This window comes from Catenuloplanes indicus (assembly GCF_030813715.1).
GTDB classification, from domain to species: domain Bacteria; phylum Actinomycetota; class Actinomycetes; order Mycobacteriales; family Micromonosporaceae; genus Catenuloplanes; species Catenuloplanes indicus.
Map to the genome: position 1 here is coordinate 846,513 of NZ_JAUSUZ010000001.1, position 226,468 is coordinate 1,072,980.

The window sequence follows — 226,468 nt, forward strand, 5'->3', positions numbered from 1 at the left end:
CTGTACATGTACGCGACCGGGTCGCCGGAGTCGAGCACGGTGGCTCGGGACAGGATGAACGCGTCGAACGTACCGGCGAGCGCGTCCGCCTCGATCTGCGCGTACTCGCGGATCTCCTGTTCGACCGTGAACCCGGCCGCCTCCAGCTGCTGCTGCAACTGCACCGCGACCTCGGGCAGCTCGGCCCGGTCGGTGAACGTGGCCAGCACGATCGGCGTGCCGGTCACCGTCGCCGGTGCGGCCGGGGTGCGCTGCGGCCGGGCCGGTGCGGCCCACGGCAGCGCCGGGCCGAGCAGGCCGGCCGCGACGTCCGCGCGTCCCTCGTAGACGGTCGCCACGATCGGGTCGCGTTGCACGGCCGCGCGCGCCGCCGCACGCACCGCCGGGTCCTTGAACGCGCCCTTCTCGGTGTTCAGGTAGAGCGTGTTGGTACGCGGCATCGGCACCTCGTGGATCTGCGCCGCGTCGAGCAGCGCGGCCTGCGAGACCGGAACTGCCTCGACCACGTCCGCGGTGCCGGTGCGCAGCGCGGCCGCACGGGCGGTGCCGTCCGGCACGAAACTGACGTCGATCCCGGCCGCCTTCGCCGGGCCGCCCCAGTAGCCGTCGTAACGGTCCAGCCGCGCCGTGGTGGTGTCCGCCGAGACCAGCCGGAACGGGCCGGTACCGTGGCCGATCGGGTCGACCACACCGTCCGCGCCGTAGGCGGCCGCGGCCAGGATGGACAGCTGCGGGCTGGACAGCCGCTGCGGCACCAGCGGATCCGCGTCGCCGGTGGTGACCAGCACCGCGTCCGCGGGCGCGGCCGGGTCCGGCGTCACGGTCAGTTCGACGCCGTCCAGGATGCGCGGCCTCGGCGACGCCTTCGTCGCCGCGGTCAGCGTGGTGACGACCGACTCGACGGTGAACGGCGTGCCGTCGTGGAACGTGACGCCGTCCCGCAACTCGAACCGCCACGTTCGCGGATCTCCCTGCTGCGCGAACCCGGTCGCCAGCGCCGGCTGCGCCACCCCGTCCGCGTCCAGCGTCACCAGCGTCTCCGCGGTCGACCAGCGGGACAGCTTGAACGCGTCGTCGCTGAACGGGCTCAGCCCGCTACGAGGCGGCTGCAGCATCGCCAGCCGGACACGATCACCGGATCCGGCGCCGTCGCCGGAGGCCTCGGTGGTGCCGCCGAAGCAGCCACTCAGCAACAGGACGGCCGCCAGGGCGGCGGCCGGCAACGTCGTACGGGACACGATCACTCCGAGGGGTTGTGCGACGAACAGAAAATCAGGCAAGCCGGGGTACGGCGGCGAGCAGCGCCCGCGTCTCCGGGTGAGCCGGGCCGGCGAGCAGGCCGGCGGCGTCCCGGTCCTCGACGATCCGGCCGTCGTGCATCACCACGATCCGGTCGCAGAGCCTCGCCGCGACCGACAGATCGTGGGTGACCAGCAGCAGCGCGGTCCCGCGCCGCTCCGACAGCGTGCGCAGCGCGCCCGTCACCCGCGCCCGCAACGGCGGATCGAGCCCGCTGACCGGCTCGTCCGCGAGAATCAGCTGCGGTCCCGGGCTCCACGCCCGCGCGATCGCGACACGTTGCGCCTGACCGCCGGAGAGGTCCCGCACGCGTGCGCCGTGCAGCTCGGCCGGGATCTCCACGCTCTCCAGCGCCACGCGCGTGTCACCGTCGTCGCCGCGCAGCCGCCGGGCGGGCTCGGCCACGATGTCCCGCACCCGGGCACGCGGGTCCAGTGTGGACGCGGGATCCTGCGGTACGTACTGCACGATCCGCCGGAACCACCGCAGCCGCCGCACCGGACCGGGCGCGACCGGGCGGCCGGCACACCGCACCACGCCGGACTCCACCGCCTCCAGCGCGAGCAGTGCCCGCACCAGCGTGGACTTTCCGGAACCCGACCGGCCGACCAGCGCGACCCGCTCGCCGGCCGCGACGCTCAGGCCGACGCCGCGCAGCACCGGCCGCGGCCGGCCCGGATAGGTGTGGACCAGGTCCGCACACTCCAGCACCGCGGTCATCGCCCGCTCACCGTGGCCGTCCCGGCCGGCCACACGGGCCACGCGATCGGCACACCGTCCACGCACCGGCCACCGGCGACGGCGGCTCGCCACCGCGCGACGATCACCGTGCTTGCCGGAGCAGCCGGAGCAGCCGGGGCCGCGGGGATCGCGCGTCGCGCCGTGGCCCGGCGAACCGGGGACGCCGGGATCGCGTGCCGCACCGCGACGGGAACACCCGGGGCTGCCGGGTTCGCGCGCCCGGTCACAGCGTGGCCGCCCGGGCGTGCCGGACCAGCTCGCGGGTGTGCGGGTGGCGGGGTGCGCCGAGCACGGTGGGCAGCGGGCCGTCCTCGGCCACGATGCCGTCGTGCATGACCACGACGCGGGTGCAGAGCGCGGCCGCGACGGCGAGATCGTGGGTGATGAACAGCAGCGCCGGCTGGCCGGGGCCGCCGGTCCGGTCGCGCAGCAGCTCGACGATCGCGGCCTGCGTGATCACGTCGAGTGCGGTGGTCGGCTCGTCCGCGACGATGAGCGGCGGCCGGGCGGCGAGCGCCACGGCCAGGCAGACCCGCTGGCGCTGACCGCCGGAGAGCTCCCCCGGGTACCGGTCCGCCGTGTCCGCCGGCAGCCCGACCGCGTCCAGCAGCTCCGCCACCAGCGCGCGGACATCGTGGCCACCGCGCACCGGCATCCCGGCCAGGCTCCGCGTGAATCGGCCCCGGCGCACCGGCGTCTCGGCGGCGGGCCGGAGCCCGTGCCCCGCCGTCTCGGGCGTGGTGCGGGAGGCGCGGAGAGGCAGGGCGATCTGGGCGCCTACGGGGATCAACGGGTGCAGCGCCAGTGCGGAGTCCTGGAGGACGGCGGCGGCGCGGCAGACCGGCAGGCGGACGGCCGCGGGGGTGTCGAGGACCTCATGGCCGGCGATGCGGAGGCTGCCGGTGGCGTGCAGGCCGCTCGGCAGCGCACCGAGGATCGCACGGGCCGTGAGGCTCTTGCCGGAACCGGACGCGCCGACGATCGCGACGCGCTCGCCCGCTGCGCAAGCCAGATCGACACCGGGGACGAGGGCACGGCCGCGCCGGTGCACGGCCAGCCCGGCTACGGCCAGCACCCGCTCACCCACGATTCACCCTCCCGGAAACGAAAACAGTTTTCGTTACGGGTGGCGACTGTACCGGCTGGTTCCGCTCGGTCCAACCCGGGGTCGGCGCGAGGAGACACCCGCGACCAGCAGACCCGCGCGAGCGCGCTCACCACGACGGCACTGATCAGTGGCAGCACACCCCGTCACCGATCACCGAGGCCGGCGCACGGCGCCCCCTGGACACACCGGCGGCCGCGATCGCCGCCACGATCGAAGATCCGGCCCGGGGCGGATCCGGCTTTCGGCACGCGATGCCGGTCAGCCGCGGACCTCGTCCCGGACGAACGCGCAGGAGCTCCGGCTGGTGCCACGATCGCCGAGTGCCGATTCCCGTTCCACAGTAGAGCGACCGGCCTGACCATTCGTCGAGTTGCCGATTCCCCAGCGTGATCGTTTAGTCGGCCCGGCGCGGGGAATTCGACGCGCGACCTGCGCAAACGTTACTGAAGGAGTAGCGATGAAGCTGCCGATCCCCCGCGGCCCGCTCAGTGAGCACCTGGTCGACGCGCTCGCGCGCGACCCGCATGACCTGGGCATGCCGCCGGTGCCGGACACGGTCGCGTTCACCGACGAGGACGCGCAGCTGGCCCTGTTCATCGCGTACGAGCTGCACTTCCGCGGCTGGGACGGGGTGGACGAGCGCTGGGAGTGGGAGCCGTCGCTGCTGCGGTTGCGGGCCGCGCTGGAGGCGCCGTTCGAGCGCGCGCTGCGCGACCTGGCCGGCCCGCTGCCGGACGCCGCGCCGTCCGAGGTCGCGCACGCGCTGACCGGCGTGGTCAACGCGGACGACGGGCCGTCGCTGGCCAAGCATCTGCAGAAGGGGTCGAGCCTGGCGGAGTTCCGCGAGTTCGTGGCGCATCGCGCGGTCTATCACCTGCGCGAGGCCGATCCGCACAGCTTCGCGATCCCGCGGCTGGGCGGGCGGGCCAAGGCCGCGCTGATCGAGATCCAGGCCGACGAGTACGGGCAGGGGCGCGCGGAGCGCATGCACGCCACGCTGTTCGCGAACACGATGACCGCGCTCGGGCTGGACACCACCTACGGCGCGTACGTCGACGCCGCACCCGCGGCCACGCTCGCCACGAACAACACGATGTCGCTGTTCGGCCTGCACCGGCGGTTGCGCGGCGCGATCATCGGGCACCTGGCCGCGTTCGAGATGACCTCGTCACTGCCCAACCGACGGTACGGCAACGGGCTGCGCCGCCTCGGCTTCGGCCCGGAGGCCACGTTCTTCTACGACGAGCACGTGGAGGCGGACGCGGTGCACGAACAGATCGCGGCGACCGACCTGGCCGGCGGCTTCTGCGCGGCCGAGCCGCAGCTGACCGGTGACGTGCTGTTCGGCGCAGCGGCCTGCCTGGCGGTGGACGCGGTGTGGGCCGGTCACCTGCTGGACGCGTGGGCGGAGGGCCGCAGCTCCCTCCGCCCCGGCGCCGTCAGTGCTCCCGGCCTGTTCCTGCCGTGAAGCCGACCACCTTGTGCGTACCGTCGCAGAAGGGTTTGACCGCGGAGCGGCCGCAGCGGCACAGCGCCACCGTGGACCGGCCCGCGTCGATCGGCTCGCCGTCCGGCGTCACCAGCTCGAAGTCGCCGCGCACCAGCAGCGGCCCGTCCTCGTAGGGCGTGATCCGCGCCTTGTGATCCGTCATGATCGCCCGGTTTCCCCGGCGTCATCAGCGCAAACCCGTCAGGCCGCCTGGAGGGAGCGCTTGGCCAGCCCGATGCTGTAGCCGTCGATCACCGAGATCGGCGGCGCGGCCGGGTCGGTGGCGGCACCCAGCGTGACGAACAGCGGCGTGAAGTGCTCGACCGTGGGGTGCGCGTACGGCATGCCGGGCGCCCGGTCGCGGAACGCGGCGAGCGTGTCGACGTCGCCGCGGCCGAGCGCCTCGGCCGCCCAGGTGTCGAAGTCGGCCGACCAGCCGGGCACCGCGTCCGGCCGGTTCCAGTCGACGAACGGCAGGCCGTGCGTCATGTAGCCGGAGCCGATCACCAGGACACCGGACTCGCGCAGCGTGCGCAGCCGGCGGCCGAGGTCCATCAGGCGGTCCGGGTCGTGCGTGGGCATGCTCAGTTGCAGCACCGGAATGTCCGCCTCCGGGTACATGATCTTCAGCGGCACCCAGGCGCCGTGGTCCAGCCCGCGGCCGCGGTGCTCGTGCACCGGCTCGGTGTCCGGCATCAGCCCGGCGACCGCATGCGCCAGGCGCTCGGCGGACGGCGTGTCGTAGCGCATCCGGTAGTACATCGGGTGGAAGCCGCCGAAGTCGTACACCAGCTCGGTGGCCTGCGTGCTGCTCACGCTGAGCGGCGCCGACTCCCAGTGCGCGGAGACGATCACGACGCCGTTCGGGCGGGGCAGCGCACGCGCCCAGTCGTGCAGCTGGGTCATCCACTCGGTCATCTCGAACAGCATCGGCGCACCGTGGCTGATGTACAGGCTGGGCAGCGGGCCGTCCGCCTCGGTCCAGCCGCGGTGCGCCGCCGCACCTCCCAGCGAGGCGGCGCGGCGCAGGTGCGCGGCGAACGGATGCCCCGCGGGGATGCGGGCGTCGGCTGCCGCGGTCTTGCCGAGCGGTGCGGATGCCATTGCGAACTCCTTAGTTGTACCTACAACCTGAAGCCTAGCGATGAGAAGTTGTAGCGTCAACTAGATGCGCCGGGTACTTGCCTCATGACTATCAGCAACAACTCGGATCGGCCGTTCGGCCAGCACTCCGCTCCGCTTAGCCCGTAAATATCTGCATATTCCGTACGATGACGTGGTTTAGCGGTTGAACTATCGCTCAGGCATGACTGGTAGTCAGCTGTCAAGAACCTGTGTATGTGCCCCGGTTGGCCTATGTTTTGCCACCGGTCGACCGGTCGGACTCCGCCCGCCGCATCAGGCGCGCACGCCGGTGTCAGAAGGATTCGGGGTACATGAAAGACGCCATCCCACGTCGCCGGCGCAGCCACCGCCGGGCCCTCCTCGCCGCCGCGGCGGCCTCGGTGCTGATCGCCGGCTTCGCCGTCCCGCAGGTCGCCAACGCGGCCGAGCCGGTACGGGTACCGCTGGACACCGTGCCGGCCAGCGACATCCAAGCCTCGTTCGGCACCCTTCGCGACGACCTGCCGAGCGTCAACGGCGTCGTCGCGGCGAACGGCGCGCTCTACACGGGCGTCGGCTCGCAGATCATGCGGATGGACCCGAAGACCGGCGCCACCACACCGATTGCGGGCGCGGCCGGCCAGAGCGGCTGCGCGGACGCCACGAACGGCGCCGGCGCCCGGTTCGGCCTGTATGACAATGTCTACACCTGGAACGGCAGTTTCCCGACGCCGATCGGCTTCGACGGGCGGCTGCTCTACGTGCGCGACGACCTGTGCGGCATCCGGTCCGTGGACCCGGTCACCGGCGCCACCACCACGCTGACCGGGCTGCCGATCAAGGAGCACTCCACCACGCCCTGGCGGGCGACGGTTGCGGGCGGCACCATGTACATCCTCGACAACCCGGAGGATGCCCCGTACAAGCTGTACCAGCGGGATCTGGCCACCGGCGTCACCACGGTGCTCACCGACAAGATCCCGACGCTGCCGGCACCCGGACCGACCGAGCCCTACTACAGCGACGAGTTCATCGGCACCATCGTGGCCGACGAGGAGGCCGTCTGGCTGTGGGGAGTGCGCCTCTACCGGGTCGACCGGAAGACCGGCGAGATCACCAGCCGGCAGTTCCCGTTCAACGCGCGGCCACTGGCCACGTACCGGGGCAACGCGCCGCAGCACGACGGGCACATCACCGTCGTCGGCGACTGGTTCTACTTCGCGGTGCAGGACAACCAGGACTTCCCGTCCCTGGCCCGGCTGAACAAGAACACCGGCGAGGAGCAGTGGCTGGTCGGCCGGGACGCCGAGCCGCTCGGCCTCCACGACGACGCCGGCGGCTGGCTCTCCGAGATCACCGGCGTCACCTCGGACGGCACGCGCGTCTACGTCGCCCAGGACATCACCAGCGGCCCGGCCATCGTGCACACCGTCGACCTGGTCCGCGTGCCGGCGGCCCCGCCGACGACGGCCGAGCCCGAACCCACGACCGAGCCGGCCCCGGAACCCACCCCCGTCCAGCTGCGCGACGAGTACATCGCACTCGGCGACTCGTACTCCTCCGGATTCGGCATGGGTGACTACGACTGGGCCACCCACCCGGACACGTGGGGCACGGACAACGACTGTCAGCGGTCGTCCCTGGCCTACAGCCGGTGGGTCGCGCTCGACTTCGATCTGCACAGGAAGGCACGAGCCTGCCAGGGCGGCGTGACCGACGACTTCTTCGTGAGCCGCGACCGCCGCGAGGGCGCCCCGTGGGGTGAGCTCCCGCAGCTCGACCACCTCAGCGAGCGGACCGCCCTGGTCACCATGACCATCGGCGGCAACGACTCCGGATTCTCGGACATCTACCTGAACTGCATGATCGACACCTCCTGCCACACGCGGGACAACATCAGAAAGTCGCTCGCCGACGCTTTCGCCCGCCTGGACGGCGCGACCGGGACGGACAGCATCCACTCGTACGCGCAGATCTTCGACGAGACCCTGCGGCGGGCGCCCTACGCACAGCGCGTCATCGTCGGATATCCGGCCTTCTTCCCGAGCAACCCCGGCACCGGCATCATCGACGGCCGCTGCGAGGGCATCAGCACCTCCACCCAGGTCTGGATCCGGGAGAAGACGCTCCAGCTGAACGCGATCATCAAGCGCAACGCCGAGTCGCACGGTTTCCGCTACGTCGACCCGAACCCGCGCTTCGCCGGCCACGAGTTCTGCGGCGGCAGCGACGAATGGTTCTACGGCGTACTCCACCCGGGCAAGGTGCACCCCACGCTCACCGGGCATCTGGCCATCGCCGACGCGATCAAGGACCGGCTGTCGAACGAGACCCGCCCCGGGTACGTCGTCCACCCGGAGGAGACCGTCAAGACCACCACCACGGTGCCGGCGGGGCTGCAGTCGCTGCACGCCGACATCGAGTGGCCGGGCAGCGACATCCAGCTGACGCTGACGTCCCCGTCCGGGGTCGTCTACAGCCGCACCGCGCGGCCCGGCGGCGCGACCGGCGCGTTCGGGCCGACCTGGGACCGGCTGGACGTGCCGAACCCGGAGGCCGGCGTCTGGACGGTCTCGATGTTCGGCGCGGACGTCGACCCGCAGGGCGAGCAGGCGCTGCTCAACGTCGTCCCGGTGGAGAAGCCGAACAAGGCTCCGGCCGGCGGCTTCGACATGACGCTGTCGAACGGCACGCTCACGCTGGACGGCTCGGCCGCGAAGGACAGCGACGGCACGATCAAGGACCACGAGTGGTACGTCGAGTACGCCGACGGCACCGGCGTCCGCGCCACCGGGAAGAAGGCGACTGTCACGGTCACGCCGGGCGCCGGGTTCACGGTCACCCAGGTGGTCCGGGACGACGACGCGTCCACCGCGTTCACCACGAAGACGGTGGCCGGTGCGCGGGTCGACGTGAAGCCGTTCCTGGCGGACAACACGATCCACGCGAAGGCGCCGGGCGTCACCCCGATCGCGATCATCTCGACCGCTGAGCTCGACGCCACGAAGATCGACCTGTCGTCGCTGCGGGTCGGCCCGGCCGCCGCGCGGTCCTACGTCGCGGTGCAGGTGGACCTGAACGCCGACCGCAAGCCGGACCTGCTGATCTACCCGGACACCAGCGCGATGGGGCTCAAGCCCGGTGACACGTCGCTCACGGTGACCGGCCGTACCAAGGCCGGCGCCTGGTTCACCGGTGCCGACCGGGTCCGGGTCCTGAAGTAGTCCGTCACCGCATCACCGGCCCCGGGCACACGAGTCCGGGGCCGGTTCGCGTCAGGCGGCGAGCTGCGGCATGCGCTCGTGCCAGGCCTCGCGGACGGCGGCGGGCAGGTGCAGGTGCGGCCACATCCGGCCGAGGAGCTCCCTGTTCACCAGGTCGCAGAGCTCTCCCGTACCCGCGGCATGGGTCAATATGTGCTGGTAGGCGCTTCGCACCTGGGCCGGGTCGGCCAAATCGTAGCGGCGGGTGCTGCGGTGCCCCGGCGCCATGTGATGCGGCAGTTCGAGCACGCCGAGCCGCTGTCCGTGCAGGTCGCCGAGGCAGGAGGGCACCGGGGCGCGACGGTCGGCGCCCCTGCCCCGGCCGTCGCGCGTGACGAGAAGCTGAGTCATGCCCCTCACCGTAGGAGCTTCCGGGTGCGGCGTCCCCGATACCGCTCAGCGTGGCCCGTGGATCTCCCGGTGCAGGCGTTCCATCCGCTCGTCCAGCCGGGCCGCGTCGTGCGCGGCCGCGACCAGTTCCTCCCGCAGCGGGGCCGGGATGTCCGGGTCGTACTTGTAGTAGATCTTGTGCTCCAGGCTGGCCCAGAAATCCATCGCGACCGTGCGCAGCTGCACCTCGACCGGGACCGCCACCACCCGGTCGGACAGGAACACCGGGATCTCCACGATCAGGTGCAGGCTGCGGTAGCCGTTCGGTTTCGGCGCCGCGATGTAGTCCTTGGTGAGCAGCAGGTTGATGTCCGGCTGCCGGGTGAGCATGTCCGCGACCGTGTACACGTCGGAGACGAAGCTGCACACGATGCGGATACCGGCGATGTCCCGGATGTGCGCCCGGACCTCGTCGACCGTCATCGCGCAGCCGATCCGCGCCGCCTTCGCCGTGATGCTGGCCGGCGTCTTCAGCCTCGGGCTGACGTGCTCGATCGGGTTGCCCCGGCCCTTGTGCGCCAGCTCCTCCGCGAGGATCTTGACTTTCGTCTCGACCTCGGCCAGCCCGAACTTGTAGTGCAGCATGAACTGCGAGAAATCGTCGGCCAGATCCCGGAGCTTCTCGAACGTGGGCGTCACGCTGGACGCGGCCACCAGCTCCCTGCCTGGCCGGGACTTCCTGCGTTGAGGCATCTTCGTAACCCTCCGTCACTCGCGCCATGAGGGTACGTCCCCGCCTCACCTTTCGGCGGAGGCGGAGACGTGGTGGCGCGGGACGAGTTTCAGTGCACCGCGACCGCGGCGTCGGCCGGGACGGTCTCGGTGAGCTGCCACGGGCGGGCCAGCGTCAGCAGCACCAGCGTGGCCGCGGCCAGGCTGCCCGCGATCACCGCGGCCATGGCCAGCGCGTCCGAGCCGAGCAGGCCGACCGCGGGAGCGGCCAGCGCGCCGATCCCGAACTGGCCGGCGCCGAGCAGCGCGGCAGCGGTGCCGGCGGCCTCGCCGTGCCGGGACAGCGCGAGCGCGGGCGCGTTCGGGAACGCCAGACCGGCCGCGGCCAGCACCAGCCACAGCGGGGCCAGCACACCGGCGAGCCCGCCGACCTCCAGCACGGACAGCACGACCAGCAGCACACCGGCGGTCAGCCCGCCGAGCAGCGCGGTCACCAGGATCTGGCTCGGCGTCCACCAGCGCAGCAGCCGCACGTTCAGCTGCGTAGCGATGATCATGCCGACCGCGCCGCCGCCGAACGCCAGGCCGAACTCCTGCTCGCTGAGCCCGAAGTCGCCCTGCATGACGAAGCTGGAGCCGGCCACGTAACCGAAGATCGCCGCCATCATCAGGCCGGTGGTCAGCGCCAGACCGACGTAGACCCGGTCCCGGAGCAGGCCGGCGTAGGCGCGCAGCACGCTCGCGGGCGTGGCCGGCCGGCGGCGCTCCCGGGGCAGTGTCTCCGGCAGCCCGAACGCGGTCATCAGGATCAGGATCACGCCGAACACGGCGAGCGCGGCAAACACCCCACGCCAATCGGTACGGGACAGCAGCGCGCTGCCGAGCGTCGGCGCGAGCACCGGCGCCGCACCCATGACCAGCATCAGCCGGGACAGGATCCGCGCGGCCGGGAGCCCGGTGAACAGGTCCCGCACCACCGCCATCGCGACCACCGCGGCCGCCGCGGCACCGAGGCCCTGCAGCACGCGGAGGGCGCCGAGCGTGCCGACGTTCGGCGCGAACACGCACAGGATCGAGGCGAGCACGTGTACCGCGGTGCCGGCCAGCAGCGGAATCCGCCGCCCGACCACGTCGGAGAGCGGCCCGATCAGCAGCTGCCCGGCCGCCAGCCCGGCGAGCGTGCCGGTGAGCGTGAGCTGCACGGCCGCGGCCGTGGTCGCGAACTCCGCGGTCAGCGCGGGCAGCGCCGGCAGGTACATGTCGATCGTCAGCGGCCCGATCGCGATCAGCGACCCGAGTACGATGATCAGACGTGCCCGCTGCCCGGTGGTCATCAGATCGCCCGGCATGGCGGTGGTGGCCGCCTTCCGTTCCATGGTCGCGGTCATCGCTCTCCTCGGTCGTCATCCTGCACGTAACGACCCCCCGAGAGCCGCCGCACTTACAGTGGCCGACAAGTCCGCCCGGCGCGACCGCATTCCCGATCCGCACGACCGTGCGCCCCGTCACACCAGGGCCGCCGCGGCTGCTCGATCAGCATCGGGCGATCACGCCTGCCACCCGACCCGGCCGGGCGGCGCACGCGCAGCCGCGCTCCCGCATGCCAGCCCGCGCGCCGCCGCGCTCACGCGTCGCGGCGCGACAGCGACGCTGCGGCCGTGATCGCGGCGGCCAGTGTCCAGAGCGGCACGGCGGCACCCAGCCGGGCGGGATCGCCGGGCAGCCAGTCGCTCAGGTGCTCGTGACCGCGCAGCAGCGGGGTGGCGATGAAGTACACGCCGAGCAGCACCAGGATCGCCGGGACCGGGTGGCGGAGGATGAGCGTGACCGCGGCGGCGAGCAGCGCGGTCAGGGTGAGGTGGGCGGTGGCGTGGACGCCGCAGGTCAGGGACGCGAGCGCGGCGACCGGGAGGGTGGCGGTGGCCAGCGTGGCGGCCTTCGCGGCGAGCAGTGGGAGGCGACGGGGCATGGCCAGCAGTGTGGTGCGGAACTGGTTGCCGGCCTCGTGCTCGGCGGACACGGCCAGCACGCCGAGGACCAGGAAACCCGCCTGCGTGTACATCAACGGCAGCGCGCCCGGCTCGCCCGCCGCCCAGCGCAGCAGGACGGTCGTGGCCAGCGTCAGCGCCACGGTCAGCCGCAGTGCCGGCAGCGACCACAGTTTCAGCAGTTCGGCGTGCAGGTAGCTCATGCGTCCCGCCGGTGGAAGAGCCAGGCGGCGAGGGTGAGCAGCGCGACGACCCAGGTGGTCATGGTGAGGCCGGCGACCAGCGGGGACATCGGGTGGTCGAACTGGCCGCCGCGGATGAACATGCGGGCACCGGCGATGTCGGGCAGGTAGTAGGCCAGGTCGGTGAGCTTGGTGAGCAGGTAGGACACGGAGACGAAGAAGCTGTTCACGATCAGGACGGTGAGCGGCACGATGCCGTTGCGGACGATCAGCGTGATCGCGAACGCGAGCAGCGCGAGCAGCACCCAGTAGATCAGCACCGTGACCAGCCGGGCCGGGTCCACCGGGGGCATCGCGTCGCCGTGCAGCGCGCGGGTCAGCGTGAGCACCCCGGCCGCGGCCAGCACGGACTGCACCAGCACCACCGCGCTCAGCACGGCCGCCTTCGCACCCAGCAGACGCAGCCGGTGCGGCATCGCGGTCAGCGTGGCGTGCAGCTGGGTGACACCGGCCGAGTGCTCGCCGGTCGGCGTGAACTCGCTGCTGACGATGACCACGCCGAGCACCAGCGGACCGAGCAGCCCGGCGCCGAGGTCGTTCATGCCGAGATTGGACAGGTCGCCGTAGCTGCCGTCCGCGATCGCGCGGCGGACGGCCGGCGCGTTGATCAGCACGATCAGCGGTGCCAGCAGCGTACCGATGATCAAGCCAGCCCAGGCGGTCGGCAGGCCGAGCAGTTTGCGCAGCTCCGCGATCACCACGCGGCACCGCCACCGGACGCGGTCAGCGCGAAGAACGCGTCCTCCAGGGTGCGGTGGTCACCGGTCACCTCGGCCAGCGTGCCGGACACCACGACCCGGCCCTTGTCGATCACGACCACGTCGTCCGCGGTCTCGGCCAGCTCGCCCATCAGGTGGCTGGACAGCAGGACCGTGCGCCCCTGTGCCGCACGCTCCCGCAGGAAGCTCCGCATCCACCGGATGCCGCCCGGGTCCAGGCCGTTGACCGGCTCGTCGAGGATCAGCACCTCCGGGTCGCCGAGCAGCGCGGTGGCCAGGCCCAGCCGGCGGCTCATGCCGAGCGAGAACCGGCCCGCGCGCTTGCCGGCGTCGCCGGCCAGGCCGACCACCTCGAGCACCTCGTCGGCGCGGGTGGCGGGCAGCCCGTTGGACGCGGCGACCCAGCGCAGGTGGGCGCGGGCGGTGCGGGCCCGGTGCGCGCCGGAGCCGTCGAGCAGCGCGCCGACCCGGGTCAGCGGGCGGGGCAGGTCACGGTAGCGGCGACCGCAGACCAGCGCGGTGCCGGCATCCGCCCGGTCGAGGCCGAGCAGGACGCGCAGCGTGGACGTCTTGCCGGCGCCGTTCTGACCGAGGAAACCGGTGACGCGGCCGGGCCGGGCCTCGAAGCTCACGTCGTACAGAATCCGGGTCCTGCCCTTGCTCTTGCTGACCCGATCGATGGAGATCATGCCGGTCAGTCAACCCCGGTACGGACGCGGGCACATCGGACCGGTGTCCGATGTGCGGGCGCGTCTCAGACCTCAGTCTGAGAACTACAGTCGATGCGGTGAGACCCCGCCGCACCCTGTCCCCCGCGCTGATCGTCGCGGCCGTCACGAGCGGCGTGCTGATCACGGCCATGTGCACGGCCGGCGCGTCCGGGCCGCTCGCGTCCGTGGTTCCGGCCGTGATCGTCGGCGGGGCGGTCGGCGCCACGATCTGGACCGTGCGGCGGGCACGGGCCGACCGTGCCGATTACGAGAGGAGGCTGACCGCGTGGGCCGCGTCCGAGGCGGTCCTGGCCGAGCGGCTGCACATCGCACGCGACCTGCATGACATCGTCTCGCACGGGCTGGGCCTGATCACGGTGCGCGCCGCGGCCACCCGGCACCTGCCGAAGTCGCCGCAGGTCACGGAGGCGCTGACCGACATCGAGGAGGCAAGCCGGACGGCCACCGCGGAGCTGCGCCGCATGCTGGGCGTGCTGCGCTCCACCGGCCCGCTCACGCCAGTGGACGGCCTCGACGACCTGGCCGCGATCGTGGCGGACGCCGGGCGCACCGGGCTGCGCGTGGAACTGACCGTGGGTGAGCTGGGGCCGGTCTCGCCCGGCGTGCAGGTCGCGGTGGCCCGGACCGTTCGGGAGGGACTGGCCAACGCCGCCCGGCACGCGGGGCCGTGCGACGTGCGCGTGCAGGTGCACCGCGACCGGGAGCACCTGGTGGTGACGGTCGCGGACGGCGGGCCGGCGCCCGGCTGGCGGGCCACGCCCGGTGCCGGACACGGGCTGGCCGGGCTGCGCGAACGCGTCGGCAGCCTCGGCGGCGTGCTCAGCGCGGCCGCGGTCGACGGCGGTTTCCGGGTCAGCGCCCGCATACCGGACGCGGCGTCATGACGCGCGTGCTGCTCGTCGACGACCAGCCGCTGCTCCGCCGCAGCCTCGCCATGATCATCGACAATGACCCGGCGCTGGAGGTGGTCGGCGAGGCCGCGGACGGCACCGAGGCCGTGATCCGGGCCCGCGCCACCCGGCCGGACGTGGTGCTGATGGACGTGCGCATGCCGCACCTGGACGGCCTCGAGGCGACCCGGCGGATCTGCGCCGACCCCGCGCTGACCGGCACCCGGGTGCTGGTCCTGAGCATGTTCGAACTCGACGAGTACGTCTGGCAGGCGCTGCACGCGGGCGCCTCCGGTTTCCTGCTCAAGGACGCCCGGCCGGAAGACCTGATAGACGCCATCCACCGTACGGCCGAAGGGGTGTCGCTGTTCGCCCCGTCCATCCTGACCCGGCTGGTCACGCACTATGTGGGCACGCCACGGCCCGGCCGGCCCGGTGCCACGCCGGGCGGGCTGACCGCGCGCGAGGTGGAGGTGCTGACGCTGATCGGACGCGGCCTGTCCAACGACGAGATCGCGACCGCGCTGGTCGTCTCGGTCAAGACGGTGAAGACGCACATCACCCACCTGCTGGCCAAGCTCGCCGCCCGGGACCGCGCCCAGCTGGTCATCGCCGCGTTCGACGCGGGCCTGGTGCGGCCGCGCGGATAGCCGCAACCGCGTCGCACCCGGTCCGCACCCGCGCTGCCACCGGCGGGCCGGACCGTGTTGGTTCGGGGAAGACCGCGAAACGGAGACGGCATGGGCGTCAGGCGACGGCTGGCGGCGTTCGGCGCTGCCATGCTGGTGGCGCTGCCCGCCGCCATCGGGCTGCCCGGCGCGGCGCTCGCGGTCCCCGCCGCACCCAAGACCTTCACCGCGGTACGGAACACGGCCGCACCCGGGCAGATCACGCTCGGCTGGAAGACCGTGCCGGACGCGGACCACTACGTCGTCGACGTGCTGCGCGACGACGTGGCCCAGCCCGCGGTGTCGCTGCCGCCGTCGGCCACGTCGTACACGGTGGACGGATCGGACCCGTGCGTCACGTACAAGATCCGGATCGGTGCGGTCGACGCGTCCGGCAACGGGACCAGCACGGGCTACGTGACGGTGCGGACGCTGACGCCCGGCGTGGTGCCCGGCATGACCACCGGACGGTCGGACGTCACCACCGGCACGGTCTACTGGCGGGTGCCGTCGCACACCGGCTACTCGCCGATCACCGGCTACCGGATGCTGCTGACCCGCGACTCGGACGGCGCCGCGCTGGCCGACCGGACGGTCACCGAGCTGTCGCACAGCCTGCCGGGGCTCGATCCGGCGATGACGTACAGGATCCAGGTCACGTCCGTGAACGAATGGGGTGCGTGCGCCACGGCGACGTCGCCGATCGGGCGCTGGCGGCCGGCCGACCCGGTCTCGATCACGGCGAGCCGGCGGGCGGAGGCACCGGCCACGGCCGACGTGTCCTGGGTACCGGCGCCGAGCCAGCCCTCACCGACGTACTACCAGCTGACCTACGCCAGCGGCACGACCACGTCGACGGTACGGGTGGACGCGCCGGCCACGTCGGCGGCGCTGACACTGGACACGGCGCGGACGTGGACGCTTCAGGTCAAGTCCTACAACGAGTACGGCGGAAGCGGCGCGGCAACGACGACACTCGGCGTGTACGTGCCACCGTCGCCGTCCGCGACCCCGGCAGCGTCTCCGTCTCCGTCGCCTGCGAGCCCGGCGTCGCCCACGAGCCCGGCGTCGCCTGCCAGTCCGGCGCCGCCCACGAGTCCGACGCCGGTCGGGAGTCCGACGCCGGTCGGGAGTCCGACGCCGTCCGAAACGGCGAGTCCGTCGCCGTCTGCGAGCCCGTCCTGGCCCGCGAACGCCACTCCCTCGGCGACTCCCGGCGTGTCGCCGTCCGACACGCCGGGCCCGTCCGTGAGTCCGACGGACATCGCGGCTTCTTCGCCGTCCGTGGCTCCCGACTCGGCGCTGCCCTCGTCGCCGTCCTCGCCCGCCGACGCGGGCACGCCGTCTACGAGCCCGACGCCGGCCGGAGGCGCGACGCCGTCCCCGATCCCGGTTCCGACCGGCGGTCCGGCTCCGTCCGCCGATCCCGAGTTGGCGCCCAGCGCCGAGCCGTCCCTGCCTCCGGCCGCCGATCCCGGCCCGGCGCCTTTCCCGGAGCCGATCCCCACTCCCGGGCAGTCGCCGAACCCGGTCGTCACATCACCCGCTGCCGGCGAAGACCCGAGTCTCCTCCCGCAGCCGAGTCCCGGACCGGCGCCGAGCCCGGACCCGGTCGCAAGCCCGAATCCGGCACCGGACCCGGACCCGGTCCCGAGTCCGGATCCGGCACCGAGCTCCGGCGCGGGCCCGGCACCGAGCCCGAATCCGGCGTCCAGCTCCGGCCCGGTCGCAAGCCCGATTCCGGCACCGAGCTCCGGTCCGGGCCCGGCTCCGGGTCCGGAGCCGAACGGGCCGGAAGCCGGCCCCGTGACCAGTCCGTCACCGGCACCGGAGGACGGGCCGAGTCCCACGCCGGCACCGTCCGTGGCGCCGGGAACGGTGCAGCCGGGTGACACGACCCCGCCGGTGATCGTCGCGGTGCTGTCCGAGCCGGCCGGCGTCGGCGGGTGGCACCGGGGGTCGGTCACCGTGGCGTTCGCCTGCGCGGACGGGCAGTCGGCGGTCGTCTGGTGCCCGCCGGCCGTCCCGGTCACCGAGGACGGTGCGGGCCAGGAGGTCACCGGTACCGCGGTCGACGCCGCCGGGAACCTGGCCGATGCCACGGTCACGGTCAACCTGGATCGCACCGCGCCGGTCATCGTCGCCACGGTGCTGGGCACCCGGTCCGCGAACGGCTGGTACACCACGCCGCCCACCGTGCGTTTTGCCTGCACCGACATGGGTTCCGGGGTTGCCTCCTGCCCGGCGGAGCGGCGCCTCACCGCGGAGAGCCGGTCGATGACGGTCACCGGGCAGGTCACCGACCGGGCCGGGAACACCGCGGTCGCGTCGGTGACCGGAATCAAGATCGACCTGGTCGCGCCCGCGACCCGGATCACCGGCGTGGTGCCGTTCGGCCCGTTCCGCCGCTTCATGACGCCGGCTCCGGTGTGCGTCACCACGGACGCGGTCTCCGGTGTGGCACGCCGGGCCACGCTGACCGTCACCACCACCGGTTCCGGCCGGCGCACCGTCACCTGCGCCGGCGGCACCGACCACGCGGGCCGCACCGCCGCACCGGTCACCGTCACCTACGCCGTCGAACAGCGCCGCGTGCGCCGCTGAGCCGAGCACCCCGAAACCCGGCCGGGGCGGCGTCCCGGCCGGGGGCGTACTCGGCTAGGCGTAAAAAGCGTCCCGGGCGCGTCCGAAGCCGGTATCGCGGCCCGCCGGTGGAATCATCGCGGGGTGCGGTGCAGCGTTGATCTAGGGTGGGAGCGTGACCACTGACGTCTCGCGACCGCGTATCGGTTTCATGTTCGATCGGGATCGGCGGCCGGAGGAGCTGGCCGGGTTTGCCGCCACCGTGGAGGAGCTGGGCGCCGACGACCTGTGGGTTGTCGAGGACCTCGGCTGGACCGGCGCGATCAGCGCGGCCACCGTCGCGCTCGCCGCGACCCGGACCCTGCGCGTCGGTATCGGTATCGCGCCGGTGGCGCTGCGGAACCCGGCGCTGCTCGCCATGGAGCTGGCCACGGTAGCCCGGATCTACCCGGAGCGGCTGGTAGCCGGCCTGGGCCACGGCGTCACGGACTGGATGCGTCAGGTCGGCGCCGCGCCGAAGTCGCCGTTGTCCCGGCTCGAGGAGTCGATCGTCGCCACCCGGGCGCTGCTGGCCGGTGAGACCGTCACGATGCACGGCCGCGAGGTCACCATCGACGGTGTGACGCTGGTCCACCCGCCGGCCGTGGTCCCGCCGATCGTCACCGGCGTCGTACGGCCGAAGTCGCTGGAACTGTCCGGCCGGGTAGCGGACGGGACCATCATCGCGGAGGGCAACGGGCCGGCCGAGCTGGCCGACGCGCTCACGCACATCGAGCACGGCCGCGCGGCCGGTGACCGCCCGGCGCACGAGCTGATCGTCTTCGTCTACCTGCACGTCGGCGACGACCCGGCCCGGGCCGCGGCCGAGACCGGCGAGATGGTCGCCGGTCAGGCGGCCTGGCTCGGCAAGCCGGCCGAGGACCTGTTCACGCTGATCGGCCCGGCCGCCGGCCTGCCGGCCAAGGTCGCGGCGCTGCACGCGGCCGGTGCCACCACGGTCGTCCTCCGCCCGCTCGGCGCGAACCCCGGCGCCCAGGCCCGGACCGCCCTCGAAGCCCTGCGGAACGCCTGAGAACGGAGCGCGCGGAGTCAGTCCGGCCAGGCCTTGGCGAGCAGTTCGTAGGAGCGGACCCGGTCGGTGTGGTCGTGGGTGATCGTGGTGATCAGGAGTTCGTCGGCGCCGGTGACGTCGCGCAGGACGCGCAAGGACGCGGTGACCGTCTCCGGGGAGCCGGCGAACTGCGTGTCGAGCCGGTCCGCGACCAGAGCGCGGTCCTCGGCGGACCAGACGTGCGCGGCGGGCTGGGGAACGGGATCGCGCCGCCGCCGCGGATGCCGCGGACCCACAGCCCGTACGGGGAGGCCAGCTCGCGGGCCTCCGCGTCGGTCGGCGCGACCACCACGTCGGCGGAGACCGACACGTACGGCCGGTCGAGCACGCCGGCGACCTGGGCGCTCTGCCCGGCGCTGCTGCCCAGGATCCACACCTGCAGGCCGGCACCCTCGCCCGGCACCGTTCTTCGCGTTCTTCAACGATCTCGGCGAGATCTGCGCGCCCTGCGGCGTGGCCAGGAAGTCGAGGATCAGCACGTCCGGCGCGGAGAGATTCAGCCGCACCGTGGCCGGGTCGACCACGTCCACGCTCTTCAGGTCCTTCAGCTGCACGGCCTTGAGCGCCGGGTTGTAGCCCTCGGTGAGCAGCTGGTCGAAGTTCGCCTTGACCGCGGCCGCGTCGAACCGCCCCCGTCGTGGAACGTCACGTCGGTGCGGAGCCTGATCGTGTACGTGAGGCCGCCGCCCTCGATCCCGGTCGCCAGCCACGCTACGTAGTTGCCCTGCGCGTCGTGGGTGAACAGCGACTCGAACGAGTTCCAGACCAGCAGGCGTGCCTTGGCCTGTGCGTACTGGTGCGGGTTGAACGTCAGCGGCTCGGTCTCGACGGCCCAGACCAGGTCGCCGCCGCTTCGCGGCTCGCCGGCCGCACTGGCCGCGGGAGTGGCGCCGCAGGCCGTGACGGTGAGCAGTAGGACCATCGCTGGTATCAGCCGGAGTTTCATGGTGGTGCTCCTGTCCATGGCTTCGCCCGGGCTCGTCGTCGAGCCCGTTTCCAGGTGGGGGGAAGGGGTCAGGCCGGACAGGACGCCGACCACACACGACCGAAGTCGATGTGGCCGCGGATGGTGAGCCGCAGCGTGCCGCACATGTCACCAGTCCAACGCGGAGCGTAACGAGGTGTCAACGAGATCGGCTCCGGGTGTCGAATATCGCACGTGAGCGGCGCAAACCGTTAACCTAATCCTATCTTGCCGATAGTTTTGACCAGCATTATGTGCCGGGGGCGCCCCATCCCGATTGCCCCGGCCCCTTAGGGTGTGACCAGCCCGGGGGGATCCGGCCCGGGCCGGAGGGATACGGGGCCCATGGATCAGACGGACATCGCCGCCCGCATACGGCAGGTGCGCGAGCTCGCCGCGACCGCCAGCGCGGAATTGACCAGCGAGGACCACGAGGTGACCGTGGTCGCCGGGCCGCGCGGCGCGGTGCACTCGGTGGAACTGAGCCCGCGCGCGTTCCGGCTCACCGGCGCACAGCTCGGCGAGCTGGTGGTGCGCACCATCCGCGCGGCCAACGCCCAGGTGGACGCGGAGATCCGCACCGCGCTGACCGGCGCCTCCTCGATGGGCGCACCGGCACCGTCGCTGAGCGAGCTGCGGGCGGCGCTGCGGCAGGCACCGCGGTGAGCGGCCCGTTCCAGAGCCAGGAGGAGGTACTCGCGCTCATCGCGCGCGTGCGCGAGCAGAACCAGCGCGACATGACCCGGCTGGAGACGTACCTCGCCGAGGCCGGCGCGCTGACCGGCGCGGGCTTCTCCGAGGACGGCAGCGTCCGCGCCGAGGTGGACGAGGACGGCCTGGTGTCCCGGCTGGACATCCCGGACTCGGCGCTGCGCCGCGGCGCCCACCTGTCCGAAATGATCATGGTGGCGATCCGGGAGGCGCAGGCCGACCGCGCGCTGAAACTGGTCGACCTCGGCCAGGGCATCAACGGCGCGCACACGGCGGAGCAGGTACGGGACGTCATCCCGGAGCACACCCGCGAGCGGATCGCGGACCGCAGGAGAGGAGAGGACCGTGGCTGACGGCGTCATCGTCCCGACCGACAAGCTGACCAGCACCGGCCAGGTGCTCAAGGGACTGAGCACCAGCGCCGAGGAGATCAAGACAGCGATGGCCGCCGCGGACCCACCCGGCGTGCTGTGGGGCGGGCTCGGGCTGCTGTTCGTCGGCTACTACAACGGCAAGGCGGACGAGGTGCGCGAGCACGTCGGCCTGATCGCCAAGGCGTTCGACTCGCAGCACGGCGCGATCACCGCGAACGCGGAGGCGTACCAGCACCTCGACGCGGAGCTGAGCGCGGCGTTCGCCCGCTTCCAACAGAAACTGTCCGGCGGTGGCGCGTGACGCAGCCGAATCCCGCGCCGCAGGCACCGCCGGCACCACCGGCGCCGGAGAAGCCGGACACCACCGGGACCGACGCCTACATCAGCAACGACGACAAGCCGGACAGCCAGTACGCCGGCGGCGTGATCGACACCGACCCGGCCTCGGTGCTGCCGTTCGGCGAGGCGGTCAAGAACACGGTCAACGGCATCCCGGCCGGCATCAACGAGGGCGACTGGTCCGACCTCTACTCCGCGGGCGCGGACCTGCTCGGCAACGCGGTCTCGATCTACATGGACCCGCTGAACTGGCTGATCTCGGCCGGACTGACGTTCCTGATCGACTTCGTCCAGCCGCTGGAGGACCTGCTCAGTCTCGTCACCGGCAACGCCGAGCGGATCGAGCCGTACGCGGCGAAATGGGAACAGCTCGGCGCCGCGCTCGTCCCGCTGGCCGCCGCGGCCCGGCAGGCCGCGGACGACGACCTGATCGAGTGGCAGGGCAAGGACGCGGACGCGGCCAAGGCCCGGCTGCACCAGTTCGCCGAGGCGGTCGAGGCGACCGGCGGCGAGGCCTCGTCGATCAACGGCATCCTCACGCTCTTCTCCAAGATCATGGGTGCGGCGCAGCAGCTGATCATCGGCATCATCGCCACGCTGATCGAGTGGATGATCATCGAGTGGGGTCTCGCGATGGCCGCCGCGGTGCCGACCGCCGGTGCGTCCGTCGCGGCCGCCGGTGCCGCCACCGCGGTGCAGGCCACCGTCGCGACCAGCCGCGCGGTCCGGATCATCGACAGGGTCGTCTCGCTGCTGCACAAGATGGGCGCGGTCCTGCAGAAGGTGCTGCCCGCGATGCTGAAGGCCCGGGTCGGCGAGAGCGTGCTCCAGTTCACCGCGGCCGGGCTCGGGCACGCCGCACCGGCCACGCTGTCCACCGTCGCCCGGATCGCCGGTGACGTGGCCAGCGACCCGGCCAGCTACGTCGGCCCGTTCGTCAACAACGTCGGCACCGGCGTCTACAAGAACGCGGAGGCCGGCGGGCCGGACATGTCGGAAGCCGAGATCGAGGCGGCGCTGGACGTGACGAAGTGAACCCGTTCGAGGCACCGAGGCCGTTCCCCGGCGCACCCGTCCTGCCCTGGCCGGAACGCACGCCGCCACCACCGCTGCCACCGGGCACGGCCGGGATCGCGGTCCGGGTCCGGCGTGCCCGCTTCGACTCGCCGAACTTCCGCAGGTCCCGCGCGATCGGCCTCGACGACCGCCCGCTGTGGCACGGCCTCGACCGCGCCGTCGTCGTGACCGCACCGGGCGAGCACCTGGTCGAGGTCCGGGACGAGACCGGCGCGGAGTCCGTCCGCCGGGTCCGCGCCACCGCGGGTGAGATCACCGAGTGGCACATGTGGAGCCCGGCCAGCTACGGCCGGGTGCCCGGCATGCTGGTCCCGGCCGGCAGCCCGCGCCGCCGCCCCGGTCCCGGCATCTGGCCGATCCTGCTCGCCCCGGCGCTGCTGGCCGCCGGTCCGCTGCTGCTGGCGCCGGAGAGCCGGGCCGGGCGCATCGCGATGCTGATCTACATGCTGCTCGTCATGCCGCTGACGATCCTCGCGTACAGCCGGGTGAAGGGCGTGATCGACCGCCGGTACCGGGTCGCGATGTCCACCGAGGCCCGGGCGGAGCCGTCCGACGTCATGTTCCTGGCGCACGGCGACGTCCCGCCCGGGCTGGCCGGCGCCGCCCACGGCGTCCTGCTGCTCACCGGCGACACCACGCTCGAGTACACCCGGGACGGGCGGGAGATCGCCGTACGCCCGGTCACCGACCCGCACGCGTGGATCCGGTGGCCCGCGCTCCGCATCGACGGCGCGGACCGCCCGTTCGCCTGGCACAACTGGGCGTACCGCCTGCCGCCGGGCCCGCACGAGCTGCTGGTGACGCCGCGGCCACCGGCCGGCGCCGGGGACCAGGCCCGGATCACCACCACGCCGGTACGCGTCCGCGTCGACATCCGGCCCGGCGAGACCACGCACCTGCGCCTCACCGTGCACGCGACCGTCACCGTCGTCTCCGCCGCACCGTCCCCGGGCGCCGCCACGTCGCTCACCTCGTTCACCGCCACGGTCGAGCCGGCCCCGCAACGCTGAGCGCCGGCGTGGCCGGCCCGCACCGGCGTTCCCGGAGCGCTACGGCGTACCGGCGGAAGGGTTCGATCGTGCATCGGATCCGGTCACGATGTCGAGGGTGCGGGCGCGGTCGCCGAGCGGCATGAGGACCACGTCGGTGGCGCCGGCGTCGCGAAGCCGGTCGATGGCGGCCGCGATCGACGACTCGTCGCCGACGGCCACGGTGTCGGTGACGCCGGTCAGGCCGGCGCGGCGCAGCGAGGCGGTGTAGGCGGGCAGTTCGCCGGCGGCGCCGAAGTCGCGGGCGATCCGCTCGCGGGCCGCGTCCGGATCGGTGGTCAGCGCGGTGACCAGGCTGACCACGATGCGGGCACCCGGCGGCTGGCTGGGTACCAGGCGCTCGGCGACGATCTCCGGCGTGACCCAGGTGGCGACGACGCCGTCGGCCAGGTCGTGGGCGAGGCGAAGCATCTTCGGGCCGAGCGCGGCCAGCAGGACCGGTGGTGCGGGCGCGGTGACGTCGAGTGCGGTGTCGACGGTGAGGAACTCGCCGGTGAGCCGGGCGGGCTCGCCGTGCAGCAGCGGGCGGAGCGCGGTCAAATACTCGCGGGTGTGCCGCAGCGGCGAGGCGTAGGAGAGGCCGAGCGCACGCTCGACGTACCAGGCATGGCCGGGGCCGACGCCGAGCATCAGCCCGCCGCCGGCGGCCTGGAGCGTGAGCGCCTCCGACGCCATGGTCACCGGGTGCCGCGGGTAGGTGAGCACGACCGCGGTGCCGATCTCGGCCGGCCGCTCGCGGAGGCCGGCCAGCAGCGTGAGCGGGTCCCAGCCACCGGCCATCTGGTTGGTCCAGAAACTGTCCAGGCCGCGCCGGGCGGCGTCGGCCGCGGCGGCCACCGTGTCGGCGGGCGTCGCGGCGTGCAGAAGGGCGGTTCCGATGCGCATTAGGCCATTCCAGCCGCTCGCGGCCGCCGGATCGATGGCCGGCCTTACTCGGCAGCGATCATTTTCTGTGATAGATGAGGTGGGGTGGAACTGAAGACGCTGCGCTACTTCGTGACCGTCGCCGAGGAGCTGCACTTCGGGCGCGCGGCGGAACGGCTGCACATCGTCCAGCCCGCGGTCAGCCAGCAGATCACCCGGCTGGAACGCGAACTCGGCGTACGGCTGCTCGACCGCACGTCCCGGCGGGTCGCGCTCACCCCGGCCGGCCTGCGCGTGCTGGACGCCGCCCGGGAGACGCTGGCCGCCGCGGCCCGGGTGCGGGTGGTGGCCGGCGAGCGGGCCGCCGCACTCCGGATCGGCGTCGAGTCGTGCGTCACCGACCGGCTCGACCGGGCCCTCACCCGGCTGCGCGACGGACCCCGGCCGGCCGACCCGGTGCTGATCGACCTCCCGGAGGCCGCCCGGCTGGACGCGGTCCGCGACGGAGAACTCGACCTGGCACTCGTGCGCGGCACCACCACCCCGGCGGGTACGGCCGTGGTGCACACCTGGCCGGACCCGCTGCACGCGATCGTGGCCCGGGAGCACCCGGCGGCCGGGCGTGCCGCGGTCGACGTCCGGGACCTCGACCCGGACGGGCTGCGGCTGCCGGACCGGCGGCACGACCCGTCGCTGTTCGACGCGATCGTGGCGGCGCTGCCGGTGACGCCGGTGCGGCCACCGGCCGGGGATCCGGTGCACGTGCTGTTCGAGGTCGCCGGTGACCCTCGGCTCTGGACGGTGCTGCCGGCCGAACGGGCCGCCGGGGCGCGGTCGGCCCGGATCCGGCAGGTGCCGATGGACCCACCGGTCACCATCGCCGGGTACGTCGTCACCTCGCACGCCACGCCACCGTCCTGCATGTCGGCGTTCGTCGCGGCCTTCGCCGACTGCCATCCCGGTTGACAGGCTGGCCCGCAGGTCATGAGTGCCGGCGCGCAGCCCCGGCTCGCCGGCCGGCCCCCTCGTCCCGCGGTCGGGGTGCCCCGGGTGATGACCGGGCGCGGCGTGGTCGCGGCGGGCGGCACCGCGAACCGGAGGCACGGCGCTTCTACCCCCTCGCGCTCGGCGCGCGACCTCGCGCGACCCGGCCCCGCAAGCCTCGGCGCCGCACGACCTGGCGCCACGCGACCCGGCGCCGCATCACCCGGCGCCGCACGACCCCCGGCCCCGTGCGGCGCGCGGCGATCCGTGCGACCGGCGCGGCGTGACGGGGTCAGACGCTGAGTTCGACGAGGACGGCGTCCTCGACCGTGACGCGGTAGGCGCCCTTGCCGCCGAGCTGGAACGTGACCTCGCCGGTCGCCTGGCTGGTCGCGGCCGCGGTGAACGTGTAGCTCAGCCGGCAGGGCACCGGCCCGACCGGCACGTTCCTGGTGAGGGACTCGCGGTACTCCGGTGATTCGTTGTCCTGGATGCGGCGCAGGATGTCCCTCCGGCGGTCGCCGGACACCGTGAAGTCGAACCGGTACCGGTGATCCTTGATGATCGTGATGCCGCTCCGGATTCCCATCAGGTCGGACGGCGTGACGGAATCCGCGGGCACGGCGGCCACGAAACCGGTGTCGGTGGGCGACAGGTCGAGGTGTGGATTGTTCGGCCACCAGTTCGGCGACACCGTCTCCGGCACCCCGGGCGGCCCCATCACCATCGCGCCGGACGGCTTCGCCGCGCCGGGCGGCAAACACGCCGGCCTGACCGGGCCCGCCTGGTCGGTTGCGGTCGCCGGAGCCGTCGCGCTCGCCGGGATATCGCTCGCGCCGCGAACGGTCCGCGGCTCCGCCAGCCGGGAGCCGGTCACGCCCACGACCACCCCCGTCGCGAAGATCGCCACCAGCGCGGCCCACGACGCCGGCCCGGGCCGCAGCCGCGCCCACCGCGACGACGCTCCGGACCCCGGCGGATCCGGCGGCCTCGCGGCTATCGGAACCATGACATACCGCGAGCCGGCGCTCAGCCCTTCGGAGTCCCACCCCGCGGCGCCCGGCCCGGCCGCGCCGAGCCCATCCGCGTCCAGCTCTTCCGCGTCCACGCCGTGCTGGCCCCGCCCGTGCGCGCCCCATGGAAGCAGCGCGGCGGCCGGGCGCGGGACCGGCAGGAGATCCGGTGCCCGCCGGTCCGCCTCGTGCGCGGCCGCCAGCAGCGCGTTCAGGTAGTCGACCGCCACGGTCAGCCGCCGGGCGTCATCGGCGCCGAACGGCACGCCGGCGATCCGGTGCGAGGCCCGCGCCACCGCCACCACAGTCACCGGATCGGTGAGATGCCGCAGGTCACCGGCCAGCACACCGGCCACGTCGTCCTTGTCGACGGCCCGGCCGGGCGCCATCCGGTAGGTGCGGATCACCTCGGCCAGGTGCCGCAGCGACGCGGCCCGGCGCCGCCGGCGCGGCGGCGGTGATCCGCGGGGCGGCGAGTAGGTGCCGTCCCGGCCGGCCCGCGCCGCGGCCGCGTTCACCGCCGAGGCGATCAGCGCGGCCGCGTCGTCGACCTGCTTCCACCACGGTGCCGGTCGTGCCGCCACGGGCGCCCCCTCACATCGGCCGACGTGATTATATTTCAGGCACGCCGGCCCGGTCCGGATCGATCACCAGCAACCAACCTCCACGAAGCCGGCCAGACAGGCCGGCGCGATATGTGGCCCAGCCCACTGAACCCTCACGGAAACGTACGACCGCACGTACGTTTCCCCTCGTGAACCGCGCCGATACGCCGCTGATCAGCTGCCGCCACGTCGCCGGTGGGCCCGCCGAGGAGGCCGACCGGGTGGTCGCCCGCATCATGCCCACCCGGTTCACCGTGCGCCGATGACCATGGACCAGCGCCCCGGCGCCGCACCACCCGCCCGGACGGCCGTGCGCCCGGATCACCGGATCGGCGCCGCGCCGCGCGGCGGGACCGCCGTGGACCGGGCGAGTGCGCACGCCGGCGGCCTCGTCGCATGGGTGCGCAGCCTGCCGGCGACCGCCGGCCGTACTCGCGTGGTGTGCGTCGAAGGGCGGTCCGGCGCCGGGAAGACCGGCCTGGCCGGCGCGCTCGCGGCGGATCTCGGCGCGACGCTGATCCGGATGGACGACCTCTACCCCGGCTGGGACGGGCTGCTCGGCGGCGTCGACGCGCTGCGGGAGTGGATCCTGGCGCCGCTCGCGGCCGGGCAGCCGGCCCGGTGGCGGCGCTGGGACTGGGCGGCGGGCGCGTACCGCGACTGGGAGCCGCTGCACGCCGGTGACGACCTGGTCGTCGAGGGTGTCGGTTGCGGGGCGGGCGCGCTCCGGCCGTACCGCAGCGGCCTGGTCTGGATCGAGGTGCCCGAAGCGGAACGCAAGCGGCGGGCGCTGGCCCGCGACGGCGAGACCTACGCTCCGCACTGGGAGCGGTGGGCACGCCAGGAGGACGCGTTCTACGCCGCGAATCAGGTCCGCGAACACGCGGATAAGATCATTGACAATTCCGGGGGTACGGCATGAGCAGGCAGGTACGACCGGACGGTCTCCGGCAGTGCACCGTCGGGCACACCGCGACCGGATCGGGGCGGCACCCGGACTCGCAGGCGCACCGCCACCGGCGTCCCTCCTGATGGGTGGACGCGCGGCCCGGCCGGCACCTGCCGCCGCTCCTGGCCCGGCCGCCGCCTGGCGGCGACCCACGTCCGTTCCGCACGGCGACGTCTTCGGCACCGGAATCGGCGTGGCCGGACGGGGCCGGCCGCCGCCCCCACGGTGACGCCGTCGCCCCGCCCGGCCGGTCAGCCGTCGCGCCGCCGGGTGCGCGCCCGGCCGGTCGTCAGAGGAGCGGCTGGCCGGTGCCGAAGAGGCCGGGGAGGCCGCCGGTGTGCAGGAAGACCACGCGGTCACCGGCGCCGGACGTCGCCGCGAGCCCGGCCATCGCCCGGCCGGTGTAGATCGGGTCGAGGAACAGCCCTTCGGTGCGGGCCGCCAGCCGCAGCGCGGCTCGCACCTCGTCCGTCACCGTGGCGTAGCCGGCACCGATCCGCTCCCGGTCGATGCGCGGCTCACCGGGATCCGCCGGCAGCAGCGCCCGTACCGCGGCGGCCGGATCGGGCAGCGCGCCGGTGTCCACACCGGCCACCCGGGCCGCGCCGAGGCCGAGCACCAGACCGGCCATCGTGGCCCCGGAGCCGACCGCGACCACCACCCGGTCGAAGTCCACTCGCGCGGTCAGCTCGCGGGCGCACTCGGCATAGGCGTGCACGGACGTGCGCGACGACCCGCCGAACGGGATCAGGTGTGCGCCCGGCCGCGCCGCCGCCTCCGCCGCGGCGACGTCGCCGGGTGGCCGGTCACCGGCCCAGATGATCTCCGCACCGGCGAGCCGGTCCAGCAGCAGGTTGCCGGTCTCCCGGGCCGGGCCGTCGCCGGCCAGCACCAGCACGCAGCCGAGCCCGAGGCGGGCCGCCACCGCGGCGGTCGCGCGCGCGTGGTTGGACTGCGGCGCCCCGGTCGTCACCAGCGTCCGCGCGCCCGCGGCCAGTGCCTCCGCCGCGGTCCAGCGCAGCTTGCGGGCCTTGTTGCCGCCGCCACCGGCCCCGATCAGGTCGTCGCGCTTGATCCACAGCCGGTCCAGGCCGAGCGCCTCGGCCAGGCGCGGCGCGTCCTCCAGCGGCGTAGGGAACGTACCGAGGTCCAGCGGCTCGATCATGACACGCATTATCACCGCCGGAGGTCTTCCGGCCCTGCCGGGCGGGACCTCAACGGCCGTACCGTCGAGGTCCTGGAGGTGGTTTCGATGAGGAACTGGCAGGTCGGCGACGTCATGACCGAGGACGTCGCGACGGTCACGGCGGACACCCCGTACCGTGCGATCGTGGATGTCCTGATGCGGCGCCGGGTGAGTGCGGTCCCGGTCGTGGACGAGATGGGCCGCGCGGTCGGCGTGGTGTCCGAGACCGATCTGCTTCACAAGATCGAATTCGCCGGTACGGACGAGGCGCCGCGGCTGTTCGAGAGCCGCCGTAACCGCCGGGCCCGCGTCAAGGCCGACGCCGTGGTCGCCGCGGACCTGATGTCCACACCGGCGAGCACCGCGCTGGCCACCACGTCGATCACCGCCGCCGCCCGCCGGATGGACGCCGGCCGCGTCAAGCGCCTCCCGGTCGTCGACGAGCTTGGCCGCGTCATCGGCATCGTCACCCGCTCCGACCTGCTCAAGACCCACCTGCGTCCGGACGAGGCGATCCGCGTCGACATCGAGAGCGGCATCCTGCACCGCATCCTGCTGCTCGACCCCGGCACGATCACGGTGACGGTCACGAACGGCGCGGTCACGCTGACCGGCACGACCGACCGCCGCTCCTCCGCCGACCTGGCCGCCCGCCTCACCCGCCAGGTGCCCGGCGTCGTCGAGGTCATCGACACCCTGACATTCGACTTCGACGACACGGCGATCCTCTACCCCGCGTTCTGAGGGCATACCGCGAGGCCGACGAGAGCGAACAGCCGCTCCGGCGCGGTGGCGGTCACGAGGCACCACCGTGGTCGATGGATACCGATGTTGAGGTCTCCCGTCTACATTGAGATTTCGACCTCGACCGCGGGGGTTCCGATGTCGCAGCAGGTGTCCCGGCGTGGCCTTCTTCGCGCCACCGCCGCCGGTGGCTTCGTGACCGCTGTCCCCACCGCACCGGCGCGCGCCCCGGTGCCGTACGCCGTGCGGGAGCTGGAGGAGAGGATCCGCGCCGGGATGGAGCGGTACGGGATCGCCGGTGCCGCGCTCGGCCTGTGGTACCGCGGCCGCGGAGTACGTGCGGGGCTTCGGCGTCACCCGCACGGACGCGCCGCGGGACGTGGACGGTGACACCGTCTTCCGGGTCGCGTCGACCACCAAGACGTTCACCGGCGCGGCGATCATGCGGCTCGCGGAACAGCGCCGGATCAATCTCGACGGTACGGTCCGCGACTACCTTCCCGGCTTCCACACCGCGGACGCCGCCGCGTCGGCCCGGGTCACGGTGCGGCAGGCACTGAACCACACCGGCGGCTGGCTGGGCGACCTGGTGATGCTGTCCGGCGGCCAGGCGGTCGACGGTTTCGCGTTCTACCGCAGGGACTACGTCGTCGACCTGCCGCTGTCCGGCGGCACCGAGGAGGGCATCCGGGCGAACTTCGTCCGCGCCCCGGACGGCTCCGTCCGGTGGTTCCGCATCGGCGGCCGCCTCTACCGCCGCGGTGTGCCCACCACCGCCGCCGACGCCGGCCGGGCCGTACCCTTCCACCGGCGGCCGAAGCTGTCCTGAATCACGATGGAGGCGTACCGGATCCGGGGTTCCGCCCGACGCCCCTACCCGGCTGCCCGGTGGCGCGGCTCATCCCCGGACCACGCCGCCGACCACCGCGTGCCTCCGCACGGCGGAACCCGGCGGCGGGCCCGGGGACGCCCACGGGGCGGGCCGTGGTGGCCCGCCCCGCGGGCAAGGGTCAGAACGCGGCCAGGACCGAGCCGTTGTACTTCTGGGCGATGAAGTCCTTGACCTGCTGGGAGTGGAGGAGCTTCTCGAGCTTGACGATGCGCTCGTCGGTCTCCTCGCCGGTGCGGACCACGACCAGGTTCGCGTACGGGTTGTTCTCGCCGGTCTCCAGCGCGAGCGCGTCGGTGGCCGGGGACAGGCCGGTCTCGATCGCGTAGTTGCCGTTGATGACGGAGACGGCGGTGTCCTCGAGGCTGCGCGGCAGCTGGGCGGCCTCCAGCGCCTCGAACTTGAGGTTCTTCGGGTTACCGGTGATGTCGGCTTCGGTGGCCTTGACGCCGACACCGTCCTTCAGCGTGATCAGGCCGTTGGTGGCGAGCAGGCTGAGCGCGCGGCCGGAGTTGGACGGGTCGTTCGGGATCGCGACCACGCCGCCGTCCGGGACCTCGGTGAGCGCCTTGACCGTCTTGGAGTAGACGCCGAGCGGCTCGATGTGCACCGGCTTGAGCGGCGTGAACGTGTAGCCCTTGGACGCGATCTCCTCCTCCAGGTACGGGATGTGCTGGAAGTAGTTCGCGTCCAGCTGCTCGTCCTGGAGCGCGGTGTTCGGCTGGATGTAGTCGCTGAACTCGACGATCTCGATCTTCAGGCCCTCGGCGGCCGCCAGGTTGTCGCTGACGTACTTGAGGATCTCGCCGTGCGGGACGGGACTGACGCCGATCTTGAGCGTGTCGCTCGCGCTGCCGCCTTCCGCGCCGGAGTCGTTGCCGCAGGCGGCCACGCCGATCAGGAGCGAGGCGGCCGCGGTGAGCGCGACGAGGGTACGACGCATGACTGAACTACCTTCCGTTGTACGGATTTTTATCGATAAAACAGCCCGGTAGGGGCGGCATCGGGCGGCCCGGGCCGATCCGCGGGGAGACGGCCGGCCCCGGGCCGGGCTCAGCGGTGGGACAGCCGGCGCACCACGAGGTCGCCGAGGCTCTGCACGGCCTGCACGAACAGCACCAGCACCACCACGGTCGCGATCATCATCTCGGTCTCGAAGCGCTGGTACCCGTACCGAATGGCCAGGTCGCCGAGGCCGCCACCGCCGACGGTCCCGGCCATCGCGGAATAGCCGACCAGCGCGATGACCGTGATGGTCAGTCCGGCCGCCAGGCCGGGCCGCGCCTCGCGCAGCAGCACCTTGCGGACGATCTGCCGGCGCGACGCACCGGCCGCGATCGCGGCGTTGACCACGTCGCGCGGCACCTCACGGATCGCGGTCTCCACGATCCGGGCGAAGAACGGGATCGCGCCGATGGTCAGCGGCACGATCGCGGCGTCCGTGCCGATCGTGGTGCCGACCACCGCGCGGGTGAACGGGATGACCGCGACCAGCAGGATGATGAACGGCAGCGACCGGCCCACGTTGACGATCAGGCCGAGCACCAGGTTCACCGCGGGCGCGGCGAGCAGGCCGCCACGCTCGGTCAACACCAGCAGCACGCCGATCAGCAGCCCGCCGAGCGCGGTGATCGCCGTGGAGATCCCCACCATGTAGGCGGTCTCCCACAACCCCGCACCGAGCAACGGCCAGATGTCTTCCCACGTCACGACCGGTCTCCCGTCTTGTCGACAACGGCGGCCGCGGCACCGTCCGGCCCGGCACCGTCCGGGCCCGCACCGGTGCGCGGCACCTCGGCCGGGATGCCGGTCTCGCGCAGCCAGGTCAACGCGCCACGGTTGTGCTCCGCGGTGCCCGGCAGTGCCAGCCGCAGCCGGCCCGCGCGCGTCGCGGCCAGTTCCTCCACAGTGCCGCCGAGGATGCGCACGTCCACCTCGAAGCGCCGGGCAAGTTCCGCGATCAGCGGCCGGTCCGCGTGGTCGCCGCTGACCGTAACGTCCACCACGGTCTGCCCCGGCAGGTCCGGCGCCGGCCCGAGCCGCAGCAGTTCGGCCGCCAGCTCCGAGCCCGGCCGGGCCAGGATCTCGGCGATCCGCCCGGACTCGGTGAACCGCCCGTCCCGCATGATCGCGGCCGAGTGGCAGATCCGCTTCACCACGTCCATCTCGTGCGTGATCAGCAGGATCGTCAGCCCGAGCCGCCGGTTCAGGTCGGCCAGCAGCGCCAGGATCGAGTGCGTGGTCTCCGGGTCGAGCGCCGAGGTGGCTTCGTCGGAGAGCAGTACCTTCGGGTCGCCGGCCAGCGCCCGCGCGATGCCGACCCGCTGCTTCTGACCGCCGGACAGCTGCGCCGGGTACGCCCCCGCGCGGCCCTCCAGCCCGACCAGCTCCAGCAGCTCCGCCACCCGCGCGGCCCGCCGTGCCCGCGGCACGCCGGTCACCTCCAGCGGGAACGCCACGTTACCGGCCACGGTCCGCGAGCTGAGCAGCGCGAAGTGCTGGTGGATCATGCCGATTCGCTGCCGTTCCCGGCGCAGCCGCCGCTCCGGCAGCGCGGTCAGCTCGACCCCACCCACGGTGACGGTGCCGGAGTCCGGGCGTTCCAGCAGGTTCACGCTGCGCAGCAGCGTGCTCTTGCCGGCGCCGCTGCGACCGAGCACACCGTAGATCTCGCCCTCGGCGACGTCCAGCGTGACGCCGTCGAGCGCGGTCACGGCCCGGCCGCGCCCGCGGTAGACCTTGCGCAGATCCCTGATGCTGATCACTAGATGAGTCCTGAGGTAAGGGGTGATGGGCGCTCGCCACAATACACTACTTGCCCGATAGGGTTTACAGACTTTTGACCCGGAGTGACGGGTGACTCACTTCCCCATTCTGCCGGGACCGACCCGCCCGATGTCCGGCCGCCCACGAAGCTGTGCCCTGCGTAACATGCGCGAAATGATCGACCCGTGCTTGCATGCACCATGGTCGATTCGCGGCGGATCTGCGCGCTGGGGGCGGCTGAGCACATGGCACGAGCACGACGGCCGCTGGACCCGGCTACACGACGCGCCGGCCGGCGCCGCGGCCGGCGCGGCCACGCTCGCCTCCTGGTCCCCCGCTACCGGCCCGCGGCTGGACGACGGCACGATCACCCTCGACCGCTTCACCGTGCGACACCGGTGACGCGCGTTCACCGCCGTCACCGTTCGTGTTCCCCGATTGCCGGTACGTCCACGTTGACTTCGGGCGGGCGCGGCCGCGAACGCCGAGTCCAGCGCGGGTAGCGGCGGCAAGAGCACCATGGTCACGTCGATCAGCGGTGCGGAGCGCGACCACGATCGCGGTCGTGCCGGAGGGCGGTTCGCCGCCGCAACCGCTACCGGATCGGCTGATGTGGCGGGGGGCGTCCCGGCCGTGTGCGGGACGCCCCGCACCGATGGTCAGCCGAACACCGGGATCTCCCGGGCCTTCGCCAGATACGAGGCGCCGCCGGTGTACCCGGTGCCGCCGGTCTCCGCGCCCAGCATGCGCACGGCCAGGCGGTGGTGGGTGCGGCGCCAGACGTCCACGGACGCGGCGAAGTCGGCCATCGCGGCACCGGCCGCCGCACGCGCCTCCGGCGGCAGCGTCGCGGCCCGGTAGGCCGCGTCGACCGACGGCAGTCCGGTCAGCACCAGCTCGCGGATCTCCGGCACGTGGTCGTAGGCGGCCGAGCCGAGGCGCGCGTCGTCCGGCCGGCGAGCCAGACTCTCCATCAGCTTGTAGTGCCGGGACTGGATCGCGCTCGCGCCCTCCGTCCACTGCCGGAACCGCCGGAACGCCTCCACCCGCATCGTGGCCACCACCGACCAGAGCGGACTCACCTCACGCAGCAGTGCGGCCGCGTGCCGCAGCAGGCGATCCGCCGTGCTGACCGAGCCATCAGTCAGTGCACTGGGCACGCGTTCGAGGTCGCGGACCAGCGCGGCGAACGCGGCCTCGAACGTCTGGAGCACCCGGATGAACAGGTACTCGTCGTGCACGATGTCGACCGGCAGCACCGTGCAGCGCAGCATCAGCCGCTGATCGTCGCGGAGCCGTGCGTCCGTGGCCGCCCACACCGCGCGCGCCTCGGCCCGCACGCCCGGCTCCGGCACCGGCACGGTCCAGCCGAGCCTGGCCAGCACCGGCCGGACCACCCGCAGCCCGTGCCGCAGCCGCTTGTCCACCAGCCCCCCGTCCGGCGGCATCACCGGCAGCGGACCGGCCGGATCGCCGGCCACCGCGGGGTCGCCGGCCGCGGCCAGTTCGAAGCGCATCAGGTCGGCGACCAGCAGCACGGTGAGCAGGTCGCGGTCGGCCAGGTGCGGCGCCAGCAGCGGCAGCGCCAGATAGGAGCGGTAGTCGTAGGCGCCGTCCCGCTTGTCCAGCAACACGTCCAGCAGCGCCCGGAGCCCGGCCCCCGCGTGCGGCCGGGCCTCGGACAGCGCGTCCAGCAGCCCGTTCGGAACCAGAGCCTTACCCCATCGCCGGTACGCGGTGAGCACTTCCCGGTACGGGAACTCCCCGCCGGCCGCGGTCCACGCCCGCACCGCGGCCGTCTCGGCGCTCACGTATCCGTTTCCCTCAGCAGGCAACACCGGTCTACTTAGGTCAGTCAGCACGACCGAACCATATCGATCAATAAACAGTCTCGGTCGGTGATTTATCTATCACTCTCAGTGCCGTCTCGGCGTTGTCCGGAAACGGATCATGCGAGAACATCCCGCGATACGGGTCAGGACCCGAGGCGCCGGTACCGGCGGACCGCGAGCGGGGCGAAGACCGCGATGAGCAGCAGCGGCCAGCCGATCGCGAGCGGCAGCGCATGGCCGGCCGCCCAGGAGTCACCGCCCACGCCGGGGTTGCCGAACAGATCCCGGGCCGCCGCGACGGTCGCGGAAAGCGGGTTCCACTGGGCGACCACGCCGACCCAGGACGGCATCAGCTCCGGAGCCACGAACACGTTGGAGAGCGCGGTCAGCGGGAACGCCAGCGGGAAGACGATCACGGAGACCGTGTCCGGGTTCGGCACCAGGCTGCCCAGCCAGATGCCGACCCAGGTGAGTGCCACCCGCAGCAACAGGATCAGGGCGACGCCGGCCAGTGCGAGCCCGATCCCCCGGTGCGCCTGCCAGCCGACCAGCAGGCCGCAGACGATCAGTACGGACATCTCCAGCAGCGCGCGGACCAGGTCGGCGGCGCTGCGCCCGGCCATCAGCGCGGATCGCGCGGTCGGCATCGACCGGAACCGGTCGACCACGCCCCGGTTGATGTCGACCGCGACCGCGGTGGCGGTCGCACCCAGCCCGTACAGCATGGTCATCACGAACACGCCGGGGATCAGGAACTCGCGGTACGTGTCGCCGGAGACCGCCATGCCGGCGCCGAACACGTAGCCGAAGACCAGCGTGAACATGATCGGCAGGGTGAAGTAGAGGACGATCTCCTCCGGTGCGCGGGCCACGTGCGTGAGGTAGCGGCCGGTCATCACGCGGGCGTCGCGGAGAGCGTGGTTCATGCCTGGTGTCCCGTCAGGTGGAGGAAGACCTCGTCGAGCGTGGGCCGGTGGACGCCGAGGTCCACCACCGTGATGCCGGCGTCCTGCAGCGCGCGGGCCGCCTCGATCAGCGCGCCCACCCGGTCCGTGACCGGCACCCGGATCCGGCGCGTGTCCGGGTCCACGTCCGGGTCCGCCGCACCGAGGATCGCCGCCGCCTTGGCCAGCACGTCCGCGTCGCGGATCACCACCTCGAGGCGGTCCGCGCCGATCACCGACTTGAGCGCGTCCGGCGTACCGCCCGCGACCACCCGGCCCGCGTCGATCACCGAGATGTGGTCGGCGAGCTGGTCCGCCTCCTCCAGGTACTGCGTGGTCAGCAACACCGTGGTGCCGTCCGCGACCAGGTCCCGGACGGCCTGCCAGACCTGGTTGCGGCTGCGCGGGTCCAGGCCGGTGGTCGGCTCGTCCAGGAACAGCACGGACGGGCGGCGGATCAGGCTCGCGGCCAGGTCCAGCCGGCGCTGCATACCGCCGGAGTACGTCTGCGCGGACCGGTGCGCCGCATCCGTCAGGCCGAATCGTTCCAGCAGCTCGTCGGCGCGGCGGCGGGCGGCCTGGGCGCTCAGGTGGTGCAGGCGGCCGAACAGCACCAGGTTCTGCCGGCCGCTGAGCAGGCCGTCCACCGCGGCGTACTGGCCGGTCAGCGCGATCCGCTCGCGTACCGTGCCGGGCTGCTTCGTCACGTCGGCACCGGCCACCACCGCACGGCCGGCGTCGAAGCGCAGCAGCGTGGCCAGGATGCGCACCGCCGTGGTCTTGCCGGCGCCGTTCGGGCCGAGCAGCCCGTGCACGGTGCCGGCCGGGACGTCGAGATGGAAGCCGTTCAGCGCGGTCGTCCGCGCGTAGCGTTTGTGCAGGTCCTCGGCGAGGATCCCGGGTGTCGTGGTCATGCCGGTCAGCGTGACCGGGCGCGCGCACCGGGCGCGCACGGATCACGCACCGATGACGTACGCGATCGCCTCCGCGCGCGTCAGCCGGGCACCACGGGCGTGTGCCTCCCGGTAGGCCGCGTCGCCGAGCATGTCCCGAACCGTGCCGGCCTGATCCTCCTCACCGGCGAAACCGGGGTTCCGTTCCTCCGCGACCACGCCGGGATCGCGGCCTTCCACGGCCGTGCCGGTTGCGCTGGTGGCGGAGGCATCGGTTCGCGGGGCACCGGTGGTCGCCGAGCCGATCAGCAGCGTGGTGGAGGCGCCGAGCAGGACCGCCGCGCGGTCCGCCGCGCCGGACCGGACGGCCGCGCCGATCAGGCCGTGCAGCGCCTCGCCGAGCGCGGGCAGGCCGTCCGGGCCGGGGACAATCATGAAGACCTCGCGGAACAGGCGCCCGGCCGTGGTGTCGTCGCCGTCCTGCGCGGCGATCCGGCCCAGCACGGCCAGCGCGGTCACCCGCACGCCGTACGAGCCGTACCAGCCGACCGGGCACTCGCTCAGCGCCTCCCGGCACAGCCGGCGGGCCTCGGCGCGGTCGCCGCGGCGCAGTGCCAGCCGGCCCAGGCCGAGCAGCGCGGCGGACAGCAGCTCCGGTGCGCCGCACCCGCGGGCCAGTTCCGCGGTCCGAATCAGGTCGGCCGCGGCGCCGTCCAGGTCGCCGGCGAGCAACCGGCTGTCCGCGCGGCTGCGCAGCAGATCCGCGGTGTCCACGGTGGAGCCGAGTTCCCCGGCGAGCCGCATCGCCTCCGCCATCCGCTGCTCCGCCACCGCCTGGTCGCCGCGCGCGGACGCCATCTCGAACAGGCCGTTCAGCGCCAGCATCGTGCCCCACCGCTCACCCAGCGCGCGGAAACCGGCCAGCGCGGCCACGAACTCCGGCTCCGCCTGCGCAGGCGTGCCACCGGCCAGCAGCACCATCCAGCCCGCGCCGATCGCGCCCAGCGCCTCGCTCCACGGATCGCCGTACAACTGGTTCCGCAGGTGTACGTGCACGGTCTGCACATCGGCGAGACTGCCGGCCGGTGGGCCGGACACGATCGCGGACAGATACATCAGGAACGGCTGCGCCGGCGGGCGGGTGATCCCGGTCAGGTACGGCGCCGGCTCCCGGCCGGTGCCGGTGGCGCCGAGACGCGCGGTCAGCTCGCACAGCGCGTACTCCTCGGTCGGCTCCGGCTCCGGCTGGCGTTCCAGCAGCATGCGGGCCAGGTCAGCGGCCTCGGTCCGCAGGCCGCGCAGCCACCAGTAGAACGACAGCGCGGCCAGCAACCGCAGCCCGGTGCGTACGTCCGCGTCGCGCAGTGCCGCGTGCAGGTTGTCCCGGTCCACGTCCAGCCGGCGCAGCGCGCTCAGCTGCCGTCCGGTGCGCAGCTCCCGGTCCGCCGCCTGCGCGACGGTCAGGAACCAGGCCGCGTGCGCCGCTCGGATCGCGGGCTCCTCACCGGACTCGGCCAGCCGCTCCGTGCAGAACGCCCGGATCGTCTCCAGCATCCGGTAGCGGTCGCCGTCCCGCTCGATCAGCGACTTGCCGACCAGATCAGCGAGCAGGCCGACCGCGTCCGGGCCGCACACGCCCTCGACCGCGTCCAGCGCGCAGCCGCCACGGAAGACCGTGAACCGGCGGGCCAGCGCCCGCTCCGGCTCGCTCAGCAGCTCCCAGCTCCACTCGACCACCGCGCGCAGCGTGCGCTGGCGTTCCGGCGCGGTCCGGCTCCCCCGGTTCAGCAGCCGGAACCGGTCACCGACCCGGGCCGCGACCTCGCTCACCGGCAGCGCCTGCAGCCGCGCCGCGGCCAGTTCCAGCGCCAGCGGCAGCCCGTCCAGCGTCCGGCAGATCGCCCGTATCGCCGCGGCGTTCTGCTCCTGGATCGTCTGCGCGTTCATCCGCCGCTGCTCGGCGAGTCGCTCCCCGGCGAGTCGTCCGGGAGTGTCGCTTTCGGACGCGTTGGGCCGAGCAGTGAAGCCGAGGGCCGGCTCCGCGGCGGTGGAGCCGGGGTCCCGGGCCGCCGCGGCGGAGCCGGGATCCTGACCCGCCACGGTGAAGCCGGCGTCCCGGCCCGCGGCGACGGAGCCCGGGTCCTGACCCGCGGCGCCGAAGCCCGGGTCGACGAGCGCGGCCCGGTCCAGGAACAGCCGCACCGCGGCCTGCTCCGGGAGGCCGCCGACCGGGCGCAGAACCTCGCCGGTCAGGCCGAGCGGCTCGCGGCTGGTCGCCAGGATCCGCACGCCGGGGCACGCCGTGAGCAGCCGGGACGCCAGCGCGGCCGCCTCGGCGATGACGTGCTCGCAGTTGTCCAGGACCAGCAGCACGTCCCGCGTGGTGAGCGCCGCGATCAGCCGATCGGTCACGCTCGGGCCGCCGTCCCGCAGGTCGCGGCTGCGCAGCCCGGTGTCCCGCAATCCGATCGCGTCGGAGACCGCGCGGGGCACGTCCGGCGCGGTCGCGGCCGCCAGCTCGACGAACCGCACCGCACCGGGGTACCGGGTCGCGGTCTCCACGGCCAGGCGTGTCTTCCCGGACCCGCCCGGCCCGTGCAACGTCACCAGCCGGCCCGCAGCCAGCGCGGCCGCGACCGCCCGCAGCTCGTTGTCGCGCCCCACGAAGCTGGTCAGCTGGGCCGGCACACCGTGCCGATCGGCGCCGTCGGCGCGCGACGGCACGGCGTCCGCGTCGGCCGTGCCGGGTGGCCCGGCCGGCACCGGACGGGTGGACCCGGCCGGTCCGGCGTCGGGAGACTCCGCCGACGCCGGACCGGAAGATCCGGCCGGCACCGCACCGGCAGACCCCGCCGACGCCACACCGGGAAACCCCGCCGGCACCGCACCGGAAGACCCGGTCGACACCGCACCGGAAGACCCGGCCGGCGCCGGGCCGACCGGTGTGCCGCGCAGAATCGCCGTGTGCAGCGCGGACAGGTCCGGTGACGGATCCGCGCCGAGCGTGTCGGCGAGCGTGCGCCGGGCCGTCTCGAACGCGGCCAGCGCCTCGGCCGGCCGCCCGTCCGCGGCCAGCGCGCGCATCAGCAGTGCCCACGCGCGTTCGCGCAGCGGGGCCGCCACGACCAGGTCCCGCAGCGGTCCGATCACCGCGCGCGGCGCACCGGCCGACAGTTCCGCCTCGGCAAGATCCTCGGCCGCGAACCGCCGTGCCTCGGTCAGCCGGGTGACCTGAGCGTCCGCGAACGGTGCCGCACGGACGTCGGCGAGCGGCTCGCCGCGCCACAGCGCGAGCGCCTCGCGCAGCGGCGGTACCGCGCGCGCTGGTTCACCGGCCGCGAGCGCGTCGCGGCCCGCCGCGGCCAGCCGGGCGAACCGGTGCGCGTCCACCTCGTCCGGGTCGATCGCCAGCCGGTAGCCGCCGCCGTCGTGCTCCACCGGCAGCACCGCGCGCAGCCGGGAGATCTGCGACTGCAGCGCGTTGCCCGCACCGGCCGGTGGCCGGTCGCCGTACACCCCGTCGATCAGCCGGGCGGCCGGGACCGGGCGGCCGGCGTCCAGCAGCAGCATGGCGAGCAGCGCGCGCAGTCGCGCACCGCCGAGCGGCACCGCCCGCCCGGCCGCGCCGTCCGCCCGCACCGGGCCCAGAATCCCGAACCGCACCCCGCCATTCTCACCGGTCGCGCCGAAACCCCGACGCCAGGTGCCGGCCGGCGATCACGCCTTGACGGCGTCGTCCGGACCGGCTGACGGGTCGGCGGACGGCCCGGCCGGGGCCGATGGTGCCGGACCACCCGGGTCAGCCGGGTCAGCCGTGCCCGCCGGGTCCGGGTCGTTCGGCTCCGTGCCCGGGCCGCTGAGCTGCTCGCGCAGGTACGTCCAGAAGACCGCGACCAGCGCCGCCACCGGCACCGCCAGCAGCGAGCCGACGATGCCGGCCACGCTGCCGCCGAGCGTCACCGCGAGCAGCACCACGGCCGCGTGCAGGCCCAGGCCGCGGCTCTGGATCATCGGCTGGAAGACGTTGCCCTCCAGCTGCTGCACGACCAGGATGATCGCCAGCACGATCAGCGCGGACCAGAATCCCTCGAAGACGAGCGCGATCAGCACCGCGACGAAACCGGCGAACAGCGCGCCGACGATCGGCACGAACGCGGCGACGAACGTCAGCACGGCCAGCGGCAGCACCAGCGGCACGCCGACGATCCACAGTCCGATGCCGATGAAGACCGCGTCGAGCAGGCCTACGAACGCCTGGGACAGCACGAACGAGCCGAGCGTCCGCCAGCTGCGCTCCGCGATCGTCGGGATGTCCACCGCGAGCCGGCCCGGCAGCTGACGGCTCAGCCAGGGCAGGAACCGCGGGCCGTCCTTGAGGAAGAAGAACATCAGGAACAGCGCGAGCACGGTCGTGATGACGCCGTTGAGCACCGTGCCGACGCCGGTGATCGTGTAGTTGACGATGCTGCTGGCGCTGGACTGGATCTGCTCGATCGCGGTGTTGAACGCGTTGTCGACCTGCGCGTCGCCGATGTTCAGCGGCGGGCCGGACGCCCACTCGCGCAGCTGGGTGATGCCGTCGACGACGCCCTTGGCGAGCTCCGGGCCCTGTCCCGCGACCGGCAGCACGATGCCCACGATGATGCCGGCCGCGACCAGCAGGAACAGCAGCGTGACGACGGTCGCGGCGAGCGCCGGCGGCCAGCCCCACTTGCGCAGCAGCCGGGCCGGCGGCCAGGTGAGCGTGGTGAGCAGCAACGCCACCGTCAAGGGCCAGACGACCGGCCACGCCCAGCCGAGCAGCTTCAGCAGCACGTAGCCGAGCAGCATGACGACGAGCGTCTGACCGGCGACGAGCGCGGCGGTGCCCAGGGCGGATCGGCTCTTGGCCGCGTTCAGGACCTTCACCCCCGTACCATATGGGATCTGTCCGCTCACCACCCGCTGGACGCGGCGTGGACCGGCGAGCGGGGCCGCGCGGCCGGCGACGACCGGCCGGAGCATGGGCGCGGAGCGGACGAACGGCCTCGTGTACGGGTGGACCGGGTTGCCGATCACGTCGCGGACCGCCCAGGAGGCCATCGTGATCAACGTGAACAACCTGCGCCGGGTCGGCCCAGTCACGATCGCGGAGTCCTGACCGATCACTCCAGCATCCGTTGCAGTTCCCCGATCCACCTCTGGCGGGATTGGTCCGGCACGTCCGCTTGCATCGCGTGGACCGTCACGAGGACAGCGCGGGCGCTGCGCCGCCGCACATACGTGCCCACCTGCGGTGACCAGCCACTGGTGACCGCATGGACCGCGGCGTCGCCGGCGTGCCGGATCTCGTCCGGGTCCTCGCCGAGTACCGCCGCCAGCTGGAACCGGCTGATCGCGGCGGCTATCGAGTAGGCGCGGTCACCGTCGGCCACGAAGGTGGTGGTCGCGTCCGCGAAGCGCGCCATCAGCGGCTGCACCGCGTGCATCAGCGTCTCGTTGACCCGGTCACGCACCAAGTTGCTCTGCCGGGCCAACCCGTCGGCGTGGGTGTGCTGCCAGGAGGTCATCGTGCGCGTGGGGTGACCCGGATGGATGCGATAGTGCCAGTAGGGGTCGACCAGTGGTGGCAGCGACGAGCGGTCGAGCAGCACGACGAGATCACGGCGGTCGCCGAGCCAGACCGCTCGCGTCTGCAGCGTGAAGACCACGGCCCACCAGGCGACTGTCCCTAACATCGCCTGCCAGAGCAACGCGTGCCGTCGCCAGCTCAGCGCCAGGTCAACAGCACCCGGAAACAGCTCACTCGCCCGCACCCCGCCGTTCAGCACGACCGCGAGCAGCAGCAGATTCAAGTCATACACCGCGTACCGTTCCGGCACCGGCAGCGTCACGGGTACATAGTCGCGCACGTCCTGATCGGTAGGCCGCCGGTCGAGCCGCTGGAACAACGTAACCGGCAGACTCCGCACCGCGTCCGCACGGTGTTGGGTAGCGAGACCGGCCACGAACGCCAGAACGGACTCACGGTTGGTCAGCGGCGCGAAGGACAACAGTGCGTGCAGCTGATGGTCCCGGCAGCCCGTCGAGCCGAACACCGCACCAGCCGCGTCCATCTCCTCCCTCGCGAGTTGCTCGATCAGGCGCACGGTCAGCCGCGCGATCAGATACTCACCGAACGTGGCGTGAAGAAACTCGTAGGTCCGCAGCCGGGCACCGGCCTGATTCGCCTCGCTGCGCTGCATGAAGAAGAAGCGCCCGACCAACTGCTCCGCAGCACCGAGTTTCCGCCGGAAGTCCCCGGCCAGCTCGACACGGCGATCCGGCATCAACGCGCGCAGATCCGCGTCCAGCTCGTGCTCGGCGATCCACTGGCGATTCCGGTTGAACATGCCGAACGCGGCCACGGAGAGGCGGAGCAGTTCCGCCTCGACCAGCGCGGCGAGGGTCACCTCGTCCGCCGGCTCGTGCGTCTTGCTCACCTCACGCCGAGCGAACGTGGTGAGCAGGCGCTCGTAAAGGGCGCCCTCGTCAAGGGCCTCGCCGGCGGCGCGGAGCGCGTTCGCGTCCGCGTCGTAGAGCGCCAGCATCATCAGTAGCAGCGGTTGTCCGGCCAGCTGGGGCTGCCGCAACACCACCTCCGCGTCGAGCACGGCAAGCCCGCGGCCGTGCAGCGCAGCGGTGTTCGCCGTGTTCCAGATGGCGAGCCACCGCTCGACATGCGGCCGACGGAACGGCTCCAAGCGCAGGCACAGTGTGCCAGCCGGCGGGCGGGCCCGGTCGGCGACCGCGGTACGGCTGGTGACCAGCACCACGACCGGCCGGCCAAGGTCGGCCTCGCGTCGTTGGAACGCGGCGACCTTGCTTAGGTAGTCGGACTGGCTGACGCCGGTGGCTTGCAGCAACTCGTCGAAGCCGTCGATCAGCACCACCGGCAGCGCCGGCCCCGCCGCACGGACCAGCGCGGGCCAGGAGAGTGTTTCGCCGGTGGCGGCACGGACCGCGTACTCGATCTGGTCCTGCACGTCCGCCTCGGCCGGGACCTCTCGCAGCACCACGCGGACGGGCAGGAAGTGGCGCGCATCGAGACGCGCCGCGAGGATCCGGGTAAGTACCGACTTCCCGGCCCCCGGCTGGCCCAGCACCAACAGCGGCGACTCCGTGGCTCCTGGCGTGGTCAGGTGGCTCGCCAGGAACTCGGCAAGGTCGGATCGGGCCGTCACCTGCTCCCACCAAGCCTCCTCGGCCGGCGACCCGGCCGCGGCCACCTGATCCAGCCAAGCCTCGCCGGCTGAGGACGCGGTCGAATCGACTGTGCGGATCCGGAAGTCCGGGTCGACGTAGCCGAGCGCGAGCGTGGGGATGGTGAGGTCGCCGGAGACGGCACCATCGGAGAGGATCGGCCGATCCAGCGCGGCTTGCCAGGCGCGGACGAGGCTGGCGGCCACGTCGCCGGGTGTGTGCTCCGAGGCGATCGGCGCGAGCACCGTCTCGATCCGGGACAACGCGGTACCGATCTCCCGTTGCCGCGTCTCAGCGGTCCAGAAGCCGAACTCGGGTGCCTCCACGACGAGCCGACGATGAAGGTCGGCATAGCGCTGTTCCGCGGCCTTCGGTAGATAGGCGAACGCACGGTCGGATGCACGACGGTCGGCTCCATTCAGGTTCTCGAAGACCCTGAGGTTCCGTACGAACTCGATGAGATTGAGCGCACCGTGGCTGTACCAGAGGAACAAAGCGGCCTCGAACTCCGCGTGGTCGAGATGCGGAACGGGTATCGGCACGGCGCCCGCCACTACGTGACGGACACCGTCGTTCGCTTCGAGGATGCGACTCCGCTCCTCCGCGGTGAGCCGCAGGTCGCGTGGGTCGAACGGCAGGCCGATGTCGTCCAGCGCCTCGAAGAACGCGGTCACCACGATGATCGTGTGTGCGGCCTGTAGGCGCTGTGTCCGGTCGTACCGTGAATAGCCCTTGATCCTGTCCCGGAGCCCGGTGATCAGCTGGCTGCCGAGCCGGACCGCCTCACCCTTGGCGTCGAACAGGCTGATCGCCAGCTCGCTGCCGCCGCCCGTGGCCGCCAGCAGCAGCCCGCCCAGGGCCCGGTCGAGCGCCGTGACCAGCGGTGACGACCCGCCGAGCAGCTTCACCGCATCCGCGTAACCCAGCTGTGTGGACATCGACGCAGCGTATGACAGCCCCGCTAGCTGTCCGGCGGGGACAGATAGCGCCACGCGGCGGACAGATGGGCGTTGCCCGGACGGGAGCGGCGTGCCCAGCATCGGGGACACGACCGTTACGGAGAGGGGTTCCCATGTCTGTCGCACTGCTGTCCGCCCTGGACGAGCTCACGCCGCGGGCACTCGGCGAGCTGGCCGGCGAGCCGGAGGTGGCGTTCGGCGACGTTCAGGAGGCGTTGCTGTCCGCGGATCGCTGCCCGGCCACCTGCGGGCCGTGCAGTAGGGGCACCGAGTTCTGCGACGCCACCGGCCGCACGCTCTCCTGACGATGACCGGCTGGTTGTCCGCACCGTACGTCCGGGAGCAGGTCGCCGGTGCGTACGACCACGAGTACACCGTCGCCGGCACGCCGGAGTGGACGTATGCCCGGCGGGACGTGCCGCTTCCCGCGCACGGCTGGAAGCTGCACGTCTCGGCGCGGGCCGGGGACCTGCCGGACCTGGCCGCGGTGCTGGTGCCGTACCTGCTGGCGGAGCGGCACGACTTCAAGCTCGCGGCCGGCACCGCCGCGCTCGCCGCGATGAACGACGGCTACGAGCACCCGGCCACGGTCGGCAAGGCGTTCACCGTCTATCCGGAGCCGGACCGGGTGCGCACGCTGGGCCTGGCGCTGGCCCGGATGCTGCGCGGCCGGATCGGGCCCCGTGTGCTCAGCGACCGGCGTGTCGCCGCCGACGCGCCGGTCTATTACCGGTATGGGCCGTTCGTGAACCAGTGGTTCGCTGGTGCGCGCGGCGTGCTGGCCGTGCAGATCCCCGGCCCGGGCGACGCCCGCTTCGACGCGATCGCCACGCTGCACTACCGGCAGCCGGACTGGGTCAGCGATCCGTTCGGGCCCGCACCGGCCGCGCCGCAGCTGCTCGGCGGCCGGTACACCGTGGACGACGGCATCATCCGGTCCGCGCACGGTGACGTGCTCCGCGGCCGGGACACCGCGACCGGCGACCGGGTGGTGATCAAGCAGGCCCGGGCGTACGTCGGCGAGGCGCGTCTGCGGCTGCGCAACGAACGCCGTGTGCTCGGCGCGCTGGACGGTGTCGGCGGCGTGCCGCGCTTCCTCGACCACTTCGCGCACGGCGACGACGAGTTCCTGGTCAGTACGGATCTCGGCGGCGACAATCTGCAGACCCGGATCATGACCGGCGGTGCGCTCGGCCTGTCCCCCGCGTTCACCCGGCTCGCCCACGAGCTGGCCGGGATCGTGTGCGCGCTGCACGACCGCGACGTGATCATGCGGGACGTCACGCCGCGCAACGTGGTCGGCACCGGCCTGGTCGACTTCGGCATCGCCGCGCTGCACGGGCTGCATCCGCGCGGCGGCACGCACGGCTTCGCCCCGTCCCGGCAGATGCGCGGCGCACCGGCCGTGCCGGAGGACGACGCGCACGCGCTCGGCATGACGCTCGCGTTCGCCGCGACCGGCCTGGTACCGGTGATCGTGGAGACCGAGGACGGGCTGTCCGCCGCGCGCATGCGCTCGTCGGTGACCGCGCTGCTCGGGCCGTCCGCCGGCGTCCTGCTCGACCTGATCAGCGGTGACGGACCGGTCGCGCTCGCGGCGCTGCGCGCGCTCGCCGCCGGCTCGCTCTCACTCACGGGACCCCGCCGGGGGTACGGCCGGCGACCGTGCCCGGACGTACCCGCGCTGCGCCGTCACGTTCTCCGGGTCGTCTGCGAGCAGGCGCCGGGAAGGGTGCTCGACGCACCGGAGTCGGCGTACGCGTCGTTCGACGCCACGCTCTACACCGGCAGCGCCGGACTGGGCCTGGAGCTGCTGCATCATCGGGAGTTCCCGGCCGTACCCCCGCTGCTGGACAGGCTTTTCGAGCATGCGGGGCGAGCCGCCCGGCGCTTCCCGCGGCCGCCCGGTCTCCACCTCGGCTCCACCGGCACGCTGCTGTTCCGCGCGCGGATGGGTGACCCGGACGCGGCCGCGCCGGCCACGCCGTTCGACGCGGCCGATCCGCACGACGACATCATCAGCGGCATCGCCGGGTGCGGTATCGGGCATCTGCTGCGCGGCGACCACGCCGCCGCCCGCGCCTGCGTGGACGCGCTGCTGCGGCCCGGGCCGATGCGGCTGTCCGTGACCGACACGCCGTCGCCGAGCACCGAGCCCGCGTCCAGCTACGCGCACGGCACCGCCGGGGTGCTCGATCTGCTGCTGGAGTACGTGGCCGCGACCGGCGACCCGGCGGTGCGCACCGAGGCCCGGCACCGTGCGGGCGTGCTGGCGCACACCGCGGCGGACCTGATCGTCCGGGCCCGCCGCCGCGGTGCCGTGCCGCTCGCGGTCTCCTGGTGCCAGGGCCTGGCCGGGATCGGCCGCGCGCTGCTGCACGCCACCACGGTGCTGGGTGCGGGCGAACGAGGCGACGCGCGTTTCGCGGAGTTGGCGCTGGCGGCCGCGGAGGTCTGCGCCGAGTGGGTGCCGCGCATGCAGAATCCGGGACAGTGCTGCGGCCTGGCCGGTGTCGGCACCTATCTGATCGACTGTGCCCGGCACACCGGCGACGGCCGCTGGCTCGACGCGGCCCACGACGTGGCCCGCCAGCTGATGCGCCGCAGCCACGGCCCGGACGACGCGCCCAGGTTCGTCGATCTGGACCGGCAGGACGCGCCGCTGTCCTGGTCCGCCGGCTACACCGGCATCCTGACCTTCCTCCGCCGCCTCGACGACCCGGCCGCACCGGGCCTGCTGGAACCGTCAGCTCTCCTGGCCGAGTAGTTTCCGCAGCTCCGCGTGCATGCTGACGACCTCGATGCGCGCGTCCAGGAAGCCGCGCCGGTAGTCCGCGCCGGTCTCCGGGTGTTCGGCCAGGTCGGCGTCCCGGCGCCCGTCCAGCGCGTCGACGCGGCCGGCGTTGTAGGCCAGCAACGCGTCCTCCATGGCGATCCTCCTCGTGACGACGACGGCAGTCATTCTGCCCGCCCCGATCAAGCTCGCCACCAGGCATTTCGGCGTTCCGGGCAGCACTCGGACGCGTCACCGCTGTCGGACTCCCGACACCGCCCTCACTCGGCGGTACGACGTGCCCGTTCGTAGTGCCGGCGCGCCTTCAGCTTGTTGCCGCAGGTCGCCATCGAGCACCAGCGGGCGCTGTTGGACTTGCTGCGATCGAGCAGGAACAGCTCGCACTCGTCGTTCGCGCACGGCCGCAGCCGGCCCGGTGCGGCGCGGCGCAGTTCGTCCCAGGCCAGGACCGCCTCGACGACGAGCGCGCGGGCGCCGTCGGCGTCGATCGCCCACACCACGCCGTCCGCGGTGACCGACGGCACCGAGCGCACGCCGTCGAGCAGCGGCGCCAGCGCGGTAGCCGGACGCCGGCCCCGAACCACGTCCTGCAGCAGGTCACGCGCGGTGCGCAGCGCCCGCCGGCCGGCGTCCGGCAGCTCCGGCCACGCCTCGTCGAGCCGGTCCGTCCGTACCCCGTCGATCACCGGTGCGGTGTTGAGCAGTGTCAGCAGGAACGCGGTGTCCGCCATTTCTAACCCCCATAAGCCTCTTGACAGGTTACCGCATCCGATGCTTGGCTCTAACCATCAAAGTTACTTATGGAGGTTAGAAATGCCCGAGATCCACCACCGGTATGCGACCGTCGACGGCCGGCGCCTGTTCTACCGCGAGGCCGGCGACCCGGCGCAGCCCGCGTTCGTGCTGCTGCACGGCTTCCCGACCAGTTCGCACATGTTCCGCACGCTGATACCGCTGCTGGCCGGCGACTTCCACGTCATCGCCCCGGACCACCTCGGCTTCGGCCTCTCCGACGCCCCGCCGGCCGCCGAGTTCGACTACTCGTTCGACGCGCTCGCGGACCTCACCGAGGCCCTGCTCGACCAGCTCGGCATCGACCGCTACGCGATCTACGTCCAGGACTACGGCGCCCCGATCGGGTGGCGGCTCGCGCTGCGCCGGCCCGAGGCGATCACCGCGATCGTCACTCAGAACGGCAACGCGTACGAGGACGGTCTGGTCCCCTCGTTCTGGTCCCCGGTCCGCGACTACTGGGCCGCACAGACGCCGCAGACCGAGGCCGGCGTACGCGGCGCCCTCACGCTGGACGCGATCCGCTGGCAGTACCTGCACGGCGTCCCCGACGAGACCCTGGTCGACCCGACCGCCTGGTGGCACGACGTCACGCTGATCGGGCGCCCCGGCAACGACGAGATCCAGCTCAAGCTGTTCCTCGACTACGCCAGCAACCTCGCGCTCTACCCCCGCCTGCACGACTACTTCCGCGCCGGCGGAGTCCCGCTGCTCGCCGTCTGGGGCCGCAACGACGAGATCTTCGGCCCGGCCGGCGCCCACGCGTTCTCCGCCGACCTCCCGCACGCCGAGGTCCACCTCCTCGACGGCGGCCACTTCCTCCTGGAGACCGCGGTCGACGAGGTCGCCGTCCTGATCCGCGATTTCCTCACCCGGCGTCTGCCGCACTGAGCGAACAACAACACGATCACGGCGGTACGGGCCGCCGGCGCTTCCCGCAGCGCGGCCGGATCGGTACGGCGGCGAGTCAGGCGAGGAGCTTCTCGCGCATGGTCTTGCCCGGGTTGAACTGGCCGACGATCTGCTGGCCGGTGGGGAGCAGGACGTCGATGGTGTTGTTGCGGCGCATCAGTTCGCGGACCGGCTTCGGCAGCGGGGGCTCCTGCGGCATCGCGTTGCGGATGTCGGTGGCGGTCTGGATGAGACGGTCGGCCAGCATCGCGGAGTCCGCGTCGACCCGGACCCGGCCGAACTCCCACCCGCAGATCAGCAGGTCGAGGCTCTCGAAGAGATGGGTGAGCGTGGCGTACGAGTCGGCCACGTCGACGAAGCGGTGTGCGTTGCGGCCGATGACGGTTGCGGCGGCCTGCACGTGGATGTAGGGGTGCAGGCCGCCGGCGAGCGCGAACAGCGGCCACTGCATGGCGTGGCCGGCTTCCTTCCAGAGTGGCCGGTAGTTGCGGCGGTCGACGATCAGGCGGTGGCCGCTGCGGCGGTAGATGTCGGCGCACTGGGCGGCGAGCGCGTCGTTGGCCGTGTCGGCGAACTCGCGCATGATCGTGGCGGCGGCCATCAGGCCGTCGTCGCCCTGCAGGAACGGGCCGACGGCGGCCGCCTGGTCCGGGAAGCGGCCCTGCACGTGTGCGCCGAAACCCTGCCGGACCTGGGCGAGGATCTGCGCCTGCTGGCCGGGGTCGTGCTGGACCTTCCGCTTACCAAGACCGAAAAGTCGCATGTGCCCTCGTTTCGACCGCGCCGGTAAACGGGAGTCATGTTAACGAAGATCACCGCGGACGGTCTCGGCGCGGGTCCGGAATCCCCGAAAGTGGATCCCGGACCCACGGTACGGTCAGGCCGTGACCAGGCGGCGGCGCGTCCCGCTGCGGGCGACGACCGCGTCGTACAGCTCGGCCGGGGTGAGCGTGGCGTACCAGGGCTCGCCCGGCGCCCGCTCGTACCGTTCCATCGAGATCAGGAACGTGGCCGCGTAGCCGGTGCTGAGCGCGATGAACGCGCCGGCCCAGGCCGCGATCGCGACGTGCTCGCCCTGGACCAGCCGCACCACCGCGAGCGTGAGCACGGCCAGGCTCGCCAGCGCGTAGAGCCGGTAGGTGTTCTTCAGCGCACCGCTGGAGGTGCGGTCGGTGCGCTTGACCGTGACGCCGAACTTCCGGTCGTCACCGATCAGCGCGCGAAGGGCCGAGATCATCGGTACGGTGTCCGCCACGCCGAACGCCTCGCTGTGCAGCAGGTGGTAATGGCCGCGGCCGAAGACCACCACGATCCACACCGACACGACCGTGAAGGCCAGGAACGCGAAACCATATTGGCTGTACGGCCCGGTGACCGGCGCGACGCCGGTGATCAGTGCGGCCAGCGGGGCCAGCAGGTAGAGCACGCGCGTCGGCCCCTGCAGGTGCGTGACCATCGCGCTGAAGTAGTTGAGCCGCTGCCAGCCGGTCAGGCCACGTACGCGCAGCGGCGAATCCGGGTGCCGGAACAGCAGGCGCAGGCTGCCGGCCGCCCAGCGCCGCCGGGTCCGGTAATACTCGCGCAGGTTCTCCACTTCGAGGCCGTACGCGAGCGACTCGCCCAGGTAGATCGACTTCCAGCCGCGGGCGTGGATGCGCAGCGACGTGTGGATGTCCTCGGTCGGCGTGTCCGGCGCGAACCCGCCGGCCGAGTCGATCGCGGCCCGGCGCAGCATCGCGGACGTACCGGTGTAGATCGCGCTGTTGGTGTAGTTCTTGGTCGGCTGGATGCCACCGTAGAACATGCCCTGCTCGTGCCAGCCCCGGTCGCCGCGGAACGTGAACGACTCCTGGTTGTAGAAACTCTGCGGCGACTGTACGAAGCCGACGCGCGGGTCGTCGAAGTAGCCGACGGTCCGCTCGATGAACTCGGGCAGCGGTATGTGGTCGGCGTCCAGCGTGACCACGAACTCCGCGTCCGTGTAGCGCAGGCCGTTGTTGAGGTTGCCGGCCTTGGCGCCCTCGTTCGTGGTACGCGCGACGTAGCGGGCGCCGTGCCGGGCCGCCATCTCGCGCACCTCGGGCCGGTCGCCGTCGTCGAGCACCAGCACGTCCCGCACGCCGCGCACGCGCATCGCGCCGATCACCGTGGGTTCGAGCACCAGCGGCGGCTCGTTCGCGGTCGGGATCAGGATGTCGACCGTCTCCCGGACCTCTTCGACGGTACGGGGTGCGGCGCTCGCCGCCCTGCGCAGTGTGAGCATGAAGCAGATCGAGGTGAGCACGCCGAACAGCTCGATCAGCCAGGCGGCCGGGCCGTACCAGACGGTCCAGTTGACCACCGCGGTCCGCCACACCACGAACGCGGTGGCGAGCGCGAGGAACGTCCAGAACAGCGCGGGGAACCAGCGCGGGTCACGGTGCACGATCACGACGGGACCTCCTCGGTCACGGTGCGGGCGACCCGGTGCGCCTCGGCGCGCACCAGGGCGGTGAAACGGCCGCCGAGCCGGAGCACCGGCGGCAGCAGCCGGGCCTCGGCGATGCTGTGGTCGTCGTAGGGCAGCGCCAGACCGGCGATCGGAAGCCGCTCCCTGACCTCGCCCGGCGTGTCGTCGCCGGACACGCCGATGGTGAGCACGTCATCGTGTCCCAGGACCACGGACAGCCGGGCACCGGCGAGCGCGCGCAGCAGCTCCGGATAGGCCGCGTTCGCCTCGAAGTCACCGAGTGCGCAGGCCAGCTCGACGTCGTGGCCGGGCCAGCGGCGCAGGAAGTACCGGTAGTTGACGGTCTCGGTGCGCCGGTTCGCCGCGACGTCGCGCACGTGCGGCAGGTGCACGCCGTAGAGGTCGCGGCCCATCACGATCGGCGTGCCGGAGCGGCTGACCCGGTACGCCCATTCCAGGTCCTCCACGCCGTATCCGGTGAAGGCCTCGTCGAAGAACGGCGTGGTGTCCCGGCGCAGCGCGATCAGCGCGGTCCAGGCGAACGACCACGGAATCACCTGCGGCGTGCGCAGGCGTGGGTCGTCGTGTACCGACGGCCGGGCCTGGAGGTCGTCGAGGACCTTGCGGTAGTGCTCCCACGACCGTGCGACCACGGACGTCACGTCGCCGGTGTTGTTGTCGTAGTCGAGCATCTGGCCGACCACGCAGACGCGCTGCCCGTACCCGAAGTGGCGCTCCCAGAGGGTTTCCAGCGACCGGGACGGGAGCGTCATGTCCACGTCCATCAGCACCACCACCTCGCCGGTGGCCTGGCGCAGCGCCAGGTTGCGGGCCGCGCCGACCTTCCACGGCGCGGCGGAGAGCACGGAGACGACGTTCAGCGTGGCCGTGAACTCGCGGCAGATCGCCACGTACTCCGCGCTGTACTCCATCGCGCCGATCACGACCTGCGGGCGGAGCGTCTGCTCGGCCAGCGACGACAGCGCCAGCCGCAGGTTGTCCGGCCGCCCCCGGTACGGGATCACCACGCTGATCTCAGGCACCGTGCTCACCCGGCATCAGCAGCACCTTGCAGCTCGCCTCCGGCGCCGCGCCCACCGACCGGGCGTCGATGTCGCAGCCGAGCGCCGCGAACCCCTTGCGGTAGTCGGCCAGCGGCACCGTGTGGCTGATCAGCCGCTCGGCCGGGACCCGGCCGGAGACGATCAGGTGGAACGCCTCCTCGAACGAGCCGTGCAGCGAGTCGATCGAGCCGATGATGTTCAGGCTCCGGTCGCCGATCAGCATGGTGTCGATCGCGGCGACCCGCTCCTTGAGCCCGATCGACATGAACGTGCCGCCCGGCGCCATCCGGGGCAGCAACTCCTCCAGGAAGTGCGACGTGGTGTCCACGACGATGTCCAGGTCGTCGGCGTCGCTCAGCGAGGCGACGGCCCGGCTGCCGGCCGGGAGCCGGTCGCGGGCGAAGTCGAGCCGGGCCGGTGACCGCTCGACCACGGTCGGGGTGAGGCCCTTCAGCGACAGCATCCAGGCGTAGAGCAGGCCGAGCGGGCCGGCGCCGATCACGTACGTGTTCATCGCCAGCGACGCCGGCTGGATCTTCCGCACGCCGGTGACCACGCAGCTGAGCGGCTCGGTCAGCGCGGCCGCGCGCAGCGGCACATGATCCGGGACGCGGTGCACGAACGCGGACGTGGTCCGGTACCGCCCGGCGAACGCGCCGTCGTAGCTGACGCCGCTCTCCGTGCCGTGCTTGCCCACGCAGTGGTTGATCCGGCCGGTCCGGCACATCCGGCAGCGCCCGCAGTACGGCGTCGGGTTGATCACCACGCGGTCGCCGGGCGCGATCGTGGTGACGCCCGCGCCGACCTCGGCCACGATCCCGGACGCCTCGTGACCGAGCGTGACACCGGGGACCGCGACCGGGTAGGCGCCGGAGACGATGCCCAGGTCGGTGCCGCAGATGCCGCAGTAGGCGATGTCCACCACGACGTCGTCGTCGCCGATGACGTGCAGGTCGGGTACGTCCGCCAGGTCCACGTTCCACGCCGATGCGAAGGTGAGCGCCTTCATGATCCCTCTTCCTCGAACGTCCGCAGGGCCGCGCGCAGCCGGTCCAGCAGGTCCTCCACCTGCGACGGCGTGATGATCAATGGTGGGCGGACCTTGACCGCGCGGCCGAAGCCGTACCGGCTGCCGCGCATGATCAGGCCGTGCCGCTTGGCGACCGGCAGGAACCGGTGCACCGCGTCCGCGTCCGACAGGTCGAACGCCTGCATGAGCCCGACGCCACGTGGGTGGGAAACGGTTACATGATCGCGCGCGAGCGCGTGCAGTCCGTCCAGCAGCGACGCCCCCACGGTCGTCACGTTGTCCAGCACGTCGTGGTCGCGGATGTAGTTGACCGTCTCCTCCAGCGCGGTCAGCGACAGCGGGTTCGCGCCGGCGGTGCTGGAGTGCTCCCACGGTTCGAGCACGTCCAGCTCCGGCCGCATCAGCACGCCGGCGACCGGGATGCCGACGCCGCCCGCGCCCTTGGCGAACGTGATGATGTCCGGGCGCAGCTCGTGCGCCACGCCGGTGGAGGCGAAGAACGTGCCGGTGCGGCCGAAGCCGGTCTGCACCTCGTCCGCGACGATCAGGATGCCGAGGTCGTCGCAGACCCGGCGCAGCTCACGGAAGTAGCCGTCCGGCGGCACCAGGTTGCCGCCGTTGCCGAGCACCGGTTCGATGATCAGCGCGGCGATCCGGCCGCTGGACGCGTACTCCGCGAAGTCCGCGACCCGGGTGGCGCAGAGCATCCGGCACCGGTCCGGCGTCTGGCCGAAGAAGCAGTTCGCGCAGTCCGGCGCCGGGACCTTCACCGAGCCGGGGAACGGCAACGTGAACGACCGGTGCCGGAACGCGTTGCCGGAGACGCCGGTCGCGGCCACGGACTGGCCGTGGTGGGACAGGAACAGCGAGAAGACGTCGGTGTTCCCGGTGGCCTTCTGCGCTATCCGGATCGCGGCCTCGTTCGCGGTCGAGCCGGTGATGTCCCGGAACCAGAACGCGCCGATGTGCGGCGGGAGATATTCGCGCATCGATTCAAATATGCGCGCCGAGGCTTCTCTCGTGTGCTCGGACGTCAGGTGGGCGAGGCGATCCAACTGCCGGTGAAGTGCGTCGACAACCTCTTTGGCGGAATAGCCGAGCGAAACGTTGAACGTGCCGGACGCGCAGTCGATGTACTGCTCGTCATGTGCGGTCAGATAGATTCCGTTACCCGTGTACTCGGCGAGATGCGAGCTCAACGGACGGCCCCCTCTTTCGACTTTCGCGCAGGATTTACCGGTGGTTCACCCGCACCCAGCGGGTACCACGACATTACGGACAAGTTGCTGCTCGACCCGGGTCTCCCCCTCTCCATGGAAACGCTCCCACGCCTGCACATCCACTCCCGGGCGATGCGTGGGTGGCGATGGGCCCACAGTGCCCCGCGGTTTTCGCATTGGCAAGGGCGCGTACTTTTTCATCGACGCTCGCAAATCGTTGACAATCGGCGACCAGCGGCGGTAACCGCAAATACACCGATGTGCGCTGAGTCACTGGAGAATCTGTGTCCGGCAAGGACATTTCCGGACGCGGAACTGAATATGACGGTGCGATTTCACTGTCGCCGACACGACACCCGGCATCGGGTCATACCACCGGAGTCATGGTCAAAGTGATTTATTGACACCCATAAACCCCGATGCGAGGGTACGCACGGGCGGTCCACCCCCGAGCCGTCCTCGCCCCGCGGAAGGGATCCTCCATGCAGCTTCGACGGGCACTCGCGCTCGGCGCCGCCGCGCTCGCCGCCGTCCTCTTCGGTCCGAGCCTGCCGGCGACGGCCGCGTCGGCCGCTCCCGCGCTCGCCGCCGCCACGCTGGCCTCGACGATCTCGCTCAGCAACTGCTCCGCGTCGCTGGTGCGCTATCCCACCTCGGTCAGCGGCGACCGCGCGATGATGCTGACCAACGGCCATTGCTACGAGGGCGGCTTCATCAACGCCGGCACCGTGCTGCGCAACGTGTCCAGCACCCGGCAGGGCACGCTGCTCGACGCGACCGGCGGCGCGCTCGGCCGGGTCCGCGCCGACCAGGTCCTCTACGCCACGATGACCGGCACGGACGTCGCGCTCTACCGGCTGAACACCACGTTCGCGGCGCTGCAGAGCCAGTACGGCGCCACGCCACTGACCATCGCCGCCGGCCGCACCTCGGCCGGCACGTCGATGTCCATCCCGTCCGGGTACTGGAAGCGCGTCTGGAACTGCGCGGTCGACGGCTTCGTGCCCACGCTGCGCGAGGACCGGTGGACCTGGCGCGACTCGATCCGGTACAACGCCGGCTGCGACACGATCGGTGGAACGTCCGGCTCCCCGATCGTCGACAACGCCACCGGTGCGGTGATCGGCGTCAACAACACCGGCAACGAGTCCGGCGGGCGCTGCACGCTCAACAACCCGTGCGAGGTCGCGGCGAACGGCGCGGTCACGGTGCTGCAGGGCCGCGGCTACGGGCAGCAGACGTACTGGTTCACCACCTGCCTGACCTCGTCCCGGACCATCGACCTGACCCTCTCCGGCTGCCTGCTGCCACGCTGACCGACCGGCCGGCCGCGCCCGTACCCGCCGGGCGCGGTCCGCGTCACCCGGCCGGAACGTGCCACGGATCCGCCGTACCCGTGATACCGTCGCCTCGTTGCAGTTTTGATTTCCGTAGACGTTGCGATGTGTGAATCGACAGCGCCGGTTGGGCATCCAGACGGGCCCAGCAGGCGCTTTTTTCATATCCGGGCGGGCATCCGAGACGGCAACGCGAGGTCGGCACGTTGCTGACCCCACAGCTCGCGAAGGAGAAACACATGGCCACCGGCACCGTGAAGTGGTTCAACGCCGACAAGGGTTTCGGCTTCATCGTTCAGGACGAGGGCGGCGCGGACGTCTTCGCGCACTTCTCCGCGATCGCCACCAGCGGCTACCGCAGCCTCGAGGAGAACCAGCGCGTCGAGTTCGAGATCACGCAGGGCCAGAAGGGCCCGCAGGCGGCGAACATCCGCCCGCTCTGACGTAGCAGAACACCATCGCGGGGGTACGGCGTGCGCCGTACCCCCGCGATGTCTTTGCGCGGCCGTCAGGCCGGCTCCGGCGCGGCGGCGCATGACCGGCAGCAGTAGTGCGTCCACGGTGAAACCGGCCGGCGCCGATCGCGGCCAGCAGCAGCGCGCCCACGCCGAGGGCCAGGACCAGCTCGGCGCCGCCGGCGTCGACGAACATGCCGTTGCCGGTGCGCACGAAGACGTAGGCGCCAGCATGTTCAGCGCGAGCAGCGCGCCGAGGACCGGCGCGAGCAGGCCGAGGATCAGCGCGGTGCCCCGGGATCGATGACCGGCAGCCCGCGATCGTGATCCATGCCCAGACAGTGAACCAATCGTTGCCAGGGCACAAAAAAGGGAGAAAGGGAAAAACCCTTCCTCCGCCACCTCCAAGCTATATCAGACCCCGGGTCTTGCCGCAAGACCCGGGTGATGTCGCAGAATCCTTGCTCGTGCGCCCGGACCGGGCATTTTGGGGGGATTCTCGTGAGTGCGTTTGCTCTACCGGACGGCCTCGCGGCCAAGGCCGCACCCACGCTGATCGACGCGGACGAACGGCACTTCGCCGCGATCGCGGACGGCCTGCGACGGCAGCTCGACGACCTGACCGACCGACTCGCCGAGGCCCGCAAGGGTGCCGCGGGCAAGGGGCGGCAGGCGGTCGACCGCGACCAGGAGGTGCGCCGGCTGTCCACCCGGCTGCGCACGCTGCGCCGGTACGGCCTGGACCTGTGCCTGGGCCGGACGGTCGACGCCGTCACCGGCGAGACCATCTACATCGGGCGTCTCGGGCTCACCGACGGCGACGGCGGCCGGCTGCTGACCGACTGGCGCTCACCCGCGGCCGAGCCGTTCTTCGGCGCCACCCACGCGAACCCGATGGGCCTGGCCAGCCGCCGACGCTACCGGTGGACCGGCGGGCGGGTCACCGACTACTGGGACGAGGTGTTCACACCGGACGGGCTGGCGGGCCACGCCGCGCTGGACGACCAGTCCGCGTTCATCGCCAGCCTCGGCGGCGCCCGGTCCGCGCGCATGCGTGACGTGCTCGGCACCATCCAGGCCGACCAGGACGCGATCATCCGCGCCGGATCGGCCGGGACGCTCGTGGTCGACGGCGGCCCCGGCACCGGCAAGACCGTGGTGGCGCTGCACCGCACCGCGTACCTGCTCTACGCCGACCCGCGGCTCGGTCACCGCCGCGGCGGCGTGCTGTTCGTCGGCCCGCACGAGCCCTACCTGGCGTACGTATCCGACGTGCTGCCCAGCCTCGGCGAGGAGGGCGTGCTCTCCTGCACGCTGCGCGACCTGGTGCCGGAGGGCGCGCACGCGGCCGAGGAGAACGACCCCGCGGCGGTACGCCTGAAGTCGTCCGCGGACATGGTCCGCGCGGTCGAGGCCGCGGTCCGGTTCTACGAGGAACCGCCCACGTCCGCGACCACGGCCGGCGGCCTGCGGGTGACCGCCGGCGACTGGGCCGAGGCGTTCGGCGCCGCGGCCGGCATCCCGCACAACGAGGCCCGCGAGCCGATCCTGGACGAACTCGTCGCGATCCTGACCGGCCGGCACGACGCGGACCCGGCCACGCTGCGCCCCGCCCTGCGCGCCACGCTGCACCGGGCCTGGCCGATGCTCGACGCGGCCGACCTGATCGCCGACCTCTGGTCGGTCCCCGCCTACCTGCGCCGGTGCGCGCCCTGGCTGACCCCGGCCGAACGCGCCGTCCTCCAGCGCGCGGAGCCGCGCGCCTGGACCGTCTCCGACCTGCCACTGCTCGACGCGGCCCGGCACCGCCTCGGCGACGCCGGTGCCGACCGGCGGCGACGGCGACGGGACGCGGCCGTGGCCGGCCAGCGCGCCGGCATGGCCACGGTCATCGACGACCTGATCGCCTCGAACGTCCACGACGACGGCGAGGGCCTGATGCAGATGCTGGTCCAGCAGGACCTGCGCGACGTACTGGTCGACGACGCGGCGCTGCCCGAGGCCGAGGCCGACCGGCTGGCCGGCCCGTTCGCGCACATCGTGGTGGACGAGGCCCAGGAACTCACCGACGCCGAATGGCAGATGCTGCTGCTGCGCTGCCCGTCCCGCAGCTTCACCGTGGTCGGCGACCGCGCCCAGGCCCGCCACGGTTTCACCGGATCGTGGCCGGACCGGCTGACCCGGGCCGGCCTGGACCGGATCACCCTGGCGTCGCTGAGCATCAACTACCGCACCCCGTCCGAGGTGATGGCCGAGGCCGCGCCGGTCATCAGCGCTGTGCTGCCGGACGCGAACGTGCCGCGCTCGGTCCGCGACAGCGGGCTCCCCGTCGTACACGCGCGGGTCGAAGATCTTGATCTGATCCTCGCCCGGCACGCCGGTGCGGAGGGCACGGCCGTGGTCATCGGGCACCCGGGTTCGGCCGGCGCGGCGAAGGTGCGGTCGCTGACCCCGGAACTTGCCAAGGGCCTGGAGTTCGACCTGGTCGTCCTGATCGACCCGGACTCCTTCGGCGACGGCGTCGAGGGCGCGGTCGACCGCTACGTCGCGATGACCCGGGCCACCCGGCAACTGGTGGTGCTGACGAGTTCGTGAACATCGCGTCATCGGAATCGGTTGCGGGCTGTCCGGAATGTCACGATGGATGGACCGGCATCACGATCGAACCTAGTCTCTCCGCACCGTACCGACACCGGGGAGGCGTCGTGGGGAGTTCAGCCGGCGGAGCATGCTCGGGCTCGCGGCCGGAGCGGCGCTTCCCGCGCGGTACTGGAGCCGCCGCACCACAGCCCCGCCTGCAGGTCTCGCTGGGGCTGATCGCCTCCGCCGCCCACGCCACCGCCCGGAACCCCTGACCACCACCGGGGGGTACGGCACGGCGACGCGCTGTTCGTGGCGAGGTGTTTCAGCCGGCCGGGACGGCTCCGGAAGGTGCCGGCCGTCCGGCTGTCACGGTGCCGTCGAATTGCGCGGCCAATTCCGGAGTGGCGGCCCGGATCAGTGCGATCGCCTGATCCGTGCCCGCGTCCTCGGTGTGGTAGAAGCGGTCGCCGGCCGCGGTCGACACGCCGATCGTGATCCGGCCGCCCCACCGCTGGAGCAGCGACTGCCGCAGCGTCCAGCCGATCACCGCGTCCCGGCGGAGCGCGACCGTCAGCCGGGAGAACGCGCCGCGCCGCAGCACCAGGTACGGCCCGGCCATGGCGTGCCCGAGCGCACGGTACCCGGCGACCGCGAGCACCAGCGTGAGCGGCAGGAACGCCAGCGGCAGCAGCCACCACCGGCCCGGGACGGGCAGCGCCAGCAGCGCGGCGGACAGCAGCACCGGGCCGGTGACCGCGCGGATCAGGCGGCGGGTGAGCGCGCCGCGCGGGTGCCGGTGCAGGCGTGCCTCCAGCGGCCGGTGCCCGCCGGGCAGCACCCGGGCCGCGATCGCGCGCGCCTCCGGCAGCTGGATGCGGGGCAGCAGCGTGGCGGAGCCGGCCTCGCCGGCGCTGCGCAGGCCCGTGGTGATCAGCTGTGTCTCGGTGATCCGCAGCCAGCGCCACAGTAGCGGTTCTTGGAACGCGAGGCCGCGTACCCGCTGCTCGTCGCGGTGTGCGGTGTGCGTGTCGAGCAGGCCGCGGCGGGTGATCAGGGTGCCGCCGTCGCGGGTGAGCGTGAATCTCCAGTTCTCCGCCACGAACGCGCCGGCCTGGATCGCCACGCCGATCGGGTAGGCGACCGCGACGATGCCGGCGATCGTCCACACCGGTCCCAGTCCGAGCGTGTCGTAGAGGCGCAGACCGGTGTCGAGCAGGTCGACGCCGAACGCGCGCAGGAACCAGTAGAGCGCGAAGACCGGGCCGATCACCGCGAGCACGGCCCAGACCCGCACCGCGTTGATCACCACCCAGGCGGGGCGCAGGTGGGCGAGGACGTCGTCGGCCGGTTCCTCGACCGGCCGCTGGTGCACCAGTTCCCGACGGAGGCGGGTGGCGGAGCGGGCGTCGAGCGCGTCCAGCGTGAACGACGACTCCTGCTCGCCGGTGCCGATCCGCACCACGCGCAGCCCGAACGGGCGGTGCAGCAGTCTCGCGGTGGTGTCGACGCTGCGGATCCGGTCCCGGGCCACGGTGCGGCGGCGGCGCGAGACCCAGCCGCTGTGCAACTCGACTCGGTCGTCCAGCACCCGGTAGCGGGTGGTCAGCATGCGGATCAGGTCGGCCACGGCCTGCAGTACGCCGATCACGGACGCGGCCACCAGCGGCCACACCGGCCCGTCGTCACCGAGCACGACCAGACCGAAATATCCGGGTACGGAGGCGAGCGCGGCCCGGATCAGGTCCACCCAGAACAGCCGGACGCTCAACCACCGCCAGGGCGTGCCGTCGGCCGGTGTGCCCGCCTCCGCCGTCATGTGGCGTCCCCCGGGGTCGCCGCGGTCACCGCGCGCAGCCGGTCCACCGTGGCCTCCGCGTCCGCCCGGGACAGCCCTTCGATCGAGATCGCGCCCTCGGACGACGCGGTGGTCACCTTGATCGTGGCGATCCCGAGCAGGTTCTGGACCGGGCCGATCTCCGTGTCGATGCTCTGGATCCGGGAGATCGGCACGATCTGCCACTTCCGGGTCAGCCAGCCCTCCAGCGCGTACACCGCGTCGTCCGTGGCCTCCCAGCGGTGCACGCGGTAGCGCCACGCCGGCGTGACCGCGATGCCGATCAGGTAGCAGGCCGCGAGTACCAGCCACACCGGGCCGGTCCACGGCCGCGCCACCTCGAAGATCACGTGCAGCACACCGAGCGGTACGAGTACGACGACCGCCCCGATCGCCGCGCGCACGGTCCGCCAGAGAACGAACCGCCGGTCGACCCGATGCCGCGGCGGCCGTAGGACGTCAGCGTCGATCACCCGTTCATGATGACCGTGACCGTCAAGACGGTCACCAGCGGTGAGCGACGTCGATCACGACGCGGCCCGGGTCGGTCATCGTGAGCACGCGGAACGGCAGCCGCGCCCGGACACCGACCGCGATCTTGGTGTAGCCCTCGTGCGTGCCGCCGTAGAGCACGTCGCGCAGCGCGTCCACCATGAGCAGGTACTCGAAGCCGTTCGCGCGCATCCGACGCCGGCGCTTCAGACGCCGGCGCTTCAGACGCCGCACGTTCTTTTGCACTGCGCGTCTTCCGGCACCACACGTCTCCCGGCGCCGGACGTTTCCCGGCAGGCGCATTCAAGCGGTGGGGCCGCGGGTCAGAGCAGGGCTTTGTGGAGGGCGCTGAGGAGCCAGTGTTCAGCGCCGTCGAGGGTCCAGCCGTTGTCGCCGGTCAGGGTGAAGAAGGAGGCGTTGCCGAGGTAGTAGTAGAGCACGTCGGTGGCCTCGTCGACGGTGGGCCGGAGCGCGCCGAGCGACTCCAGGCGGCGGGCGGCGGCCGCGAGGCAGTCCCGCTGGATCTGGCGGGAGACGCGCAGGCTCTCGGCCGCGGCCGGTTCGTGCGGTGCGGTGTCGGTGACCACGCGCATCAGGTCGGCCCACGCCGCGAACGCCTCCCGGCTGGCGCGCACGACCAGCCGCAGCACCTCACCCGGCTCGGTCGCGGCCTCGATCCCGGCCCGCAGCGAGTCGAACACCGGGCTCGCCGGGCCGTCCTGGATGACGGTGCGGAGCAGGTCCTGCTTACCGCCGCCGACCGCGTACACGGTGGCGGGCGCGACCCGGGCGGTCCGGGCGATCTCGTTGACCGTGGTCTTGACGTATCCCTTGGTCACGAAGAGCTCCCGCGACGCCGCGATGATCGCCTGGCGTGTGGCCTCCGCATATTCCGCCCGCCGACTGGTCTGCACCCGCTCACGCTAACATCCCATGATCAGAGTGTCGCTCTGATCAACAGGCCGCCGAGCGGCCAAAACCCCACACCGGTACGACACCCGGGCACACGTTCCGCGGAGACGGGGACATCACCGCCGGCCCTTCCGCGACACGCGCAGCAGCGCTCGCGGCAGCCCCGAACGACCGGTCCACCACGTCGGGGATCGCCCATCTTCGGACGCGACCGTCGGGATGGACGTCACAGCGACAGTCGCCCAACTGGGGATGTTCCCCAGGCCCGCGACGTCGTCACGGGTGGCCGGCCTTCAACGTCGCGGCGCCGCAGCGCGCATTACGGGCGGCCGGCCGCGTGACCGGGGCCCACCGGGGCGTGGCCGGTGGAAGAGATCCGGGCTCAGAGCCAGGTGCCCATGTAGAGGACGAAGACGGCCGGCATCAGGGCGACGGCGGGGAGGCCGAGCCAGCGGACGCGGGGCAGGAGGCGGAACCAGACGACCGGGGCGGAGGCGAGCAGGACCGCGGCGGTGATCAGTTCGGCCAGTTGCCGGCCGGAGCCGTGCAGGCCGGGGAAGAGGTAGGCGCTGAGCAGCAGGGCACCGGCGAGCATCCCGCAGAGGGCGGTGACGGTACCGGCGATGAGAGCACGGGCCTCGATCGGCAGCTCGTGGACGTTGCCGGCGAACGCGCGGGTCTTGATCAAGGGGTTGCCCTTCTGCCATGCGGTCTGCGAGGTGCGGTGGCAGAACCGTAGGTCAGTGTCGGATACCCGCGCACGACCTTGACAACACCGTGTAACCCGTGCATTGCCGAGAGTCTGCCCTCATCCGCGATCCCCCATCCGATTTGACGGGAAATAACAACATAAAAAGGTGAAGGGGTTCCACCCGAACGGCCGATGCGCCGCCAAAACCGTAAGCAATGACGCAGATACTTTAAGTAACCACTCGACCGGCATCCACCAAGAATTTGATCTGGACGCATCGACCGGAGTCGACAAGACTGAGGCATCAGCCCGACGACGAATTCCCGACAAGACCGCCACCGTCTCTTGGTAGGGAGCACCATTGAGCACCGTTCTCGCCGTCCAGCTCTTCACCGTCCGGGACCGGCTCGCCGCGGACCGGCCCGGCACGCTGCGGGCGCTCGCCGACGCCGGCTACGGCGCGGTCGAGCCGTTCCAGGCACACCGCGATCCGCACGCGCTCCGGGCCGACCTCGACGCGGCCGGGCTGTCCGTGTGCAGCGCGCACACCGACGTCCTCGGCGCGGACGCGGACGCCGCGTTCGCCGCCGCGCCGGTCCTCGGCACGGACACGCTGATCCAGGCCTACCTGCCGCCGGAGCGGTTCGCCGGCCCGGACGCGATCGCGGACACCGCCCGCCGCCTGGACGCGGCCGCGGTCCGGGCCGCGGACCTCGGACTGCGGGTCGGCTACCACAACCATCACTGGGAGGTGTCCACGCGCGTCGGCGGCCGCACCGCGCTGGAGGTGCTCGCGGACCGGCTCACGCCGGAGGTGCTGCTCGAGGTCGACCTGTACTGGGCCGCGACCGGCGGCGCGGACGTCCCGGCGCTGCTCGCCCGGCTCGGCGATCGCGTCCGCTACCTGCACGTCAAGGACGGGCCGGCCACGATCGAGGGCCCGATGACCGCGGTCGGTGACGGCGTCGTGCCGATCGGTCCGGCGCTCGCCGCCGCGCCGCCCGGCACACAGCGGATCGTGGAACTGGACCACTGCGCCACCGACGTCCTCGAGGCGCTGCGGGCGAGCGCGGCGGTGCTGCGATGAGCGGCGCAAATCCGGTCGGTGTCGCGATCGTCGGCTGCGGCACGGTCAGCCACCAGTACCTCCCCACGCTCGCCGGCTACCCCGGCGACGTACGCGTGGTCGTCTGCGCCGACCTGGACGTGGCCCGCGCCGCCGAGGTCGCCAAGGAGTACGACGTCCCGCTGGCCACCGACGTCCCGGCCGCGATCACGCACCCGGACGTGGAACTGGTCGTCAACCTCACCGTCCCGGCCGCGCACGACGCGGTCGCCGCGGACGTGATCGCCGCCGGCCGCCACGTCTACAACGAGAAGCCGCTGTCGCTGGACCGTGCCTCCGGCGCCCGCATGCTCGACGCCGCGGCCGCGGCCGGTGTGCGCGTCGGCGGCGCACCGGACACGTTCCTCGCGCCGGGCCTGGCGAACGCGCTGCGCGCGGTCGGCGACGGCACCATCGGTACGCCGCAGAGCGCCCTGCTGATCATGCAGAGTCCCGGGCCGGAGTCCTGGCACCCCTCCCCCGAGTTCCTCTACCAGCCCGGTGCCGGACCGCTGCTGGACATCGGCCCCTACTACCTGACCGCGCTCACCGCCGCGTTCGGCCCGGCCACCCGCGTGGTCGCGCTCGGCCGGCGCGCGTTCGCGCAGCGCACGATCGGTAGCGGCCCGAAGGCCGGCACGGTCTTCCCGGTCGAGGTGCCGACGCACGTGACCGCGCTGATCGAGTTCGCCACCGGCCGGATCGCCACCCTCGTGATGAGCTTCGACTCGCCGCTCGGCCGCACCGGCCTGCTGGAGATCACCGGCACCGCGGCCACGCTGGCGCTGCCCGACCCGAACCGGCACCGCGACCACGGCCGGATCCTGCGCCGCGGCGACACCACGTGGACCGGCCTGCCGGTCGCGCCCGGCGACGAGGACCCGCACGTCGCGCGCGGGATCGGCGTGGCGGAGATGGCGCGGGCGATCCGGGCCGGCGTCCCGCACGCCGCGTCCGGCGAACGGGCGCTGCACGTCCTCGACCTGATGCTGTCCATCATGGAGTCGGTCGCGCACGGCGAGCACGTCACCGTACACAGCAGTTTCGACCCGGTGGCCGGATGAGCACCGTGCTGCTCACCGGCGCCGCGGGGACGATCGGCACGCTGCCCGGCGAGACGTGGTGGCGTGGCGACGTCGCGGCGCTGACCGTACCCCCGGATGTGGACGTGGTGGTTCATCTGGCCGCGAACGCGCGCCCCGGCTTCGGCACGTTCCTGATCTCGTCCCGCAACAGCCGCTCCCGCTGGGACGCGACCGAGGACGAGCAGCTCCTGGGGTATGCGCCACAGGACGACGCCGAGGCCTACGCCGACCTGGCCGGCAACGTGACGTCACAGCAGGACTGCTTCCGGGGGACCGTCGCGAACCGGCACTCCCCACCCCGATGACACCTCCGCGCCGGGCATCCACCGGGTGTGGAGCTGACCTCGCGGGCGTCCGTGGGGTGAAGATCTGGCCGGCGGCATACTCGTCCGGCATGGGGGCCTGCCCTGATCGGCATTTCCGGCGTACCCGCGCGAGCTGTTCTGATCTGTCATGCACAGCGTGATAGATCGGAGAGTCATGACGACCACCATTGTGGACGCGCCGTTCGACGGTGCCGACGGCGTGCGGCTGCGCACGGACATGGGCGCGGAGCTGATGGAGCGGTTCAGCGACGTCCAGGAACGGGAGCCGGTGGAGCCGACCGCGGAGAACGTCGACGCGTTCGTCGTAGCCCGGGACGCCGCCGGCACCGCGGTCGGCTGTGGTGCGCTGCGCGTGCTGGAGGACGGCACGGCCGAGGTGAAACGCATGTACGTGGCACCGGAGGCACGCGGCACCGGCACGTCCACCGCGATCCTGCGCGCGCTGGAGGACCGGGCCCGCGACCGCGGCGTGACCACGGTGCAGATGGCGACCACGGTGCGGCAGCCGGACGCGGTCCGGTTCTACGAGCGGGAGGGCTACCGGCGGATCGAGAGCTTCGGGCCGTACCCGGTGCATCCGCTCGGTGTCTACCTGACCCGCGAGATCTGACCGGGGCGCGGGCGGCGGCACCACGGCCGCCGCCCGCCCCTCAGACCGTGCCGGCGCGCGCGGCCGTCACCACCCGGCCACGGTCGGAGTTCGCGAAGCGGGCCAGCATCGCGCGGATCTCGGCCGCGTCCGTGTTCGCACCGAACAGTTCGGTGCCCGGCTCCATCCGCACACCCTCGGCCAGCGGCCCGGCCGGTACCGGGTCGAACCCGAGCGCGTCGACCAGCGCCGCCACCTCCGCCACGTCCTCGTCCGCGCCCGCGACCGCGATCGCCCGGCGGCCCGGCGTGCCGGACGGCAGCGTGCCCTCCTCCAGGTCGTGGTAGCCCATGTGGTTGAACGCCTTCACCACCCGTGCACCGGCCAGGTACGCCGCCACCGTCTCGCTCGACGACGTGCGCGGGTCGGTGAGGTCGTCGCGCACGCCGTCGACCTCCCACCAGTAGTTCATCGCGTCGATCACCAGCTTGCCGCGCAGCGCGTCCGCCGGGACCGACCGGTACTTGCCGAGCGGCAGCGCCAGGATCACCACGTCCGCCCGCGCGGCCGCCTCCGCCCCGGAGACCGCGACCGCACCCGGCGTCAGGATCTCCACGATCAGCCGGATCTTCTCCGGGTCGCCGGAGCCCGCGATCAGCACGTCGTACCCGGCCGCGACCGCGAGCCGGGCCAGCACCGTGCCGACCTTGCCGGCGCCGAGAATCCCCAGGGTCGTCATCGCTACTTCTCCGTCATCATGTCGCGGACCATCGGGAACACCTTGTCACCGAGCAGCTCGACCGCACGCAGTCGCGCGCTGACCGGCTGCGCGCCGACCGTGTAGATCAGGTCGAAGCGTCCCACGTCCAGCGCCTTCGCGGCGCGGGCGATCTTACGCGCCACCGTCTCCGGCGCGCCGATGTAGAGCGAACCGTGCTCCACCTCGTGGTCGAACTCCGCGCGGCGCAGCGGCGGCCACCCGCGCAGCGCGCCGATCCGGTCCCGCTGCACCTTGTAGTACGGGTAGAACAGCTCCTTCGCGGCCTCGTCGGTGTCCGCGACGAAGCCGGGCGAGTGCATGCCGACCGGATGCGCGACCGTGCCGAGCTGCTCCGCGGCCCGCCGGTACAGGTCGACGTACGGCGCGAAGCGCTCCGGCGTGCCACCGATGATGGCCAGCATCAGCTTCAGGCCGTGCTGCGCGGTGCGGACCACCGACTGCGGCGACCCGCCGACGCCCACCCACGCGTCCATCCGCCCGGACTCGGTCTTCGGGAACACGTCGGCCTCGTCGAGCGCGGGCCGGGTCGTACCCTTCCAGGTCACCGGGTGCTCGTCGAGCAGCTTCACGAAGAGGTCGAGTTTCTCCTCGAACAGCACGTCGTACTGGCTCATGTCGTAACCGAACAGCGGGAACGACTCGGTGAACGAGCCACGCCCGAGGATCGGCTGCGCCCGGCCGCCGGACAGCGCGTCGACGGTCGCGAACCGCTGGAACACCCGGACCGGGTCGTCCGAGCTGAGCACGGTCACGCCGGATGCGAGCCCGATGCGCTTCGTGCGCGTGGCGATGCCGGCCAGCACGGTCTCCGGCGTGGAGATCGAGTATTCCGGGCGGTGGTGCTCGCCGAGCGCGATCACGTCCACGCCCAGCTCGTCCGCGAGCACTGCCTCGTCGACGACCTGCCGGATCGCGGCCGCGCCCGACACCAGCGTGCCGTGGTCGTCCTCCGGGACGTCGCCGAACGTGTCCAGTCCGAGAATCATGGCGCTGCCCTCCGAGGTAATTGACGCGTCAATCGAAGCTATGATGGACACGTCAACTACCGGAGGTCGAGGTTTATGCCCCGCAAACTGCCCGATCGTGACGAGCTGCACATCTGGCGTGAGTTCATCGAGTCCACCGAGGCGCTGCGCACCCGGGTGACCGGGCGCCTGCACGACGACACCGGACTGAGCGCCGGCGACTACACGGTGCTGCTCGCGCTCAGCGAGGCGCCGGAGACCCGCATGCGCTCGTCCGAACTGGCCGGCCACGTCGGCTGGGAACGCAGCCGGCTCTCTCACCACCTGGGGCGGATGGAGCGGCGCGGGCTGATCGCGCGCACCGGCGCACCGGGCGACAACCGCGGCGCGCTGATCGTGCTGACCGCGGAGGGCGGCGCGGCGTTCCGCGCGGCCACGGTGCCGCATCTGCGGGTGGTACGGGAGCTGTTCGTCGACGCGCTCACGCCGGAGCAGCTCACCGCCGCCGGCGAGATCGCCGCCGCGCTGCGCGCGCACCTCAGCGGCCGCTGATCCCGGCCGGCGCCGCACGCGCTGCGGCACTCGCTGATCCAGCACTCGCGGTGCCTGCTTCCGGCGTCACTGGTCCGCGCCCGTCCGGCGTGTCGCACGCCGCCACGCCTAGCGCATCCTAGGAGGCTAGCCTCTTCTCCGTACCGCCGATTTATCGGGTATTCAATAGACCGCCTTCAAGATCGACCTTAGTCTCTTCCTGTGGTGGGTCACCCGCCCCCGGAACCAGGAGGAGCCTTGGAAACCCCAGCCTCGAAGTCCTTTCTCAGCCGCCGCCGCATGCTGGCGCTGGCGGCCGGTGGCGCCGCCGGTGTCGCGCTGCCCGCACCCGCCTGGGCGGTCGGTGACCAGCGGCCGGGCGCGGTCCGCCCACCCGCGCTGACCCCGGGCGACCGCCAGGTGGCCGGCGAGGTGTCCGCCCGGCGCGCGCTCGACCACCTGCGCGTGCTGTCCGAACGGATCGGGCCGCGGATCGGCGGCACCCGCTCGGAGAGGCGCGCGGCCGACTACATAGCGGACACTCTCGACCGGCTCGGCTACGACACCACGCTGCAGCCGTTCCCGGTCGCGGACAAGTTCCTCGCCGACCTGGACGTGCCCGGCGGTCTGCCCCGCGACCTGTGCTGGCAGGCCGGCGCGTCCGGCCAGGCCGCGCTCGGCACCACGGTGCGCGGCGAGGTGCTGGACGCCGGTGCGGGCGGCGACGCCGACTACCCGGCGGACGTACACCGCAAGATTCTGCTGGTCGACTACGTGGCCGCGAACCGGGAGGCCGCGGTCGCGCTCGCGGTCACCCGTGGCGCCGCGGCCGTGATCTTCCTGCCCGCCGACCTGGTCGAGCCGCGGCGTGCGTCCGCGTTCAGCCCTACGCTGCCCGGCTCCGCGACCACGCCGGTGCCGATTCCGGTGGTCGGCGTGGCGCAGGCGCAGAAGCACCGGCTGCGCGCGCTGCTCTCCGCGGGCCGGCTGCGCAAGCTCACCGTCACCACGACCGCGCACCGCGCGCTGACCTCGCACAACGTCCTCGCGGAGCGGCGCAAGGGGGACGGCACCGGCCCGGTCGTCATGGTGAGCGCGCACTACGACACCGTGATCGGCGCGCCCGGCGCGAACGACGACGGCTCCGGCACCGTGCTCAACCTGGAACTCGCCCGCGTGCTGCGCCGGCTGCCGGTCAACGCGACGCTCCGGTTCGGCCTGTGGGGCTCGGAGGAGCAAGGGCTGATCGGCTCCCGCTACTACGTGGCGCAGCTGCCGCAGACCGAACGGGACCGGATCGTCGCCGTGTTCCAGAACGACATGGTCGCCACCAGCTGGGACCCGGCCACCCGCTACTGGCTGCTGTCCTTCACCGGCCTGGCAAACCGGGCCACCGACGAGGTCGCCGCGGCCGCGGAACGGCTCGGCTACGCCCCGCAGATCTCCCCGGTCACGCTGCGCGGCTCCAGCGACCACCAGTCGTTCCAGGAGGCCGGCATCGCGTCCGCGAACTTCTCCTGGCGCGGCGAGGAGTCACCGGCGATCCTCGAACCGCCGTACCACAGCCCGGAGGACACCATCGCGAAGAACATCAGCCTGGAGCGCCTCAAGGTCTCGATGGAGCTGATCGGCTCGGCCGCCTACGCCACCGCCCGGAACCCGGTGCCGGCGTAGCCGTTTGTGCCCGGGCGGGTGGGGTAGGCGGGCCGGTGCCCCACCCGTTCCGGCCAGCAGAGGACCCGTCATGCCCGACATCAAAGGCCCGGAGAACCGCGAACGGCCGCCCGGCCACGAACTCACCGCGGAGACGGCGCCGCCCACGTACCCGGGACCGGCCGGCGGCCGCCTCTCGCTGATCACCGACATCGGCGTGCTGGTGGCCGGCGTGTGGCTGGCCGTCGCACCGTTCGTCCTGGGCCACGACGGCATCGCGTTCTGGAACACGCTGGTGACCGGCGCCGTGATCGCCGTCCTGGCGCTCGCCCGCCTGGGCTCCCCGCCGCGCACCAGCCGCCTCGGCCTGGTCCAGCTGGCACTCGGTGTCTGGCTGATCGTCTCCCCGTTCCTCCTCGGCTACGACGACGACCTGCCGGCCACCCGGACCAGCTACGCGACCGGCGCGGTCATCGCGGTGCTCGCCCTGGCCAGCGCCGCGTCCGGGGGCCGGGCCCGCAGCGTCACCCGCGACTGACGGACCGCGAACCGGGCCGGCCGGGATCCGGCCGTGCTCGCGCTTGACACCGGCAGAGCCCGTCGCGACCGACCTCGCGGTCGGACCGGACCGCCCCACCGCCTCGTTCCTCTCCGACCAGGGGACGGTCCCGTGGTGAGGTGCGATCAGCGCGCACGCCTCGAGCCGTCACCCGGAGCGCCGGCCACGCCCGCGCCAGGACGGCGTGCCGGCCGCCGGCGCGTGGGTAGTCCCCGTCGCCGCGCCCGGTCCCGGCCGGCGCCGGTGCGCGTTCCGCATCGCTCCGGCGTGGTGGTCTCGGGTCTTGCGGCCACGGATCGTGCAGGGAGGCCGCCCGCGGCCGACCGGTGCCCGCGGGAGCGTGCGGCAGGTGAGACGCCGGAAGCGGGTAAATCGGCATGTGAGGGGTTGCGCGGATCACCCGGCGGGCGTGCCGGGGCGGGCGGGCGTCGGCCGGATTGACGGTGTGCGGGACGGCTGCACTACCCTCCGTCGGATGATCGATCGTACGGGGCGATGGATCGGGCTGGCCGGCGCGATGATGTGCGGGCTGTGGGTCTCGGTCGCGCTGGAACTGGACGCGCTGGCGTTCGAGGGCGGTGGCGGAGTGTCCCTCGACGCGCTGCACATCTACGTGGTGGAGCCGGATCTCTACTCCTCCTGGGCCTACGAGAACGATGGTTCGCTGGCGTTGCTGGCGCTGGCGACCACGGTCACGGCCGGTGTGCGCGCGCCGTGGGCGCGGCTGCTCGGCGGGGCCTGGCTGGCGATCCTCGCGGTCGTGCACGTCGCGGACGGCCTGGGCCAGCGGAGCGATCCGGACGGTTACTCCAGTACGTACGCCGGGCACACCGACGAGGTGGGCACCGTGCTCGTCGTCGCGGGCGCGGTGACCGCGGTGGTGGCGGTGGCGCTGCTGGCCGGGCTGTACCTGGTGCACGACGTGCTGATCGTGCTGCTCTGGGCCGGTGCGGCCGCGATGCACGCGACCGTGGTCCTGGGCGCGACGCCGAACCTGGACCAGGGCGAGTACCTGGACACGCGGTTCACGCCGCTGGTCTGGGTCCCGGCCGGGCTGATGGTCGCGGCGGCCGGGTACGCCACGGCCGCCACGGTCTTCTCGTTCCGGTTGCGCCGTCGCGGCCGGCCGCCGCGCGTCTGGGCGATCGCGGAGCTGTTCCGGGCCGTGTCCGGCCGCTACGGCGGGCGGCCGGCCGGCTTCGAGGCCTTCCCCCGGCTGCGGACCATGCTGCTCGGCGGCGGTGCCGGCATCGTGCTGATCTTCAGCGCGTTCGTGGCCGGGTTCGCCGGCACGCCGGCCGTGGTGACGCCGCCGGCCGGGATACCGTCCGACACGCCGGTGACGGCGCCGTCGCCCACGCCGTCGGTGACCCGATGAGGGCCGGAGATCTGCGCTCGGCGCCGCTGGTGTTCGTGTCGCTCGGGATGACCGGCGCGTACCTGGTGCAGATGATCTACGACGCGGAGCGGATGCGCCACGCGTGGTCGTACACGGACGGCGTGCCGGTCTTCGGCATCCTTTCCGACGTGTGGCCGGCGCACGTGCACACGTCGTTCTGGGCCGCGGTGACCGGCGGGATCGTCGCGGCCGCGCTCACGCTGCCCGCGCTGGTGATCCGGCTCGCGGCCGGGCCGGAACGCGCCCGGCTACCGCTGTTCGTCATCGGCGTGCTCGCCTCCGTGGCGCTGCTCTCGCCGTACCTGGTGCTGGCCGCGGCCACCTACGCCGGCCACGCGTTCTGGCTGCTGCTGTGCGTGCCGACGACCGCGGCCGGGCTGTGGCTGACCGGCCGGGCGCAGCCGGTGCGCCGGATGCCGTGGTGGCTGCTGACCGCCGCGTTCGCCTGGGGTGCCACGGTCGCCTACGGCTTCGGCCACGCCATGAACATCTGGTTCGCCGACTGGCTGCCCGGCACGCTCGCCCCGGACGCGGACGACGCCCGGGACATCCTCGAGGCGCGCTGGCAGGCCGACACGCTGCTGCAGATCCTCGGCGCGGCCGCGGTGGAGCTCGGCAAGGGCGCCGGCGTGGGCGTGCTCCTCCTGCTCGCCCGGCAGCGGATCACCGGCGTGCCGTCCGGGCTCGCGCTCGGCGCGGCGGCCGGCCTCGGCGTCAACCTCGCGCTCACGGTCGCGACCGGTGGCGTGTTCCCGTACTGGACGCACCAGGTCGTCGGGCTGCTGGCCGGCGACACCGCGTTCACGGCGCTGACCGGTGCCGCCTTCGGCGCGACCCGCCAGATCGGCGTGCCGAAACTCCGCCGGATCATCGTCACCTGCGGATTCCTCGCGGCCATCGGCACGCACGCGTTCAGCAACATCATGATCCGCGGGTACGTGACCGGAGCGGCCGACGAGACACTGGTGCGGACGCTGGTGGTGTCCCCGCTGGTGATGCTGGCGACCCAGCTCCCGGCGCTGGCGCTGTGCGGCTGGCTGCTGTGGTCCGGGACCCGCACCGAACGGGGCGGCCTGTCCGCCGCGCTCGCCGCCGAGACCGCGACCGGGCGGGGCGCGGTGCTGGCCGAGGAGGCCGCGGTCCTGCTCTCCCCGGTGCGGCGCTGGTCGGTGTCGGCGGACGTGGCGCGGCGGTCCGGGTGGGCGGGTCTCCGCGCGCTGGGCCGGTTGTTCGCGGCCCAGGACGACCTGGCGGCGGCCGGGTGGGCGGTGCTGCGCGGGGACGCGGGTGCCGCGGAGACCGCCGCGGCCACGGCGCCCGGCGGGCCGGGAGCTGTGGCGCCGGGGATCGCCTCGGCGGCGCCGGGCGTTGCCCCGGGGCAGCCGGGCGCTTCCTCAGCACAGCCGGATGAGCTGGACGTGCTCCGGCGGCAAGTGATGGCGCGGAAGGCTGAGTTCGCCGCGGTGACCGGCTGATCCGGATGGCGGGGGCGGCACACCCCCCACCACCGTCGTCGGCCGGAGCCAGGCCGGGGACGGCTTGACTGCGATGCTCGTCAGCACGCGCGGCGCGATGTTGACGGCGATCATGCTGAGCGAGTGGCGCGCATGTGCGATGTCCGCCGAGCTGGATCGGCGGGCAGGCCGACAGCGGCGGCCGCGAGCAACGCGGCGAGACCGGCTGGCGGTGGCCGGTTCTTTCCTGTGCACTCCCGTTCCCGCAGCGGCGTCTATGGCCGACAGGACTGCGGCGGTGCGGCACCCTGACGGACGCCGTGGCGCGTGCTGGGTCGGCGTGGGAGGCCTGACGGGCTGGTGACCCGCGCGACCGCGGCCTGGCAGACGTTCCTGCACGATCCGCGCCGACGCACCGACGCGATACCGAGCCACCGACCAGCCGCGCCACCGGCCCACCGGCCCACCGGCCCGCCGAGCCGCCGAGCCGGATTTCAGGTTCATTCCATCGATCTCGGTCCGGACCATCCACGCCGTTTCCGCAGCTGAAGGCCAACGACCCCGGGCACCGGCCCCGCATCCGAGATCCGTTCGGCGGATGCCGGGAAATCCGGACCCATCCGCTGCCCGGGGGTCGCCGAATCCCTCACAACGGTCCTGACCCGGACTCAAATCTCTATGAGGGGACATTTCACCATGCGTACGATTCGTATGATCGCTGTCGCCAGTGCGGCCACGATCTGTCTCGGGCTCGCGGCCTGCGGCCAGAGCGACGACGCGGAGACCAGCACCGGCGCGACCGGCACGCCCGCGCCCGCGGCGACCGGGATGGCGAGCAGCGCACCGGCGATGGCGGCGGAGTTCGGGCCCGGGTGTGCGTCCGTGCCGACCGATCCGGCGAACGCGGGCAGCTTCCAGGCGATGGCGCAGGTGCCGGTCGCGACCGCCGCGTCCGGTAACCCGCTGCTGACCACGCTGGTCAGCGCGGTCAAGCAGGCCGGCCTGGTCGACTCGCTGAACAGCGCGCCCGCGCTGACCGTGTTCGCGCCGGTGGACGACGCCTTCGGGAAGATCCCGAAGGCCGACCTGGACAAGGTGCTGGCGGACAAGAAGCAGCTGACCGACATCCTCACCTACCACGTGGTGTCCGGGAAGCTGGCGCCGGCGGACCTCGCGGGCACGCACACGACGCTGCAGGGCGGCGAGCTGACCGTCGCGGGCAGCGGCGAGTCGTTCACGGTCAACGGCAACGCGGCCGTGGTCTGCGGCAACGTGCAGACGGCGAACGCGACGGTGTACATCATCGACACCGTGCTCATGCCGAAGAGCTGACCATGCGGCGGCGTTCAGACCTTCTCAGCGGGCTGATCGCGGCCGGTGCCGGGGTCGCGGCGGGCGAGCTTCTCGCCGCCGCGGCCCGGCCCGGGGCCAGCCCGGTCCTCTCGGTCGGCGCCGCCGTCATCGACGCCACGCCCACGCCGGTGAAGGAGTTCGCGGTCCGCACCGCCGGTACCGCCGACAAGCCCCTGCTGCTGGCCGGCATCGCGGTGCTGACCGCACTGCTCGCGGCCGCGCTCGGCCCGGCGGCGCACCGCCGTCCACTGTGGGGCGTCCTCGGTTTCGCGGCGTTCGGTCTGGCGGGCGCGGCGGCCGCGGTGACCCGGCCCGGCGCCGGACCGGTGGACGTGGCGCCGTCGGTGCTGGCGGGCGCGGCCGCGGCCGCCACGCTGACGGCACTGATCGCGCTGCACACCGGCAACGGCTCACCGGCCGGAGAACCCCGCCTCGACACCGGCGCCGGACCGCGGGCCGGCGAGCACGGCCCGGCGACTCAGGAACCCGGCCTCGCCACCGGCACCGGCCGGCGGGGCGCGGACGGCGCTGCGGCGCCCGTGGAGCCGGGCCGCCGCCGGTTCCTGGCCACCGCGGCGGCGGTGAGCGCGGGAGCCGTGCTGGCGGGTGGCGGCACCACGCTGCTGCGCCGTCGGGCGACCACGTCCGTGGACGAGTCCCGGGCCGCCGTCCGGCTGCCCGCCCCGGCCGAGCCCGCTCCCCCGCTGCCGCCGGGCACGCCACCGGACTTCGTCACCGCGAACGCGGACTTCTACCGCGTCGACACCGCGCTGACCGTGCCCCGGATCGATCCGGCGGAGTGGCGGCTGCGCATCCACGGCATGGTGCGCAACCCGGTCACGCTGGACCTGGGCGAGCTGCTGCGCCGGCGTACCGTGGAACGATTCTTGACCTTGACCTGTGTGTCGAACGAGGTCGGCGGGCCGTACACCGGCACCGCGCGCTGGCTCGGCGTACCGTTGCGGGACCTGCTCGACGAGGCGGGTGTGGACCCGGGCGCGGATCAGCTGGTGGCGCGCGGCGCGGACGGCATGACGATCGGGACGCCGACGCGCGTCGTGCGGGACGGCCGGGACGCGATGCTCGCGGTCGGCATGAACGGCGAGCCGCTGCCGCTCACGCACGGGTTCCCGGTGCGGATGCTCACGCCCGGGCTGTACGGCTACGCCGGTTCCTGCAAGTGGATCACCGAGCTGGAGCTGACCACGTTCGCGGCGTACGACGCGTACTGGGTGGAGCGCGGCTGGGCCGCGGAGGCGCCGGCGAGGACCGCGTCCCGGATCGACCGGCCGGCGCCGTTCACCCGGCTCGAGTCCGGCACCGGCGTGACGATCTCCGGCGTCGCCTGGGCGTTGCACACCGGGATCGCCGGTGTGCAGGTGCAGATCGACGACGGGCCGTGGCAGGCCGCGACCGTGCTGCCACCGCCGTCCGACGACACCTGGGTGCAGTGGCGGCTGCCCTGGACCCCGGCGCCGGGCGGGCACACGCTGCGGGTCCGGGCCACCGACCGGACCGGCGCGGTGCAGACCGACGCGCGCGCCACGCCGTTCCCGAGCGGGGCCACCGGCTGGCACACCATCTCGGTGACCGCGACATGACCCCCACGACCGGCGCGCGAGTGCCATCATGACGGTATGAAGCCGAAGAACGAGCCGCGGCCGGCGACCGAGCGGTGGCGGCGGATGCCCGAGCGGACCCGGCCGGAGGACCTGCGCGCCACCACGCCCGCGAGCCCACCGCCGGCCAACCAGGTGATCAGCGGCGACGAGGCCACCCACGTGCCGCAGGGCTGAGTCAGCGGAGGAACGACTCCAGCACGTCGACGACCAGCGCGTGGTCGTCGGCCTGCGGCAGGCCGGAGACGGTCACCACGCCGACCACGCCGGTGCCGCGGACGTGGATCGGGAACGCACCGCCGTGCGCCGCGTAGCCGGCCGGTTCGACACCCTGGCTCTCGTCGAGCGTGCGGCCCTTCGCGGCGAGGCGACGGCCGACCAGGTAGGAACTGGCCTGGAAGCGCTCGACCACGCGCACCTTCCGGTCGATCCAGCGGTCGTTGTCCGGCGCGGTGCCGGGCAGCGCGGCGTGGAACAGCTGCTGGCCGCCGCGGCGGATGTCGATCGTGACGGAGAGGCCGCGTTCCCGGGCGGTGTCGGCCAGCAGTACGCCGAGCCGCCACGCGTCGTCGTTGTCGAAGCGGTCGAACCGCAGCCGCTCCTCCTGCTCCTCGATGCGGGCGATCAGGTCGGCGTCGCTCATCTGCGTACCCTCCGTGTCCGTTAGGTTTTGATCTTCGCACGAATCGTCGGAATGCCGACGGCCGCTTTGTGATCTTGACCCTTGGGGTGCGTCGTACCGCGTTTGTGACGCCCGGCCGTTGCACACGTTCAGTAAGGTTCCCCGCAACACCGCCACGGGGAACGAGGAGTCACAGATGCACGGTCCACGGCACGACGAGATCGTCAAGTCACTGGTGGAGCTGCTTCTCCCGGCGCTGCCGGAGGGCGGCGACCGGATCGTCGCGACCGGCGAGGCTGACCTCGGTCACTCCACCTCGTCACTGTCGGTGGTGGGCACGGACGGTTCGGTCACGCCGGTCGCGTCGCTGCCGGAGTTCGACCTGACGCTGATCAAGCTGTACGACGACACCGTGGGCGCGGACGCGGAGCCGTGGAACACGTACACGCTCACGGTCGAGAGGGACGGCACGCACACGGTCGCGCTGTCCTACGTGTCGCCGGAGGGCTGACCGCTCAGCTCTCGATCGCCTTCAGGTGGTCGTAGTCGTAGGAGCCCGGCGGCGGCACGACGAGGCAGAACTCGTTGCCCTGCGGGTCGGCCAGCGTCGCGATCTCGTAACCGTTGTCGTCGTGCGGCGCCTGGACCAGCTGCGCGCCGAGCGCGAGGAACCGGCCCAGCTCACCGCGCATGTCGGTGAGCTGGATGTCCAGGTGCATGCGGTTCTTGCCGCGCTTCTCCTCCGGGACTGCCTGGAAGATCATGTCGGGCCAGCGGCCGGCCGGGTCGACGATGCGCTGGTAGGGCGGTTCCCAGGCGCCGATCCGGAACCCCAGCGCCTGGGACCAGAACTCGGCGAGCGGCTGCGGGTCGACGCAGTCGAGAATGTGGACCAGGCGCATGGAGCGGTGGCCTCCCGTCAAACCGGTGGATGAAAGTCTCGCCACAACCTAGTCATCCACGGCCGTCCTGTCAGGACGCGGTCCCCATCCGCGGCACGACGCTGCGAATCGCCACCGGCGTGCCCGGCCCGCCACCGGGCCGCGACCGGTACTCCGCGACGCCGACGCAGGTGAACAACAGCGTGACGAGCGTGTCGTCCGCGCGCAGCAGGCCGGGCACCTCGGAGTCGAGGAACGTCATGCCGGACGCGGTGGCGCCGAGCGCGTACGCGGCCAGGTGCAGCCGCCCTTCCGCGATCCCGGCGGCCAGCTGGGCCTCCCGGTAGCCGCGGTCGTCCAGCGCGGCGCCGTCGACCGCGGCGATCACCACGTAGGCCGCGTCCCCGCCGAGCGCCTGGTCGAGACAGACCCGGGTCAGCTCGTCGCGCAGGTCGCCGGCGTGGACCGGGGTGTCCAGATCCGGCCAGCGGTAGACGCCGGGCGGGACGCCGTCGACGCCGTGCACCGCCACCCAGTGCGGCACGTCGACGCCGCGCAGGGCGGCCGCGAGCGGCCATTCAAGAACATGCGCGGGTACGGTACGGGAGCGGTCCATCCGGCGCTGGGAGCCACGGCGGCGGATCACGTCGTCGAGCGTGTCGCCGCCGTCGGCATGCGGGGCGGGGTGCGCGGTGCCGGCCCGGGTGCGGGGTTGCGGTGCGGGCGCCGTGGGCCGGTGTTCGGGTGCGACGGGCTGGTGCCGTTCCGCCGCGGGTGGCTGTGCGGGCGTGGCCGGTGATGGCGGGCCGGTCGGTGCCGCGACGGGCCAGGGATCGCCGAGCACATCGCAGTCACCGGCCCGCTGGGCCGCGGTGATCAGCGGGAACTCCACCTCGGGCAGCGTGCCCCGCGCGGCCGGGCCGGCGGGCTCGGTGACCGGGACGGCACCGTCCACCGTGAGCAGTGCCAGCGGGAACTCGTGCACGCCGTCCGCGCCGACCAGGTCACGCACCCGGGCGTCCGGGAAGCGGGTGACCAGCCGGGGCGCGTGCCCGGCACTGACCGCCGCGGCCTCGAGCTGCGCCAGCAGCGTGCCCGCGTCCCAGTACAGGTGCCGGAAACCGCGCTCGGCGTACCGCCAGCCGGTCCGCCACGGCACACCGGTGACCACGAGCGTGGTGGCGCCTCCGGTCGCCGGGCCGACCCGGACCAGCGCGTGCGCGACCGGGTCGTACCAGTGCACGCCGTCCCGGACACCACCGACGCCGGTGGTGACCGCGTAGACCTCCAGCGGGAACCGGGCTCCGGCCGACCCGGACGCGCGGAACAGCCACGACCGGCCGTTCCGCTCGGTGGTGCGGACCACGCCGGCGCCGAGGAACAGGATCCGGCCGAGGCCGGCCGCGTCCAGCGGCGCGGCCGGACCGGCGTGACCGGACAGCACGGCGGTGGCCGCGACCCGGGGCACCGGCAGGTCGCGCGGGAGTGCGGTGCGCTCGAGACCCGGCGGGTACGCCTTGGCCGGCGGCGGGAACGTGTCCGGATCGTTCGGCGTGAGATCGTGCCGGACGCGCGGGTCGTCCGCGGGGACGTCCCACTCGCGACCCGGCCGGTACGACGTCAGCCGGTGCAGCAGGCCGGCGCCCAGGTCAGGATTCACGCGCCCATCCTGACAGACACGTTGCACGACCGGTGAACGGTTTTCCGGCGGCCGGCGGCACACTTGGCAGGACGCGGATCCCCGGCACGTGGCCCGGTCCCGGTGCGGGCCGGACGCGCGGGCGGGTTACCGGCGCTCACGCCGCTCACCGGCGTGCGGTCCGGGTTACCGGGGCCCGGGCCGGGTAACTCACCCGGACGCGGCACGACTCGCCGGGAACCGGCCCGGTTCCCGGCGAACGGCGACAGGAGGCGTGACCGGTGCTGACCGAGGTGTGGCCGTTCGTCATCCGGGCCCGCGCGGCGGGCCGGCCGGTCGTGCTGGCCCGGGCGTGGCCCGAGGAGTGGCTGGCCGCGCACCCGCCGTCGGATGCCGACGCGGTCGTCGCGATCACTCACGACCCGCGTATCGACGACCGCGCGCTGCGCGCCGCCCTGCCCGGCCCGGCCGGTTACGTCGGCGCGCTCGGCAGCCGCGCCACGCACGCCCAGCGTCTCGGCCGGCTGTCCGGCATCCCCGGCCTCGGCCGTCTGCGCGGCCCGGCCGGGCTCGACCTCGGCGCCACCTCGATCGCGGAGACCGCGCTGTCCGTCCTCGCCGAGATCGTCGCGGCCGCGCACGACCGCACCGGCGGCCCGCTGGCCACGTCCACCAGCCCCATCCAGGGCGTACGGTCGCCGGTGCCCGCCACCACCCCGCCGGCCGAGCCGGTCCCGATGACCTGCGCGCGCTGAGCCGGTACCACCGTGGTATAAAAATGACGGTATAGAAATACCGTACGCAGAGGGAGATTGCCGTGATCGAGTTGAAGTCCGCCGCGGAGATCGAGCGGATGGCGGTGACCGGCCGGTTCGTCGGTGAGCTGCTGGCCGAGCTGAAGACGGTCGCGGCGGTCGGCGTCAACCTGATGGACGTCGAGCGGCACGCCCGCCGGCGGATCAAGGAGCGCGGCGCGGAGTCGTGCTACTGGGACTACGCGCCGTCGTTCGGGCGCGGCCCGTTCCGGAACGTGCTGTGCCTGTCGGTGAACGACGCGGTGCTGCACGGGCTGCCGCACGACTACGTGCTGGCCGACGGCGATCTGCTCAGCATCGACATGGCGGTCGGCATCGACGGCTGGGTGGCGGACTCGGCGCTGTCGTTCGTGGTCGGCACGCCCGCCCCGGCCGACCTGAAGCTGATCGAGGCGACCGAGGTCGCGCTGGACGCCGCGATCGCGGCCGCGCAGCCCGGCGGCAAGCTCGGCGACATCTCGGCCGCGATCGGCGAGGTCGCGCACTCGTACGGATACCGGGTCAACTCCGAGTTCGGCGGCCACGGCATCGGGCGCACCATGCACGAGGACCCGCACGTGTCGAACACCGGCCGCGCCGGCCGCGGCATGAAGCTCACGCCGGGCCTCACGCTCGCGCTCGAGCCCTGGCTGTGCGCGACCACCGACAAGATCACCTACGACGCGGACGGCTGGACCATCCGCTCCGCCGACGGCTCCCGCACCGCCCACTCCGAGCACACCGTCGCCATCACCCCGGACGGCCCCCAGGTCCTCACGCTCCGCCCCGCCACGGCCCCGGCCGCCTGAGACCGCCCCGGCCACGCCGGGAACCGGTGGCTAGACCGTACGGAGGGCGAGGTCGTAGATGGTGCGGACCCGGGCGGCGTAGCGGCGGGCGTTGGGGATGCGGAGACGGCGGACGTAGCGTTCGAGTTCGTCGGGGCGGTCGGCCAGCAGATGGAACTCGACGATGTGACCGACCAGGAACGCCGGTGAGAGATCGTCCGTGACCAGCCGCGAGTCCCCCTCGTGGTCGCGCAGGTAGGCGACCAGTTTCAGCTGCACGTAGCGGGCCAGTTCCGCGCCGTGGGTGGTGACGACGCCGGCGAGCTCGCGCACGCCGACGCCGGCCGCGTCCAGGTCCTGCCTGAGGAGTTCGCCGAGGACCGCCGGCTCCGGGCCGCTGTGCAGCGGCAGGCCGCAGCGGGACAGCACGTCGTGCAGCACGGCCTGATAAGAGTCGGAGGCGACGAACTCGTCGAGACTGACGCTCATCTGATCATTTTGCCGCCTCAGCGGTCCGGGATCGGGTGAATCGCCAACTCCTCGGCGGTCGCGCCACCACCGGCCGCGCCCGCGTCGTACGCCACCGAATCGGCCTCCCGGTCCTCCTCGAGCCCTTCGTCCGGTGCGACGAGCCGGCCGACCGGGCGGTCGCCGATGCCGGTGTCGTACATCGAGACCGGCGAGTCCAGGTTCGGGTCGACCGGACCGCCGTCGTCGAGCGGCGTGTCGCGGTCGATGGCGTCCACCTCGGTACCGGCCGCGTCCGGGTCGAACGACTCCGCGGACGTCGGCGACGGGCGGGTGTCGGCCCGGGTCGCGGCCTCGTCCAGGGCCGGGTCGCGCACCTCACGGCCGATCTTCAGGTCGAGCGACTCGCCCTGCCGGGCCTCCTCCGGCGTGGTACCGAACGCGTCGACGGCCAGCGGCCGGTCGTCGCGGTCGAGCGGCAGCGCGGCCGGGTCGGGACCGTCCGCGATGCGGCCGCTGGCCACGTCGTCCCGGGCGGTGGAGTCGTCGTCGGCGGTATCGGGCAGACCCTCGGTCTCCGGGTCGGAGACCGGCTGCGGATAGGTGTTGTCGGACATGTCTGCGGTCTACCCAGACTGCCGGATTCCACACGCGTGTTTGCGCACGGTGACGACGGGTACGCCGACCGGGCGAAGCACGGCACGCAACGACGGAGGGATGCCGCATGACGAACGCGGAACAGAAGCCGGACGGGGTCTGGCGGGACGAGGAGCGGCTGCCGCTGTCCGAGCTGGCCGCCGCGGTCGCGACGTCACCGGCGGACGGTCAGACCGACGACCCGACCGGCAACGACGCGGGCATCGAGGACGTGGACCGGCGCCGGGAGGACACCGACCGCGCGCTGCGGACCGACTTCACCGGCCCGACCGGCCCGAACTGAACCAGGCCGGCCCGAACGAGACGCTGCCCCGGCCCTGGCACAGTCGATGTGTCAGGGCCGTCCGACAACCTGGAGCGCTCCCCGTGTTCTTCATCTTCGGTTTCCGCACCAAGGCCGAGTCGCTCGGCTGGGTGCCGGAGACCTGCCGCGTCTGCGGTCAGTCCGGCAGTCTGCTGCTGATCCGCGAGGTCACCAAGTTCAGCCTGTTCTTCATCCCGCTGATCCCGGTGCGCACGAAATACGTGGTGCGCTGCCAGAACGCGTTCTGCCACGCGGAGACGCGGATCGGCCGGGACGAGGCCCGCCGCCTCCAGGCCGCGGTCCGCTGAGCGAGCGGTGCCGCGGCGCGACGTCACGCGCCGCGGCACCACCGGTTCAGGCCGCCTGCGCCAGGCAGACGGTGAACAGCCCGTCGTCGTCGGTCCAGCGCTGCCGCAGCCGGAACCCGGCCGCCGCCAGCTCGTCGCGCAGCCGCTCCGGCCGGAACTTCGCGGAGACCTCGGTGCGCAGCAGCTCCCCGCGGGCGAAGTCGACCTCCAGATCGAGACCCCGCACCGGTACGCGCATGGGCTCCCGCGCCCGCAGCCGCATCTCGATCCACTCGTTGCCGTCGTCCCAGACCGCGACGTGGTCGAAGCGCTGCGGCTCGAAATCGGCGTCGAGGTGGTGGTTGATCACCCGCAGCACGTTGCGGTTGAAGTCCGCGGTGACGCCGGCCGCGTCGTCGTAGGCGGGCAGCAGCGTCCGCACGTCCTTGACCAGGTCCGCGCCGAGCAGCAGCCACTCCCCCGGGTCCAGTACGCCGCGCACGTCGCCGAGGAAGCCCGCGCGCTCCGCGGGCAGCAGGTTGCCGATCGTGCCGCCGAGGAACGCGACCATCCGGCTGCCGCCGTCCGGCAGGTGGTGCAGGTGCCGGGTGTAGTCGCCGACGATGCCGCGCACGGACAGCGCCGGGTAGGCCGCGTCCAGCCGGGCGACCGCGTCGGCGAGCGCGGCCGCGGACACGTCCAGCGGCACGAACGCGCCGAGCGTGCCGTGCGTGAGCAGCGCGTCGAGCAGCAGCCGGGTCTTCTCCGACGACCCGGAGCCGAGCTCGACCAGCGTCTTCGCCTCGGTGATCCGGGCGATCTCGGCGGACCGGGCGGCCAGGATCGCGCGCTCGGCGCGCGTCGGGTAGTACTCCGGCAGCCGGGTGATCTCGTCGAACAGCTCGCTGCCGCGCGCGTCGTAGAACCACTTCGGCGGCAGCCACTTCGGGGTGGCGGTCAGGCCGGTCCGGACGTCGGCGCGTAACGCGGCGGCGAGGTCCCGCTCGTCGAGGTGGACTTCCAGGTTCACGGTGCCTCCAGCGGCGTCAGGTCCAGGGTGGATCGGGTCGCTACCAGCAGATGGCGTGGCGGCATCTCCGCCCAGCCGGGTGTGTCGTCCAGCGGTTCTGAGCTGACGGTCAGCGAGCCGGGGCCGTCCAGGTAGGACAGCGCGTGCCCCCAGGTGGTCGCGGCGACGCGGGTGCCGTCGGTCAGCAGCAGGTTGAGCCGGGAGTCAGGGGCGGCGGCGTGCACGGCGCGGAGCGTCCCGGCGAGCGCGCCGCCCGGTTCCGCACCGGCCCGCAGGCGGTCCCGGACCAGCGCCCAGAGCAGCGCGGAGTCGGTCGGCGCGTCCAGCGTGAGCAGGTCGCGCACCGGCAGCCGCTCGGCGAGCTTCGCCACCGAGTCCGGCCAGCCGGCCACCTTCCCGTTGTGACTGAACAGCCAGCGGCCCTCGGCGAACGGCGCGGCCGCCCCCTCGGTCACCGGCATGCCGGCGGTCGCGGACCGCACGGCCGCGAGCACCGCGCCGGACGCCGTCGCCGCGGCCAGCGCCATCAGCGACGGGTCCGACCAGATCGGCGTTGCGCGCCGGTAGCGCACCGGTTCGCCGCCGGAGCCGGGGTACCAGCCGACGCCGAATCCGTCCACATTGATCGTGCCGCCGCCGCGCATGTCGCGTGGCGCCCACGCCTGACGGCACAACGCGTGCGGCGCATCGAAGAGCAGACCGTCCAGGGGTACGGGTTCCCCGAGGTACGCCAGGTGGCGGCACATCAGGCGAGTTCCTCCGGGCGGGCGTCGCGCGCGCACCGGAAGCCGCTGAAGATCTGCCGCCGGATCGGGTAGTCCCAGTTGCGGAACGTGCCCCGGCAGGCGGCCGCGTCCGTGCCGAACGACCCGCCGCGCAGCACCTTGTAGTCCGGCCCGAAGAACACCTCCGAGTACTCCCGGTAGGGGAACGCGCGGAACCCGGGGTAGCCGTGGAAGTCCGAGGAGGTCCACTCCCACACGTCGCCGATCAGCTGGTGCACGCCGAGCGGCGACGCGCCGTCCGGGTACGCGCCGACCGGTGCCGGGCTGAGGTGCCGCTGGCCGAGGTTGGCGTGCCGGGACTCCGGCGGGTCGTCGCCCCACGGGAAACGGCGGGACCGGCCGGTCGCCGGGTCGAACCGGGCCGCCTTCTCCCACTCCGCCTCGGTCGGCAGCCGTCTGCCGGCCCAGCGGGCGTAGGCGCGCGCCTCGTACCAGCAGACGTGCACGACCGGCTCGTCCGGCACGATCCGCTCGGTGCGGCCGAAGCGGGTGTACGTCTCGCCGTCCGTGTTCCAGTGCGCGGGCCCGGTCAGCCCGGCCGCGATCCGGTGCGCCCAGCCGTCCACGCCCCACCAGCGCTCGTCGTCGTACCCGCCGGCCCGGATGAACTCTCGATAGCGCGCGTTGGTGACCGGCGCGGCGTCGATGACGAACGCGGGCACGTCGACAGCGTGCGCCGGGCGCTCGTTGTCCAGCGCCCACGGCTCCACGTCCGTACCCATGGTGAACGGTCCACCGGGTATCAGCACTTCGTCCTTGATCTTCACGGACCCGGCCGGGGGCGCCCCGGCAGCCAGGACCGGCGCACCGGCCCGCAGCTGGTGGGTGGCGAGCATGGTCTCGTCGTGCTGCTGCTCGTGCTGGACGATCATCCCGAACGCGAAGCCGTCCGCCACCAGCGGCCGGCCGTCCATCCGTACCGTGTCCAGGATGTCCAGGACCTTGGCCCGGACCTGCCGGACATAGGCGCGGGCCTCGGCCGGGTTGAGCAGCGGCAGCGCGGGACGGTCCCGGCGCGGATACTTGAACGCGTCGTAGAGCTCGTCGATGTCCCGGCGGACCGGTTCGCGACCGCCGACGTCGCGGACCAGCCACAGCTCCTCCTGGTTGCCTACGTGCGCCAGGTCCCAGACCAGCGGCGACATCAGCGGCGAGTGCTGGCGGATCAGGTCGTCGTCGTCCACGGCCTCGATCAGCGTCTCGGTGCGGGCGCGGGCGCGCTCCAGTTCCGCGGCGACGCTCAGTCGAAGGTCAGTCATGGGTCTGCGGCTCCTTGCGGGATCGAGCGGCCAGCCGCCGCCCGGCGATGTCGGCGACCCGGTCGCGCAGCCGCGCGGGCAGGCCGATGCGGTCGAGGTTGCGGCAGGCCAGGTCCAGCAGGCCGGCCGCGGCGGCGCCGACCGCGGGACACGTGAGCCCGTCCCGGGCCGCCTCCCGCCAGCGGTCGGCGGCCGGGGCGGCCAGGTCGCGGGCCCGGTCGAGCACGGCGTCGTCGAGCAGCGCGGCCAGGATCGCGGCCGGCGCGATCCACTCGTCGCCGGGCTGCGCGTCCAGATAGCGGATCTCCAGGTAGCCGCGCGGGCGTACCGGTGGGAAGAGCGTGCCGAGGTGGTACTCCAGGTCCTCGACCGTGGGCGGGCGGGGCAGCCGGCCGCGGATCCAGCCGGCGAACGTGAGGCCCGGTGGCGCGTCCCAGTCGCCGCCGTCGCGGCGCAGGCAGAGCAGTGGTGCGTCCAGCGCGTACCGGGCCCAGGTCTGTGCCGGGTCGGCGCCGGTGCCGACCGGGCGGGTGAGGCCGGGTTCCATGCCGTACCAGACCGCCATCCGCCCGCACGCCCAGCCGGTGTCCCGGCCGGCCCGGAACCGGGAGGTGGCGAACGCGGCCAGCAGCGGCGGCCCGAACTCGTGCACCGCGGCCCAGCGCCGGGCCACGTCGGCCGGCCGGCCCGCGTCCAGGCAGACCTGGAGGCCGGCGGTGCTGCACATCATGATCCGCCCGTGGTGGCCGCGCCGGTCGAACCGACGCTGCATCGCGCCGTACCGTGGCGTGTGCAGCAGGCGGCGAGGTGGGCGGTGGGGATCGAGGCCGGTGCCGCCGAGCGCGAGACCGGCGCGGGCGAGGCGGTCGCCGAGGGCCGCGCGTCCCGCTTCGACCGCGGTGTACAGCGCGGCCGGCGAGCCGGCCGGGGCGGAGGAGAGCTCGACCTGACCGCCCGGTTCGACCGTGACGGTGCCGCCGCCCGGAAGCGTCCGGGGTGCGGGGTTGCCGAGCGTGCCGGGCGCGTACGGCCCGAGCGCGTGCCGCAGATCCTCGATGGTGAGCGGCGACGACGGTGCCGCCGCGTGGTGCACCGTCCATTCGAGTTCGACGCCGATCCGCCGTGGTGGCCCGGTCTTGAAGCAGATGCCGCTGACGTGTTCCGCGGCATCGGAGATCGCGGATAGTTCCAGCATGATCCCGACGATACCCATGACTTTCGGTGCACACACCACCACGCGGCGAAGTGAATCGATGTTGAACGCGTCACGTCAGCAGCGGGCGCCAGCGGTCCGCCGACGCCATGCTGTCCGTCATCACCCGCTCCAGAAAGGTGCCCACTTTGGACAGCCGGTCGCGCACCGGGCTGCCGGGGCTCAGCTCCGCCGCCGCGGCCGTCGCCGCCCGCGCCGCGTCGATCGTCTGCAGCGCGCTGATCACCACGGAGCGGTACCAGGCGTCGTCGTCGACCACGTAGACGTCGCGCCGGCGCTGCGGGTCGTGCTCGCGCCGGACGTAACCGCTGTCGATCAGGAAGTTGACCGAGGCGGAGACGGACGCCGGGCTGACGCCGAGGCGGCCGGCCAGCTCCGCCGCGGTGCGCCGACCACCCTCGGCCATCAGCAGGTCGACGTGCACCCGCGCGGTGATCCGCGGCAGGCCGGACCGGACCGCCATCTCGACGATCGCCTGCACCGCCGCGCCGCCGGGCGCGGTGGCCGGCGGCGGCACCGGCGTGCCGCGCCGCGTCCGCCGGGCCGTCGCCCGCTGCGCCCACTGTGGACGGTAGCGGGCGGGGCCGCCGTTGCGGGCCACCTCGCGGCTGATCGTCGACGTCGGGCGCCCGAGCCGCCGGGCGATCTCGGCGTAGCTGAGCCGGCCCTCGAGACCGGCCGCGATGCTCCGGCGCTCCTGCGCGGTCAACCGTCCCCCTGGCATGCCACCAGTGTTGCCTTCGACGCCATACATTGCAACGAGACATTGCGTTCGGCGACAGCGTCATTGCACCGATTTATTGCCTCTGAACTGCGATTTTGCCTCCATCGACATTGACCTGACGTCGGCGGCCGCCATAGCGTTTTGCCATCTGCGAACGCGTACTATCGCGACTGGGGGATCGTCATGAGCGGATCCGTGCACACCGTCACCGGGACGCCGAAGGAGCGCCGGCCCGGCCGTCCCTTCGACCCGCCGGCCGAGTTCACCGAGGCACGCCGGCACGGGCCGATCAGCCGGTTCACGCACGACTACGGCAAGCCCGGCTGGCTGGTCACCGGCTTCGACCTGGTCCGGTCGGTGCTGGCCGACCCGCGGTTCAGCGCGCGGAAGGACCTGATCAACGTCGGCGACTTCACCATTCCACCGGCGCCGCCCGGCGAGTTCCTGATGACCGACGAGCCGGAGCACGGGCGCTACCGCAAACGGCTGCAGGGCCGGTTCACGGTACGCCGCATGCGGCTGCTGGCCGAACGGATCGAGGAGGTCACCACGGCCTGCCTGGACGAGATGGAGCGGACCGGGCCCCCGGCCGATGTGGTGACCGCGTTCGCGAAGCCGATCCCGGCGATCGTGATCTGCGAGCTGCTCGGCGTGCCGTACACGGACCGCGGCCGGTTCCAGGAGCAGGTGGACGCGTTCATGGGCGGCGAGACCACCGAGGAGGAACTGGTCGCGGCGTACACCGCGACCCAGCACTACCTGGACGAGCTGGTCGCCGCGAAGCGCGCGCACCCGACCGACGACATCCTCAGCGAACTGACCACCGGCGACCTGACCGACGAGGAGCTGCGCGGGATCAGCCTGCTGCTGCTCGCGGCCGGGCTGGACACCACCACGAACATGTTGTCGCTGGGCACGTACGCGCTGCTGGAGAACCCGGCGCAGCTCGCCGCGATGCGCGCCGCCCCGGACCGCGGCGTCGAGGAACTGCTGCGCTACCTGACCGTGGCGAAGACGTTCTGGCGGACCGCGCTGGAGGACGTCGAGCTGGGCGGCCAGCTCGTCGAGGCCGGCACCACGGTCGTGCTGTCGTACCACACGGCCGACCACGACCCGGAGCGCTTCACCGACCCGCACACGCTCGACGTGGGCCGGCAGCAGGGCGGGCACCTCGCGTTCGGCCACGGCATCCACCAGTGCCTGGGCCAGCAGCTGGCCCGGGTGGAGATGCGGGTCGCGTTCACCGCGCTGTTCGGCCGCTTCCCCACGCTGCGCCTGGCCGGCCCGGTCACGCTACGCCCGGAGACCGCGGACGTCTACGGCGTGAAGAGCCTGCCGGTCACCTGGACCCCGTGACGGGGACCTTCGGCCCTGTCCGCACCGGCCGGGACTCACGCAGGCTACGGGCGTGGCGAAGACAGAGATCCCGTCGGTGATCCAGGGTGGCATGGGTGTCGGTGTCTCCGGCTGGCGGCTGGCTCGCGCGGTGGCCGAGGCCGGGCAGCTCGGCGTGGTCTCCGGCGTGGCGCTCGACGCGCAGCTCGCCCGGCGGCTGCAGCGCGGGGACGAGGGCGGGCATCTGCGGCGGGCGCTGGCGGCGTTCCCGGTTCCGGCGTTGGCCACGGTGGTGCTCGACCGGTACTACGTGGCCGGTGGTGTGCCGGCGGGGCAGCCGATGCGGCCGGTGCCGAAGCTCGGGCTGCGGCAGCGGCTGCAGGCGCAGCTGCTGACCGTGATCGCCAACTTCGCCGAGGTGTTCCTGGCCAAGGAGGGGCACGACGGGGTGGTCGGCGTCAACTATCTGGAGAAGATCCAGACCTGCACGCCGGCGGCGGTGTACGGGGCGATGCTGGCCGGTGTCGACTACGTGCTGATGGGGGCCGGACTGCCCACGGAGATCCCGCGGCTGCTCGGCACGCTGGCGGCCGGACGGCGCGCGACGCTGCCGGTGACCGTGCACGGCGCACTGCCGGACGAGGACCACCACGTCACGCTCGACCCGGCCGAGGTGCTCGGCGAGGCCGCTGGACCGCTGCACCGGCCGCGGTTCCTGGCGATCGTCTCGTCCGCCACGCTGGCCGCGTACCTCGCGCGGGACGCGGCGACCCGGCCGGACGGGTTCGTGCTGGAGGGCCCGGTCGCCGGCGGGCACAGCGCGCGTCCCCGGGGCCGGCTGGTCCTGGACGACGACGGCGAACCGGTCTACGGCGCCCGGGACCGCGTCGACGTACCCGCGATGGTCGCTCTCGGTCTGCCGTTCTGGCTGGCCGGCGGCCAGTGCGGCCCGGAGTACCTGGCCGCGGCGAAACGTGCGGGCGCGGCCGGGGTCCAGGTCGGCAGCGCGTTCGCGCTGTGCCGGGAGTCCGCGCTGGACGACGGTCTGAAGCGGCGGCTCCGCGACGACACAGCCGCGGGCACGCTGACCGTGCGCAACGACGTGCGGGCGTCGCCGACCGGATTCCCCTTCAAGACCGCGTCGCTGCCCGGGACCGCCGCCGACGAGCGGGTGTACGCGGCCCGGCCCCGGATGTGCGATCTGAGTTATCTGCGCACGCCGTACCGGCGGGAGAACGGCGCGGTCGGCTACCGCTGCCCGGCGGAGCCGGTCGAGGAGTACGTGCGCAAGGGCGGCGCGGCCGGGGACACCGACGGCAGCCGCTGCCTGTGCAACGGCCTGATGGCCACGGCCGGCCTGGCACAGACGCGGCCCGGCGGACACCCGGAACCGCCGCTGGTCACACTCGGCCAGGATCTCGGGTTCCTGTCCCGGCTGACCGCGGACTACGGCGCGGCCGACGTCGTCCGCTACCTGCTGCGCACCTGACGGCCCGGCGGGACGCGCTCACGAGTCCACCGCGGCGACCGTGGCCGTGATCGTGGCCGGCACCTGCTCCGGCGGGACCGGCTTGGAGAACAGATAACCCTGACCGTACGGGCAGCCCATGCCGATCAGCGCGGCGCGCTGGCCGGCGTCCTCGATGCCCTCGGCGACCACGGTCAGGCCGAGGTCGCGGGCGAGCGTGACGATCGCGGCGACCAGTGCGGCCTGCCGGTCGCTGTGCACGACGTCGTCGATGAAGGACTTGTCGATCTTCAGGACGTCGACCGGGAGGTGCCGCAGGTAGCTCAGCGACGAGTAGCCGGTGCCGAAGTCGTCGATCGCGATCCGGACGCCGAGCCCGCGCAGCTCGCGCAGGTCCGCGAGCACCTGCTCGGTGTCGTGCAGCACCAGGCTCTCGGTGATCTCCAGCAGCAGCGCGGCCGGTGCCGCCCCGGTGCCGTCCAGCGCGGCGCGGACCTGGCCGACGAAGTCCGGGCGGCGGAACTGGCGCGCGGACACGTTCACGCTGACGTACGCCGGTGCGGCCGCCGGGTCGTCCCGCTGCCACCGGACGCACCGGTGCAGCGCCTCGCGCAGCGCCCATCCACCGATTCCGACGATCGCGCCGCTCTCCTCGGCCAGCTCGATGAAGTGGTACGGGCCGAGCAGCCCGCGCTCCGGGTGCTGCCAGCGCACCAGCGCTTCCACCCCGACCACCGCACCGGCCAGCAGGTCCACGATCGGCTGGTAGTGCAGCACGAACTGCTCCCGCTCGACCGCCTCGTGCAGCGCCTGCCGCAGCGCGGACCGTTCGATCATCGCGGTCTGCAGATCCGGCCGGTACCGTTTCCAGTCTCCCTTCCCGGCGCCCTTGGCCAGGTAGAGCGCCAGGTCCGCGTGCCGCAGCAACTCCGTCGGCGTGCTCGCGCCCGCGCTGGTGGCCACGCCGATGCTGGCCGCGCCGCTGGCCGCGAACCGGCCGCCGAGACCGTCGCTGACCTCGACCGGCGCCCGCAGCGCGGCGATCACTCGCGCGGCCAGGTCCTCGGCGCCGCCGGGCCCGTCCGCGTCCGCGACCAGGATCGCGAACTCGTCGCCGCCCATCCGCGCCGCCAGGTCGTCCGGCCCGACCGCGGCCGCGATCCGCTCGGCCACGCTGATCAGCACCTGGTCGCCGACCGCGTGCCCGAGCGTGTCGTTGACCTCCTTGAAGTCGTCCAGGTCGACGAAGAGCACGCCGATGCCGGTCCCGGCCAGCTCGGCGCGCGCGTACGACTGCTCCAGCCGGTCCCGGAACAGCACCCGGTTCGCGAGCCCGGTCAGGCTGTCGTGGAACGCCTGATGGGCCAGGTCGTTCTCCAGCCGGCGCCGCTCGGTCACGTCCCGCAGGGTGAGCACCAGGCCACGTACCGTCGGATCGTCCCGCAGGTCACGGACCGCGCACTCCACCTGCAGCAGGCACCGGTCGGCGCGGACCGCGATCAGGTCCACGCCGTTCACCCGGCCGCGCTCCGCCAGGCGCAGCGTCTCGTGATGGGTGTCCGCGATGATGTCGTGCAGCGGTGTCCCGGCCAGGTCCGGGTAGCCGAGCAGGACGGCCGCGGACGGGCTGGCGTAACGGATCCGCGCGTCGGCGCCGACGATCAGGATCACGTCCGACGCGCTCTGGATCAGCGTGCGGAAGTACGCCTCCCCCTCCCGCCGGCTCACCTCCGCGGCCAGCGCGGTGCGTTCCGTCATCAGCCCGTAGACGCGCGCCATCACCAGCACGAACATCAGCCCGGCCGCGGCCGCGATGATCGGCGCGTCGACCACCTCGCCGTGCATGTACTGCAGCAGCAGCACCGCCGGTGCGATCAGCGCGGCGCCGGTGAGCAGCACCAGCCGGCGCAGCGCGGCCCGCGGGCCGAGGTCCGGCTCGTCGGCCGGTTCGCCCGGGACCGCGGCCATCGACGGGTGCAGCGCGGCCAGCCCGGCGCAGCCGTACATCGCGATCCAGCCCAGGTCGACCGGGCCGCCGATCGCCCAGGTCGCGTCCAGCCGGGCGAGGCTGTACACGATGTCCGAGAAGAGCAGCCCGGCGATGGCCACGGTCAGCAGCCGCACCGCGGCCGGCTTGCGCCCCGGCGCCACCAGCAGCCGGAACAGCAGACCCAGGGACAACACGTCACCCACCGGGTACGCCACGGACAGCGACTTCTCGACCGCGCTCAGATCGGTGGCCCGCGCGTACGGCGCGACCAGGAACACCCAGGTGAGCAGCCCGAAACTGACCGTGGGCACCAGCGCGTCGAGCAGCGCGGCCCGGTTCCGGTCGCCGGGCCCGGCGGTGCGCACGAGCAGCAGCAGGCCGACGCCGAGCAGCAGGTAGACCAGCAGGTAGAGCACGTCCGCGACGCCCGGATACGGCGGCTGCACGTTCAGCGCGAGGTAGGTGTTGTTGATCGTGTCGCCGGTGACGAACACCAGCAGCGCGGCCGCGATCAGCAGCCACGCCGGCCACCGCGCCGGGCGGTGCAGCCGGACCCCGGCCACGATCGCACCCACGCCGCCGAGCCCGAGCAGCGCCCACGACTCCACCCGCCACGCCGGCCACACGTAGTAGACCGCGCTCAGCACCGCGAGCCCCACCAGGTAACCGGTGCGGCCGCTCCTGCCTGTCATGCCTTCCCCATCGGCAGGCTCAGGCGCGTCCTGACGCGTTCCGGGATCCGGAAAGCGACCGGCCGTCCCTTTCCCGGGCCGGCGGCGCCGAATCACGGAGGCGGACGCCGGGCGACGGCGCGGCGAGGGCCCGGATCGCTGCCCCGGTCTGCCGGGTCGCCTGCCCGCGGCACGGCCGCGTCGAGTACGGCCGGTGGTTCGCGCGCAGCGGCCCGGGCGCGCGCCCGGCGCCCGAGCCGCTGCCCGGCTCACCGCAGGCCGAACGCCCGCGTGATGAGCTGTTCGACCGTGTTGCCCCGGGTGTCGCGGGCACTGGTGCGCACCGTGACGAACCGGGCCGTCCGGGGCGCGGCGATCCGGGTGCTCCAGCCGTTCGGCTGCCGGCGGAGCGTCACCCGGTGCCAGGTGGCGCCGTCGTCGTACGAGACGTCGAGCGTGACCGTCCGTACCGTGCCGGGGTCGGTCGCCGTGGCGAGGGTTGACGTGGCGATCGTCAGGTCGAAGGTCCGTCTCGCCCGGCCGTCGCGGTCGGTGTCCACGTCGTAGTCGAGCTGGATCAGCGGTGGGCTGACCACCGTCCCCGGCTGCACGTCACCGGAGGTGAACGACCACTCGGTGCGGGTGCTGGTCGAGTACGGCCCGGCCCACGCGTCCCGGTTGTTCTCCGACACCAGCCGGTAGGGCAGCGCCGGTGCCGGCAGCGGGCCGGCGACCAGCAGCGGGTCGTACCGGTCGGTGGTGCTCACCAGCTTGTCGCCCTGATAGAGGGAGAGCCGGTTGTCCGCGCCCGGGTTCTCGCCGGTGTGCCCCGCGTGTGCGGCGCCCGAGTCGCCCCAGCCGGGGATGTTGGCGAAGAACCAGCCACCCTCCTGGCGGAAGATGTTGAGGCCGTCGGGCTCGTCCACCAGGCGGGGCCGCTGCACCGGGCCGAACCACCGCTGCCGGTTCACCGAACCGGCGCGGTACGCGGTCGGCGCGGTGTGCTGGGCCTGCTCCCCCGGGATCACCACGTTGGAGATCCACTTCCGCCCGGCGGTGACCCAGTCCGTGCGGTCACCGCGGGCCGGAGCCTCGGCGTAGTCCAGGAACATCGCCAGCCCGAGCGAATCGATCTCGGAGCGCTGCTCGATCGCGCGACCCGGCCGCCAGTTGTCGAACGACATGTCGACCCGGGCCAGATTGCCCGACGTGGCCCGGTAGGTGAGGTCCGCCGGCACCGCGCCGACGTAGTCGGTGACCAGGTCGTACGCGTACTCGGGGACCGGGTGCGAGGTGACGTCCAGCCGCACGCCGCGCTCGCGCTGGATGCGGGCGATGAGTTTCTCGCCCTCGTCGCGGGTGAGGGTGGCGACGGTGACCGGTGGCGGATCCGTCGGCATCCACACCGAACCCGGCCAGGGCTCGAGGCGCCCCGGACCGTCGTTGACCACGAGCAGCAGCTTGGCGCCCGCCGCGGCCGCCGCGGCCGCCGCGGCCGCCCGCTCCTCGATCGAGGTCTCGCCGCCGGCCCGGACGACCAGCGCCTTGCCACGCACGGCGCCGCCCAGCACCGCGTCGAGGCTGCGCACGGTGGAGGGCAACGGCGTCGCGCCGTGCCGCACCCGCAGGTCGTCGTAGCCGGCGACGGTCAGTTCGGGCTGGGCGAGACGCCAGCGTGCCGACGCGGTCAGGGTTCCGTCCGGCACCTTGCCGGTCGGCAGCACCCAGACGCTGTCGTACTGCGGTCCCGGGTACCACGCGTCCAGCCACGGGTTGCCGCCGGTGATGTCCCGGACGAGCGTGAACCGGGACGCGACCACCGTGGACGGCTGCGGGGTGGTCGCGGTCAGCCGGCGGGCCTTGGCCGCGTCGAAGACCACCGTGCGGTCCCCGTTCAGCGCGATACCGGTCACCGGGAGGACGGCCAGGCCCATCGAGCTCGGCCCGTGGACCCCCTCGACGTCGCCGGTCAGGTAGGCGGTGTACGTGCCCTCCGGCAGCCGCAGGTCGAGCGCCCCCGTCTCGTCGATCATCTGGATGACCGTCCGGTTCCGGCTCAGCACGACGACCACGCCGCCGAGCGGCTTGCCGCTCCGGTCCCGGCCGCGCAGCGCGAGCTGATGGCGGGCGCCCTCCTTGCCACCACCGACGGAGGTCCGCAGCCCGCCGGTCGCGGTCACGTAGCCGGCGAAGGTCTGCTCGGCCGGCACCCGGTCGAACGACGTCGTCACGGTCACCGAGGCGGTGCCGCGGGCCGGGACGGTGACCCGCGTCGCCGACAGGGTGACCAGGTCGAGCGAGGAGGCCAGCTCGAGCGTCACCGGCGTCGCGCCGATGTTGGTGTAGGTGATCTCCCGGTCGACCGGGCCGGCCGGCGCGGGATAGGACGGATATCCGAAGTTGACCGACCCGGTCGCGAAGACCGTGGCGCTCACCGACGCGGCGGCGTCGAGCCGGCCCGTCCCGCCCTGGTAGGCGGTCAGGTCCGGGGTGCCCTTGGTCGTGCTGACCAGCGCGTCCTTGAGCTGCTGCCCCTTCAACTCGGGGTGCGCGGCGGCGACCAGGGCCGCGGCGCCGGCGACGTGCGGCGTGGCCATCGACGTGCCGCTCATCGACAGGTAGGACCCCTCGCCGGTCTCGCTGAGGCGGGACCGGGCGGCCAGGATGTTCACGCCGGGCGCGGTCAGGTCGGGCTTGAGCGCCCGGTCGCCGGCCCGTGGCCCCTGGCTCGAGAAGTCGGCGAGCAGGTCGTTGCCGTCCACGGCGCCGACGGTCAGCGCCGCGTCGGCGGCGCCCGGCGTGCCCACGGTGGACGGGCGCGGGCCCGCGTTGCCGGCCGCGATGACGAACAGCGCGCCGGTCTCCGCGCTGAGCTGGTTCACGGCCACGCTCATCGGGTCCGTACCGTCGGTCGGGTCGCCGCCGAGGCTCATGCTGACGATGCGGGCGCGCTGCTCGCGGACCGCCCACTCCATGCCGCTGATGATCCACGACTCCTGGCCGGTGCCCCCGTTGTCGAGCACCTTACCGACGTGCAGGCGGGCGCCCGGCGCGACGCCGCGCTCCTTGCCGCCGGACGCGGCACCGCTGCCGGCGATCGTGGACGCGACGTGGGTGCCGTGGCCCATGCCGTCCTCGACCGACTCGCCGGGCACGAAGGACGCGGTCGCGGCGACCGCGCCGGCCAGGTCCGGGTGCTCGGTGTCGATCCCGGTGTCGAGCACGGCGACGTCGACGCCGGTACCGGTGTTGCCCCGCTGCCAGACCTCCGGCGCACCGATCTGCGCGGTGCTGTCGGCCAGCGCGGCCTCGGCCTTGCCGTCCAGCCAGATCTTCGTGACCGCCGAGGCCGATCGCGCGCCGGTCGCGGAGTCCAGGAACCGGCCGGACCGGTCCGCGGTCAGCGCGGCGCCGCCGATGCTGTCCAGCGGCCGGACCGCGGTGGTGCCGGGCAGCGCCGCGGTACGCATGGTGGCGGCCGGGTCGGCGTAGGTGACGATCAGCGGGATGCCGGCGCTGTGCGCGTCGTCGTAGCCGTCGGCCACCAGTTCGGTGACGTTGAACAGGTCCTCGTCGAGCAGACCGGAGGCCAGGTGCCGGAAAGCACCGTGCGGGTAGACGTACGTGTCGCCGTCCTTGACGTTCGACAGGTAGCCGGCCGGCTGGCCCGCGCGGTCACGGACCTGAACGCCGCCGTCGGCACCGACGGTCACGGTGTCGCCGGTGATCAGGGTGACGGTGGCGGCCGGGGCGCTCCGGGGTGGCGGCGCGGACGGGGCGGCATGGGCGGCCGGGGGGACGAACGCGACCGAGCTGGCGGTCAGCGCGACGAGCCCCAGCCCACGCAAGCGTGACAGTGACAACGAAACCTCGCGGATGATCGATGAACCGAGCACCGCTCACTATGAGGAGCTTCGATTACGTTGTGATCAACAGCCCGTATCAGGTGGACTTGTCCGGTCTGACGATGATCCGCCCCCCGTCATCGCACCCGGCATGCTCGGCAAGCACTCCCACCGCGCCCGGGGCCACATCGGCCGGATCGGCCGAATCCGTCTCCGACATGTCGGTGCCGCACAGACGCTACGGGGCCGGGGCGCCGGGCCCTGCCTGCGGCGAGTCCACGGCGGATGGTTCTCCGAAGGATGACCGGCCGGATTCGAGCGATCCGCACCGCGCCTCCCGGTCCGCGTCCGGTCGGCCGGGCCCTCCACCACCTGAGCTACGGTCATCGTGCCCGCACCAGGGATCGAACCTGGGGCCTCCGCCGTGTGAAAGCGGCGCTCTTCCGCTGAGCCATACGGGCGTCGTGTTCCGAGCCGGACTCGAACCGGAGACCTCCGCCACGTCGGGGCGGCGCTCTCCCGGCTGAGCTATCGGAACCCGGCTGAGCTATCGGAACGTGCGTTGCGGAGACGGGGCGAGTCGAACGCCCACGGGTGTTACCCCCAACCGTTTTCGAGACGGTGGCCGGCGCCGGTCGGCTGGCGTCTCCATCCGCGGGCGCGTGCCCGCTCGTCGGGATGGCCGGATTCGAACCGGCGGCCCCTCGGCCCCCAGCCGAGTGCGCTGACCGTGCTGCGCCACATCCCGTTGCGTACCGTGCCTCTGGGAAGAATCGAACTTCCGCATCCGGCTTCGTAGGCCGGCGCTCTATCCGCTGAGCTACAGAGGCGTGGAGGAGAGTGAGGGATTCGAACCCTCGGCAGAGGTGTCGCACCCCTGCTGCGGTGTAGCAAACCGCCGCCTTGGACCGCTCGGCCAACTCTCCGTCGTCGCAGGCCCCGGTGTCGAACCGGGCAATCCGCCCTTATGAGGGGCGGCCGGGCAGCCGGCCCGCCTGCGGTTAATCACTGTCGTGCGCTGCGGGCGGAGGATTCGAACCTCCATCGCCCGGGTCAGAGCCGGGTGTGCTGCCGGTTGCACCAGCCCGCATCGGGACTCCCGGGCCGCCGCCTGAACCGGCGGCCCGGGGAGTCACCTGGCCAGGACCGCCCAGGTGGGGGCGGCCGGCCGGAATCGCAGGGGCATGCGCGCCTCGGCCGGCGTGCGATCACCCTTGCGCTGGTTACACGCGCCGCACGCGGCGACGGTGTTGGACCACGCGTTGCGGCCGCCGCGCGAGCGGGGCATGACGTGGTCGATGGTCGAGGCGTGGCCGCCGCAGTAGGCGCAGCGCCGGCCGTCCCGGACCAGCACCCCGCCCCGGGACCAGGCCGGGCCACGCGAGTGGCGCCAGCGGGTCACCACGTAGGAGACCAGCCGCACCACGGTCGGGACCGGCCACACGCCGATCTGCGTGTCGGGCCGCGACTCGTGAACCTCCGCCACGCGGCGCACCAGCATCCGCACCGCGTGGCGGAGACTGACCCGGTGCAACGGGCCGAGGTCGGCGTTCAGCACCAGCACGTCCACCGGATCCTCCCTTCATGTCGTCATTGATCTGCTGTCGAGAGCGGTTACGGGGAGTCGAACCCCGGTCTGCTGCATGGCAAGCAGCCGCACTGCCGTTGTGCTACAACCGCATGGAAAACCATCCGCTGTGGAATTTTCAACGACCATTCCGTACGCATTCAAATGCGCACGGCAAACGCACGGGTGACAGGATTCGAACCTGCGACTCACGGTTTTGGAGACCGTTGCTCCACCGATTGAGCTACACCCGTATGCCGACACGAAAAAGCCGCCCGGTCCGGTCGCGGACGCAGGCGGCGGGTGATGCCGGGGGATCCCTACCCCAGGCCGCACCAGCGCTGCGCGCCGCGAAGAACGCCGTGACCTCGGAATGATGAACCGGGTCGCCCGGCCATGGCGACGGGACTCTGCGGTGCCTGCCACATCATGTCGGGGCTCATCCACGTCATCGCCGGTCACCTCTTCCTCTCTGTCGCGTTCTCGCTCGGTGCTGGAATACACGTTAGTGACCCCGCGCAACCCGCACAACCTTTTTTGGAACCCATCCCACCGGTACGTCCGGGAGCGCGCGAATAACGACTGGTAGGGTCCCCGATCATGCGGATCAGAAAGCAGATGCGCGGGAACCGGCACCACGCACCACGGGCCGGCTCGGCGGCGCCGCACACCGCACCGGCCGCGACCCACGCCGAGCTGGCCGCGGTGCACACCGAACTGACCGCGATGCGCGCCGAGCTGGCCGCCGTGCGCGCCGAGCTGGCCGCGCTGCGTGCCGCGGTCACCGCGTCGGGGCCGGCCGGTGATGAGGCGGGCACCGGAGGCGACGACATCGTGGACCGCTACCTGGCGTGGCGGTCCGGGCCGCTGGTCCGGATCGGGAAGGCGCTGGCCCGCAGGTCCGGCACCCCGGCGAGCGGCGACCAGCCGGTCCGGTGGCGCGGCGCCGCGATGCGCACGCTGTGCCAGGTCCTGCTGGCCCCGTCCATCGACGCCGCCGATCGGCACCGTCTCGTCGGCGACGCGGTCACCGATCTGCTCGGCGACACCGGCTGGCGGAACGACGCGGACCTGATCCGCGCGCTGATCGAGGTCCGCGACACCGCGGCTCCGCTGGCCGGCACGGTCCGCGCGGACGAGTGGGACTGGCCCGCGCCCGGCACCCCGATCACCCGCCACGAGCCGCTGCCCGGCTCCGACGGCACCCACGTCGCGCTGGTGGTGGCACCGGGCCTGCGCACGGCACCGCCGCTGGTCGTCGCGGGCTGACCACCGGCCTCACAGCGGCAGCAGGTCCATGCTGAGCTCGTGCCGGATCGACCACTCCGCATCGTCGCCGGTGATCTCCGGGAAGCCACCGTAGGTGAAGACGACGTTCAGGTAGGAGACGAACGGCATGGCCGCGTCGACCCGGAACGAACCGTCGGCACAGCCGTCCGGGAGCAGGAATCCGTACGGGTCGCCGCCGCTGGTGTTGGCCTTGTGCAACGCGTCCGGCGCGACTGCGAGCACGAACGGCCCCCACTCCGGTCTGTGGTGTGCCCGGCATCGCTCGTGCGTCTCGCGCATCGACCCGTAGCGCGGGTTCAGCGAACCCTCCAGCTCGATCACCAGCGGGTCGCCGGAGCTGGAATCCGGCCACTCCGGGTGCGTGCCGACCAGCCACACGTCGCCGACGTACCGGATCCAGGACCGCAGCGTCATCGGGATCTCGCCGAAGGTGGACTCCAGCCAGTTCGCGTACGCCGTCGCGTCCGGCGTCGGTGGCGCGTACGGCGTGGCCGGGGTCTGCTCGTCGTCGTTGTGGTGGAAGCGGTAGCCGGCCGCGGTCAGCCGCGCCACGAGCAGCTCGACGTTGTGCCGCGCGCGGCGGGCCATCTCGTCGCAGACCTCCTGCGCCTCCGCCGCGAGCGCGGGATCGTCGCGGACGGACCGGCCGAGCTGGCGCAGCTCGTGCCAGACGCGCTCGCGGTCACCCGCGTGGTAGCGGTCGAGCAGGCCGGGCGCGGTCATCAGGCCCAGCCCGCCGGGTTGCTGCAGGTCTCGCGGGAGATGCCGGAGTCGGTGTCGGGCCAGGCGTCGAAGCGGTCCTGGTGCTGGTGGGCGAAGAAGTAGCACATGCGCTCGAGTTCTGCGTCCGGCACCGCGTAGGCCGGGTCGGCCTGGACGGTCTCGTAGTAGTCCCGGCCGAGCGCGACGATGAACCCGCGGGCGTAGAGAAAACCGTCGTCCGAACCGTCCGTCACGTCGTGGACGTCCCGGCGGTCGATGTCGTACAGCTTGCGCTCGACGACCCGGTCCAGCGCCACCAGCTCCGCCGCGGTCAGCTCCGCGGTCGCCGCGCTCAGCCGCTCCAGGAAGCGGTTCAGCCAGGCGTCGATCGCATACAGATCGTTCTCCGCGTCGCCGGCCGGGTCACGGGTCAGCAGCGCCCGCCGCAGCGCGGCCGGCTCCTCCCCCAGCGTCGCCCACGCACCCTCGACGAGCGCCCAGAACCGGTCCTCTTCCTCGGCGGCCGGAACCCGCCCCCGCACAGTCTCAGTCACGCCGCGCAATCTAACGCCCCCCACCGACATTTTCCGCGGCCGCTGCCAACGGCGGCACGCGCCGGAGCCGCCGCGGCGGACGACGGTTCCGTGTGGAGCACCGGTAGATTGCGGGGGTGAGCGGGTCGCGGCAGGCCGGGGCGGTCGTCGGGTCGGCGGTCGGTGACGCGCTGGGGGCGCCGTTCGAGTTCGGGCCGGCCGGGGCGTTCGCGGCGCGGTTCCCGGTGCTCGGCGGCGGTCCGAACGAGATGTGCGGTGGCGGCGGCTGGGAGCCCGGTGAGGCGACCGACGATACGCAGATGGCCGTGCTGGTCGCGGATTCGCTGCTGGAACGCGGCCGTCTCGATCCGGCGGACGTCTTCGCGCGGTTCCGGCGGTGGGCGGCCGCCGAGCCGAAGGACATCGGCCTGCAGACCGAGATCGTGCTGACCGGGGGCCTGCCCTGGGATCGCGCCGCGGCCGACCATGCCGCGCGGCACCGGCGTGCCGCCGGGAACGGGTCGCTGATGCGCGCGACCACGGCCGCCGTCCACTTCGCCGCCCGCGGCCGGGCCGCGACCATGGCCGCGGGCCGCACGCTCTCCGCGCTGACCCACGGTGACCCGGCGGCCGGTGAGGGCTGCGCGGCCTATCACGAGCTGATCCGGATCGCCGTCGCCGGTGGCGACGTGCCGGCTGCCGTACCGGCCACGGTCGCCGCGCTGCACCCCGGTGAACGTGACCGCTGGGCCACGGTGCTGGACCCGTCGTGGGAGCCCGGCGACGCCACCGAGTCCAACGGCGCGGTCTGGCCCACGCTCGGCTGCGCCCTCTGGGCGTTGCGCACCACCGGCACCTTCCCGGACGCGGTCCGCGCGGCGATCGACCTCGGCGGGGACACCGACACGATCGCGGCGGTGACCGGTGGGCTCGCCGGTGCGGTGTACGGCCTGGACGCGATTCCGCGGCGTTGGCGCGACCGGCTCTTCGTGCCGATGCCCGGCGCCGCGCCGCTCGACGAGGCCGCCCTGATCCGGCTGGCCGGCGCGCTCGGCGCATGAAGCCGGCTGCTACGCGAGGGTCGACAGGGCGACGAAGACCGCGACGAGGGCGATCAGGCCGAGGAACGCGGCGACGTCGATGGCCGCGACGGCCGCGAGTTTGCGGCCCGGGGTGAGGGAGCTGCGGGTGACGTGCATGCTGGCGATGAAGGCCGGTACGGCGAAGATCGCGCCGAGGACCAGCCCACCGAACACGATGAGCAGGATCGGCAGCAGCACCAGCGCCCTCAGCGAGCCGGGCAGCGGCGGGGCGGTGCGATAGGTGGCGTCGTGCGTGAGGATGTTCGGGAACGGGTCGGCCACGCCGCGCTTGAGCTTCACCAGCAGCGGGGTGCCGGTCTCGCCGGGCAGCAGGAAGTCGTTGCCCCGGAGCCGCTGGGCGGGCAGCCCGTTGACCATGACGTCGGGGCGGCCCAGCACCGGCTGCGTGACGGAGACCCAGCCGGCGACGCCCGGAATGGCGATCGGTGTCGTTTGCACGAGCAGTGACCCTAGGGCCGGAAGCCGTTGCCACACAAGATCTTTCACAAACCATCGGGGGTACGGGTGGAGCCGCCGCTGACCGGGCCAGGATCGCCGCCTGGACCCGGTCGGCCGGCCCGAGCCGAACCAGGACCGCGCTCACGTGCGCCTTCGCCGTCCCCTCGGCGAGCGGCTGCGTACGGACGCTGTCCTGATCGGACGATCCACTGCCGATCGCGCTCCGGGACAGTCCATTGAGCGCGGCCGAGCAACAGCGCGCCGTTGCTCACCCGCCCGACCCTACCGATCGCGGCCGGGCCGCCGGGCGAGCCGGGTCAGCCGGGCGACGACCACGGCCAGGCCGGCCGCGGCCGTGACCGCGAGCGTGGCGGTGAGCGACGCGGGGAAGTAGGTGAGCTGCGCCCAGGTGACGGCCCGCCCGTTCATCAGCGCGGACAGCCACTGCGGCGACGTCACGAACACCGCCACCGGCAGCAGCGGCCAGATCAGGCCCGCCACGGCCGGCCAGCCGGTACGCCGGCAGGCCCAGCGGCCGGAACGCAGCGCACCGAGAATGCCGAGGCCGGCGGCCGGCGCCGCGATCAGCACGAGCACCGCGTCGATCCGCTGCCGTTCGCCGCCGGGCGGGTCCGCGGTGCGGCCGGCGGTCAGCGCGCTGAGGCCGAGCAGGATGTCGTACGTGTCGTCGTGCAGCGCGGCGCTGTTGGTCAGGACCGCGAAACCGTGCCCGGTGACCGGGTCGAACGCCTGGACCGACGTGTACGTGAAGAGGTTCCCGGAGTGCACCAGCAGCGTCCGTCCCTCCTCCACCTCGACGCTCCAGCCCATCGCGTAGTCCTCGCCGGGCGGCGGCCCGTGCAGCGTGGCCCGCGCGTCCGGGGTGAGCACCTGCGGCCCGTGCCCGGCCTGGCTGATCAGCCAGCGCCCCATGTCGGACGCGGTGGTGACGACCCCGCCGGCGCCGCCGCGGAACCCGGGCAGTTCGGCGCGCGGCACCCAGGCGCCGTAGAGCGAGACGTACCCGTCCGCGGGCCCGTCCCCGACGGTGCTGCCGCCCATGCCGAGCGGCCCGAAGACCCGCGCCCGCAGCGCGTCGGCGAACGGCCGGCCGTCGACCGCCTCGACCAGCCGGGCCGCGACGTCGTAGTTGACGTTGCAGTACTCGAAGCGGCTGCCGGGCTCGCCGGTCAGCGTGCCGTCGTGCAGCGCGGCCAGGTAGCCGGTGAGCGTCGTGGCGCGCTGGGTCGCGCCGATGTCGAGCGTCCGGTCGGACAGCCCGGAGGTGTGGTGCAGCAGGTGCCGCACGGTGATCCGGCCGGTCCGCGGGTCGGCCGTGCGGAACTCCGGTAGATAGGTGACGACCGGCGTGTCGAGCGCGACTCGCCGCTCGTCGACCAGGGAGAGGACCGCGGCCGCGGTGAACGACTTGCTGAGCGAGGCGACCCGCATCGGCGTGTCCGGGGTGACCGGCCGACCGGTGGAGTCACGCCCGAGGCCGGTCGCGTGCACCACCTGTCCGCCGTGGGTGACCACGGCGGACAGTCCGGGCAGGCCGGTCGCGTCGAGTGCGCCCCGCAGGTACGCGTCGACGGCGTCCGCGGACAGCGGCTCGGCGAGGTGGCCGGCGGGCCCGGGGCCGCCGAACCCGCGACCGGGGTGGCTCCACGCCGGTCCGGGAACGGCGACGAGCACGATGAGCGCGAGCGCTACCAGGAGAAGTTTCCGCACGCGTCGACGTTATGGAGCAACGGCCGCGGAAGCGCCTGCCGATAGTCGCGGGCGACCCCTGACGAAAGTCGTACCCGGCCGGTTTTGTGGTGACCACCCGCGCAACGTGCAGGGAGGAGCGCCAGCGACGACCGGTGCCCGCGGGAGCGTGCCCCTGCTGCCGCCCCGTCCCCCACCCCTAAACCGGTGTGAACACTGAGCCTCCGCCGGAAGCGGGAAGATCTCAGTCCTTGTCCTTCTTCTCCTTCTTCTTCTCCTCGCGCTCCAGCGCCAGGTCGAGCGCGAGCACGGCACCGATCACCAGCAGCGGGTTCTCGCCCGGCGCGACCTCGACCGCATAGGTGTCACGGATGGTCAGCCAGCGCTTGGAGACCTCGGCGACGCGGCTGCCGCCACGCTCGATGACGTACTCGTGGTCGAGCAGGTCGCCCTTCATCTCCAGGTCGTCCGGCCCGGGGACGTCGATGGTGAACTTCTCCCGGAACGGCGTGAAGAGCTTCTTCTTCACCTCGGCCGCCTTCTCGCCGCCGATCCGGATCTCGTAGGTGGGGCGCAGCGAGACCAGGTGGCGGTGGACGCTCGCGACCTCCTCGCCGGACAGGTCCTCGATCACCACCTTGTCGCGCACGCTGAGCACCTTGCCGTCGACGTGCAGGACCTTGGCGCCGTTCGCGTCGAGCACGTCGAAGTCGTCGCCGATGGAGAAGAACTTCTCACGAATCACATACATGCCCCATGTCATACCCGTCCGGGCCGGATCCAGCCAGAAATGCCGGTGCGGACCGCTAGATTCCGGAGGGTGGAGATCTCGGCGGACGCGCTGCGGCGAATGGTCGACGAAGCGATCGAGGACGACCCGACCGCGCTGGTCGAGGTGGCGCGGCTGCGGCCGGAGCTGCTGGCGCCCTATCACCTGCGGCTGGCCGAGGCCGGGGTGAGCTACGCGCCGGATCTCTACCGCGGCATGACCGAGGAGACCGCGGCCGAGCTGGTGCGGCGGGTCGACGCGGGCGCGGATCCGGGCCTGGTGTACCTGCTGGCGGTGAGCGGCACGGCGACGGCGGTCGAGGCGGTGCGGCGCTGGTCGGCGGAGCGCCCGGCCTGGACGGCCGATTTCCACGGCACGGTGGCACACGCCGGGCACGGCGGCGGCTGGGAACTGGATTCCGACGGAGGCCGGCGTGACCTCGCCTCCGCCACCGCATACGCGTTGATCCCCACCGAAGGACCGGGCATTTCCGGCGGTACGGTGAACGACGCGTCCTGCGGGTGGTGCGGCATGACGCTGTGGCGGCTGCTGGAGCTGGACGCGGCCCGCGCCACCGAGATCCTGGGCCGGGAATCGGGCGCGGTCGTGGTCGGCTGCTGCGTGCGGTGCGGGTGCTACACCGACTATTTCACCGCGCACGGCCGATTCGTCGAGGGCCCGCCGCGGCCGGACTTCCTCGGGCACGAGGGCGACGAGTGGGAACTGCCGGCCGCGCCACCGCTCGGGGCCGGGCCGCGGCGGCCGACCCCGTTCGCGGGCAACGCGTGGGAGGCGGGCGGTTCGACGCTGGGCGGCACGCCGGACTGGATCCAGGACCCGGCCTGTCCGGCGTGCCCGCGGTGCGGCCGCACCATGTTCTACCTCGGCCAGGTGACCGGCGAGGACGCCGCGGGCGAGTTCGCGGAGGGCTGCCACTACGCGTTCCACGACCCGGACTGCGGCATCTCCGCCGCCGTCTACCAGCAGAGCTGAAACCCTATTGGTGATACGTGGCGAGGAACGCGCCGAGCCGGCGGACCGCGTCGTCGAGCACGTCGGTCGGGGCCAGGTAGACCATCCGGATGTGGTCGGGCGTGTCCAGGTTGAAGCCGGTGCCGTGCGAGAGCAGCAGGTGCTGCTGTTCGAGCAGGTCGATTATCAGCTGCTCGTCGTCGCGGATCTTGTGCACGGCCGGGTCGAGTCGGGCGAAGAGGTAGAGCGCGCCGTCCGGCCGCACGCAGTCGACGCCGGGGATCGCGGTGATCGCCCCCCACGCGTGCGTGCGCTGCTCGTAGAGACGGCCGCCGGGCTCGATCAGCCGCTCGATGCTCTGGTAGCCGCCGAGCGCGGTCTGCACCGCGTGCTGGGCCGGCACGTTCGGGCAGAGCCGCATGTTCGCCAGTAGTTGCAGGCCGTCGACGTACTCGGTGTCCCGCGCGGTGAAGCCGCTCATCGCCAGCCAGCCGGACCGGAAACCCGCGGCCCGATAGGTCTTGGACAGGCCACCCATACTGATAACGGGTACGTCCGGGGCGAGCGCGGCCGCGGTGTGGTGCACCGCGCCGTCAAAGATGATCTTGTCGTAGATCTCGTCCGCGAGCACCATCAGCCCGTGCCTGCGGGCCAGCTCGAGCATGCCGAGCAGCACCTCGCGCGAGTAGACCGCGCCGGTCGGGTTGTTCGGGTTGATGATCACCATGGCCCGCGTGTTCGGCGTGATCTGCGCGGCCATGTGCTCCAGGTCCGGCAGCCAGCCCTGGCTCTCGTCGCACCGGTAGTGCACCGGCCGCCCGCCGCAGAGCGTGACCGCGCCGGTCCACAGCGGGTAGTCCGGGCTCGGCACCAGCACCTCGTCGCCGGTGTCCAGCAGCGCCTGCATGGTCATCACGATCAGCTCGGAGACGCCGTTGCCGAGCATCACGTCGTCCGGCTGCACCTCGGTCACGCCGCGCGACTGGTAATACTGCGCGACCGCCACCCGCGCGGAGTAGATGCCGCGCGCGTCGCTGTAGCCCTGCGCCGCGCCGAGGTTCTGCACCACGTCCGCCATGATCGGGTCGGGGGTGTTCATGCCCCACGGTGCCGGGTTGCCGAGGTTCAGCTTCAGGATCCGGTGGCCGGCCGCCTCCAGCTCCTGGGCACGGCGCAGCACCGGGCCGCGGATGTCGTACCGAACGCTCTTGAGCCGCTGCGCCTGCTTCACCGCTGATCTCCTCCCGACGAACCCGGCCAGACTACGCCTCCGGCCGGGGCGGGAGAGCGTCCGTTCGATCGTGGTCACGCCGGTGTCCATCGCATCGGTGACACCTGGGTATCTGCCGGCGGCCGTCAGCATGCGGGCCCGGGCGGCGATCGGGGGTGTCAACGCGACCGTGGCCGCGGGTGAGCGGGCCACCTTCAAGAACGGCTGGCTGAGCCGGGACACCGAGCACGGCCGGTGGATCGTCAACAGCGCCGGCCGGATCACCGGGGAACGCACCAACCTGGTCCTGGTCATGCTCTCCCACGGCAACCCGGACTACGGCGCGGGTGTCGGGCACGTGGAGACGATCGCCGCGCTGACCCGGCAGCACCTGGGCGTCTGACGGGTGCCGGCGGATAATTCGGGTGCGTACGCCGGTGGATCGGGGATAGCGTGCCGGGCATGAGCCGTGGGATCCGGGTGACCGTGCGTGGTGCCTTCGACGATCTGAGCGCCGCGCAGAAGGCGGAGCTGCTCGCGTCCGCCGCCGAGCACGACTTCCTGAACACGTCGTACACGCCGGAGGGCTACCTCGCGTACGACGTGGCCGCCCGCCCGTTCTTCACGTTCCGTTACCTGATCGAGGCGCCGGAGGACGAGGACCTGGACGTCACCGCGACCCGCGGCGAGCTGCTGGCGGTCGAGTGGCTGGACGCGCACGGCTACGCCTACAAGAACCTGACCGCCGCGGCCGTCGACCCGGCCGGGACCCCGCTCGGCGCCCGCGGCCGCCGCGCCGCCGCGAAGAGCTCCTGACCGCGGAGGCAGGGACCGCCGGATGAGCGATTCGGCATGACCCGAGGTGCCGGCCGCGGTGCTCTGCCCCGCCGTCGTCGACCCGGAGGGCACGCACCCCGGGGCCAGACGCCGCGGAAGGCAGCCCTTCCGCGGCGACCCGGCCCGCGGTCGCCGCGGTCGGCGGAGCCGTCCGCCTAGCGGATCAGCGTGATGATCACACTGCTGACCGTGCTGGAGACGATGAAGAACGGGGCGTTGACCAGGCCGTACAGCAACGGCTTGGGGAAGTTCGGGTTGATCGCGATCTGGAAGGTCATCGCGGTCAGGTAACCGACGCCGATCAGGACGCCGAAGGCGACGGCCGCGCCGATCGTGGTGACGTCCAGCGAACGGATCAGCACCGCGGACGTGATCACCGTGATCAGGATGCAGACGATCGGCCCGGCGTTCGACAGCGGGGTCGGCCTCGGCGCCGCCGCGCCCTCCCGGCCCAGCGCGACGGCGTAGTGCTTCGGGACGATCAGGGCGAAGTACAGACCGGCGAGTACGCCGCTGACGACGGTCGCGACGAGGATTCCCAGCCAGGCGAGGGGGTCCAGGCCAGTGAGCATGTGTGTCTCCGAATGACGGTGGGCGGGCCGGCCGGCCCGGCCTCTTCGGTGACGAGCATTCCGGCAGTAGGTGCCAGGGAGTGTCACCTTTGACAATCCGCGTCCGTACCGGCCAAATGCAGGCATGGATATCGCTCGCCGGATGTGGACGCTGCTGGAACCGGTGCACGCCGTCACCTACTTCACGCCGGCCGCGCGCGCCGCCTTCGAGGCGGCCGGGCTGCGCGGCTTCTGGCGCGGCTACTTCGCGGGCCGCGCCGCGCCGCTGGGTGCGGTCGGCGCCGGGCCGGTCGAGGCGACCTTCTTCGGTTTCGCGCCGACGATGGTACGGCGTGCGCTGCCCGACGTGTGGAACCGCGCCGCACCGGCCGCCGCCCTGGCCGCCCGTCTCGACGGCGCCCGCGCCTCGCTGTCCGGGCTCGCGCCGGACACCGGCCTCACCGAGGCGGCCGCGCTACTCCGCCGGGCCGCCGCCGGCCTTCCGCTGGCCGGCCGCCCGCTCGCCGCCGCGAACGCGGACCTGCCCTGGCCGGAGGACCCGCTCGGCGCGGTCTGGCACGGCGCGACGCTGCTGCGCGAGCACCGCGGCGACGGGCACGTGGCCGCGCTGCTGGTCGCCGGCCTGGACGGCGTTGAGTCGCTGGTCTGGCGGGCGTCCATGGACAGCGCCCGCGAGGTGCTGCAACCCGCTCGCGGCTGGACCGACGAGGAGTGGGACGCCGCGGCCGCCCGGCTCACCGACCGTGGCTGGCTGGCGTCCGGCACCGCCACCGAGATCGCGTACGCGGCCCGCGACACCGTCGAACGCCAGACCGACGTACTTGCCGCCGGCCCGTGGCAGACCCTCGGCACGGACGGCGTGTCCCGCCTGGAGCAGCTGCTGGCCCCGCTCTCCGAGGCCGCCCTGCGCCTGCTGCCGCACCCGAACCCGATCGTGCTGCCGCGCCCGGTCGCGTGATCGTCCGTGATCCACCCCGGGCGCGACGGCTCCCGATCGTCGTGCCGAGCCCGGTCACCTGACTGTCCGGCGTCCGTTGACCGGACTACGAGCGGCGCAGCCCGGCCGCGCCGAGGGCGGGATTGCGCCCACCCCACCGGCCCGAGGCCAGGTCGGCGCGTCCGCCCCGGCTCCCGCCGCCCGGCCCCGTAACCCTACCGCCCGGCGACGCGGGCCCGCCGCCGGCGTGCGGTGCCCAGGGCCTGTTGCTAGGCGACGAGCAGGCGCAGGCCCAGCTCGGCCGCGTCGAGCGCCGCGAGCTCGGGGTTGCGCGCGGCCCACCGCCCCGAGGCCAGGTCGGCGCGGATCTCGCCGACCGCCCGCCGCTCGGCCTCCGGCCCGACCCGGGCCCAGACCGACACCGCCCGGCGTGCCGCCTCGTCCAGGTACGCCTCCGGCCGGCGCCAGTAGGCCTCGAAGAAGCCGTCCGCGCAGTCCCACGGGATCAGCACCGGCGTGATACGCGCCCCGATCGCCCGCGCCAGCTCGTGCACCGGCGGCCGGCCGGCCACGAGCCCGGCGGCCTCGGGCAGGTAGTCACGGGTGAGCCAGAACCGCTGCCGCCATGCGCTGTCACCGGCGTCGTGGGTGAACACCACCACACGGCGGGCCACCCGGCGCATCTCGCGCAGGCCGGCGACCGGGTCCTGCCAGTGGTGCACGGTGCTGAACGCCATCGCGGCGTCGAACGACCGGTCCGGGAACGGCAGCCGCTCCGCGCGGGCCGCCACGCAGCGTGCCGCGTCCCGGGGCCGCTGTGCCCGCATGACCTCGGACGGTTCGACCGCGGTCACGTCCCGGTCCGCGGGCTCGTAGGAGCCGGTGCCGGCGCCGACGTTCAGCACCGTGCGCGCGTCGCCGAGCGCGGCCCAGACCTGCGCGGCGATCCGCGGCTCGGTGCGCCGCGTCGCCGGGTACGCGGACCCGATCGTCTCGTACAGCCGCGCACCGGCCGGTGTCGTCCCCATCGCGCGTCCCTCCAGTTCCCGGTCGATCGCCGTCACCATCGCGGCCGCGCGGTCCCGCTGCTCCAGCAGCACGCCGCGCAGCCGGTGCAGACGCCCGACCGCGTCCGCGGACGGGTCGTCGACCAGGTCGGCGACCTCCCGAAGACCGAAACCGAGCCGCCGGTACGCCAGCACCGCCCGCAGCCGCGCCACGTCCGCCGCCGAGTAGGCCCGGTGCCCCGCGCCGGTCCGCGCGGACGGCCGCACGAGGCCGATCTCGTCGTAGTGATGCAACGTCCGGACGGTCACGCCGGTCAGCCCGGCCACCCGGCCCACGGTCAGATGCGCCTCCACACCCGCGACTATCCGCCCTGACGCGGCGTGAGGAGCAAGCACACCGTGCCGCCGGCGGCGACAATGGTGGGATGGAGTCCGTGTGGGATTACCCGCGTCCACCGCGCCTGGAGCGCACCGCCCGGCGTGTCGTGGTGCGACACGCCGGGGTGGTGGTGGCGGAGAGCATCAACTGCTGGCGGGTGCTGGAGACCTCGCATCCGCCGGTCTACTACGTGCCGAGAACCGACATCACCCCCGGGCTGCTGCACCGGGATCCGGACCACCGGTCGTTCTGCGAGTTCAAGGGCGTGGCGACGTACTGGGACCTGGTCACGCCCGGCAACCGGGTGGCGCGCGCGGCCTGGTCGTACGAGGAGCCGTCACCGGCCTACGCGGAACTGACCGGCGCGCTCGCCTTCTACCCCAGCCGGGTGGACGAGTGCCGCGTCGACGACGACATCGTGCAGGCTCAGGAGGGCGACTTCTACGGCGGCTGGATCACCCCGGACGTCACCGGCCCGTTCAAGGGCGGCCCGGGCACGCGGGGCTGGTGAGCCCGCCCGGCGCCCGGTGAGCGCGCCGGGGTGCCGCGCGCCGTCAGCCGGTCATGGCGCCGGCCGGCGTACCCGTGGGGCGGCGGACGTGGACACCGCCGCGGTCTCGTCCGGCCTCCGCCTGGTGATCTTCGGGGCGTGTCACGTCGGCGCGTACGCCCCGGCGTGGCGCGCGCCGCGCTCGGCGGGCACCCGCTGGTCGCCGGCTGGGGCCGCCCGGGCACGCTGCAGCGCGCGGTCGACTTCCTGGAGGAGGGCCGCGAGTCCGACGTCGGCCTGGACGACCTGATCAAGGCGTGGCTGCTCACCGACGCCGTGCTGCCCGCCGCACCGGCCGACCCCGCCGGCCTGCCGCCCGCGGCCGTGCTCGGCGGTCGCATCGGCCGTCTCCGGCAGCGGTTCCCCACGGTCGTGGAACGCCTCGGCGCCGGCTGGGCCGCACACGACGGCCACCTCGACGTGACCGTTCCGCTGCCCGGCGGCCGCAGCCACGTGGTGCAGGTGTTCCTGGTGGACAGCACCGACCCGTTCTCCGAGGGCGTCACGCTCTGCGGCATGGAGGCCGGCGTCGGCCCGGTCTCACCGCTGATCACGCCGGAGACGCTGCCCGCCACGACCGGCACGCCCGGCTAAGGCCGGGTCGCGCTGGTGGCCGGCCCGACCGGCGTGCCACGGGTGGGCACGCAGTCGTTCACGCCGCTGACCGGCACGTCCAGCCAGCAGCTGGCCGCCCGCTGCTACCAGGTTGCGCTGCACGCGGACACGCTCGAATACACGATCTCCGGCATCGACGGGGACTGACGGGCACGAGCCGGTGCCGCTCGCGCGGCGCCGGCGGCGTACCACAGCGTCAGATCTTGATCGTCCCGCTTCCGGCGGGGTCACGTTCCGCCTGCTCCCGCGGGCACCGGTCGTCGCCCGCGCTCCTCTCTGTCCGTCACGTGGTGGTCACCACGAACCCCACCCGCTCCCCGAGGATCCAGAGCGGGTGGGTCCGGGACAATGAGGCGTGATCATTCCGAGTGACTCGCAGATCCGGGACCTGCACCAACGGCACGCACCGAGCCCGGAGGCGTTCGCGCTGGTGTGGACGCACTGCGAGATCGTCTGCGCGATCGCGGAACAGTTGCTGGACGGCCCCGGCGGCGCCGGCCTGGACCGGGATCTCGTCCGGGCCGGCGCGCTGCTGCACGACATCGGCGTCTACCGGCTCTACGGCGCGGACGGGCGGATCAACGGCCGCGAGTACGTCCGGCACGGCCTGCTCGGCCGGGACCTGCTGGCCGCGGAAGGGCTGCCGGACCCGCTGTGCCGGATCTGCGCGCACCACACCGGCGTCGGGATCAGCCGCGCGGACGTACTCGCCCAGGACCTGCCGCTGCCACCGGCCGACTACCTGGCGGAGAACGCGGAGGAACGGCTGGTCATGTACGCGGACAAGTTCCACAGCAAGAAAACCCCGCCGGTGTTCAACTCCGCCGAGTCGTTCGCCGCGTCGATCGGCCGGTTCGGCCCGGACAAGCCGGCCCGCTTCGCGCAGCTCCGCGCCGAGTTCGGCACCCCGGACCTGACCGGGCTCGCCGCGCGCCACGGCCACGTGCTCATCTGAGCACGTTTACCGCCGAATCCGCCGGGCACACGACCCTCCTCTCGATGGAGGTAAATGCGATGGCTAACCATTCGACGTCCGTGGCCGCCCGGTCCCCGGTCCGCACCGCCGCACTCGTGTACGCGGTCGTGTTCCTGCTCGTCGGCGCGGCCGGTTTCATCCCCGGCCTGACCACGAACTACGACACCATGCAGTTCGCCGGGCACGAGTCCGACGCGCTGCTGCTCGGCGTGTTCCAGGTGTCCATCCTGCACAACATCGTGCACCTGCTCTACGGCGTCGCCGGGCTCGCACTGGCCCGCACGGTCAACGGCGCCCGGCTGTTCCTGGTCGTCGGCGGCGCCACCTACCTGGTGCTGTGGCTGTACGGCCTGGTCATCGGCCACGACACCGCCGCCAACTTCGTGCCGCTGAACAACGCCGACAACTGGCTGCACCTGTTCCTGGCGGTCACCATGATCGCCCTGGGCCTGCTGCTGGTCCGGCGGCCGGCCCGCACCTGAGCCACCGGCAACCCGGGCCGGGGTGATCCGGTGGCCGGATCACGGCTCACAGGGGGACCCGGCCGCCGCCAGTGATGATCGCGGCGGCGGCCGGGTAGCCGGCCGGAGCGCGACCGGTCGCCCGCGGCGTCCACCGCGGCACCGGACGCCGTGGCATCAGCCACGCCGGACCCCGCGGTGCCGGCGACGCCCGGATGCCTCGGCGTCAGCGACGCCGGGCCCAGCGGTATCAGCGACGCCGGACACGGTGTCAGCGGCGGCGGAAGCGCCGGGCGAGACCGAACGTGAGCGCGGCGAACACGAGCACACCGGTGACCGCGACCACCGCGATCCCGGCCGGGCTGAGCCCTCCGGCCCGCTGCCCCGCCGCGGCCGGTGCCGGGTCGCCCTCCGTGCCGTCGTTCGCGACCGGTTCCGGCTCGGGCTCCGGCGCCGGGATCACCGAGGCGTAGCGGACGATCTCCGGGCGCGCGCCCTCGGACACGGTGAGCAGCGACGTCCCGTCGGGGCTGTAGGTGATCGCCTCCCCCTGCGGTTCGTCCGGCAGCGGGATCGCCTCCGCCGTACCCTCGGTGATGCTCTTGATGACGTCACCGTCAGTGACCAGGAACTCGAACGCGTCCGCGTACGTCCGCAGCACCACGCGGGTGCCGTCCGGCGACACGCCGCCGCCGGTCACCACGTAACGGCCGGCGAAGCCGAACGGATTACCGGTCTGCGAGTCCGGGATGCGCACCGAGCCGGCCTTGCGCAGCACACCCCCGTCGTCGCCCGGCACCGTGTACAGCCCGGGCGTGAACGGATCCTTGGTCACGATGATCGGCGTGCCGTCCCCGTCGAGCAGCAGCGCCTCCGCGTCCCGCGCCCCGTCCGGATAGGTGTACCGCACCGGCACCGGCTCGTCCGCGCCCGGATCCAGCCGCCACAGCCCGACCGTCTCCCGCACACTGCCGTTGTCGCCGACGTCCGCGACCCACACCGTCCCGTCCGGCGCGAGCGCCACGTCCTCGGTGTCCCGCGGCTCCGACGGATACCGCACCTCGCGAACCACCTGGCAGTCCCCGTCGAGGAAGAAGATGCGCCGGGCCGCCGGATCGTCCGCACCGTCGTTCACGGTCACGAACCCACCGTCCGGTGTGGCCGCGAGCCCCGACAGCTCCGCCAGCCGGTCGTCCGTCACCGCACACACGGCCTCCGGCGCAGGCGCCGCGAACCCGCCGCTGAGCAGCACCACCAGGATCCCGACCGCCGTCTTCACCCGATCATCCTGCCATGCGCCCACCGGCCCCGGCCGCAGGCCGAAGAGCCCACCACGCCATCACCGGTACGTGCAGCAGATACCCCACCTGCTCCAGCGCCGGCGACGCCCCCGCGGCCCCGGCCGTCCACGGCAGCACCACCGCGGCCAGCCCGAACGCGCCCACCACCAGCCCTGTCCACCGGCCACCCGCCGCCACCAGCGTGGCCGCGGTCCACAGCAGACCGGCGAGGTTGACCCCCCACTTCGCCACCAGCATCACGGCCGTGGCCGCACCGATCACGCCCGGCTCCCCGGCACGCCCCGCCAGCTGCGTCACCGCCAGATTCCCGGCATCATGCAGCACCCCCGCAACCCCGGCCGCGGCCAGCAGCCCACCCGCCACCACCGCTCGCACCGCCGCATCCCCCGCCGCCCGGCCCCGGGACGGCGATTCAGCCACCCACTGACCGGCGTACACCGCGGCCGGTAGGCCGCTCTCCGTAGGCGTGCCGGACGCACCACCACGACACACCGGCGTGTCGGGCGGAGACACGCCGGTGGGTGACGGCTCAGCGGGCCGCACCGCGGCGGAAGCGGCGCGGGTGAGGCCGCCGGTGGGTGGCGAATCCGCGAGCCGCACGGCGGCGGAAGCGGCGAGAGTGAGGCCGGCGGTGGTGAGGGCGAGCCAGCCGAGCAGGTCGAGGGCGAGTTCGAGAAGGTGCAGAGCGGTGCGGTCGTGGACCGCGGCGAGCGTGGCGGCGGGGGCGGACGGATTCAGGGTGAGTCCGGATGGCACGACGAGTGCGGCGGACGCGACCATGGCGAGTGGGGCGGCGATCAGCAGGATGCGGGTCCTCATGGGCGGACCGTAGAAGCCTGACGCAGCGTGAAGGTCAAGGAGGACACCGTGTGGCGAATCGGCCAGCTGGCCCGGATGACCGGCGTCTCCGAGCGGACGCTGCGCCACTACGACGCGATCGGGCTGCTGCCACCGGCCGCGGTCACGGCGGGCAGCGGGCACCGCTGGTACGGCACAGCGGAACTGGCCCGCCTGGAACGCATCCGCGGCCTGCAACGCCTCGGCCTGCCGCTGAAGCAGATCGCCACCCTGGCCGGCGCACCGGACCGGGACCTGCACACCGCGCTGACCGGATCGCTCGCGGACCTGCGCGCCCGGATCGCCGTCATGACCGCCGCGCTCGCGGCCGCGGAGGCACACCTGTCCGACCCGTCCGGCCTGCTGCCCCAGCAGACGACCGTGGGCCCGCGTGACCTGCGCGTGCTGAGGCGACGGATCACCGGCCCGTCCGAGCTGACCGGCCTGTGCGGTGACACCCCGGGCACCCTGCTGACCTGGCTCGATCACGCGGCCGGCTCGACCCCGCCCCCGGACCCGGAAACCGGGTTCCAGGCCGCGCTGACGGTCTCCGGCGGACACCGCATGACGCTGCCCGCGCGGACCGTGGTGCGTGCGGTGGTGCCATCGACCGCGGGCGTGCCGCCGTACCGAAACCCAACGCTTCGCACGGACGCGGAACCGCCGCCCGCCTCAGGGCCACCGCGGCACGCGGGCATGCCGCTGCGCGCGGAACGGCCGCCGGGCGCGGGCACCTCGTGGCACGGGAACACACCGCCGGGTGCCGGAGCGCCGCCGGACTCGGCTGTGGTGGCGGCCGGGAAGGCGCTGTTCGCATGGGTGGACCGGCACGGGCTGGCCGTTGCCGGACCGACGGTCGAGGATCATCTCGTCGACGGCGACGGCGGCACGCTGACCGTCCTGGAGCTGACCGTGGTGGCGAAGTCGCTCCCGCCGTCAGCCGCCCTCGCCGACCGGTCCGAAGATGGGCCGAGCGCCGGGAGACGGTAGTTCGCCGGCGGGGGCGCCGGTGTTCTGGCAGGCGGCCAGCAGCCACCGGCCCTCTTCCTTGGACATGATCCAGAGCGGGGTGCCCAGGTCCTCCCCCTCCGGCGTGCGATAGGACTGGCGCACCTTGACGGCCGCCACGTCGGGCCGGATGAACAGGACGTGCTCGAGTGTGAACGTCACGGTCGAGTCGCGCATCCCGCCGGGGAGCACCTGCCGGGTGAACGCGGCGATCGCATCGAGGCCGAAGAGTAGCTTGCCGTGGCCGGTCGTCCAGACGGCGTCGTCGCGGAACACGTCCAGGAACTCGCCGGGCAGTTCGTTGTTCTGCGCATGCTGGACCGTGGCCAGCACGCGTTCGATCGCCGCGATGTCGTCGGCGCGGGCCGGTGCACTCAGGTCCGAAGTGGTCATGTCCAGCACGCTAGAACCTGCACCGCGGTTGAGATCAACACCGCCGGCGCTCGCACGGCGTACCCTATTGATTTATGATTGTCGATTTTATGGTGCGGCCGTTGCTGGCCGCCGCGCTACTCGTCACGCCGGCCGCGCCGGCACCGCCCGCGCAGGCCGCGCACACGGCCGGACGGGTCGTCGCCGACGGTGCCGCGCTCCGGTACAGCTGGCCGGGCGTCTACTTCGAGGGCCGGTTCCGCGGGACCGGGGTCGGGATCGTGCTGAACGACGCGGACAACGACTACGACGTCGCGGTGGACGGGGTCACGGTGGCGACGCTGGTGAAGCCGGGCGCGATCACCCACCGGGTGACCGGGCTGAAGCCCGGCGCGCACACGGTACGGCTGGTCAAGCGCACCGAGAGCCCGTGGACGTCCGGCGCGTTCGGTGGGTTCGTGCCGGTGGCCGGCGGGGTGATCCTGGCGGCGCCGCCCGCGCGCCCGCGCCAGATCGAGTTCATCGGCGACTCGTACACGGCCGGGTACGGCAACGAGTCCGCGACCCGGGACTGCACCGGCGACGAGGTGCACCGGACCACGAACGCCGACCGCAGCTTCGGCGCGCTGGCCGCGCGCGGGCTGGGCGCCGACTACCAGCTCAACGCGTTCTCCGGACGGGGCATGGTGCGCAACTACAACGGCGGCGAGCCGGGCACCAGCTACCGCACCTACTACGAGCGGGGGTCTGCTCGCGGTGGACGGTGACGTGTGGCAGCGGCCCCGGACCTGGCGGCCGCAGCTGGTCGTGGTGGGGCTGGGTATCAACGACTTCTCCACCGCGATCAACCCGGGTGAGCCGTGGACGCCGGAGTCGCTCGCCGAGGCGTACCGGCTGGCTTATCACGGTTTTCTGGACACGCTCCGGGCGCGCTACGGCGAGCGGACGATCATCGTGGTGAGCAGCACCGACAGCGCGGCCGGCTTCCCCGAGGCGGCCGCACGGGTGGTCACCGAGCGCAGCGACCGGGTACGGCTGTGGCACTACCCGGGCACCGGTCTGGACTACGGCGGCTGTCACTGGCACCCGTCGCTGGCCGATCACACGCTGATCGCCGCGCGCCTGCGGTCCTTCGTGGACACGCTGCCACTGCGCTGGTGACGTAGGTCGGAGGAGCTACGCCGTAGTGACCGCGCGATGGTGACGACGCCGGGCGTGACCGTCCGTAGCTTTCTGCGTGACCGCGGCGGGAGGGCCGCGGCACGTCGGAAGGTGCGTCATGCGGTTCCTCGTTCAGCTCGCCGCGGTCGTCGTGGTCTCGTTCGCCGGCGGCCAGGCGCTGCTGCTCGTGCCGGGCGAGCCGTGGCTCGCGCTGGCCACCGGCCGGGTCACCGCGGTGATCGCGATGCTCGTCTACCGTCTCGTGGTCCGCTGGTCGGAGAGGCGCGCGGTCACCGAGGCGGCCGCGCGCGGCCGCGTCCGGGCTGCTCCGGGGCACGCTGCTCGGGGTCGCACTGTTCTCCGCCGTGATCGGGAACATCGCGTTCAACGGCGGCTACCGGATCGACGGCCTCGGCGAGGCGCCGGAGAACGCGATCGGGTTGTTCGGGTTCATGGCCGGGGCCGCGGTCACGGAGGAGCTGCTGTTCCGCGGCGTGTTGTTCCGGCACGCCGAGCGGTGGATCGGCACCTGGCTCGCGTTCGCACTGTCGGCCGCGCTGTTCGGCGCCGGGCATCCGCTCAACCCGAACGCGGACTGGTGGGGCGCGATCTGCGTGGCGGTCGCCGATGGCGGCATGCCGACCTCGGCGTACATCGCGACCCGCGGTCTGTGGCTGCCGATCGGTCTGCACTTCGGCTGGAACTACGCGGCATCCGCCGTCTTCAGCACCGAGGTCTCCGGCAACGGTACGCCGGCCGGCGCCACTGTGACCGCCATCCGGTCGCCGCCGATTCAGGTGAACCATCGTCGATGACAGCCGTCTGTACCCATGTCCGTCATGGCAGCGGAAGGGAAACGACGACATGCAGCGACAGGTACGATGTGCGGCGGTGCTGGCGGCGGTCGTGGCCGCGACCACGGTCGGTACGGCCGGGGCGGCGCAGGCGACGCCGCCGGGACCGGGCGTGTCCGGCACGGTCATCGCGCAGCACACGGTCGGCGGCACCGACTACGTGCTGCGGGAGATCACCATCCCGCCGGGGCAGGCCACCGGCTGGCACTACCACGACGGCGCGCTCTACGCGACGGTACGCCAGGGCGCGCTGAGCCACTTCGACGCGACGTGCGCGCGGGACGGCTACTACCCGCGGGGCAGCTTCATCTACGAACCGGCCGGTGCGGACGAGGTCCACATCGGCATCAACCGCGGCCGCACCCCGATCGTCCTGGAGGTGCTGTACGTGCTGCCCACGGGCTCGCCGCTGTCGCAGGACGCGCCGAACCCGGGTTGCCCGTTCGAGTAGGTCGCGGCAGCCGGAGGAACCGCCACGAGTCCACCACGGAGCCCGGCGCCGCGGTGGACCGGCTCGCCCATGCTGCTGGCCGCAGCGTCATCACCCCGGTGGCCGGCCGCCTGGGCGAGCCGCAGCGCCGTCACGGTCAGGCCGTCCACGGTGACCGGTGCCGGCACGTCCGCGAGGTCGTGCCCATGATCGGGACCTCACCGGCCGGTTCCGCGCCGTGGGCGAGACCGAAGCGTCCGGCCCGGAGACCGGCGTCCGGGTCGCTGCCGGCGGCACCGTTCCACCCCGTCCGGGAGGCGCGGCCGAGCCCGTGGTGCCGCCCGGTCGTCTCGGTCATCGGCCAAGGATGCTGGGGCACGCTCGACCTGCTCCGGCGAGACCGGGGCCACACGGAGTGCCGCAGAAGCGATCATCGGCATAACGACACAAAGGGAAGTTTTCGCCACAATCCATGAACGCATCAGCACGTGAAACGTTGAGTATCGGCGTGCGAAGTCTTCCGTACGGCGCGATCGCGCGGGCACTGCGCGGCGCCGGCTGGGTCTGGTGGCATCTCGTCGTACGGCATCGGGCGTCATCACGATCCCGATGATGTGCCGGTGGCCGAGCCCTCATCATCGGACCACGGTCCGATCCGCGGGCCGGCCCCGGAGTGGCAGGATCGGATCATGGCTGATGCAGGCAGGGACCGGTTCGGCCCGCCACCCGCGGGGGAGCGGCGCGGCGACCGGATCGAATATCGGGACGCTTTCGTGGCACAGGAGCAGGGCTACCGCCCACTGCTGCTGGATCTGGTCGCGCCGGCCGGCACGACCGGCCCGGTGCCGGTGGTGCTGTGGATCCACGGCGGCGGCTGGCTCAACGGCTCGCCGAAGGTGACGCCGGACTGGCTGGCCGGCGAGGACCACGTGGGCCGCCTGCTCGCGGCTGGGTGCGCGGTGGCGCTGCCGGCCTATCGGCTCAGCCGCGAGGCCGCGTTCCCCGCGCCGCTGCACGACCTCAAGTCCGCGATCCGCTACCTGCGCCTCTACGCCGCCGACCTCGGCATCGACCCGAGCCGGGTCGGCGTCTGGGGTGAGTCGGCCGGCGGCCTGCTGGCGTCGCTGCTGGCCCTTTCGCCGGACGAGGGCGAGGTCGGCGTGACCGAGGGCCACTCGCGCGTGCAGGCGGCCGTGTCCTGGTACGGCCCGGCCGACCTGGCCACCATGCAGGCACACCGGCACCCGCGCGCGACCGGCGACCACGACGCCGACGACTCGCCGGAGTCGCTGCTGATCGGTGCGCCGGTGACCCGCTCACCGGAGAAGGCGGCGGCGGCCAGCCCGGTGACGTATGCACGCCGGGACGCACCGCCGATCCTGCTGCTGCACGGCGAGGAGGACGTGGTCGTCGGCTACCGGCAGAGCGTCGAGCTGGCCGCCGCGCTCCGCGCCGCCGGCGCCCCGGTCGAGCTGGAGCTGGTGCCCGGCGCCGACCACCTGGTCGGCGGCGCGGACCTCGGCGCGCAGGTGCGGCGCAGCGTGGAGTTCCTCGCCCGTACCCTCGGCGGGCCTCCTCAAATCTGAGGTTGGACTAGTGCGAAATGGATCTCTTCCGGCATAAGGTCTCACGCATGGCCACAAACGCTCCCACCGACGACGTCGGAGACCGCGATCTCCGCGTGGCACCGCCGAAGCAGGCCGCGGCCGGCGTCCCCGGCGTCCTGCACGGCCTGGCGGCCGCACAACAGCAGATGGGCGTACGCCGCAGCGCGCTGACCCTGCTGAAGCTGAACCAGGCCGGTGGTTTCGACTGCCCGGGGTGTGCGTGGCCGGAGCCCGCGCCGGGCAAGCGCAGCCACTTCGAGTTCTGCGAGAACGGTGCGAAGGCGGTGGCCGAGGAGGCGACGCTGCGGCGGATCACGCCGGAGTTCTTCGCCCGGCACTCCATATCCGACCTGGCGGGCCGGTCCGACTACTGGCTCGGCCAGCAGGGCCGGCTCACCACGCCGGTGATCAAGCGGGCGGACAGCGACCACTACGAGCCGATCGGCTGGGACGCCGCCTTCGCCACCGTCGCGGCGCAGCTGAACGCGGTCGAGCCGGACCGGTCCGTCTTCTACACCAGCGGCCGCACGTCGAACGAGGCCGCGTTCGCGTACCAGCTGTTCGTCCGCGCATACGGCACGAACAACCTGCCGGACTGCTCGAACATGTGCCACGAGTCGTCGGGCGTGGCGCTGATGCAGACGATCGGCATCGGCAAGGGCTCGGTCACGCTGGAGGACGTGCACCGGGCGAAGCTGATCGTCGTGGTCGGGCAGAACCCGGGGACGAACCACCCGCGCATGCTGACCGCGCTGGAGAAGGCGAAGAAGGCCGGCGCCACCGTCGTCGCGGTCAACCCGCTGCTCGAGGCGGGCCTGCTCCGGTTCAAGAATCCGCAGGCCCCGGACGGTGTGGTCGGCAAGGGCACCTCGCTGGCCGACCACTACCTGCAGATCAAGGTCGGCGGGGACCTGCCGCTGTTCGCCGCGCTCGGTCACCTGCTGCTGCCGCACGCGGACCGGGAGTTCATCGACGCGCACACCGCGGGCTTCGCGGAGTACGCCGCGGCCCGCGCCACCGTCGACTGGGACGTGATCGAGACCCAGACCGGCCTGGAGCGCGCGCGGATCGAACAGGTCGCGCGTCTGATGGCGGAGTCCGAGGGCACGATCGTCTGCTGGGCTATGGGTCTGACCCAGCGCTCCGACTCGGTGCCGACGATCCGCGAGGTCGTCAACGTCCAGCTGCTGCGCGGCATGATCGGCAAGCCGGGCGCCGGCCTGTGCCCGGTCCGCGGGCACAGCAACGTGCAGGGCGACCGGACCATGGGCATCATCGAGAGCCCGCCGCCCTGGGTCGACAACATCGAGCGTGAGCTGGGCATCGAGGTGCCACGCACGCACGGGTACGCGGTGGTCGACGCGATCCGGGCGATGCGCGACGGCCGGGCCCGGTTCTTCATGGCGCTCGGCGGCAACTTCGCCGCCGCGGCCCCGGACACCGACGTCACGCTGGCCGCGCTCGCGTCCTGCGAGATGACCGTGCACGTGTCCACGAAGCTCAACCGCACGCACGTCACGCCCGGCAAGGTGTCGCTGATCCTGCCGTGCCTGGGCCGCACCGAGCGGGACCCGGCCGGGTTCGTCACGGTGGAGGACTCGATGTCGGCCGTGCACGCGTCCGTGGGCCGGCTCGCGCCCGCATCCCCGGACCTGCTGTCCGAGCTGGCCATCATCTCGCGGCTGGCGCAGGCCACACTCTCCGCCGACCTGCCGTGGCCGGAGTGGGAGCGGTCGTACCCGGCGATCCGCGAGGTGATCGCCAAGGTGGTGCCCGGCTTCGACGACTACGAGGCGAAGGTGTCGACGCGCGAGGGCTTCACGCTGCCGCACGGGCCGCGGGACAGCCGCGAGTTCCGCACGGCAGACGGCCGGGCACAGTTCACGGTCAACCACATCGTCGAGCGGAGCCTGCCGCCGGGCCGGCTGATGCTGCAGACGATGCGCAGCCACGATCAGTACAACACCACGATCTACGGCATGGACGACCGGTACCGGGGCATCTCCGGCGGCCGCCGCGTGGTCTTCGTCAGCGCGAAGGACCTGGCCGCGCTGGGTCTCGCGGACGGATCCATGGTGGACATCGTGTCCGAGTGGAAGGACGGCGTGGAGCGGCGCGCGCCCGGCTTCCGGCTGGTGGAGTACCCGATCGCGGCCGGGTGCGCGGGCGCGTACTTCCCGGAGGCGAACGTGCTGGTCCCGCTGGACTCCACGGCTGAGCTGTCGCACACGCCGACGTCCAAGGAGATCGTGATCCGGCTGGAACCGGCCGCCTGACCGATAACCCGTTTGCGCCGCGCGGGACGTGGGCACTCACTCGCGTCCCGCGGCCGTCTCCTCTTCGTCTGGGTCCGCGCGGCTGTCAGGGGCCCCACGGCCCGGCCTGATTCCGCTATGGCCGGGCCACCAGGGCGTGCCCCGCCGCGCCGCAACCTGAGAGTGCACCACACATGGGACCGCCTATGTCGTACGAGCCGTGGCGGCTGCCGATGATCGACGCGGTGCGCTGCTGGCCCTGCCGCGCTGTACCCGCCGACGATCATCAGGCCGGGACCGCCGTGGCAGTGTGTGCGACGCTTCGGACCGGCGTGCTCAAGGCGACCGGCTGGGGCGACCTACCCGGTGCGATCCTGCTGGTGCGGGTCCCGCTCCCGCTCCCGCTCGCCGCCGAGGTCGCGCGCAACGGCACGGTGCGCCCGCTACCCCGGCGACGGCTGCTGGGCTGGTGAGGCTACCGGTCGCGGTCCTCGTCCCGGCGGTTGCCGCGAACCCGCAGCGAGCCGGCGTGCGCGGTGGCGGACGGATCGCGGCGGACCTTGATCAGGCTGGCGACGATCGCGATGGCCAGCACACCGATGATGACGGACAGCGACAGCGGCGTGGACACCGTGGGGATCGCGTCGCTCAGGTCGTGCGCCCAGTGCAGGATCAGCTTGACGCCGATGAACGCAAGGATCACCGCGAGCCCGACGGACAGGTAGACCAGCCGGTCCAGCAGGCCCTTGACCAGGAAGAACAGCGCGCGCAGCCCGAGCAGCGCGAACGCGTTCGCGACGAAGACGATGTACGCCTCCTCGGTCACGCCGAACACGGCCGGGATCGAGTCGAGCGCGAACAGCAGGTCGGTGCCGGCGATCGAGATGAGCACGATGAACAGCGGTGTGGCGACCCGGCGTCCGTCGACGCGCGCGAACAGGTGGCCGTCGTGGTACTCGGTGGTCGTCGGCAGCAGCCGGCGGGCGACCTTGACCAGGCCGTTGTCCTCCACGTCCGGGTCCTCGTTGCGGTGCCGGAACAGCTGGATCGCGGTCCAGATCAGCACCAGGCCGAAGATCAGGAACATGAACGAGAACAGTGACAGCAGGGCCGCGCCGAGCGCGATGAAGATGACGCGCAGCACGAGCGCGGCCAGGATGCCGAACGTGAGCACCTTGTGCTGATGCTCGGCCGGCACCGCGAACGTGCTGATGATGATGACGAAGACGAACAGGTTGTCGATCGACAGGCTCTTCTCCACGATGTAGCCGGCGAAGTACTCGGTGCCGTACCCCCAGCCCACCTGCCACGCGAAGATCAGGCCGAACACGATCGCGACCGCGACGTAGAAGACGGACCAGGCCGTCGCCTCCTTGAAACCGACCGCGTGCGGACGGAGCCAGCCGGCCATCAGGTCGATGGCGAGGAGCGCCACGATGGCGCCGATCGTCAGCGCCCAGCCGAGCGCGGAAACCTCCAGCATGCGAATCCCTTCCGAGGAGTTCGCAGCCTCTTACCCGGCGGGCGGGTCCATTACGCGGCTCAGCAAACCCTTCAGCTGCGCGATCTCGTCGGAGTTCAGCACGGCGTAGGGCGTGATCGCCAGCGTTGTCCGGATCAGCCCGTCGCGGACCTCCCGCCCGCGCGCGGTCAGCATCAGCACCCGGGAGCGCCGGTCCACCGGATCCGTGTCCCGGGTGACCAGGCCGCGGTCGATCAGCTGGTTCGCCAGGAACGTCAGGTTGGGCGCGTTGCAGTGCAGCCGGTCGGTCATCACCTTCATCGACGGCGGCGGCTCGTCCGGGTCGATCACCCAGAGCGCATGCGCGGTGGCCGGCGTGAGCCGGTGCTCGGCCAGGAACACGGTCAGCCGCTCCGTGGTCCGCATCTCGATCTCGAAGGCGGCCGCGACCACGGCGAGCAGATCCATGCCGCCCATCCTAGCGATACTTCGAGCCTCGAAGTTTATGCTACGGTGCGCCTTACTTCGAGACTCGAAAGGAACGCCCATGGACTACACCGGCATCACCGCGCTCGTCACCGGCGCGTCGAAGGGCATCGGCCGGGCATACGCACACGAGCTGGCCCGGCGCGGCGCGCACGTCGCGCTGCTGGCCCGGTCGGCCGAAGCGCTCGACGCGCTGGCCGCCGAGATCCGCACCCGGCACCCGGTCGACGCGCACCCGCTCACCGCCGACCTGAGCACACCGGACGGCCCCGCGCACGCGGTACGCGATTTGGCCGCGCGCAAGATCACGATCGACCTGCTGATCAACAACGCCGGCGCCGGCACCGTCGGCCCGTTCCTGCACCGCCCGTACCCCCCGCAGCGCCGCAACGTCGACCTCAACGTGCACGGCCTGATGGCGCTCACCCACGCACTCGGCGGCCAGATGATCACCCGCGGCCGCGGCGGCATCATCAACGTCTCCTCCACCGCCGCCTTCCAGCCGATGCCCTACCAGGCCGGATACGCGGCCACGAAGGCGTTCGTCCTGTCGTTCAGCGAGGCACTCGCACACGAACTCCGCGGCACCGGCGTCCACGTGATGGCCGCCCACCCCGGCGCGGTCGCCACCGGCTTCTTCGACGGCACCACCGCGGTCATGGACCCCCGCGTCACCGACTCACCCGACCGGATCGCCGCAAAAACCCTCGACGACTTCGCACGCGGGCGCCTCAACTCCTACCCAGGCCGCCCGCTGCACCGCGTCCAGACCATCGCCGCCCGGCTACTCCCGCGCGCCACCACAGTCCGCGCCACCGGCGCACTCAACCGCCGCCTCGGCCACCACACCGCCAAGGACCTCTGAAAACCCCAGATCGCGATTTCCCGCTCCCGGCGTGGTCCAGCCCGCCTGTTCCCGCGGGCAAACCCGCGGCGGCCTCCGCCGCCGCTCGGCCGCCGCGTCGGAGCCGGTATCCGTGCGGTCCCGAAAAACCACGCCCCCCACCGCCCGCTCACCCCCACCGCCGCGCCACCCGTTCGCAGCGCCGCGGCCACCAAAAACCATCGCGGCACACGGCCACCGCACCGTCATGCCGGCCCCGGAAGCATCCCGGCGAAATGTCACCCCGCGTTCCGCGCGCCATAGCGTCTCCGACAAGCCATTCCGGACAGTCACAGCAACGCATGCGGCGCTCCGGCAGCCCAGTCAAGCGAACGCCGTTGGCGATCCGACAGCCCAACCGCGGCGACACCGGCGACGATCCCGCAGCCCGATCACGACAACACCAGCGGCGCTCGGCAGCCCAGCCGGGGCAACACCGGCGACGATCCCAAAGCCCGAACAAGGCAACACGGGCGGCGATCCGGCGGCGCGGCCGGTGCGTGGTCGAAGGGAACACGGGTGACGATCCGACGACCCGGTCAGGGCGACGCGGATGGCTATCCCGCAGCCCGATCACGGCAACACCGGCGGCGATCCGGCGGCCCGGTCGACGCGGCCGGTGCGGAGGTGGCGGCGGGCGGTGGCGAGGGCGGTGCCGTGGATCAGGCGGGCGAGGCCGGCGGCGCCGTCCGGGTCGTCGGCGCGGCGGACCGTGGTGAGGATCGGGTGCACGTCGTCGAGTGCGACACCGGCCCGCAGCAGCACGAACTGCAGGACCAGGCCGCCGAGGCGGGCATTGCCGTCGTCGTACGGATGGTGGAACACGACGTCGAGATAGGCGCGCGCCGCGCGGGCGGCCACCGGGAGCGCCGGATCGGACGCACACCGTTGACGTCCATCGTGGCCTACGCCGACATCCTCGGCGAGGACCTCGCCGGGCTCGGCGACGAGCACCGGCGGATGCTGGACACGATCGCCCGCAGCGGCACCGGCCTCAGCGACATGGTCGACACGCTCCTCGAACTCGCCGGCCTGGAGAGCGGCCACCTTCCGCTGACCGTCCGGCGGGTCGACCTGGCCGGGATCGTCGCCCGTGCGGTCAGTGACGCCGCGCCCGCGGCCACGCACGACGGCCTGTGGCTGACCACCGACCTGCCGCCGCATCTGGACGTGGACGGCGACGCCGCGCGGCTGCGTCAGGTCGCCGACATCCTGCTGTCCAACGCCGTCCGGTACAGCACACCGGGCGGCGGCGTGCACGTGCGCCTCGCACGCGGGCACGCCGCCGCGGAGCTGCACGTGACCGACACCGGCATCGGCGTGCCCGACGAGGACCGGGAGCGGCTCTTCGACCGCTTCTACCGGGCCGGGAACGTACGCCATCAGGGCGTGTCCGGAACCGGTCTCGGGCTCAGCCTGGCCCGGACCATCGTGGATCTGCACGGCGGCGTCATCCGCGTGGACGCGCGGCCGGCAGCGGGCACCACCGTGCACGTCCGGCTTCCGCTGCACGCGGATGTCACCACGCCGTACGGTCCGGACGCGATCCCGGCCGGGATGCGACGCGGGCCCGTCCCGGACGGGCCATCAGGGTATCCGCCGGCCCTGCCCGCCGTCGGCACGTCCCGCGGCCGGTTGCCGGGACCACCGGCGTCGCTGCCCGAGGGTGCGATCGCCGGCCCGCTGACCGCGGCGCTCACCGCGCTGGCCGAGACCCCGGACGACGCACCGGGTCTGGACGGGCAGATCGAGGAACTCGTCGGCCTGGTCGCGGACCGGGTCGGCGCGACCGACTGCGCCTCCGTCACCCGCCGGCGCGACGACACCTGGACCACGGTCGCAGCCAGCAGCGACCTCGCCGTCGCGGTCGACCGGGCGCAGTACGACGACGGGCAGGGACCGTGCCTGCAACCGCTCGACGACGACACCCCGGTCACCGTCCCGCGCATCGCGGGGACGGTGGCCTGGCCCGGGTTCCGGCGGGTGGCAACCCACCTCGGCCTGCACTGCTCGGTGTCGGTGCCGCTCTTCGCCGGCAGCGGCACCACGATCGCCTCGCTCGACCTCTACGGACGCGACTCCGAGGCCATGGCGCCCCTCATCAAGGGCATCTGGACGATCTTCGACCCCGGCGGGCTCCGGCCCGGTGACCTCGCGCTGCGGGTACTGGACGATGGTGGTGAGGATCTGCTGTCCGGGCTGTCCGCGGCGCTGGCCGTGCGGGCCACCATCCAGCTCGCGCTCCAGGTGATCATGCACCGCACCTCCTCCGGCGCGGAGCAGGCCTACGTGTCCCTGCGCCTGCACGCGGCCACCGCCGGCATCGGCCTGCGCGCCGCCGCGGAGGACGTCATCGCCGGCGCCGCGCCGTAGCGCACCGTGCCCGGACACACCGTTCGGTGCCCGATCAGGCGTATTGGTCCGCGGACCCCGGCCGCGACGGTGCGACGGGCACGGCCGACAGTGTGTCGACGAGTTCCAGCAGCTGGGCCCGGGTGAACGGCTTCACCAGTACGGCGGTGGCCCCGGCGTCGTACACCGCGGTGAACGGTGGCGTGATCTGCCCGCTGACCACGCCGATCGGCAGCGCGCCGGTGGCCGGGTCGCCGCGCAGGGCACGGCACAGGTCCAGGCCACCGACGTGCGGCAGACCGAGGTCGAGCAGGACCAGGTCCGGGCGGTGCTCGGCGACGGCGGCGAGCACCGCCGCACCGTCGCCGACGACGATGACGGTGTGCCCGGCACGTTCCAGGATCAGGCGCAGCAGCTGCTGGATCTCCGGCTCGTCCTCGGCCGCGATCACGTGTGCCATGGCCGGCCCGTGCGCTGCCGGCGGGACCGGTGACCGGTCCGCGCCCCGGTGAGGGTGCGGCACGCCGACGGCCTTCTGACCCACGCTCCGGCGTCGTCGTCCGTGTTGCGCATCAAGGCCGTACCCCCGCACTGGGCCCTCGGCCCATACCGGCGATTCTAGGCGGCCTGGTCCTGATATGTCCGCGATCCCGGAACCGCGCCCCGGTCCTAGTCGTGCGCCCACTCCCAGGCCGCCAGGAATCCGCTGCCGGCACCCGGCAGGAAGTATCCCCAGGCCGGGGTGCCGCCGTGATGCACGCCGATCTCGTCGAACGTGGCGCGGGCCAGCTTCTTGCGGCGGCCGAGGAAGGCGGCGAGCGCGAGCCAGTGCCGGCAGGTCATGGCACGCCCAGGGACGTGCGGCGCGCCGGCACGCCACTTCCCGGCCCAGGTGTCGAGTTCGTCGCGGATCTCCCCGCGTTGGAAGTAGTCGGCGACCGCGGCGAGGGACTTGCGGTCCCGGCGATCCCAGCCGAACTCGCGCATCGCGTACTCGAAGTGGGCGAGATACGGCAGCATGACCACGTTCGCACCGGCCGGGGCGGCCGCGGCCACGTCGCGGGCGGCCTCGAACATCCGGGAGTGCGAGCCGTACCACTTCTCGCAGTACAGGCTGACCAGCGTCAGGTGCAGTTCGAAATGGTACGGGGAGCGGCGGCGTGCCTCCGCCACCTGCGCGTCGAACTCGGGCGTGCCGACGGTGCGTCCCGCGAACGCGCCGTTCAGCATCAGGATCAGCGGGCTCGGGTCGTCCGGGCCGGCCAGGTCGAGCGCGCGGCGGCCGGCGCTGACGGACTGCGCGGACAGCGCCTCGAACTCGGCGAACTGCTCCGGCGTGGTATTGCGGGCGGACGCGCCGCCCCGAGCCTTGCCGGCCCGCCGGTGCAGCGCCTCCGCGTAGATCTGCGCGGCGGCCGGGTCGTCCGGTGCGGCCTCCTGCCAGTCGTCGAGCCACGCGCCCTCGGCGGTCGAGGCGTCCTCGCCGAGCACCCGCAGCCGGAACGTGCGGCGTTCCCAGTCGGTGCCGGTCTCGGCGATCACGTCGCGCAGCGCGGTCCAGTCGCCGGTCGTGTGGGCCCGCTCGCGGGCGGCACGCAACACGAGATCGTCCACGGCCAGGTCGGTGTCGATGATCGGCGGTTCCGGGCGCGGGCCGCGGCGAAACAGGCGAGACAGCACGGCGGGATCATAGGACACCGATGATCCGGTGGGCGTACGGACGGCCCGCGCTGCGCCGGGCCCCGGTCTTCTCTAGGCTGCCGGGATGCCCGCCGCCCGGAACGCGCAGCTCTTCACGAAGTCCGCCCTGGTCACCCTCTCGCACGCGATCGAACGGGCCGCGCTGGCCGCGGCCGAGGACGGGCCGATGCTGGTCGTGGCGCTGTTCCAGCGCCTGCCCTACTTCACCCGCGAACGGCGGGTGTACGAACGCATCGCGGAGCGGGCCGCGGTTACCGTCGTCGGCCTGGTCGCCGACCAGGCACCGGAGCTGCCGGCCGGAACGCACCTGATCACGCTGGACGACGGCGAGCCGTACGCGCGGGAGTGGACGGTCCTGGTCCTGACACCCCGGTTCGGCGCGGTGCTGGAGGCGTACGACCGCGAGGAGGTGGACGGCACCGCCGCGACGCTGGAGGCCGGCCGGCTCTTCGACGGATGGTGGAGCCTGCGCCGCGACGACGCGCTGCACAAGGCGCTGTCGCTGCAGGCCGCGTTCGGCGACCGGCTGCCCGCGGACGCGCGCGCCGCGCTGGCCGGCGTGCTGTCCTACGTGCGTGATCTGCCCGCCGGTGCCGGGGAGAGCCGGGCGGACGCGCTCGCCGAACTGCTCGTCGCGCACGCGGAGCGGAGCGGGACCGAGCTGGCCGCGCTGCGCCGGCAGCTGGCACCGGCCGAGGCAACGCCGGTGACCGGCGCGGACGAGGTGCGGCGCTGGGCCGGCGACGCGTCCGGCACGCTGCCGGTGGCGCTGCTGGGCGTGCGGGTGCCGGCCCCGCACCGGCTGCCGGAGCAGACCGGCCGCCGCACCGGAGCGCTGCGAAATGAGGGCCTGATAGCGGTGCTGTCCCGCGTGTTGCGCGACACGGATCGGCTGACCCGGCTCGGCGACGACGACTTCCTGCTGATGCTGCCTGCCCGCACGATGGACGACGCGGTGCGGATCGCCCACCAGGTGCAGGCCGATCTGGCCGCGGCCGCGGCGACCAACGCGTTCCTGCCGGACGGCGCGTTCCAGCTCGTCATGACGACCCGGTGGCGTCCGTTCCCGGTCGACCGGATCGTCGCGGCACTGGACTGGGCCGAGCAGGAACGAGTCCCGATCGCCCAGCTGGACGACGACGACCGGTGAGCGTCACCCGCCGATGCGGAACGTGTTCATCACCATCAGGTCGAAGTCGGCGAGCAGCCGGTCGGCGTTCGCCTCGTTCTGGTAGATCGCCAGCGACAGTGTGTACCGGGTGCCGCCGCCGTCGAACGTGTAGTCGATGACACGGTCGCCCGGGCCCTGCGCACCGGTGAACTCGCTCGGCAGCACCGTGGCCGACGATCGCTGCCCGCGCGCGCCGCTCGCGGTGGTCACCTCGGACACCTCGATGCCGGTGTAGAAGTCCGCGTCCGGCGTGTCGATCGGGCCGGACGCCTCGCCGGTGCGCACCCACACCCGGTAGTAGATGAAATCGGTCGGCACGCACTCCGGGATCAGGTCCGCGCGCTCGGCCAGCCAGTGGTTGAAGCTCGGGTCGAGCCGGCACTCCTCGGACGTCCAGCCCGGCGGGTAGCGCAGCGAATAACCCTGGTCCGCGCTGGCATACGCGGTCCAGCCCGCGGTCGGGTCCGGCGGGGCGGGCAGCGTGATCTCGGAGGCCTCCGGCAGCTCCGGAACGGTCAGCTGGTCCAGTACCGCCGCCAGCGCGTCCGGCGTCTGCGGGAACACCGGCGTGCCCGCGCCCGCCGCGCCGGCCAGCAGCGTGAAACCGTCCTGTTCGGCCTCCGGCACCTGGAAGCCGACGAACCGGAAGTCGAGGTCGACGCCGCTGTCCCGGATCCGCTCACCGATCTGCGCCGAGACCGCGGCCTGGTCGGCGTGGCACGCGTCGGTGCCGTGGTGCGCGATCACGATGATCCGGTTCGTGAGCCGGCCGCGGAACGGGTACCGCCGGTCGAAATCACCGATCGCGGCCAGCACGCCGTCGAGCAGTGCGGGCTGTCCGGCGCTCTCGACCGTACCCATGGCGTCATTGATCTTCTGTTTGTTGCCGGTGCGCGCGCCGACCAGTTCCCGCGTCGTGTCGCCGGTGCCGCATTCGCCGCCGAACTCGCGCAGCGCCAGCGCGTCACGATCACCGGTGTTGCCGGCCGCGGCGCCGACGGCCGCGCGCACCGCGTTCACGTCCCCACCGGCCGACCCGTCGACCAGAAACGCGATCCGGTGGTCGGGCACGGCCCGCAGCACCACGGCGATGCCGACCGCGACCACGGCAACAGCCGCGAGAGCTGCCACGATCAACACCCATCGACGGGTACGGGTCATCGGGTCCCCTTCGAAGCGTCGGCATATATGTCGTTCATCTGGTGTCCTCCGGTGTGGCGACACGCGTGCGCCGGTCCGGCTGACGTCGGCGGGGCCGGGTGCGCGTTGCGCATCCCGTCACCTCCGGCGTGGTGGCACACGTGCCACTCATCCAGTTGCCTCCGGCGTGGCGACACGCGTGTCGCTGATCCGGCTGCCTTCGGCGCGGCGAGATGGGTGTTGCCCATCAGGTCGCCCTCGGCGTGGCGACCCGCGAGCGGCTCATCGGAGGGTCTTCGGCGCGGTGGCGCGCAACGCGGCGAGTGCCTTGTTCATGGCATCGGCCTCGGTGTTGTATCCGCCCGCGACCTCGGCGAACGCGGCGTGTCCCGGACCGAGCGGCCGGCCGTCGCGCGCGTCGGCCAGCAGAGTCTCCGCGGACTCGACCACGCCACGCTGCAGATCCTTCAGTTTTCGCGCGCGCCGGCTGAGATCCGCGGCAGCCTCGGTGCCGGTGCGGCCGTCCAGGTCCTCGAACGCGGCGTCCGCGGCCGTGATCGCATCCTTCGCGTCGCCGATCCGGCGCTCGGCCACGTCGAGACGGCCGTCCATGGTGGCCGCGACCGCCTCGTTGACCGTCCCGATCGTCGGGTTGAGCACGTCGGTCACGGCTTTTGCGTTGCGCAGCACCGGTTCGACGTTGGTGAACCAGTCGAGCGCCGCGTCCAGGTCGGCGGACGTGTCGACGAACATCGGCTCCGGCGCGCCGGACCCGGCCGCGAGCCGGGCCAGCTGGTCCCGCTGCGCGTCCTCGACCCGGTAGCCGATCATCCGGAACTCGATCTCCAGTCCGGCCGCCTCGATCCGGTCGCTGATCTCCCGCTGGACGTAGGCGGTGTCCGGGTCGCAGCCGTCCGCGCCCTGCCGGGTCACCACCACGATCCGGTTGACCTGCTTGGCGGCCTGCGCGAACGGGCGACTGAAGTCCTCGATCGCCTGCACGATCCCACGCTGCAGCGTGGCCGTGCCACCGCCGCGCACATCCGCGGCCGCGGCCGCGATCGCATCCCGGTTACCGGTGCCGAAGTCGACGAGCTGCGTGGTGTTGTCGTCCGCGCCGCACGCCCCGCCGAAACTGCGCAACGCCAGCGAATCCCGGTCCCCCGAGTTTCCGACGACGGTCCGCAGCGACTCGGTGATCTCCGCCAGCCCCGCGGGGCCGGCGGCCGCGGACGCGTCGATCAGGAACTCGGTCTTGTAGGTCGGCGCGAACTGCGGCAGCACCAGCTTCACCACCGCGGCCGTCCCCGCGGCGGCCACGGCCAGCGCGAGCACCGAGATCACCGCGACCCGCACGCTGCGCGGCAGGTCCATCCGGAAGATGTTGTACTGACGATTGTGGTCACCGCGCTGGACGCCGAAGGCGCCCCTCGCGTCGACATCGGCCGGTTCGCGCGCCACTGCTGAGTCCCCCCGGAATGCGTCGGCAGGGTCCTTTTCTAGCGCTGATCGTCCACTCACCCGCAGGCGTTGTCCCGAACCTGACAGTCACCACCCACGAATCAGGCCACAAGCGACTCACAAGCCGCCGAACGGCCAGGCCGCGCAGCCGATCGGCACTGCGGTGCCGGGGCCTGCCCCCGAGGTGATCGCCGTGCAGCGCGGCGTGATCGGAGCCGGCCCGACCCGGCAACCGCGTCAGAGCGACGAGCCGGATGGCCGGACCGCACCGCATACGCCGGACCGCGCAGCCGGCCGAGTGGTCACCGAACTGGCGTTCCGGCGGTTGGATGACCGGTGGCCGCACCCGATCAGTCATGATCATGCAGGTGCCCGCCCGCCCACGGCGCACCTGCCGGAGAACCGGCGCCGACGGGAAGGAGCGCGGCACATGGAATGGTGGCAGCCGCTGGCGAGCGTCACCGCGGCACTGCTGCTGGCCTGGATCGGCCTGCTGATCACGTTGCTGATCGCCAAGCCGGACCGGGCCCGGCTCACGGAGGCGCTGCGGCTCCTGCCCGATCTACTACGGCTGCTGCGGCACCTGGCCGCCGACCGGGAACTGCCGCGCGGTGTCCGGCTCAGGCTCGGCCTCCTCCTCGCCTACCTGGCCCTGCCTTTCGATCTGATCCCCGACTTCATCCCGGTCCTCGGCTACGCCGACGACGTGATCATCGTCATCGCGGTCCTGCGCTCCGTGGTCCGGCAGGCCGGCCTGGAAGCGGTCCGCCGGCACTGGCCCGGCACCGACGACGGCTTCGCCGCGCTCAGCCGCCTCACCGGCCTCAGCCGCTGAGGCGGCCGCACCGCGCACCCGGCCGCTTCCGGGGTCGTCACACCGCACGCACCGATGGTGGCGGTGGCCGCCGGTCAGGCGGAATCGCGCCAGACGACCGGGGACGGGAGGACGACCGGCTGAGGATGCTCCCCACGAATCTGGCGAAGCACGAGATCCGCCGCGACCGCGCCGACCTCGCGCGCCGGCTGGTGGACCGTGGACAGTGACGGCTGTGCCCGCAGCGCCCATGAGCTGTCGTCGAAACCCACCAGGCCCACTTCCCCGGGTACGGCCCGGCCGGCGTCGCGCAGCGCCTCGAGTGCACCGGCTGCGATCGCGTCGGAGGCGGCGAACACGCCGTCGATCGCGGGTTCGCGGGTCAGCAGTTCGCGCATGCCCTTCACACCGGACGCGTAGTCGTAGAGCGGTACCTCCGCGACCAGCGCCGGGTCGAAGCGGTCGCTGAGCGCGGCCCGGAAGCCGGCCAGGCGGTCGGCGCCGGAGTCGCGGTCCAGCGCCGCCGCGATCATGCCGATCCGCCGCCGGCCGCCGGCCGCGAGCCGGGTGACCACCTCGCGGGCGGAGCCGGCGTTGTCGATGCCGACCCACGGCGTGTCGCGGGCCAGGTCGGGCGGGTGGCCGACGAACGTGGCGGGCAGGCCGAGCGCGGCGATCACGCGGGTGATCGGGTCATGGGTGCGGGCGGAGACCACGATGGCGCCGTCGACGAAGCCGCCGCTGAGGTAGCGGGCGACGCGTTCGGTGTCGCGGGCCGAGTCGACGACGAGGCTGACCATCTGGTGGTCGGCGATCGACAGTTCCTCGTTCGCGCCGAGCATGATCGCGCCAATGTTCGGATCCTCGAGCAGCAGTGAGTGCGGTTCGAGCGTGAGGAAGCCGACGGCCTGCGTGCGGCGCCGGACCAGGTTGCGTGCGGCCGTGTTCGGTACGTAGCCGACGTCGGCGATCGCGGCCTCGATGGCGGCGCGGGACTGCGCGGAGACGTATCCGCCGTTGAGTACCCGGCTCACGGTGCCGCGGGAGACGCCGGCCGCGGCGGCCACGTCGTGCACCGTGGCGCGTTTCTGCGGTTGCATCCGTGCCACGCGGCACAGCCTAGCGACGTGGTCTTGACCCTCGATCAGCCGCGTGACACTGTGTGCACGTTCACACACCCGACACGCGTACGCCGTACGGCGGATGCGTGTGCACGTGCACACACCGAGGGAGGCGCAGACGTGACCAGGCACCGGGCCGCGATCGTCTTCTTCATCGCACCGTTCGGCGTGTCGTTCGCGCTCTTCTACCTACTGCCCATCGGGTACGACGTGGGGCAGTCGCTGTTCACGGTCGAGCGCACCGGCACGTTCGGCCCGGCGCGCGAGGTCTTCGGCGGGCTGGTGCAGTACCGGCGTGTCCTCTCCGTACGCCGCGGCGGCGGAGAAGGTGCAGGCAGCCGGTGGGTACATCGCGACCTTCTCGCAGAGCGGCATCAACCAGTTCGCCGGCCTGTCCTGGCGGGCCGGGGCACGCCCGTTCGGCACCGACGGCGGCACCTGGACCGTCGACCTGACCGGCCCGGAGACGACCAGGGTCGCCGGCAACCGGCAGCGGCCGCTCGACCGGGACCTGGTCTCCACCGTGCCGCCGTGGACCACCGAGTGGGACAGCGCGTACCACTCCGGCAGCGTCTGGAGCTGGGTGTCCGCGGTCTGGGGCGCGAACTCGATCTCCTCCGGCGTGCCGGGCACAGCCGGCCGCTGGGCGGTGGCTCCCATGCCACAGTGGTCAGCGGGGCGGCACCGTCACCGGCAACTGAGGTGGGTCGTCCACAGCCGTGTTCACGGGCACGGCGCACCCGGACGAGGCCGCGCGGTTCGCGCTGTGGCTGAACACCAGCGAGGAGGCGCTCATGCTGCTGGCGGAGAAGGCCAACCCGTACCCGGCGACGAGGACCGGCGCGAGCCTGCCGGTCTACGCACAAGGCGTCGAGTTCTACGGCGGCCAGCGGGTCCACGCGGTCTTCGCGCAGGCGGCCACGCAGGTCACCCCGGGTTCTCTCTAGGGCCGACGATGACCTCGACGTACGCCGACGCCTCGGACGGCTTCAAGAACGCCGTCTCCGGGGCGGCACGCCGGCCGACGCGCAGCTCTAGACCATCGACACCCTGAAATCGCAGTCCATTCCCGTCAAGGAGTAATGCCCTGATCCACCAGCTTCGCGCCGCGGGCGTCAGCCTCGTGCTGGACGCCCGCGACGCACGACCGCCCGCCGTCGTCCACTGGGGTGCCGACCTCGGCGACCTCCCCGCTCCGGCGCTCGCCGCGATCGCCGACGCGTCGGTGCCCGCGGTGCCGCCGAGCAGCATCGACGTACCGTTGTGGCTGCCGCTGCTGCCGTCGTTCACGGACGGCTGGAGCGAACGTCCCGGTCTCGACGGCTTCTTCACCGACCGATCGCCGGTCTCGTTCCGCGACTGGTCCACCGACGCCGGCGCGGGCTGGATAAGCGTCACCGCGGACGGGCCGCTGGCGATCACCACCCGCCTCGAGCTGTCCGAGGAGGGCGTGTTGCGGATGCGCCACACAGTGGTCAACCGCGGTACGTCGGACTTCGTGCTGACCGCGCTGGACCTGCAGCTGCCGGTGCCGGACCGGGCGCGGGAGGTGCTGGACTTCTCCGGGCTGTGGGCGCACGAGCGGCGGCCACAGCGCGGTGAGCTGCGGCAGGGCGCGTGGATGCGCGAGTCCCGGCACGGCCGGCCCGGCCACGACGACGCGTTCCTGCTGGTTGCGGGCGTACCCGGGTTCGGGTTCCGCGGTGGCGAGGTGTGGGCCGCGCACCTGGCGTGGAGCGGCGACAAGCGCGTCTGGGCAGCCCGGTCCGCGCTCGGCCCGGCCGTGCTCGGCGCCGGTGAACTGCTCGGCGCGGGCGAGGTGACGCTGGCGCCGGGCGACGAGTACTGCACGCCGTGGCTGGTCGCGGTCTGGTCGGACCGCGGGCTGGATGGGCTCTCCGACCGGTTGCACCCGTGGATCCGCGGCCGCTCCGAGCTGCACCGGCCGCGCCCGGTCGTGCTGAACACGTGGGAGGCGGTCTACTTCGCCCAGGACCTCGACACGCTCGGCGCGCTCGCGGACGCGGCCGGTGCGGTCGGCGTGGAACGGTTCGTGCTCGACGACGGGTGGTTCACCGGGCGGCGCGACGACCGGCGCGCACTCGGCGACTGGTTCGTCGACGCCGAGGTGTGGCCGTCCGGCCTGCACCCGTTGATCAAACGGGTGCACGACGCCGGCATGGACTTCGGCCTGTGGGTCGAGCCGGAGATGGTCAGCCCGTCCTCGCAGCTCGCCGCCGCGCACCCGGACTGGGTGCTCGGCGCTTCCGGCGGGCCCACCTGGCGCTTCCAGCGCGTTCTCGACCTCTCCCGTCCCGGGGCGTACGGGTACGTGCTGGAGCGGCTGAACGCGCTGCTCAACGAGTACCCGATCGCGTTCCTGAAGTGGGACCACAACCGGGACGTGCTCACCCCGGGCGTGGCGCACGCGCAGACCACCGCGCTCTACCGGCTGCTGCGTGAGCTGCGCGTGGCACATCCGGACGTGGAGATCGAGAGTTGCGCGTCCGGCGGCGGGCGGGTCGACCTGGGCATCCTGGAGCTGGTCGACCGGTTCTGGACGTCCGACACCAACGACCCGCTCGACCGGCAGAGCATCCAGCGGTGGACGTCGGTGCTCGTACCCCCGGAGTATCTGGGCGGGCACCTCGGCGACAAGGCCGCGCACATCACCGGGCGCACCACTGATCTCGCGTTCCGGCAGGCCACCGCGCTGTTCGGCAGCGCCGGCATCGAGTGGAACCTGCTGCACGCCACGCCCGGGGAGCGCGACGCGATCGCTGAGTGGATCGCGTTGCACAAGCGGCTGCGCGAACTGCTGCACACCGGCCGGGTGGTCCGCGCCGACACCGCCGACCCGGCCCAGCTGGTGCACGGTGTGGTCGCGCAGGACCGGCGCAGCGCGATCGTCGCCTACGTGACGCTGGACGCGCCGCAGGCCGCGCTGCCGGCCCCGCTGCGGATCCCCGGCCTGGACCAGAACCGGCTCTACACGGTGCGCCCGCTGCTGACCGGCGCGGTCACCCAGGACGCGCCGCCGCCGTGGCTGGCGTCCGGCTCGGTGACGCTGCCCGGCCGGGTACTGTCCGAGGTCGGACTCGCGATGCCGCTGCTCAAGCCGCAGCAGGCCGCGCTGTTCGAGGTGTCGGCTGCCTGAATTCGCAGATGCCGGTGGCGGGGCGAGCTCGCCACCGGCATCTTGTCGGACCTCCGGAGTACGGTCCCCGCCATGCCGATCGCCTTCAATGAGCTCGCGTCCTGGCTGGACGAGGGAAGCCTCGTCCCGCTGACGAACGCGCTGCTGGCCGCGGACGAGACGGAGCGGCGCGCGCTCGCCGGCCAGCTGCGGCAGCACGAGCTGCTACGCCGGCCACACGACGTGTTCGACGACGCCCTGTCGCACGAGGAGCGTCGGCGACGATGGCGGGAGGACGAGGTGCGCCGGCCGTACCGGCAGGCCGCGCTCCGGGTCGCCGGCGCCGCCTGCCTGCCCCGGGCCGCGGCCATCGTGTCCTGGCTGCGCTCGGCCCGGTTCCCCGACCCGATGCCGGCCGGGACGGCGGATGCGATCGTGCGGGTGCTCAGCGCACCCGGCCGGCCGTCCGCCGCGGCGGTCGCGCGCGGGCTGGCCGGGCGGCTGCGGCCCGCCCAGGTCGACGCGCAGTGGCCGATCATCAGCGCGCTGCTGCGCGCGACCGGTCAGACGCCCGTGCCGACCGAGGCGACGGTCCGCGGCTGGCTGCGGGAGACCGGGCTGGACGTCGAGCGGCTGGACGCGGACCCGTGGACGCCGCTGATGCTGCCGCACGTGTTCTCGATCCCGCGCGTCGGCGGCGAGCTGGACGGGTCCGGGCCGGGCGCGCTGACTCGGCTCTGCGAGATCGGCGGGTGCGACCGGGCGGTGCTGCTGGCCGACTGCCTGATGCGGCTCGGCCAGGGCGACCGGCTGGGCGCGCTGCGGCCGTTCGTGACGATGCACCGGCTGCTGGCGCCGACGCTCGACGAGACGGCCCGGCACGCCACGGAGTACGCCGGGCTGCTGTCCAGCCCGTACAGCACGGTCGCGGGCATCGGGCTGGAGACGCTGCGGGCGCTCGACGACGCCGGGCGGCTGACCAGCGGCGCGGTCGCCGAGGCCGGGTTCGCGGCGCTGGCCCGTACCGAGAAGAAGCTGTTCCGCGCACAGCTGGCCTGGCTGAATGCGACGCTGGCCCGCAAACCGGACCCAGAGGTGTACGCTGCGCTGGTCAGCGGGCTCGCCAGTCCCGCACCCGACCTGGCGGAGCGTGCGCTGGCGGTCGCCGTGAAGCACCTGCCGGCGATCGGCGAGGCCGGGCGTGAGCTGCTCGCCGCCGCGGCCGAGACCCTCGACGGCGACCTGTGCCGCCAGGTGAACGCGGTGCTCGGCCGGGCCACGGCCCCGGTCGAGCCGGTCGCGCTGCCGCCGGTGCCGCCGGTCGCGGCGATGCCGGCGCCGCTCGGGTCGGTGGCCGAGGTGGCCGCCGCCGCGGCGGTGCTGGTCCGGCCCGGGCGGGAGTGGAGCGACCCGGTGCTGCTGGAGCTGCTGCTCGACGGGCTGGTGCGGTTCGCCGCCGAGGACCGGAAGGCGCTGGCCTCGGCGCTGCGCCCGGTCGTCGGCCCGCGGGCCGGCTCGGCGGTGGCCCGCCTGGTGTGCGCGATCGTTGACGGGCACTGGGTGAAGCCCGGTCCGGGCCCGTTCGGGCCGGTGGCGCCGCCGTCCGCGATGCTGGCCGAGCGGGTCGACGAGCTGGGCCGGGCGATCCCGTACACAGCGCCGCCCGGTCTGCTCGCCACGCCGGCCACGGTCGACGGGCACGTCGATCCGGCGCGGGTGCTCGCGCTGCTGGAGTCGGCCGAGCGGTCCGGGTGGGCACCGCGGCCGTACGACCTGTCCCAGGCACTGCTGCGGCTGCCCCGTACCGTCGACGCCTCGATCACCGCCGCGGCCGGGCGGCTGACCACGCCAGCCGGGCGCGCGTTCGCGGACTGGCTGCGCAAGGGCGGTCTGCCCGATCCGGTGGTCGTCATGCGGCAGCCGTGCACGCACGGGCCGGACTGCTGGTGCACTCCCGAAGGTCAGCGCCGGACGGCCGAGATCGCGTCGATCCCGGCCGGCGGGCTGAGCCTGCCGGCGGGCCTGCTCGAGGTCACCGAGGAGCGCCCGGCCGGGGTGAGCCGGCCCGGGTTGGGCGCATGGCCGATGGTGCTGCCCGGGCACCGCGAGGTCATCGCGGCCCACCTAAGGCCATACCTCGCCGACACGATCACCGACCGACGTATCGACGTGGGCTACGTGCTGCCGGTGCTGGCGCAGTCGGGCGGGCCGTTCGGCCCGGCGACCGCGCTGTGCCTGGCTCACGGACTGACCGCGGCGCGGGTGTCCGACCGGGTCGCCGCGGTCGATGCGTTCCTGGCCCTCGCCGCCCGCCGTGAGCTCGACGGCGCCCTGGTCGGCCGGGAACTCGCCGCGCTGTTCTCGTGCGGCGAGATCGTGCTCACCCGGGTGGTGGCCGCGCTCGCCGAAACCGCGCGTGCCGGAGCGGGAGCCCAGGTCTGGGACGTGGCCTGTGCGCTCATCCCGGCCGTGCTAACGGTGACGCCCGTCGTCGCGGGCGCGGCGGACCTGCTGGCACTGGCGGCGTCTGTGGCGCCCGCAGGCCAGGCCACCGCGCCGCCGCCGGAGGTGTCGGCGGTCGCGGCCCGGGGCGGACGGTCCCGGCTGGTCACGGAGGCCAGCCGGCTGCGGCGTGTGCTCCGGATGAGCCGCCGGTGACATCCGACGCGGGCAGCGCCGGCCGGGGACTTCTCGCGGTCTCTCCGGGAGCGAGCGAACCGGCGCAAGGTATCGGGTGGGTGAGGGCTTGCGTGACGGGAACAGACTCTGGTCATGGCCCAGTGGCTGACATTGCTCATTCCCGCTGCGGCGGCGCTGGCGGGTGTGGTGCTGACGCAGGCGTGGAACACGTGGTTGACCAGGCGGCAGCGACGCCTTGAGGTGCATCACACGCTGTGGAATGAACGGCGGGCGACGCTGCACCGGTTCCTGACGCTGCTCAATCAGGCCTTGGACTCGACGCGGGCCGCGGTGCGTGAGGGTGATGCGCCGGAGCAGCGACGACTGGCGGATGACCGGCGCGAGGATCGGTGGGCGGCGGCCTTCGAGTCCTATCTGGAGATCGCGATCGTGTTCCCCGAGGAGGCGACGAACCGGGCGTGGAAGCATCTTCAGGGTGCGTACAGCTGGCGCCGGGCGGCGATCGAAGCGGGCGACGCTGTGAGAGCACCGCGTCATGAAGATCTGATCACCGCGCTCAAGCCGTGGCTGTCACTGGAGACCTGAGGTTCGAACGAACGACTCAATGAGGTAAATCCGGCGGCCGGTAGCGGCGTTGCCGATCGGCGCCGCCACGGAGGCGACCAGGGAGTGCCACCACTCGGTGCAGCCGCACCTCGCGGCCGCGATCGCCGACCAGCGCAGCGACGCCTGTGCCGTGCTACCGGTGCTGGCCCGGTCCGGCGGCCCGGCCCGGCGGCCCGCTCCGGCGGCCCGCTCCGGTGGCCCGTTCGGGCCGGCAACCGCGCTGTGCCTGGCGCACGGCCAGACCGCGGTTCGGCCCGCCGCCCGTCGCGCCCGTCGACGCGTTCCTGATCCTGTCCAGCCGGCCCGACATCGACAGCGGCCTGGTCGGCCGCGAACTGGCCGCGCTGTTGCGCACCGGTTCGCTCGTGCTGACTCGCGTGATCGCCGCCCTCGCCGAGGCGACGCACGCCGGGACCTCACCGCAGGTGTGGGACGCGGCCAGGGCGTTGATCCCCGCCGTGCTGGCGGTGACGCCGGCCGCCCCCGGGACACCGGACCTGCTGGCGCTCGCCGCGTCCGCGGCCTCGGCGTCCCGGTCCACCGCCACGCTGCCGGAGGTGGCAGCGGTCGCCGCCCGCGGCGGACGCTCCCGGCTGGTCACCGAGGCGGCCCGGCCGGTCCGCACCCTCGGCCTCCGCCGCCCATGACAGCGCACCGCTCCCGCACCGCCGGACCACGCACCCGTACCGGGCCTGCGCGACCGGGGCCGCAGGCAATCACTGCTCCTCGTTACTGTGTGCCGCGTGACGGACATGGTGAACAGACGAAACGCACTGCGCGTCGCGATGACCGGCGGCGCAGCGGCGGTCGGTGCCGTGGCGATGGCACCGACCGCGGTGCAGGCGGCGCCGGGCGACGACGGGTGGATCTCGGTCCTCGACCACGGCGCGGCCGGCGACGGGGTCACCGACGACACCGCAAGGATCCAGGCGGCGCTGGACGCGGCCAAGGCCTCGGTGCCGCAGAAGAGCGTCTCCTTCCCGGCGGGACGGGTCTTCCGCGTCACCGGCGAGATCAGCCTCGCCGGGTACGCGAACGCCACCATCGCCGGCAACGGGGCGACGCTGGCGCTCACCGGTGCGAAGCCGACCGCGGCGCACATCAGCACGGTGCTGCGGCTGACCGACGTCCGCGAGATCACCATCGAGGATCTGACGATCCGGGACACCGACCGCACCCAGGTCTACAACGGCCTGCTGCTGGCGAAGGCCCACCGGTGCGTGATCCGCGGCGTCCGGGTGATGGACGTGCGATTCACCGGCATCTCGGTCTTCGACAACCCGCCGGCGCCGGACGGCTCGCCGGCCGTCTCCGACGACGTACTGATCACCGGCTGTGTCGTCGAGGGCACGCGGCAGGGCATCTCGGTCAACGGGCGCGACATCCGCATCATCGGCAATCACGTGGCGATGGATTGGTGGTCCACCGACGAGGCCAAGCGGGGTCCGTGGCAGAGCACCTCCGACTACTACGACGGCATCAACGTGCTGGCCGGCTCGGACCGGACCGTGGTCTCCGGGAACACGATCACCGACTGCGGCCAGTCCGGCGTCTACACCCAGTCGGTGCGGAACCTGGTCGTCGCCGACAACACGGTGACCGGATGCGTGCTGCGCGGCATCGAGATCGACGGGCAGCGCAAGCATCTGGAAAGTGCCGACGACGTCGTGCCGGAGAAGGACAAGCTGCGCGCGTACGGCGTGACGATCACCGGGAACACGCTGCTGGACAACCTGGGCAACATCAACATCCTGTACGCCCTGGACGTCACGATCACCGGTAACCGGGTGCACAACAAGCGCGAGTCGACCTGCATCGCGATCAACCGAGGTACCGAGCACGCGGTCGTGGTCGGCAATCACTGCCGTCAGGACGACCCGTACCGGGCGGCGATCTGGGTCAAGCCGGTCGAGACGCTGCCCGACGGCACGGTGGTGCCGGGCACGAAGAACGTCACCATCGCGTGGAACAACGTGGAGGCGGCCTACGACTGGTACGCGCCCGCGGACACGGTCGTCATGCAGCGGACCGGCGACGCCGAGATCTCCACGGTCGGCACGATCAAGGCGACCGGTGCGATCAGGGCCACCGGCAAGATGCTCGCGGCGGGCGGCCTCGGGGTCGGCAACAGCGCCACCGCGTCCCGGCCGGGCACCGTGATCCGCAAGGTGGAGATCTTCGACGCGGACGGGAAGTCGCTGGGCTTCATCCCGGTCTACAACTCGATCACCTGACCGCTGCAGCTCACCGCACGCCTCGCCGCGGTCACATCACCGCGAACGGGCCGCACCGCGAGAGCCCCACTGCGGACGTGCCTGGCGGCTACCAGCGAGCGCGCCAGTACTGCGGGGCGTGCGGGAGGTCGGCGGCCGGGACGGCCAGGTCGGCCGCGGCCTGGGCGGCCCAGTGGGGGTTGCGGAGCGCGGCGCGGCCGATGGAGACGGCGTGGGCCTGGCCGGTGGCGACGATCGTCTCGGCCTGCGCGGCGTGGTCGATCAGGCCGACGGCGCTGACGACGACGTCGGTGCCGGCCAGCGCGTCGGTGAGGCGGGCCGCCTGCGGGACCTGGTAGCCAGGGCCGACCGGGATGTCAGCGGCCCGGCCGAGGCCGCCGCTCGACACGTCGACCCAGGTCAGGGCGGCCTCATCGGCGAGCGTGCGGACCAGGCGGGCGGAGGCTTCGACGTCCCAGCCTCCCGGGACCCAGTCGGTCGCGCTGATCCGGATCCCCAGCGGCTTGTGCGCCGGCCAGACCTTGCGGACCGCGGCGACGACCTCGCGCGCCAGGCGGGTACGGCCGTACTCGTCGCCGCCGTACCCGTCGGTGCGGGTGTTGGTCAGCGGCGACAGGAACTGGTGGATCAGATATCCGTGCGCGGCGTGGATCTGCAGGACGTCGTAGCCGGCTTCGTCCGCGCGGCGGGCGGACTCGGCGAACGCGGCGATCACGGTGGCGATCCCGGCCTCGTCCAGGCCGGTCGCGGCGTCCAGACCGGGCAGGACCGGGCCGTCGGCGGCGCTGACCGTGGGCCAGCCGCGCTCGGCGGCGGGGACGGTGGCGGTGGGCATGCCGGGCAGGGACGGATAGGTCGAGGCCTTGCCGCCGGCGTGCGCGAGCTGCACGCCGGCCGCCGCGCCCTGCGCGTGGACGAATTCGACGATCCGGGCGTGCGCGGCCTGCTGGGCGTCGTCGTGCAGGCCGACGTCACGCGGGGAGATGCGGCCCCGTGCCTCCACCGCGGTGGCCTCCGTGACGACCAGACCGAAACCGCCGGACGCGAACGACCCCAGGTGGACCAGATGCCAATCAGTGGGTACGCCGTCCTCGGCGTCGATCGCGTACTGGCACATCGGGGCGACGAACGCGCGGTTACGGATGCGCAGGCCCGCGCCGTCGGCGGTGGGCAGGGTGATGGGCTGGAACAGTCGACTGGTCACGGCGGCCACGCTCCCCGAAGCAGGTGGAGTTCGGGCCTGCCCGGCTGGTGACCGGCCCGAATGAGGTATATCGGTTCGTCAGATTAGATGCACACGCGCATAGTTGCCAACGCGTGGTAACTGGCGTCACGCTCACCGCGGACGCGCCGATGCCGACAATCCATTCGAACGAGCCCCGTGCTGCCCGCGTGGCTGCGGCGCCGCCCGCGTGGGGGCGGCAATCTGCGTGTGGGCGCGGCAATGTCCGCGTGGGCATGGCGCCGAACGAGGCACAGCATCATTCGCGCGGGACACCGCACTGTCCGCCCGGAGCACGACAGGCAATGTCTGCACAGCGGGCCAGGCGCGACGCGGCGCCGACGAGTGCGTGGCCGCCGAGTCCCGGACGACACCATCACCGGAACCCGCGAGACTCCCGCCCCTTCAGCCCGTGAAGATCAGGCCCAGATGCGCGTGCAACGCACGTACCGCGGTCTCGCCGTCATAGTAACCACCGAGCACGTAGATCGACAGCCCTTCCATCGCCGCCAGCAACCCCGCTCCGGCGGCGTCCGCGTCGAGATGCGCCGGGGCCGCGCCCGCTGCCTGCGCCGCACGTACCTGGTCGGCCATGAAACCGGCCATCTGCCGCGTGTTGTCCCGCAGGAGGTCGGCGGCACCCGGCTCGACCGCCGAGTACGCGAGGAACGCCAGGCCCACCTTCCCGTCCGCGCGCCGCTCGTCATCGAGCGGCAACAGCGTGGTGAGCAGCGTGCGGACCAGGTCGGCCGGTCCGGGCGGCTGCGACAGCCGGGCCATCGCCGCCTCGATCCGGGCGGTCGTGCGCTCGATGATGCCGTTCAGCGCGAACCGCATCATGTCGTCCTTGGTCGCGAAGTAGTGCTGCACCATGCCGGTGGTGACGCCGGCCTCGGCGGCGACATGTCGCAGGCTGATGGCTTCGAGGCCGCCGGTCGCGGCGACCCGCATCAGTGCGTCGACGATCAGCTGGCGGCGTTCCCGGTGGTCGACCTTCTTCGGCACGCGACCCATGTTTTCACATTGCAGTCGTATTGACATGGCGCGCGACGCCTTTTACATTACAACTGCAATGCAAAAAGGAGGGGGCGAGATGATCGAGCTGCTCAAGAAGGCCGTCCGGTGGGAGATCGCCCTCTGGGTGAGCCTCTACCGACTGACGTTCCGCCGGCCGATCCCGATGGAAGCGGGCGCCAAGAGCTTCGGATACGTGCGGCCGGTCGCACCGGTCCTCGGCGTGTTCATCGTGGTCTCCGCCATCGACATCGTCGCGGTCGACCTGGCTCTGAACCATTTCCTGCCGGACTGGGGCTGGCTGCGGATCGTCGCGCTGATCCTCGGCACCTGGGGCCTGCTCTGGATGATCGGCCTGGCCGCGAACCTGGTCACCCACCGTCACCTCGTCGGCCCGTCCGGGCTGCGCGTCCGCAACTCACACACGCTCGATCTGGCGCTGCCGTGGCACACCGTCGCGACGGTACGGGCACAGAGCCGCTACCTGACCGAGAGCGACACGGTGCAGCGCGACAAGGACGTGGTCAGCATCGCGATGAGCAGCCTCACCGCGATCGACGTCGTCTTCCGCGAGCCGATCACGCTGGACCTGCCGAAGGGCCGCGAGGAGGACGTCACCGAGCTGCGCTTCCACACCGACACGCCCGAGGAACTGGTCGCGTACGCCCGCACGTTCCTGCCCGACCCCGTCAAGGCTTGAAAACCGAGATCCAGCCATGCCGTACGTACCGGCGTGGCTGGTTTTTTTTTCATGGGCTGACGAGGTAAGGAGCGTCACGGTGACGCGACCACCGTCCGTGACGTAATTTCGGAACTTAGCGAAATACCGAAGGACGGTACGGGTGCTGGACGAGTGCAAGGCCCTGGCGAACGAGACCCGCCTGAGCATCCTGGAGTGGCTGAAGGACCCGGGCGCGCACTTCGCGCACGGTGCCGGCGACGAGCCGCTCGGTGTCTGCGTGGGCCTGATCCAGCAACGCGCCGGGTGCTCGGCCTCGACCGTCTCCGCGCACCTCGCCGTCCTCCAGCGCGCCGGATTCCTGCAGGCCACCCGCCGCGGCCAGTGGACGTACTACCGCCGCGACGAGGCACGCATCCGCGCGTTCGCCGCACGCCTGCACCACGACCTGTAACCGGAAGGCGACATGATGCCCACCGCACTCTCCCTGCTCGACCTCGCCCCGATCGCGACCGGCCAGACCGCGCGCGACAGCTTCGAGGCCAGCGTGGAGCTGGCCCGCGCCGCCGAGCGCAGCGGTTACCAGCGCGTCTGGTACGCCGAGCACCACAACATGGCGACGATCGCGTCGTCGGCGACGAGCGTGCTGATCGGGTACGTGGCCGCGCACACCGAGTCGATCAAGCTGGGCTCCGGCGGCATCATGCTGCCGAACCACTCGCCGCTCGTCATCGCGGAGCAGTTCGGCACGCTCGCCACGCTCTACCCCGGCCGGATCGACCTCGGCCTCGGCCGCGCGCCCGGCAGCGACCAGGTCACCATGCGCGCGCTGCGCCGCGACCACCTGTCCGCCGAGTCGTTCCCGCAGGACGTGCTGGAGCTGCAGGGCTACCTGACCGGCAGGACGCGCATCACCGGCGTGCAGTCCTACCCGAAGCCGGACGGCCAGGTGCCACTGTTCATCCTCGGCTCGTCGCTGTTCGGCGCGCAGCTCGCCGCGCAGCTCGGCCTGCCGTACGCGTTCGCCTCGCACTTCGCGCCGGACGCGCTGCACCAGGCCGTGCAGGTCTACCGGGACACGTTCACGCCGTCCGCGCAGCTGACCGAGCCGTACGTGATCGCCGGCGTGAACGTGATCGCCGCCGACACGCGCGAGGAGGCCGAGGACCAGAAGACCCGCGCCTACCGCAACCGCACCCGCGCGTTCATCACCCGCGGCTCGGTCGGCCAGAACTTCACCGACGCGGAGATCGACGCGTTCCTCGCCTCGCCGAACGGCCAGCAGCTCGCGCAGATGACGCGCTACACCGCGGTCGGCACGCCGGACGAGGTGCGCGACTACCTGGAGGCGTTCGCCACGTCGATCCGCGCCGACGAGCTGATCACCGCCCACCACGCCGAGGACATCACCGCCCGGATCAGGTCCGTCGAACTCACCGGCGCGGCCATGACCGCGGCCGCGGCCGCCTGACATTCACGAACCCATCAGCGGGTACGCGCACCGCGTCGGTCCGCAACGCGGGGCGGGCTGATCGCGCGTCTTCGGCTCTGTGGTCCTGACGAGCCCTCGGTCCGGAAACGTCCGGCCCGGGGGCATTCCGCCGCACCGGCGCCGCCGGCTGAGCGGCGCCCGGCCGGTGAGGCGATCACGTGCCGGAGCGCAACCGGGGTGTCAGCGGCAGGCGTGGCTGCGACTCCGCGGACCCACCACGGCTCCGCAAACCACCGCGACTCGGGGAGCCACCCCTGCTCCGCAAGCCACCGCGCCGATTCCATCTCCCGATCGGCGCCCCGGCGCGGCGCCGGCCGCGAGCTACCGGATCGGTCGTCGACGGAGAGGGCACGGTAGCGTGCCACTGTGGATGTCAGGGGCATGATCGCAGCGGAACGGCGCGGGATCGCCGACCTGATCGACTCGCTGTCCCCCGGCCAGCTCCGCACACCCAGCTTGTGTGAGTCGTGGACCGTGCAGCAGGTCGCCGGTCATCTCGTCGCCGCCGTGTCCGATCTGGACGTGTCCACGCTGCTCCTGCTACTCCGCAGCGGATTCAACGTGCACCGGGCCAACGACCGTCTCGCTCGGCGTGTCGCGGAACGACACGCCGTCGAGTTGGCCGATCTGCTGCGACATAACGCGGACAACCCGTTCCGGCCGCCGATCGTCGGCTATCCCGGGCAGCTGACCGATCTCCAGGTGCACGGGCAGGACATGCGCCGGCCGCTCGGCCTGCCGCACGAACTCCGGCCCGAGGCCCTGCGCGTGTCGCTGGACTTCCTCGTCGGCGGTCGCGCGGTCGGTTTCACGCCGAAGCAGCGCCCGGCCGGGCTCCGGTTCGAGGCCCACGACATCGAATGGTCGTGGGGATCCGGCCCGCTGGTACGCGGCACCGGCGAGGCCGTGATGCTCGCGCTGACCGGCCGCACCGTCATCCTCCCCGAGCTGGACGGAGACGGCGTGCCGCTGTTGACACGCCGTCTCCGCGCCTGACGACGACACCTCACAGCGCGCCGGCGCCGGCCCGGCGGGTCACTCCGCCGAGGGGCGCTCGTATCGTGACCGGGCCACCCCGTGCGCGGTACGCAGCAGCTCACGCACGGTCTCCCCGGTCCGGGCCCCCGGGTTGACGATCGACAGCCAGCTCATCGTGCCATACACCGGGTGGGGGACGACCGTGTCCGGCTCGCTCGGGTCCGCGCGGACCTGGCCGGCGTCGCGCGGTGCGTACCCGGTGAGGCGGATGAAGTCCTCCTTCGGCACGTGCACGTTCACCCGGAACGTGTCCGGGCGGTCCAGGCGCGAGGACTCGTCGTCCGGGTAGTTCTTGGTGACGATCGTGGCGAACGGCTGGATCGTGGTGGGCACGCTGCCGTCCGGCGAGTGGTAGAAGAAGGCGTCGCCCCAGGCGAGTTCCGGCGTGCCGTCGCCCTCCCGGGGGCGCAGCACCAGCACGCCGCGGTCGAGGCCGGACACGTACGCAATGATCTCGTCCATCGTCATGTCCTCAAGCGTGTCATTGAAGTGCTTGTGGAGGTTTTCGCATCACCACTCCGAGGTCGGCACGCATCCAGGTCTATAATCGGGCGATGCGTACGGTGGATGTGGCCCGGCGTTCCGGGTACTCCGTGCAGCAGATCCGCAACCTGGAGCGCGACGGCGTCCTCCCGCCCGCGGCGCGCACCGCCACCGGCCACCGCAGCTACACCGGCCGGCACGTGCTGGCCGCGACCGCCTACCGCGCGCTGGCCGCCGGCACCGGACCGGCCGAGGCCAGGGCGATCGTGCGCGCCGCCCACGATCCGTCGCCCGCAGGCATGCTGGCGCTGCTCGACGCCGCGCATGCCCGTCTGGACGCCGAGCGCCGCAGCCTGCGCCTGGCCCAGGACGCCGCCCGGTCGATCTCCGCCGAGCCGCTCCGGGACGTCCGCGCCGCCGACGCGATGACCATCTCCGAACTGGCCGCCGCGCTCGGCGTCCGGACCTCCGCGCTGCGGCACTGGCACGCCGAGGGCCTGGTCGTGCCGGACCGGGACACCGCCGGCCGGGACCGGGTCTACTCCCCCGGTGCGGTCCGCGACGCGCGGATCACCGATCAGCTCCGTCGCGCCGGCTACCCGATCGCCACGCTGCGCACGCTGCTGCCGGAGTTGCGCCACGCCGACGCCCGCACCGCGCTCGACACGCGGGAGGCGGGCCTGACAGCGCGTTCCCGGGCGCTGCTGAACGGTGCTGCCGCGCTCAGCGCACTCCTCGCATCCCCGACCGATATGCCCGGATAGCCGGTAGATTGGCGGGATGGGGATGACGCAGCTGATCTACCGGAGCCGCCAGGATCGGCTGCCGGCGGAGAGCATCTTCAACATCCGCGACCAGGCCCGGGAGAACAACGCCCGGCTCGCCGTCACCGGCGTGCTGCTGTTCAGCCCGGAGCACTTCCTGCAGTGCCTGGAGGGCGAGGCCGAGCAGGTCACCCGCACGTTCCGGATCATCGCCGAGGATCCGCGGCACGACCGCATCTCGCTGCTGTCCGTGCGCGACGTGCCGCAGCGCAGCTTCCCGGACTGGTCCATGGGCCTGGTCGACACCGGTTCGGCCAGCATCCGCGAGGCGGTCGGCGACGTCCTCCCCGCCGACGGCTTCGCGCCCGACCGCCTCGGCACCGACCAGGTCACCACGCTGATGCAGCGGCTGCGCACGCTGCAGCAAACCTACTGACGCACCGCTTGCGCACGCGGCAGGCGAACTTACCGACGCACCGCTCGCGCACGCGGCAGGCAAACCTTGACGCACCGCTTCCGGCCTGCCACCTCGCCAGACGGCCGGCACGCCGGCGCTCCGCGCACCCGGCTACGGCGCGGAAACGTCCGGACCGCGCAGCGCGAGCGTGGCATGGAGCTGACCGAGGCGAACCGTGGTGTCGAGATAGCCCCACAGTGCCTGGTCGACCTTGTCGGCGTTCTCGATGTCCACCCGAAGGTCGCCGTACAACTGCTCGGCCTCGGCGACGAGTTCCTCCGCGCGGGTGGCGTGCTGCTCTGGCGTCATGACGCCATCGTTTCACCCGGGCGCGACCCCCGGCGCGACCCCGGCGCGACCCCGGCGCCGAAGAAGCGGACGATCTCGTCCGCCGCGGTCGGCGACAGCATCATCGCCTGCACCCGACCGGACATCTCCGCGATCGGGCCGATCCGGGCGAACATCGCTGTCTCGTACGCCGGGATCGCCCCGGTGGGGTCGGCGGCCAGCGCGGCCGCGAGTTCGGCGGCGTCCAGCATGGCCTGGTTGGCGCCCTCTCCGACCGGCGGCATCAGGTGCGCGGCGTCGCCGATGAGCGTGATCCCGGGCCGGTGCTCCCACCGCGTACCGATCGGCATGGTCTCGACCCGGCGGGTCACCGGGGTGTCGTCGGCGGCGGCGATCAGCGCGGTGAGGCGTGCGTCCCAGCCGCCGAACGTGTCCAGCAGCGCGCGCGTGGTGCGGCAGCGGCCGAGGTCCGGGTCGCGGGACGTGATGCCGACCCGGATGCCGCCGTCGCCGAGGCGTTGCGCCGCGAGGATCCGGTCGGTGCCGACGCACCACAGGTTCCCGGGGCCGACCAGGTCCGCGATCTCGGGGTGGCGCCGGCCGGCGTCCGTGATCGTCAGCTCGACCAGCGTGCACACGTAGGACAGCGACACGCCGGTCAGCAGCGGCCGGACGACCGAGCGTGCGCCGTCCGCGCCGATCAGGACGTCGCAGCCGGCGCGGTAGCCGCCGTCGAACGTCAGCTCATAGCCTCCGCCGCGGCGTGTCGTGGCCTCGGCGAGCCGGTGCCGCCACACCACGGTGCCCGCGGGGAGCGAGTCGAGCAGCAGGTCGCGCAGCACGCCCCGGTCGATCTCGGGACGCCCGGTGAACGTGCCGGGCCGCGGCACGTGGTGCACGAGCGTGCGCCCGGCCGGGTCGAGGATGCGGTGCTCCTCCCCCTCGGGCCGGGCCTCGGCGCGGAACCGGCCGTCGAGACCGGCGGCGGCCAGCGCGTGCTGCCCGGACTCCGGGTGCAGGTCGAGCATGCCGCCCTGCGACCGGGCGGACCGGTTCTCCTCGCGCTCGTAGACCACCGCGTCGATGCCGTGCCGGTGCAGGATCCGGGCCAGGGTCAGGCCGCCGAGGCCGCCACCGACGATCGCGATGCGCATCCCGTTCTCCGTTACCGTACGCTGTATCGCTATGGACACGCCGTACGGTAGCCAAGGTTTGCCGGTTTGGGAACGCCCCGAGCCCCGGCCGCGCGCCGCGCCGGTGCCGCTGAGCCGCGCGGTGATCGCGGCCGCGGCGATCCGGCTCGCCGACACGCACGGCCTGGACGGGCTGTCCGTGCGCAAGCTCGCCACCGAGCTCGGCGTCCGCCCGATGCGCCTCTACGACTACGTGGCCGGCCGATCCGAGCTGCTCGACCTGATGGTCGACGCCGTCTACGCGGAGATCGCCACGGCGGCCCCGCCGGAATCACCGGCCACGGCCGGCCCGCAGCCGGAGTGGCGCGACACCGTGCTCGCCATCGCGCACCGGACCCGGACCGCGGCCCTCGACCACGAGTGGTTCGTGGATCTGCTCGGCTCCCGGCCGCACCTGGGACCGCACTCGCTCGCGGTCGGCGAGGCGACCGCGGCCGCGCTGGACCGGGCTCCGGGCGTACGAGATCTCGACGACCTCCAGCGCGCCGTCGGCGCGCTCAACGCGTTCGTCGCCGGCGCGCTCCGCCGCGAGATCACCGAACGGCGTACCACCCGCGCCACCGGCACCGGCGAGGCCGCCTGGCAGACCGCGCTCGGCCCCTACCTAACCCGGATGCTCGACACCGGCCGCTACCCCACCATCGCGCGGCTCGTCATCGACGGCGCCCACCTCGACGCCGCGGACACTTTCCGTCACAACCTGGACACGGTGCTGGACGGCATCGCCTGACGGCCGTCCATATGGCGGTTCCAGACGGGGGAGAACAATGGACAAGCTGCACCGCCGTACCGTTCTCGCCGCGCTCGGCGTGCTGGCCGCGCCACCGATCGCGGTCGCGTCCGGCGCTCGCCCCGCGCAGGCGGCCGACCGCTAGCTGTCGAACCTCGACCTCTACGAGAAAGCTGGCCGCGGTCGAGCACGTCGACTGGACCCGCCGCTACCGCCGGCACGCGGCCGCGCACGGCGGCACCGCGGCGTACCCGGACACCACGATTCTGGCGCTGCACGGCGGCGGCATCGAGCCCGGCACGTCCGAGCTGGCCGTCGCGATCGCCGGCTACCGCCCGTCGGACGACACGCCGCTGTCCGGACCGCTCTACGACCACTGGTTCTTCGAGGGCCTGCGCCCGCCCGGCGGCAGCAACGCCGAACTGCACGTCACCTCGACCCACTGCGACGACCCGGTCGCCCGATCGCTGGCCGGCGGTGCGCGCCGCACCGTCTCGCTGCACGGCTGCACGGCCGGGCAGGCCGGTCAGCCCGCCGGAACCGCCGCGGTCCTGGTCGGCGGCCTCGATCTGGACCTGAAGGCCAAGCTCCGGCACCGGTTCGGCCTCGCCGGCATCACCCACGTCGACGCGTCCACGGTGGACGGGCTGGCCGGCACCGACCCGGACAACATCGCCAACCGCACGTGCACCGGCACCGGCACCCAGCTGGAGCTGACCACGGAACTGCGTGACCGGATGTTCACCGAGAACACCGGCGCCCGCCGCAAGCACACCACCACGGCGCTGTTCGACGCGTTCGTCACCGCGGCCCGGCTGGCGCTGACGGACTGAAGACAGATCTGTCTGCCCGCTTCCGGCGTGGTCACCTCCCGCACGCTCCCGCGGGCACCGGTCGTCGCTGGCGCTCCTTCCTGCACGTGCCGCGGGTGGTCACCACAACCCCCGATGACGTACGCGGCGCGGGGTGTGGCGTGCCTCGGCCGGGGTCGATGCGGTGTCGTATCGTCGGGCCGTGCCCGATTCAGTGACGAACAGCGACAGCGCGGCTGCCAGGCGTACCGCGGGACCGGCACGCCGGAACGCCGGGGGACCGCCGCTCAAGACGAAGGCCGAGAAGCGAGCCGAGGCCAAGGCCGCCAAGGCCCGCGCCCGGGCGCTGCGGAAGCGACGGCAGGTGCTGACCGTGGCCGGCGCCGCCGTGGTCGTGCTGGCGCTCGTCGTCGGCCTGATCGTGTGGATCGGTAACGTCGCGGGCCAGGACCCTGCCGCCACGAGTTCGAGCCCGGAGGCCCCCGCGACGCCCACCGCGGCCGCCACGAATGCCGCGTTCCCGCCGCTCCCGGCGGGCGCGGACCCGGCGCTGGGCCAGAAGCCCGCCGTGACCGCCGGCTCGGGCTCCGTCACCGAACTCACGACGACCACGCTGATCAAGGGCACCGGCGCGGCGGCGCAGGCGGGCCAGACGGTCGACGTGAACTACGTGGGCGTCACCTACGCCGACGGCGCGGAGTTCGATTCGTCCTGGAGCCGCTCACAGCCCTTCACCTTCCAGCTCGGCGCCGGGAACGTCATCCAGGGATGGGACCGCGGCCTGGCCGGCGTGACCGTGGGCAGCCGCGTCCAGCTCGACATCCCGGCCGACCTGGCCTACGGCGACAACCCCGGTGGCGGCCGGCCGGCCGGCGCCCTCCGCTTCGTCGTCGACCTGCTCGCCGCCTCCTGACCCTCCGGCGCACCGCCCTCCATCAGCACCCTGAAATGCCGCCGCTCGGCTGACCCACCGCCGGCGGACTGATGACACCACCCGGCTCATCACTCCCCCGGGCCCGGCCCGGGCGAGCGACACGCCGGGAGGCTGCCGCGACACGCAGCCGCCGTGCCGATCAGGGGCGATTGGCGTGTGGTTTTCGCCACCGACCCGGGACCGGCAGGGAGGAGCGCCAGCGACGACCGGGGCCCGCGGGAGCATGCGGATCGCGGCCACGCCGGGAGCGGGAAAATCCAGCACGTGAATGTGGCTTCTCGCGGAGAGCCGGCGGGGCCGGGCCGGTGGGTCAGGGCATGGAGAGCAAGCGCTGGACGCGGTTGACGAGTTCCTGGGGGCGGAACGGCTTGGTCATGTAGTAGTTGGCGCCGAGGGTCATGCCGAGGTCGATGTCGTCGGCGGCGTCGCGGCCGCTGAGCATCAGGACCGGGATGTCCGTGGTGCGGGGTTTGGCGCGCAGTTCGTAGCAGATGTCGAGGCCGTTCATGCCGGGCATGACCACGTCCAGCAGGATCAGCTGGGGGCGGTGCTGGACCGCGAGGCTGAGCGCGGACAGGCCGTCGCCGGTGGTGAGTACCCGGTAGCCGGCGGCCTCGAGGGTGAACTCGATGAGCGCGCGGACGTCCTCGTCGTCGTCCGCGACCAGGACGCACGGTGCGTCGGACGGGTCGGCCGGCGCCGGTTCGGGCAGCGTGGCGGGGACGATGAACGCGCTGGTCAGGTACGGCATGGTGGTCTGGCGCACGGTGCTCGCCTCCTAGCGGCGCTGGATGCCGAGGTCGGGGACGTCGCCGTCGGGCAGCGGCGGCAGCGGGACGTGGCGGGGGCGTGCGGCGGTGGCCACGGCCAGGTCCCGCGCGCCGGGGTCGAGCGCCACCGGATCGAGGGTGCGAAGCGTGTCGGTCACCATGCGCCGTCCTGTCTGCCGTCCGCGAAGCGGCAGGGGGATCCGCCGCACACGATGATGAAGCCGTGGCCCGGTGGCGAGCCGGGTGCACCCTGGTTGCGGTCCGGTTGCGACCGGTCACCGCCGTCGCCGCGGGCCGGCCGGACACGTACCACGCATTCCCTTATGTCTATGCAATTGTTACCGTCCCGGCATGGGCGGCCGAGCCGGTCGGTTCGGCCTTCGAGGGGAGGTTCGGATGGCGAGACGAGTGCGGCTGTCGATGGCGGCCGGGTTCGCTGTGCTGATCGGCACGTTCGGCCTGCCGGGTGCGTCGGCGGCGGCCCCGGTCGAGGGCACGATCCTCGCGGTGCCGGGCGCGGAGGTGGTCCCGGACAGCTACATCGTGGTCCTGGAGGACGGGACGAACGCGGCGGACGTCGCGAAACGGCACGGCGCGACCGTGCGGGAAACCTACCAGCACGCGCTGCACGGGTTCGCGGCGACGATGTCCGCGGCGCAGGCCCGGCGGGTCGCGGCCGCGCCCGGCGTGGCGTACGTGCAGCCGAACGTGATCCACACGGTGCAGGCCACCCAGGCCAACCCGCCGTCGTGGGGGCTGGACCGCGTCGACCAGCGCAACCGCCCGCTGGACGCGTCCTACACCTACGGCACGACCGCGAGCACCGTGACCGCCTACATCATCGACACCGGCATCCGCACCACGCACGGTGACTTCGGCGGGCGCGCGGTGAGCGGGTTCGACGCGGTCGACGGCGGCACCGCGGACGACTGCAACGGCCACGGCACACACGTCGCGGGTACGGTCGGCGGCACCACGTACGGCGTGGCGAAGGGCGTGTCGCTGGTCGCCGTGCGCGTGTTGAACTGCGAGGGCAGCGGCACGACCGCGCAGGTGGCGGCCGGCATCGACTGGGTCACCGCGAACGCGGACGGTCCCTCGGTGGCGAACATGAGCCTCGGCGGCGGCGCGGACACCGTGCTCGACGACGCGGTCCGCCGGTCGATCGCGGCGAACGTCACCTACGCGATCGCGGCCGGGAACGGTTTTCTCGGCATCATCGCGCTGGACGCGTGCACCCAGTCCCCGGCCCGGGTCGCCGAGGCGCTGACCGTGTCCGCGACCGACTCCAGCGACCGGAAGTCGTCCTGGGCGAACCGCGGCACGTGCGTGGACCTGTTCGCGCCGGGCATCAGCATCACGTCCGCGTGGTCGACGAACGACACGGCGACGAGCACCATCAGCGGTACGTCGATGGCCGCACCGCACGTGGCCGGCGCGGCCGCGCTGTACCTGGCGTCGAACCCGGCCGCGACACCGGCGCAGGTGAACACGGCGGTGATCGCGGCGGCGACGACCGGCGTGGTGGTCAGCCCGGGAACGGGATCGCCGAACCGGCTGCTCTACACGGGCGGTTTCTGATCGGTGCCGTCCGGGGAGCCGGTGCACCCGGCTCCCCGGACCGGGTCAGGCGACGGTCGTGTCGAGCGTGACCGGGATGTTGCCGCGGGTGGCGGTGGAGTAGGGGCAGATGGCGTGGGCGGCCTCGACCAGCGCGTCCGCGGTGGCCTGGTCCACGCCGGACAGTTCGACGTGCAGCGCCGCGCTCAGGCCGAGACCGCCCTCGGCCGTGGTGCCCAGCTGGACCTCGGCGATCACGGCGGAGTCGGTGATCGTCACCTTGCGCAGCCCGGCCACGTGCTTGACCGACGAGTGGAAGCAGGTGGCCCAGCCGGCCGCGAACAGCTGTTCCGGGTTGGTCGCGCCGCCGGGGCCGCCCATCTCCTTCGGGGTGGCGGTGACGACGTCGAGCAGGCCGTCGTCCGTGCGGGCCTGCCCGCCGGCGCGGCCGTCGCCGACCGACGTGGCGACCGCGGTGTAGAGCGTCCGGGACATGGGGGTCTCCTTGTCGTTCAGAGGGGATAGTTCTCGAGCAGCCGCAGCCAGACCTCGCTGACCGTGGGGTATGCGGGGACCGCGTGCCAGAGCCGGTCCAGCGGGATCTCGCCGACGATCGCGATCGTGGCCGCGTGCAGCAGTTCGGCGACGTCCGAACCGGCGAGCGTGAAGCCGACGATGACGGACCGGTCCTCGTCGACGACCATGCGCGCGTGGCCGCGGTAGCCGTCCGCGTGCAGGGACGCGCCCGCGACCGCGCCGAGGTCGTAGTCGACGACCCGGGTCCGCAGGCCGGCCTCGGCCGCGGCGGCCGCGGTCAGGCCGACCGAGGCGATCTCCGGGTCGGTGAAGACCACCTGCGGTACGACGCCCGCGTCCACGTGCCGGACCGGTTTGCCGTGCGCGCGGGCCACGATCGCGTCGCCGGCCAGCCGCGCCTGGTACTTGCCCTGATGGGTGAGCAGCGCGCGCCCGTTGACGTCGCCGACCGCGTAGAGCCAGTCGTTCGCCCGCATCGTGTCGTCGACGGTGATGAACGCGCCGTCCTCGGTGTTCGGCGTGCGGCCGGTGGCGACCAGCACCTCGTCCGCGGCGACCACGGTGTCGTCGGCGAGCATGAGCTGCACCGTGCCGCCCGGGTCGCGGCGCGCGGCGGTGACCGCGGCGCCGAGCCGCACGGTCACGCCGGACTCGCGCAGCGACTCCACCACGCGCTCTCCGGCGAACGGCTCGAACCCGCCGAGCACGCCGGAGCGCGCCAGCAGCGTCACGGAGCTGCCCAGCGCGGCGAACGCGGTCGCCATCTCGGTCGCCACCACGCCGCCGCCGATGATCGCCAGCCGGCCGGGGACCGAGGTCGCGGCGGCCGCCTCCCGGCTGGTCCACGGCGAGATGTCCCGCAGCCCAGGGATGTCCGGGACGAACGCGCTGGTCCCGGTCGCGACGACGACGGCGTGCCGCGCGGTGAGGCGGTCGTCGCCGACCTGCACGACCCGGTCGGCGACGATCCGGCCGGTGCCCCGGTGCAGCGCGATCCCGGCCTGTTCCAGCCAGCCGACCTGGCCGTCGTCCGCCCAGTGCGCGGCGAACTCGTCCCGGCGGCGCAGCACCGCGGCCGGGTCCAGCTCGCCGACCGGCACGCCGGGGACGCTCAGCGCGGCCCGGCGTGCGGCCGCGCTGCGCAGGAGTGCCTTGGTGGGCATGCACGCCCAGTAGGAGCATTCGCCGCCGACCAGTTCGCGTTCGACGATCGCGGCGGTCAGGCCGCCCTTCACCGCGCGGTCGGCCACGTTCTCACCGGCCGGGCCGGCACCGATCACGACCACGTCGTACGTGTAAGCGTTCATGTCAGGACCTTTTCAGCCGGAACGCGGAGATGAGGAAGTACACGCCGCCGAGCAGCGCGTAGCCGGAGAGCGTGGTGAGCATCGGGTTCTCGGCGCCGAGCTGGAGCAGGAACGTGCCGCCGACGAGGACGGACTGGCCACCGCTGATGATCATCGGCCATTGACCGCCGAGCGCGCGCCGGCCGAGGCCGACGGCTAGCTGGATGGCACCGGCCGCGATGGCCCAGGCCCCCCAGACGCCGAGTACGGCCGGGATGCCGGAGGTGACCGCGACGGCCAGGCCCGCGGCGGTGAGCGTGCTGACCGCGACGTTCGCCCAGAGCGTCGGCGACGAGCCGTTCACGCGGAGGTCGACGATCGCGGCGCCGACGTCGAACAGCGGGTAGAGGACCAGCAGCGCGATGCTGACCGGGTTCAGGTCGGCGCCGGTGAGGAACAGCAGCACGGCCCAGGCCAGCGCGAACCCGGATCGGACGAAGTAGAGCTGTCGTAGCGTCACGCGACTCATCCCCAAAGAGGTAGAACGTTCGGTCTCGCAGAACTCTGGCACCGCGGCGCCGAAAATGCAAGACCGAACGTTCTATCCGCTACGATGGCGGCATGAGAGAGCCCAGGACCTCCGAAGCGCGCAACCGCCTCCTCGCGACCGCGACCCGGATCTTCTACACCGAGGGCATCCACTCGGTCGGCATCGACCGGATCGTGGCGGAGGCGCAGATCACCCGCGCCACGCTCTACCGCCACTTCCCCGGCAAGGAGGACCTGGTCGTCGCCTACCTGACCGAGGTCGACCAGGCCATCCGGGCGCAGGTGGAGAAGGTGTCCGCGGCCGGGCTGCCGCCGGTGGAGGCGGCACGGGCGATAGCGCGGGGCATCGCGGACGACATCCGCTCACCCGGGTTCCGCGGGTGCGCGTTCCTCAACGCGGCAACCGAGTACCCCGACCCGGCGCACCCGGTGCACCAGGTCGTCATGGCGCACCGGCAGTGGTTCGCGGACACCGTCGCGGAGCTGCTCGACGAGCCCGCGGCCCGCCGTTTCGTGCTGCTCCGCGACGGCGCGATGGCCTCCGGGTGCCTCACCGACCCGGCAGAGGTCGGCGCGACGTTCCTGCTCGGCGTGGAGGCACTACTGCGCGGCTAGCGCGTGCCGGCCGCCACCCACATGGTGAGCGTGACCAGGAACGTGCCGTCCGCGACCGCGCGGTCCAGGTCGGCGAGCCAGCCCGCGGCGCGGTCGGCCATGCCCACGCTCTCGAACATCTCCGGGCCGAACGGCATCACCGGCCGGGCCTCGTCCAGGTCCGTGAAGACCAGCGTGACCGGTTCGGTACGCACGTCGGTCAGGCCGGCCTCGACCAGGCGCCGCCGCAGCGTACGTCCGGACGGCGGGCTGACCACCGAGCGGAACTTGCCCTGCCACTCCGCGAACAGCTCCATCCCGCCGTCATGGAGGCGCTCCGGGGAGCCGTCCAGTTGCAGCGACTGCCAGTCGGTGTCGATCAGGCACAGCCGCCCGCCGGGCCGCAGCACCCGGGCCATCCCGGCGACCGCGCGGTCCGGGTCGGCCAGGTGCTGCAGCACCCGCTCGCTGCGCACACCGTCGAAGTGCCCGTCCGGGTACGGCAGGTCGTACACGTCGCCCACCTCGTACGTCACCCGGCTGCCGTCGTGCAGCCCGGCGGCCGTGGCGATCGCGTCCGCCGAGTGGTCGACGGCCGTCACCTCGGCGTCCGGCAGCAGCGCGGACAGTTCCCGGGCCACCTCACCGTTGCCGCAGCCGACGTCCAGCAGGCGGCCGCCACCGACCGCCCACATCGCCAGGCCGGTCGCCCGCACCCGCTGGATCGCCGACGACCCGGCCGCGGCGGAGAGGTAGTCGCGCAGCATCGCGGTCTGCGCCGTACCACTGAAATCCGAGATCGTGTCCATGATCGGCAGACGGCCGCCGGGCACCCGAGGTTCGACCGTGTGACCGATCTGTCCGATCCGGCCGCATGCTGATCCGCACCCCGGCACAGCCCGCCCCGGGCACAGCGCTCACCGCACGTCGCTCACCGAGACCCCGGCCGGTCCGAGCCGAGTGGGGGCGCCGGCCGGGCCGGGCCGAGGTCGATCAGGCTCTGGCCGGTGTCGCGCAGCATCTCCGCAGCCGGGCGCGCGGTGCAGCCCAGGTCGGCGTGCGCCAGGCGGCACCCTGGCCGAGCCGCAGCCCGGCATCCCCGTCGATACAGCCGCTAGCTGTTGCCGGTCAACGGCTCCAGCGGTACGCCGGGGTGCCGGGCCGCGACCGAACGCAGCCGGTACGGGTTCGGGAACAGGGCCAGCAGCGCGTCGTCCTGGGTGCGGCGGAGCACCTCCACGCCGGCTTCGGACTGCAGCGCGTCGCGGCCGTCGAGCGTGGTGCGGACGGCGAACTCGTACGGCAGCCGGTCGAGCGTGGTGCGCACGCCGAACTCGGCCGCGAGCCGGTGCGTCGCCACCTCGAACTGCATGGTGCCCACCGCGGCCAGCACCGGCGCCTGCTCGCCGCGCAGCTCGGAGCGCAGCACCTGGACCACGCCCTCGGCGTCGAGCTGCTCGATGCCGCGGCGGAACCGCTTGAACGTGGACGAGTCGACCGCGCGCACCACCGCGAAGTGCTCCGGCGGGAACGCCGGCAGCGCCGGGAAGCGCACCTTCGGGCCGGTGTGCAGCGTGTCGCCGATGCCCAGCGCGGTCGCGTTGACCAAACCGATCACGTCGCCGGGGTACGCCTCGTCGAGCGTGTCCCGGTCGCGGCCGAAGATCTGCTGGGCGTACTTCGTGGTGAACGGCCGGCCGGTGGTGCCGTGCGTGACGATCATGCCGCGGGTGAACCGGCCGGAGCAGACGCGCACGAACGCGACCTGGTCGCGGTGCGACGGGTCCATGTTCGCCTGGATCTTGAAGACGAAGCCGGAGAACTCCGAGTCCAGCGGCCGGCTGCCGCCGTCGGTGGTGGGCCGCGCGGCCGGCGCCGGGGCCAGCTCGACCAGGACGTCCAGCAGCTGCCGTACGCCGATGTTGGTCACCGCGGCGCCGAACAGCACCGGCGTGCTGCGCGCGGCCTGGAAGCTCTCCTCGTCGTGCTCGGCGCCGGAGAGCGTGAGCAGTTCCAGCTCCTCGATCGCGCCGGACCAGTCCCCGCCGTACCGTCGCGCCGCCTCTGCGGTGTCGAGGTGTTCCTCGATGGCGATCCCGGCGCCGCCCGGCGCGCGCTCGAACCGGATCATGCCGCCGGTGTCCCGGTCGACCAGCCCGTGGAAGTGGCCGGCGACGCCGACCGGCCAGTTCAGCGGCGTCGGGGTGAGCTGGATGCGCGACTCGATCTCGTCGAGCAGCGCGAGCGCGTCCTGGCCGGGCCGGTCCCACTTGTTGATGAACGTGATCACCGGGATCTGCCGCTGGCGGCACACCTCGAACAGCTTGAGCGTCTGCGGTTCCAGGCCCTTGGCCGCGTCGAGCAGCATGACCGCGCAGTCGACCGCGGTCAGCACCCGGTAGGTGTCCTCGGAGAAGTCCGCGTGGCCGGGCGTGTCCAGCAAGTTCACCACCACGTCGCGGTACGCGAACTGCAGCGCCGCGGACGTGATCGAAATGCCGCGGTCGCGCTCCATGGCCATCCAGTCGGACACGGTGCCGCGCCGCTCGCCCTTGCCGTGCACGGCGCCGGCCTGGCCGATGACCCGCGCGTGCAGCGCCAGCGCCTCGGTCAGCGTGGACTTGCCGGCGTCCGGATGGGAGATGACGGCGAACGTCCTGCGCCGGGCCGCCTCCCGCACGACCTCACGCGAGGTGACCGACACCGGGGCACTCAACTCATCGACCTCTTCCGGGGAGAACGCGTCATGACGGCTACCCGATCACCGTATCGCCACCCGCCCGGCGTGCCGCAACAGCGTACCTGCCTCGATGTTCGGGGCTTCGGAAGGTTCCGAAAGTTTCGGTAACCGGTTATCAGTGCCTTCGGTACCGAGCGTCGATCTGATGCCCCGGCCACGGGAATCACGGGCATTACTTCCGGACGATTACCGGAAATTGTTGCCAAGGTTACGGCTGTGATCCTACGATTGCCATCGATGGACATAAACGTCCATCGATGAGGAGGATGAAGGGACATGAACGACAGCTCCCCCGCACCGAGGGGTCGCCGTGGCCGCATCCGGATGTTCCTCGGCGCCGCCTGCGCCGCGGTGGTCACGATCTCCGGCCTGGCCCTGGCCGGCACCGCACACGCGGAGGCCGACCGGACGCTCACCTCGAACCAGACCGGCACGCACAACGGCTACTTCTTCTCGTTCTGGAAGGACAGCGGCAACGCCAGCATGACGCTGCGCGCCGACGGGCGCTATTCCAGCAGCTGGGACCGCAGCACCAACAACTGGGTCGGCGGCAAGGGCTGGGCCACCGGCAGCCGCCGCACCGTCACCTACTCGGGCACCTACAACCCCGGGAACAACAACACCTACCTCGCACTGTACGGATGGACGCGCAACCCGCTCATCGAGTACTACGTGGTGGAGAACTTCGGCAACTACAACCCGAGCAGCGGCGCGACCCGGTTCGGCACCGTCACCACCGACGGCGGCACGTACGACATCCTGCGCAGCCAGCGGGTCAACGCGCCCTGCATCGACGGCGACCGCTGCACGTTCTACCAGTTCTGGAGCGTACGCCAGCAGAAGCGCAGCAGCGGCACCATCACCACCGCGAACCACTTCGACGCGTGGGCGCGGGCCGGCCTGAACCTCGGCACGAACCACAGCTACCAGATCATGGCGACCGAGGGCTACCAGAGCCAGGGCAGCTCGGACATCACGGTCCGGGAGGGCACCGGCGGCGGCAACCCGACCACCGGGCCGACCACCCCCGGCAACCCGGGCGGCGGCAACTGCACCGCGACGCTGTCCGCCGGTGAGCAGTTCGGCGACCGGTTCAACCTGAACGTCGCGGTCAGCAACGCCAGCAACTGGACGGTCACGCTCGCGCTGAACGGCGGCCAGAGCATCCAGAACAGCTGGAACGCGGCGGTCACCGGCACCACCGGCACCGTCACCGCCCGGCCGAACGGCAACGGCAACAACTTCGGCGTGACGATCATGGCCAACGGCAACTGGACCTGGCCGACCATCACCTGCCGCACCGGCTGACCCACCACACCGGGGCGGCGGCAACGGCCGGGAGGACCCGCTGGGTCTTCCCGGCCGTTGCCGTCTCACCCCGCGATGATCCGGGCGACGCGGGCCGGGTCGGCGAGGTGCGGGAAGTGGCCGCCCGGCACGACCGTCACCGCCGCGTGCGGCGCATGCGCGTGCAGCCAGGCGAGGTAGCGCTCGGACGGCTCGCGGCCGGTCACCCAGTGGTAGCCGGTGCCGCGGGCCGCGATCGTGCGCAACCGTGCGGCCGCGTCCGCCTCGATCTCCGCGGCCGGGCGTTCGATGATCTCGGACCAGTAGCCGAGCAGCAGGTCCGGGCGCGGGTCGGTGGCAGTCTCGACCAGCGTGCGGGCCGCGTCCGGCAGCGACTCGACGCCCATGCCGGCCAGCATCCGGTCCCAGACCGTCCGCCAGTCCGGACCGCGCAGCACCGGCACGGCCGCCCGGACCGCGGTGCCGAACGGGCCGATGAGCAGCACCTGGTCGACGTTGACGACGCGGGAGACCGGGTGCACGGCGGCGTACGCGGTCGCGATCACCGCGCCCAGCGAGTGCCCGGCGACCACCGGGTTCACCAGGCCGGCCGCCTCGGCCCGCGCGTGGAGCACGTCGACGACCTCGCTCAGCGCGTAGGACGCCCGGCGGGGCGCGGCGCCGTGACCGGGCAGGTCCGGCGCGAGGACCCGGTGGCCCGGCGGGAGCGCGGCGCGCACCGGGTCCCAGGTGCGATGGTCGTAGGTCAGGCCGTGCAGCAGCAGAAGATCGGTCACGTACCGGACGGCGTTCCCCCGGGATGAACGACTCGTTCGTGGCGCCGGTCACACCAGCCAGCGGGCCGGGCCGCCCGGCGCCGGCTGGTAGCGCAGCCGGGCGCCGGTCCGCAGCGACGCGCGCAGGTGCAGCGCGACCAGCGGCGCGGCGGCGTCCAGCCGGGTCAGCACGGTGGACAGCGCGCGGGTCGCGTTGACCCGGGCGCGTTCGGCCTCCGCGCCGTGCCGCCGGGGCCGGCCGCCGGCACCGGTCGCGGCGCGCAGGTGCGCCATCAGCGCGGCCCGCTCGCGCGTCACGTCCTCGGCACCGGCCACGTCGCCGGTGCGGTCGGCCGCGTCGAGCCGGGCGTCCAGCTCCGCCAGCCGCTGCCGGTAGGCGGCCCGCGCGGCGGCGTCCAGCAGCGGGGCAGCCGGGGTCGCGCGCAGGCCGGCACCGCCGGCCACAAGATCAAGAGCCTCGATCTCCTGCCCGGGTACGGCGAGGAGCGCGCGCAGGTAGTGCAGTCCGCGCACGTCACGGAGTCGCACGGTGTCCGTGCCGGCGGCGAGAATCCAGTCCTCGCCGTCACGACCCAGCCGCCACTCCGCCCCGGCCGGGGCGGCCCCGGACTCCGCCGGCCGCCTTGCGAACGTCGCCGTCGCCGGCTGCTCTGCCGCCCGCCGTCGCTCCTTCGCCGCCGCCGGCCCGGATCCCACCGCCGGCCCGGATCCCACCGCCGGCCCGGCTCCCGCTGCCGGCCCGGCTCCCGCTGCCAGCCTGGCTCCCTCCGCCGGCCCGGCTCCTGCCGCCAGCCCTGATCCTGCAGCCAGCCCGGCTCCCGCCGCCGGCCCGGATCCGGGTGCCGGCACCCCGTACCGTGCGGTGGGTTGTGCGGTTTTTGGTGCCGGTGGTTTTCCGGGGTCAGGCCGCTCGTCGAGCGTCATGCCGAGGCGTCGTGCGAGGGAGCGGGCGCGGTCGCGGTCGCCGGGGCGCCGCCGGGCATGCAGCGTGCCGGCGAGCCAGGTCAGCGCGCCCAGGCGCTCCTCGTGCGCCACCGCGCGGTCGAAGTGCTCGAGCGCCTCCGTCTCCCGGCCGAGCCGCCGGGCGAGACGGCCGAGCAGGTCGTCGACCGGGCCGGTGATCGTGTTCGCGCAGCCCCAGACGACCAGCCGGCCCCGGTACGGCAGCAGCGCGTCGTACAGTGCCCGCACCGCCTCCGGCGGCCCGCCGCGCGCGGCCGTGAACGCCAGGTCCGCGACCGCGCCGAGCCAGCGCGGTCCGGTTCCGGTAAGGACCGCGGGCCGCAGGCGTTCCAGTTCCAGCAGTGCCTCGTCGTCGCGGCCGGCCGCGACCAGCACCCGGGCGACCGTGGCGCCGAAGAAGTGGCCGGGCAGCTGCCGGGCCAGCGCGCGCAGCGGCGCGATCTCCGGCTCCGGCCGGCCGTGCAGCATCGCCAGCTGGCCACGCAGCGACGCGGTCAGCCGGTCCGTGTCGGCGAGGCCCGCGCGGTGGCCGGCGCGCGCGACCTCGCCGGTCAGCTGCGCGGCGACCGCCAGCTCGCCGCGGGCCAGCGCGAACACGGCCTGCCGGGACAGCACGACCACCGCGGCCTCGGGGTCGCCGAGCAGCTCGCCGGTGCGGCCGTAGGTGACCAGCGCCGCCTCCGCCGCGTCCAGATCGCCCAGCTCGGCCAGCGCGGTGAACCGCCACAGCAGGCCGCGCAGCTCGATCTCCGCGTCTCCGGCGTGCCGGGCCAGCGTGACGATCTCCGCCGCGGACGTCAGCCGGTCCGCCGCGGCCGCCGGGTCCCAGAGTGCGTGCAGCCGCCCGTCGAGCGCCCGGGCCAGCGCGCGTGCGTCGCCGTCCGCGCGCGCGAGCGCCACCGCCTCGTCCACCAGCTCGCGGCGGCGGGCGGTGCTGGCCGGGTCGCCGAGCAGTTCCCGGGCCAGCCGGATGAGCACCCGGGACCGGACGGCGGCGGGCAGCGGGCGGGCGGCCGCGGTCTCCAGCAGGCGGATCAGCGCGACGTCCGGGATCAGGAAACCGGTCCGGGACGGCACTCGCAACGCCAGCTCCGCCACCGGGTCCCCGGGGCCGTCGCCGACCGTGGCGGCCAGCTCCCGCGCCGGGCCGGGACGGCCGCCGGTGACCAGCCAGATCGCGTGCACCACCTCGCGGCCGAGGTGGGGCAGCAGCGCGCCGAGCTCGTCGACGGAGAGCGGGCCGGTCCTCACCGGCCCAGCGTAGGCGGCCCCGGGCACGACCCGGCCACGGTGTCCGCGCCGCCGGGACGGCGATCCGGCCAGGACGGTGACGCGGCTGTAGCCGTGCTCGGGCCGGACGCCGCGCGGGTGCCGGCGCCGGGCCCGCGCACGCCGCGCCAGCCCGGCACCGTTCGTCAGCAGTAGAGATTGCCGCCGGCCGGAACCCCCAGGATGCCGGCGAAACGCTGCTACGCGGTGACCCGCGCCTGCACCAGATCCGGCCGCTTGCCGTCGCACTCCACCGCACCGTTGATGGTCCGCACGGTCTGGCCGAAGCCCGCCCCGCCGACCATGGCCTGGTGGCCGGTCATGCTGCCCGCGCCGGTCGAGGTCATCCAGAACCAGACGCCGGTCCGCCAGGCCACCGCCGCGTCCTGCTCGACCCGCCACGGGTTGTTCAGCAGATCGATCCCGAGCGCGTCCCCGGCCGCCTTGTAGTTGTAGTTCCAGGACAGCTGGACCGGCCCGCGCCCGTAGTATGCGGCGTGCCCCGCCGGGCAGCCGAACGGCCGGCCCCAGTCGCGTCCGCGGTGCCGGAGTTGGAGACGTCCATGCACTTCCCGGCGGTACGGATGGTGCCGTCGCCGGGAAGCGTCCACTGCTGGGTGGCGTCGCCGACGCACGCGTAGAGGTCGATCGCGGTGCCGTCGGCGGTGTTCCCGCCGGCCGCACCGATGCACTTCCCGGCCAGCCCGGTGATCTGCCCGGTCGCCGCCGCGGACGCGGGGTGCCCGGTTGCCGCCAGCAGTGCGGTGGCCGTGGCCAGGCTGAGCGCTGCCGCGAGCAGGGTCCTGCGAAGCTCAGAGACATCCATCCAAGGAGTCCCCGTCCTTGCCGAGGTCTGCGGAAGCAGCGCGCTTCTTGCATGCAACGCGGCGGACGTCGATCTGCAAAGATTTATAAACTTTCTTGATTATTTTCCGGCGCCGCGCCGGAGATCGGCCCGGATCAGGCTGTAGACCGCGTGGTCGGTGCGCCCGCCGGCGCGCAGGACCGCCGCGCTGCGCAGCACGCCCTCGGCGCGGAAGCCGGCCGACTCCGCCACCCGCAGCGACGGCGCGTTGCCGGCCGCCGCGCGCAGCACCACCCGCTCCAGGCCCACCTGCCGCAGCGCCCACTCCGCCACCGCCCGGGCGCCCTCCCCCGCGTACCCGTTGCCGCGCGCCCACGCGGCGGTCCAGTAATGGATCTCGGTGATCCCGTTGTCCCAGTCGGTGTCGAACAGCCCGACCAGCCCGGCCATCCGGTCCGCGCCACGCGGCCGCAGCGCGAACTCGACCCGGCCCGGGTCCTCCCGCCGGATCGCGGCACCGGTCGTGCACCACTCGATCGCGGTCGGCAGGTCGGCACCCGCGTACGGATACCCCACCGGCGCCCACCGGATGAACGACTCGTCCTGCCACGTCTCGTACACCTCGGCCGCGTCGCGCTCCTCGACCGGCCCGAGGACCAGCCGCTCACTGACGATGCCGGAGATCGAAAAGCCAGACACGCCACCACCCTAGTCCCGGCTCGCTTGCCGAACACTGATCGGTTGCTCATCGCCCCGGCGCAGACTCACTGCGGGCCGGCCGGACGGACCGGCCCACGCACGAAGGGAACAACAATGGATCTGCAGCTCACCGGGAAGTCCGCGTTCATCAGCGGCTCCAGTCAGGGCATCGGATACGCGATCGCGCGGACACTGGCCGGCGAGGGCGCCGACGTGATCCTCAACGGCCGCGACCCGGAGCGCCTCACCGCCGCCGTCGAGGCGCTCCGGCAGGAGGTGCCCGGCGCGTCCGTCACCGGCCTGCCGGCCGACTTCACCGACCCCGGCCAGGTCGACCGGCTCTGCGCCGAGATCCCCGACGTCGACATCCTGATCAACAACGTCGGCCTGTTCGAACTCAAGGAGTTCGCGCAGATCACGGACGCGGAATGGCGAACATACTTCGACGTCAACGTGCTCAGCGGCGTCCGTCTGTCCCGGCGCCTGCTCCCGGCGATGCTGGACCGCGGATGGGGCCGAATCATCTTCGTCAGCAGCGAGTCCGGCGTCAACGTCCCGGCCGACATGATCCACTACGGCACCACCAAGACCGCGATGCTCTCGGTCGGCAACGGCCTGGCCAAACTCACCAAGGGCACCGCCGTCACCGTCAACTCGGTCCTGGGCGGCCCCACCTACTCCGATGGCGTGGCCGGCACGGTCCGCGGCCTCGCCGACGCGCAGTCCATCCCCGAGGAGACGATGAAGGCCGCGATCATCGCGACGAACCAGACCTCCCTGCTGGGCCGTTTCATCGAGCCACGCGAGATCGCCGACACGGTCACCTTCCTGTCCAGCCCCGCCGCGTCCGCGATCAACGGCTCCGCGGTCCGGGTCGACGGCGGCGTCCTCACCACGGTGCTGTAACCGCCAACCCCAACCCGGCAATTGCTTTTCCCGCTTCCGGCGTGGCCGGTTCCCGCACGCTCCCGCGGGCACCGGTCCAATGCCACTCAGCTTATTTTGATCTTGAAGCGGACCTGGGTGGGGCCGCGAGTCTTGTGGCCGGCGCGGATGCCGTCCCGTGCGGTGCGGCGGGCCGGGAGCGGTCACGGTGGGTGTTTTGTGAAAATCCAGGTCAGGGCCCGTGATCAACTTAAGGTAAGTGGGGTGCCGGTGTCGCCGGCGCTCCTGCCCGCCGGTCGCGCCTCAACACCGGCAGGGCATACCCACCCTGCCCGCGATCCACGTGCTTCGCACGCGACCGGCCCTGGGCCGATACCGGCAGCGCGTGCTCGCACTGCCGGTGGTCGCGCGTGTTTCGCACGCCTCCGGTCCCGCATCAACGCCGGCGGTGCACCCCGCGCTGTTGGTGTTGCGCGTGCTTCACTCGCCATCGCGGGCGGGGTCAATGCCCGGGATGATCTTCCATCCGTGCGGGATCGAAGATCCAGATGTCGTGGTGGCCGCTTCGCCGGGATAGAAGCGGTCACCAACGGCATACAGATCTTGCACCGCACCACCGAGCCGGCGACCGACGCACCCCACGCTCGAAATATCGCACTATTGGGGACGAGGTGCTCGGCGGCTCTCCGCCGGCCCGGCGCGAACACGGCGCCCTCAGCCGGGAAGGCGGGATTCCCGCGGACACGGACACCCGAAGCCAGCACCAGATATGCCAATATTTCGGACGCGGACTTCGCGCGTGCTCCGAAGCAGTCACTGCGCAGCGCCGCGCCGCGCGGCCCGACGCCGCGCTTCGCGCGTTCGTGTGCTGCCCGGCACGCCCGTGCCGGGCCGGATCGCGCCTCCGGGCCGGATCGCGCCTTGGCGCCGAATCGGCGTTCCAGGCCGGATCGGGTGTCCGGGCCGGATCGAGCTCCCAGGCCGGCCGGGTGCCCGGGTGGTACGGTCCGGGCGGTGATCGACTCGCCGCTGTTCACCGCCGCCCACGCCGGAGATCTCGACACGGTACGGGCGCTGGTCGCCGGCGGTGCCACGCTGGAGCAGCGCGACTCGCGGGGGCGCACGGCGCTGGCCGCGGCCGCGATCGGCGGGCACCCGGAGGTGGTCGCTTTCCTGCTGGCGGCCGAGGCGGACCCGCTCGCCCGGGACAACCAGCGGCGCGTTCCGCTCGACCACGCGTCGACCGCGGACGTCGCGCGACTGCTGCCCGGCGCGGACGGTGCCGCCGGCCTGCACGGTCACGTCACGTCCGGGCGGGACGAGGTGGTGGCGGTGCTGCTGGACCGCGGCGCGGACCCGCACCTGCGCGACGCCCACGGCAAGTCCGCGCTGCACCACGCGCGTACCCCGGCCATGGTCCGGATGCTGGTGGCCGCGGGGGCCTCGCCGCACGCGGTCGACCGGGAAGGGCTTACGCCGCTGCACCACGCGCCGGACGTGGCGACCGCGCGCGCCCTGCTGGCCGCCGGTGCGGACCCGCACGCGACCGATCCGCGCGGGCGCACTCCGCTGCACACCGCCGCAGACGCGGACCTGATCGCGGTGCTGCTCGGCGCGGAAGTCCCGGTCGACGTGCCGGACGGCCGGGGCTGGACGCCGCTGGCGCACCGGGCCTACTTCACGTACGCCCATCCGCAGTCCGCGGACGAGGCCGTCCGGGTGATCCAGGTCCTGATCGACGCGGGCGCGGACGTGACCCGCCGGGACGCGGACGGGATCGCGCCGATCCACCGGCTGCGGCGGCACCCGGGCGTGCTGGCCGACGCCCCGGAGCGGGCCGCGATCCGGCGGCGGCAGCGCGCGGTGGCCGAGCCGTCGGTGCATCCCGGGCTGGTCCGCCGAGTCTCGCCGGAGCGGGCGATCGGCCTGCCGCAGCACCGCGCGGCCGTGCACCCCGGCGGCGCCGAGGCGGTCACCGCGGGGCCGGACGGCATCCTGGTCCGCTGGTCGCTGCGCGGTGCCGCGCCGCGTCCGGCCGAGGTGACCGCGACCGACCGGCCGCCGTTCGCGGCGCTCGCGGTCTCCCCGGACGGCACGCTGCTCGCGCTGGCCGGTGGCGAGAGCCAGCCGCTGGAGATTCGCCGCTGGGACCGGCTGGACGAGGTCGTCGCCGTCGTCGACGAGTTGCCGTCCTGCGAGTCGGTGTCGTTCTCGCCGGACGGCCGGCTGATCGCGGCCGGCTGGTGGTCGCCCGGCGGCGGACACGGACTCGCGGTGGTCGCGCACGCCGGCCCGCGGGTGACCTACGGCGACGCGTACGCCCACGGGGTCGACGGCCTGGTCTTCGCGCCGGACGGCCGCCTGGTGGTGTCCTGGCTCGGCGACGAGACGGAGCTCGCGCTGCTCGGCCCGGACCTGGACGACGCCGACGAGGTCACCTTCGAGGGCATCGCCTGCCAGGTCGAGGCGCTGTCCTTCGCCCCGGACGGCCGGCGGCTCGCGGTCTGCGGTGCCGCGCCGTCCGACGCGCGCACCTCGGCCGCGGAGCCCGGCATGATCGTGGTCTTCGACGCGGACTCCCGCCGGCCGGTCTGGCGGCTCACCGTCGACCAGCGGGTCAAGCAGCAGCTGCAAGCCTGGCACGACACGGTCAAGCCGCTCTCGGTCTGCTTCACGCCCGACGGCCGGCGCGTGGTGGCCGGCCTGACCGCCGGGCTGCTGGTCCTCGACGCGGACACCGGCGCGGTCGTGCACGCCCGCCCCTGGTGGCCGAGGAACGTCACCTCCGTGCACGCGGCCGACTCGTCCTCGGTCCTGGTCACCAACCCGGAGGGATTCCACCGCGTCGTCCTCCCGGCCGGCTGACCGTCGTCCTCCCGGCGCCGGCTGACCAGCGTGTGCCCGACGCCGGCTGACCGGCGTGCTCGCGCCGCCGGGTGGGGCGGTCAGCCGGCCGTGCGGCGGTCGCGGCGGCCGGCGAGCGGGATCAGCACGCCGATCGCGATCATCGCGGTGCCGCCCAGCCAGCTGAGCAGCACGTCCTCACTCAGCACCTCGTCGACCTTGCGGGCGGACCCGGGGTCACCCGGCAGATAGGACACCTCGACCCGCTCCCCGACGGTCGGCTCGAACGTCTCCTCCTCCGGGTCGGTGAACCGGTGCGTGGCACCGGCGGCGTCCTGGAACTCGTAGATCGTCCGCCACCGGGTGCCCTCGTCGTGGATGACCTGCACCTCGACGATTCGGCCGGGCGCGCGCAGACCGCCCTTGTGCGGCAGCCCCTGCGCGAACATCGCGACACCGATCCCGATGAACACCAGACCGCCGAGCACCATGAACACGATCGCGCCGGTCCCCACCCGCTTCTCACCAGTCATACCGTCGATGATCGGGGACGGCTGCCACTCCGGTCTCAGCGGACCTGGCGGGCGGTGAACTGCATGCGCGGCGTGGCGTAGAAGTCCTGCGCCTCGATCAGCTGGAGCTCGCGTTCGCCGGACCGGTAGGTGGTCTCGATCAGGTCGAAGACGCTGGAGGCGGTGCGTTCCAGCGACACCGCGGCGTCCCGGGTGGCGACGTAGTGCGCGGTGAACAGCGCGGCCGTCACGTCGCCGGAACCGTTGGCCTTGAACGGCAGGTGCGGGGTGGTCACCAGCCAGGCGCCGGTGTCGTCGACGACCAGCATCTCGATGGTGCCCTCGGCCCGGTCCGGGCGCTCCACGCTGGTGACCAGCACGGTGGACGGGCCCATGGCGCGGGCCAGGTCGGCCGAGGCCAGCGTGGACTCGACGCTCGCCGGGTCGGTACCGGTCAGGAAGCCGAGCTCGAACTGGTTCGGCGTGATGATGTCGGCGACCGGTACCACCCGGTCGCGCAGCAGCGCGGGGATCTCCGGCGCGACGAAGCACCCCGACTTGGCGTTGCCCATGACCGGGTCGCAGGCGTAGAGCGCGGCCGGGTTCGCGGCCTTCACCCGGCGCACGGCGTCGACGATGACGTCACCGATGCCGACGCCGCCCTGGTAGCCGGAGAGCACGGCGTCGATCCGCGGGAAGATGCCGCGCTCCTCCACGCCGAGAATGATCTCGGCCACGTCCGCCGGTGCGATGAGCGGCCCGCGCCAGGCGCCGTACCCGGTGTGGTTGGAGAAGTTCACCGTCGGCACCGGGACGACCTCGACACCGATGCGCTGCAACGGGAACACCGCCGCGGAGTTGCCGACGTGGCCGTGGGCGACCGCCGACTGGATGGACATGACTCGCATAGCCGCAGCTTAGTTCGCCCTCCACGACCACGGCGCCGCCCGGTGCGTCTACCGTTTCCCCAGCGCGATCACCATCACCGGAAGGAACCGTCGCCGTGCCCGCATCCGCCCAGAGCTACCTGACGACCATCGAGACCAGGACCGGCCGTACGCCGCGCCAGTTGCTCGACGACCTCGACGCCGCCGGCCTCGGCGGGCCGGACACCAAGGCCGGCGAGATCGTCGCCTGGCTCAAGTCCGAGCATGGGCTGGGCCACGGCCACGCGATGACGATGGCACAGGTATCCCGGCACCGGGAGTCCGTCGACATCAGGAACGAGGGCACCACGCCGCCCCCGCCGGGCAGCATCGGGCGCCTCTGGCTCGACGGCAAGGACACCGACCCGGGTAACCAGTGACCGGCCGGCCGGGCACCCGGGTGCCGGTCATGCCCGGGCGGCGTGCTCCGGTGCGTCCGGGTCGCCCTCGAGCCAGCTGACGTGCTGGGTGACGCGGGAGATCCGCCAGCCGTCCGCGGTACGTACCACCGCGTGCTCGTAGGAGCCGCGCATCAGGTAGCGGCCGCCGCCGGCCAGGTGGTGCTGGGCGTACATGTACGAGTGGCAGACCGCGGTGTCCGGGTCGGTCTCGTCGAAGACGACCCGGTGGTTCGGGCTGATGTGCTGGCGGGCGGTCCAGCGCTCGAGCGCGCCGGACGCGAACCCGACGAAGTCGGCGCGGGGAAGGTCGGCCGCCGGCATGCCCGCCGCGGAGAAGTCGATGTGGACCGGGTCGGTCAGGATCGCGGCGAAGCCGGCCCAGTCCGCGTCGTCGATGGCGACGGCGTACGCCCGATCCGGGTGCGCTACGAACTCACCGCGCGCGGCGCCGCGATCCGCCCGGCGCTCGGCGAGCTGGCCCGCTGGGCGCAGGAGCACCGGGAGCCGGTGACCGGGCCGGAAGGTGCCACACCCTGACACCATTCACGGGGAGCCTCGTCGAGGTGCGCGGTCACGCCGCGCACCTCGACGACCGAAAGGCACTCCTGTGCGTATGCGCACCCTCGGCGGCACCGGCATCCAGGTCAGCCCGTTCTGCCTGGGCACCATGAAGTTCGGCCCGTACGGCAATCCCGACCCGGCACGTCCGGCCTCCCGGCCACGGAGATCGTCGAGGCGCAGTGGCTGGCCGAGCGCCGCGGGCTGGCCCGGTTCCGCACCGAGCAGCCGCACTACTCGATCCTGCACCGCGGCATCGAACGGGACGTGCTGCCGACCTGCCGGCGGTACGGGCTGGGCACGCTGATCTGGAGCCCGCTCGCGGGTGGCCTGCTCACCGGGCGCTTCCGGCCCGGCGGCGAACCGGTCTCCGCGAACAGCCTGCGCTGGCTGCCCCGGCACATGAGCGACCGGCGCAAACACGACGCGATCGAGCGGCTGGTCCCGATCGCCGAGCAGGCCGGCCTGTCCCTCACCCACCTCGCGCTCGCGTTCGTCGTCGGCCACCCCGGCGTCACCTCCGCGATCATCGGCCCGCGCACCATGGAGCACCTGGACGACCTGCTCGCCGGCGCCGGCACCACGCTCGGCGACGACGTGCTGGACCGGATCGACGAGGTGGTGGCACCCGGCACCGACCTGGGCGCGATGGACGTCGCACACGTCCCGGCGGCGCTCACCGACCCGGCCCTGCGCCGCCGTCGCGACGCCGCCTAGAGCGTCAGCACCACCGTGGAGATGCTGCGGGCCGGGACGCTGACCGTGACCTGGGCGCCGTTGACGGCGACGGCCTGGCTCGCCGCATCGGCGTTCTGCGCCGTGAGGTAGTGCTCGGCCTTCGTGACGCTCCCCGGGGCCTGGACGACGGCGTTGTTCACCGCACTGCCCGACCGGTTCAGCATGACCAGGGTGACCTTGCCGTCACCCTGGTAGGCGGTGATCTCCAGCGGGGACGCCTTGGAGCCCTTCGTCAGCGCGATCCGCTGGTAACCGGGGCGCACGTACTTGGCGTACTGCGAGAACGCATAGCCGCGCTTGAGCGGCACGCCGGCCTGGGTGCCGAAGGCGGGCTCCCCGTCGCCGATGAAGGAGTAGTAACGCTTGCCGTACCACCAGACGTAGGCGGACCAGTTCGACTCCATCGACAGGTGCACGGTGCGCATGACGTCGTCCAGCGTCTCGTCCCAGACCGCCTGGTTCGCCGGGTTGCCCCAGATGCTGGAGCCGTTGCCGTCCGCCTCGTGGTGGTTCCACTCGGTCATCCAGACCGGCTTGCCGTGCTGGGCGGCCAGCGGATACGGCTTGAGCCGGCCGGACGCCTCGGTGCCGTACAGGTGGCCGCCGATGTAGCCGATGGTGTTGCGCGCGGTGGCGTCGTTGAGCGTCGGGTCGGTGTAGCCGTAGTTCAGGTTGACCGCCTCGGCGACCATCAGCCGGGTGTTCTGGATCTTCGCACCCTGGGTCCGGAGGAAGTCGCGCAGTTCGGCGCCGCTCCAGTCCATCGAGTCGTAGTCCGGGTGCCAGTCCGGCTCGTTCTGCACCGAGGTGACGTCGACGGTCACGCCCTGGCCGCGCATGTACTGGACGTAGTTGTTGAGGTGGCCGGCATAGTCGTCGTAGTAGTCGGTGCGCAGCTTGCCGCCGTTGATCCGGCTGTTGTTCGTCTTCCAGGCCGCCGGCGCGGTCCACGGCGAGGCGAGGATCTTCACACCCGGCGCGTACGACTTCGCGGTCCGCAGCGCGTTGACCTGAGCCGGCCACTCGCCGGAGACCGGAGAGACCCCGGTTCGCACGATCGACAGGCCCAGCTGGTTCGGCCCGGTCCCGACCAGGGTCTGCGTCTCCGCCGTCGACCAGGCGCTCCCCCAGATCGACACCGCGGCGCCGAATCCGTCGACGGTCTGGTAGCGGGTCGCGGTGTTGACGGTGATGTCCGGGTTGCCGGCGGGCGGCGTGGACGGCGAGGCGGAGGCGGTCGGGGTCGGCGTGGTGCGCCCGGTGCACGCCACGCCGTTGAGGGCGAACGCGGCCGGCACCGGGTTGCTGCCGGTCCAGGCGCCGTTGAAGCCGAAGGTGGCGGTGCCGTCGGTGGAGATCGCGCCGTTGTATGCGGCATTGCGCGCGGTGACCGCGGCGCCGGACTGGGTGACCGTGGCGTTCCAGGCAGAGGTCACGGTCTGGCCCGCGCCGTAGGACCAGGTGAGCGACCAGCTGGTCAGGGGATCACCGAGGTTGGTGACGGCGACCTCCGCGCCGAAGCCGCCCTGCCACTGCGACGACACCGAATATGTCACCGAGCAGCCGGTCGCCGCCGCTCCCGCGGGCATCGCCACCGCGACCGCCGTCGTCAGTATGAGACCGGCCGACGCCACCGCGGCGCCGAACGTCCTGGACCTTCGCATGAGATTTCTCCTGACGGTCGAATTCCGTCAGATGTAACACAACACAATCACACATTTCAATGGATTGACACGCGGAACGGCGCCGGGACCCGGCGCAGTTGACGGCCATAACGCTTTTCCCGGTACGGGTTCGAGCATCTTCTGGAAAAAGGGCACCGCGCTCACGTTATCCGGGAGCGCGCCCACGGGTCATCCCTTGCCGAGGCGTTTTCCGCCGGTTATGTTGGCGCTCACATTTACATCGGTGAATACAAATGTCTTTCGGAGGGAAGTTCTGCGATGAGACGTACCGTCATGTCCGTGCTCGCCGTGGCGGCGGTGGCCGCCGGGGTCGTGATCGGCGGTGTCGCCGAGGCCGGGACCACGCTCGGTACCTCCGCGGCGGAGAAGGGGCGTTACTTCGGCGCCGCGATCGCGGCCGGGAAGCTGGGTGACTCGGTCTACACCGGCATCCTGGACCGCGAGTTCAACTCCGTCACGGCGGAGAACGAGATGAAGTGGGACGCGACCGAACCGTCCCAGGGGCGCTTCAGCTACGGCAACGCGGACCGGATCGTCAACCACGCCCGGTCGCGCGGCATGCTGGTCCGCGGGCACGCGCTGCTCTGGCACCAGCAGCAGCCGGGCTGGGCGCAGAGCCTGTCCGGCAGCGCACTCCGGAACGCCGCGATCAACCACGTCACCCAGGTCGCCACCTACTACCGCGGGAAGATCCACTCCTGGGACGTGGTGAACGAGGCGTTCGCCGACGGCGGTGGCGGCGGGCGGCGCGACTCGAACCTGCAGCGCACCGGCAACGACTGGATCGAGGCCGCGTTCCGGGCCGCACGAGCGGCCGACCCGGGCGCGAAACTCTGCTACAACGACTACAACACGGACGGCATCAACGCGAAGTCGACCGGCATCTACAACATGGTCCGCGATTTCAAGGCCCGTGGCGTACCGATCGACTGTGTGGGTCTCCAATCGCACCTGACGAACTCGGCGCCGTCGGACTATCAGGCCAACCTGCAGCGTTTCGCGGACCTGGGCGTGGACGTGCAGATCACCGAGCTGGACATCTCCGGCAGCAACCAGGCCGGCGCCTACGCCGCGGTGACCCGCGCGTGTCTGGCGGTGGCCCGCTGCACCGGCATCACGGTGTGGGGCATCCGGGACACCGACTCGTGGCGCACCGGCCAGAACCCGCTGCTGTTCGACGGCAACGGCAACAAGAAGGCCGCGTACACGTCGGTGCTGAACGCGCTCAACGGCGGCGGCTCGACCGTGCCGACCGGCGGGCCCTCGTCACCGCCGCCGGCCGGGACCGGCGGCTGCACCGCGAGCGTGTCGCTGAACGCGTGGAACGGCGGGTACGTCGCCACCGTCCGGGTCACCGCCGGATCGTCGGCGATCAACGGCTGGGCGGTCGGCGTGACCGTGCCGTCCGGCGGCGCGATCACCGGTGTGTGGAGCGCGAACGGTTCCGGCACCACCGGCGCGGTCACGTTCCGCAACGTCGACTACAACGGCGCGCTCGCCGCCGGTGCCACCACCGAGTTCGGCTTCCAGGGCACCGGCAGCGGACCCGCGGGCACGCCGTCCTGCCAGGCCGGCTGACCGTACGCGCGCCGGCCGGGATCACCGCGCCAGCGGCGCGCGGACCAGGAACGAGCTGTCGGCACGGAACGCGTCGGTGCCGTCGCCCTGGTCGACCCACAGCTCGTCGCCGCGGTGCCGGAGGAAGTAGCCGGGGTAGTTCTTCGACTCCAGCGCGACCGTGCCGGGCCCGGCGCCGGGGCGCGCGCAGAACGTGGCGTCGCCGCGGAACAGCTCGGTGCGGTCACGGATGTGCAGCACCAGCCGCCAGGACGAGTGCCGCAGGTACCGGCCGTCGGAGAAGCGGAACGTGACGCAGGCCGGGTCGGCCAGGCCGTCCAGCACCTCGAACGTCGCCTGGGCGCGGACCGTCCCGGCGCTGGCCGGACCGGCCGCGGCGAGCACGCCGACGCTGCGGGCGACCGCGACGAACGTACCCGGCGCGTTCGCCGACTCCAGCGACACCGGGCCGGGCCGTACCACGCCGGGCGCCACCGTGCCGGGCGGTGCCGTACCGAACGGTGCCGCACCGGTGGCGTCCGGCGCACCGGGCAGGGTGAGCACGGGAGCGGTCACCGGCGGCGGCGCGGCGACCTCGACGGCGCCGACCGTGACGCCGGTGGCCAGCGCGGCCGCCGTCACGGCCGCCACGATCGGATGCGCCGCGATCGCCTGGGCCAGCGCGCCGGCCGCACCTACCGCGACCGGGCCCGCACCCCCGGCGGCGACCGAGCCGGCCCCCGCGCCGGTGGCGGCCGTGCCCGCGACCAGCGCGGTGCCGGCCGCGGCCTTGCCGAGCGTCGCCTTGGCCAGGACCGCGGCCGCCAGCCCGGCCGGGACCGGCAGCAGCACCAGGGCCGGCAACAGGTGGTCCACCGGCAGCAGACCGCGGGCGGCCGCGCCGCACACCGCGCAGCCGCGCACGTGCCGGGCCGCGCGCTTGCGCCACAGCGGCGCGGGCACGCCGTCCCACCGCTCCAGCACCGCCGCCAGCCGCCGGCACGGTGGCCGGGCCTCCAGTGCCCGGACGACCGCGCGGCTGACCTCGAAACGCTCGCGCATCCGCTGGATCCGCACCCCGGCGTGGGCCACGCTGACACCGAGCGCGGCCGCCAGCTCCGCACGGCTCATCTCCCGCGCGCTCTCCAGCCACCACAGCGCGAGCAGCACCCGGTCGTCCGGGTCGAGCCACCGGCCGGCCCGGCGTGCCGTGCGGCGCTGCGCGAACAGCTCCGCGCGGGCCATCGCCCCGGTCTCGAACGCGGCGTCCGCGACGTCGGCGGCGTCGTCCAGCGGGATCGTCCGCTCGGCGGCCCGGGCGGAGCGCTCCAGATGGGTGCCGACCCGGCGGACCGCGATCGACACCAGCCACAGCCGGAAGCTCTCCGGCTCACGCAGCGACGGCAGGCGGCGCAGCGCCCGGACCATCACGTCCTGCACCACGTCGTCGACGTCCGGCCGCCCGTCCAGCCCGCGGCGCACGATCGTGTAGACCAGCGGGAGGTACGCGGTGACCAGCTCGTCCAGCGCCCGGGCGTCCCCGGCCCGCGCCGCTACGACCAGGCGTGTCTCGTTCTCGCCGACCGCGCGCACGTCACCTCATCCTCCGGAGAGGAGTCGACTGTGAACGATGGCGACCGGCCGCGTCAACACCCCGGAAACATCGATGTCGCGGCGCGGGCCGGGCTCACCCGACCGTGACGGTCGCGCCCAGCCGGTTGAAGCCGGTGACCGCCTCCCACGTCCCGGTGTTCGCGGTGCGGATCGCGTAGTCCGGCCGGTCGCGCAGCAGCGGGTCCGGCAGGTTCAGAAGCAGCTCGTACGCACCGGGTGCGAGCGTGCCGGGCAGCGTGACCGTCTCGGTGACCACCGTGGTGGTGCCGGCGGCCCAGCGGCGCGGGTCGGCGGTCAGCGGCAGCCGGGTGACCGCGCCGGTGGCGGTGGCGCGCAGGATCAGCTCGGCGCCGCGCGGGTTGACCGGCGCGGCCCAGCCGTCGTTGCGCACGCTCAGCCGGACCGGCAGCGCGCCGCCGGCCGTGGCCGTCTCCGGGTACGTGCCGTCGACCAGCGTGAACCGGTAGCCGAGCTGCCGTTCCACGGTGGTCAGGCAGCCACCGGCGCGGAAGCCGCCGATCACGTCCGGGTGGTAGTCGTGGTTGAGGTACGTCCAGTGGAACCGGGCCATCTCCGCGGTCGCGGCCGGGCACTGCGTACGGGTGGCGTGCACGGCGCAGGTCTCGCCGCCCATCGCGGTGTACCGGGTCTCGGCCGCCAGGTACGGGTACTCGACCTCGGTGTCCGTGTAGGTGCCCTGGTCGGTCGCGTCGGCCAGGAAGCAGTCGTTGTGATGACCGGTGCGGGCGGCCGCGGAACCGTCGTAGGCCTGCGCGTCGGTGAGCGCCGCGGTGCCGTACATGGTGCGCTTGAAGTTCGGCGTGCGCAGCTGCACCGTCCGGGTCGCCGGCAGCACCTGAAGGATCTTGTCGTGCACCGCCTTGCGGTTGGCCCGGTCGGCTGCGGTGACGACGCCGTTGTTGCCGAAGTTCTGCGTGTAGTAGCCCTCGCCCCAGGCGCCGACGAAGCCGGACTGCATGACCGCGATGACGTCGGCGTTCCGGCTCAGGTACGGCGCGAGCTGGTCGAGGTGCGCGAGCACGCGGTCCTTCGGCGCGTCCGCGCCGTCCGCGGAGTCGGTGTAGGCGAACCGCAGCACCGTCTTCAGCCCCGCCGCGCGTACGGTGTCGAACTGCTTCTGCAGGTGTGCCAGCGTCGCCGCGTCGATCGGCCCGGCACGGAACTCGCGCAGGTAGAACACGCACATGACCAGCGAGATCTTGGCGTCGGTCCGGTACCCGCGCAGCGTCGCCTCGTCGAACGCGGCCGCGTCGCACTCACCGGCGTGCCGGTACAGGCCGCGCTCCGGGTTCGCGACGATCTCATCGGAGGCCGGATAGGTGACCGTACCGCCGGGCGCGGGCGCGTCCGCGTACCGTTGGGTGATCTTCTCGGAGGTCTGCCCCGGCGCCTCCGCCTGGAAGACCAGGTCGGTGTCGCCGGGCGTGGCGGTCTCCCCGATCGCGGCGCGTGGCAGCGTCCAGGTCGCCACGCCGTCCGCGTGCGTGTGCGGGACCGCGGTGACCATCGTCCAGTTCCAGCCGGAGCCGCCGTGCCGGTAGAGCGTCGCGTTCTCCAGCAGGAACTCCGCGCCGACCCCGCCCTGCGCGAACCCGGTGGCCGCGTCCCGGTCGGTGTCGATGTAGGCGCGGGTGAACTCCGGCGTACCCGAGTACGCGAACCGGTAGGTCACGTCCGTGCCGGTGCTGGTGGCCGACGCCTCGGTGATCGACGCGTTCGCCGTCGCGGCCAGGACGACGCCGAGTCCGGCGGTCAGCGCGAGCGCGAGCCCGCCTCCGGCCCAGCGGAGTATCGATGGCATACGGGTGCCTTTCTGTGCCGTGTCCGGCGTGAAAAGACACGCCTGAGCCGGAAACGCCCCGAATGCGCCGCCTTGCTGCATCACGTGACTCACGCCACAGGGTGGCTGTACCGCCTGATGGTTCTCAGCTGGCGGCGGCGTCGGTGAGGGCGGCGAGGACCGGGTGGATGAGGGGGTGTTCCTCGGCGCCGCGGCGGACCGCGGCGAAGACACGGCGGGTGGGCGCGACGCCGTCGACCGGGCGGACCGCGAGGCCGCTGGCGTCCATGCCGCGCAGCGCGGAGCGGGGGACCAGCGCTACACCGGCACCGGCGGCGGCGAGCGCGACCACGGCCCGGAAGTCGTCGGAGGAGTGCGCGATCATCGGCTGGAAGCCGGCCACCTCGCAGGCCAGCACGACCACGTCGTGGCAGGGATTGCCCGGGTACGGGCTGATCCACGGCTCCTTGGCCAGGCCGGCCAGTGGCACCGCGTCCGGCGCGGCGAGCGGGTGGCCGGCGGGCAGTACCGCGTCGAACGGCTCGGCGTAGAGCGGCACGTGCGTGAGCCGGGGGTCGTCGGCGGCCGGTGCGCCGCGGTACTCGACCGCGATCGCGACGTCGACCTGACGGTCCAGCACCAGCGGCAGTGCCACGTCGCCCTCGGCGTCCTGCACCCGGATCCGGATGCCGGGTGCGGTGGCGGCGAGCCCGGCGATCGCGGGCGCGACGACCCGGACGATCGCGGTGGCGAACGAGGCGATGCTGACCGTACCGGCCGCGCCGGTGTCGAACGCGGCCAGTTCGGCCTCGGCGCGTTCCAGCTGGGCCAGGACCGTGTTGGTGTGGGCGAGCAGGATCTCGCCGGCCGGGGTCAGCCGCACGCCCTTGGCACCCCGGTCGACCAGCCGGTGGCCGGTCTCCTGTTCCAGCGCGGTGAGCTGCTGGGACACCGCGGACGGGGTGAGGAACAGCGCGGCGGCGGCGGCCGTCACCGTACGGTGATCGGCCACCGCCCGCAGGATGTGCAGTCGCCGGACGTCGATCATGTCCGGACGATTGTCGCTCAGCCCTCCAGCGCCGCGCGGGCGGACACGAAAGCGGTGACGGCGCGCTCCACGTCCGCGGCCGAGTGCGCGGCGGACAGCTGCACCCGGATCCGGGCCTGGCCCTGCGGCACCACCGGGTAGGAGAAGCCGATCACGTACACGCCGCGCTCCAGCAGCAGCTGGGCGAGCCGGTCCGCCTTCGCCGCGTCACCGATCATGACGGGCGCGATCGGGTGGTCGCCGGGCAGGATGTCGAAGCCCTCCTCGACCATCCGGCGGCGGAACAGCGCGGTGTTCGCGGTCAGCCGCGCGCGCAGCTCACCGGCGCCCTCGATCAGGTCGAGCACGGTGAGCGACGCGGCCGCGATCACCGGCGCGAGCGTGTTCGAGAAGAGGTACGGCCGGGAGCGCTGGCGCAGCAGCGCCACGATCTCGGCGCGGGCCGCGACGTAGCCGCCGGACGCGCCGCCGAGCGCCTTGCCGAGCGTGCCGGTGACGATGTCGATCCGGTCCAGCACGCCGTGCAGCTCGGGTGTGCCGCGGCCGTGCTCGCCGACGAAGCCGACCGCGTGCGAGTCGTCGACCATGACCATCGCGCCGTACCGGTCGGCCAGGTCGCAGATCTCGCGCAGCGGCGCGACGTAGCCGTCCATCGAGAAGACGCCGTCGGTGACGATCAGCATTCGGCGGGCACCACCGGTGGTCGCCTCGACCAGCTGCTTCTCCAGGTCGGCCATGTCCCGGTTGGCGTACCGGAAGCGGCGGGCCTTGGACAGCCGGATGCCGTCGATGATCGACGCGTGGTTGAGCGCGTCGGAGATGACCGCGTCCTCCGCGCCGAGCAGCGTCTCGAACACGCCGCCGTTCGCGTCGAAGCAGGACGAGTAGAGGATCGTGTCCTCCTGGCCGAGGAACGCCGACAGCCGCGCCTCCAGCTCCTTGTGCACCTCCTGAGTGCCGCAGATGAAGCGCACCGACGCCATGCCGTAGCCCCAGCGGTCCAGCGCCGCGTGCGCGGACGCCACCACCCGCGGGTCGTCGGCCAGGCCGAGGTAGTTGTTGGCGCAGAAGTTCAGCACCGCGTCACCGGTGGTGACGGTGACGTTCGCCGACTGCGGGGTGGTGATCACCCGCTCGGACTTGTGCAGGCCGGCGGCCTTGATCTCGTCGAGGGTGGCGCGCAGGTCGTCGCGCACGGAAGTGAACACGGTCAGTTGCTCCAGTCCAGGATGATCTTGCCACTGCGGCCGCTCGCGGCGTCGGCGAACGCGGCCTCGAAGTCACGGAAGCCGTACCGTCCGGTGATCACGGGCGACAGATCAAGACCGCCCTCCAGCAGTACGGACATGGAGTACCAGGTCTCGAAGATCTCCCGGCCGTACACGCCCTTGATGGTGATCATCGAGGTGACCAGGCGTGCCCAGTCGATCGGGAACTCCTGCGACGGCAGGCCGAGCATCGCGATCTTCCCGCCGTGCGTCATGTTCGCGAGCATGTCGCGCATCGCGGACGGGTGACCGGACATCTCCAGGCCCACGTCGAAACCCTCGCGCAGGCCGAGCATCCGCTGGCCGTCCGCGATCGTGGCCTGCGACACGTCCAGCGCCAGGCTGACACCGATCTTGCGGGCCAGGTCGAGGCGGTCCTCGCTGACGTCGGTGATCATCACGTGCCGCGCGCCGGCGTGCGTGGCCACGGCCGCGGCCATCAGCCCGATCGGGCCGGCGCCGGTGATCAGCACGTCCTCGCCGACCAGCGGGAACGACAGCGCGGTGTGCACCGCGTTGCCGAACGGGTCGAAGATCGCGGCCACGTCCGGGTCGACCGGCACCCGGTGCACCCAGATGTTCGTCGCGGGCAGCACCACGTACTCGGCGAACGCGCCGTCCCGGCCGACACCCAGCCCGACCGTGGCCCGGCACATGTGGCGGCGGCCGGCCAGGCAGTTGCGGCACTTCCCGCAGACCAGGTGTCCCTCGCCGCTGACCAGGTCACCGACCGTGACGTCGGTGACGTTCCGGCCGATCTCGACGACCTCACCGGCGAACTCGTGCCCGACGATCAGCGGCGTGCGGATCGACTGCTGCGCCCAGCCGTCCCAGGCCCGGATGTGCAGGTCGGTGCCGCAGATCCCGGTCCGCCGCACCCGGACCAGCACGTCATCGGCGCCGACGGCCGGTTCGGGCACGTCCGTGAGCCACAGGCCGGGCTCGGCTCTCTCCTTGACCAGTGCCTTCAACGGGTCGGCTCCTCAACGGGCGGAAGTGGGCGATTCAGAGTCAATGTTCACCATTGCCGCCGCACCGGTCCATCGAGGATTTCTTAACCCGGCCCGCAGCACAGCTTCACGCGCCCCAGTCACCGGTACGCACGAAGCGTTCCAGCCGCCGGGCCGGCTCGGCCAGGTCCCAGCCCTTGCCGGCCACCCAGTCGTCGTCGTAGAACGTGCGGCGGTACGGGTCGGCGCCGTCGGCGGCCACGACGACCACGGTGCCGGACTCGCCGGCCCGGCTCATCCGGTGCGCCAGGTGGCAGGCGCCCCAGAGGCAGGCGCCGGTCGACGGGCCGGCCGGCACGCCGAGCGCACCGGCGAGGAAGCGCATGGCGGCCACGCTGGACGCGTCCGGCACCGGGATGACCAGGTCCACCACGGCCGGGTCGAAGGCCGGCTCCATCCGCGGCCGGCCGATGCCCTCGATCCGGGACGGCATGCCGGTCGCGTAGTCGCGGGCATCGGTGACCCAGCCGGGGAAGTACGCCGAGTTCTCCGCGTCGACGACCGCGAGGCGGGTGGCGTGCCCGTGCCGTCGCAGGTAGCGGCCGATCGCCCGGGACGTGGCGCCGGTGCCGGCTCCTGTGACGATCCAGGCCGGCTCCGGGGTGAGGGCGTGCATGATCTCGTCGGGCAGGCCGGGCACACCGTTGTCCAGGTCCGCGTCGATGGCCGGGCCGAGCGTTGACAGGCAGTCCAGGTAGTGCCCGCTCACCTGCCGCGCCAGCCGTTCCGCGTTCTCGTACACGGCCAGCGGCGGGTCGACGCGGTGCACGGTCCCGCCGTGCGCGGCGATCCGGGCGATCCGGTCCGGCGCGGACCTACCGGGGACCACGGCGGTGAACGACAACCCGAGCATCCGGGCGACGTGCGCCTCGGCGACCGCCATGTTCCCGCCGGTCGCCTCCACCAGCGGCGTCCCGCGCCGGACGTCGCCGCGGGCGACGGCGCCGAGAAGCAGGCTGCGGGCGAACCGGTACTTGACGCTCCCGGTGACCCGCGCCGACTCGTCCTTCACCAGGATCGGCACCGACGGCATGGCGGGTAGCGGAAGGCGGTGGAGCGGCGTCGCCCTCTCGGCCGCCCGGTCGGCCTCCAGGAGCCCGGTGGCATACCTGACCCAGTCCCGATCAGACATCGATCACTCCCCCCACCGGCTCACCTCGTACGGCCAAGCCTAGGGGCACCGGCGACCGGACCCCGACCGCGCCGAGGACATCGTGCAGGAGACGCTGGTGCGCGCCTGGCGGCATCCGGAGGAGCGCGACGCCCACGGCAACTGGACCCGGCCCTGGCTGCGCACCGTGGCGCGGCGGATCGCGATCGACCAGATCCGCGCCACGCACGTCCGGCCGCCGGAGTGGCCGTACGATCCGGCGGCGGTCGAGCAGCGCAGCGCCGCCGCCGACGAGATCGACCGGCTGATCGATCGCGGCGAGGTGCTGTCCGCGCTCGCGTCGCTGAACGCGTCGCAGCGCGCGGTGCTGACCGAGACCTACCTGCGGGAACGCACCACGGTGGAGGCGGCCGGGGCAATCGGCGTGCCGGTCGGCACGGTCCGCTCCCGGATGTTCTATGCGCCGCGCGCGCTGCGGGCCGCGTTGCTGCGCCGGGGATTCCGGCCGGCGGACGGCGTCAGCCCGGCTGGATCGAGCCGGTCAGGCCGGCGACCCGGCCGAGGTCGTCGAACGTGGCGCGCAGGCCGGTGCCGCCCGGGTGGCGGGCGGTCACCTCGGCCGGGGTGTCCTCGACCTGCCAGCCCTGCTGGGTGAGGAACGAGGTGACCATCAGCCGGTGGTCGACCGGGAAGCCCTGGAGGATCTGGCCGATGACCGTGAGGACGCGCTCCGGGCGGGCCGGTGCGACGATCTCGGCGGGAAGCCCTTCCAGGTGGAAGAAGAGCGCGCCGCCGTCGTACGGCCCGCGGTAGTAGCAGCGGCCGCTCAGCGCGGACGCGACCAGCGCCAGCTGCCCGCCCTGCGCCCGGTCCAGCGGGAACGACGCCTCGGTCAGCTCCGCGATCCCGGCGTTCGTGCCGTACTGGCGCATCCACATGGCCAGGCCGAGCAGCGCCGGTGGGAGGTCGCTGGCCTCGTTCGCCCACGCCCACAGCCAGGTGCCGTCCCCATGGCTCTCGGTGCCGAGCAGCTGCACCCGGTAGCGCAGGTCACCGCCGAACGTGGCCACCCCCTCGGTCAGGTCGAGCTGCCAGTCACGCTCGCCGAGGTGGTCGGCGAGTGCGAGCTGACGGGCGAAGGCGGTGGCGACGTGGCGGCTGAACAGCTCCTCGAACGGGGTCACGCCCGGATCGTACGTGTCCTGATCAACGGGCCCCGAGGACGTCGGCGGCCCGGTCGATCTCCTCCTCGGTGTTGAAGTAGTGCGGGGACAGGCGCAGGCACCACTCGACGCCCTTGTCCGCGAAGTCGAACCGGGCGTGCTCGCGCAGCGTCACCGAGCTGTTGATGCCGTGGCCGGCCAGCTCCGCCTTCAACGGCTCCGGCTCCGCGCCCGCGACCGCGCAGGTGACGATCGCGCCCAGCTCGGGGCCGCGGTCCAGCACCCGGACGCCGTCGATCCCGCGCAGCCGGTCGCGCAGCGACGCGGCCAGGCCCAGGGCACGCCGGGACAGCGCGGGCACACCGATCCGGCGCGCGTAGCGGATCGCGGCGGTGAGGCCGAGCAGCGCCGCGTACGGGAACTCCCAGTCCTCGAACCGGGCCGCGGACGCGACCGTCCGGTAGTCGCCGGTGCCGGTCCACTGCGCGCCGCGCATGTCGATGAACAGCGGCTCGTAGCCGGCCTCGAGGACGCGCGCGGACACGTACAGCAGACCGGTGCCGCGTGGTCCGCGCAGGAACTTGCGGCCGGTCGCGGTGAGCAGGTCCGCGCCGATGGCGGTCACGTCCAGCGGCAGCTGCCCGATCGACTGGCACGCGTCGACCAGGTACAGCAGGTCCAGCTCGCGGCAGTGCCGGCCGATCTCGGCGACCGGCGCGATCAGGCCGGAGCTGGTCGGGACGTGGGTGACCGCGACCAGCCGGGGCCGGTGCGCGCGCATCAGCGCGGCCATCGCGTCCACGTCCACGCCGCCGCCGGGTGCGTCCGGCGCGTGCACCACGCGCACGCCGCGCCGCCGGGCCAGCGACAGGAACGCGATCTGGTTGGAGATGTAGTCGTCCCGGGTGGTGAGCACGACGTCGCCGGGCGCGAAGTCGATCGCGGACAGCGCGGTCGCGTACGCGTGCGTGCTGTTGTTCGCGAACGCGATCTCCGCCGGCCGCGCGCCGAGCAGCGCCGCCGCCTCGGTGTAGAACCCCTGGATCTGCTCCGCGCGGGCGTCCGCGGCCTCGTAGCCGCCGATCTCGGCCTCCAGCCGCAGGTGCCCGGTCATCGCGTCCAGCACCGGCTCCGGCGGCAGGCTGCTGCCCGCGTTGTTGAGGTGGACCACGCGCGCACAACCGGGGGTGTCGGCACGCAGCGCGGCGACGTCGAGAGTTTCCATACGCGACGATAGCAATCAATACGTGCCGGGTCTTCGCCGGCCTCGGCGTGAATGTGCCCCAGAACGACTACGCGGAGGCGGTGCTCTACCGCGGCACGGCGGCGGAGAACGCGCCGTAGACGGCGCCGGGCACCACAATGGAGTGGTCCGCGGGTCGCGTGCGAAGGAGCCTGAGATGCAGATCATCCGGTACGAGGCGGGCGGTGCCACCCACGTCGGCGCCGCCGGGGACGACGGTGCGGTGCGGCGGCTCGCCGTACCGTCGCTGGGGTCGCTCCTGGCTCTGCCGCTCGACGAGATCCGGTCCGTCGTGGAGCGTGGCGGGCCGGTCGAGGACGGTGTGCCGAGACGGCTTCCGCCGGTGGACGGGCGGACCGAGGTGTGGGCCAGCGGGGTGACGTACGTCCGGTCGCGGGAGGCACGCCGGGAGGAGAGCCGGGCCGCGGACGTGTACTCGCTGGTCTACGACGCGGACCGGCCGGAGCTGTTCTTCAAGAGTGCGGCGTGGCGGGTGTCCGGCGACGGCGAGCCGATCGGCGTGCGGCCGGACTCCGCCGTCGACGTGCCGGAGCCGGAGCTGGCGCTGGTGCTCAACGCGGCCGGCGAGATCGTCGGCTACACGGTCTGCGACGACGTGTCGTCCCGGTCGATCGAGGGCGAGAACCCGCTCTACCTGCCGCAGGCCAAGGTGTACGCGGGCGCGTGCGCGATCGGGCCGGGCATCCGGCCGGCGTGGGAGGTACCGGACCCGGGCGCGCTCGGGATCACGCTCGTGGTGCGGCGCGGTGACCAGGTCGCGTTCGACGGCGCCACCTCCACCGCGCTGCTGCACCGCACACTCGACGAACTGGTCTCCCACCTGTTCCGGTGCACGCACTTCCCGGAGGGCGCGATCCTGTCCACCGGCACCGGCCTGGTCCCGCCGATGGACTTCACACTGCGCGAGGGTGATGTGGTGGAGATCGGCGTCGAGGGCGTGGGCACGCTGAGCAACCCGGTCGTCGCGGCCGTCCCGGAGGCGTTCGCCTGGCTGGCCGCCCGGGCCGGCGATCCGGCACGCTGACGGGTCCGCGCGGACGGCCGTCCAGCCTCGGTCCAACCGGCGTCCAGCGGCCGGCGCCACCGTGTCGCTGGCGGGGCGGTCCGTTCCCGCCGTCCTTCGTGGATCTGTCGGAGAGGGTGGGATTCATGAATCTTCGGTCACTGTGGCGGGCCGCCGCGGCGCTGGTGGTCTTCTCGGCCGCGTCCGTCGCCGGGGTCGCCGGACCGGCCGGCGCGGCACCGGCCGGTGCCGCGCCGGCCGTTTCGTACCGCGTGTCGGTCTCCTCGGACGGCGCGGTCGCGGTCGAGGAGTCCGCGCCGGCCCGCGGCACGTTGCAGCCCGGGCTCAGCAAGCCGCTCGTGCTGCCCGGCGGCGACGGGTTCGGCGCCGACACCGTCATCACCTGCCACGTCTACGGCAGTGGACCGGTGTCGAACGGCTTCATCGTCTCCTTCGTCATCGGCATCGACTGCGTCGGCGGCGTGCCGAGGCAACTGTTCGTGAACCAGAACATCGCCCGGTACCTGCCGAACAACGGCGGCTACATCATCGAGCCGGGCTCGGACGAGACGTGCGTGGAGAACAACTCGGCGGCACTGTTCTGCTACTCGGAGGCCCCGTGCTTCCAGGCCGGCGCGACGTACGACGGATACGCGCTGATCTTCGGCGTCGACGAGAACGGCGTGCTGCACCAGACCGAGTACTACGCGCCACCGCGAGCCCTCGGCTGCGCGGTCTGATCCCGGTCCGCCGCACCGGATCCGGGCGTGCCGTGATCGGCACGCCCGGATCACGTCTCACTGCGGTACGCGGGCGCCGAACGCGTCGCGGGAGACGCCGCTCCACTCGCGCCAGGTCCTCAGGCGCTCCTGGTAGATCGCCTCGACCTCGGGCAGGACGTCGCCCATGACCAGCCGGCGCGGCGGGTTCTCCGCGTCGACGAGCGCGAGGACCGCCGGTACGGTGGCGGCCGGATCGCCCAGGCGGAAGTCCGTCGCGGTGTCGACGTGGGCCTGCGCGTAGTCCGGCAGCTCGGCGCTCTGCCGGAGCGCACCGGCGAAACCGGTCGCGTACGGGCCGGGCTCGACCAGCGTGACGTGGAATCCGAAGCTCGCGGTCTCCTGCGCCAGCGCCTCGGTGAGGCCCTCGACCGCCCACTTCGACGCGTGGTAGGCGCCGAAGCCCGGATAGGCACGGACCCCGCCCTCGCTGGTGATCTGGAGCAGGTGGCCGCCGCGCTGCCGGCGCAGGACCGGCAGCACCGCCTGGGTGACCCAGACCGCGCCGAAGAAGTTCGTCTCCATCTGCTGCCGCAGCTCGCGCTCGGTGAGCTCCTCGACCATGCCGACGTGGCCGTAGCCGGCGCCGTTGACGACCATGTCGAGCCGGCCGAAGCGCCGTACCGCGTGCCCGACCGCGGCGAACACCGCCTCCCGGTCGGTGACGTCGAGCTCCAGCGGCAGGACCGCGTCGCCGAACCGCGTGACGAGATCGTCCAGGCGCGCGGTGTCCCGGGCGGTGGCGACGACACGGTCGCCGCGCTCGAGGGCCGCCTCGGCCCAGATCCGGCCGAGACCGTTGGACGTACCGGTGATGAACCAGATTTTGCTCATGCATCCGAGTCTGGCGAGCCGCACGTCATGCCACCAGCGAATGTCCGGCATGGTAGATATTCCAGAGTGGCATATCTCAACGTGCATCCGCAGCTGCTGCAGGCGCTGCGGACCGTGCTCGACACCGGCTCGCTGACCGCGGCCGCGGAACGGCTCGGCTTCACCCAGTCCGCGCTGTCGAAGCAGATCGCCACGCTGGAGACCGCGGCCGGCACGCCACTGGTCCGGCGCGGGCCGCGCGGCGTGGAGCCGACCGAGGCGGGCACCCGGCTGGCTGCCCGGGCCGCCACGATCCTGGACCAGCTGGACGCGGCGCGGCGCGAGCTGGACGACGCCGCCGCGCCGCTCGACGGGCGGCTCGCGCTCGGCGGGTTCCCGGCCACGGCGATGGAGCTGGTGCCGCGGGCGATCGCCCGGCTGCGCGCGGACCACCCGTCCATCCGGGTCGGCTTCCTGGAGTCCTCGACGCTGGTGCAGATCCGGCGGCTGCGGGCCGGGCGGCTGGACCTCGCGCTGATCGCGGTCGGCGAAGGGCTGCCGGAGTACGACCTGACCGGCATCGAACTGGACCGGCTGCCGGCCGGGCGGCTGCTGGTCGCGGTCGGGCGCCGGCACCGGCTGGCCCGCGCGGACCGGGTCACCGTCGACGACCTGGCCGGTGAGGACTGGGTCGCCGGGCGCGGCGGGCGTTCGGAGCCGCAGTTCGGCGCGTGGCCGACGCTGACCGGCGCCCGGGTGGTGGCCGAGCTGGGCGGCTGGGCGGCCCGGCTCGGCTTCGTCGCGGCCGGGCTCGGCATCATGACCGTGCCGAGCCTCGCGGCCGGGATCCTGCCCGCCGACGTGGTCGCGATCGAGGTCGACGACCCGGCGTGGACCGGGCGCACGCTGTCACTGGCCCGGATCGGCGCGCTCACCCCGGCCGGCGCCGCGGTCCGGTCCGCGCTGATCACCGAGGCCAGCGCGATCGCCGCACGGTCCCGGCCGGGCCCGGCGGATCAGCACCGGAGGTGACGACGGACGGCACCGCACCCCACTCACCACTTTCCGATCACCATGGGTGTCCGGTATGGACACGGAGCGTCCGAAACCCCTACAGTTCGGCCGTAACTTGATCTTCGGTGGCTGACCCAGCGCCACGCAGCCCACGCCGATGGCCTGAGCGTAAAGGACTGACTGGACATGCGGTTTCGTTCCATGGCCCCCGGCCGGCTCACGAGCCGGCCGGCCCGCCTACTGGCAGTGGCCATGGCGGCCGCCGTGAGCGCACTACTGCCGGCATTCCCCGCCGCCGCGCAGCCTGCCCCGGCGCAGGCGCATCTCGAGGGACAGCGGGTGGCGATCAGCAGAACCGGCGCGGAGGCGTTGCCGGGCGGCATCCCGGTGCGCGACACGAGCTCGGTGGATCTGCCCGACCCGGTCTGGCCCGGCGCCGGCGCGACCACCGCCGTCGTGCCCGCGTCCGGCGCGAGTACGGTGACCGCCGCGGGGCTTCCGGTGTCACTGTCCCGGGCGGACGACGCGCTCCCGGCCAGCGTCGGCGTCGAGGTGCTCGACCGGCAGGCGGTGCCGGAACCGCTGAGGGACGGCGTGGTACTGCGCGTCGGCGGCAAGCATGCCACTGCCACCGGCACAGCCGAGGTCGCGGTGGACTACCGTTCCTTCGCACACGCGTACGGCGCGGACTGGGGGTCCCGCCTGCGCCTCTGGCGGCTCCCGGAGTGTGCGCTGACCACGCCGGACCGGCCGGGCTGCTCCCCGGTCGCACTCGACTCGGTCAACGACCCGGCGACCGGCACGGTGACCGCTGCGGCGACGGTCCAGCCGACCGGCACCAACCGGCCCGCGAACAGCCGCGCCGAGCTGGCCGGCGACACCGCCCCCGCACGTACCACCGGCACGCTCCTCATGGTCGCGGCCGCCCCGGACGGCCCGTCCGGGGATTTCACCGTCACCTCGCTGGCCGCCAGTTCCACCTGGAGCGCCGGCGGGAACTCGGGTGGCTTCACCTGGTCGTACGGCATGGACACGCCGCCGGTGCATGCGGGCCCGCAGCCGGTCCTGCAACTGGACTACTCGTCGGCCAGCGTGGACGGACGTACCTCGGCGTCGAACAACCAGCCGTCCTGGCTCGGCGAGGGCTTCGGTATGGAGACCGGCTTCATCGAGCGGCAGTACATCGGCTGCTCGGAGGACACCGATGACGGCGCGAACAACGGCGAATCCACCGTGACCGGCGACCTGTGCTGGCGCACCGACAACGCGACGGTCAGCTTCCAGGGCAGCTCGACCGAGCTGATCCATGAGAAGGGCAAGGGCTGGCACGGCCGTTCTGAGGCCGGCTGGAAGATCGAGCGCCTCGACGACACCACCAACGGCGACAACGACAACGAATACTGGAAGTTGACCGGCACCGACGGGACCCAGTACTTCTTCGGGCGCAACGTCCTGCCCGGACAGGCCGACACCACCAAGTCGGTCTACACCGTGCCGGTCTACGGCAACCACTCCGGCGAGAAATGCCACCGGGCCACGTTCGCCGACTCGGTGTGCGACCAGGCATGGCGGTGGAACCTCGACTACATCGTCGACCCGCACGGCAACACCTCCTCCTACTGGTACGAGCCGGAGCGCAACCAGTACGCCACCCTCGCCACCAGCAGCAAGACCGTCGACTACGTCCGCGGCGGCACGCTGACCCGGATCGACTACGGCACCTGGGACCGCGGCGCCGGCGACCGCTCGGTCACGCCGGCCGCGCAGGTGACGTTCAAGACCGAGGATCGATGCTTGTCCTCCTGCAACACCCACGATCCGAACCAGTGGCCGGACGTACCCTGGGAGGCCGAGTGCGCGCTGGACGCGACCTCCTGCGGCACGAACTACTCCCCCACGTTCTGGTCGACGAAGCGGCTCGGGAAGATCACCACCCAGGTCTGGAACACCGCGGTCAGCCCCGCGGCGTGGCAGCCGGTCACGTCCTGGACCTTCACCCACACGTTCCCGGACCCGCACGACGGCAGCAGCGCCGGCCTGTGGCTGGACTCGATCGTGAAGACCGGCCTGGTCGGCGACGCGATCACGATGCCGCCGGTCACGTTCGACGCGACCCCGATGCCGAACCGGGTGCTCACCTCCACGAACCAGTCCAACTCGTGGCAGCGGCTCACCCGGATCACCACGGAGACCGGCGCGTTCACCGATATCGAGTACACGCTGCCAGACTGCAGGACCGGCGATCTGCCCTCGTCGCCACAGGACAACACGAGGCGCTGCTACCCGGTGATCGGACCCGACCCCTACGACGCGGACGGTCCGGACATCACCGAATGGTGGCACAAGTACCTCGTCACCAAGGTGATCGAGAACGACACGCCGATCGACGACCACCGGTCGCCGTCCATCGTCACCACGTACACCTACCACGGTGACCCGTACTGGGCCTACGCCGACGACGACGGCTTCACCAAGCCGAAGCGGCGGACCTGGAACCAGTTCCGGGGTTACGAGACGGTCGACACGCGTGTCGGCAGCGGCGCGGCGAAGACGTTGAGCCGCACCACGTACCTGCGCGGCCTCGACGGCAGGGTTTCCAAGGCGAGCCTCGGTGAGGACGTCACCGACGAGGAGGCCTTCGCCGGCGCGGTCCGGGAGACGACCGTCTACAACGGCACCACGGACAAGCCGGTCTCCACCACGGTGAACGTGCCCTGGCGGTCCGACCCGACCGCCTCCCGGACCATCAACAAGGACACCGTGCACGCCCGTTTCACCGGCACCCGGGTCAGCTACCGGGGCGAGGCCGTCGGCACGGGCTGGCGGACCGGACGGACCGAGACGACGCGCGAGGGCGTCCACGGCACGGTGATCCAGGTGCAGGACGACGGCGACCTGGCGGTCACCGGCGACGAGACCTGCACGGTCACCGCGTACCACCGCAACACCGAACGGCACATCGTGAGCCTGCCGAAGCAGGTCACGACCACGGCGCTGCCCTGTGACCGGAAGGTCGCCACACCGGACGACATCGTGTCGGACGTACGCAGCTACTACGACGGCGCGGGTGACTTCGGCACGCTGCCCACCCGCGGCACGGTCACCAGAACCGAGTCGATGAGCGGCTGGACCGTGGCCGGCACCCAGTGGCAGACGGTCAGCGCGAGCACCATCGACGAGTCCGGCCGAGCCACCACCACGACCGACGCGCGAGGCAACGTCACGACGATCGAGTACACGCCGGCGAAGGGTGGGCCGGTCACGTCGGTGAAGAGCACGAACGCGCTGAAATGGTCGACCACGGTCGCGAAGAGCCCCTGGTGGGGCACGACGACGAGCACGGCGGACCCCAACGGGCGGGTCTCCACCGCCCGGTACGACGCGCTCGGCCGGGTGTCGGCGGTCTGGGAGGCCGGCTGGGCGGATCCGAGCAAGCCGTCCGCGCGGTACACCTACACCTACGCCGCCGATCGGAACGCGTACCCGTACACGAGGACGGAGACGCTGAACTCGTCGGGCAACTACCTGGTCTCGTACGACATCGTCGACGGTTTCCTCCGGGCCCGGCAGACCCAGACCGCCCCGGCCAGCGGCACTGGCCGGGTGGTCTCCGACACGCTCTACGACGAGTGGGGCCGGGTCAGCGCCGCCTATGGCTCCCATCTGGAGAAGGACGCGCCCTCCGGCGTGCACTGGGGGGACCCGGAATGGTCGATCCCGTCGGTCACCCGCACGGTCTACGACCTCAGCGGGCGCGCCACCGACAGCATCTTCCTCTCCGGTGACGACAGGACGAATCTGGTGGAGAAGTGGCGCAGCCACACCGGCTACGGCGGCGACCGCACCACGGTGACGCCCGCTCGCGGCGGGACGCCGACCACGACGCTCACGGACCTCCAGGGCCGAACCATCGAACTACGGCAGCACACGACCGCCGCCGGCATCGCCGGCGCGTACGTGGCCACGACATACACCTACGACCGCAAGAGCCGCCTGGTGAAGGTGACCGACCCGGCCGGTAACGCGTGGACGTACGGATACGACATCAAGGGCCGCAAGGTGACCGCCACCGACCCCGACCACGGCCTGACGACCACGGCCTACAACGCGTACGACGACGTGGTCAGTACCACGGACGCGCGCGGCGAGGTGCTGGCCTACTCCTACGACTCGCTCGGCCGGAAGACCGGGCTCTTCGACGACTCGGCCAACGGCGCCAAGCGCGCCGAATGGATCTACGACAAGATCCCGAACGGCGGTCCGACGCTGCGCGGCGTACTGACACAGTCGGTCCGGTACGACAACGGCAACGCGTACCGGACCTCGGTGCTCGGCTTCAACACCCGCTACCAGCCGACCTCGGTGGACTACGTCATCCCGGCGGCCGCCGAGGGCTCGCTCGGCGGGTCGTACCTGTTCGCCTACCAGTACGCGGCGGAGGACGGCACGCCGACCGCCATCACCTATCCGGCGGCGGGCAGTCTCACCACGGAGAAGGTGACCACCACCTACGACACCGTTTCCGGCCTGCCGGTGACGCTGGTCAGCAACCTCGCGGGCGGTACCGGCAGCTACGTCACGAAACAGGAGTACACCGCGTTCGGCGAACCGACCCTGTCCCAGCGCATGTTCGCCACCGGTGTGTACGTCGAGAGCACGAACTCGTACTGGGATGACGGGACCCGCCGTTTCAAGGGCACCAAGGTGCTCACCGAGACCGGCGCCCGCACGGTCGTGGACAGCACGTACCAGTGGGACCCGGCCGGCAACATCGAGCGGATCGCGGACACACCGGCGACCGGCGCGGCCGACACGCAGTGTTTCACCTACGACACCGTCAAGCGCCTCACCGCGGCATGGACGCCGAAGTCCGGTGTGCCCTGCGGCACCGCACCGAGCACGGCCGGCCTGGGCGGCCCGGCGCCGTACTGGACCGAGTGGACGTTCGACTCGATCGGTAACCGGACGACCGAGACGCAGCGCGCCGCAGCCGGCACCTCCACCACCACCTACGCGGTCCCGCCGTCCGGGGCGGACTCGGTCCGCCCGCACTCGGTAGCGAGCACCCGCACCGTCACCTCCGGCGTCGCGGCGCCGGCCGACCGCACCTACGGATACGACGCCGCGGGCAACACGATCAGCCGGCCCGGCGTGACCGGCACACAAGCCGTCACCTGGGACGCCGAGAACCGCGTGCAACGCACCGTCGAGGGGAACACCACCACCTCGTACGTGTACGACACCGAGGGCACCCGGCTGATCCGCCGGGACGGCACCGGCCGAACGCTGTACCTGCCCGGCATGGAGGTCCGTCTGCAGCCGGACGGCGCCAAGGTCGCCACCCGCTACTACAGCTTCGGCGGCCAGACGGTCGCATCCCGCACCACCGATCAGATCGCCGGGCTCACCTGGCTGTACAACGATCACCAGGGCACCCAGGGCGTCTCCGTCACGGCCGGCCCGCAGACCGTGTCGATCCGGCGGCAGAGCCCGTACAGCGGGACGCGTGGCGCCGCGGTGACCTGGCCGAACGGCAAGGGCTTCGTCGGCGGGGACCTCGATCCGACCGGTCTGACCCACATCGGGGCACGCGAGTACGACCCGGCCCTGGGCCGGTTCATCTCCGTCGACCCGATCATGGACCTGGAGGATCCACAGCAATGGCACGGGTACGCCTACGCCAACAACAGTCCGGTCACCTCGTCCGATCCGACCGGGCTGCGGACCGACTACTTCGACCCGCCGCCGTGCTCCGCCTCGCTCTGCGGGAAGCCGGAGAACAAGTCCGGCTGCGAGGGCAGCGCCTGCCCGAAGACCACCACACTGTCGTGCCAGAGCGCCGGCGCCGACCTCAACGGCAGCTACAACGGCTCCTACGGCTGTCCCGTCGATGACACGGACTACTCCTACCTGTCGCTGGACCGGCTGGTGCAGCTCTGCGGAGCAGACGTGAACGTCGCCGCGTGCAGCGTCAAGGGGCAGGCGGAGGACGGCGTCCGGGAATGGAAGGCGCTCGCCTGTTGGCTGGGCAGCGCGGTCGGCAAGGACACCAGCCTCTCCTGCCCGCTGATGCATCACTACGCGGAGGGCAGCGGCGAGGACTGGACGGTCGACATCAAGGACCTGATGGCGGCACCGGAGTTCAGCGAGTCGGTGCAGCAGTCGATCGACGAGGTCGCCAAGGCCGGCATCTACAAGTGTGCGGCGCCGCCGTGTGTCTACACCTTCGACACCGGCTGGGCGGCGACGTCCTTCGAGGAGGAGCGCAGCGCGGATCTGTACTTCGGCTACCGCGGGTTCACCTACCAGCTGCGCGGAACGGTGACCGCCTACATCGACCCGGTCAACAAGGGATGGAAGACTTCGGGGAACTATACGGTGTCCGCGTACAAGGCGTGGAACTTCGACGAGGGCGAGGCGCTGATGAAGGTCGTCACCTTCGACGGAGCGTCGAAGGCGGCCGGCATCGGCATCGCCCGTGAGTTCGCCGTGGTCGGCGTGAATTCGCCGCAGTACGGCTGGTAGGAGAAGCATGTCCAGCGCCGTGACGACGGTCCGGAAACACCGTTGGTGGGTCGCCACCGGTGCGGCTGTTCTAGCCGCCGTCACGGCGCTGCTGGTGACCGTGGGACCGTTCGGCCGCCCGGCCGACCCACGGGCCTATCCGGGGGATGACGGCGGCATCACGCTCGATGCCGGTCTCGCCGAGGCCGGTATCGAGGTGCCGGATTGCCTGCGTAACGGCGAACTCCGCTACGCGTTGCACCCGGACCGGGAGCACATCCGCGTTCATCTACGGCTGTCCGGGCCGGTCGACTGCCTCGACACCTTCCTGACGCTCAACGACTATGCCGATGTGCTGGGCGAGAGGCGGATCACCGACCGGCCGGAGAAGGTTCCGCAGACCGCGCCGGAGTGGATGAGCGCCGACCCGGCGCGTGAGTTCGGCTGGAAGGCAGACCCCGGCCGCCGGGTCCATCTCTTCCAGGGCGGGCTGCCGTACTCGGTCGACGTGGTGGCACAGCAGACCGCGAACGGGACGTACCTGGCGTACGTCTACGCCTTCTACGGCCACTGAGCACACGGTGTTCCTGACGGACTGGCGGGCCTGCGCGGGCAGTGCGGTCACCGGCGCACTGGTGTTCGCCGGCTTGCTGGCCGGGACGGTGGCCGAGGCGTCGCCGTGGCACGGCACGCTGCTCATCGCGCTCGCCGCGCTGCTCGGCCGGGGTGCCCACCGCTGGCAGCGGTCCGGCCGGCCGGACACGCTCACGTCACCGGCGCGAACGCGGCCAGCGCGAAGTCCGTGTCCCGGCCGGCGCAGGCGACCGCGTGACCGCCGCCGAGGTTGACGGCCGGGACCGGCACGTGCAGCCGGGAGCGGAGCACCGCGGCGAACGCCATCGCCTCCCGCAGGCACGCCTCGAACACCCGGAAGCGGCTGAGCTGATGCCCGATTGCGCAGTCCAGGCCGGCCAGCACCAGGGTGGGGGCGTCCACGACCGCGCGGGCGGCGGCGAGCGCGGACGAGGAGCCCAGCCGCACGCCGTACCGGCGGCGGCGCGGGTCCGCGGTGGACGGCAGAACGCGCAGATGCACGCGCTGGCCGGCCGGTGCACGGCCCGCGATCGCGGCGACCTCGGCGGCCGAACCGGCCACGACCGCGGCGCCGCAGGCGAACGCGGCCTCGAGCGGGGTCAGCGACGTGGTGCCGCCGCCGCACAGCACGAGACGCCCGGCCGGGAAGCCGGCCAGCAGCGCGGTACGCAGCGCGTCTGCCGAACCGGCGTAGCAGCCCCGCTCCGGCCATCCACCGGCCGCTGCCGGCGGTCAGTCCCGCCTTCGCGCTGTCCCGTTGACGCTTTCCGCAATAAGCGGAGGGGTTGCCGCAAGATCTGGCGCGGATCGCGCTCCGGGCGTGGGGATATCGGTCCCGGACAGCCGATCGGCTGCCGCTTTTCGCACAGGAGGAACGGCATGAGCGGCAAGACCCGCATAGCCCTGGTCACCGGTGGGTCCGGTGGCATCGGCCGGGTGGTGGCCACCCGGCTCGCCGCGGACGGCATGACCGTCGTGGTGCACTACGCCGGGAACCCGGCGCCCGCGGAGGAGGTGGCCAAGGAGATCGCCGGCGCCGGCGGCTCGGCCGTGACGCTCCAGGCCGACGTCACCGAGCCGGAGCGGGTACGGGAGCTGTTCGACGCGGTCGAGCAGCAGTTCGGCGGCGTGGACGTGGTGGTCAACACGGCCGGCGTCATGATCCTCAAGCCGGTGACCGAGCTGGACGTCGACGACCTCGACCGGATGCTGCGGCTCAACGTACGCGGCGCGTTCCTGGTCAGCCAGGAGGCGGCCCGGCGGCTGCGCGCCGGCGGTGCACTGATCAATTTCGCGACGACGGTCCGGAAGCTGGCGCTGCCGACCTACGCCGGGTACGCCGCCAGTAAGGCCGCGGTCGAGGCGCTGACCCCGATCCTGGCCAAGGAACTGCGCGGCCGGGACGTCACGGTCAACGCGGTCGCGCCTGGCCCGACCGCCACGCCGTTCTTCTTCAAGGGCAAGCCGCAGGAGGTCATCGACCAGATGTCCAAGGCCGCGCCGCTGGAGCGGCTGGGCGAGCCCGCCGACGCCGCCGAGGCCGTCGCGTTCCTGGCCGGGCCGGCCCGCTGGGTCAACGGCCAGACCGTCTTCGTCAACGGAGGAGTCATCTGATGAGCAGGACCGTCATCGTCACCGGCGCGTCGAGCGGATTCGGCGCGATGATCACCCGGGCGCTGGCCGGCGCGGGCCACGTCGTCTACGCCGGTATGCGGGAGACCACCGGACGCAACGCGCCGGCCGTGGCCGAGCTGGCCGAGTGGTCGGGCGCGCACGGCGTACCGGCGCAGGCAATTGACCTTGATGTGTCCGACCAGGCGTCGGTCGACGCCGCGGTCGCGCGGGTCGTGGCGGAGCGGGGCGGCGTCGACGTGGTCGTGCACAACGCCGGGCACATGACGCTCGGACCGGTCGAGGCGTTCACCGTGGAGCAGATCGCCGCGATCTACGACACCAACGTGCTGTCCACCCAGCGGGTCAACCGCGCGGTCCTGCCGCACATGCGCCGGCAGCGCGACGGCCTGCTGGTGTGGATCGGCTCGTCCAGCGCGCGCGGCGGCACGCCCCCGTGGCTCGGCCCGTACTTCGCCGCGAAGGCGGCCGAGGACTCGCTCGCGGTCAGCATCGCGGCCGAGGTCGCGCGGTTCGGGATCGACTCGACGATCGTGGTGCCGGGCTCGTTCACCACCGGCACGAACCACTACGCGCACGCCGGTCACCCGGGCGACGAGACGACCGCCAAGGAGTACGACCAGCTGTACGGCGACATGGACGCCCTGCTGGCGCGGCAGGCCGGGCTGTCACCGGCGGACGCGGACCCGGGCGAGGTGGCCCGGCAGGTCGCCGCGCTGGTGGACCTGCCGAAGGGCCGGCGCCCGTTCCGGGTCTACATCGACCCGGCGCAGGACGGCGCCGAGGAGGTCTTCCGCGTCGGCGACCGCATCCGCCGCGACTTCTACCGCACGCTCGGCTTCGAGGACCTGCTCCGCCCGGCGACCTGAGCGCACGCCGGCTTCGGGGCTCCCCGGTGTCCCCGAAGCCGGCCGGCGGCGTCACGCGGTCTTCGGGGACCAGTGCGGGTCGCGGCCGGCGAACGCGACGAGCCGGTCCAGCACCGGCGCGTCCGGCGCGACCGGGAACTCCGGGCCGAACGCCATGCCCGGCCCGCGCCACTCCGGCTTGATCACCTGGCGGTAGAACGCGAGCGCGTGCTCGCAGGTGCCGTCGTCCGGCTGCCAGCGCTGCCCGGTGGCGCGGGCCAGGTCCCAGCCGTGCGTGACCGCCTCGATGAGCAGCATGTCCACCACCGTGGCGCCGGGGAACGAGCCGCCCAGGTGCGGCACGTGCACGATCGTCGTCGATACACCGGCGTCCAGGGCGGAGCGCAGCGTGGCCGACAGCCGCGGTATGACGGCGTCCAGATCGTCCGGCCCGGCGTAACCGTGCGGGTCGGCGCCCCGCTCCTCGGCGTCCGGGTCGCGGAACGCGGACTCGAAATAGGACAGGCCGCCGGTGAGGTGCCGCCGGACCGCCCACACGTCGAAGTCGCCGGCCGGCGTCGGCAGCGTGAGCTGCTCCGGCGTGTTTCCGGCCGCCACCCGCGCCAGATCGTCGAGAATGCGAAGAATCATGGCGCAATCCTACTCAAATGCATCGTAATCACTCTCTTCGATCGGCAGGTGCACCGCGGATCGCCGCTCCCCGTCGTGGAAGACCGCCCGCTCCCCCGCGCGCATGCCGACCGCGGCGCCGAGCGGCTCGCCGGTGCCCGGGTTGCGCGCCCAGCGCGGGTGGGCGCCGCCGCTGACCTGCACTCGCACCCGGTGACCGGCGCGGAACACGTGCCCGATCGGCCACATCCGGACCGTGACCGGGTGGACGCCGTCGCCCTCCACCCGGGTGAGTCCGTCGCACACGTTGCGGGACACCCCGGCCGGGTCGACGTCGCAGATCCGGACGAACACGTCGTGGTACGGCACGGAGCTGCTCTGCCAGATCTCCGCGGACGGCGTGCCGATCGCGGTGACGTCGCGGTCCAGCGGCGCGCTGGTGTAGGTGAGCACGTCCGGCCGCGCCTCCAGCTCACGGTTGTCCTTCACCCCGGCCCGGCTCTCCACCAGCAGCGGCCCGCCGAGCGACGGGGTCGGGTCGGCCGGGTCGTACCGGAACGTGTCCGGCGGCCCGGCCGGCGCCGGCACGGTCGCCAGCCCGCGGTCCGGCTGGAGGTAGAACGCGGTGTCCCGGGTCCGCGGCGGCCACCTGTCGCGGCGCCCGTCCGCGCCGGTCAGCGTGATGTCGACCCGCCCGTCCGGCACGGCCGCGGGATCGAGCAGGTGCTTGACCATGAACGGTACGCCGACGCGCAGCGCGGCCGCGAACACGCCGGGCGCGCTGTGCGTCCACGGACCGATCGTCAGGCTCGGCCGGCGGCCGGCGCGGCGCAGCGCCTCGAAGTCCGCGAGCTGGCCGGGCAGAAAGATGTCCTGCCAGGCGGCCACCATCGCCACCGGTACGGTCAGGCCGGCCAGCCGTTCGCCGAAGTCCCGGCCCCGCCAGTAGTCCGCGCCGGCCGCGTGCTCGGTCAGCCACTCCTGGTAGAACGGCACGGTCCGGCCGGTCGCCACCCGGTCCGCCGCCGCCAGCGGCAGGTGCCCGAACCCGGCCGCCAGCCGGGGCTGGCCGCGCACCAGTTCGACCCGCCGGGGCAGCCACGGTACGGTCTGCGTCTCCATCAGCTCCGCCCAGGTCAGCACCGTGTCCAGGGAGAACGACTCGCCCGCGTAGATCAGGTCACGGATGCCGGCGGTGGAGACCGCCACGACCACCGCGGCCAGCTCGGGAATCTCCTCCGTGGCCAGCGCCCAGGTCGCCATCCCCTGATAGCTGGCGCCGACCAGCCCGAGACGTCCGGCGTACCAGGGTTGCCGGCGCAGCCAGTCCAGCGTGTCCAGCCCGTCGGCGCGCTCGTGGGCCAGCGGCTCGAAGCGGCCGCCGGACCCGTTCGTGCCCCGGCAGAACTGCACCAGCACGTGCAGACCGCGCTCGGCCAGCAGCCGGCCGATCAGCCCGGTCACCGCGTCCCGCCCGTACGGCGTGCGCATCAGCACCGCCGGTGCCCGGTGGCCCGGCGAGTAGTGGTCGGTCCGCAGGATCACGCCGTCCCGGGCACGCACGGACAGGTCCCGCCGCACCACGATCCGCCGCCCGGTCGCGCGCGGCAGCCGGAGCGCCATCGCCACCGCCGCCGCCATGGACTCGCCGATCAACGACCGCTCCCGGTGCGGGCCGCCCGGCAGATGCGGACGATCTCGTCCGGTGCGCTGAGGTACGAGGAGTGGCTGGTGGGCAGCGAGGTGACGGTCGTGCACCGGCTCGCGAACAGCGACCGCAACGCCGGCATGATCGACAGGTCGGCCGTGCCGTCCACGTAGGCCGACGGCGTGCCGGTCCACGCGGCCCGGCGTGCCTCCGCCCCGAAGATGGCCGGCGACTCCGGCCGGAGCAGGGCCACGGCACGCCGGGTGTCGTCCTCGGTGCAGTCCGCGTACAGGCCGGCCCGCGCGCCCCGCGGCTCCAGGCTGAGCCGCCCGTCCGGCTCCGGCGTGGTCGGCAGCAGCACCGGCGGCGCACCGGTCTCCGCGACCGCCTTCTCGATCAGGCGCTGCGGGGTCTCCCCCACGTCCAGCACCCACGCGTGCAGGAAGACGAAGGCCCCGACCCGGTCGAGGTGGCCGGCGGTCACGCCGCCGAACGAATGCGCCAGCACCAGCGGCGGCTCCGTCGCGGCGTCGACCAGGGCCTGCGCCGTCCCGGTCGCCTCGGCCGGCGGCAGCCCACCGATGTCGGGTACGTGCACGGTGTCGCCACCGGCGCGCAGCCGCGCGGCAAGTCCGTCGTAGTGGGCCGGCTGATGCCAGGCCCCGTGCAGGATGATGACGTCGCTCATGGGTGGTGCCCGTTCTCTCGTGCTGTCGGAGGGGTGCGCAAGCAGGTCCGCGGCGGGTCTAGAACACCCGCAGCTCCAGGATCGAGTACCCGTAGCCACCGTTGCGGGCGGTGCCGAGGACCCGGACGTAACGGGCGGCCGCGCCGGCCGTCGGTATCGTCACCTCGCCGCCGGTCGCGGCGGAGTCGGTGTGGACGGTGCGCCAGGAGCTGCCGTCGGTGGAGACGTCCACGTGGTAGGCGGTCGCGTGGGCACTCTGCCAGAGGATGTTCACCGTGGTGAGCGACCAGGTGTCACCGAGGTCGACGGTGAGCCACTGCGGGTCGGCGAAGGCGCTGCTCCACCGCGTGGTCGCGTCGCCGTCGACGGCCAGGCCGGCGCCCCAGCGGCCGTCCTCCACACTGGACGCAGTCGCGGGCCGGCCGAGCGCCAGGTTCGCCCCGGCCGGATTCGGCTTGCCGGCCGGGGCCGGGGCGGACGGCGGCGGGCCGTGCCGGCGGGAGCAGTCGGGGCAGGGGCACCGGTGACGGCGCCGGACGCGGGTGCGGCAGACGATGGACCGATGGCGGCCGGGGACGGCGTGCCGGCCGGGGGTGTGCCGCCGGGCGAACCGGCCGACGGTGCGGGCGCCGGCGGGCCGAGCGTGACCACGGTGCCCTGCTCCGGCACCGGGGTGGCCCGCGGCGCGGTCGTGGTCCCCTCGCCGGGAATCCGGGTGCCCAGCACGACCGCCCCGATCCCGACGACGCCGGCCAGCACGAGCGGGACGAGCCACGGCCGGAACCGCGCGCCGGTACGCGGTGCGGGAGCCTCGGCCGGCCCGGTGTGCGCCGGTGACCCGGCGGGGTCCTCGTCGACGGGGCCCGCGCCGGTGAGACTCGCGTCGGCGGGTTCCGGGCCGGGCGGCGCGAAGACCGGCTCGGGTTCCGGGGGGTCCGCGAGGGCGTCGCGGTGGAGCGGTCGTGGCTCACCGACGTGACCGGCGGCCGCCGGCCCGGCGGCGGGCGGCGCGAACAGCGCCTCCGCGGGCGGCGCGTCCCATGACGGGTTCGCGCCCGAGGGCGAGGGGTCCGCGGCCACGGGGTACGACGACAGCCCGGTCAGCGCGACCGCGCGCTGCACCGTGGGTCGCGCCGCACCGCCGTCCGCGGGACGCGGCCGCTGTGCGCCGCCGGCCTGCGGACCCCGGCGGTAGGCACCGCTGTCGGCCGCTTCCCGGGGACCGGTGCCACCGGCCCCGTGCACGGCTGGGCTGCGGTCGTCGTCCGTACCCGTACCGTGGTCAGGGTTTGCCATGGTCTTCTTTCTCCCGCCCGGTGGACCCGGGGACAGCGGCGACGCGGAACACCGTCTCAGCGGTCCGTCCGGCCGGCGGCGGTCAGCGGGCGGAGGTCCTCCCCGGCCGGCAGCCGGGAAACGACGAACCGTCGACCGATCACGCCGCTGATGCCCCTCCGCCGAACCCCGCCTCGGTACGAGGCGGCCGAACCCGACAGTGATATCAGCCGGACCGCCGGCGCAGGCCCGCGAGCCGCGGCAGGGTCAATGTCGGTGGACTTCCCCCACCGGGCCGATCGGCTTGCCGCCGTGCGGCCTGTTCGCGCCGCCGGACACCGGTAGGTCGTCGTGGCGACCGACGCGGCTGGAGGAATTGGGCGTGCAGTTCCCGGGCCTCGCACCAGTCGGTGTCGCCGGTGTCCGGCTCGGTCACTCCACTGTCGATCCCGGTGAAGTCGCCGCTCATGACGTGTTCCCTTTCGACGGCGTTTCAGTGCTGAGAGAAATATGCCGCACCGGGGTATTCATACGGCATCCCGGAAACGTGCCGATACTACCTGTCCACGTCCGCCGGACGCATTCTTCCGCCGGCGGAAGAAACGTCGGACAGCTTGTCCGCACGACAGCGCTATGACGCGGAACGGCCCTCGTACAGCCGCAGATAGAGCCGGTAGGCGTCGTCCTTGGCCGCGCCGATGTCGTCCGGCTCGACGAGATCGTGCGGCAGGCCGGCCTCGGCCGGGAACTCGTGCGTGGCCAGCGACAGGCCGCGCGCCTGCGCGACGGCCCGCGGTATCGACACGGCCCGCCCCAGGCCGATCAGCGAGTCGTTGACGCTGGTCACCACCGCGATAGAGGCCAGGTTGCCGCCGGTACGGCCGACGTCGAGCGTCTCGGTGAGCCGCACGTACTGGGCGAGCGCGGTGAACGACATGTTCTTCTCGTCGACCCGGTCGGGCAGCACCCGCAGGCCGTACAGCACCGCCAGCGGCCGGATCAGGATCGGCGCGGCCCGGTCCGGGCCCGGCCGGTAGAACGGCGAGATCACCAGTAGCCGGCGCACGTCGTCCGGCCGCTCGGTGACCAGCCGGGTCGTCAGCATGCCGCCACCGGACAGGCCCACCACGCCGGCCTCCGCGCCGAGCGCGCCGGCCACGTCGAGCGCGTCGGAGGCGTACGTGGCGAGGTCCTGCGCGCGCAGCCCGCCCAACGCGGTGCGGTCGGCGTACCCGTGCCGGGGTGCCAGCGGCACGTACACGTTGTATCCCTGGTCGTGGAACGTCCTCGCCAGCTCGGCGAACTGCGCCGGGCAGGCGGTGAACCCGTACAGCAGGAGCACCGACCGCGCCGCCGGACGGACCTCGTGGATCAGCGACAGCGACCGGCACTCCGGCAGGATCCCCGGGTCGGCCGCGTCCGCCGCGATCTTCCCGTCGATCCTGGCGCGCGCGTCGGCGAAGGTGAGCCGCTGCCCGGCCGGGTGCAGGTCGCCGCCGTCGAGCGGCCAGGTGAGGACCGCGACCACCGCCAGCAGGACGGCCACCAGAAGAATGGCGATCGCGCTACCCAGGATGCGAAATAGCCGGGTGATTCGAAGACTCATCAGGAAACAGCTCCGCTGAGTAGGGATGAAGGCAGAGCCTCGTCATGTTCAGGTACGGAATGTCGGCGACCCGTCAGGGGCCGCGCGAACCGCGGCACCATTCTCACCCTGGGCACCGTCGCCGCATACCGAAACCATTACCTAAATTGGGCATAGGCAACTCGTGCCCAGCATTTCCGGACGCGACGAACCCGCACGGCCGTCAGCCGGTCCGGAACTCGCCGGTCAGCACCGCGGCGGCCAGCTCCACCCGGGAGCGGTGACCGGTGCGCAGGAACAACCGGGACAGGCGGCCCTCGATGCCCTTCTCGGTGCTCCGCGTGGCGGCGGCGGGCTGGCGGTCGGTGAGCCCGTCCGCGACCAGCGCGGCCAGCAGCCGGTCGCTGTCGGCCAGCGTCTCGGCCCGTCCCGGGGCGGGCAGGCCGTGCTCGCGCATCGCCCGCAGGACGCGGAACCGGAGCGGACTGACGCGAGGTAGCCGTCGGATGCACCCGGCGTATTTAGGCACCAATTGCCGACGCCGCTCGTCCCGGCACGGCAGACGATGGCGGTTGATTCGCCACCCGACTGCCCTAGGTTCGGACTCCCTGATGCACGACGACCGGCTGACCGCCACCGACGACGACCCGGCGTGCGAGGACGCACGGCTGCGTTCCCTCTACGAGGAGCACCGGCCGTGGCTGCACCGGCGGCTGATGCGGCTGCTCAACGGTGACCGGCACCTGGTGGAGGACGTGCTCCAGGAGACCGCGGTACGTGCCTGGCGGCACCCTGACGCCCGTGGCCCGGACGGCACCTGGCGGTCGCAATGGCTCTACACCGTGGCCCGGAATCTGGCTTTCGACCATATCCGCGCCCTACGGCGGGCCTCGGCGGCGCGGGAGGCCGGCGCCGGGGAGCCGACGCGGTACGACGCGATCGACCGCATGATGACCAGCTGGCAGGTCCGCGACGCGGTCGCGCAGCTGCCGGACCGGCTGCGTGCCGTGCTGATTGAGGTGTACCTGCTGGACCGGCCCATGCAGGAGACCGCGGACCGGCTCGGCGTGCCGCTCGGCACGGTCAAGTCCCGTCTGTACTACGCGCTGCGCGCGCTTCGCGCGTCGCTGGCCGAGCCGCACCAGGAGCGTGCCGCCCGGGGCCGGCGCGCGGTCACTCCTGGAGCAGCCCGGCGTGATCCTTGAGCTGACGGCGCGAGGTGAGGCCGAGTTTGCGGAAGATGTTGCGCAGGTGCGCGTCGACGGTCCGTTTGCTGATGTACAGCTGGCCGGCCACCTCACGCGACGTGGCACCGGCGGCGACCAGCCGGGCGACCGCGAGTTCCTGCATGGTCAGCTGCTCGTACGGCTCCTCCAGCCGGGGCCGGACCGGTTCGCCGAGCCGGGACAGCCCGTCGGCGGCCCGCTGGGCGAATCCCTCGTGGCCGGACCGGGACAGCAGGTGGTGCGCGGTGCGCAGCTGCTCGCGGCATTCGTCATGGCGTCCCGCGCGGCACAGCCACTCCCCGTACAGCAGATGCGCCCGGCCCAGCGGTGAGACCAGTCCGCCGTCGGTGAGCAGCTCGATCGCGTCCCGGAATTGGTGCTCGTCGCCGGTGACCAGCCCGCGGGCGTACGCGGCGATGCCCAGGCCGGCGGCGGTGCCGCTGGCCTCGGTGCGTGCGGTCAGCGACGCCAGCGCCGTAGCCGCGGTGTCCGGCTCGCCGCAGTTGACGGCCGCCTCGACGAGTTCCGGCAGGGCCGGGCCGGTGAGGATGATGCCGCCGTTCTCGACCGCCTTCCGCGCCGCGGCCAGCGCCGCCGGGTAGTCGGCCAGCCCGTTGTGCAGGGTCGCGGTCGCGGTGTCCAGATTCGTGATCCGCCCCGGCCCCTGCACGGCCACGGCGGCCCGCACCAGCCGCGCGAACTCGTCGCGCCGGCCGCGGATCGCGGCCAGGTACAGCCGGTGGTTCAGCAGGGACGGGACACCGGCCGCGTCGGCGACCGCGACCTCCTCGGCGGACGCGGCGATCGCGCGCCCGATGTCGCCCTCGGTCACGGCGCCGCCGGCCTCCTGTGCCAAGCCCAGCTGCAGCACCGACGGCGATCCCGACTGCCGGCCGCGTTTGACCAGCCATTCGGTGATCTCGCGGTACGCGTCCTGGTCCCACAGCTCGAAGGCGATCAGCGACGCCAGCGCCGGGCGCCTGGTCCAGTACGGCTCGTCGCCGTCGAAGAGCGTGCGGCGCAGCAGCGGCGTCGCGGCCGGGAAGCCGCGGTCGACCAGGGCGATCAGTGCGTCGAGCAGGTCCGGCGCGGCCGACGGCGGCGCGAGCCGGGCCGCGGCCACCACCCGGTGGATGATGTCGCCGCCCTGGCCGGCGAACAGGCTCATCTCCACCGCGTCCACGAAGGCGTGCCGGGCCTGCTCCGCGTCGATGGCGGCAAGCCGGCGCGCGGCCCGGGTCATCAGTTCCGGGCCGCGGCCGTCCCGGTACAGCGTGAAGGCCGCGCGGCCCTGGAGCAGCTCGACGTGGGCCTGCTGCTGTTCGTCCAGCGCGGCGTGCTCCAGCGTGTTCAGCAGGTTCATCGCCGCCTCGGTCAGGCCCGCGTCCAGGTGCGCCTGGCCGGCGGCCAGCGTCCGGTCGATCCGGCGCCCGGGATGCGCCGACAGTTCCACCGCGCGTTCCAGGAACGCGGCCGCCGCCGCGACGCCGCCACGGGCCTGGGCGCGCGAGGCGCACCACTCCAGTTCGGCCGCGACCCAGTCGTCCGGCCCGGTGACGGACTGCGCGTGGTGCCAGGCCCGCCGGTCCGGCGCGATCTCCGGGTCGGTGGCCGCGGCCAGCGCGCCGTGCACGGCCTGGCGGTCGGCCGGGGTGGCGGCGCGGTACACCGCCGACCGGGCCAGCGGGTGGCAGAAGCGGATGCGCAGCCCGAAGTCGGCGAGCCCGGTCGCGGAGACCTCGGCACCGGCCGCGGTCACGTCGATGTCGAGCAGGCGGGCCGTCTCCCAGAGCAGGCCGGGATCGCCGGTCGGGTCCGCACTCGCGGCGGTGAGCAGCAGGCGGGCCGGTGCGGACAGCCCGGCCAGCCTGGCCCGGTACCCGTGCTCGACGCGGGCCGGCACCGACGAGGCGTCCGGCGGTGCGAAGCCACCGGCCCGGGGCAGTTCGAGCAGCGCGAGCGGATTGCCCTGCGCCTCGGCGACCAGCCGGTCGCGCACCTGGTCGTCGAGCGGGAACGGGCGGTGCGCGGCGAGCAACGCGCGGGCGTCCTCGTCGGGGAGGCCGCGGACCAGAAGACCAGGCAATTTTTCGAAGCTGTCCGGCTCCTGCCCGGAGCGCACCGCGAACAGCATGCCGATCGGATCCGCCGTGATCCGCCGGGCGAGAAACATCATGATCTTCGACGACGCCTCGTCCAGCCACGCAGCGTCGTCGATCAGGCACAGCAGCGGCCGGCGCCGGGCCGCGGCCGCCAGGAGCCCGAGCGCGGCCATGCCGACCTGGAACGGATCCGGCGTGCCGCCGGCGAGACCGAAGGCCGACCGCAGCGCGTCGCGGTGCCGGGGCGGCAGGTCGTCCAGGTCGGGCAGCAGTGGCAGACACAGCTGGTGCAGTCCGGCGTAGGGCAGTTCCTGCTCGAACTCCGAGCCGGACGCGCGCACGGTCTGCGTGCCCGGCACCGCGTCCGCGGCGTAAGCCAGCAGCGCGCTCTTGCCGATGCCCGCCTCACCGCGGAGGACGAGCGCGCCGCCACGGCCCGCCAGCACGTCCCGGATCAGCTCGTCGAGCTGGCGCTCCTCGTCGCGCCGGCCGACCAGGTAGTGATCATGAGAGAGGAACGTCGGCATGACAGGAACAGTAATTGGCCCACGTCTCAGGGACGCAACGCGTCGCGCCGCGGATGAAATAGACCGTGATTGACTCGTCACGCTGCGCACCACACACCTCGTCGTAGGCAGTTTTGGCCTAGGCAGACGATCCAAAAGATAGGTGATCGGCGCGGTGCGAGAAAGCCCCGCTGCCGACCCTCGTCCTACCGTTCCTCGGCGTCGTCATCACGCTGGTGCGCGGGTTCTCCTGGGGCGTGCTGTTCACACCGGTCGGCCAGCCCGACTCGTCCTACCTGTTCCACTACGGCACGCTGTTCATCGAGGGCGCCGCGTACGTTCTGGTGGGCTTCGCGGCCTGGGTGCACGCGCGCCGGTTCCTCCAGCCCCGTCGCTTCGGGCTGCCCCACCGCCGCGCCGGATACGTCAACGGCCTGGCCGCCACCGCGAAGCTCTACGTCTGGGTCATCGTGCTGCTGGTGATCGGCGCGCTCTACGAGGCGTACACCGTGATCCACTTCATCGCCTGAGCTACGGCGCCCCGCCGGCGTGGTGGGCACGACCGTGCGGCGGACCAGCCCGGCGGTCTCGAGCTGCTGCAGTGCGGACACTCAGCATGCGCGCGGAGATGCCGGCGACCGAGGCCGCGATCTCGGTGAACCGCTCCGTGCCGCGGGCCAGCGCGATCAGGATGCCGGGCGACCACCGCTGCCCGACGACCTCCAGGGCCCGGCTGGCGCGGCGGCACTCGGCCTCGCCACTGTGGATCCACTGCATCCTCGATCCAGTCACTTACTGATCGCAAGTGGGTTACCGGTCGTTTGTCGCCTGCGATCCGCCCCAGCGAGCATGACGTCATGCCCGACTATGGTCACGAGCTGCGCTTCGGCAGCTTCGTCACGCCCGTCAACGCCGCGCCGCAGCACGCGGCCGGCCTCTCGGTCCTGAGCGAGGACCTGGGACTGGACGTGGTCACGTTCCAGGACCATCCGTACCAGGCCGGTTTCCTGGACACCTGGACGCTGCTGACCTGGGTGGCCGCGCGCACGTCCCGGATCCACGTCGCCGGCAACGTGCTGAACCTGCCGCTGCGCCCGCCGGCCGTACTCGCCAGGGCCGTGGCGAGTTTGGACCTGCTCAGCGGCGGCCGGGCCGTGCTCGGGCTCGGCGCGGGCGGGTTACCGGACGCGGTCGCTGCGATGGGCGGCCCGCGCCGCACCATCGGCCAGGCGGTGAGCGCGCTGGACGAGGCGCTCGACGTGATCCGCGGCATCTGGGCCGGCGACGACCCCGGGCCGCTGCGCGTGGACGGCCGGTTCTACCGGGTCGACGGACTGCGGCGCGGCCCGTCCCCGGCGCACCACGTCCCGATCTGGCTGGGTGCGTACAAGCCGCGGATGCAGCGGATCATCGGGGCGAAGGCGGACGGCTGGCTGCCGAGCTCGCCCGCGCTCGAGGCCGGCGATCTCGCGCGCGGCAACCGGGTCATCGACGCGGCAGCGACCGCGGCGGGCCGTGATCCCAAGGACATCACCCGCCTGCTGAACGTCACGCCCGCGGACACCGCCGCCGACCTCGCCCGCGCTGCCGCCGAGGACGGCGTGAGCGTGTTCATCCTGGCCGCCGACGATCCGGACACGTTGCAGCGATTCGCCACGACCATGGCCGCGGAGATCCGGGAACGCGTCGCCGAGGCCCGCGCGGGCGCCGGCACCGCACGCCGGACCGTCGTCTTCGGCGGCGAGCAGGTGCCGGCCACGCTGGCGGCGCGGGCGCTGACACCGGTCGACCGCGGGCACCACCGCCACACCGCCGGCTACTTCCGCGCCGCGCGCCCGGGCCTGGTGCTGCGCCCGCGGACGATCGCCGAGGTGCAGGACGCCGTCCGGTACGCCGCCCGGCACCGCGACGTCCCGCTGGGCCTGCTCAGCGGCGGGCACGGGCTGTCCGGACGGTCGCTCAACAACGGCGGCATCGTGCTCGCGCTCGACGCGTTCACCGACATCACTCCGTTGGACGACCGCCGCGTCCGGCTCGGTCCCGGTGCCCGGTGGGGCGAGGTCGCGCGCCGGCTCGCCCCGCACCGGCTCGCGATCACCGCCGGCGACCACGGTGGCGTGGGCGTCGGCGGGCTGGCGACCACCGGCGGCATCGGCTGGTTCGTCCGGCAGCACGGACTGACCATCGACCACCTTCGCGCGGTCGAGGTCGTGACCGCCGGCGGCGAGCTGGTCCGCGCCAGTGCCGAGGAGAATCCCGGCCTGTTCTGGGCGATGCGCGGCGCCGGCGCGAACTTCGGCGTCGCGGTCTCCTTCGAGATCGACGCGCACCCGGTGCCGGACCGGGTGGGCTTCGCGATGCTGACGTTCGTCCCGGACGACGTCGCGGCGTTCCTGCACCGCTGGGGACGCGCGATCGAGCGCGCGCACCCGAGCGTCACCGGCACGCTGATGGCAGGTCCGGCGCCGCGGGGTCTGCCGGCCGTGATGCAGGCGCTGGTCGTCGTCGGCTCCGACGATCAGGACGAGGTCGTCCAGCGGCTGACCCCGCTGCTGGGCCTGGCGCCGCTCGCCGACCGGTCGGTCCGGCTCGTGCCGTACCACGCGCTGCTCACCGGCGCTCCGGAAGGCCCGGCGCCGCACGGCCGACACGAGCCGGTCTCGCACGCCGGGCTCGTGCGCCACCTCACCCGCGGCACCGGCGAGGCGATCGCCGGCCTGCTCGCCTCGGACGGCCGGTTCGCGCTCTCCATCCGGTCGGCCGGCGGTGCGGTCGCCGACACCGCCGCGGACGCCACCGCGTACGCGTGGCGCGACGCCAACTTCCTGATCGCCGCGCTCGGCGGCGGCACGCCCGGCTACGACGACGCGTGGCGGCGCCTCGCCACCGGCTTCGAGGGCACCTATCTCAGCTTCGAGACCGACACCGGCCCGGACGCGCTCGCCCGCGCCTTCCCGCCCGCGCACCTGCACCGGCTCCGCGGCCTGAAGCGCGAGTGGGACCCGGCCGGCCTGTTCCGCGACAACTTCGCGATCACCCCGGTCCCCTGACACGCGACCGGCATGCGGCGTCCACAGGGCCGGCCGCACCCTCGCGAGCCGGTCCACCCGGGACCCACCGCGCTGTCGGTGACGCGGACCGCCCCCGGCGGACGCGGACGCCGCCGTGACCGTACCGGCGCAGGGCTTGGCGGAGATGCGAGATCTGTACGGCAGGGCGCTCGCCGCCGGCCTGGTGGTGGCCGCCGCACGCCCGGCGTGCACGGCACGCACGCCTCGATGCACGGCGCGGCCGCACGGCCCGCGCAGCGCGGCCGGGGGCACAGGGCGCGCTGCTCACGGCCCGGCTGCGGGAGGCGGCGCGGCGCGGGTGCACGGCCGCGTTCGCGGGGACCCGGATCCCGGCCGGCGGGCAACGGAACCCGTCGTACGAGAGTTTCACGCTTTCCCACGAGCGTCCCCGCCGGCGCCGGCGGGCCTGACCGGTCCGCTGATTCAGGATCGCGCCCGGAACGGCGCGAGCGTGGCGCGGATCGTCTCGGCGACGCCCCAGTCGTCGTCGAACTGGGCCAGGACCGCGAGGTGCTGCCGCAGCTGGATGATCGGCATACGGGCCGGCCAGCCGTCGTCGAGGCCGGTCAGCTCGGCGTAGACGTCGAAGAACCGGGCCGCCTCCGGCGGTGGTGCCGTGGTCCACAGGTGGGCCAGGTCGACCTCGGCCCAGGTGTAGGACACCGCCGGGTCGATCACCGCCGCCCGCCCGTCCGCGGTGGCCAGCACGTTCTGCGTCCACAGGTCGCCGTGCGTCAGGCAGGCCGGCCGGTCCGGCAGCAGCTCGGGGAGCCGCGCGCAGAGCCGTTCCAGCGCGGCCCGGTCCGCGGGCGCGAGCGCGGCCGCGACGCGGGGCTCGGGAAGCCAGCGGAGCAGCCGGTGCTCGGCGAAGAACGCGAAGCCGTCGCCGGTCCAGGTGTTGATCTGCCGGCGGCGGCCCAGCCAGTTGTCGTGGTGCCATCCGAAACGCGGGTGGACGTTGCCCGTGTGCAGGTGGGCGAGCGCGTGGGCGAACCCTTCCCAGAACGCGGCGGTACCCGGCCGTGGCCGCAGCAACGACAGCACGAGCAGCTCGTGGTTCGCCGCGATCACCTCGGGCGTCGCCGGCCCACCGGCCGCCCGCAGCGCGGCCAGCCCTTCGGCCTCCGCGACGAAGGCGTCATCGTCCAGCGCTTCGGCGAAGGTCTTGACGAAGACCGGCGGCGCGGACGCGCGGTGCGCTATGCCGGCGATCGCGGCGAGTCCGCCGGTCGCCGGCTCCACGGTGACGACGTCGCGGATGCCGGCCCGGGTCAGCCGCTCCGTCAGCAGAGCCGTCCGGGACATCGGCGGCAACCTCCTCCACGTCGGAACCAGCCTATCGGCTCGTCAACCCTTGAAGACATAGAAAAACATCTATACGTTGTACGCACCGCGCCGTGCGCGGTGGCTGCATCCGTCGATGTTAGCGCTCACACGGCGCGGGCCGCCCTTCCACCCCCGGAGCGTCCTATGTCATCCGCGCACCTCAGCCGTCGTCAGGTCCTGCACCTCGCGGGCGCCGGCGCGATCGCCTCGGCCACCGGCGCCGCCACCTCCGCCACACCGGCCTCGGCCGCACCGGCGGCCGAGCTGCCGCCCGTGCGCGCGGACATCGGCGTCGGCGCGTACCCGTTCCCGCTCGGCCAGGTGCGCCTCACCGCGGGCCGCTTCCTGGACAACCAGAACCGGACACTCACCTACCTGCGCGCGGTCGACACCGAACGGCTGCTGTACGTCTTCCGCGCCAACCACCGCCTGTCCACCGGCGGCGCGGCCGCGAACGGCGGCTGGGACGCACCGGCGTTCCCGTTCCGGTCGCACGTGCAGGGCCACTTCCTGACCGCCTGGGCACAGGCGTGGGCGGTCCTCGGCGACACGACCTGCCGCGACAAGGCCCTCCACATGGTCGCGGAGCTGGCCCGGTGCCAGGCCAACAACGCGGCCGCCGGGTTCGGCGCCGGATACCTGTCCGGCTTCCCGGAGTCCGACATCACCGCGGTGGAGAACCGCACGCTGACCAACGGCAACGTCCCGTACTACTGCATCCACAAGACCCTCGCCGGCCTGCTCGACGTGTGGCGGTACGTCGGCAGCGACCAGGCCCGCACCGTGCTGCTCGCGCTGGCCGGCTGGGTCGACACCCGCACCGCGCGGCTGAGCACCGGCCAGATGCAGGCCATGCTCGGCACCGAGTTCGGTGGCATGAACGCGGTCCTGGCCGACCTCTACCAGCAGACCGGCGACCAGCGGTGGCTCACGGTCGCGCAGCGCTTCGACCACCAGACCGTGTTCGACCCGCTCGCCGCCGGGCAGGACCGGCTCAACGGCCTGCACGCGAACACGCAGGTGCCGAAGTGGATCGGCGCGGCCCGGGAGTACAAGGCGACCGGCACCACGCGCTACCGCGACATCGCGGCCAACGCCTGGACCATCACGGTCGGCGCGCACACGTACGCGATCGGTGGCAACAGCCAGGCCGAGCACTTCCGCGCGCCGCACGCGATCGCCGGCTACCTCACGAACGACACCTGCGAGCAGTGCAACACCTACAACATGCTCGACCTCACCCGGGAGCTGTGGCTGCTGGACCCGGGCCGCGCCGCGTACTTCGACTACTACGAGAACGCGCTGCTCAACCACCTGATCGGCGCGCAGAACCCGGCCAGCGCGCACGGCCACGTCACCTATTTCACGCCGCTGCGGCCCGGCGGCCGGCGCGGCGTCGGCCCGGCCTGGGGCGGCGGCACGTGGAGCACCGACTACGACAGCTTCTGGTGCTGCCAGGGCACCGGCATCGAGACCAACACCAAGCTGATGGACTCGATCTACTTCTTCAACGGTACGACGCTGACGGTCAACCTGTTCGTGCCGTCCGTGCTCACCTGGTCGCAGCGCGGCATCACGGTCACCCAGGCCACCGGATATCCGGCGAGCGACACCACCACGCTCACGCTCGGCGGCACGATGAGCGGCTCGTGGAGCATCCGGGTCCGGATCCCGGCGTGGACGTCCGGCGCCACGATCAGCGTGAACGGTGCCGCGCAGAACGTCAGCACCACGCCCGGGTCGTACGCCGCCGTCACCCGCACCTGGGCGCCCGGCGACACCGTCACCGTCCGGCTGCCGATGCGCGTCATCATGAAGGCGGCCGACGACAACCCGGCCGTGCAGGCCGTCACGTACGGGCCCGCCGTGCTCTGCGGCAACTACGGCAACACCGCGCTCACCGCGCTGCCGTCATTGACCGTCGCGTCGATCACCCGGACCGGCACCGGCAGCCTCGCGTTCACCGCCACCGCGAACGGGCAGCGCGTCGATCTCGGCCCGTTCCACGACGCGCACGGCTTCAACTACACCGTCTACTGGAACACCGCAACCGCCGGGACGGCCACGTACAAGCTGGTCAACGCGGCTTCCGGCCTGGTCCTCGGCGTCCAGGACATGTCCACCGCGGACGGCGGGCTCGCCGTCGTCTGGGGCGACACCGGAACCGCGGACCACCGGTGGGTACGGGTGGCCGACGGCGACGCGGTGCGCTTCCGCAACATGCACAGCGGCAAGGTGCTCGGCGTGGAGAACATGTCCACCGCCGACAACGCCCGCATCCTGCAGTGGGGCGACACCGGCACCGCGGATCACCGCTGGACGCTGCTCGACAACGGCGACGGCACCTACCGCATCCGCAACGTGCACAGCGGCAAACTCCTCGGCGTCCTCAACGCCTCCGCCTCCTGGGGCGCACAGGTCGTGCAGGACTCCGACAACGGCAGCGCCGACAACCGCTGGCGGCTCCAGCCCGTGTAGCCACCCACCCGTAGAAGGAGACACACCTCATGCACACCGGACGAAGACTCGCCGCGACCGCACTCGCCGCCGCGCTCACCGTGATCGGCCTGGCGGCACCGGCCGCCGCCGCCGAGTCGAACGGCGGCACCCGGGTGATGCCGCTGGGCGACTCCATCACCGAGGGCACGCAGGTGCCCGGCGGCTACCGGATCGGCCTGTGGCAACGGCTGGCCGGCGCGGGCTACCGCGTCGACCTGGTCGGCACGCAGTACAACGGGCCGGCCGCGCTGGGCGACCACGACCACGAGGGGCACCCCGGCTGGCGGATCGACCAGATCGACGCCAACATCGGAGGCTGGCTGAGCGCCACCACGCCGCGCACCGTCCTGCTGCACATCGGCACCAACGACATCCTGCAGAACTACAACGTCCCCGGCGCGCCGAACCGGCTCTCCGCGCTGATCGACCGCATCACCGCGAGCGCGCCCACCGCGGACGTGTTCGTCGCGACCATCATCCCGCTGGCCAACCAGAACCAGGCGGCGGCCGCACGCACGTTCAACGCCGCGCTGCCCGGCATCGTGCAGGCGAAGGTGAACGCCGGCAAGCGCGTGCACCTCGTCGACATGCACGCCGCGCTCACCACCGCCGACCTGATCGACGGCATCCACCCCACCGCCGGCGGCTACGACAAGATGGCCGCCACCTGGTACGCCGCGCTGCGCGCGGTCCCCGGCACCATCGGCGAGCCGGGCAGCGGTGGCGGGCAGACGCTGGTCGGTGCGGCGTCCGGCCGCTGCCTGGACGTGCCGAACGGTAACACCGCGAACGGCACGCAGCCGATCGTCTGGGACTGCGGTGGTGCGGCGAACCAGCGCTGGACGGCCGACGGGCGGACGCTGCGCGCGCTCGGCAAGTGTCTCGACTCCCCCACCGGCGCCGCCTCCGGCGCGAGGGCGCAGATCTGGGACTGCCACGGGGGTACGAACCAGCAGTGGACGCTCGGCACCGACGGCACCGTCCGGGGTGTCCAGTCCGGGTTGTGCCTGGAGGCGGGCGGCACCGCGAACGGCAGCGCGGTCGTCCTGCGCACCTGCACCGGCGCGGCGAACCAGCGCTGGTCGCGTACCTGACCGGGTCGTCCCGCGGGTCCCGGCCCGCCGCCGTGCCGCCCCGGCCGAGGCGGCACGGCGGGCACGCAGCCGCCGCACCAGCGGTGCGGCGCCGCCGGCCAGGGCGGACAGGGCCAGGCAGGCGAGCAGGCCGAGCAGCGGGTTCTGGAGGAAGGCGGCGCCGCCGAGCACGCCGAGTCCGGCGTGGTAGGCGGCCCAGGCCAGCGCCGCGAGCGCGGACGCCGGGGTGAACCGGGACAGCGGCAGCCGTGTCGTGCCGGACGCGATGTTCGTCGTCACCCGGCCGCCCGGCACGAACCGGGAGATCAGGATGACTCGGCCGGCCCGGCGCTCCAGCTGCCGGCCGCCGGCGTCGACCGCGGCGCTGATCCGCGGGAACCGGCCGAGCAGCCGAGGGCCGAATGCGCTGCGGCTCAGCCCGTAGACGAGATGGTCGCCGACGGTCACGCCGGCCGCGGACGCCAGCACGACCAGCAGCAGCACCGGCGTACCGGTGCGGGAGAACAGGCCGGCCGTGATCAGCGCGGCCTCGGACGGGATGACCGGCACGACGCCGTCCGCGGCACCGAGCGCGACCAGCAGCGGGTACAGCAGCGGTGCCGTCATCACCGGGCTGATCAGGCCGATCAGGTCCGTCTGCCACAGGCTCTCGATGTCCACCGCCGCCGGCTCCCCTCGTCGTTCTCGCGTCACCGACGCTATGCGCCGGCCCGGGCGGGCTCGATGGAGCAGGCACCCGGATCGGCGGTAGGGCCAGCCCCCGCACCGGCGGTCAGTTCCATGGCCACAGCCGGCCGTACCAGGGGACGTGCACGGTCACCGGGTCCGGGCACGGTGTCGCCGGCGGTGCTGCGGAGCCCGCGCCGGGGGCCGCCGTGGCGGTCGGGCACGGTGTCGGCGACGGCGCCGCGGGCCGCTGCGGCCCGGGCCGGATGACGTGGCCGGGCAGCAGCACGGCCACCACCGGCGCCACCGCGGCGACGGCCAGGAGCCCGGGGAGCGCGCGGACGAACGGCCGGTGCCGTCTCGCCGTCAGCGTGGGTGGTGCGGCCGCGCAGGTCGTCCGCGGTGACCCGGCCGGCGCGGGCGGCGAGCGCGGCACGGAGGCGGGCTTCGACGTCGTCCGTCGTCACGGCGTCCTCCGGAGCGTGTCGCGCAGGATGGTGAGGGCGCGGCTGGCCGTCGACGACCTGGCGTTGCCGCGCGGTGAGGTGGGGACGGGTTGGAAACGGTCTCCGCAGGGCACAGATGGGCGGTGCCCGACCTCCGTACGTCCCCGCCGCCACCCGATGCCGAACTCCTGCGCAGCTGGGAGCTGACCAGCCCGGCCCACCTGCGCACGCTCCGCGCCGACCTCGTCGCGGCCATCCACGAATGCGCTCCGGACCTCGACGGCGACCTGGACGAGGTACCGGAGCGGGTGATCCTGGTCGCGACCGAGCTGGCGACGAACGCGCTGAAGCACGGGCTGCCGCCGACCACGGTACGGCTGCTGCGTGCCGGTGGGCGGTTCGTCCTCGACGTGGCCGACCACGACCTGACCCAGTTCCCGGAGCTGGCCGACACCCGGCCGGTCAACGCGGGCGGCCGCGGCCTGCACCTGGCCCTGGCGTTCTCCCTTGAGGTCGGCTGGTACGCGACCGCCGAGACCAAACACATCTGGGCCACGTTCCCCGCGACCCCCTGAGCCGCCGGCCGGTCAGGCGGGGACGAAGAGTTCGACGCGGCCGCGGCCGTTCTCCTTGGCGCGGTAGAGCGCCAGGTCGGCGTGGTGGATCAGCGCGGCGGCCTCGCCGATCCCGTCGTCCAGGGTGGCGATGCCGATCGAGACACCGATCGAGACGGTACGGCCGGCGACCTCGAACGGCTCGGTCAGCCGCCGGCGGATGCGGTCGGCGACCGCGCACACGTCGTCGTCGCGCGCGATGCCCTGGCACAGCACCAGGAACTCGTCACCGCCGAAGCGGCTCACGTAGTCGCCGGGCCGGACCGCGTCGGTCAGGCGTCCGGCCACCTGCTGCAGCAGGGCGTCGCCGGCGGCGTGCCCGTAGGTGTCGTTGACCGGCTTGAAGCCGTCCAGGTCGAGGAAGAGCGCGGCGACCCGTCGCTCGTCGTGCGTGCCCCGCCGGCGGCGCCAGTCGGCGACCGCGGTCTCGGCGCGGTCCATGAACAGCGCACGGTTCGGCAGGCCGGTCAGCGTGTCGTGCAGCCGGGCGCGGGCGAGCCGGGCCGCGCCGCGCAGCACCCACAGGCCGATCAGCAGGATGACGGTCATGGCGGCGGCGAACGCGGCGAACAACTGCCATGCGACCCGCGCGGTGCTCTGCACCGGTGCCAGCAACGCCGATCGCGACGCCGTGGTGACGAATCGCCACGGACTGCCCTCCACCGGCGAGGAAGCGAAGTAGGTGTCGCCGGCGGCGATACCCCGCGTGGCTCCGGCCAGGGCCGCGGCCAGCGCCGGGTCGGGCAGCGGGACGCCGGCCTCCACGCCGCTGGACGAGCTGACGACGCGTGCGTCGCCGTCGATCACGTACGCGGTGCCGGCCGCGACGCCGACCGCCTGGAACAGCACCGCCACCTGACTCACCGGGATCGGCAGGACCAGGACGCGCGTGCCGTCGGGGGCCGCGAACGCCCGGTAAGCGATCACGTTCGACGTACCGTTACTGACGATGACGTTGCTGAAGGCAAGTTTTCCGGTGCGGATCGCGATGCCGAATCCGGGATCGGCCGTCAAGGCGCTCGACGGCGGCACGAGCGCGACCGGGTCGGCGAACAGGATCCGGCCGCCGGCCGTCATGACGGCATGCCAGGCGGCCTCGACCTCACCGCCGCCGCGCCGGCTGTCCATCTCCGCGGGCGTGCCGGAGAACGAGTGCTCGGCCAGCTCGCGCACCTGCCCGTCGCTGCCGGCCAGCGTGGCACCGACGAGCCGGGCCGAGGTCTCGGCGCGGCCGGCGAAGTCCGCGAGCGCGTCGGCCCTGGCCGCGGACGTGGTGCGGGCCAGGTACGCGCCGGCCCCGGCGACCAGCGCCACGCTGAGCAGCACCGCGAACCCTAGGCTCAACGGCCGGATCACCGCCGGGCCCCACCACCTCTTCCACACGGCCGACCCCATCGGCCGTACGGTCGCGAACTGAAGACATTCATGACCGCCGACCGGGCACCGCGCGCGACGCGGATCACCGGGCGAAGGGGGACAGGACGTACCATTCGGTGGGTGAATCCCGAGGTGCGCACCGCGATGGACCTGGACCGCCGGCTCGCGGACGCGATCGAGCGGCTCGGTAGCGGCATGCGCGCGCTCGCCCAGCACAGCGCCCGCTCCCAGAGCCTGTCACCGCTGCAGCAGCAGGCGGTACTCACCCTGTTCCACCGCCCGACCGTACGCCGCGAGGTCAACGCACTGGCCGCCGAGTTCGACGTCACCACCCCGACCATGTCGGACGCGATCTCGGCCCTGGAGCGCAAACAACTCATCACCCGCTCGCCCACCACCGACGGCCGCCGCCGCGCGCTCACCCTGACCCCACTCGGCGTCGACGTCGCCCGCGAACTGACCGCCTGGGACGCACCACTGCGAGACGCCCTGGCACGGCTGCCGGCCGAGGACCGGGCAATCACGCTGCACAGCCTGCTGCGACTGGTGGCGGCACTACAGCACCAAGGAGTGATGTCCGCGGCCCGGATGTGCACCACCTGCCGCTTCTTCCGGCCGGACGCGCACGACGACCCGGCCGCACCACACCACTGCGACCTGCTGGGCGCCCCGCTACCGCTGGCCGAGCTACGCACCGACTGCCCCGAGCACCAGCCGGCCTGAGCGCACGCGCGACGGCCGCACGCACCGCGGGCGGAGCCCGGTCAGAGCGCGCCGATGGCCTCGCAGGCCTTGCGCACCCCCTCGCCGTACGCCGGATCGGCCTTGGTGCAGTTGGCGATGTGCCGCTCCACGGTCGCACGCCGCGCGCCCCGGATCGCCCGCGCCGTGTTGCCGAACAGCGCCTGCTGCTGCGCGCCGCTCATCAGCCGGAAGAGGTCGCCCGGCTGCTCGAAGTAGTTGTCGTCGTCGGCGCGGAAGTCGTACCGGTCCGCGGTCTCGCCGGCCGCCAGCGCGGGCTCGGCGTACTGCGGCTGCTCCGGCCAGCGGCCGAAGCTGTTCGGCTGGATGCCGGGGACGCCGCCCTGGTTGCCGTCGACCCGCATGGCGCCGTCGCGGTGGTACGAGTTGACCCGCTCGGCGCCGCGCGGGCAGTTGACCGGGATCTGGTGGTGGTTGACGCCGAGCCGGTAGCGCGCCGCGTCGCCGTAGGAGAACAGCCGCCCCTGCAGCATGCGGTCCGGGCTGAGTGAGATGTCCGGCACCACGTTCGCCGGGGTGAACGCGGCCTGCTCCACGTCCGCGAAGTAGTTGTCCGGGTTGCGGTTCAGCTCCAGCACACCCGCCTCGATCAGAGGTCGCGCTGGTGCGACTCCCGGTCCCGGCCGATCAGCTCGCCGGCCTGCGCGTCGGTCA

Annotated in this window: 219 protein-coding genes, 9 tRNA genes, 4 pseudogenes and 1 riboswitch (2 of these 233 only partly in view); of the genes and pseudogenes, 105 read left to right on the top strand and 127 right to left on the bottom strand. The window is 72.9% G+C overall.

Features of this window, described 5'->3' with window-relative positions:
- The 3 genes from J2S42_RS03990 to J2S42_RS04000 all read right to left on the bottom strand — a co-directional run.
- Positions 1-1,238, bottom strand: the 5' portion of a protein-coding gene (locus tag J2S42_RS03990; protein ID WP_307235306.1) for an ABC transporter substrate-binding protein. The gene continues 265 nt to the left of window position 1, outside the view; the window shows 1,238 of its 1,503 coding nt (coding positions 1-1,238); the start codon lies at positions 1,236-1,238; its stop codon lies off the left edge, out of view.
- A 34-nt stretch (positions 1,239-1,272) separates the two neighbouring features.
- Positions 1,273-2,061, bottom strand: a complete 789-nt coding sequence (locus tag J2S42_RS03995; RefSeq protein ID WP_307235308.1) for an ABC transporter ATP-binding protein — start codon at positions 2,059-2,061, stop codon at positions 1,273-1,275.
- 202 nt (positions 2,062-2,263) lie between these two features.
- Entirely contained in the window at positions 2,264-3,127 is an 864-nt protein-coding gene (locus tag J2S42_RS04000; protein ID WP_307235310.1) for an ATP-binding cassette domain-containing protein, read from the bottom strand.
- A 478-nt stretch (positions 3,128-3,605) separates the two neighbouring features.
- On the opposite strand from J2S42_RS04000, the gene J2S42_RS04005 reads away from it, so the two are divergent.
- Positions 3,606-4,616 (top strand): iron-containing redox enzyme family protein, encoded by a 1,011-nt coding sequence (locus J2S42_RS04005; protein ID WP_307235311.1) that lies wholly within the window; start codon positions 3,606-3,608, stop codon positions 4,614-4,616.
- Here J2S42_RS04005 and J2S42_RS04010 read toward each other — a convergent pair.
- Together J2S42_RS04010 and J2S42_RS04015 are read right to left on the bottom strand one after the other, a co-directional pair.
- The gene (locus J2S42_RS04010) at positions 4,588-4,800 is read right to left on the bottom strand and encodes a CDGSH iron-sulfur domain-containing protein (protein WP_307235313.1); all 213 of its coding nucleotides are present in this window, start codon (positions 4,798-4,800) and stop codon (positions 4,588-4,590) included. The genes J2S42_RS04005 and J2S42_RS04010 overlap by 29 nt on opposite strands.
- Before the next feature lie 38 nt (positions 4,801-4,838).
- Positions 4,839-5,741 carry a dioxygenase family protein gene (locus J2S42_RS04015; RefSeq protein ID WP_307235315.1) on the bottom strand — a complete coding sequence of 301 codons (903 nt, stop codon included), beginning with the start codon at positions 5,739-5,741 and terminating at the stop codon, positions 4,839-4,841.
- A 332-nt stretch (positions 5,742-6,073) separates the two neighbouring features.
- On the opposite strand from J2S42_RS04015, the gene J2S42_RS04020 reads away from it, so the two are divergent.
- Positions 6,074-8,965: a GDSL-type esterase/lipase family protein gene (locus tag J2S42_RS04020; protein ID WP_307235317.1), complete on the top strand. Its 2,892-nt coding sequence runs from the start codon at positions 6,074-6,076 to the stop codon at positions 8,963-8,965.
- A gap of 51 nt (positions 8,966-9,016) precedes the next feature.
- On the opposite strand, the gene J2S42_RS04025 is transcribed toward J2S42_RS04020, so the two are convergent.
- The 6 genes from J2S42_RS04025 to J2S42_RS04050 all read right to left on the bottom strand — a co-directional run bounded on the left by J2S42_RS04025 (position 9,017) and on the right by J2S42_RS04050 (position 13,704).
- Positions 9,017-9,355 (bottom strand): hypothetical protein, encoded by a 339-nt coding sequence (locus J2S42_RS04025; RefSeq protein WP_307235319.1) that lies wholly within the window; start codon positions 9,353-9,355, stop codon positions 9,017-9,019.
- A gap of 45 nt (positions 9,356-9,400) precedes the next feature.
- Positions 9,401-10,087 carry a GTP pyrophosphokinase gene (locus tag J2S42_RS04030; RefSeq protein WP_307235320.1) on the bottom strand — a complete coding sequence of 229 codons (687 nt, stop codon included), beginning with the start codon at positions 10,085-10,087 and terminating at the stop codon, positions 9,401-9,403.
- 89 nt (positions 10,088-10,176) lie between these two features.
- Positions 10,177-11,454, bottom strand: a complete 1,278-nt coding sequence (locus J2S42_RS04035) for a multidrug effflux MFS transporter (RefSeq protein ID WP_307235322.1) — start codon at positions 11,452-11,454, stop codon at positions 10,177-10,179.
- Positions 11,455-11,690: 236 nt separating this feature from the next.
- Positions 11,691-12,257, bottom strand: coding sequence for a hypothetical protein (locus J2S42_RS04040; protein ID WP_307235324.1), 567 nt, complete (start codon positions 12,255-12,257; stop codon positions 11,691-11,693).
- Positions 12,254-12,997 carry a hypothetical protein gene (locus tag J2S42_RS04045; protein WP_307235326.1) on the bottom strand — a complete coding sequence of 248 codons (744 nt, stop codon included), beginning with the start codon at positions 12,995-12,997 and terminating at the stop codon, positions 12,254-12,256. The genes J2S42_RS04040 and J2S42_RS04045 overlap by 4 nt, the downstream gene beginning before the upstream one ends.
- The gene (locus tag J2S42_RS04050; RefSeq protein WP_307235327.1) at positions 12,991-13,704 is read right to left on the bottom strand and encodes an ABC transporter ATP-binding protein; all 714 of its coding nucleotides are present in this window, start codon (positions 13,702-13,704) and stop codon (positions 12,991-12,993) included. The genes J2S42_RS04045 and J2S42_RS04050 overlap by 7 nt, the downstream gene beginning before the upstream one ends.
- Positions 13,705-13,802: 98 nt before the next feature.
- Between J2S42_RS04050 and J2S42_RS04055 the strand changes: the two genes are divergently transcribed.
- The 4 genes from J2S42_RS04055 (at position 13,803) to J2S42_RS04070 (ending at position 18,959) form a co-directional block, all read left to right on the top strand.
- Positions 13,803-14,630, top strand: a complete 828-nt coding sequence (locus J2S42_RS04055; protein WP_307235329.1) for a sensor histidine kinase — start codon at positions 13,803-13,805, stop codon at positions 14,628-14,630.
- The gene (locus J2S42_RS04060; RefSeq protein WP_307235331.1) at positions 14,627-15,286 is read left to right on the top strand and encodes a response regulator; all 660 of its coding nucleotides are present in this window, start codon (positions 14,627-14,629) and stop codon (positions 15,284-15,286) included. The genes J2S42_RS04055 and J2S42_RS04060 overlap by 4 nt, the downstream gene beginning before the upstream one ends.
- A 90-nt stretch (positions 15,287-15,376) precedes the next feature.
- Entirely contained in the window at positions 15,377-17,908 is a 2,532-nt protein-coding gene (locus tag J2S42_RS04065; RefSeq protein WP_307235333.1) for a fibronectin type III domain-containing protein, read from the top strand.
- Positions 17,909-18,062: 154 nt separating this feature from the next.
- Positions 18,063-18,959 (top strand): LLM class flavin-dependent oxidoreductase, encoded by an 897-nt coding sequence (locus tag J2S42_RS04070; protein ID WP_307235335.1) that lies wholly within the window; start codon positions 18,063-18,065, stop codon positions 18,957-18,959.
- A gap of 17 nt (positions 18,960-18,976) precedes the next feature.
- Here the strand turns inward: J2S42_RS04070 and J2S42_RS04075 are convergent, their stop codons facing one another.
- Positions 18,977-19,234, bottom strand: a complete 258-nt coding sequence (locus tag J2S42_RS04075) for an LLM class oxidoreductase (RefSeq protein ID WP_307235337.1) — start codon at positions 19,232-19,234, stop codon at positions 18,977-18,979.
- Between the two features lie 308 nt (positions 19,235-19,542).
- Positions 19,543-19,944: a hypothetical protein gene (locus J2S42_RS04080; protein ID WP_307235338.1), complete on the bottom strand. Its 402-nt coding sequence runs from the start codon at positions 19,942-19,944 to the stop codon at positions 19,543-19,545.
- A gap of 363 nt (positions 19,945-20,307) precedes the next feature.
- Between J2S42_RS04080 and J2S42_RS04085 the strand changes: the two genes are divergently transcribed.
- From J2S42_RS04085 to J2S42_RS04105, 5 genes are read left to right on the top strand one after another with little or no spacing between them, the layout of a single operon-like run.
- The gene (locus J2S42_RS04085) at positions 20,308-20,628 is read left to right on the top strand and encodes a YbaB/EbfC family nucleoid-associated protein (RefSeq protein WP_307235340.1); all 321 of its coding nucleotides are present in this window, start codon (positions 20,308-20,310) and stop codon (positions 20,626-20,628) included.
- Entirely contained in the window at positions 20,625-21,026 is a 402-nt protein-coding gene (locus J2S42_RS04090) for a YbaB/EbfC family nucleoid-associated protein (protein ID WP_307235343.1), read from the top strand. The genes J2S42_RS04085 and J2S42_RS04090 overlap by 4 nt, the downstream gene beginning before the upstream one ends.
- Positions 21,019-21,348, top strand: a complete 330-nt coding sequence (locus J2S42_RS04095; protein ID WP_307235345.1) for a hypothetical protein — start codon at positions 21,019-21,021, stop codon at positions 21,346-21,348. Before J2S42_RS04090 ends, J2S42_RS04095 begins: the two co-directional genes overlap by 8 nt.
- Positions 21,345-22,421: a hypothetical protein gene (locus J2S42_RS04100; protein WP_307235347.1), complete on the top strand. Its 1,077-nt coding sequence runs from the start codon at positions 21,345-21,347 to the stop codon at positions 22,419-22,421. The genes J2S42_RS04095 and J2S42_RS04100 overlap by 4 nt, the downstream gene beginning before the upstream one ends.
- Positions 22,418-23,473: a hypothetical protein gene (locus J2S42_RS04105; RefSeq protein WP_307235349.1), complete on the top strand. Its 1,056-nt coding sequence runs from the start codon at positions 22,418-22,420 to the stop codon at positions 23,471-23,473. The genes J2S42_RS04100 and J2S42_RS04105 overlap by 4 nt, the downstream gene beginning before the upstream one ends.
- Positions 23,474-23,512: 39 nt before the next feature.
- Here the strand turns inward: J2S42_RS04105 and J2S42_RS04110 are convergent, their stop codons facing one another.
- On the bottom strand, positions 23,513-24,397 hold the full coding sequence (locus J2S42_RS04110) for an LLM class flavin-dependent oxidoreductase (RefSeq protein ID WP_307235350.1): 885 nt from the start codon (positions 24,395-24,397) through the stop codon (positions 23,513-23,515).
- An 84-nt stretch (positions 24,398-24,481) separates the two neighbouring features.
- Here J2S42_RS04110 and J2S42_RS04115 point away from each other — a divergent pair, with 84 nt between their 5' ends.
- Positions 24,482-25,342, top strand: coding sequence for a LysR family transcriptional regulator (locus tag J2S42_RS04115; RefSeq protein WP_307235352.1), 861 nt, complete (start codon positions 24,482-24,484; stop codon positions 25,340-25,342).
- A gap of 14 nt (positions 25,343-25,356) precedes the next feature.
- Positions 25,357-25,435, top strand: a riboswitch (SAM riboswitch).
- A gap of 217 nt (positions 25,436-25,652) precedes the next feature.
- Here the strand turns inward: J2S42_RS04115 and J2S42_RS04120 are convergent.
- On the bottom strand, positions 25,653-26,957 hold the full coding sequence (locus J2S42_RS04120; RefSeq protein WP_307235355.1) for a hypothetical protein: 1,305 nt from the start codon (positions 26,955-26,957) through the stop codon (positions 25,653-25,655).
- A 283-nt stretch (positions 26,958-27,240) separates the two neighbouring features.
- Here J2S42_RS04120 and J2S42_RS04125 point away from each other — a divergent pair, with 283 nt between their 5' ends.
- Positions 27,241-27,900 carry a nucleoside/nucleotide kinase family protein gene (locus tag J2S42_RS04125; protein WP_307235357.1) on the top strand — a complete coding sequence of 220 codons (660 nt, stop codon included), beginning with the start codon at positions 27,241-27,243 and terminating at the stop codon, positions 27,898-27,900.
- Positions 27,901-28,216: 316 nt separating this feature from the next.
- Here the strand turns inward: J2S42_RS04125 and J2S42_RS04130 are convergent, their stop codons facing one another.
- Complete coding sequence (locus J2S42_RS04130; protein ID WP_307235359.1) at positions 28,217-29,092, bottom strand: pyridoxal-phosphate dependent enzyme; 876 nt, start codon at positions 29,090-29,092, stop codon at positions 28,217-28,219.
- An 87-nt stretch (positions 29,093-29,179) separates the two neighbouring features.
- On the opposite strand from J2S42_RS04130, the gene J2S42_RS04135 reads away from it, so the two are divergent.
- Positions 29,180-29,857 (top strand): CBS domain-containing protein, encoded by a 678-nt coding sequence (locus tag J2S42_RS04135; protein ID WP_307235361.1) that lies wholly within the window; start codon positions 29,180-29,182, stop codon positions 29,855-29,857.
- Between the two features lie 298 nt (positions 29,858-30,155).
- The gene (locus J2S42_RS04140; RefSeq protein WP_307235362.1) at positions 30,156-30,686 is read left to right on the top strand and encodes a serine hydrolase domain-containing protein; all 531 of its coding nucleotides are present in this window, start codon (positions 30,156-30,158) and stop codon (positions 30,684-30,686) included.
- Positions 30,687-30,867: 181 nt separating this feature from the next.
- On the opposite strand, the gene J2S42_RS04145 is transcribed toward J2S42_RS04140, so the two are convergent.
- The 3 genes from J2S42_RS04145 to J2S42_RS04155 all read right to left on the bottom strand — a co-directional run bounded on the left by J2S42_RS04145 (position 30,868) and on the right by J2S42_RS04155 (position 33,511).
- Positions 30,868-31,689: a MetQ/NlpA family ABC transporter substrate-binding protein gene (locus J2S42_RS04145; RefSeq protein ID WP_307235364.1), complete on the bottom strand. Its 822-nt coding sequence runs from the start codon at positions 31,687-31,689 to the stop codon at positions 30,868-30,870.
- A gap of 110 nt (positions 31,690-31,799) precedes the next feature.
- Positions 31,800-32,456, bottom strand: a complete 657-nt coding sequence (locus J2S42_RS04150; protein WP_307235366.1) for a methionine ABC transporter permease — start codon at positions 32,454-32,456, stop codon at positions 31,800-31,802.
- Positions 32,453-33,511, bottom strand: coding sequence for a methionine ABC transporter ATP-binding protein (locus J2S42_RS04155; RefSeq protein WP_307235367.1), 1,059 nt, complete (start codon positions 33,509-33,511; stop codon positions 32,453-32,455). Before J2S42_RS04155 ends, J2S42_RS04150 begins: the two co-directional genes overlap by 4 nt.
- 175 nt (positions 33,512-33,686) lie before the next feature.
- Here J2S42_RS04155 and J2S42_RS04160 point away from each other — a divergent pair, with 175 nt between their 5' ends.
- Entirely contained in the window at positions 33,687-33,914 is a 228-nt protein-coding gene (locus tag J2S42_RS04160; protein WP_307235369.1) for a hypothetical protein, read from the top strand.
- Positions 33,915-34,171: 257 nt separating this feature from the next.
- Here J2S42_RS04160 and J2S42_RS04165 read toward each other — a convergent pair whose 3' ends face one another.
- The 5 genes from J2S42_RS04165 to J2S42_RS04185 all read right to left on the bottom strand — a co-directional run bounded on the left by J2S42_RS04165 (position 34,172) and on the right by J2S42_RS04185 (position 42,089).
- The gene (locus tag J2S42_RS04165) at positions 34,172-35,323 is read right to left on the bottom strand and encodes a tryptophan 2,3-dioxygenase family protein (RefSeq protein ID WP_307235371.1); all 1,152 of its coding nucleotides are present in this window, start codon (positions 35,321-35,323) and stop codon (positions 34,172-34,174) included.
- Positions 35,324-35,487: 164 nt separating this feature from the next.
- Positions 35,488-36,270, bottom strand: a complete 783-nt coding sequence (locus J2S42_RS04170) for an ABC transporter permease (protein ID WP_307235373.1) — start codon at positions 36,268-36,270, stop codon at positions 35,488-35,490.
- Positions 36,267-37,202, bottom strand: coding sequence for an ATP-binding cassette domain-containing protein (locus tag J2S42_RS04175; RefSeq protein ID WP_307235375.1), 936 nt, complete (start codon positions 37,200-37,202; stop codon positions 36,267-36,269). The genes J2S42_RS04170 and J2S42_RS04175 overlap by 4 nt, the downstream gene beginning before the upstream one ends.
- A gap of 42 nt (positions 37,203-37,244) precedes the next feature.
- Positions 37,245-40,844, bottom strand: a complete 3,600-nt coding sequence (locus J2S42_RS04180) for an AfsR/SARP family transcriptional regulator (protein ID WP_307235377.1) — start codon at positions 40,842-40,844, stop codon at positions 37,245-37,247.
- 54 nt (positions 40,845-40,898) lie between these two features.
- Complete coding sequence (locus J2S42_RS04185) at positions 40,899-42,089, bottom strand: AI-2E family transporter (RefSeq protein WP_307235379.1); 1,191 nt, start codon at positions 42,087-42,089, stop codon at positions 40,899-40,901.
- A gap of 94 nt (positions 42,090-42,183) precedes the next feature.
- Between J2S42_RS04185 and J2S42_RS04190 the strand changes: the two genes are divergently transcribed.
- Complete coding sequence (locus tag J2S42_RS04190) at positions 42,184-42,321, top strand: hypothetical protein (RefSeq protein ID WP_307235381.1); 138 nt, start codon at positions 42,184-42,186, stop codon at positions 42,319-42,321.
- A gap of 4 nt (positions 42,322-42,325) precedes the next feature.
- Here J2S42_RS04190 and J2S42_RS04195 read toward each other — a convergent pair whose 3' ends face one another.
- The gene (locus J2S42_RS04195; protein ID WP_307235383.1) at positions 42,326-45,340 is read right to left on the bottom strand and encodes an NACHT domain-containing protein; all 3,015 of its coding nucleotides are present in this window, start codon (positions 45,338-45,340) and stop codon (positions 42,326-42,328) included.
- 134 nt (positions 45,341-45,474) lie between these two features.
- Here J2S42_RS04195 and J2S42_RS04200 point away from each other — a divergent pair, with 134 nt between their 5' ends.
- A complete protein-coding gene (locus J2S42_RS04200) occupies positions 45,475-45,666 on the top strand; it encodes a hypothetical protein (RefSeq protein ID WP_307235384.1) in 192 nt (63 codons plus the stop codon).
- Positions 45,667-45,668: 2 nt separating this feature from the next.
- Positions 45,669-48,128, top strand: a complete 2,460-nt coding sequence (locus tag J2S42_RS04205) for a class III lanthionine synthetase LanKC N-terminal domain-containing protein (protein ID WP_307235386.1) — start codon at positions 45,669-45,671, stop codon at positions 48,126-48,128.
- Here the strand turns inward: J2S42_RS04205 and J2S42_RS04210 are convergent.
- Positions 48,108-48,290, bottom strand: a complete 183-nt coding sequence (locus tag J2S42_RS04210) for a hypothetical protein (protein ID WP_307235388.1) — start codon at positions 48,288-48,290, stop codon at positions 48,108-48,110. The two genes, J2S42_RS04205 and J2S42_RS04210, sit on opposite strands and share 21 nt — an antisense overlap.
- A gap of 125 nt (positions 48,291-48,415) precedes the next feature.
- Positions 48,416-48,886 (bottom strand): CGNR zinc finger domain-containing protein, encoded by a 471-nt coding sequence (locus tag J2S42_RS04215; RefSeq protein WP_307235390.1) that lies wholly within the window; start codon positions 48,884-48,886, stop codon positions 48,416-48,418.
- Positions 48,887-48,968: 82 nt separating this feature from the next.
- Between J2S42_RS04215 and J2S42_RS04220 the strand changes: the two genes are divergently transcribed.
- A complete protein-coding gene (locus J2S42_RS04220; RefSeq protein WP_307235391.1) occupies positions 48,969-49,838 on the top strand; it encodes an alpha/beta fold hydrolase in 870 nt (289 codons plus the stop codon).
- Between the two features lie 76 nt (positions 49,839-49,914).
- On the opposite strand, the gene J2S42_RS04225 is transcribed toward J2S42_RS04220, so the two are convergent.
- The 5 genes from J2S42_RS04225 to J2S42_RS04245 form a co-directional block, all read right to left on the bottom strand.
- Positions 49,915-50,622, bottom strand: a complete 708-nt coding sequence (locus J2S42_RS04225) for a hypothetical protein (RefSeq protein WP_307235394.1) — start codon at positions 50,620-50,622, stop codon at positions 49,915-49,917.
- A 114-nt stretch (positions 50,623-50,736) separates the two neighbouring features.
- Positions 50,737-52,290 carry a glycosyltransferase gene (locus tag J2S42_RS04230; protein WP_307235396.1) on the bottom strand — a complete coding sequence of 518 codons (1,554 nt, stop codon included), beginning with the start codon at positions 52,288-52,290 and terminating at the stop codon, positions 50,737-50,739.
- Positions 52,287-53,360, bottom strand: coding sequence for a glycosyltransferase family 2 protein (locus J2S42_RS04235; RefSeq protein WP_307235398.1), 1,074 nt, complete (start codon positions 53,358-53,360; stop codon positions 52,287-52,289). Before J2S42_RS04235 ends, J2S42_RS04230 begins: the two co-directional genes overlap by 4 nt.
- Complete coding sequence (locus J2S42_RS04240) at positions 53,344-54,381, bottom strand: zinc-dependent alcohol dehydrogenase (protein ID WP_307235400.1); 1,038 nt, start codon at positions 54,379-54,381, stop codon at positions 53,344-53,346. Before J2S42_RS04240 ends, J2S42_RS04235 begins: the two co-directional genes overlap by 17 nt.
- Complete coding sequence (locus tag J2S42_RS04245; protein WP_307235401.1) at positions 54,378-55,601, bottom strand: aspartate aminotransferase family protein; 1,224 nt, start codon at positions 55,599-55,601, stop codon at positions 54,378-54,380. Before J2S42_RS04245 ends, J2S42_RS04240 begins: the two co-directional genes overlap by 4 nt.
- A 503-nt stretch (positions 55,602-56,104) precedes the next feature.
- On the opposite strand from J2S42_RS04245, the gene J2S42_RS04250 reads away from it, so the two are divergent.
- From J2S42_RS04250 to helR, 4 genes are all read left to right on the top strand, one after another.
- A complete protein-coding gene (locus J2S42_RS04250) occupies positions 56,105-56,938 on the top strand; it encodes a S1 family peptidase (RefSeq protein ID WP_307235404.1) in 834 nt (277 codons plus the stop codon).
- Between the two features lie 260 nt (positions 56,939-57,198).
- A complete protein-coding gene (locus J2S42_RS04255) occupies positions 57,199-57,402 on the top strand; it encodes a cold-shock protein (RefSeq protein WP_306829036.1) in 204 nt (67 codons plus the stop codon).
- 91 nt (positions 57,403-57,493) lie between these two features.
- The gene (locus J2S42_RS04260) at positions 57,494-57,721 is read left to right on the top strand and encodes a hypothetical protein (protein ID WP_307235406.1); all 228 of its coding nucleotides are present in this window, start codon (positions 57,494-57,496) and stop codon (positions 57,719-57,721) included.
- A 140-nt stretch (positions 57,722-57,861) separates the two neighbouring features.
- Positions 57,862-60,009 carry an RNA polymerase recycling motor ATPase HelR gene (gene helR / locus J2S42_RS04265; protein WP_307235408.1) on the top strand — a complete coding sequence of 716 codons (2,148 nt, stop codon included), beginning with the start codon at positions 57,862-57,864 and terminating at the stop codon, positions 60,007-60,009.
- Positions 60,010-60,319: 310 nt separating this feature from the next.
- On the opposite strand, the gene J2S42_RS04270 is transcribed toward helR, so the two are convergent.
- The 5 genes from J2S42_RS04270 to J2S42_RS04290 all read right to left on the bottom strand — a co-directional run bounded on the left by J2S42_RS04270 (position 60,320) and on the right by J2S42_RS04290 (position 63,923).
- Positions 60,320-61,813: a PH domain-containing protein gene (locus tag J2S42_RS04270; RefSeq protein ID WP_307235410.1), complete on the bottom strand. Its 1,494-nt coding sequence runs from the start codon at positions 61,811-61,813 to the stop codon at positions 60,320-60,322.
- Positions 61,810-62,304: a PH domain-containing protein gene (locus J2S42_RS04275; protein WP_307235412.1), complete on the bottom strand. Its 495-nt coding sequence runs from the start codon at positions 62,302-62,304 to the stop codon at positions 61,810-61,812. Before J2S42_RS04275 ends, J2S42_RS04270 begins: the two co-directional genes overlap by 4 nt.
- Positions 62,305-62,335: 31 nt before the next feature.
- A complete protein-coding gene (locus tag J2S42_RS04280; RefSeq protein WP_307235415.1) occupies positions 62,336-62,515 on the bottom strand; it encodes an AMIN-like domain-containing (lipo)protein in 180 nt (59 codons plus the stop codon).
- Between the two features lie 131 nt (positions 62,516-62,646).
- On the bottom strand, positions 62,647-63,237 hold the full coding sequence (locus J2S42_RS04285; protein ID WP_307235416.1) for a TetR/AcrR family transcriptional regulator: 591 nt from the start codon (positions 63,235-63,237) through the stop codon (positions 62,647-62,649).
- Between the two features lie 380 nt (positions 63,238-63,617).
- A complete protein-coding gene (locus tag J2S42_RS04290; RefSeq protein WP_307235418.1) occupies positions 63,618-63,923 on the bottom strand; it encodes a hypothetical protein in 306 nt (101 codons plus the stop codon).
- 364 nt (positions 63,924-64,287) lie between these two features.
- Here J2S42_RS04290 and J2S42_RS04295 point away from each other — a divergent pair, with 364 nt between their 5' ends.
- The 4 genes from J2S42_RS04295 (at position 64,288) to J2S42_RS04310 (ending at position 67,052) form a co-directional block, all read left to right on the top strand.
- Positions 64,288-65,013 carry a sugar phosphate isomerase/epimerase family protein gene (locus J2S42_RS04295; protein WP_307235420.1) on the top strand — a complete coding sequence of 242 codons (726 nt, stop codon included), beginning with the start codon at positions 64,288-64,290 and terminating at the stop codon, positions 65,011-65,013.
- On the top strand, positions 65,010-66,095 hold the full coding sequence (locus tag J2S42_RS04300; RefSeq protein ID WP_307235423.1) for a Gfo/Idh/MocA family protein: 1,086 nt from the start codon (positions 65,010-65,012) through the stop codon (positions 66,093-66,095). The genes J2S42_RS04295 and J2S42_RS04300 overlap by 4 nt, the downstream gene beginning before the upstream one ends.
- The gene (locus J2S42_RS04305; RefSeq protein WP_307235424.1) at positions 66,092-66,421 is read left to right on the top strand and encodes a hypothetical protein; all 330 of its coding nucleotides are present in this window, start codon (positions 66,092-66,094) and stop codon (positions 66,419-66,421) included. The genes J2S42_RS04300 and J2S42_RS04305 overlap by 4 nt, the downstream gene beginning before the upstream one ends.
- A gap of 175 nt (positions 66,422-66,596) precedes the next feature.
- Positions 66,597-67,052 carry a GNAT family N-acetyltransferase gene (locus tag J2S42_RS04310; protein WP_307235426.1) on the top strand — a complete coding sequence of 152 codons (456 nt, stop codon included), beginning with the start codon at positions 66,597-66,599 and terminating at the stop codon, positions 67,050-67,052.
- 40 nt (positions 67,053-67,092) lie between these two features.
- Here J2S42_RS04310 and J2S42_RS04315 read toward each other — a convergent pair whose 3' ends face one another.
- Positions 67,093-67,770, bottom strand: coding sequence for an NADPH-dependent F420 reductase (locus J2S42_RS04315; protein WP_307235428.1), 678 nt, complete (start codon positions 67,768-67,770; stop codon positions 67,093-67,095).
- Between the two features lie 2 nt (positions 67,771-67,772).
- Positions 67,773-68,798, bottom strand: a complete 1,026-nt coding sequence (locus J2S42_RS04320; protein WP_307235430.1) for an LLM class flavin-dependent oxidoreductase — start codon at positions 68,796-68,798, stop codon at positions 67,773-67,775.
- Positions 68,799-68,873: 75 nt separating this feature from the next.
- On the opposite strand from J2S42_RS04320, the gene J2S42_RS04325 reads away from it, so the two are divergent.
- From J2S42_RS04325 to J2S42_RS04360, 8 genes are all read left to right on the top strand, one after another.
- Complete coding sequence (locus tag J2S42_RS04325; protein ID WP_307235432.1) at positions 68,874-69,329, top strand: MarR family winged helix-turn-helix transcriptional regulator; 456 nt, start codon at positions 68,874-68,876, stop codon at positions 69,327-69,329.
- Positions 69,330-69,566: 237 nt separating this feature from the next.
- A complete protein-coding gene (locus J2S42_RS04330; RefSeq protein ID WP_307235434.1) occupies positions 69,567-70,982 on the top strand; it encodes a M28 family peptidase in 1,416 nt (471 codons plus the stop codon).
- A 70-nt stretch (positions 70,983-71,052) separates the two neighbouring features.
- On the top strand, positions 71,053-71,499 hold the full coding sequence (locus J2S42_RS04335) for an SPW repeat protein (protein WP_307235436.1): 447 nt from the start codon (positions 71,053-71,055) through the stop codon (positions 71,497-71,499).
- 496 nt (positions 71,500-71,995) lie between these two features.
- Positions 71,996-72,898, top strand: a complete 903-nt coding sequence (locus tag J2S42_RS04340; RefSeq protein ID WP_307235438.1) for a hypothetical protein — start codon at positions 71,996-71,998, stop codon at positions 72,896-72,898.
- Positions 72,895-74,394: a PrsW family glutamic-type intramembrane protease gene (locus J2S42_RS04345; protein WP_307235440.1), complete on the top strand. Its 1,500-nt coding sequence runs from the start codon at positions 72,895-72,897 to the stop codon at positions 74,392-74,394. The genes J2S42_RS04340 and J2S42_RS04345 overlap by 4 nt, the downstream gene beginning before the upstream one ends.
- Before the next feature lie 675 nt (positions 74,395-75,069).
- Entirely contained in the window at positions 75,070-75,705 is a 636-nt protein-coding gene (locus J2S42_RS04350; RefSeq protein WP_307235442.1) for a fasciclin domain-containing protein, read from the top strand.
- Positions 75,706-75,707: 2 nt separating this feature from the next.
- A complete protein-coding gene (locus J2S42_RS04355; RefSeq protein ID WP_307235444.1) occupies positions 75,708-77,327 on the top strand; it encodes a molybdopterin-dependent oxidoreductase in 1,620 nt (539 codons plus the stop codon).
- Positions 77,328-77,363: 36 nt separating this feature from the next.
- The gene (locus J2S42_RS04360; protein ID WP_307235446.1) at positions 77,364-77,522 is read left to right on the top strand and encodes a hypothetical protein; all 159 of its coding nucleotides are present in this window, start codon (positions 77,364-77,366) and stop codon (positions 77,520-77,522) included.
- A 1-nt stretch (position 77,523) separates the two neighbouring features.
- On the opposite strand, the gene J2S42_RS04365 is transcribed toward J2S42_RS04360, so the two are convergent.
- Positions 77,524-77,988: a heme-degrading domain-containing protein gene (locus J2S42_RS04365; protein ID WP_307235448.1), complete on the bottom strand. Its 465-nt coding sequence runs from the start codon at positions 77,986-77,988 to the stop codon at positions 77,524-77,526.
- A gap of 175 nt (positions 77,989-78,163) precedes the next feature.
- On the opposite strand from J2S42_RS04365, the gene J2S42_RS04370 reads away from it, so the two are divergent.
- Positions 78,164-78,478, top strand: coding sequence for a hypothetical protein (locus J2S42_RS04370; protein ID WP_307235450.1), 315 nt, complete (start codon positions 78,164-78,166; stop codon positions 78,476-78,478).
- 4 nt (positions 78,479-78,482) lie between these two features.
- Here J2S42_RS04370 and J2S42_RS04375 read toward each other — a convergent pair whose 3' ends face one another.
- Both J2S42_RS04375 and J2S42_RS04380 read right to left on the bottom strand, forming a co-directional pair.
- Complete coding sequence (locus J2S42_RS04375) at positions 78,483-78,869, bottom strand: VOC family protein (protein ID WP_307235452.1); 387 nt, start codon at positions 78,867-78,869, stop codon at positions 78,483-78,485.
- 70 nt (positions 78,870-78,939) lie between these two features.
- Entirely contained in the window at positions 78,940-80,508 is a 1,569-nt protein-coding gene (locus J2S42_RS04380; RefSeq protein WP_307235454.1) for a nitroreductase family protein, read from the bottom strand.
- Between the two features lie 260 nt (positions 80,509-80,768).
- Between J2S42_RS04380 and J2S42_RS04385 the strand changes: the two genes are divergently transcribed.
- Complete coding sequence (locus J2S42_RS04385) at positions 80,769-81,242, top strand: XdhC family protein (RefSeq protein ID WP_307235456.1); 474 nt, start codon at positions 80,769-80,771, stop codon at positions 81,240-81,242.
- Positions 81,243-81,304: 62 nt separating this feature from the next.
- Positions 81,305-82,090 carry a type I methionyl aminopeptidase gene (map, locus tag J2S42_RS04390; protein WP_307235457.1) on the top strand — a complete coding sequence of 262 codons (786 nt, stop codon included), beginning with the start codon at positions 81,305-81,307 and terminating at the stop codon, positions 82,088-82,090.
- Positions 82,091-82,120: 30 nt separating this feature from the next.
- Here map and J2S42_RS04395 read toward each other — a convergent pair whose 3' ends face one another.
- On the bottom strand, positions 82,121-82,558 hold the full coding sequence (locus J2S42_RS04395) for a hypothetical protein (RefSeq protein ID WP_307235459.1): 438 nt from the start codon (positions 82,556-82,558) through the stop codon (positions 82,121-82,123).
- 17 nt (positions 82,559-82,575) lie between these two features.
- On the bottom strand, positions 82,576-83,154 hold the full coding sequence (locus J2S42_RS04400; RefSeq protein ID WP_307235460.1) for a DUF5709 domain-containing protein: 579 nt from the start codon (positions 83,152-83,154) through the stop codon (positions 82,576-82,578).
- A 107-nt stretch (positions 83,155-83,261) separates the two neighbouring features.
- On the opposite strand from J2S42_RS04400, the gene J2S42_RS04405 reads away from it, so the two are divergent.
- A complete protein-coding gene (locus J2S42_RS04405) occupies positions 83,262-83,477 on the top strand; it encodes a hypothetical protein (RefSeq protein WP_307235462.1) in 216 nt (71 codons plus the stop codon).
- Positions 83,478-83,560: 83 nt separating this feature from the next.
- Positions 83,561-83,806, top strand: a complete 246-nt coding sequence (locus J2S42_RS04410) for a zinc ribbon domain-containing protein (RefSeq protein ID WP_307235464.1) — start codon at positions 83,561-83,563, stop codon at positions 83,804-83,806.
- A gap of 46 nt (positions 83,807-83,852) precedes the next feature.
- Here J2S42_RS04410 and egtD read toward each other — a convergent pair whose 3' ends face one another.
- From egtD to J2S42_RS04435, 5 genes are all read right to left on the bottom strand, one after another.
- Entirely contained in the window at positions 83,853-84,815 is a 963-nt protein-coding gene (gene egtD, locus J2S42_RS04415) for an L-histidine N(alpha)-methyltransferase (protein ID WP_307235466.1), read from the bottom strand.
- On the bottom strand, positions 84,812-85,561 hold the full coding sequence (egtC, locus tag J2S42_RS04420; RefSeq protein ID WP_307235467.1) for an ergothioneine biosynthesis protein EgtC: 750 nt from the start codon (positions 85,559-85,561) through the stop codon (positions 84,812-84,814). Before egtC ends, egtD begins: the two co-directional genes overlap by 4 nt.
- A complete protein-coding gene (gene egtB / locus J2S42_RS04425; protein ID WP_307235468.1) occupies positions 85,561-86,859 on the bottom strand; it encodes an ergothioneine biosynthesis protein EgtB in 1,299 nt (432 codons plus the stop codon). Before egtB ends, egtC begins: the two co-directional genes overlap by 1 nt.
- On the bottom strand, positions 86,852-88,054 hold the full coding sequence (gene egtA, locus J2S42_RS04430; protein ID WP_307235470.1) for an ergothioneine biosynthesis glutamate--cysteine ligase EgtA: 1,203 nt from the start codon (positions 88,052-88,054) through the stop codon (positions 86,852-86,854). The genes egtB and egtA overlap by 8 nt, the downstream gene beginning before the upstream one ends.
- Positions 88,055-88,124: 70 nt before the next feature.
- Positions 88,125-88,796 carry a GbsR/MarR family transcriptional regulator gene (locus tag J2S42_RS04435; protein ID WP_307235472.1) on the bottom strand — a complete coding sequence of 224 codons (672 nt, stop codon included), beginning with the start codon at positions 88,794-88,796 and terminating at the stop codon, positions 88,125-88,127.
- A gap of 183 nt (positions 88,797-88,979) precedes the next feature.
- On the opposite strand from J2S42_RS04435, the gene J2S42_RS04440 reads away from it, so the two are divergent.
- Both J2S42_RS04440 and J2S42_RS04445 read left to right on the top strand, forming a co-directional pair.
- Entirely contained in the window at positions 88,980-90,152 is a 1,173-nt protein-coding gene (locus tag J2S42_RS04440) for a cytochrome P450 (protein ID WP_307235473.1), read from the top strand.
- 91 nt (positions 90,153-90,243) lie between these two features.
- Positions 90,244-91,620, top strand: a complete 1,377-nt coding sequence (locus J2S42_RS04445) for a nitronate monooxygenase (protein ID WP_307248616.1) — start codon at positions 90,244-90,246, stop codon at positions 91,618-91,620.
- 18 nt (positions 91,621-91,638) lie between these two features.
- On the opposite strand, the gene J2S42_RS04450 is transcribed toward J2S42_RS04445, so the two are convergent.
- The 12 genes from J2S42_RS04450 to J2S42_RS04505 form a co-directional block, all read right to left on the bottom strand.
- Complete coding sequence (locus J2S42_RS04450; protein WP_307235475.1) at positions 91,639-94,281, bottom strand: putative bifunctional diguanylate cyclase/phosphodiesterase; 2,643 nt, start codon at positions 94,279-94,281, stop codon at positions 91,639-91,641.
- Positions 94,282-94,529: 248 nt separating this feature from the next.
- Positions 94,530-98,123, bottom strand: a complete 3,594-nt coding sequence (locus J2S42_RS04455; protein ID WP_307235477.1) for a S8 family serine peptidase — start codon at positions 98,121-98,123, stop codon at positions 94,530-94,532.
- 371 nt (positions 98,124-98,494) lie between these two features.
- Positions 98,495-98,566 (bottom strand) — tRNA-Val (locus J2S42_RS04460).
- 4 nt (positions 98,567-98,570) lie between these two features.
- Positions 98,571-98,643, bottom strand: a tRNA-Val gene (locus tag J2S42_RS04465).
- Between the two features lie 27 nt (positions 98,644-98,670).
- A tRNA-Ser gene (locus J2S42_RS04470) sits at positions 98,671-98,755 on the bottom strand.
- A 23-nt stretch (positions 98,756-98,778) separates the two neighbouring features.
- Positions 98,779-98,853, bottom strand: a tRNA-Pro gene (locus J2S42_RS04475).
- Between the two features lie 10 nt (positions 98,854-98,863).
- Positions 98,864-98,935, bottom strand: a tRNA-Arg gene (locus tag J2S42_RS04480).
- 1 nt (position 98,936) lies between these two features.
- Positions 98,937-99,031 (bottom strand) — tRNA-Ser (locus J2S42_RS04485).
- Between the two features lie 92 nt (positions 99,032-99,123).
- Positions 99,124-99,195, bottom strand: a tRNA-Gln gene (locus J2S42_RS04490).
- Between the two features lie 42 nt (positions 99,196-99,237).
- Entirely contained in the window at positions 99,238-99,675 is a 438-nt protein-coding gene (locus J2S42_RS04495) for an HNH endonuclease (protein ID WP_307235479.1), read from the bottom strand.
- Positions 99,676-99,714: 39 nt separating this feature from the next.
- Positions 99,715-99,785 (bottom strand) — tRNA-Gly (locus J2S42_RS04500).
- 68 nt (positions 99,786-99,853) lie between these two features.
- Positions 99,854-99,926, bottom strand: a tRNA-Trp gene (locus J2S42_RS04505).
- Between the two features lie 346 nt (positions 99,927-100,272).
- Here J2S42_RS04505 and J2S42_RS04510 point away from each other — a divergent pair.
- On the top strand, positions 100,273-100,941 hold the full coding sequence (locus J2S42_RS04510; protein WP_307235481.1) for a hypothetical protein: 669 nt from the start codon (positions 100,273-100,275) through the stop codon (positions 100,939-100,941).
- 9 nt (positions 100,942-100,950) lie between these two features.
- Here the strand turns inward: J2S42_RS04510 and J2S42_RS04515 are convergent, their stop codons facing one another.
- Together J2S42_RS04515 and J2S42_RS04520 are read right to left on the bottom strand one after the other, a co-directional pair.
- The gene (locus J2S42_RS04515; protein WP_307235482.1) at positions 100,951-101,685 is read right to left on the bottom strand and encodes a hypothetical protein; all 735 of its coding nucleotides are present in this window, start codon (positions 101,683-101,685) and stop codon (positions 100,951-100,953) included.
- Positions 101,685-102,218, bottom strand: coding sequence for a DUF4240 domain-containing protein (locus J2S42_RS04520; protein ID WP_307235484.1), 534 nt, complete (start codon positions 102,216-102,218; stop codon positions 101,685-101,687). The genes J2S42_RS04515 and J2S42_RS04520 overlap by 1 nt, the downstream gene beginning before the upstream one ends.
- Positions 102,219-102,334: 116 nt before the next feature.
- Between J2S42_RS04520 and J2S42_RS04525 the strand changes: the two genes are divergently transcribed.
- On the top strand, positions 102,335-103,258 hold the full coding sequence (locus J2S42_RS04525; protein WP_307235486.1) for an ADP-ribosylglycohydrolase family protein: 924 nt from the start codon (positions 102,335-102,337) through the stop codon (positions 103,256-103,258).
- A gap of 9 nt (positions 103,259-103,267) precedes the next feature.
- Here J2S42_RS04525 and J2S42_RS04530 read toward each other — a convergent pair whose 3' ends face one another.
- The 3 genes from J2S42_RS04530 to J2S42_RS04540 form a co-directional block, all read right to left on the bottom strand.
- Entirely contained in the window at positions 103,268-103,738 is a 471-nt protein-coding gene (locus J2S42_RS04530; protein WP_307235488.1) for a hypothetical protein, read from the bottom strand.
- 282 nt (positions 103,739-104,020) lie between these two features.
- Positions 104,021-105,469: a serine hydrolase domain-containing protein gene (locus J2S42_RS04535; RefSeq protein ID WP_307235490.1), complete on the bottom strand. Its 1,449-nt coding sequence runs from the start codon at positions 105,467-105,469 to the stop codon at positions 104,021-104,023.
- 223 nt (positions 105,470-105,692) lie between these two features.
- A complete protein-coding gene (locus J2S42_RS04540) occupies positions 105,693-106,199 on the bottom strand; it encodes an LURP-one-related/scramblase family protein (RefSeq protein ID WP_307235492.1) in 507 nt (168 codons plus the stop codon).
- A gap of 69 nt (positions 106,200-106,268) precedes the next feature.
- On the opposite strand from J2S42_RS04540, the gene J2S42_RS04545 reads away from it, so the two are divergent.
- Positions 106,269-107,210: a hypothetical protein gene (locus J2S42_RS04545; RefSeq protein WP_307235494.1), complete on the top strand. Its 942-nt coding sequence runs from the start codon at positions 106,269-106,271 to the stop codon at positions 107,208-107,210.
- 4 nt (positions 107,211-107,214) lie between these two features.
- Here the strand turns inward: J2S42_RS04545 and J2S42_RS04550 are convergent, their stop codons facing one another.
- Positions 107,215-108,420: a pyridoxal phosphate-dependent aminotransferase gene (locus J2S42_RS04550; RefSeq protein WP_307235496.1), complete on the bottom strand. Its 1,206-nt coding sequence runs from the start codon at positions 108,418-108,420 to the stop codon at positions 107,215-107,217.
- Between the two features lie 97 nt (positions 108,421-108,517).
- Here J2S42_RS04550 and J2S42_RS04555 point away from each other — a divergent pair, with 97 nt between their 5' ends.
- Positions 108,518-108,802 carry a hypothetical protein gene (locus J2S42_RS04555; protein ID WP_307235498.1) on the top strand — a complete coding sequence of 95 codons (285 nt, stop codon included), beginning with the start codon at positions 108,518-108,520 and terminating at the stop codon, positions 108,800-108,802.
- A gap of 59 nt (positions 108,803-108,861) precedes the next feature.
- The gene (locus tag J2S42_RS04560) at positions 108,862-109,215 is read left to right on the top strand and encodes a DUF6204 family protein (RefSeq protein ID WP_307235500.1); all 354 of its coding nucleotides are present in this window, start codon (positions 108,862-108,864) and stop codon (positions 109,213-109,215) included.
- 176 nt (positions 109,216-109,391) lie between these two features.
- Here J2S42_RS04560 and J2S42_RS04565 read toward each other — a convergent pair whose 3' ends face one another.
- Positions 109,392-109,808: a DUF1761 domain-containing protein gene (locus J2S42_RS04565; RefSeq protein ID WP_307235502.1), complete on the bottom strand. Its 417-nt coding sequence runs from the start codon at positions 109,806-109,808 to the stop codon at positions 109,392-109,394.
- Between the two features lie 124 nt (positions 109,809-109,932).
- Here J2S42_RS04565 and J2S42_RS04570 point away from each other — a divergent pair, with 124 nt between their 5' ends.
- A complete protein-coding gene (locus J2S42_RS04570; protein WP_442320083.1) occupies positions 109,933-110,766 on the top strand; it encodes an SCO6745 family protein in 834 nt (277 codons plus the stop codon).
- 248 nt (positions 110,767-111,014) lie between these two features.
- Here the strand turns inward: J2S42_RS04570 and J2S42_RS04575 are convergent, their stop codons facing one another.
- The gene (locus J2S42_RS04575; RefSeq protein WP_307235504.1) at positions 111,015-112,106 is read right to left on the bottom strand and encodes a MerR family transcriptional regulator; all 1,092 of its coding nucleotides are present in this window, start codon (positions 112,104-112,106) and stop codon (positions 111,015-111,017) included.
- Positions 112,107-112,177: 71 nt separating this feature from the next.
- Between J2S42_RS04575 and J2S42_RS04580 the strand changes: the two genes are divergently transcribed.
- The 5 genes from J2S42_RS04580 (at position 112,178) to J2S42_RS04600 (ending at position 114,754) form a co-directional block, all read left to right on the top strand.
- Positions 112,178-112,642 (top strand): DUF427 domain-containing protein, encoded by a 465-nt coding sequence (locus J2S42_RS04580; RefSeq protein WP_307235506.1) that lies wholly within the window; start codon positions 112,178-112,180, stop codon positions 112,640-112,642.
- Positions 112,643-112,780: 138 nt separating this feature from the next.
- A complete protein-coding gene (locus J2S42_RS04585) occupies positions 112,781-113,275 on the top strand; it encodes a hypothetical protein (protein ID WP_307235508.1) in 495 nt (164 codons plus the stop codon).
- Between the two features lie 15 nt (positions 113,276-113,290).
- A complete protein-coding gene (locus J2S42_RS04590) occupies positions 113,291-113,443 on the top strand; it encodes a hypothetical protein (protein ID WP_307235510.1) in 153 nt (50 codons plus the stop codon).
- Positions 113,444-113,651: 208 nt separating this feature from the next.
- Entirely contained in the window at positions 113,652-114,251 is a 600-nt protein-coding gene (locus J2S42_RS04595) for an HD domain-containing protein (RefSeq protein ID WP_307235512.1), read from the top strand.
- Positions 114,252-114,310: 59 nt separating this feature from the next.
- A complete protein-coding gene (locus J2S42_RS04600; RefSeq protein WP_307235514.1) occupies positions 114,311-114,754 on the top strand; it encodes a DUF4383 domain-containing protein in 444 nt (147 codons plus the stop codon).
- A 250-nt stretch (positions 114,755-115,004) separates the two neighbouring features.
- Here the strand turns inward: J2S42_RS04600 and J2S42_RS04605 are convergent, their stop codons facing one another.
- Positions 115,005-116,012, bottom strand: coding sequence for an SMP-30/gluconolactonase/LRE family protein (locus J2S42_RS04605; RefSeq protein WP_307235516.1), 1,008 nt, complete (start codon positions 116,010-116,012; stop codon positions 115,005-115,007).
- 4 nt (positions 116,013-116,016) lie between these two features.
- On the bottom strand, positions 116,017-116,853 hold the full coding sequence (locus J2S42_RS04610; RefSeq protein ID WP_307235518.1) for a hypothetical protein: 837 nt from the start codon (positions 116,851-116,853) through the stop codon (positions 116,017-116,019).
- Positions 116,854-116,880: 27 nt separating this feature from the next.
- On the opposite strand from J2S42_RS04610, the gene J2S42_RS04615 reads away from it, so the two are divergent.
- Positions 116,881-117,861 carry a MerR family transcriptional regulator gene (locus tag J2S42_RS04615; RefSeq protein WP_307235520.1) on the top strand — a complete coding sequence of 327 codons (981 nt, stop codon included), beginning with the start codon at positions 116,881-116,883 and terminating at the stop codon, positions 117,859-117,861.
- On the opposite strand, the gene J2S42_RS04620 is transcribed toward J2S42_RS04615, so the two are convergent.
- Entirely contained in the window at positions 117,808-118,272 is a 465-nt protein-coding gene (locus J2S42_RS04620; protein WP_307235522.1) for an SgcJ/EcaC family oxidoreductase, read from the bottom strand. The genes J2S42_RS04615 and J2S42_RS04620 overlap by 54 nt on opposite strands.
- A 74-nt stretch (positions 118,273-118,346) precedes the next feature.
- Between J2S42_RS04620 and J2S42_RS04625 the strand changes: the two genes are divergently transcribed.
- The 4 genes from J2S42_RS04625 (at position 118,347) to J2S42_RS04640 (ending at position 120,717) form a co-directional block, all read left to right on the top strand.
- Positions 118,347-119,018, top strand: coding sequence for an SGNH/GDSL hydrolase family protein (locus J2S42_RS04625; RefSeq protein WP_307235524.1), 672 nt, complete (start codon positions 118,347-118,349; stop codon positions 119,016-119,018).
- Positions 119,008-119,412 (top strand): SGNH/GDSL hydrolase family protein, encoded by a 405-nt coding sequence (locus tag J2S42_RS04630; RefSeq protein WP_307235526.1) that lies wholly within the window; start codon positions 119,008-119,010, stop codon positions 119,410-119,412. The genes J2S42_RS04625 and J2S42_RS04630 overlap by 11 nt, the downstream gene beginning before the upstream one ends.
- 365 nt (positions 119,413-119,777) lie before the next feature.
- On the top strand, positions 119,778-120,227 hold the full coding sequence (locus J2S42_RS04635; protein WP_307235528.1) for a CPBP family intramembrane glutamic endopeptidase: 450 nt from the start codon (positions 119,778-119,780) through the stop codon (positions 120,225-120,227).
- Positions 120,228-120,303: 76 nt separating this feature from the next.
- On the top strand, positions 120,304-120,717 hold the full coding sequence (locus tag J2S42_RS04640; protein ID WP_307235530.1) for a cupin domain-containing protein: 414 nt from the start codon (positions 120,304-120,306) through the stop codon (positions 120,715-120,717).
- Between the two features lie 136 nt (positions 120,718-120,853).
- Here the strand turns inward: J2S42_RS04640 and J2S42_RS04645 are convergent, their stop codons facing one another.
- Positions 120,854-121,054, bottom strand: coding sequence for a hypothetical protein (locus J2S42_RS04645; protein ID WP_307235532.1), 201 nt, complete (start codon positions 121,052-121,054; stop codon positions 120,854-120,856).
- A 331-nt stretch (positions 121,055-121,385) separates the two neighbouring features.
- Here J2S42_RS04645 and J2S42_RS04650 point away from each other — a divergent pair, with 331 nt between their 5' ends.
- From J2S42_RS04650 to J2S42_RS04660, 3 genes are all read left to right on the top strand, one after another.
- Positions 121,386-122,282, top strand: a complete 897-nt coding sequence (locus J2S42_RS04650; protein WP_307235534.1) for an alpha/beta hydrolase — start codon at positions 121,386-121,388, stop codon at positions 122,280-122,282.
- A gap of 47 nt (positions 122,283-122,329) precedes the next feature.
- The gene (locus tag J2S42_RS04655; protein ID WP_307235535.1) at positions 122,330-124,579 is read left to right on the top strand and encodes an FdhF/YdeP family oxidoreductase; all 2,250 of its coding nucleotides are present in this window, start codon (positions 122,330-122,332) and stop codon (positions 124,577-124,579) included.
- A 185-nt stretch (positions 124,580-124,764) separates the two neighbouring features.
- On the top strand, positions 124,765-125,031 hold the full coding sequence (locus J2S42_RS04660; protein WP_307235537.1) for a hypothetical protein: 267 nt from the start codon (positions 124,765-124,767) through the stop codon (positions 125,029-125,031).
- Positions 125,032-125,033: 2 nt separating this feature from the next.
- On the opposite strand, the gene J2S42_RS04665 is transcribed toward J2S42_RS04660, so the two are convergent.
- The gene (locus tag J2S42_RS04665) at positions 125,034-126,041 is read right to left on the bottom strand and encodes a TerC family protein (protein WP_307235539.1); all 1,008 of its coding nucleotides are present in this window, start codon (positions 126,039-126,041) and stop codon (positions 125,034-125,036) included.
- Positions 126,042-126,071: 30 nt separating this feature from the next.
- Entirely contained in the window at positions 126,072-126,488 is a 417-nt protein-coding gene (locus J2S42_RS04670; RefSeq protein WP_307235541.1) for a MarR family winged helix-turn-helix transcriptional regulator, read from the bottom strand.
- A gap of 79 nt (positions 126,489-126,567) precedes the next feature.
- On the opposite strand from J2S42_RS04670, the gene J2S42_RS04675 reads away from it, so the two are divergent.
- Positions 126,568-127,371 carry an SDR family NAD(P)-dependent oxidoreductase gene (locus J2S42_RS04675; RefSeq protein ID WP_307235543.1) on the top strand — a complete coding sequence of 268 codons (804 nt, stop codon included), beginning with the start codon at positions 126,568-126,570 and terminating at the stop codon, positions 127,369-127,371.
- Between the two features lie 591 nt (positions 127,372-127,962).
- Here the strand turns inward: J2S42_RS04675 and J2S42_RS04680 are convergent.
- Positions 127,963-128,250: a hypothetical protein gene (locus J2S42_RS04680; protein ID WP_307235544.1), complete on the bottom strand. Its 288-nt coding sequence runs from the start codon at positions 128,248-128,250 to the stop codon at positions 127,963-127,965.
- A gap of 27 nt (positions 128,251-128,277) precedes the next feature.
- Here J2S42_RS04680 and J2S42_RS04685 point away from each other — a divergent pair, with 27 nt between their 5' ends.
- Positions 128,278-129,762 (top strand): ATP-binding protein, encoded by a 1,485-nt coding sequence (locus J2S42_RS04685; protein ID WP_307235546.1) that lies wholly within the window; start codon positions 128,278-128,280, stop codon positions 129,760-129,762.
- 34 nt (positions 129,763-129,796) lie between these two features.
- Here the strand turns inward: J2S42_RS04685 and J2S42_RS04690 are convergent, their stop codons facing one another.
- Both J2S42_RS04690 and J2S42_RS04695 read right to left on the bottom strand, forming a co-directional pair.
- Complete coding sequence (locus J2S42_RS04690; RefSeq protein WP_307235548.1) at positions 129,797-130,201, bottom strand: response regulator transcription factor; 405 nt, start codon at positions 130,199-130,201, stop codon at positions 129,797-129,799.
- 209 nt (positions 130,202-130,410) lie between these two features.
- Positions 130,411-131,421, bottom strand: a complete 1,011-nt coding sequence (locus tag J2S42_RS04695) for a hypothetical protein (protein ID WP_307235550.1) — start codon at positions 131,419-131,421, stop codon at positions 130,411-130,413.
- An 85-nt stretch (positions 131,422-131,506) separates the two neighbouring features.
- Here J2S42_RS04695 and J2S42_RS04700 point away from each other — a divergent pair, with 85 nt between their 5' ends.
- Complete coding sequence (locus J2S42_RS04700; RefSeq protein ID WP_307235551.1) at positions 131,507-132,592, top strand: DICT sensory domain-containing protein; 1,086 nt, start codon at positions 131,507-131,509, stop codon at positions 132,590-132,592.
- Between the two features lie 3 nt (positions 132,593-132,595).
- On the opposite strand, the gene J2S42_RS04705 is transcribed toward J2S42_RS04700, so the two are convergent.
- A complete protein-coding gene (locus tag J2S42_RS04705) occupies positions 132,596-133,774 on the bottom strand; it encodes a hypothetical protein (protein WP_307235553.1) in 1,179 nt (392 codons plus the stop codon).
- A gap of 261 nt (positions 133,775-134,035) precedes the next feature.
- Positions 134,036-135,214: a vWA domain-containing protein gene (locus tag J2S42_RS04710; RefSeq protein WP_307235556.1), complete on the bottom strand. Its 1,179-nt coding sequence runs from the start codon at positions 135,212-135,214 to the stop codon at positions 134,036-134,038.
- 430 nt (positions 135,215-135,644) lie between these two features.
- Here J2S42_RS04710 and J2S42_RS04715 point away from each other — a divergent pair, with 430 nt between their 5' ends.
- Positions 135,645-136,049, top strand: coding sequence for a YkvA family protein (locus J2S42_RS04715; RefSeq protein WP_307235559.1), 405 nt, complete (start codon positions 135,645-135,647; stop codon positions 136,047-136,049).
- A gap of 74 nt (positions 136,050-136,123) precedes the next feature.
- Here J2S42_RS04715 and J2S42_RS04720 read toward each other — a convergent pair whose 3' ends face one another.
- Positions 136,124-137,128, bottom strand: a complete 1,005-nt coding sequence (locus J2S42_RS04720; RefSeq protein ID WP_307248620.1) for a LacI family DNA-binding transcriptional regulator — start codon at positions 137,126-137,128, stop codon at positions 136,124-136,126.
- Between the two features lie 210 nt (positions 137,129-137,338).
- Positions 137,339-137,809, bottom strand: a complete 471-nt coding sequence (locus J2S42_RS04725; protein ID WP_307235560.1) for a hypothetical protein — start codon at positions 137,807-137,809, stop codon at positions 137,339-137,341.
- 59 nt (positions 137,810-137,868) lie between these two features.
- Between J2S42_RS04725 and J2S42_RS04730 the strand changes: the two genes are divergently transcribed.
- The 6 genes from J2S42_RS04730 to J2S42_RS04755 all read left to right on the top strand — a co-directional run bounded on the left by J2S42_RS04730 (position 137,869) and on the right by J2S42_RS04755 (position 145,765).
- Positions 137,869-138,096, top strand: coding sequence for a hypothetical protein (locus tag J2S42_RS04730; protein ID WP_307235562.1), 228 nt, complete (start codon positions 137,869-137,871; stop codon positions 138,094-138,096).
- 176 nt (positions 138,097-138,272) lie between these two features.
- Entirely contained in the window at positions 138,273-140,306 is a 2,034-nt protein-coding gene (locus J2S42_RS04735; RefSeq protein WP_307235565.1) for an alpha-galactosidase, read from the top strand.
- A 72-nt stretch (positions 140,307-140,378) separates the two neighbouring features.
- A complete protein-coding gene (locus J2S42_RS04740) occupies positions 140,379-142,943 on the top strand; it encodes a hypothetical protein (RefSeq protein ID WP_307235567.1) in 2,565 nt (854 codons plus the stop codon).
- Between the two features lie 114 nt (positions 142,944-143,057).
- Positions 143,058-143,510 (top strand): hypothetical protein, encoded by a 453-nt coding sequence (locus J2S42_RS04745; protein ID WP_307235569.1) that lies wholly within the window; start codon positions 143,058-143,060, stop codon positions 143,508-143,510.
- Between the two features lie 215 nt (positions 143,511-143,725).
- Positions 143,726-144,178 (top strand): hypothetical protein, encoded by a 453-nt coding sequence (locus J2S42_RS04750; protein WP_307235570.1) that lies wholly within the window; start codon positions 143,726-143,728, stop codon positions 144,176-144,178.
- 105 nt (positions 144,179-144,283) lie between these two features.
- Positions 144,284-145,765: a right-handed parallel beta-helix repeat-containing protein gene (locus J2S42_RS04755; protein ID WP_307248622.1), complete on the top strand. Its 1,482-nt coding sequence runs from the start codon at positions 144,284-144,286 to the stop codon at positions 145,763-145,765.
- A gap of 88 nt (positions 145,766-145,853) precedes the next feature.
- Here J2S42_RS04755 and J2S42_RS04760 read toward each other — a convergent pair whose 3' ends face one another.
- Together J2S42_RS04760 and J2S42_RS04765 are read right to left on the bottom strand one after the other, a co-directional pair.
- Complete coding sequence (locus J2S42_RS04760; RefSeq protein WP_307235572.1) at positions 145,854-146,969, bottom strand: NADH:flavin oxidoreductase/NADH oxidase; 1,116 nt, start codon at positions 146,967-146,969, stop codon at positions 145,854-145,856.
- 423 nt (positions 146,970-147,392) lie between these two features.
- On the bottom strand, positions 147,393-148,028 hold the full coding sequence (locus J2S42_RS04765; protein ID WP_307235574.1) for a TetR/AcrR family transcriptional regulator: 636 nt from the start codon (positions 148,026-148,028) through the stop codon (positions 147,393-147,395).
- Positions 148,029-148,080: 52 nt separating this feature from the next.
- Here J2S42_RS04765 and J2S42_RS04770 point away from each other — a divergent pair, with 52 nt between their 5' ends.
- The 4 genes from J2S42_RS04770 (at position 148,081) to J2S42_RS04785 (ending at position 151,168) form a co-directional block, all read left to right on the top strand.
- A complete protein-coding gene (locus J2S42_RS04770) occupies positions 148,081-148,701 on the top strand; it encodes a hypothetical protein (protein ID WP_307235575.1) in 621 nt (206 codons plus the stop codon).
- A 142-nt stretch (positions 148,702-148,843) separates the two neighbouring features.
- A complete protein-coding gene (locus tag J2S42_RS04775; protein WP_307235577.1) occupies positions 148,844-149,134 on the top strand; it encodes an ArsR/SmtB family transcription factor in 291 nt (96 codons plus the stop codon).
- A gap of 12 nt (positions 149,135-149,146) precedes the next feature.
- The gene (locus tag J2S42_RS04780) at positions 149,147-150,151 is read left to right on the top strand and encodes an LLM class flavin-dependent oxidoreductase (protein WP_307235579.1); all 1,005 of its coding nucleotides are present in this window, start codon (positions 149,147-149,149) and stop codon (positions 150,149-150,151) included.
- Positions 150,152-150,553: 402 nt separating this feature from the next.
- On the top strand, positions 150,554-151,168 hold the full coding sequence (locus J2S42_RS04785; protein ID WP_307235581.1) for a maleylpyruvate isomerase family mycothiol-dependent enzyme: 615 nt from the start codon (positions 150,554-150,556) through the stop codon (positions 151,166-151,168).
- A gap of 39 nt (positions 151,169-151,207) precedes the next feature.
- On the opposite strand, the gene J2S42_RS04790 is transcribed toward J2S42_RS04785, so the two are convergent.
- Positions 151,208-151,672 (bottom strand): DUF6194 family protein, encoded by a 465-nt coding sequence (locus J2S42_RS04790; RefSeq protein WP_307235583.1) that lies wholly within the window; start codon positions 151,670-151,672, stop codon positions 151,208-151,210.
- 92 nt (positions 151,673-151,764) lie between these two features.
- Between J2S42_RS04790 and J2S42_RS04795 the strand changes: the two genes are divergently transcribed.
- Positions 151,765-152,457 carry a MerR family transcriptional regulator gene (locus J2S42_RS04795; protein WP_307235585.1) on the top strand — a complete coding sequence of 231 codons (693 nt, stop codon included), beginning with the start codon at positions 151,765-151,767 and terminating at the stop codon, positions 152,455-152,457.
- 16 nt (positions 152,458-152,473) lie between these two features.
- Positions 152,474-152,893 (top strand): BLUF domain-containing protein, encoded by a 420-nt coding sequence (locus J2S42_RS04800; protein WP_307235587.1) that lies wholly within the window; start codon positions 152,474-152,476, stop codon positions 152,891-152,893.
- A gap of 132 nt (positions 152,894-153,025) precedes the next feature.
- Here the strand turns inward: J2S42_RS04800 and J2S42_RS04805 are convergent, their stop codons facing one another.
- Together J2S42_RS04805 and J2S42_RS04810 are read right to left on the bottom strand one after the other, a co-directional pair.
- A complete protein-coding gene (locus J2S42_RS04805; protein ID WP_307235589.1) occupies positions 153,026-153,223 on the bottom strand; it encodes a hypothetical protein in 198 nt (65 codons plus the stop codon).
- On the bottom strand, positions 153,220-154,356 hold the full coding sequence (locus J2S42_RS04810) for an FAD-dependent oxidoreductase (RefSeq protein WP_307235591.1): 1,137 nt from the start codon (positions 154,354-154,356) through the stop codon (positions 153,220-153,222). Before J2S42_RS04810 ends, J2S42_RS04805 begins: the two co-directional genes overlap by 4 nt.
- Before the next feature lie 58 nt (positions 154,357-154,414).
- Here J2S42_RS04810 and J2S42_RS04815 point away from each other — a divergent pair, with 58 nt between their 5' ends.
- The 3 genes from J2S42_RS04815 to J2S42_RS04825 all read left to right on the top strand — a co-directional run bounded on the left by J2S42_RS04815 (position 154,415) and on the right by J2S42_RS04825 (position 156,850).
- A complete protein-coding gene (locus tag J2S42_RS04815; protein WP_307235593.1) occupies positions 154,415-155,125 on the top strand; it encodes a TetR/AcrR family transcriptional regulator in 711 nt (236 codons plus the stop codon).
- A gap of 11 nt (positions 155,126-155,136) precedes the next feature.
- A complete protein-coding gene (locus J2S42_RS04820; RefSeq protein ID WP_307235595.1) occupies positions 155,137-155,958 on the top strand; it encodes a poly-gamma-glutamate hydrolase family protein in 822 nt (273 codons plus the stop codon).
- A 181-nt stretch (positions 155,959-156,139) separates the two neighbouring features.
- Complete coding sequence (locus tag J2S42_RS04825) at positions 156,140-156,850, top strand: FKBP-type peptidyl-prolyl cis-trans isomerase (protein ID WP_307235597.1); 711 nt, start codon at positions 156,140-156,142, stop codon at positions 156,848-156,850.
- Between the two features lie 331 nt (positions 156,851-157,181).
- Here J2S42_RS04825 and J2S42_RS04830 read toward each other — a convergent pair whose 3' ends face one another.
- Both J2S42_RS04830 and J2S42_RS04835 read right to left on the bottom strand, forming a co-directional pair.
- Positions 157,182-157,637, bottom strand: coding sequence for a response regulator transcription factor (locus tag J2S42_RS04830; RefSeq protein WP_307235599.1), 456 nt, complete (start codon positions 157,635-157,637; stop codon positions 157,182-157,184).
- Between the two features lie 12 nt (positions 157,638-157,649).
- Positions 157,650-157,802 carry a hypothetical protein gene (locus J2S42_RS04835; protein WP_307235601.1) on the bottom strand — a complete coding sequence of 51 codons (153 nt, stop codon included), beginning with the start codon at positions 157,800-157,802 and terminating at the stop codon, positions 157,650-157,652.
- Between the two features lie 235 nt (positions 157,803-158,037).
- On the opposite strand from J2S42_RS04835, the gene J2S42_RS04840 reads away from it, so the two are divergent.
- A complete protein-coding gene (locus J2S42_RS04840; RefSeq protein ID WP_307235603.1) occupies positions 158,038-159,222 on the top strand; it encodes a S8 family peptidase in 1,185 nt (394 codons plus the stop codon).
- A gap of 45 nt (positions 159,223-159,267) precedes the next feature.
- Here the strand turns inward: J2S42_RS04840 and J2S42_RS04845 are convergent, their stop codons facing one another.
- From J2S42_RS04845 to J2S42_RS04855, 3 genes are read right to left on the bottom strand one after another with little or no spacing between them, the layout of a single operon-like run.
- Positions 159,268-159,696 carry an organic hydroperoxide resistance protein gene (locus J2S42_RS04845; protein ID WP_307235605.1) on the bottom strand — a complete coding sequence of 143 codons (429 nt, stop codon included), beginning with the start codon at positions 159,694-159,696 and terminating at the stop codon, positions 159,268-159,270.
- A 17-nt stretch (positions 159,697-159,713) separates the two neighbouring features.
- A complete protein-coding gene (locus J2S42_RS04850) occupies positions 159,714-161,045 on the bottom strand; it encodes a dihydrolipoyl dehydrogenase family protein (RefSeq protein WP_307235606.1) in 1,332 nt (443 codons plus the stop codon).
- 1 nt (position 161,046) lies between these two features.
- Positions 161,047-161,553, bottom strand: a complete 507-nt coding sequence (locus J2S42_RS04855) for a hypothetical protein (RefSeq protein WP_307235608.1) — start codon at positions 161,551-161,553, stop codon at positions 161,047-161,049.
- Between the two features lie 92 nt (positions 161,554-161,645).
- On the opposite strand from J2S42_RS04855, the gene J2S42_RS04860 reads away from it, so the two are divergent.
- Positions 161,646-162,188 carry a TetR/AcrR family transcriptional regulator gene (locus J2S42_RS04860; protein ID WP_307235610.1) on the top strand — a complete coding sequence of 181 codons (543 nt, stop codon included), beginning with the start codon at positions 161,646-161,648 and terminating at the stop codon, positions 162,186-162,188.
- Here the strand turns inward: J2S42_RS04860 and J2S42_RS04865 are convergent.
- The gene (locus J2S42_RS04865; RefSeq protein ID WP_307235612.1) at positions 162,185-162,976 is read right to left on the bottom strand and encodes a methyltransferase domain-containing protein; all 792 of its coding nucleotides are present in this window, start codon (positions 162,974-162,976) and stop codon (positions 162,185-162,187) included. The two genes, J2S42_RS04860 and J2S42_RS04865, sit on opposite strands and share 4 nt — an antisense overlap.
- Positions 162,977-163,281: 305 nt before the next feature.
- Positions 163,282-164,883, bottom strand: a complete 1,602-nt coding sequence (locus J2S42_RS04870) for a peptide chain release factor 3 (protein WP_307235614.1) — start codon at positions 164,881-164,883, stop codon at positions 163,282-163,284.
- 300 nt (positions 164,884-165,183) lie between these two features.
- Here J2S42_RS04870 and J2S42_RS04875 point away from each other — a divergent pair, with 300 nt between their 5' ends.
- On the top strand, positions 165,184-166,215 hold the full coding sequence (locus tag J2S42_RS04875) for a glycoside hydrolase family 11 protein (RefSeq protein WP_307235616.1): 1,032 nt from the start codon (positions 165,184-165,186) through the stop codon (positions 166,213-166,215).
- Positions 166,216-166,280: 65 nt separating this feature from the next.
- Here J2S42_RS04875 and J2S42_RS04880 read toward each other — a convergent pair whose 3' ends face one another.
- The 5 genes and pseudogenes from J2S42_RS04880 to J2S42_RS04895 all read right to left on the bottom strand — a co-directional run bounded on the left by J2S42_RS04880 (position 166,281) and on the right by J2S42_RS04895 (position 170,727).
- The gene (locus J2S42_RS04880) at positions 166,281-166,991 is read right to left on the bottom strand and encodes an alpha/beta fold hydrolase (protein ID WP_307235618.1); all 711 of its coding nucleotides are present in this window, start codon (positions 166,989-166,991) and stop codon (positions 166,281-166,283) included.
- A gap of 48 nt (positions 166,992-167,039) precedes the next feature.
- A complete protein-coding gene (locus tag J2S42_RS04885) occupies positions 167,040-169,205 on the bottom strand; it encodes a hypothetical protein (RefSeq protein WP_307235620.1) in 2,166 nt (721 codons plus the stop codon).
- A gap of 218 nt (positions 169,206-169,423) precedes the next feature.
- Positions 169,424-169,792, bottom strand: a complete 369-nt coding sequence (locus J2S42_RS04890; protein WP_307235622.1) for a chitinase — start codon at positions 169,790-169,792, stop codon at positions 169,424-169,426.
- Positions 169,793-169,812: 20 nt separating this feature from the next.
- Positions 169,813-170,049 (bottom strand): annotated as a pseudogene (locus tag J2S42_RS41870) (RICIN domain-containing protein); the annotation flags it as partial.
- Positions 170,050-170,148: 99 nt separating this feature from the next.
- Positions 170,149-170,727 (bottom strand): GNAT family N-acetyltransferase, encoded by a 579-nt coding sequence (locus tag J2S42_RS04895; protein ID WP_307235624.1) that lies wholly within the window; start codon positions 170,725-170,727, stop codon positions 170,149-170,151.
- Positions 170,728-170,841: 114 nt separating this feature from the next.
- Between J2S42_RS04895 and J2S42_RS04900 the strand changes: the two genes are divergently transcribed.
- Together J2S42_RS04900 and J2S42_RS04905 are read left to right on the top strand one after the other, a co-directional pair.
- Positions 170,842-171,633: an SDR family NAD(P)-dependent oxidoreductase gene (locus J2S42_RS04900; RefSeq protein WP_307235626.1), complete on the top strand. Its 792-nt coding sequence runs from the start codon at positions 170,842-170,844 to the stop codon at positions 171,631-171,633.
- A gap of 993 nt (positions 171,634-172,626) precedes the next feature.
- Positions 172,627-174,477 (top strand): ankyrin repeat domain-containing protein, encoded by a 1,851-nt coding sequence (locus tag J2S42_RS04905; RefSeq protein WP_307235629.1) that lies wholly within the window; start codon positions 172,627-172,629, stop codon positions 174,475-174,477.
- An 80-nt stretch (positions 174,478-174,557) separates the two neighbouring features.
- Here the strand turns inward: J2S42_RS04905 and J2S42_RS04910 are convergent, their stop codons facing one another.
- Both J2S42_RS04910 and pdxY read right to left on the bottom strand, forming a co-directional pair.
- Positions 174,558-174,989 carry a DUF3592 domain-containing protein gene (locus J2S42_RS04910; RefSeq protein WP_307235631.1) on the bottom strand — a complete coding sequence of 144 codons (432 nt, stop codon included), beginning with the start codon at positions 174,987-174,989 and terminating at the stop codon, positions 174,558-174,560.
- Positions 174,990-175,024: 35 nt separating this feature from the next.
- On the bottom strand, positions 175,025-175,876 hold the full coding sequence (gene pdxY, locus J2S42_RS04915) for a pyridoxal kinase PdxY (RefSeq protein WP_307235632.1): 852 nt from the start codon (positions 175,874-175,876) through the stop codon (positions 175,025-175,027).
- 95 nt (positions 175,877-175,971) lie between these two features.
- Here pdxY and J2S42_RS04920 point away from each other — a divergent pair, with 95 nt between their 5' ends.
- On the top strand, positions 175,972-176,274 hold the full coding sequence (locus J2S42_RS04920; RefSeq protein WP_307235634.1) for a DUF4287 domain-containing protein: 303 nt from the start codon (positions 175,972-175,974) through the stop codon (positions 176,272-176,274).
- Positions 176,275-176,301: 27 nt separating this feature from the next.
- Here the strand turns inward: J2S42_RS04920 and J2S42_RS04925 are convergent, their stop codons facing one another.
- Positions 176,302-176,787: a nuclear transport factor 2 family protein gene (locus J2S42_RS04925; protein WP_370879368.1), complete on the bottom strand. Its 486-nt coding sequence runs from the start codon at positions 176,785-176,787 to the stop codon at positions 176,302-176,304.
- Here J2S42_RS04925 and J2S42_RS41875 point away from each other — a divergent pair.
- Positions 176,749-176,832 (top strand): hypothetical protein, encoded by an 84-nt coding sequence (locus J2S42_RS41875; RefSeq protein WP_370879369.1) that lies wholly within the window; start codon positions 176,749-176,751, stop codon positions 176,830-176,832. The genes J2S42_RS04925 and J2S42_RS41875 overlap by 39 nt on opposite strands.
- Before the next feature lie 117 nt (positions 176,833-176,949).
- Positions 176,950-177,570, top strand: a complete 621-nt coding sequence (locus tag J2S42_RS04930) for an aldo/keto reductase (RefSeq protein WP_370879370.1) — start codon at positions 176,950-176,952, stop codon at positions 177,568-177,570.
- On the opposite strand, the gene J2S42_RS04935 is transcribed toward J2S42_RS04930, so the two are convergent.
- Complete coding sequence (locus J2S42_RS04935; RefSeq protein WP_307235638.1) at positions 177,567-179,255, bottom strand: cellulose binding domain-containing protein; 1,689 nt, start codon at positions 179,253-179,255, stop codon at positions 177,567-177,569. The genes J2S42_RS04930 and J2S42_RS04935 overlap by 4 nt on opposite strands.
- 279 nt (positions 179,256-179,534) lie before the next feature.
- Here J2S42_RS04935 and J2S42_RS04940 point away from each other — a divergent pair, with 279 nt between their 5' ends.
- Positions 179,535-180,854: a glycoside hydrolase family 10 protein gene (locus tag J2S42_RS04940; protein WP_307235640.1), complete on the top strand. Its 1,320-nt coding sequence runs from the start codon at positions 179,535-179,537 to the stop codon at positions 180,852-180,854.
- Positions 180,855-180,875: 21 nt separating this feature from the next.
- On the opposite strand, the gene J2S42_RS04945 is transcribed toward J2S42_RS04940, so the two are convergent.
- From J2S42_RS04945 to J2S42_RS04970, 6 genes are all read right to left on the bottom strand, one after another.
- Complete coding sequence (locus J2S42_RS04945; RefSeq protein WP_307235642.1) at positions 180,876-182,426, bottom strand: sigma-70 family RNA polymerase sigma factor; 1,551 nt, start codon at positions 182,424-182,426, stop codon at positions 180,876-180,878.
- 94 nt (positions 182,427-182,520) lie between these two features.
- A complete protein-coding gene (locus J2S42_RS04950; protein WP_307235644.1) occupies positions 182,521-184,269 on the bottom strand; it encodes a DUF4832 domain-containing protein in 1,749 nt (582 codons plus the stop codon).
- A 124-nt stretch (positions 184,270-184,393) separates the two neighbouring features.
- Entirely contained in the window at positions 184,394-185,296 is a 903-nt protein-coding gene (locus J2S42_RS04955; protein WP_307235646.1) for a LysR family transcriptional regulator, read from the bottom strand.
- Between the two features lie 17 nt (positions 185,297-185,313).
- Positions 185,314-186,504: a glycine C-acetyltransferase gene (locus tag J2S42_RS04960; RefSeq protein ID WP_307235648.1), complete on the bottom strand. Its 1,191-nt coding sequence runs from the start codon at positions 186,502-186,504 to the stop codon at positions 185,314-185,316.
- Positions 186,505-186,506: 2 nt separating this feature from the next.
- On the bottom strand, positions 186,507-187,535 hold the full coding sequence (gene tdh, locus J2S42_RS04965) for an L-threonine 3-dehydrogenase (protein ID WP_307235649.1): 1,029 nt from the start codon (positions 187,533-187,535) through the stop codon (positions 186,507-186,509).
- Between the two features lie 106 nt (positions 187,536-187,641).
- A complete protein-coding gene (locus J2S42_RS04970) occupies positions 187,642-188,706 on the bottom strand; it encodes a PLP-dependent cysteine synthase family protein (protein ID WP_307235651.1) in 1,065 nt (354 codons plus the stop codon).
- Between the two features lie 64 nt (positions 188,707-188,770).
- On the opposite strand from J2S42_RS04970, the pseudogene J2S42_RS04975 reads away from it, so the two are divergent.
- Positions 188,771-189,157 (top strand): annotated as a pseudogene (locus J2S42_RS04975) (sigma-70 family RNA polymerase sigma factor); the annotation flags it as partial.
- A gap of 46 nt (positions 189,158-189,203) precedes the next feature.
- Here J2S42_RS04975 and J2S42_RS04980 read toward each other — a convergent pair.
- Entirely contained in the window at positions 189,204-189,869 is a 666-nt protein-coding gene (locus J2S42_RS04980; RefSeq protein ID WP_307235653.1) for a DUF6882 domain-containing protein, read from the bottom strand.
- Positions 189,870-189,891: 22 nt separating this feature from the next.
- Entirely contained in the window at positions 189,892-191,073 is a 1,182-nt protein-coding gene (locus J2S42_RS04985) for an aminotransferase class V-fold PLP-dependent enzyme (RefSeq protein ID WP_307235655.1), read from the bottom strand.
- A 175-nt stretch (positions 191,074-191,248) separates the two neighbouring features.
- On the opposite strand from J2S42_RS04985, the gene J2S42_RS04990 reads away from it, so the two are divergent.
- Entirely contained in the window at positions 191,249-192,136 is an 888-nt protein-coding gene (locus tag J2S42_RS04990; RefSeq protein WP_307235656.1) for a fumarylacetoacetate hydrolase family protein, read from the top strand.
- 125 nt (positions 192,137-192,261) lie between these two features.
- Positions 192,262-192,855, top strand: a complete 594-nt coding sequence (locus J2S42_RS04995; protein WP_307235657.1) for a hypothetical protein — start codon at positions 192,262-192,264, stop codon at positions 192,853-192,855.
- 57 nt (positions 192,856-192,912) lie between these two features.
- Here J2S42_RS04995 and J2S42_RS05000 read toward each other — a convergent pair whose 3' ends face one another.
- The gene (locus J2S42_RS05000; protein WP_307235659.1) at positions 192,913-193,728 is read right to left on the bottom strand and encodes an SDR family NAD(P)-dependent oxidoreductase; all 816 of its coding nucleotides are present in this window, start codon (positions 193,726-193,728) and stop codon (positions 192,913-192,915) included.
- 66 nt (positions 193,729-193,794) lie between these two features.
- On the opposite strand from J2S42_RS05000, the gene J2S42_RS05005 reads away from it, so the two are divergent.
- The 3 genes from J2S42_RS05005 to J2S42_RS05015 all read left to right on the top strand — a co-directional run bounded on the left by J2S42_RS05005 (position 193,795) and on the right by J2S42_RS05015 (position 201,799).
- Positions 193,795-194,739, top strand: coding sequence for a LysR family transcriptional regulator (locus tag J2S42_RS05005; protein ID WP_307235661.1), 945 nt, complete (start codon positions 193,795-193,797; stop codon positions 194,737-194,739).
- A gap of 321 nt (positions 194,740-195,060) precedes the next feature.
- Complete coding sequence (locus J2S42_RS05010; protein WP_307235663.1) at positions 195,061-201,246, top strand: RHS repeat domain-containing protein; 6,186 nt, start codon at positions 195,061-195,063, stop codon at positions 201,244-201,246.
- 7 nt (positions 201,247-201,253) lie between these two features.
- The gene (locus J2S42_RS05015) at positions 201,254-201,799 is read left to right on the top strand and encodes a hypothetical protein (RefSeq protein WP_307235665.1); all 546 of its coding nucleotides are present in this window, start codon (positions 201,254-201,256) and stop codon (positions 201,797-201,799) included.
- A 191-nt stretch (positions 201,800-201,990) separates the two neighbouring features.
- Here the strand turns inward: J2S42_RS05015 and J2S42_RS05020 are convergent.
- Positions 201,991-202,494: pseudogene (locus J2S42_RS05020) on the bottom strand (hypothetical protein); the annotation flags it as partial.
- A gap of 204 nt (positions 202,495-202,698) precedes the next feature.
- Here J2S42_RS05020 and J2S42_RS05025 point away from each other — a divergent pair.
- Together J2S42_RS05025 and J2S42_RS05030 are read left to right on the top strand one after the other, a co-directional pair.
- Positions 202,699-203,433 (top strand): SDR family oxidoreductase, encoded by a 735-nt coding sequence (locus J2S42_RS05025; RefSeq protein ID WP_307235667.1) that lies wholly within the window; start codon positions 202,699-202,701, stop codon positions 203,431-203,433.
- Positions 203,433-204,320 (top strand): SDR family oxidoreductase, encoded by an 888-nt coding sequence (locus J2S42_RS05030; protein WP_307235669.1) that lies wholly within the window; start codon positions 203,433-203,435, stop codon positions 204,318-204,320. The genes J2S42_RS05025 and J2S42_RS05030 overlap by 1 nt, the downstream gene beginning before the upstream one ends.
- A 51-nt stretch (positions 204,321-204,371) precedes the next feature.
- On the opposite strand, the gene J2S42_RS05035 is transcribed toward J2S42_RS05030, so the two are convergent.
- The 6 genes from J2S42_RS05035 to J2S42_RS05060 form a co-directional block, all read right to left on the bottom strand.
- Positions 204,372-204,950, bottom strand: a complete 579-nt coding sequence (locus J2S42_RS05035; protein WP_307235671.1) for a TIGR03086 family metal-binding protein — start codon at positions 204,948-204,950, stop codon at positions 204,372-204,374.
- A 9-nt stretch (positions 204,951-204,959) separates the two neighbouring features.
- A complete protein-coding gene (locus J2S42_RS05040; RefSeq protein ID WP_307248626.1) occupies positions 204,960-206,570 on the bottom strand; it encodes a CocE/NonD family hydrolase in 1,611 nt (536 codons plus the stop codon).
- Positions 206,571-206,581: 11 nt separating this feature from the next.
- Complete coding sequence (locus J2S42_RS05045; RefSeq protein WP_307235673.1) at positions 206,582-207,265, bottom strand: alpha/beta hydrolase; 684 nt, start codon at positions 207,263-207,265, stop codon at positions 206,582-206,584.
- 58 nt (positions 207,266-207,323) lie between these two features.
- On the bottom strand, positions 207,324-208,040 hold the full coding sequence (locus J2S42_RS05050; RefSeq protein ID WP_307235675.1) for a discoidin domain-containing protein: 717 nt from the start codon (positions 208,038-208,040) through the stop codon (positions 207,324-207,326).
- A gap of 1,131 nt (positions 208,041-209,171) precedes the next feature.
- Entirely contained in the window at positions 209,172-210,146 is a 975-nt protein-coding gene (locus J2S42_RS05055; protein WP_307235677.1) for an alpha/beta hydrolase, read from the bottom strand.
- A 202-nt stretch (positions 210,147-210,348) separates the two neighbouring features.
- Positions 210,349-210,582, bottom strand: coding sequence for a helix-turn-helix domain-containing protein (locus J2S42_RS05060; protein ID WP_307235679.1), 234 nt, complete (start codon positions 210,580-210,582; stop codon positions 210,349-210,351).
- Positions 210,583-210,736: 154 nt separating this feature from the next.
- Here J2S42_RS05060 and J2S42_RS05065 point away from each other — a divergent pair, with 154 nt between their 5' ends.
- Positions 210,737-211,330: a sigma-70 family RNA polymerase sigma factor gene (locus J2S42_RS05065; protein ID WP_307235681.1), complete on the top strand. Its 594-nt coding sequence runs from the start codon at positions 210,737-210,739 to the stop codon at positions 211,328-211,330.
- Here the strand turns inward: J2S42_RS05065 and J2S42_RS05070 are convergent.
- The gene (locus tag J2S42_RS05070; protein ID WP_307235683.1) at positions 211,299-213,980 is read right to left on the bottom strand and encodes an AAA family ATPase; all 2,682 of its coding nucleotides are present in this window, start codon (positions 213,978-213,980) and stop codon (positions 211,299-211,301) included. The two genes, J2S42_RS05065 and J2S42_RS05070, sit on opposite strands and share 32 nt — an antisense overlap.
- A gap of 215 nt (positions 213,981-214,195) precedes the next feature.
- On the opposite strand from J2S42_RS05070, the gene J2S42_RS05075 reads away from it, so the two are divergent.
- Positions 214,196-214,489, top strand: coding sequence for a hypothetical protein (locus tag J2S42_RS05075; RefSeq protein WP_307235685.1), 294 nt, complete (start codon positions 214,196-214,198; stop codon positions 214,487-214,489).
- A 1-nt stretch (position 214,490) separates the two neighbouring features.
- Here J2S42_RS05075 and J2S42_RS05080 read toward each other — a convergent pair whose 3' ends face one another.
- A complete protein-coding gene (locus J2S42_RS05080) occupies positions 214,491-214,736 on the bottom strand; it encodes a winged helix-turn-helix transcriptional regulator (protein ID WP_307235687.1) in 246 nt (81 codons plus the stop codon).
- 80 nt (positions 214,737-214,816) lie between these two features.
- Between J2S42_RS05080 and J2S42_RS05085 the strand changes: the two genes are divergently transcribed.
- Positions 214,817-217,009 (top strand): LLM class flavin-dependent oxidoreductase, encoded by a 2,193-nt coding sequence (locus tag J2S42_RS05085; protein WP_307235689.1) that lies wholly within the window; start codon positions 214,817-214,819, stop codon positions 217,007-217,009.
- Positions 217,010-217,453: 444 nt separating this feature from the next.
- Here the strand turns inward: J2S42_RS05085 and J2S42_RS05090 are convergent, their stop codons facing one another.
- A complete protein-coding gene (locus J2S42_RS05090) occupies positions 217,454-218,335 on the bottom strand; it encodes a fructosamine kinase family protein (protein ID WP_307235691.1) in 882 nt (293 codons plus the stop codon).
- Between the two features lie 165 nt (positions 218,336-218,500).
- Between J2S42_RS05090 and J2S42_RS05095 the strand changes: the two genes are divergently transcribed.
- Together J2S42_RS05095 and J2S42_RS05100 are read left to right on the top strand one after the other, a co-directional pair.
- A complete protein-coding gene (locus J2S42_RS05095; protein ID WP_307235693.1) occupies positions 218,501-220,834 on the top strand; it encodes a beta-L-arabinofuranosidase domain-containing protein in 2,334 nt (777 codons plus the stop codon).
- A gap of 29 nt (positions 220,835-220,863) precedes the next feature.
- Positions 220,864-221,949, top strand: coding sequence for a ricin-type beta-trefoil lectin domain protein (locus J2S42_RS05100; RefSeq protein ID WP_307235695.1), 1,086 nt, complete (start codon positions 220,864-220,866; stop codon positions 221,947-221,949).
- 183 nt (positions 221,950-222,132) lie between these two features.
- On the opposite strand, the pseudogene J2S42_RS41880 reads toward J2S42_RS05100, so the two are convergent.
- Positions 222,133-222,555 (bottom strand): annotated as a pseudogene (locus tag J2S42_RS41880) (DedA family protein); the annotation flags it as partial.
- Positions 222,556-222,721: 166 nt separating this feature from the next.
- Positions 222,722-223,051 carry a hypothetical protein gene (locus tag J2S42_RS05105; protein WP_307235696.1) on the bottom strand — a complete coding sequence of 110 codons (330 nt, stop codon included), beginning with the start codon at positions 223,049-223,051 and terminating at the stop codon, positions 222,722-222,724.
- A 153-nt stretch (positions 223,052-223,204) separates the two neighbouring features.
- On the opposite strand from J2S42_RS05105, the gene J2S42_RS05110 reads away from it, so the two are divergent.
- Positions 223,205-223,636: an ATP-binding protein gene (locus tag J2S42_RS05110; protein ID WP_307235698.1), complete on the top strand. Its 432-nt coding sequence runs from the start codon at positions 223,205-223,207 to the stop codon at positions 223,634-223,636.
- A gap of 12 nt (positions 223,637-223,648) precedes the next feature.
- Here J2S42_RS05110 and J2S42_RS05115 read toward each other — a convergent pair whose 3' ends face one another.
- The gene (locus tag J2S42_RS05115; protein ID WP_307235700.1) at positions 223,649-225,070 is read right to left on the bottom strand and encodes a GGDEF domain-containing protein; all 1,422 of its coding nucleotides are present in this window, start codon (positions 225,068-225,070) and stop codon (positions 223,649-223,651) included.
- A 102-nt stretch (positions 225,071-225,172) separates the two neighbouring features.
- On the opposite strand from J2S42_RS05115, the gene J2S42_RS05120 reads away from it, so the two are divergent.
- Positions 225,173-225,775 carry a MarR family winged helix-turn-helix transcriptional regulator gene (locus J2S42_RS05120; protein WP_307235702.1) on the top strand — a complete coding sequence of 201 codons (603 nt, stop codon included), beginning with the start codon at positions 225,173-225,175 and terminating at the stop codon, positions 225,773-225,775.
- Positions 225,776-225,816: 41 nt separating this feature from the next.
- On the opposite strand, the gene J2S42_RS05125 is transcribed toward J2S42_RS05120, so the two are convergent.
- Both J2S42_RS05125 and J2S42_RS05130 read right to left on the bottom strand, forming a co-directional pair.
- Entirely contained in the window at positions 225,817-226,392 is a 576-nt protein-coding gene (locus J2S42_RS05125) for a catalase (protein ID WP_307235704.1), read from the bottom strand.
- 11 nt (positions 226,393-226,403) lie between these two features.
- Positions 226,404-226,468: the 3' portion of a catalase gene (locus J2S42_RS05130; RefSeq protein WP_307235706.1), read on the bottom strand. Its footprint extends 61 nt past the window's final position; 65 of the gene's 126 nt are visible here — the last part of the coding sequence; its start codon lies beyond the right edge, outside the window; the stop codon is at positions 226,404-226,406.

Coding starts and splice junctions, on each gene's coding strand:
- J2S42_RS04745 (WP_307235569.1), top strand. CDS start 143,058: ATGGCCCAGTGGCTGACATTGCTCATTCCCGCTGCGGCGGCGCTGGCG.
- J2S42_RS04360 (WP_307235446.1), top strand. CDS start 77,364: ATGAAGCCGAAGAACGAGCCGCGGCCGGCGACCGAGCGGTGGCGGCGG.
- J2S42_RS05085 (WP_307235689.1), top strand. CDS start 214,817: ATGCCCGACTATGGTCACGAGCTGCGCTTCGGCAGCTTCGTCACGCCC.
- J2S42_RS04240 (WP_307235400.1), bottom strand. CDS start 54,381: ATGAAGGCGCTCACCTTCGCATCGGCGTGGAACGTGGACCTGGCGGAC.
- J2S42_RS04660 (WP_307235537.1), top strand. CDS start 124,765: ATGTCGTACGAGCCGTGGCGGCTGCCGATGATCGACGCGGTGCGCTGC.
- J2S42_RS04020 (WP_307235317.1), top strand. CDS start 6,074: ATGAAAGACGCCATCCCACGTCGCCGGCGCAGCCACCGCCGGGCCCTC.
- J2S42_RS04080 (WP_307235338.1), bottom strand. CDS start 19,944: ATGAAACTCCGGCTGATACCAGCGATGGTCCTACTGCTCACCGTCACG.
- J2S42_RS04720 (WP_307248620.1), bottom strand. CDS start 137,128: ATGCAACCGCAGAAACGCGCCACGGTGCACGACGTGGCCGCCGCGGCC.
- J2S42_RS04690 (WP_307235548.1), bottom strand. CDS start 130,201: ATGGCACACGTGATCGCGGCCGAGGACGAGCCGGAGATCCAGCAGCTG.
- J2S42_RS04315 (WP_307235428.1), bottom strand. CDS start 67,770: ATGACGACCCTGGGGATTCTCGGCGCCGGCAAGGTCGGCACGGTGCTG.
- J2S42_RS05115 (WP_307235700.1), bottom strand. CDS start 225,070: ATGGGGTCGGCCGTGTGGAAGAGGTGGTGGGGCCCGGCGGTGATCCGG.
- J2S42_RS04855 (WP_307235608.1), bottom strand. CDS start 161,553: ATGAGTCGCGTGACGCTACGACAGCTCTACTTCGTCCGATCCGGGTTC.
- J2S42_RS04395 (WP_307235459.1), bottom strand. CDS start 82,558: ATGAGCGTCAGTCTCGACGAGTTCGTCGCCTCCGACTCTTATCAGGCC.
- J2S42_RS04350 (WP_307235442.1), top strand. CDS start 75,070: ATGCGTACGATTCGTATGATCGCTGTCGCCAGTGCGGCCACGATCTGT.
- J2S42_RS04560 (WP_307235500.1), top strand. CDS start 108,862: ATGAGCCGTGGGATCCGGGTGACCGTGCGTGGTGCCTTCGACGATCTG.
- J2S42_RS04670 (WP_307235541.1), bottom strand. CDS start 126,488: ATGGATCTGCTCGCCGTGGTCGCGGCCGCCTTCGAGATCGAGATGCGG.
- J2S42_RS04515 (WP_307235482.1), bottom strand. CDS start 101,685: ATGACCGCGCCCGGCCTGCTCGACCGCTACCACGCGGGTGACCGCGAG.
- J2S42_RS05025 (WP_307235667.1), top strand. CDS start 202,699: ATGAGCGGCAAGACCCGCATAGCCCTGGTCACCGGTGGGTCCGGTGGC.
- J2S42_RS04865 (WP_307235612.1), bottom strand. CDS start 162,976: ATGGACACGATCTCGGATTTCAGTGGTACGGCGCAGACCGCGATGCTG.
- J2S42_RS04325 (WP_307235432.1), top strand. CDS start 68,874: ATGCCCCGCAAACTGCCCGATCGTGACGAGCTGCACATCTGGCGTGAG.
- J2S42_RS04835 (WP_307235601.1), bottom strand. CDS start 157,802: ATGGTGACCGACACGCTTCGCACCCTCGATCCGGTGGCGCTCGACCCC.
- J2S42_RS04370 (WP_307235450.1), top strand. CDS start 78,164: ATGCACGGTCCACGGCACGACGAGATCGTCAAGTCACTGGTGGAGCTG.
- J2S42_RS04215 (WP_307235390.1), bottom strand. CDS start 48,886: ATGGCGGACACCGCGTTCCTGCTGACACTGCTCAACACCGCACCGGTG.
- J2S42_RS04725 (WP_307235560.1), bottom strand. CDS start 137,809: ATGGGAGCCACCGCCCAGCGGCCGGCTGTGCCCGGCACGCCGGAGGAG.
- J2S42_RS04570 (WP_442320083.1), top strand. CDS start 109,933: ATGGATATCGCTCGCCGGATGTGGACGCTGCTGGAACCGGTGCACGCC.
- J2S42_RS04125 (WP_307235357.1), top strand. CDS start 27,241: ATGACCATGGACCAGCGCCCCGGCGCCGCACCACCCGCCCGGACGGCC.
- J2S42_RS04110 (WP_307235350.1), bottom strand. CDS start 24,397: ATGCGCATCGGAACCGCCCTTCTGCACGCCGCGACGCCCGCCGACACG.
- J2S42_RS04035 (WP_307235322.1), bottom strand. CDS start 11,454: ATGACCGCGACCATGGAACGGAAGGCGGCCACCACCGCCATGCCGGGC.
- J2S42_RS04705 (WP_307235553.1), bottom strand. CDS start 133,774: ATGACCCGTACCCGTCGATGGGTGTTGATCGTGGCAGCTCTCGCGGCT.
- J2S42_RS04170 (WP_307235373.1), bottom strand. CDS start 36,270: ATGAACCACGCTCTCCGCGACGCCCGCGTGATGACCGGCCGCTACCTC.
- J2S42_RS04135 (WP_307235361.1), top strand. CDS start 29,180: ATGAGGAACTGGCAGGTCGGCGACGTCATGACCGAGGACGTCGCGACG.
- J2S42_RS04950 (WP_307235644.1), bottom strand. CDS start 184,269: ATGCCATCGATACTCCGCTGGGCCGGAGGCGGGCTCGCGCTCGCGCTG.
- J2S42_RS04085 (WP_307235340.1), top strand. CDS start 20,308: ATGGATCAGACGGACATCGCCGCCCGCATACGGCAGGTGCGCGAGCTC.
- J2S42_RS05035 (WP_307235671.1), bottom strand. CDS start 204,950: ATGATTCTTCGCATTCTCGACGATCTGGCGCGGGTGGCGGCCGGAAAC.
- egtB (WP_307235468.1), bottom strand. CDS start 86,859: ATGACTGACCTTCGACTGAGCGTCGCCGCGGAACTGGAGCGCGCCCGC.
- egtA (WP_307235470.1), bottom strand. CDS start 88,054: ATGCTGGAACTATCCGCGATCTCCGATGCCGCGGAACACGTCAGCGGC.
- J2S42_RS04675 (WP_307235543.1), top strand. CDS start 126,568: ATGGACTACACCGGCATCACCGCGCTCGTCACCGGCGCGTCGAAGGGC.
- J2S42_RS04610 (WP_307235518.1), bottom strand. CDS start 116,853: ATGAGGACCCGCATCCTGCTGATCGCCGCCCCACTCGCCATGGTCGCG.
- J2S42_RS04800 (WP_307235587.1), top strand. CDS start 152,474: ATGGGGATGACGCAGCTGATCTACCGGAGCCGCCAGGATCGGCTGCCG.
- J2S42_RS04440 (WP_307235473.1), top strand. CDS start 88,980: ATGAGCGGATCCGTGCACACCGTCACCGGGACGCCGAAGGAGCGCCGG.
- J2S42_RS04875 (WP_307235616.1), top strand. CDS start 165,184: ATGAACGACAGCTCCCCCGCACCGAGGGGTCGCCGTGGCCGCATCCGG.
- J2S42_RS04860 (WP_307235610.1), top strand. CDS start 161,646: ATGAGAGAGCCCAGGACCTCCGAAGCGCGCAACCGCCTCCTCGCGACC.
- J2S42_RS04795 (WP_307235585.1), top strand. CDS start 151,765: ATGCGTACGGTGGATGTGGCCCGGCGTTCCGGGTACTCCGTGCAGCAG.
- J2S42_RS04190 (WP_307235381.1), top strand. CDS start 42,184: ATGGGCGCGGAGCGGACGAACGGCCTCGTGTACGGGTGGACCGGGTTG.
- J2S42_RS04065 (WP_307235333.1), top strand. CDS start 15,377: ATGGGCGTCAGGCGACGGCTGGCGGCGTTCGGCGCTGCCATGCTGGTG.
- J2S42_RS04145 (WP_307235364.1), bottom strand. CDS start 31,689: ATGCGTCGTACCCTCGTCGCGCTCACCGCGGCCGCCTCGCTCCTGATC.
- J2S42_RS05055 (WP_307235677.1), bottom strand. CDS start 210,146: ATGAGTCTTCGAATCACCCGGCTATTTCGCATCCTGGGTAGCGCGATC.
- J2S42_RS05080 (WP_307235687.1), bottom strand. CDS start 214,736: ATGCAGTGGATCCACAGTGGCGAGGCCGAGTGCCGCCGCGCCAGCCGG.
- J2S42_RS04625 (WP_307235524.1), top strand. CDS start 118,347: ATGATTGTCGATTTTATGGTGCGGCCGTTGCTGGCCGCCGCGCTACTC.
- J2S42_RS04195 (WP_307235383.1), bottom strand. CDS start 45,340: ATGTCCACACAGCTGGGTTACGCGGATGCGGTGAAGCTGCTCGGCGGG.
- J2S42_RS04805 (WP_307235589.1), bottom strand. CDS start 153,223: ATGACGCCAGAGCAGCACGCCACCCGCGCGGAGGAACTCGTCGCCGAG.
- J2S42_RS04565 (WP_307235502.1), bottom strand. CDS start 109,808: ATGCTCACTGGCCTGGACCCCCTCGCCTGGCTGGGAATCCTCGTCGCG.
- J2S42_RS04820 (WP_307235595.1), top strand. CDS start 155,137: ATGGCGGTTCCAGACGGGGGAGAACAATGGACAAGCTGCACCGCCGTA.
- J2S42_RS04010 (WP_307235313.1), bottom strand. CDS start 4,800: ATGACGGATCACAAGGCGCGGATCACGCCCTACGAGGACGGGCCGCTG.
- J2S42_RS05095 (WP_307235693.1), top strand. CDS start 218,501: ATGTCATCCGCGCACCTCAGCCGTCGTCAGGTCCTGCACCTCGCGGGC.
- J2S42_RS04175 (WP_307235375.1), bottom strand. CDS start 37,202: ATGACCACGACACCCGGGATCCTCGCCGAGGACCTGCACAAACGCTAC.
- J2S42_RS04840 (WP_307235603.1), top strand. CDS start 158,038: ATGGCGAGACGAGTGCGGCTGTCGATGGCGGCCGGGTTCGCTGTGCTG.
- J2S42_RS04740 (WP_307235567.1), top strand. CDS start 140,379: ATGCCGATCGCCTTCAATGAGCTCGCGTCCTGGCTGGACGAGGGAAGC.
- J2S42_RS04995 (WP_307235657.1), top strand. CDS start 192,262: ATGAATCTTCGGTCACTGTGGCGGGCCGCCGCGGCGCTGGTGGTCTTC.
- J2S42_RS04255 (WP_306829036.1), top strand. CDS start 57,199: ATGGCCACCGGCACCGTGAAGTGGTTCAACGCCGACAAGGGTTTCGGC.
- J2S42_RS04445 (WP_307248616.1), top strand. CDS start 90,244: ATGGGTGTCGGTGTCTCCGGCTGGCGGCTGGCTCGCGCGGTGGCCGAG.
- J2S42_RS04365 (WP_307235448.1), bottom strand. CDS start 77,988: ATGAGCGACGCCGACCTGATCGCCCGCATCGAGGAGCAGGAGGAGCGG.
- J2S42_RS04650 (WP_307235534.1), top strand. CDS start 121,386: ATGGCTGATGCAGGCAGGGACCGGTTCGGCCCGCCACCCGCGGGGGAG.
- J2S42_RS04510 (WP_307235481.1), top strand. CDS start 100,273: ATGCGGATCAGAAAGCAGATGCGCGGGAACCGGCACCACGCACCACGG.
- J2S42_RS04665 (WP_307235539.1), bottom strand. CDS start 126,041: ATGCTGGAGGTTTCCGCGCTCGGCTGGGCGCTGACGATCGGCGCCATC.
- J2S42_RS04225 (WP_307235394.1), bottom strand. CDS start 50,622: ATGCGACTTTTCGGTCTTGGTAAGCGGAAGGTCCAGCACGACCCCGGC.
- J2S42_RS04030 (WP_307235320.1), bottom strand. CDS start 10,087: ATGCCTCAACGCAGGAAGTCCCGGCCAGGCAGGGAGCTGGTGGCCGCG.
- J2S42_RS05030 (WP_307235669.1), top strand. CDS start 203,433: ATGAGCAGGACCGTCATCGTCACCGGCGCGTCGAGCGGATTCGGCGCG.
- J2S42_RS04620 (WP_307235522.1), bottom strand. CDS start 118,272: ATGACCACTTCGGACCTGAGTGCACCGGCCCGCGCCGACGACATCGCG.
- J2S42_RS04130 (WP_307235359.1), bottom strand. CDS start 29,092: ATGATCGAGCCGCTGGACCTCGGTACGTTCCCTACGCCGCTGGAGGAC.
- egtC (WP_307235467.1), bottom strand. CDS start 85,561: ATGTGCCGCCACCTGGCGTACCTCGGGGAACCCGTACCCCTGGACGGT.
- J2S42_RS04305 (WP_307235424.1), top strand. CDS start 66,092: ATGAGCACCGTGCTGCTCACCGGCGCCGCGGGGACGATCGGCACGCTG.
- J2S42_RS04250 (WP_307235404.1), top strand. CDS start 56,105: ATGCAGCTTCGACGGGCACTCGCGCTCGGCGCCGCCGCGCTCGCCGCC.
- J2S42_RS04200 (WP_307235384.1), top strand. CDS start 45,475: ATGTCTGTCGCACTGCTGTCCGCCCTGGACGAGCTCACGCCGCGGGCA.
- J2S42_RS04310 (WP_307235426.1), top strand. CDS start 66,597: ATGACGACCACCATTGTGGACGCGCCGTTCGACGGTGCCGACGGCGTG.
- J2S42_RS04955 (WP_307235646.1), bottom strand. CDS start 185,296: ATGATCGACGTCCGGCGACTGCACATCCTGCGGGCGGTGGCCGATCAC.
- J2S42_RS05045 (WP_307235673.1), bottom strand. CDS start 207,265: ATGAGCGACGTCATCATCCTGCACGGGGCCTGGCATCAGCCGGCCCAC.
- helR (WP_307235408.1), top strand. CDS start 57,862: ATGTCGCAGAATCCTTGCTCGTGCGCCCGGACCGGGCATTTTGGGGGG.
- J2S42_RS04845 (WP_307235605.1), bottom strand. CDS start 159,696: ATGTCCCGGACGCTCTACACCGCGGTCGCCACGTCGGTCGGCGACGGC.
- J2S42_RS04600 (WP_307235514.1), top strand. CDS start 114,311: ATGGCTAACCATTCGACGTCCGTGGCCGCCCGGTCCCCGGTCCGCACC.
- J2S42_RS04940 (WP_307235640.1), top strand. CDS start 179,535: ATGAGACGTACCGTCATGTCCGTGCTCGCCGTGGCGGCGGTGGCCGCC.
- J2S42_RS04810 (WP_307235591.1), bottom strand. CDS start 154,356: ATGCGCATCGCGATCGTCGGTGGCGGCCTCGGCGGCCTGACCCTGGCC.
- J2S42_RS04790 (WP_307235583.1), bottom strand. CDS start 151,672: ATGGACGAGATCATTGCGTACGTGTCCGGCCTCGACCGCGGCGTGCTG.
- J2S42_RS04655 (WP_307235535.1), top strand. CDS start 122,330: ATGGCCACAAACGCTCCCACCGACGACGTCGGAGACCGCGATCTCCGC.
- J2S42_RS04205 (WP_307235386.1), top strand. CDS start 45,669: ATGACCGGCTGGTTGTCCGCACCGTACGTCCGGGAGCAGGTCGCCGGT.
- J2S42_RS04785 (WP_307235581.1), top strand. CDS start 150,554: ATGATCGCAGCGGAACGGCGCGGGATCGCCGACCTGATCGACTCGCTG.
- J2S42_RS04015 (WP_307235315.1), bottom strand. CDS start 5,741: ATGGCATCCGCACCGCTCGGCAAGACCGCGGCAGCCGACGCCCGCATC.
- J2S42_RS04005 (WP_307235311.1), top strand. CDS start 3,606: ATGAAGCTGCCGATCCCCCGCGGCCCGCTCAGTGAGCACCTGGTCGAC.
- J2S42_RS04780 (WP_307235579.1), top strand. CDS start 149,147: ATGATGCCCACCGCACTCTCCCTGCTCGACCTCGCCCCGATCGCGACC.
- J2S42_RS04400 (WP_307235460.1), bottom strand. CDS start 83,154: ATGTCCGACAACACCTATCCGCAGCCGGTCTCCGACCCGGAGACCGAG.
- J2S42_RS04645 (WP_307235532.1), bottom strand. CDS start 121,054: ATGACCGAGACGACCGGGCGGCACCACGGGCTCGGCCGCGCCTCCCGG.
- J2S42_RS04540 (WP_307235492.1), bottom strand. CDS start 106,199: ATGTATGTGATTCGTGAGAAGTTCTTCTCCATCGGCGACGACTTCGAC.
- J2S42_RS04910 (WP_307235631.1), bottom strand. CDS start 174,989: ATGACTGGTGAGAAGCGGGTGGGGACCGGCGCGATCGTGTTCATGGTG.
- J2S42_RS05100 (WP_307235695.1), top strand. CDS start 220,864: ATGCACACCGGACGAAGACTCGCCGCGACCGCACTCGCCGCCGCGCTC.
- J2S42_RS04580 (WP_307235506.1), top strand. CDS start 112,178: ATGGAGTCCGTGTGGGATTACCCGCGTCCACCGCGCCTGGAGCGCACC.
- J2S42_RS05040 (WP_307248626.1), bottom strand. CDS start 206,570: ATGGCGGCGGCGGTGGCGATGGCGCTCCGGCTGCCGCGCGCGACCGGG.
- J2S42_RS05090 (WP_307235691.1), bottom strand. CDS start 218,335: ATGTCCCGGACGGCTCTGCTGACGGAGCGGCTGACCCGGGCCGGCATC.
- J2S42_RS04715 (WP_307235559.1), top strand. CDS start 135,645: ATGGAATGGTGGCAGCCGCTGGCGAGCGTCACCGCGGCACTGCTGCTG.
- J2S42_RS04435 (WP_307235472.1), bottom strand. CDS start 88,796: ATGCCAGGGGGACGGTTGACCGCGCAGGAGCGCCGGAGCATCGCGGCC.
- J2S42_RS04220 (WP_307235391.1), top strand. CDS start 48,969: ATGCCCGAGATCCACCACCGGTATGCGACCGTCGACGGCCGGCGCCTG.
- J2S42_RS04270 (WP_307235410.1), bottom strand. CDS start 61,813: ATGACGGCGGAGGCGGGCACACCGGCCGACGGCACGCCCTGGCGGTGG.
- J2S42_RS04765 (WP_307235574.1), bottom strand. CDS start 148,028: ATGTCAATACGACTGCAATGTGAAAACATGGGTCGCGTGCCGAAGAAG.
- J2S42_RS05000 (WP_307235659.1), bottom strand. CDS start 193,728: ATGAGCAAAATCTGGTTCATCACCGGTACGTCCAACGGTCTCGGCCGG.
- J2S42_RS04900 (WP_307235626.1), top strand. CDS start 170,842: ATGGATCTGCAGCTCACCGGGAAGTCCGCGTTCATCAGCGGCTCCAGT.
- J2S42_RS04985 (WP_307235655.1), bottom strand. CDS start 191,073: ATGGAAACTCTCGACGTCGCCGCGCTGCGTGCCGACACCCCCGGTTGT.
- J2S42_RS04300 (WP_307235423.1), top strand. CDS start 65,010: ATGAGCGGCGCAAATCCGGTCGGTGTCGCGATCGTCGGCTGCGGCACG.
- J2S42_RS04450 (WP_307235475.1), bottom strand. CDS start 94,281: ATGACAGGCAGGAGCGGCCGCACCGGTTACCTGGTGGGGCTCGCGGTG.
- J2S42_RS04375 (WP_307235452.1), bottom strand. CDS start 78,869: ATGCGCCTGGTCCACATTCTCGACTGCGTCGACCCGCAGCCGCTCGCC.
- J2S42_RS04970 (WP_307235651.1), bottom strand. CDS start 188,706: ATGTCTGATCGGGACTGGGTCAGGTATGCCACCGGGCTCCTGGAGGCC.
- J2S42_RS04280 (WP_307235415.1), bottom strand. CDS start 62,515: ATGCGCGCGAACGGCTTCGAGTACCTGCTCATGGTGGACGCGCTGCGC.
- J2S42_RS05065 (WP_307235681.1), top strand. CDS start 210,737: ATGCACGACGACCGGCTGACCGCCACCGACGACGACCCGGCGTGCGAG.
- J2S42_RS04335 (WP_307235436.1), top strand. CDS start 71,053: ATGCCCGACATCAAAGGCCCGGAGAACCGCGAACGGCCGCCCGGCCAC.
- pdxY (WP_307235632.1), bottom strand. CDS start 175,876: ATGCGAGTCATGTCCATCCAGTCGGCGGTCGCCCACGGCCACGTCGGC.
- J2S42_RS04700 (WP_307235551.1), top strand. CDS start 131,507: ATGCCCGCCGCCCGGAACGCGCAGCTCTTCACGAAGTCCGCCCTGGTC.
- J2S42_RS04935 (WP_307235638.1), bottom strand. CDS start 179,255: ATGCGAAGGTCCAGGACGTTCGGCGCCGCGGTGGCGTCGGCCGGTCTC.
- J2S42_RS04025 (WP_307235319.1), bottom strand. CDS start 9,355: ATGACTCAGCTTCTCGTCACGCGCGACGGCCGGGGCAGGGGCGCCGAC.
- J2S42_RS04345 (WP_307235440.1), top strand. CDS start 72,895: ATGAGGGCCGGAGATCTGCGCTCGGCGCCGCTGGTGTTCGTGTCGCTC.
- J2S42_RS04210 (WP_307235388.1), bottom strand. CDS start 48,290: ATGGAGGACGCGTTGCTGGCCTACAACGCCGGCCGCGTCGACGCGCTG.
- J2S42_RS04050 (WP_307235327.1), bottom strand. CDS start 13,704: ATGATCTCCATCGATCGGGTCAGCAAGAGCAAGGGCAGGACCCGGATT.
- J2S42_RS05070 (WP_307235683.1), bottom strand. CDS start 213,980: ATGCCGACGTTCCTCTCTCATGATCACTACCTGGTCGGCCGGCGCGAC.
- J2S42_RS04770 (WP_307235575.1), top strand. CDS start 148,081: ATGATCGAGCTGCTCAAGAAGGCCGTCCGGTGGGAGATCGCCCTCTGG.
- J2S42_RS04355 (WP_307235444.1), top strand. CDS start 75,708: ATGCGGCGGCGTTCAGACCTTCTCAGCGGGCTGATCGCGGCCGGTGCC.
- J2S42_RS04060 (WP_307235331.1), top strand. CDS start 14,627: ATGACGCGCGTGCTGCTCGTCGACGACCAGCCGCTGCTCCGCCGCAGC.
- J2S42_RS04340 (WP_307235438.1), top strand. CDS start 71,996: ATGATCGATCGTACGGGGCGATGGATCGGGCTGGCCGGCGCGATGATG.
- J2S42_RS04850 (WP_307235606.1), bottom strand. CDS start 161,045: ATGAACGCTTACACGTACGACGTGGTCGTGATCGGTGCCGGCCCGGCC.
- J2S42_RS04160 (WP_307235369.1), top strand. CDS start 33,687: ATGATCGACCCGTGCTTGCATGCACCATGGTCGATTCGCGGCGGATCT.
- J2S42_RS04990 (WP_307235656.1), top strand. CDS start 191,249: ATGCAGATCATCCGGTACGAGGCGGGCGGTGCCACCCACGTCGGCGCC.
- J2S42_RS04405 (WP_307235462.1), top strand. CDS start 83,262: ATGACGAACGCGGAACAGAAGCCGGACGGGGTCTGGCGGGACGAGGAG.
- J2S42_RS05060 (WP_307235679.1), bottom strand. CDS start 210,582: ATGCGCGAGCACGGCCTGCCCGCCCCGGGACGGGCCGAGACGCTGGCC.
- J2S42_RS05015 (WP_307235665.1), top strand. CDS start 201,254: ATGTCCAGCGCCGTGACGACGGTCCGGAAACACCGTTGGTGGGTCGCC.
- J2S42_RS04320 (WP_307235430.1), bottom strand. CDS start 68,798: ATGATTCTCGGACTGGACACGTTCGGCGACGTCCCGGAGGACGACCAC.
- J2S42_RS04040 (WP_307235324.1), bottom strand. CDS start 12,257: ATGAGCTACCTGCACGCCGAACTGCTGAAACTGTGGTCGCTGCCGGCA.
- J2S42_RS04260 (WP_307235406.1), top strand. CDS start 57,494: ATGACCGGCAGCAGTAGTGCGTCCACGGTGAAACCGGCCGGCGCCGAT.
- J2S42_RS04755 (WP_307248622.1), top strand. CDS start 144,284: ATGGTGAACAGACGAAACGCACTGCGCGTCGCGATGACCGGCGGCGCA.